Source organism: Nonomuraea glycinis, from assembly GCF_014646515.1.
Taxonomy (GTDB): domain Bacteria; phylum Actinomycetota; class Actinomycetes; order Streptosporangiales; family Streptosporangiaceae; genus Nonomuraea; species Nonomuraea glycinis.
In genome coordinates this window covers 375,559-579,328 of record NZ_BMNK01000002.1, presented here as the reverse complement: position 1 = coordinate 579,328, position 203,770 = coordinate 375,559, and the positions used below count along the sequence as shown (strand labels likewise).

The following is a 203,770-nucleotide window of genomic DNA, read 5'->3' as shown; positions in this document are numbered from 1 at the left end:
CGCCCACAGCGTCCGGGTACCCGCTGGTGGGCGAGCCGACGGTGACGCGGGCCCCCACACGCCGGCCCTCCAGCCCGGTCACCCAGCCGGGCGGCACGGCCCCCGGCACGAGCCTGAAGGCGCTCGGGCCACCCCGGCGGTAGGAGGAGTCCACCGCCGCGCGTGAGGGCCACGCGGCCGCCACGTACTGCACGATGACCTTGGCCCCGGCCCGCACCTCGGCGCCCGAACCGTCGATCAGGGTGCGGGGCGGGGTCATGGGCGTCAGGTCGGCGGGCACGACGGGCAGCGGCCGGCCGACCAGGCGGGCGTCCGGCGGGTAGCCGCCGAGGATGTCGAGGACGACCACCAGCGGCTCCGCCGCCCCCACCTCGGCGAGCTCCATGCCGGGCCCGAGCACCTGCGCGGCGGGGCCGACCAGCAGCACCCGGCTGCCCGCCGGCTGCCCGATGAGAGCCTGGTGCCAGGTTTCCTGGACGTGCCGTCCGTCGAAGACGACCGTGATGGGCTGGTTGGCGTCGTAGGTGCTCAGCTGGGGGCTGTTGTCCGTCCACTTGAGGATCTCGACGTCGGCCAGCACCACGTCGCCGGGCATGGTGCGGCGTCCGCTCCCGACGCTGAGCACCGCCATCCTGGGCATGCGCCCGGGTGCGCCACGGGGGACGGAGACGACCGGCCTGGTGCCGAACGTGCCGGTCACCAGGGGCATCGTCCCGCCCTCCGTCACTCCGCAGGACGTGACGAGCACGAGTACGGCAGGCCAGAGCAGGCGCACGAATCCCCCCGGAAGCAGAACCACGACGCACGCTTCCTTGCCGCGATCGGCACAAGGGATGCCCACCGGCCGACAAAGGGGCGGCACACTGAGGGGCGTGAGCAAGCCGAACCTCGCCCGCAGGGTCGCCGAGGCAGCCGAGATCGCGCTGACCGACCACAAGTACGTGACGTTCATCGATGTGGTGACGGGCCTGCGCTGGCTGCGTTCGCGCCATGTCGACCTCTGGCGCCAGGGCCGCGCCGCCACGCTCGCCGAGCTCGCGGCGGTCGACGAGGACCGCCTGGTGACGACGGCCGCGCTGCTGCGGGACTGGGCGCGGGCCAAGGGCCTGCGTCCGGTGCCGACGCCGTACGTGTCCGGCAGCCGGGATCGCAGCCCGCTGCGCTTCACGACGCGGCCCGAGCAGGAGGCGTTTCAGGTGCACTGGCTGTCTCCCGAGCTGAGCGAGGCGCGGGCCAAGCGGCTGGTGGAGCGGCAGAGCAAGGCGCCGGACCTGGTGGTCGTGGCCCCGCTGGAGACCTGGGCGTGTGCCTCCTGCGCCGACACCGGCCCCTTCCTGATCATGGAGGATGCCGACGCGTACTGCCTGACCTGCGCGGATCTGGACCATCTGGTGTTCCTGCCGGCGGGCAACGCGGCGCTGAGCCGCCGGGCCAAGCAGGAGAGCGGCCTGGCGGCGGTGGTGGTGCGCTACAACCGGCGGCGCAAGGTCTATCAGCGGCACGGCCTGCTGGTGGAGGAGGCGGCCCTGATCCGGGCCGAGGAGCGCTGCCTGGCCGACGAGGACGCGCGGCTGCGCCGCCGTGAGCGCGACACGGTGCGCCGGGCCGAGCAGGACGTCGAATACCAGGCGACGATGGCGGCGCGGATCGCCCGGCTGTTCCCCGGCTGCCCGCCGGAGCGGGCCCAGGAGATCGCCGAGCACGCCGGGCTGCGCGGCAGCGGCCGGGTGGGCCGCACGGCCGCCGCCAGGGCGCTCGACGAGAACGCGATCACGCTGGCGGTGGTCGCCTCCGTCAGGCACCTCGACACCGACTACGACCGGCTGCTCATGGCGGGCGTGCCCCGGACGGAAGCGCGCGAGCGGATCAGGGACGCGATCGACCGCAAGCTGGCCGAGTGGCGGTAGCGTCCTGGCATGAGTGACTGGCACGACGTACGCGAAGAGCTCCGCGCGTTCGCGCTCGGGCTGCCCGAGACCCACGAGGACCACCCGTGGGGTGAGACGGTCATCAAGGTCAACAAGAAGGTCTTCCTGTTTCTCGGCATCGACGAGCAGACCGACAAGTGGGACCCGACCTTCGGGGTGAAGCTCCTGTCGCAGACGCACGGCCACGCGCTGACGGTCGAGGGGGCGGCGCCGAGCGGCTACGGGCTCGGCAAGGCCGGCTGGGTGACCGTGCCGTTCCTGGCCGAGCTGCCGGAGACCGAAGTGCTGCTCGACTGGGTGGAGGAGAGCTACCGGGCTATCGCCCCGAAACGGGCGATCAAGCTATTGGACGGCCAGCCGTAGCGCGAAGCCGACCAGCAGCACGCCGGTGACGCGCTCGATCCTGGCGCGGATACGCGGGGTGCGCAGCAGCGTGCCCGCCCGGTCCACGATCAGGTTGTAGAGGCTGAACCAGAGCGCGTACAGCAGGGCGACGATGGCCGACAGCAGCAGCGCGCTGCCCAGGGCGTCGCCGTGCGCCGGCAGAAACTGCGGCAGCCACGTCACGAACAGCAGCAGGACCTTGGGGTTGAGCAGGTTGGACAGCAGTCCCCTGCGCACGTGCCCGAGCGCGGAGCCGCCCGGCGCCGCCACGGGCGGCCGGTCGGCCTTGGCGGGCCCGGCCAGCAGGGCGTGTACGCCCAGCCAGAGCAGATAGCAGACGCCGAGCGCGCGGACGACGGTGAACGCGGCGGGCGAGGCCACCAGCAGGGCCGACAGGCCGATCGCGGCGGCCGCGGCGTGCACGGACAGGCCGAGCAGGCCGCCGAGCATGGTCAGCAGTCCGGCCATCCGGCCGTGGGCGAGGGAACTACGCATGATCAGGGCCGCGTCGGGGCCGGGAATCATGATCATCACGAGGGTGGTGACCACGAAGGTCAGCAGCATGGCGGGGGTCTCCCAGAGCCGAGCGCGCGCTCCCGCCGAACCCGCTCGTGCGCAGGCCGCACGGTGACGCGGGCGAACAGTGAAGGTGCCTTGTGGGCACTGTCAAAGGGTACCTGGCGCCGGTGACCGCCGGCCGCCGGGTGTGCCTCATGCGCTCAGGTGACCGCGAGCCACCTCACGTGCTCAGGTGACCGCGAGCCACCTCATGTGCTCAGGTGACCGCCAGTCGCTGGGTGTACTTCTCGTCCCGCCAGTGCTCCTTGTCCAGCACCTCCAGCAGCGTGCCGGCGGCGTCGTACACGTCCACGTAGCGGGTGTAGAGCGGGGCGAGCCCGAAGCGCAGGATGTCGGGGGCGCGGAAGTCGCCGTGCACGCCCCGGTCGATCAGCGCCCGCATCACCGGATAGCCGTCGGGGTGCCGGAAGCTGACGTGGCTGCCGCGCCGCTCCGCGTCGGCGGGCGAGGCGAGCTCCAGCGCGTCGCCGACCAGGTCGACGAGGAGCGAGCCCAGCGCCACGCTCTTGGCGCGCAGCAGGTCGAGCGGCACCCGCTCCCACACGTCGAGCGCCGCCTGCAGCGCCGCGAACGACAGCACGTGCGGCGTGCTCACCGCGAACCGCCTGATCCCCTCGGCGGGCCGGTAGTCGGCCTCGAACGCGAACGGCTCGGCGTGCGAGTGCCAGCCGGACAGGTCGTTCCGCGCGTCGGCGTGATGGCGCGGGTTGACGTAGAGGAAGGCCGGCGCCCCCGGTCCCGCGTTCAGATACTTGTACGTACATCCCACCGCGAAGTCAGCGGCCGAGACGTCCACCTGGAGCGCGCCGACGCTGTGGCACACGTCCCAGATCATCAGCGCCCCCGCCGCCTGCACCCGGGCGGTCACCTCGGCCACGTCGTGCCGCTCGCTGGTGCGGTAGTCGACCTCCGACAGCAGCACCACGGCCGCGTCGTCGAACCTGCCCTCGGCGAAGTCGCGGATCTCGTAGCCGCCGAGCGCACCGGCGAGCCCCTGGACCATGTAGTGGTCGGTCGGGAAGTTCCGCACGTCGGAGACGATCACCCGCCGGCCGGGGCGCAGCTTGAGCGCCGCCGCCACCGCCTGGTGGATCGCGATGGAGGTGGAGTTGCCCGCGACGACCTGGCCGGGGCCCACGCCGATGAGGGGCGCGATCCGGTCCCCCACGGTCAGCGGCAGGTCGTACCAGCCGGCGGTGTTCCAGCCGCCGACGAGCCGGCCGCCCCACTCCTCCTCCACCGCCTGCCGCACCCGCTCGGGAGTCCGCCTCGGCAGCGCGCCGAGCGAGTTGCCGACCAGGTAGATGACGCCTTCGGTCATGGTGAACTCGTGCCTGAAGTCCCGCAACGGGTCTTCGGCGTCCAGGGCGATGCAGCGGTCGCGATCCAGCACCTGAGTCACTCCTTCAGTGGCGTCTTCGCACCATTTTGGTAGTTCCAGGGATGAATTGCACCCTTCGCTCCCTCGGCGACGGGCGACCGGCGACCGGCGACCTGCGCGCCGCGCCAGGCCGCTGCCGCGCGACCCGGCCCCCGTTCGCCATGCTTGACAGCATGCGCACTCGTATCGACGAAGTCACGGCACATGACGGCTCCTTCGACGTCCACCTCTGGCTGCCGGAGGCCGGCCGTGGCCCCGGGATCCTGCTCATCCAAGAGCTCTTCGGCGTGGGCCCGCAGCTCAGGAGGGTCGCCGAGCGGCTCGCGGGGGACGGCTACGTCGTGGCCGCGCCGGACCTGTTCTGGCGGCTGCGGCCGGGCTGGCAGGCCGAGCCCGACGAGGCGGGGCTGGCCGCCTCGCTGGAGCTGGCCACCGGCTTCGACCTCCCGCAGGGAGTGGCCGACTGCGCGCTCGCCATGGCCCACCTGCGTGGGCTCACCGAGGTCACGGGCGGGACGGGCTCACTCGGGTTCTGCCTGGGCGGCTCGATCGCCTTCATGCTGGCCACGCAGATCGAGCAGGCCGCCGTGCTGTCGTTCTACGGCTCGGCCGTGCCCGAGGCGGCCGGGCTGACGGAACGGATCGACTCGCCGCTCCTGCTGGTCTTCGGCGGCAGCGACCCGTACATCTCGCGGGCGCGGGTCGCCCTGGTGGAGCGGGCCGCCGAGGGCAGGCCGAACGTGCGTACGCACATCGAGGAGGAGGCCGGGCACGCCTTCCTCAACGAGGCGCCGATGTTCCGCGATCCGGCGGCCGCCGAGCGGGCCTGGGGAGTGGCGATGGCGTTCCTGACCGAGCACCTGCCCACCTAGCCGCGTGGACAGCTTCCCGTAGCGGTGCGGGACCCGCAATCATGGGCCCGTGACGCGTACGTGGGATTTATGGGGAAACGTCATTATTGCTGCCGTCATTGCAGCACTTGTGGGCATCCTGGCAATCTTGCTGCTCGCCCGCCACCGGGCCCGCCGCGGCCACCCCGCCGCGGTGCGAACGGCCCTGGCCGACGTCGGGATCGTGGTCGGCACCGCCCCCTGGATCTGGATGATCCTCACCCCGGGGAGCGGCCAGGAGGGCATCAGTCTGTGGCCCGCTCAGGACCTCGGCTGGGTCGCCACCGAGTCCTCGCAGACCGTCCTCGTGCAGGTCGGAGGCAATCTCCTGGTGTTCGCCGCCCTCGGCGCGCTGCTGCCTGTCCGCAGCCCGCGCTGGGCGAGCGCGGCCCGCGTCGCCGCCGTCGCGGCCACCGCCTCGATCGTCCTGGAGACCCTCCAGTACGTCCTGCGCCTCGGCAGGTTCTCCTCCGCGGACGACGTGCTGATCAACACCATGGGGGCCGTGCTGGCGGCGTTGGTTACTCGCCGCTGGTGGGCGAGACGGATACCGGTCAGCAGGCAGGCGAGGTAGCGGTCGACAGAAAATCCTGGCTTCTCGACACACGGGCACACACCTCTCAAAAGAAGCGTGGGACCAACCTCTGCATCTGTGCAATCGTGGACATGACGGGGCAAGTTCTCTGGAGACGCCAAACGCGCTTGGTGACAGAGGGTGATCATCTGTGTCTGAATCCCCGGTACCCCACGAGCCCCCCATCTATCGACGCATCGCCGACAGCCTCCGCTCTCGGATCCTGTCCGGCGAACTGCGCGACGGGGACCGGCTACCGGGCGAGAACACGCTCATGGCCGACTACGCGGTCGCACGGGCCACCGCCAGGCAGGCGCTCAGCGTCCTGATCAACGAGGGGCTGGCGGTGCCGAAGCGGGGCTCGGGGGTCTATGTGCGACTGTTCAAGCCGATCCGCAGGCACGGCTCCCGCCGCCTGGCACGGACCCAATGGGGTCAGGGACGTTCGATCTGGGACGCCGACACCCGCGGCCGCCCGTTCACCGTGGACGAGGTGGAGGTGGTGCGCGAGCAGGCCACCGACGCCATCGCCGGCGTGCTGGACAGCCGTGAGGTCTGGGTACGCAGGCGGCGCTACTCCGTCGACGCCCGCCCCGTCCAGCTCTCCACCTCCTACTTCCCCGCCGACCAGGTCGAAGGCAGCGCGGTCACGGCCGTCGAGACCGGACCTGGCGGCGTCTACGCCCGCCTGAGCGACCTCGGCCTGCCACCCGCCCACTTCACCGAGGAAGTACGCGCCCGCATGCCCGGTCCCCGCGAGTGCACGCTGCTCGGCCTGCCGGGCGGCACCCCCGTCATCGTCATCGACCGCACCGCCTACACCGCGGGCGGCCGGCCCATCGAGCTCAACGAGATGGTCCTGGACGCCTCCGCGTATGTCCTCCAGTACGACTTCGACGCCTGAGCCTTTGCACGGCGATAGGCGGACCTGTCCCCTTCGATAATTGACGTCTCTAGAGAAGTGGCGCACCTTCGTAAGAGATGGAACCTCGCACAGGGTCCCCTCGGAAGGTTGACCAGATGACCTTTGACCGGCATCTAGCCGAAATCGCCCGAGAGCACTCCAAATGGACCATCTGGCGGAGCGACGCCGGGCGGTGGTGGGCCACTCGTCACCATCCGCTCGACGACGAGCAGTGCGCCGCCGGATGTGCGATGACCATCGACGCGGACGACCCGGACGACCTGCGCAAGCAGCTCCGGGACCAGGAGAGGCGGACGGGCGGGCCCGAGTGGAGGGCCGGCTCGGCCCCTCCGTAGCACGCGGTGGACCGTTCCCCGGTCCACCGTCCATGAGCAGCCCGGTGCCGGGTTCAGCAATCGGCGGCTCCGGCACCGGGCCACCAACGATCTCCCAGGGGATGCGTACGTGGAAGCCTCCGACCCGATCGGGGGCGGAGGCTTCCACCCGGCCCCTGGACGGCGAAAGGCCCCGCCGAACGGCGGGGCCTTCGTCGTCCTGCGGCTACTGGCGCAGCTGCAGGCGGCCGATGTTCACGTCCGTGTCCTCGGAGACACGGCTCTCCGAGGCGCGGCCCTCACGACCCTCTGGGACACGGCCCTCAGAGGCACGGCCCTCGGCCGGTGCCTCCTGGGGCCGGTCGTCACCCTGCTCCTGCTGCTCGTCCTTGACGATGACCCGCACGTCGTCCTGCGGCGCGGGCGTCTGGGGCTGGTCCGGCACCAGCGCGCCCGCCGCGGCCTCGTCGCGCATGAGGTCGCTGAGCACGGCGCTGACCTCGTTCAGCCGCCGCACGACCTCGCTGTGCGTGTTGGTCAGATATTCCACCCGGCGGCCGGCGTGCTCGTCCAGCGAGGTCACCCGCTGCTGCGCCGCCGTCAGCGCGGACTCGGCCTCCTCACGGGCGGACCCGACCGTCCGCTCGGCCTCACCCCGCGCGCTCGCGATCGTCTGCTCCGCCTCGGCGCGGGCCTGCGCCACCATCTGCTCGGCCTCGGACGTAGCGGTCGACACCAGCCGCTCCGCCTCGCTGGTGGCCTCCGATACCAGGCGCTCGGCCTCCGCGTGCGCCTCGCGCACCCGGGTCTCCGACTCCATGCGGGCGGCGCTGCGCGCCTCCTCGGCGTCGGAACCGGCCTGCGCCAGCATGCTCTCAGCCGCCTGCGTGGCCTCGCTCACCCGCCGCTCGGCCTCCGCCTGAGCCGAGGTGAGGATCTTGTCCGCGGTCTCGCGCGCCGAGGCCATGAGCCGCTCCGACTCGTTCTTCGCGGACTCGCGCAGGGCGCCGGTCTCGGCCTCCGCCTCCTCGCGCATCGCCAGGGCCTCTTCCTGGCCGAGCTTGAGTATCTGCTCCAGGCGGGTGCTCGGATTGAAGTTCTGCGGCACCTCGGCTATCTGCCGCCTGGCCTCCGCCAGCTCGATCCGGCCCTGCTCGGCCTGGTCGATCGCCCGCGCCAGCCGCTCCTCCAGGTCCCTGACCTGGTTACGGGTACGGATCATGTAGTCGTGGACCTGGCGGCGGTTGTAGCCGCGCATCACGACTTCGAAGGTGTCGTCCTGCATCAGATCGGGAATGCTGTCGTGCCGGTTTGTCATGGGGGTTACCTAAGGGTTTGCGTGAGGCGGGGGAAGAAAACTGCGGGTTGTGAGGGTCTGACGACGAGACGTCAAGAATCGACTTTCCTGCCATCTGCCCACGTCCGCAACCGGAACGCCAGACCCAGGGCGGGAATTACTATGGGGCAGATGTACATCGCTGCATTGAACAACGGGGCAGTCCCGGACATTCATCCCGAGGCTTACGTGGCTCCCGGAGCCGTCGTGGTGGGCAGGGTCTCCGTGGGCCGGGCATCCAGCATCTGGTACGGCTCCGTTCTCAGGGGTGACGACGAGCGGATCGAGGTGGGGGAGGAATGCAACGTACAGGATCTGAGCTGCCTGCACTCTGACCCGGGTGAGCCCACGATCCTGGAGTCGCGGGTCAGCCTGGGCCACAAGGCCATGGTGCACGGGGCCCACGTGGAGACGGGCGCGCTGATCGGCATCGGCGCGATCGTGCTCGGCGGCGCGCGCATCGGCGCGGGCACCCTGGTCGCCGCCGGAGCCCTGGTCGGCCCCGGCAAGCGCATCCCGGCCGGCGTGCTGGTCGCCGGGGTGCCCGGCAAGATCGTGCGTGAGCTCACCGACGACGACCGGGCCGCCTTCGCCCACACAGCGGACCGCTACCAGGCCAAGGCGATCAGACACCGGCAGGCGTCACCAATTTGATCAGCACCTCGTCCGGCACCGAGGCGGTGTTGAGCGGGTCGGCGTAATCGGGCAGGCTCGGCCGCAGGAACCGGACGAAGTCCACGGTCATCTTCAGGTCCGGCAGCCCCTTGACCTGCTTGGCGTTGCCCTTGGTCGCGTCCTTCTTGAGGGTGCTGTAGCTGTCCCAGTCCGTGTAGGCGCTGACCCCCCACTGCAGCACCTCGGGAAAGTCCGACTCCCAGCGGTTGCCGATCTTCCAGGTGCCGCCGTCCTCCTTGTACAGGGCTACGGCGACCCTGCCGAGCCTGGCCAGGACGAGGTCCACCCACTCGGACTCGACCGCTGACTCCTTGGGTTTGCTGCTGCCCTTCGTGGTGAGTTTCACCTCCAACTGGCCGGCCTTGTCGGTCGTGCCGGTCGCGATGGCCATCCAGTGCGGGGCGGCGTAGGTGTTGGGCTCCCTGGCCATCAGGCCGCCGATGGAGAACTTGCGCTTGGGCCGGCCACCCTTCTTGCCCTCGACCTTGACCCTGGCGTGCATGACGATGTCCCCGGCGAGATCCTGGTAGACGAACGGGCCGCGGAAGCCGTCGAACCACGCCGAAGTCTTGGGCTCCAGGTACATCGCGCCCTTGGCGGTCTTGTCGACGTCGAGTTTCGCGATCCGGTCCACGTCCTTCTCCGTGGCGCTGAGCTTCTTCCACATGGACAGGTCGGTGGCGGCGTCGAACTCCGTGGAGGCGCCGCCCACCTCGCCTCCAGGGTCGGGCGGCGTGGCCGCGGCCAGGGTCAGCACGCCTGCCACGTCGGGCGGCGGCTGCAGCGGCGTCGCCGTCCCGCACCCGGCGAGTAAGCCCACGGCCGCCACCATCCACGCCTTATTCACCCTCATGGCGGACATTCTGCCGTGTTATCCCCATGAGCGATCCGAGTACGCCCAGTACGATGGCCGCCGTGCGCCCCTGGAACGCGTTCGATGCCGCCGAGGCGGAGGTCCGCTCGATGGTCTCCGACGCGCGCTGGCGGACGCTGCCCGAGCCCGATCGCGCCCACCTCATCGCCGCCAGGACCCTGGTGACGCGCGACGGCGACAGGTGGCTGTTCGGCGCGCACGCGCGCTGGCACCTGCACGATCCGGCCGACGGCCGCTGGCACCTCGCCCCGCCGCCCAGACGCCTGCGGGCGCGGCAGGAGGGGCACCACACGTCCGCGCTGCCCGCGGGCGTCATCCCCAGCGGGCCGGACTTCGCCGCCGAGCCCGGCTCCACCCAGGCGTTCGTCGGCCCCGACGTGTCCGTCAAGCTGTGCGAGCAGATGCGGGAGCTGCTGCGCGCCAACTGCCGCAAGCCCGAGCTGGACTACCCGCTCACCTCCTTCGGCGACATCTTCGCCCGGGACGTGCCGAGCACGGTCGCCGCGGTGTGGGGCACCATCATGTGGTGCGCCTACGCGCCGGCCTTCGACGGCAACGAGCGGCTGCTCACCATGTTCGGCGAGTTCCTGCGCAAGCCGCTGCCGGGCGACGAGTGGGTGCGCTGGCTGCCGGCCCCGCCGCTGGTCGACCTGGTCACCCTCGTCGCCGAGCGCCGGCGTGCCGGTCATCCGCGCACCGCGCTGCGCCTGGCCGCGCTGATCGGTGACGCCGCGCACATCCTGCTGTGGGACAGCCGCTTCAGGCCGCGTGCTCTCGCGCTGCTGACGATGGTCGAGCCCGTGCTCAAGCGTCCAGAGCTGGACGACGAGGCGGCCCTGCGGGACGACGACGCCCTGCGCCGGGCGTGGCTGCGACGCTGCCCGCCGCGGCTCGCCAGAGCGGTGCTGGCGGAGACCGACCCGGAGGCTCATCTGTCGCACACCGTCTACGACCTGGTCGAGGCGCTGGCCTTCGCCCCCGATCCGGCACGCGCCGCCGCCACCTACCTGGCCGACCTGTCGGACTCCCGGGGCACGCTGCCCGCCCGGCTCGACCACCGGCTCAGACACGCCTACGACGACTTGCGCCGCGCGGGGCTCACCAGCACCTCGGCGAGCGAACGGACCGAGCCTGACGGGTTTCCGGTGATGCCTGGCCCGCGCTTTCCGTCGACGGGTCCGCACACAGGGCCGGGCGACTCGCGTACAGGGCCTCGGGAGCATTTCACGGGGTTGCCGGGCGACTCGCGTACAGGATCGGGGTTTGAGGGGCCGGGGCTCACGCGCGCCGGAGAGGGAGCGGCGGGCGGGGTGTTGCCGGCGGATCGGGCCGGGGCTGCGGCGGTGCTGGGGGCCGCGTACGCCGTCGGGCTGGCATGGAGCGGGGTTTCCGGGGCACGGGTGCCGGAGCGCGGGTTCGCGGGGTCTGCGGCGCTGGTGCAGCGGCTAATCCACGAACGCGACGACAGCCCCATCTAAACCACTAATACCGTTATTTCACCCTAACTCCGGCTATATCGTTCTAACGCTTCAGCAACGGGCCATTAGCTGAATTGTGATCTCGGATTCGGGAAATGATCCTCATGGGGACCAGGTGACGGCGGAAGGAATGACTCCGATGGGCCATGTCGCCGGAAGGTCCCGCGCCGTAACCTCGAAGTGGGTGTGGGCTGCGGAAGGAAGGACGACGCGGTGGGGCACAATGACCTGGACTCTCGGGTCCACGACCGTGTCGCGTTGGACGAGATTGCGCTTTACGCCGAGGTGCTCACCGCCGTAGCAGTAAGCGAGCGGCGGTTGACCTTGGACGAGCTCGACGACGCGCTCGGATTGCGGACTTCGGCGAGCCGCTGAAGACGATCACTAGACCGGTCCCGGACTCCTCAAGGGGTCCGGGACAATGGTCGCCAGGAGTGGTTCAGCATAACTAGTCAATCGCGTGATCAAGCTCCCGCGAATCCACTCCACCACTCCGCTACGCGTCCTTTACGAGACCTTTGCCGACGGCTACGAGCGGACGAGCCGCGCGATGGCGGCCGAGGCCTCCTTGACCTTCGCGTCGGCCTCCGGTCCACCGGTGGCGATGGCGTCGGCCACGCAGTGCGAGATGTGCTCCTCCAGCAGCCCGAGCGCCACCGCCTGCAGCGCCCTGGTGGCCGCGGAGACCTGGGTGAGCACGTCGATGCAGTAGGCGTCGTCGTCGACCATCCGCTGCAGGCCCCTGATCTGGCCCTCGATCCGCCTGAGCCGCGTCAGATAGGCCTGCTTGTCTCCGCTGTACCCATGCATGGTCCTAAGGTACCCGCTACCGGTATCGCTCACCGGAGGTCGGCGATCAGCTTCTCCCACTGCTCGCCCACCTCGTCGGCCGCGTGCCGGATCGCGGTGTCCAGCGCGCCGGCGGCCAGGGAGCGACGCCTGCGCTCGTCGTCGATCAGCGCCAGCAGCGCCGCCGCGAACAGTTCGAGCTCCACGCCGCCCTCCGGCACGAGCACGCCGTTGTAGCCGGTCGCGACGTACTCCGCGGGCCCCCTCGCCCCCTCGTACGCCACCACCGGCACCCCGCAGCCCATGGCCTCCAGGACGGTCATGCCGAGATCGGCGCTGTGCGAGGTGTTGGCCACGATCGACGACTTGGCGAACTCGCCGGCCAGGTCGGGGGTGGTGCCCATGAAGTAGACGTGGTTGTGCAGGTCCAGCTCGGCGACCAGGGAGCGCAGCCGCCGCTCCTCCGAGCCGCCGCCGTACAGCCTCAGCCGCCAGTCGGGGCGCTTGTCCGCGACGATCGCGAAGGCCCTGACCAGACGGTCGTAGGCCTTCGCCGGCACCCATCTGCCGCCCGCCGCCACGATCCGGTTGTCCATCCGCGAGCGCGGCCAGGGGGCGCTCGGGAGGGCGTCGGGCACGGCGTGCACGGCCGGGCCGCCGTCCAGCAGCCTGGTCCACTCCTCCTGCGCCGACTCGGTGGCGGTGACGACCGCGTCGAGCCGGGGGTAGAGCCGCTTGACCGGCCCCGGAACGGCCGGGCGGCCCCACTCTCGGGCGATCCGCAGCACTTCCCGGGGAGCGTGCCTGGCCGACTGGACACTTAATCCTGGCCGGGTGGTGATGAGCACGTCGCACTTGAGATTGCGCAGCACCCGCCACAGCGCCACCTCGGTGCGCACCTGCCCCTTGGGGAACAGGTGGCGGACGCCCGGCCTGGTGTCGATGACCGTGCGCATGGTGACGTTCGGCCCGACGGGGAAGAAGGGCTTCTCCTTCGGCCGTCTGAGGCTGATCACCTCGACCTCGTGCCGCTGCGAGAGCGCCGTGGCGAGATTCAGGGAGGAACGCACGTCGCCGCGCATGCCGTACGCGGAGGAGAGCAGCAGGCTGATCTTCACCCGCCCACCTCGATGCGCAGCTCGTCGTCGGCGGTGTAGGAGGGTCTGATGGGCACGCCGTCGACCCTGGCCGAGGGGTAGTGCAGCCGGCGGCGCTTGCCGTCCACGTCGTCCAGCCAGCCGCCGAGCCGCAGCGGCGCGGGGACCCCGGCCACCTCCAGCGACGGCTCCCAGGTGCCGGCCGCCTCCGGGTCGGCCGCGAGCACGTCCACCAGCGAGACCGCGGCGTGGAAGCGCACGCCCTGCACGGTCGCGTTGGACGTGACGTGCGCGCCCGTCTGTCTGCGATGCAGCGACAGCACGGCCTCGTGGCGTGAGTCGTCGTCGTCGAGCCCGGTGTAGGCGAGCAGGCCCGTCACCTCGAAGCGGCCCTCCCTGAACCAGATCGCGCGGACCTCCGCCACCGGATCGGCCTCGTCGATCTTGAGTGCCAGGTAGCCGTTGCGGGTGCGGTAGGAGCGGTAGGACAGCGTGCGTTCGCACAGGGCGTAGGCGTCGAGGTGGTCGAGCGAGAAGCCCGGATCGATGGTGCGCAGCCGCATCCGCTTGCCGCCCCGGCGCAGATAGGCGTCCCAGCGCCCGGCGCTGAGCAGCAGCGGCGCGAGCGACACCGCCAGGGTGGCCTCGCGGGCCACCGCCCCCGGCGTGCCGAGCAGCACCCCGCGCTCGACCCCCGAGGTGCGATGCCTGAGCACCAGCTCGGTCCCGCTGCGCAGCGGCTCCTGCATGGCCAGCCTCAAGGAGAGTACGTCTGCCAGGGTGACTTCCGCGTCTGTGACAACGACGCTCATCACGAGCCCCCCTCCCCGTCGAATAGAGCCATGCGACGTTGAGGTTACCGTGATTTTCCCGTTATGTGGATGGCAAATTTCCTGCCGTGGAGCCACTTGACGTGCGGAACTCCTCCACAAGACCTGTGGAGGAGTCCGACTTTTCTCCGTCAGGAAGAGCTCTTGACCGATTTGATCAAAAGCTGGGCGACGTCCACGACCTCCAGCGACTCCTTGGCCTCGCCGGTGCCCTTCTTCTCGTTGATCGCGTCGCCGAGCATCACCATGCAGAAGGGGCAGGCGGTGGAGACCGTGTCCGGGTTCGTGGTCAGCGCCTCGTCCACCCGCTCGGTGTTGATCCGCTTGCCGATGCGCTCCTCCATCCACATCCGCGCGCCGCCGGCGCCGCAGCAGAAGCCGCGGTCCTTGTGCCGGTGCATCTCCTGGGTCTGCACCCCGGGCACCTTGGACATGATGTCGCGGGGCTGGGAGTAGACCTTGTTGTGGCGGCCGAGGAAGCACGGGTCGTGGTAGGTGATCTTCTCCTCGATCGGCGTGATCGGGGTGAGCAGCCCCTCGTCGACCAGCTTCGACAGCAGCTGGGTGTGGTGCACGACCTCGTAGGTGCCGCCCAGCTGGGGATATTCGTTGGCCAGGGTGTTGAAGCAGTGCGGGCAGGTGGCGACGATCTTCTTGACGCCCGCGTCGTTCAGCGTCTCGATGTTCTGCTGGGCGAGCATGTTGAACAGGTATTCCATGCCCAGCCGGCGGGCCGGGTCGCCGGTGCACGCCTCCATCGGGCCCAGCACCGCGAACTTCACGCCGGCGATGTGCAGGAGCTCGGCGACGGCCTTGGTGGTCTTCTTCGCCCGGTCCTCCAGCGCGCCCGCGCAGCCGACCCAGAAGAGGTATTCGGCGTCCTCGGGCATCTTCTCGTCGACGAGCTCGACCTCGAAGTCCAGCTCCTCGATCCAGTCGGCGCGCTTCATCTCGGACATGCCCCACGGGTTGCCCTTGTTCTCCAGGTTCTTCACCATCACTCCCGCCTCCGACGGGAACGACGACTCGACCATCACCTGGTAGCGGCGCATGTCGAGGATGTGGTCGATGTGCTCGATGTCCACCGGGCACTGCTCGACGCAGGCGCCACAGTTGGTGCACGCCCAGAGCACGTCGGGGTGGATCACGCCCTCCTCGCCGACCAGCGGCTTCTCCAGCAGCGCCAGCACGTCGGTGCCGGCGTGCGGGTTGTCCTCGGGCTTGACCCCGGCGGCGGCCGCCATGAGGTAGGGGGCGACCTTGAAGGCGTGGTCACGCTGGTCGAGGATGAGCATCTTGGGCGACAGCGGCTTGTCGGTGTTCCAGGCCGGGCACTGCGACTGGCAGCGGCCGCACTCGGTGCAGGAGTAGAAGTCGAGGAAGCCCTTCCAGGTGGTGTCCCCGATCTTGCCGCGGCCCAGCCGCTCCGGGTCCAGGTCCTCGTCCTCGAAGTCGACCGGCTTGCCGTCGACGCGCATCTCGACGGCCCCGCCCAGCGCGTCGGGCCGGCGGGAGAAGGCGATGTTGAGCGGCGCGGTGAAGATGTGCAGGTGCTTGGAGTAGACCACGATGACCAGGAACACCAGCATGAAGCCGATGTGCAGGAGCAGCGCGATCTCCTCCAGCAGCGCGCTCTGCGGCAGCGCGTTGCCCAGCGGGATCGAGACGAAGGCGCCCGAGGTGTAGGGAAGGTTGCCGTTGGCCGACGCGGCGCCTCTGGCCAGGAAGAGCGTCCAGATGATGTTGAAGATCATGAACAGGACGAGCCAGGCCCCGCTCAGGTGCGAGCCGGAGAAGCGGGAGTCGCGGCCCAGCGTCTTGGGCGAGTTCTTCACCCGGATGATCGCGAAGGCGACCAGGCCGAGCAGGCAGGCGACCGCGATGAAGTCCTGCAGGAAGCCGAGCACCGCCCAGGTGCCGATGAGCGGGATGTGGAAGTCCGGCGTGCCGGTGATCGCCCCCTGGACGATCGCGCCGTACGCCTCGATGTAGACCGTCAGCAGGATGAAGAACGCCCACATGACGAAAAAGTGCGCGATGCCGGACGGGGTCCACTTGAGCAGCTTCTTCTGCCCGAACACCTCGACCAGCTGCGCCTTGAGCTCGGCGCCCAGATGGGTCCTGGCATAGTCGACCCGTTCGGGCGCCGGTGGACCCACTGTCGCGAGCTTGAATAGGAACAACATCCTGCGGCCCGCGACGGCCACCGCCAGAACGGTCATCACGAGTCCGATGATGGCAACCCAGAGCACGGGGGTCCTCCCACAGACGATGTCGCTGCCAGCGTACTGACCTGGCCTCACCCCGGATCCTACTCATGGGTAACAACACCGGGGTAACGCCTCTCACCTTATGGTTACCCTCACCACCGGAACAATGCTCTACTCGACGAAATAGCGCTGGATCGTCGGGGCCAGCAGATCGATCAGTTCCTCCGGATCCGCGCTGGCCATCGGCTCGAGCCTGAGCACGTAACGGGCCATCAGCACGCCGAACATCTGCGCGAAGGCCGCCTCGATCCGCAGGTGCGGCACGCCGAGCTCCTCCGCCACCCGGCTCAGCAGAGCCCTGGTGACGAACTCCTTGAACATCTGCGCGGCCTGCTCGTTGGTCATCGCCGACCGGATCAGCGCGATCATCGGCTCGCGTGTCTCCGCCTCGGCGGTCACCGTCAATATCATCGTGACCAGCCTGCGGCCGAGCTCCTCGCGCGGGCCGTCGAGCAGCGTCGGGATCACCAGCTCCGGCGTGACCGGCAGCCGCATCGCCTCGGTGAACATCCGGTCCTTGGTGTCAAAGTAGTGGTGCACCAGGGCCGGATCGACCTGCGCCTCACGGGCGATGCCGCGCACCGTCGCCTTGTCGAACCCCTTCTCCGCGAACACCTTCCTGGCCGCGCTGAGAATCTCCCCACGCGTGTCCGCCGAACCGGGCCTGCGCCCGGGCCGCCGCTTGACCGTCACCGGCCCACCGCCAGATAGACCCGCATCGGCACCGACAGCACGCCCCCCGGGAACTCACGCGCCAGCTCCGCCCGCTCCCGCCCGATCAGCTCGTCGGCCACCTCAGGCGACAGCACCGCCATGAAGGAGTGCGAGCGCAGGTCCACCAGGAAGTCCTCGATCGTGACCAGCCTGGTCCACGGGATCCAGCGCTCCTCGACCAGCTCCATCGCCGCCGCGATCGGCGGCACCGACCACTCCTCCAGCGCCTGCCCCCAGTAGCCGGGACAGCTGCCCGCCAGGCGCCGCTCGTAGGCGGCCAGCCACTCGGCCTGGGCGGCGTGGGTGAGGTTCCAGCAGCCGGCGATGGCCCCGCCCGGCCGCAGCACCCGCCGGGCCTCGGCGATGGAGGCCACCGGGTCGAGCCAGTGCCAGGACTGGGCGTACGTCACCAGATCGGCGACCCCGCCGGCGAGAGGGAGCGCGTTGCCGTCGGCCAGCACCGCCGCGACGGCGGCGGGCGCCTGTCCGGCGGCGCGCGAGCGCAGCTTGGCCAGCATCTCCGCGCCCGGGTCCACCGCGATGACCTGTGACCCGCGGGCCCGCAGGGCGTGCGTCAGGATGCCCGTGCCGGCGCCGACGTCCACCGCCGTCGCGCCGTCGAGCCCGACGCCCGACACCTCCGACAGCGCCCGGTAGAGCTCGTCGGGATAGGTGGGCCGGCCCGCGTCGTAGGCGTCGGCGACGCTGTCGAACACCCGGCCCAGCCCTCTCATCGGCCCCACACTCATGGGGAGGTCGCCAGGTAGAGCCGGGCGAAGGCCAGCGCCTCCGCCAGGTCGTCGATCCGCTCGGTGCGACCGGCCGCCTTGCGGGTGTTGATCTCCAGGACGACCAGGCCGCTGTAACCGTTGCCCGCCAGGCGCTGCAGGATGGCGGCGCACGGCTGGTTGCCCCTGCCGGGCACCAGGTGCTCGTCCTTGTTGGTCACGCCGAGGCCGTCGGCCAGGTGCAGGTGCGCCAGCCGGTCGCCCAGCTTGGTGGCCATCTCCATGGCGTCCGAGCCGGACACGGCGGTGTGCGACAGGTCGAGCGTGACCTGCGGGAAGTCGAAGTCGACCGGGTCCCACCCAGGGGAGTAGGGGACGACGTCGTTGCCTCTGGCCCGCAGCGGGAACATGTTCTCGACCGCGAAGGTCACCGCGGTCTCGTCGCGCATGCGGGCCAGGCCCGTCTCGAAGTCACGGGCGTAGTCGCGCTGCCAGCGGAACGGCGGGTGCACCACGACGGTGGACGCGCCGAGCCGCTCGGCGGCTTTCTGGGCCTTGACCAGCTTGGCCCACGGATCGCGCCCCCAGACCCGCTGGGTGACGAGCAGACAGGGCGCGTGGATGGCCAGGACGGGAATCTCGTAGTGATCGGAAAGCCGTTCGATCACGTCGATGTCCTGGCTCACCGGGTCGGCGCCGACCATGATCTCGACACCGTCGTAACCCAGCCGGGCGGCCAGCTCGAACGCATCGGGAGTGCGTTCCGGATATACCGAAGCAGTGGACAATGCGATCTTCGCATTGGGCACGCGGATGACATCAGCCACGCGACCCAGCCTAAGCCGGATGACCGGATATGGCGCGCCTGGCCTACGGTTGTCGCATGCCCAGGATCGCCAGAGGCGCAATTCCCAGCCCGAACATCTGGCACACCCCCCAGGTGTACGAGCTGGAGAACCGGGCCGTCGACCCCGAGGACGCGGCCGGCGCGGCCATGCGCGCGCTGCGCTCCTGGGACGGCGCGAACGTGCTCGACATCGGCTGCGGCACCGGCTTCCACCTGCCCGGCTACGCGGCGCGGGCGGCCACGGTGATCGGCGTGGAGCCGCACGGCGACCTGGTGACCCTGGCCCGGCGCCGCTGCGCGGGCCTGCCGAACGTCGAGGTGCACGCCGCCACCGCCCAGGACCTGCCGGTCCCGGACGCCTCGGTGGACGTCGCCGTCGCGCGCTGGGCGTACTTCTTCGGTCCCGGCTGCGAGCCGGGACTGCGCGAGCTGTCCCGCGTCGTACGGCGCGGCGGCGCGGCCTTCGTCGTCGACCTGGACGCCACCCGCGGCGCGTTCGGCCGGTGGTTCAGCCACACCCTGCCCACCTACTCCGCCACCGCCGTGGAGGACTTCTGGGTCCGTCAGGGCTGGCAGCGGCAGCCGCTCGACCTGCGGATGGCCTTCCAGAGCAGGGCCGACCTGGAGGCGGTGCTGCGGATCGAGTTCTCGCCCGAGGTCGCCGAGCGGGCCATCGCCGAGACGCCGGGCCTGGAGCTGCCCTACCCGAACGTGCTGCGCTGGCGGCACTTCTGAGGGCTTGACCTTGACGTCGGTGTCAACGTTTAACGTGAACCCATGCGCATCGGAGAGCTGGCCGAACGGACCGGGGTGAGCACCCGCTCACTCCGCTACTACGAGCAGCACGGGCTGCTCAGCGCACGGCGGGGGGCCAACGGCTACCGCCACTACTCCGAGCAGGACGTCCGGCTGGTGTCGGAGATCCGCGCCCTGCTGTCGGTGGGATTCACGCTGGAGGACACGCGCCCGTTCGTGCACTGCCTGCGTTCGGGGCACAGCAGCGGTGGGTCGTGCCCCGAGTCCATCGCGGTCTACCAGCGCAAGCTGACCCAGATCGACCAGGAGATCCGCGTGCTGCTGGCCCGGCGCGCCGAGGTCACCGCCCAGCTCGCCGAGTCGTGCCCCGGCTGCTTCGTACGAGGAGAGACATGATCACGCTGACTACCGACAACTTCCACGAGCAGGTCCTCAAGGCGGACAAGCCGGTGCTCGTCGACTTCTGGGCGGAGTGGTGCCCGCCCTGCCGCATGATCGCCCCCGTCCTGGAGGAGATCGAGGCCGAGTACGGCCTGACGGTCGGCAAGCTCAACACCGACGAGCACCCGGAGCTGATGGCCCGCTACGGCATCCTGGGCCTGCCGACGCTGCTGCTGTTCGACGGCGGCGAGCCGGTCAAGCAGGTCATGGGCGCCAAGCCCAAGCGCATGCTCGTCAACGATCTGGGCCTGTCCTAAGCCCTTGGGTTTACCCTCGAAGTCCTCCCCTGGGTTGATCCGCCCGGCCAGGCCGCGCCCTAGCGTTGGGCCATGACCCGCACCGCCCTGGCCGGCTTGGTGGCGTTGACGGCGCTGCTCGTCGTCACCTTGCTCGACCTGGCACCCCCCGCGCCCAGCCCCGCCGGCGCCCCCGCCGCGGCCTTCAGCGCCGCCAGGGCGCACGAGCACGTCCGAGCCATCGCCCGCGCCCCGCATCCGGTCGGCACCGCCGAGCACACCCGCGTCCGCGAGCACCTCGTCGCTCAACTCCGCGCCCTCGGCCTGGACGTCCGCGTCCAGGAGGGCGTCGGCGTCCTGCCCCTTCCGTCCCCCAACGGCGCGATCCCGATGGGCACGATGCGCAACATCGTGGCCGTGCGTCCGGGCACCGCGCCGACCGGGCGCGTGGTCGTGGCCGCCCACTACGACTCCGTGGAGGCCGGTCCCGGCGCCGCCGACGACGGCGCCGGGGTGGCCACCATCCTCGAGGTCGCGCGGGCACTGCCCACCGGCCTGCGCAACGACGTCGTCTTCCTCATCACCGACGGCGAGGAGGACGGCCTGCTCGGCGCCGAGGCGTTCATCAGGGAGGATCCCCTGGCCAAGGGCACCGTCGTGGTGCTCAACCAGGAGGCCAGAGGCGTCCGCGGCACCGTCCAGATGTTCCGCGCCTCCCCCGGCTCCGCGCCGCTGATCAGCCTGTACGGCGCGCACGCGCCCCACCCGTCGGCCGACTCGGCCTTCGCGGCGATCCTGAGCGTGCTGCCCAACAACACCGACTTCCACGTCTTCGACGAGGCGGGCTGGCTCGGCCTCGACTCCGCCTTCATCGGCGGCGGCGCCTACTACCACACGGCCCTCGACGACCCCGCCCACCTGGACCTGGGCAGCCTGCAGATGATGGGCGACAACGCGCTCGCCCTCACCCGCACCCTGTCCGGCACCGACCTGGCCACGCTCAAGTCGGGGGACGAGTCGGTCTACTTCACCCTCCCCGGGGTGCTCGTCCGCTATCCGCTCTGGCTGGAGTTGCCCATCGCCGTGGGTGCCCTGGCACTGGCGGCGGCCCTGGTGTGGACCCTGAGACGCCGAGGGCGGGCGTCCCTGCCCCGCACCCTGGCCGGCGCCGGACTCGCGCTGCTGCCCGTCGTGGGCGCCGGGGCCGCCGGTTTCGCGGTGATGCCGTTACTCACCCTGTTCCGGCCCGAATACAGCGGGATGCTGACCGGCGACCCCTATCGCCCCTGGCTCTATCAGGCGGCTCTGCTGGTCTTCACGGCCGCCGTCGTGCTGGCCTGGCGGCTCGTGCTGCGCCGCGTCGGACCGGCCGCGCTCGCGGCCGGGGCTCTGCTGCTGGTGGCCGTGCTGGGGCTGGTGTTCGCCGCGCTGCTGCCCGGCGGCTCGCACACGCTGAGCTGGCCGGCGCTGTTCGCCGCACTCGGCTGGCTCGTCTCGACGCGACTGCGCGGCACAGGATGGCGTACGGTCGCGCTCACGCTCGGGCTGGCCCCCGCCGCGGTCCTGCTCGGCGCCACCGCCGTGGTCACGATGGACGTGGGCCTGGCGATCGGCGGCATCATCGCGGCACCGCACTTCGCGCTGCTGCTGATGCTGCTGCTCCCGCTGGTGGAGCGAGACCGGCCGGGCGATGGGCGTGGCGTCGCGCCGGACGCCCAGGCGGCCAAGCCCCGCCGGGCCGCCCTGCCACTGCTGACCGCCGTGATCGTCACCGCGGGACTGGTGGCGGCGGGACTGTTCGTGGACCGCTTCGACGCCGCGCATCCCCGACAGACACGTCTCGCCTATGCCTTGGACACCGCCACCGGAGAGGCCGTCTGGGGATCGCGGACAGGGACCCCCAGCCCCGACAGCAAGCGATTCTTCGCCGCCGAGGGCTGGGCGACCCGACCCGCTCAGGCCGCCGACCTGCGCGCCCCCGAGCTGTCCGTGGTCAAGGACGAGACCACCGGCGGACACCGCGCCCTGACCCTCCGCCTGAAGCCGACCGGCGACGCCCCCGTCACCGGGCTCACCATCATGTCCTCAGAAGGCGCGAAGCCCGTCTCCGACTCCACGATCGGCCCCATCACGGTCAACGGCAGGCGCCTCAGCAGGGCGACCGGCTTCGCCTATCACGCCCCTCCCGAAGAGCTGGAGGTCACCCTCGTGCTGCCTCCCGGGCCGGCGCGGCTCCAGGCATACGAACAGGGCCACAACCTGTCCGCCATACCGGGCTACCAGCCGGCACCCGACACGATCATCATGTATCCCCAGTCCACCGTCTTCCGAGTGCACCAACTGTGACACCCCGCAACTCGTCAGGCGACCCTCTGCCGAGTGCATCCACTGCGGCACCCGCCACTCCTCCAGCGACCGTCTACCGGATGCATCCCCTTGTGGCACCCGCCACTCATCAAACGACCGCCTGCCGGGTGCACCCGCTGTGACCAACCCCTACTCGTCCAGCGGTCGCACCGACAGCAGCAGCCGCCCTCGCTTGCCCCGCTCCAGCCAGTACAGGCGATAGGGCCCGGGCGGCGGCAAGGCGGGAGCGCCGAGGGGCACCGGAATGATGTCCACCTCCCCGAGCGCCTGCGAACGCCGCTCCCCAACATCCCCCTGCCCCACCGGCAAGGGCGACCCCTCCCGCCCCGCTGAGCCGCCCATGCCGGGCACAACCTGCCCCACCCACCCGGCCGAACCACCTGGACCAGCCCCAGACTCTTCCGGCGCCGCTGAGTCGGCTATGGAACCCCCAGAATCCCCCCAGACCTCCGAACCACCTGGGCTATCGAGACCGTCTGGGCCAGCAGGGCCGCCGGGGGCAGCCTCAGCCCGCGCCACCCGCGCCTGTGGTCCCGTCGGGCCGACCTCGATCTGCCCCACCGCACTGCCGACCCGGCAGGCGGCCAGGTCGACGATCGCCTTGCGGTAGACGTACCGCTCACCCCAGGCAGGCAAGCCCCAGAACCAGATCCCTGCCACGAGTTGCCAGCCCACCACCACCATGATGAAGGCCATCATCGACACAGCACCGCGCCATCCGCCGTCCGGGAGAAACCCGCCCTTGGTGGTGGCCCCCATCCACCCGGCCCATCCCTCCATGATCACCAAAGCGACCACCAGCACCCACCCCAGAACCGGCGGCCCCACCCACGGCCCCGTGATCAGCGCCCGCTGCGCAGGCGTCACCCCGCCGGCGGCATTCGTCTCCCACGCCTGCGGATCAACCCACGCCCACTCCGCGACCGGGCCGCCCTCGTCATCCTCAACGCCACGCCGCATACCGAGCCCCTCACCACACGGCCACTCCTGACCCCCATTGAGAGCCCAGATCGCCGCGCTGTCCATCAATGCGAGCGATCAACCCACCACGCCGCACGCGAACGCCAAACCCCCGCGCCCCCTCTCGACCGCAACCCACAACGCCTCGGCTCACCCGGTCGTCAACCCCATCCCGCTGACCTCCAAGGGCCCCACAGACCGGCATCCGCAAAGCGGGCGGCCAAACCCGGGCGGGTGTCCACGGTCGATGGATGGTGCCGTGCTGGTCGACCTGGTCGGCGACCGACCAGAACAGCGGACCAAGCGCCCACCGATCCACCGATCCCCCAGTCCGGTGCTGCGGGGCCCGGTCCTGCGGGGCCCGGTCCGGCGGGGCCCGGTCCGGCGGGGCCCGATCCGGCGAGGCCCGATCCGGCGGTACGGGAGTGCGATGGTCCCTGTGCCAACGGTGAGGGCTTCGGCAGTGACTGGGGCAAGGCGTCGGTGAGCTGGTTCGTCCGGATGGCGGGGAGTGGGCCGGGACGGGGACACCGGGGATCCGGGGGGCGGGTTGTGGGAGGAATGTCGGCGGGGAGCGCTAGCCTGCTCGGCATGGCCAAGTCAGCGCAGAAGCCCGGATACCGCTGCGCCGAGTGCGGGTGGCGCACCATGAAGTGGGTGGGCCGGTGCGGCGAGTGCCAGGCGTGGGGCACCGTCGACGAGGAAGGCGCGCGGGGCGGGGCGCACGTCGTCCAGGCCGGTGCCACCACCGCTCCGGCGATGCCGATCGGCCAGGTCAAGGCCGAGATGGCGGCCGCGCGGACAACGGGCGTGAGCGAGCTCGACCGGGTGCTGGGCGGCGGGCTGGTGCCCGGTGCGGTGGTGCTGCTGGCGGGCGAGCCGGGCATCGGCAAGTCGACGCTCCTGCTGGAGGCGGCGGCCCGCATCGCCGAGCGCGACACCGTCCTCTACGTGACGGGTGAGGAGTCCGCCGCGCAGGTCCGGCTGCGCGCTGACCGCATCGGCGCCATCCGCGACGAGCTCTACCTCGCGGCCGAGACCGACCTGGCGGCCCTGGTCACGCACGTGGAGAAGGTCCAGCCGAAGCTGCTGGTGGTCGACTCCGTGCAGACCGTCGGCTCCGCCCAGGCCACCGGCGTGCCCGGCGGGGTGACGCAGGTGCGCGAGGTGGCCGCCAATCTGGTCCGGCTGGCCAAGGAGCGCCACATGGCCACCGTGCTCGTCGGCCACGTCACCAAGGAAGGCTCGATCGCCGGCCCGCGCACCCTGGAGCACCTGGTCGACGTCGTGCTCAGCTTCGAGGGCGACCGCCACTCCCGGCTGCGCATGGTCCGCGCGATCAAGAACCGGTTCGGTCCCACCGACGAGATCGGCTGCTTCGACCTGCACGAGCGCGGCATCGAAGGCATCACCGACCCGAGCGGCCTGTTCGTCTCCCGGCGCAGCGCCCCGGTGCCCGGCACCTGCGTGACCGTCACGGTGGAGGGCACCCGGCCGCTGCCCGCCGAGGTGCAGGCCCTGGTCGCCCGCACCGACGCGCAGCAGCCCAGGCGCACCTCCTCGGGCCTCGACACCTACCGCGTGCAGATGATCCTCGCCGTGCTGGAGCGCAGGCTCAACGCCAGGCTGGGCGGCTGTGACGTGTTCACGGCCACGGTCGGCGGCCTCAAGCTGGCCGACCCGGCCGTCGACCTGTCGGTGATGCTCGCGGTGGCCAGCGCCGCCGGCGACAAGCCGCTCCCCGCCGGGCTGGTGGCGCTCGGCGAGGTCGGGCTGGCAGGAGAGCTACGCCCGGTCAAGGATGTACGCAGACGCCTGACGGAGGCGGCCCGACTCGGCTTCAAACGCGCCCTGGTCCCGGCGGGCTCCCTCGACCAGGGCACCCAGAAGCGCAACGGCCAGCGCTCCCTCGTACCAGTGGGGCCGGTCGCCTTCGCCCCGGGCTTCGAGGTGATGGAGGCGGAAAACGTATGGGACGCCCTCACCCACGTCACCTGACATCCAGGAACAGCCGCCGGTGATTCGACCCTTGACTTTTCTGGGCAGGTGGTGAGCCGGGGCAACACACCCAGGGATGGCTGATCCGTACAAGACCTGGGGGTGGGGGCGGGGGACGATGGGCGCATGAACGTGGACCTTTCCGCGGCCGAGTCGTTCATGGCCACGCACGCGCGTGTCCTGGACCGTCGCCGCTTCGAGCTGCTCATGCACCGGACCGGCCCCGCCGCCGCCCTGGCCGCCCTGGACGGCTACCGCAATGCCGACGGCGGTTACGGGTGGGGGTTGGAGCCTGATCTCCGCTCCCCGGAGAGCCAGCCGGGGGCCGCGCTGCACGCCTTCGAGGTGTTCGAGAACGTCGCCCCCGCCACGTCGCCGCAGGCCGTGGCACTGTGCGACTGGCTGGAGTCGGTGTCTCTGCCCGATGGAGGGCTGCCGTTCGCGCTGCCTCTCGCCGTCTCCGCCGGCACCGCCCCCTGGTGGCAAGGCGCCGACCCCACCGTGTCGGCGCTCCAGATCACCTCCGTGACGGCCGCGGCCGCCTGGCGCGTCGCCGCGCACGACCCGGCGGTGGCCGCGCACCCCTGGCTGGAGCGGGCCACTCGCTACTGCCTGACCGCGATCGAGGCGCTCGACCAGGCGCCGCACGCGTACGTGCTGGCTTTCGCGGTGCGTTTCCTGGACATCGTGTACGACAGCCGGCCCGAGGCGGCGGATCTCCTGCGCCGCCTCAGCGCGTACGTGCCCGCGGACGGCCGGGTGCGGGTCGAGGGCGGCACCGAGAACGAGGCCCTTCATCCGCTCGACCTCGCGCCCTACCCTGACCGGCCGGCGCGGGAGCTGTTCACGCCCACGGTGATCGGCGCCGACCTCGACCGCCTCGCCGCCCTGCAGCAGGACGACGGCGGCTGGATCGTCGACTACGCCACGATCTCCCCGGCGGGCTCCCTGGACTGGCGCGGCCACACCACGGTCAGCGCCGTCGAGGTCCTCCGCCGTAACAGCAGAATCTGATCGTACGGTCACAGCCCCATTACGCGTCACCCGGGAAACAACCCCCAATGGGCGATATATCACGATGTCGCGACCTTTGCGGGCCCTCCTCCCACCGAAGGAGTCACCTCTGGAATCCTCGACCTGAGGCGGAGGTGGACCTCGGCCTGCGCGGCTAAGCTGAGTTTGGACGATCGGACACGGGGGTCAGGTGCCTAACGACAGGAGTCTTGACGACCGCCGTCGCGAAGCCCTGGCGGCAGTCGCCCCGGGCACACCGCTACGCGACGGCTTGGAGCGCATCCTGCGGGGTCAGACCGGTGGTCTGATCGTGCTCGGCCACAACGAGGCCGTCGAGCAGGTCTGCAGCGGCGGCTTCGAGCTGGACGTGGAGTTCTCGTCCACCCGGCTGCGCGAGCTGGCCAAGATGGACGGCGCGATCGTGATGAACGACGATCACCGGATCATCCGCGCTGCCGTCCATCTCGTTCCCGACCCGACGATCCCGACCGACGAGTCCGGCACCCGGCACCGCACCGCCCAGCGCGTGGCCAAGGAGACCGGCCTGCCGATCATCGCGATCAGCAAGTCCATGCGGACCATCGCCGTCTACCTCGACGGCATTCGTTATGTGCTGGAGGAGTCGGCGGTCATCATGTCCAAGGCCAACCAGGCCCTGGCCACGCTTGAGCGCTACAAGCACCGCCTGGACGAGGTGTCCGGCACCCTGTCCGCCCTGGAGATCGAGGACCTGGTGACGGTCCGCGACGTGTCGGCGGTGGCGCAGCGCCTGGAGATGGTCCGGCGCATCTCCGACGAGATCAAGGGCTATGTGGTCGAGCTGGGCACCGACGGCAGGCTGCTGTCGCTGCAGCTCGATGAGCTGGTCGCGGGCGTCGACTCCGAGCGTGAGCTGGTGGTCCGCGACTATCTCCCGGCGGCGGCCGGCCGTCGGCAGCGCCGCCTCGCGGAGTCCCTGCACGAGCTGGACGCCCTGTCGGGCAGCGAGCTGCTGGACCTGTCGATGGTGGCCAACGTGCTGGGCCACCACGGCGGCGACACGCTCGAAAGCGCGGTCAGCCCGCGCGGTTTCCGCCTGCTGGCCAAGGTCCCCCGCCTGCCCGCCACCGTCATCGACCGCCTGGTCAACCACTTCGGCAGCCTGCAGAAGCTCCTGGCGGCCAGCATCGACGACCTGCAGGCCGTAGGCGGCGTCGGCGAGTCCCGCGCCCGCAGCGTCCGCGAGGGCCTCTCCCGCCTCGCGGAGTCCTCCATCCTCGAACGTTACGTGTGATCGTCCGTACGCACGGGGACCGTCGGATCATCGCCGACGCAAGCGGATCCTGGTGACCGGCCTCGGTCACCCGAAGAACCACCTGTGCTCCAGCGATGGCGAGCTCGCAGTCGAAGGTCACGCGGGCGCCAGCCCGGGAGTCCGGCCTCCGTCATCATGACCGGCGGAGGCCGGCGAGGTATTCGCTGGGGCTCTGGCGATAACGTTTCCGGAACGCGCGGGCGAGGTGCCCGCCGTCGGCGAACTGCAGGCGCGCGGCCAGCTCGGAAACGGTCGTGGACTTCCCGGCCGTCGTCAGCGCACGGTGGGCCTCCTCCAGGCGCCGATCCCGGATGTAGGCGCTGACCGAGCGGCCCTCGGCGGCGAAAGCGCGTTGCAGCGTGCGGACGGAGACGTTCAGATGTCGCGCCAGCGCCGACGGACTCAGCTCGGGGTCGGTGAGCCGCCGGTCGGCGATTTCTTTCGCGGCTCGGGCGAGCGCGGGAGCCAGCAGCGGTTCGCTTTCGTCGAAGCTTCCCGCGACCGCCGCCGCGGTCAGTTCGACGAGCGTGTTGCGTGCGGCGTCGACTCCGGCCGGCCGAAGCGCGGCGAGACTCTCGCGGACCATGTCGAGGTGCGCGGTCAGCAGGCGCATCTCCGCGGCACCGGCCGAGCCGGAGACCGTACGGTCGCGCAGGCGCGGAACGGCGCCGGCCGGTAGCGCGAGCACCTGGATGGTGGAGTGCGCCGCCGCGGCGAAATGGGTTAACCGCCCGCCGTGTGCCGTGAATCGACCCGCCGCCACGGCGTGCTCACGGCCCTGGCGGTTCCCGAATCGCGACACCCCCCGGCGCATGACCCACACCCGTACGTGGTCCTCCACGCCGAAGGTCCCGCCGATGGTCCGGATCGCCGACGTGCTGTCGATGCTGTTGAACATCACGTCCCGGACGCGCATCCCGGCGGAACGGAAGCGGAAGCCGGTGGCCGACTCCGGGCTGAAGGAGGCCAGCGGGAATCGATTCCCGATCCGGGCGTCCCACTCGCGCATGAAATCACCGACAGCTCCCGGGCCGCACGCGTCGAACGAGAGGATGCCGGTCGTCATGTCGCAAACCTTCCGTCCTGGTTGTCGCGCCGATCCAAGCGGCGGCCTTGATGATTCACGTACGTTTCGGTCAACGATCCTTCGTCGATCCGGTGCCGGGTCGTCGGCCGATGCCGACCCCGGCGCACCCTCGCCACGTCGAGAAATGCAATCCGAACGATACAGTCGAGGTCCCCTTCATGAACACGATCGCCGTCATCGGCGCGGGCCCGCAGCTCGGGCGCGCCATCGGGCAACGCTTCGCGGCCGAGGGCTTCAACGTGGCACTCGTCGCGCGTGACCGTACGAGGCTGGAAGCGGTCGCCGACCGCATCGCCGCTGAGGGTACGCGGGTGGAGGTCTTCCCCGCGGACGTCACCGACCGGCCGGGCCTGCAAGCGGCACTGGCCGCCGCCGCCGAGCAGCTTGGGCCGATCGACGTACTGGAATACTCGCCCGCTCCGACACCGTCCGACCTGACCGCCGCGCCGATCGTCGATGCGGCCCACGTCACCGTCGACGCGCTGCTCCCCCACCTGGACACGTACCTGCTCGGCGGGGTGGCGGCGGTGAACCAGGTGCTGCCCGGCATGCTGGAACGCGGCTCCGGGACCATCCTGGTGACCAGCGGGGCCGGCTCGGGACCGATCATCGTGCCGCAGGTGGCGAACGTACAGATCGCCACCGCGGGCATGCGGAACTGGATCCTGAACCTGAACGCGGCGCTGTCCGGCACCGGCGTCTACGCCGCCCATGTCGCTATCGCGGCCTACATCGGCCAGGGCGGTCCCGCCTCCGAGCCCGAGGCCATCGCCGAGGCCTACTGGCGGCTCCATGGCGAGCGGGCCGAGGCCGAGCTGTTCTACGACGACCTGCCGGCCGGTTTCCAGGGCTTGGCCGACAAGTTCCAGGATTCCTGACTCCCCGGCGTTCACTGCCCTCCGTGCCACGTTGTCGTCACTGGCGGGGCGCTTCCGATGGCGGGTCCTCGGGCGTGCAGTCCTGCTTGTCGTCCCGGTCTGGCTCGTCTACGCCTTCGCCATCTGTTCAGGGCGGTCGGGGCCCGGTTCGCCCACCCGTTCGTGGCGTTCGGTGGCGCGGTGGCCGCGCCGGCAGGAGATGCCGAGCGTCTCGGGGCCGCTTCCGACCGGCCTCGGGAGCTGATCGGTCAACGCAGGTGGAAGACCCCCTTCGGGCTTCGGAGCTTGCCCATGTGCGCCACCGCGACGTACGTGCCAGGCAGGGCGTTCGGCGGGTCGGTGCGGCAGTCACCGCTGGAGCGGCGGCGGTCCCAGTCGAGCGAGCGAACGTAGGGGACGCCGCGTTGCAGCTCCTTCACCTCGACTCCGGCGCCGCTGACACAGTCGGAGGTGGACCAGATCCGGTCCTCGCCCGAGGTGATGCGGATCTCCATGGCTCGCGGCCCGACGTCGGTCTTGCACATGACCGGGCCGGTGTTCACGACCGTGATGAGGAAGTTGGGGCGGGTGCCTCCGGCGTAGATCTCCTGCTTGCCTTGCAGGCCGATCACCAGGTTCGCCTCCGCGCAGGGCTCTCCCGGGCGGTGCGCCTGTGCCTGTGCCTGCGGGGTGGCCTTGGTGACGCTCGGCTTGGGCGTGGGGCTGGCCGTACCCATGGCGAGAGTGCGCAGTCCGGCCAGCAGCGGATCGGTGGCCGGCGTGGCGCTCTCCGAGGACTGGGCGCTGGACTTGCGCTCGGGCCCGCTCCCGCCGCTGGAGCATGCCCAGGCCACCACGGCCACCACCACAAGCACTCCGACCAGAACGCTCATGCGCCGCCGCCAGTAGACGTCGCCTCCCAATCCAGGGTCGCCACGCATCGTATCGGGGTCCATGAGCACAGCATGTTTAATCGCCCGGCCACTCAGCGTGACGACACGCCGCGCCTTGCCATCTCCACATACGCTAGGGCGCGTGCTTGAGCCGAAACTCCTACACCTTCCCATTCTGGAGTGGTACGAAAACAACGCCCGGGAACTCCCTTGGCGCACCGACGATTCGACCCCCTGGGGCGTGCTCGTCAGCGAGATCATGTTGCAGCAGACTCCGGTCGCCCGGGTGCTGCCGGTGTGGCTCGAATGGATGGCGCGCTGGCCCGCTCCGAAGGCGCTGGCGGCCGAGCCTCCCGGAGAGGCCGTCCGCCATTGGGGCCGGCTCGGCTACCCGCGCCGGGCGCTGCGGTTGCACGCCTGCGCCAAGGCCATCGTCGCGGAGCACGACGGGCACGTGCCGTCGGACCACGCGACACTGCTCGCTCTGCCGGGCATCGGCGAATACACCGCCGCCGCCGTCGCCAGTTTCGCCTACGGCGGCCGGCACGCGGTGCTGGACACCAACGTCCGCCGGGTGTTCGCCCGAGCGGTGCGGGCCGAGGAGTATCCCCCCACCGCCACGTCGGCCGCCGAACGCCGGCTGGCCGAGGCACTTCTGCCCGAGCTCGGCGCCGCCCGCTGGGGGGTCGCCGTGATGGAGCTGGGCGCCCTGGTCTGTACGGCCCGCAGCCCCCGATGCGCCGACTGCCCGATCGCGGGGGCGTGTGCCTGGCGCCTGGCCGGCAAGCCTCCGCACGCGGGCCCTGCGCGCAAGGGTCAGTCGTACGCGGGCACGGACCGGCAGTGCCGGGGCCGTCTGCTGGCGGTGCTGCGCTCCGCGCACGGCCCGGTGCCGAAGGCGGCATTGGACGCGGTGTGGGACGAGCCCATACAGCGAGAACGCGCCCTCGACGGCCTCATCACCGACGGCCTGGCCGAGCACCTGGACGACGGCACCTACCGCCTCCCCCACACCTGAGAGCGGCGGCAGATCCCGCCTCCTCCCGCACGCCTGAGACCGGCAGCAGATCCCGCCGTGGTCAGCACGCCTGAGAGCGACGGCAGATCCCGCCGTGGTCAGCACGCCCAGGGCAGCGGCATTCGCTCGGTTCCTTCGGGGACGAGGTCGCAGGCGCCGTCGGCCACGAGGCCGCCCGGGTTGTAGACCTGCACCCCGGCGGGAGCGGCCACGATCGCGGTGAAGCCACGCTCGGCGTCCCCGAACATCTGCCGCAGCACGTCCGCCGCGAGCACCAGGGTGTCCCCCGCGGCCACCTCGTACCGTTCGCGGCCCACCTGCACGACACACCCACCGTCCAGCCAGGTCCACACCGACTCGCGGTCGAAGGCATGCAGCGGGCCCACCATCCCCGGCAGGGCGTCCACCCGCCACACGGACTGGCCGGCCTCACCCTGAGTGGGCGAGGCAAGGGTGGTCATGACGCCGTTCGGCGTCTCGATCCGGCGGGCCTGCGCGTCACGAATGACAGTCACAGCCGTCCTCCACTAAGATAGACAATGTTGTTGTCTAGATAGTGAACCAGGTTGTCTATCATGTCAAGCGAGTCCCCAGGCTTCGAGCTGCCCCTGCGTCTGCTCCTGGCCTTCCGTGTGCTGATCGACGAGCTCCACACCGAGCTCGGCCGCCAGGGGCACCCCGACATTCGCCCCATGCACGGCTTCGTCATGCAGGCCATCGGCCCGCACGGGACGACGGCCGTCGAGCTCGGCCGCACCCTCGGCGTCACCAAGCAGGCGGCGGGCAAGACCATCGAGACCCTGGAACGCATCGGCTACGTCCAGCGCGCCCCCGACCCCCACGACACCAGGCGCAAAGTCGTCCGCCTGACCCCCTACGGCCTGGACGCTCTCACCCGCTCCGCCCGCATCTTCGACGACCTGCGCGCCAACTGGGCCGCCGAGCTGGGCGCGGACCGGCTCCAGGCCCTCGAGTCCGACCTCCGCAAGATGACCCCGGCCACCCTCTGGCGGCTCGACACCCCCGGGTGGTTCGGCACCCTCTGACAGAGATGACGCAGGTGAGCACGTCCCGCACCACCGGACGTGGCGTTGTGGCCTCAGGCGGCCAGTTGCAGGCCCAGGCTGCTGAGGTTGGTGCGGGCCCAGTCGAGCTCCTCGGCCAGGAGCGACACCAGGGCACCGGGGCCCTTGGCGCGGCCCGGGACCATCAGGTTGTGCGTCTCGACCTCGATGTGCGCGCTGCCGTTGACCGCGCCCGACAGCATCGCCGTGAGCGTGTCGTGGAGCACGGCTCCGGTGTTGAGCGTGCCGCCGGCGTGGCTGTGCACATGGCCCAGCTTGACCACCGGCGCACCGGCCTCGGCCAGGCCGCGCAGGGCCGCACCGGGCTCCTCGGAGCCGCAGGCGAGGTGACAGGCGTCCAGGCAGATGCCCAGGTGCTCGGAGCCGATCCCGCCCACGCGCTCCAGCGCCTGCTCGGTCGTCTCCAGCACACACCCGGGCCACGGCTCGAAGCCGACCCTGATGGTCTTGCCGGTGACGCTGTAGATGCCGCGCAGCTCGCGGGCCAGCCGCTCCAGCCGCCGGGTGGCGATGGAGTGGAGGTCGGCGGGCCAGTCGCGGCGCCAGCCGATCGGTATCGTGGAGATGCTGCCGAACCTCACGTCCTCGGGCAGCAGAAACGCCAGGATCTTGGCCAGCGCCATCGTGTAGCGGTAGCGCTCGGGCTTGGCCCAGTCGGGGCCAGGCACCTCCTGGTTGCGGCCGCCGGTGCCGTTGAGGCTGACGACCTCCAGGCCGCGCTCCTCCAGCGAGCGGCGCAGCCGCACCAGCTCGATGCGATCGGCGGTGAGGTGGTCGGCCACCGTGGGCGACAGCCACAGGCCGACGCCCATCCGCTCCACGCCGAGCCGCTTGCGCACCGGGACGGCGTAGCGGGTCAGGTGGGCGATCAGGTTCTCCAGGTCCTCAGCGGGGTGAACGCCTGCGTTATAGGCGAGGTGAACGAGCGTTCCGTCAACGTGACGCAGGCGCATCGGCTTCCTCCACAACTTGCATCGGTTGTCCCCTCGCCCGCTTGAGGCTCGCGCGGACCCTGGCGAGCATGACTGCTCACGGGTGGCGCACGCGTCCGCCCTGAGTTGATTTCGTACTACTCCCCAGGGAGCAGTCCCTCCGACCGTAAAAGCGCGCTCTTGCGGCTGGCTTGGGAAGGACTTGGCGAAGCTCTACGCAGTGTAGTACTACTTCTGGTGGCGCGCATAGCCGAACTGCCAACTTTTCGGCAACGGTCGCCGTGAAACGCCTGGCACCGACCCCGGACAGCAAGAAACCCCCCGCGTCCTGGACACGAGGGGTTTCTTGGCGCGCTCGGCGCTGAACCGTCAGCTCTGGATCGAACCGGCGATCGCCGCGGCCGAGTCGGGAATCTGCGGGACGTCCTCGCCCACGAAGAGGAACTTGGCGTTGTCGCCCTCGCCCTCGATCGTGACCTTGACGACCTGCCCCGGACGGAGCTCGCCGTAGAGGATCTTCTCCGACAGGGAGTCCTCAAGCTCGCGCTGGATCGTACGGCGCAGCGGCCGCGCACCCATGACCGGGTCGTAACCGCGCTCGGCCAGCAGGTTCTTGGCCTCGGTCGAGACATCGAGCCCCATGTCGCGGTCCTTCAGGCGAGCGTCCACCTGGGCGAGCATCAGATCCACGATCTTGATGATCTCGTTCGGCGTCAGCTGGTGGAAGACCACGATGTCGTCGACACGGTTGAGGAACTCGGGCCGGAAGTGCTGCTTGAGCTCTTCCTGGACCTTCGACTTCATCCGGTCGTAGTTGGAGTCGGCGTCGTTGGACTTCGCGAACCCGACCCCGATGCCCTTGGAGATGTCCCGGGTGCCGAGGTTGGTGGTCATGATGATGACCGTGTTCTTGAAGTCGACCACCCGGCCCTGGGCGTCGGTCAGGCGACCGTCTTCCAGGATCTGCAGCAGCGAGTTGAAGATGTCGGGGTGGGCCTTCTCGATCTCGTCGAACAGGACCACGGAGAACGGCTTGCGCCGCACCTTCTCGGTGAGCTGACCGCCCTCTTCGTAGCCGACGTAGCCGGGAGGCGAGCCGAACAGCCTGGAGACGGTGTGCTTCTCCATGAACTCCGACATGTCGAGGCTGATCAGAGCGTCTTCGTCGCCGAAGAGGAACTCCGCCAGAGCCTTGGACAGCTCGGTCTTACCGACACCGGACGGACCGGCGAAGATGAACGAGCCGCCGGGACGCCGCGGGTCCTTCAGACCGGCGCGGGTGCGCCGGATGGACCGCGACAGGCCCTTGATGGCGTCGTCCTGGCCGATGATCCGCTTGTGGAGCTCGTCCTCCATGCGGAGCAGGCGCTGCGACTCCTCCTCGGTCAGCTTGAAGACCGGGATGCCGGTGGCCGTCGCCAGGACCTCTGCGATGAGCTCCTCGGTGACCTCGGCCACGACGTCCATGTCGCCGGCCTTCCACTCCTTCTCCCGCCGCTCGCGCTTGAGCTGGAGCTGCTTCTCCTGGTCCCGGAGGGCAGCCGCCTTCTCGAAGTCCTGCGCGTCGATCGCGGACTCCTTGTCCCGGCGGACGTTGGCGATCTTCTCGTCGTACTCGCGCAGGTCCGGCGGAGCGGTCATCCGGCGGATGCGCATCCGGGATCCGGCCTCGTCGATGAGGTCGATCGCCTTGTCGGGAAGGTAGCGGTCGCTGATGTAGCGGTCGGCCAGCTGCGCGGCGGCGACCAGCGCGCCATCGGTGATGGAGACCCGGTGGTGCGCCTCGTAACGGTCACGCAGACCCTTGAGGATCTCGATCGTGTGGCTGAGCGAGGGCTCGGCCACCTGGATCGGCTGGAACCGGCGCTCGAGAGCGGCGTCCTTCTCCAGGTATTTGCGGTATTCGTCGAGCGTGGTGGCGCCGATGGTCTGCAGCTCACCACGGGCCAGCATCGGCTTGAGGATGCTGGCGGCGTCGATCGCGCCCTCGGCGGCACCCGCACCCACGAGCGTGTGCAGCTCGTCGATGAACAGGATGATGTCGCCGCGGGTGCGGATCTCCTTGAGCACCTTCTTCAGGCGCTCTTCGAAGTCGCCGCGGTAACGCGAGCCGGCCACCAGAGCACCGAGGTCAAGCGTGTAGAGCTGCTTGTCCTTCAGCGTCTCGGGCACCTCGCCTCTGACGATCTTCTGCGACAGGCCCTCGACGACGGCGGTCTTGCCGACGCCAGGCTCGCCGATCAGCACCGGGTTGTTCTTGGTCCTCCGGGAGAGGACCTGCATGACCCGCTCGATCTCCTTCTCACGGCCGATGACCGGATCCAGCTTGCCCTCACGGGCGGCCTGGGTCAGGTTGCGGCCGAACTGGTCGAGCACCAGGGAGGTCGACGGGGCCGACTCCTGCGGGCCACCCGCGGCGGCCGGCTCCTTGCCCTGGTAACCGTGGAGCAACTGGATGACCTGCTGCCGCACACGGTTGAGATCGGCTCCAAGCTTGACCAGCACCTGGGCGGCCACACCCTCACCCTCACGGATGAGCCCGAGCAGGATGTGCTCGGTGCCGATGTAGTTGTGACCCAGTTGCAAAGCCTCACGGAGCGACAGCTCGAGGACCTTCTTGGCCCGCGGGGTGAACGGAATGTGCCCCGACGGAGCCGACTGGCCCTGGCCGATGATCTCCTCGACCTGCTGACGCACACCCTCAAGGCTGATGCCGAGGCTCTCCAGAGCCTTGGCGGCTACGCCCTCACCTTCGTGGATCAAACCAAGAAGAATGTGCTCAGTGCCGATGTAGTTGTGGTTGAGCATCCTGGCCTCTTCTTGGGCCAAGACGACAACACGCCTCGCTCGGTCGGTGAACCTCTCGAACATCTCGTCGCTCCTCACAGAGCGGTCAGTCAGGCCGGTTAATCCGGTCCCGTCATCCCGCATGCTAGCCCTGGCTCGGCAAACCTTGCCCTCTGCCGCTGACACGCTCTATAGCAGACACGTTCCCCGAGAGCAGGGCCTTCACCCTCTATCCAACTACCGTTCGGGGGTCACATGTTCCCGATACGCCGCAAGCGAACGATGTTTAGGGCGCTCGCCGGAAGTGGGTGAAATTCCCCGGTGACGGCGCGGGCGGATCGGCACGGATCCACTGGCGGACGCCGTGTCGGACAGGCCTGGGGTCGCTCTCGCCCACTCATCTTGGTGCCGCGTCCGTAACTCTTACCCCTGCCATCGTATGCGCTGATGCAAACGCAGGCCAAGCGGCTGTGGAACGTATCACCCAGGGCGTAATCACAGCCGTCTGGTCAGGATCGTTACCGATGGCGCCGCAGGCCCCGCCGCGCACCCGGCCAGGATGGCGTGGATTACGGACCTCCGGCGTACAAGCCGGGGAACGCGCGCGCCGAAACGAGGGGCGGAATGAGTGCGGCGAGTGCTCTCGCGAGCCCCTTGGGGCGAGAGTTCACTTGAACGGCTTCACGTGAAACGCCCGCCCTGTGAAGAACGTCCCGTGGAGAACGTCCTGTGGGATCCCGCGGAGAACCTCTGGGGCCGTGGAGAACGACGTCCTGTGGAGCCCTGGAGAACGTCCGGACTGAACCGCCGGCGTGGGAACGCTCTCATGGCCGGATTCTCGCGACCGCCGGCCATAACGCGATCACAGTGACGATCGGGCTTGCCGCCATAACGGCGAATCCCGCCTCCCCGGCACGGCCGGCAGGGGAAGCGGGAGCGTCGGGATGTCTGGCGGGAAAGGGGGTGGGGCCGGGCGGCAGATCAACAAATGCCGCGCATTCCTCCGGGATCCCCGCTGTCCACGGGGAAAGTCGGGCCCAAATGCCCACTTCGACGAAGAATCAGAAGATCAACGGGAAAACCGTCCACCATTTGAGATTCGGCCTAGAAATGATCATGCGCTTATGGCGGCCGCCGGGGTCCTAGGCGATCGGCATAAGCGCATGTCGGTGAGCCGGCTCCTTAGTGGGCCGCCTCGTACTTCTCTACGACGGTGGAGGCGATACGGCCTCGCTCGCTGACCGGCAGCCCATGAGCCTTGGCCCACTGCCGGATCTCAGCGCTCTTCTCGCGGCTCATCGCCCGCTGCCCGCCACGTCCGCGACGGCGCGTCGATACGGCACCTGCCCGGCGAGCGTGCTGCACGAAAGGCGTGAGGGAGTCCCGCAGCTTCTTGGCGTTAAGGTCGCTGAGGTCAATCTCATAGGTGGAGCCGTCAATAGCGAAGCTGACCGTCTCATTGGCCTCGCCCCCATCGAGGTCATCGATGAGAATCTCCTGGATCTGCTTGGCCATCTACGCAATCCTTTCCCGGAGCATTGTTTCATTCGCCTGAGCCAAACATATACCCGGAAAGGCGTTAAGACAATTCAGAGCTGCAGTGATTCGCTGAGCCGCTGATCAGTTGCGGTTCTCGGCCTGATCCTGGCGGTTTGGACGCCGTCCAGCGCCCTCGGAGCGCACCAACTTCACCACGCCAAAGATGAAGGCGCCGCCCACGACGACAGGTGGGATGAGCGCCGACAATACGTCTGTTACGGCTTGCATTCGTCCTCGTCTCCACAGCGGACCGGGGTTTCAGGAGCGTTTATACACACGTCGCGGGGGAGCTGGGGCCACCCGGCCCTCATGTCGCCCGAGGTGAGAGCACCGCCCGCACCCGACCATAGCGGCACACAGATGCCCACAGCCTGGCAGGGGGCACCAACATCCGGCAACCCGGACGCCCATAGCCTAATGCCAGTCTCTCCAGGCTCCTTACCGGATCAAGCGGAAAATTTGGTGAAAAGCCATCGGGCCAGGTACGTGCGCCTCAACGAAGATCTTTGACCACCAGCGTTCCCGCGAGTCTGTCATGCGGTCCGCGCTGGAGTGGCTTGTCGATCAAGATGAGCAGACCGACGCCGAACACGAACATTCCGGCCAGCAGATTGACCACCGGAATGCCCATCACCATAGCGGGCGCCGGATAGAGCAGGGCTCGTTTGAGCCGGTCGCGCGGCGGAAGGTCGCCCGGCGCAACCCGAATCTTCATGATCGCCTTCCCGAAGGTCCGCCCGCCCCGGGAAAGTTGCCACCAGTCGTAGGCCGTATATGCCAGCCCCGCGAGCACCCATGCGAACACGGCGGGCAAACGTCCCTCGAACGCGTCCAGAACCCCGACAGTTCGGAAGATGCCCCATAGCGCGATGAACAGAATGTAATAGAAGACGCCGAAGACGAGCGCTTCAATGAGTCTGGCGACGAGTCGTTCCCACCATTCAGCGGGCATCAGGTCCACCTGCGGCGGTGTCCCGGTCATAACCTCACCTCAACGATCGCAGACCCGTCAGAGCCCTGCCTGTCCCCATTCTGGTACCGGATCGAGGCACAAAAACAGGGACCGACGGGATGCCGGCCCCTGTTTCGCTTGATCTCGATTACTTGATCTTGACCACCACGGTGCCGGCGAACTTGTCGGCGAACGTCTGCTGCAGCGGCTTGTCCCAGAGCTGGGAAGCGGCATTCAGGCCCACGACGATCACCCCGAGCAACGGGCCGACGAACGGGACGATGCCGAGCACATAACCACCCCAGGTGCCTCCGGCGCGCTTGAGCGCCAGGTCGGTCGGCAGCCCGCCGGGCGGCAGCGCCTGACCCACCGGGACGACCTTGATCCCCATCACCATCTTGCCGAGCGTCTGCCCGTTCATCTTGGTCATGAAGAAGTCGTAGGCCACGTACAGCGCGGTCAGGATGGCGTACTGGATGAGCCCCGCGAGGAAGGAGGAGGCGCCCACGAAGCCACTCGTGGCGCCGGTGACCGAGCTGTAGCTCGCGACGAACAGGGCGGTCGTGATGAGGGTGACCAGGAAGGAGATGACGCCGAAGATAACGCCGTCGATCAGACGGGCCACCAGCCGCTGCCACCACTCCGCGAGCGGCGCCGGGGCCCCGGGCGGCTGCACCCCGACCGGCTTGCCGTACGACTGCCCGTAGGGCTGCTGGCCGTAGCCCGGCTGGCTGTACTGAGGCTGCTGGCCGTAACCAGGCTGGCCGTAAGCCTGCTGCTGCCCATAGTCGGGCTGCTGCTGGCCGTAACCCTGCTGGCCGTAGCCCTGCTGCTGGCCGTAGTCCGGCTGCTGCTGGCCGTAGTCCGGCTGCTGCTGCCCATAACCGGGCTGGCCGTACTGCGGCTGCTGACCGTAACCCTGCTGGCCGGAAGACGGCTGCTGACCATAACCCTGCTGGCCGGAAGACGGCTGCTGGCCGTAGCCCTGCTGGCCCGAGGGGGGCTGCTGGCCGTAGCCCTGCTGGCCGGACGGAGGCTGCTGACCGTAGCCCTGCTGGCCGTACTCGGGCTGCTGCTGGCCATAGCCAGGCTGCCCGTACCCCTGCTGCTGCCCGTAGTCCGGCTGGGACGCCGGCTGCTGGCCGTAGTTGGCCTGCTGGCCGTAGTCGGGCTGGGACTGCTGGCCGTACCCCTGCTGCCCGTAGCCCTGCTGCTGGCCGTAGTCAGGCTGGGACGGCTGCCCGTAACCAGGCTGTCCGTACCCCTGTTGCTGCTGCCCGTAGCCCTGCTGCTGGCCGTACTCGGGCTGCTGCTGGCCGTAGCCCGGCTGCCCGTACTGCGGCTGCTGCCCATACTGAGGCTGCTGGCCATAAGCGTCGTCAGCCCGGTAACCGACGATGGTCACGTCGGGGTCGGGCTCGCCCTGCTGGCGTCCCGTGCTCTGCCCGTATTCAGGATTCCCGTACGGCGGGTTTTCGCCGGAGTTGTCCTGAGGATACGGAGGCTGTCCTGTGCTCACCGTGTCACCTCGCTTCGAGTGCGCATGTGGCACGTGTCAGGGCACATGCCTGTCCTGGCCCAAGGTATCGACATAGGTATCAACAATCACCTTTCCCGTTGGTCAAGGACCTCGTCACCCGCCGCCAGGTGGAGCAGCATACGCGTGTTGCCCAGGGTGTTCGGCTTGACGTGCTCCAGGTCCAGGAACTCGGCCACACCCTCGTCGTAGGAGGCCAGCAACTCGGCATAGACCTCAGGTGAGACCGGGGTGCCCTGGATGGTGCGGAACCCGTGCCGGGCGAAGAAATCGACCTCGAAGGTCAGGCAGAAGACGCGCTGCAGCTCCAGCTCTCTGGCGGTGTCGAGGAGGGCCGAGACGATCCGGTGGCCGATGCCCAGACCCCGGGTTTCCGGGTGGACGGCGACCGTGCGGATCTCCGCCAGGTCCTCCCAGAGCACGTGCAGGGCCCCGCACCCGACGACTTCCCCGGCGAGCTCGGCGACCCAGAACTCCTGCACGTCTTCGTACAGGGTGACGGTCGCCTTCTCCAGCAGCCGGTGTCCGGCGCCGGCGTAGGTGTCGACCAGGAGTTTGATGGTCCGGACGTCCGGGGTTCTGGCACGCCGGACGACGACCTCTGTCTCTCGGACGGTGAGTTCGGCGACCTGCTCCATGGACGTCCAGCGTACAGATGTCATTACGGCTCAGCCCTAACTCTCACCTCTGCCCCAGCCTGTTACCTCTTGTGTTCGCGCGAGCACGCTTACGTTTGCGCGGTTCCTACAGACCTAACATAGGGCAAAGAGGACATAAATCCCTTTCTGTACGGGGTGTCACGAGATCACCTTGTGACCCTTCGGTTGTGAAACCTCTACAGACTCTGCAGTTCCGGTTGAGCAGGAACCTGGAGTGCATTAGTGTCCAGCGACGATGTCCCCCGCGATTCTCGTACGGGACGCGCCCAATCCCCGCAGGGGAGCCGGGGAACCACCAGGGGTGCCGCACGGCACCACCAGGGGTGAATCCGAGCTTTTGGCTCGGTAGGGCTGCTTCCGGCCCGAACCCGTCAGCTAACCCGGTAGGCGTCGATGGAAGGAGCTCGGTCGGTGAAGCGCAGCGGGACCAAGGCAAGAGGGGTCCTCAGGTTCAGCATCGCGGGCGTGACGGCCGCCGCGCTGCTCATGGCCGGCCCACTCGGTTCCGCCTCCGCCGACCCCAAGCCCTCGCTCAAGGAGCTCTCCAAGCAGGTCGAGGAGATGCACGTCGAGATCGAGACGCTGACCGAGAACTACAACGGGCAGCGCGAGAAGCTCAAGGCGGCCCAGAAGTCCGTACAGAGTGCCAAGAGGACGCTGGCGGCCAGTGAGTCCGTGCTGCGGACCAAGCGCTCCAAGGCGATGATGCTCGCGCAGAACGAGTACATGACCGGCGGGCTCGGCAACGCCCTGAACTTCGCCGGCTCGCAGGACCCCGAGAACTATCTCACCAGGGCCGCCACCACCTACGCGCTCCAGCAGCAGCAGGGTGCGGAGGTGCTCCAGCTCACCAAGGCCATGAAGGCGGCCGAGCGGGCCAGGGCGGGCGCCAAGGCGCGCATCGACGAGGTGACGGGGATCGTCCAAGATCTCGGCACCAAACGGGACAAGATCGTGAAGCTCGTCGCCAAGGTGGAGAGCAACCTCTTCAAGCGCGCGCTCGGCGAGGCCGGCCGGCCGGGCACCGCCGCGACCCGCGTGAGCCTGCCCATCCCCGGCTCCGGCAAGGCCGCGCAGGCCGCCCAGTGGGCGCTCACCCAGCAGCTCAAGCCCTACATCTGGGGCGCCGAAGGCCCACGTGGCTATGACTGCTCAGGCCTGGTGATGGCGGCCTATCAGCGCGTGGGGATCTCGCTGCCGCACTACACCGGCGACCAGTGGACGGCGGGCAGGCACATCCCGAAGGAGGAGCTGCGCGCCGGCGACCTGGTCTTCTTCTACAACGACCTGCACCACGTCGGCATCTATCTGGGCGGCGGCATGATGGTGCACGCGCCGCAGACGGGTGACGTCGTGCGCATCGCGTCCATCGCCAGGCGCCCCTACGCCGGCGCCGTCCGCATCGCCGACTAGATCAGCTGACGGCGTGCCGCCCAGGCCACCGCCTCGATCGCGGTGGCCACGCCGATGCGATCACAGATCCCGCGCAGTCTTCGGCGCACCGTCCGCCCGCTGATGTCCAAGCGCCGTCCCACCCGATCCACCGTTACCCCCTTCGCGAGCTCGGCCAGCAATGCGAGATCGGCATGGCTCAGCTCAACGCCTTCAGTGAGCACATTCAACGGGAGCCCTCCCTCCCAACAGCACGACTCGGAGACGTCGTTGATCCGAGTGACGCTGCTCGTCCCGCCAGACGGTAAACGCATGCGGGAAAGGTCGTCAAGCACGAGATCGGCCTCACTTGGCGCACCCCGCCGTAGGTGAACTACTCGCATATATCGGCAAATATCCGGGCGCAATGACCATCGTGGTGACGCTCCGCCGTCCCGCGCACCGCCCTCGGACGGCACCTGGGCGGCACCCGGGCGGCGAAGCCACCCGCACCTGGGACGGCGGAGCCACTCGCTCAGCCGGTCGGCCTCACCAGCGGGAACAGGATCGTCTCGCGGATGTTACGGCCGGTGAAGGCCATGACCATGCGGTCGATGCCGGCGCCCATGCCACCCGTCGGCGGCATCGCGTATTCGAGGGCCTGCAGGAAGTCCTCGTCGAGCTGCATGGCCTCCGGGTCGCCGCCCGCCGCCAGCAGGGACTGCTCCACCAGGCGGCGGCGCTGCTCGATCGGGTCGATGAGCTCGGAGTAGGCGGTGCCCAGCTCGGTGCCGAACCCGATCAGGTCCCACTTCTCCGTCAGCAGCGGGTCGTCCCGGTGCTGGCGGGTCAGCGGGGAGGTCTCCAGCGGGTAGTCCATGACGAACGTCGGCTGGATCAGGGTGTGCTCCACGAGCTCCTCGAACAGCTTCTGGACCAGCTTGCCCTGCCCCCACTTGGCGTCCCAGTGGACGTCGTGCTTGTCGGCGAGCGCGCGGACCCGCTCCAGCGGGGTCTCGGTGCTGAGCTCCTCGCCCACCGCCTCCGACACCGCGTCGTACAGCTTGATCCTGGGCCACTCGGGGATGCCCAGATCGACCTCGACGCCGTCGTGCACCACCACGGAGGTGCCCAGCGCGGCGACCACGGCCTTTTGGTACATGCGCTGGGTCAGGTCCGCCATGTCGTTGTAGTCGAGGTAGGTGCCGTAAGCCTCGATCATGGTGAACTCGGGGTTGTGCGTGGAGTCCGCGCCTTCGTTGCGGAAGTTGCGGTTGATCTCGAAGACCTTCTCGATGCCGCCCACGACCAGCCGCTTGAGGTAGAGCTCGATGGCGATGCGGAGGTAGAGCTCCATGTCGTAGGCGTTGATGTGGGTCTTGAAGGGCCGGGCCGCGGCGCCCCCGTGGATGGGCTGCAGCATCGGCGTCTCGACCTCGAGGTAGCCCTCCTCGTGCCAGAAGTCGCGCACCGCGCGCACGGTGGCGCTGCGGATCCGGGCCATCTCGCGGGCCTCGTCGTTGACGATGAGGTCGACGTAACGCTGGCGCACCCGGGCCTCGGGGTCGGTGAGGCCGACGTGCTTCTCCGGCAGCGGGCGCAGGCACTTGGCGGTGATCTGCCAGCTGTCGGCCAGGATGGACAGCTCGCCGCGGCGGGAGGTGATGACCTCACCCTCGACGCCCACGTGGTCGCCCAGGTCGACGTCGTGCTTCCAGGCCGCCAGGGACTCCTCGCCGACCTTGTCGAGCGAGATCATGACCTGCAGGTCGCCGCTGCCGTCGCGAAGCGTGGCGAAGCAGAGCTTGCCGCCCACCCGGTTGAGCATGACGCGTCCCGCGACCCCGACCCGGTCGCCGGTCGCGGCGTCGGGCTCAAGGCTCTGGTATTTCTCCCTCACCTCGGCATTGGTGGCCGTACGAGGAAAGTTGACCGGATAGGGGTCGACGCCCTGACTGCGAAGGCGGTCGAGCTTCTCCCTCCGGATGCGCATCTGCTCAGGAAGTTCTTCGCTCACACCACCAAAGGGTAGGGGATACGGCCACCTGCAAGCCGTCGTCGGTCCCCTGCAGGGGCGCCGCAAGCGCTCCCGGTTACCAAGGACGCACGAGCGGTCCCCTTCCCGAGCAGGGGGCCGCTCGGCTAAGCGGTATTGCGGGCGTAGACCAGCCGCAGGCCGATCAGGGTCAGCCACGGCTCGTGCACGTCGATGCAGCGGGACTCGCCCACCACCAGCGCCGCGTGCCCGCCGGTGGCCACCACCGTCACTTCCTCGGGGTCCTCGGCCAGCTCGGCGGCCATCCGCTCGACGATGCCGTCCACCTGACCGGCGAAGCCGTAGATGATGCCCGCCTGAAGCGCTTCGACGGTGTTCTTGGCGATCACCGAGCGCGGCCTGATCAGCTCCACCTTGTGCAGTTGCGCACCGGCCGCGGCCAGGGCGTCGACGGAGATCTCGATGCCGGGGGCGGTGACCGCCCCGACGTACTCCCCCTTGGCGGACACCGCGTCGAAGGAGGTGGCGGTGCCGAAGTCGACGATGATGCACGGGCCGCCGTACTGGTCGATGGCGGCCAGCGCGTTCACGATGCGGTCGCTGCCCACCTCTTTGGGATTGTCCATCCGTACGGGCACACCGGTGCGCACACCGGGCTCGACGATCACCGCCGTGACGTCGCCGTAGTAGCGGCGGCACATCTCGCGCATCTCGTTGAGCACGCTGGGCACGGTGGAGCAGATGGCGATGCCGCCCACGTCGGCCCCCTTGAGCAGCGGCGACTGGCCGAGCAGCCCCTGGAGGACGACCGCGATCTCGTCGGCGGTGCGGCGGGCGTCGGTGGCCAGCCGCCAGTGCTCGATGACGTCCTCGCCGTCGAAAAGACCGAGCACCGTGTGCGTGTTGCCGACGTCGATCGTGAGCAGCATCGATTACCCCCGTAGATCCAGTGCGACGTCAAGGGCCGGCGCCGAATGGGTGAGCGCTCCGACCGCCAGGTAGTCAACGCCAGTCTCAGCCACATCACGTGCCAATTCCAAGGTCAATCCCCCGCTGGCTTCAAGAGCAACCGCGCTTTTCGTACTATTTTTCGCGATTTGCACGGCATGTGCTGTCTCTTCCACCGTGAAGTTGTCCAGCAGGACGAGCTCGGCCCCCTCCGCGAGCACCGCCTCCAACTGGTCGACGCTGTCCACCTCCACCTCGATCGGCAGGTCCGGGTAGCGCTCGCGCACCGCGCGGAACGCCTCGGCGACGCCCCCGGCGGCCACCACGTGGTTGTCCTTGATGAGGGCCGCGTCCGACAGCGACATGCGGTGGTTGACGCCACCGCCGCAGCGCACCGCGTACTTCTCCAGGGCCCGCAGCCCCGGCAGCGTCTTGCGGCTGTCCCGCACCCGCGCCGCCGTGCCGCTGATCGCCGCCACCCACCGGCCGGTCAGCGTGGCGATGCCGGACAGGTGGGTGATCAGGTTCAGTGCGGTGCGCTCCGCGGTCAGCAGGGCCCTGGCGGGCCCCTCGACGGTCATCAGCACCTCTCCCCCGCGCACCCGCTCGCCGTCCTTAACCCTGCGTTCGGTACGGGTGGCGCCCAGCCGTACGAACACCGCCTCCGCGACCGCCAGACCGGCCACCACCCCGTCGGCACGGGCCACCACGTCCCCTGCCGATTGCTGCTGGGCCGGGATCGTCGCCAGGCTCGTGACGTCACCGGCCTCCTGAAGGTCCTCCGCCAGCGCCCGGTCGATCACCGCGTCGACGTCGGCCGGGTCCAGCCCGGCGGCGGTGAGCTCCTGAGCCAGGCGGTTCGGCATCGCGTCACCGTGCGGCGTGTAGGTCATTTGCAGGCCCTCCTCGGTCAGGGTCACGTCCAGGTGGCCCTGCCATTCGTCGTCGTCGCGGTCGGGGAAGTCCTCGCGCCAGTGCGAGCCACGGGTCTCCTGCCTGGCCGCCGCCGCGCCGGTGAGCACGGTGGCGACGGTGAGCAGGTTCGTCGCCTCCCACGACTCGGTGCGCGCGGCCACCTGAACGGGCGTCCAGCGGGCGTCGCGCAGCGCCTGGGCCGTGGCCGCGAGCGAGGCGTGACTGCGCAGCACGCCCGCCCCGGTGCTCATGTGGGACTGGATCCGCCCCCGCACCCGCGGGTCCACCAGCCCCGTCGGCGCCTGAGCCGGCACCGGCTCGCCGGGCGCGCTACTCAGGTGGTGGATGTCGTCGGCGATCCGCTCGGCGAAGACCAGCCCTTCGAGCAGGGAGTTGGACGCCAGCCGATTCGCCCCGTGCACCCCCGTGCAGGCGACCTCGCCGCACGCGTACAGCCCGTCGATGGAGGTACGACCCCGCAGGTCCGTACGGACTCCGCCGCTGGCGTAGTGGGCCGCCGGCGCCACCGGGATCGGCTGGGTCACCGGGTCGATGCCATGCTCACGGCAGACGGCGTAGATCGTGGGGAACCTGGTCCGCCACTTCTCCTCGCCGAAGTGACGACCGTCGAGCAGGACGTGGTCGCCGCCGTTCGCGCGCATCGTCCGCGTGATCGCCTTGGCCACCACGTCCCTGGGCGCCAGGTCCGCCAGTTCGTGCACGCCGGTCATGAACCGGTCGCCGTCCTGGTCGACGAGGAAGGCGCCCTCGCCCCTGACCGCCTCCGAGATCAGCGGCTGCTGGCCGGTCGCCCCCTTGCCGAGCCAGAGCACGGTGGGGTGGAACTGGACGAACTCCAGATCCCGCACCACGGCCCCGGCCCGCAGCGCGAGCGCCACGCCGTCGCCGGTGGAGACGAGCGGGTTGGTCGTGGAGGAGTAGACCTGGCCCATGCCGCCGGTGGCCAGCACGACGGCCGGTGCGCGTACGGCGCCCACGCCGTCACGCGCGCCCTCGCCCATGACGTGCAGCGTCACGCCGGCCGTCCGGCCACGTGCGTCCTTGAGCAGGTCGAGCACCAGCGCGTGCTCGATCACCTCGATCCCGCCGGCGCGGACCGCCTCGATCAGCGCCCGCTGCACCTCGGCGCCCGTGGCGTCGCCTCCGGCGTGCACGATCCGATGCCGCCGGTGGCCGCCTTCCCTGGTGAGCTGGAGGTGCCCGTCCGGCGTGCGGTCGAAGTCCGCGCCCCGGTCCATCAGCCGCCGCAGCGCGCCCGGCCCCTCGGTGACCAGCGTTCGCACCGCTCGCGTGTCGCACAGGCCCACGCCGGCCAGCAGCGTGTCGTTGAGGTGCTCGTCGGGGGTGTCGGCCGGATCGAGGACGGCCGCGATGCCGCCCTGCGCCCACCGGGTGGACCCGGCGGCGAGCACGTCCTTGGTGACGACCAGCACCCTGGCCCGCGGGACCAGCTCGGCGTAGTGCAGCGCGACGGTCAGCCCGGCGATGCCCGAGCCCACCACGACCAGGTCGGCCTCGACGGTCCAGCCGGGATCGGGCGCCACCAGCCGCAGAGGGATCGCCGGTGCACTCATGGGACCTCCTTGAGGCGATTTCGTCACACTGACGATAACGCGTGAGCTCAGCTGCTCCGCACCCGGGGCACCTCCGGATGTTGAGCTCAGCCGCTCCACACCCGGAGCGCCTCCCGGATCAGCCCAGAGTGATGACCATGTTGTCGATGAGCCGGGTGGCGCCGATGCGGGCGGCGACGGCGAGCACCGCCTCACCCGTGTAGGACTCGGGCACGTCGCCGAACGTGGCCGGGTCCACCAGCGCCAGATAGTCGAGCTCCAGCTCGGGCGTGGCCGCGTCGAGCACCTCTCGCGCGGCGGCACGGATCCGCGCCGGCGCCCGCTCGGCCGCACCGGCCCGCAGGGCGCGGGACAACGCCAGCGCGACCTGGCGATCCTCGGCGGACAGGTAGCGGTTGCGGCTCGACAGCGCCAGACCGTCCGGCTCGCGAACGGTGGGCGCACCCACGATCTCGACGGGCACGTCCAGGTCGGCGACCATGCGCCTGATCATCGCGAGCTGCTGGGCGTCCTTCTGGCCGAACACCGCGACGTCCGGCCGTACCAGATTGAACAGCTTGAGCACGACCGTGAGCATCCCGTCGAAGTGGCCCGGCCTGGAGGCGCCCTCGACGATCCGGCCCATCTCGCCGGCGCGGACGCTCACCTGGCGGCCCGGAGGATACATGTCCTCCACGGCGGGGGCGAACACCACCGCGGCGCCCTCCTCCTGACACACCTCAAGGTCGGCGTCGAACGTACGGGGATAGCGGGAGAGATCCTCGTTCGGCCCGAACTGCAGGGGGTTGACGAAGATGCTGACCACGACCTGATCGGCATGCGTACGGGCCGCCCGGACGAGCGAGCGGTGCCCCTCGTGCAGGGCTCCCATGGTGGGCACCAGGGCGATGGTCCCGGCTCCGCGAGCCTTGATCAGGTCGGTGCGGTTCCTGGCGACGATCAGGTCCATCCGGGGCCTCCGAGAGCGGCGGTCAGCGAGGTGGCGGGTCCACGCCGTGACCGGCTGTGGTCAGGTCCATATGTTGCCACCCAGGGCATCGAGCAGCCGCTCGGCCTCCTCCGGTTTGAGCAGCCCGGCCGCCAGCGCGCGGTCGGCGGTGAGCCTGGCCAGCGCGACATAGGCGTCGGCCGCCTCGGGGGCGCTCAGGATCAGGGCGTCGACGTGCTTGCGCACGGTGCCCGCGTCGCCGCGCACCACCGGCCCGGTCAGGCCCGCGAGGCCCAGCCTGAGCACGTTGTCCAGGGCGGCGCCGAGCAGCGGGCCGAGCATCCGCCCGGGGTGCTCGACGCCGATGCGCCGCAGCAGCTCACCGGACTCGGCGATGAGCGTGACCATGTGGTTGGCCGCGCTGGCCAGGGCCGCGTGATAGAGGGCGCGGTCGGCCTCGGCGATCCAGACGGGCTCGCCGCCCATCTCGATGACCAGTGCCTCGGCGATGGGGCGGAGCGGCTCGGGCGCGGTGACGCCGAACGAGCAGCCGGTGATCCGGTTGAGGTCGTCGTCCCGGCCGGTGAACGTCATCACCGGGTGCAGCGCGAGCGGCAGCGCGCCCGCCTTGGCCGCCGGCTCCAGCACGGACAGCCCGTAGGCGCCGCTGGTGTGCACGAGCAGCTTGCCCTGCAGGGCGGCCCCCGTCGCCGCCAGGCCGCCGACGAGATCGGGCAGCGCGTCGTCGGGGACGGTGAGCAGAATCAGCTCCGCCGCGCTGACGACCTCGTCCGGCCGGGTGGGCTCGAGACCCAGCCGGTCGGTCAGCCACCTTCTGGAGGCGTCGGACACTCCACTCGCCGCCACGACCCGGTGGCCCGCCTGCGCCAGCGCGGCACCGAGTGCGGAGCCCACCTTGCCCGCTCCCAGCACGCCGACGGTCAGCCGTGCCGGGCGATCACCTGCGTCCATGCCGTCTCACCCCTGTCGACCCGATGGCGCTGCGGACCAGCGTAACGGCCGAACGGGGGCACGCAGGTGACCGGGGTTTTGCCGCATGTCGCGTTATCGACAAATCGGACAAGGGCATACAAATCGTGTACCCCCTGTCGGGAGAGATGAGGAGAGGGGTTCATCGCAGCGGGCGCCGAGTCCTTGGACCCGACGCCCGCACAGTGCAGGAACCTCTTGGGGGGCACCAGCGACCGCCAACGCCGATCGGCGGTCACTCGTCGAGCTCGGACCGGTCCGCCCGGTCCGAGCTCTGCGCATGTCAGCCGACGCTCGCGCCACCCCGGCAGCCGGCGACGGCCTGGCCGAGGGCGGCGACCGAGTTGCCGCAGACGTGACGTGTCAACGCCAAAACAAGATCTGCACATTGTGCAGTCACAAGCCAACCCATTGTGCAGCGTGAGATATTTCTAACATGTGGCTCACCTGGCGCGCCGCCATCGACCGCGCGCTCTACGGCGAGAGCGGCTTCTACCTGCGAGAGCGGCCCTCAGGCCACTTCCGTACCTCGGTCAGCGCCTCGGCGGTGTTCGCCGAGGCCGTGCTGTCCCTGCTCGGACAGGTGGACGCGGAGCTCGGCATGCCGGGAAAGCTCGACCTGGTCGACATCGGCGCCGGGGAGGGCGCGCTCGTCGGCCGGGTGCTCGCCGCGGCCGATCCCGAGCTGCGCAGCCGGCTCCGGGTCACGGCCGTCGACCTGTCACCCCGGCCGGCGGGCCTGCCTCCGGAGATCGACTGGCGCGCCACCGTCCCGTCCGGGATCAACGGCCTGGCCATCGCCAACGAGTGGCTGGACAACATCCCGCTGGACGTCGCCGAGCGGACACCCGACGGGCCCAGGCTCGTCCTGGTCGACACCGAGACCGGCGACGAGCGGCTCGGCGACCCGCCGTCCGGGGCCGATCGGGAGTGGCTCGAACGGTGGTGGCCGCTGTCGCGCACCGGCGCGCGGGCCGAGATCGGATGGCCGCGCGACGCGGCCTGGGCGACGGTTCTGGAACGGCTCGAACGAGGTCGCGCGATAGCCGTGGATTATGCACACCCTGTGGATAACCGTCCGCCCCGTGGCACGCTCACGGGATACCGCGACGGCGCGATGGTGTCGCCCATCCCCGACGGGACCTGCGACATCACCGCTCACGTGGCGCTCGACGCGTGCGCCGAGGCGGGCAGACGGGCCGGTGCGATATCCACAACGTTGTCCACACAGCGCGTCGCGCTGCGTGCTCTGGGGATCACCGGCACACGCCCGCCGCTCGACCTGGCCCGGGTCGACGCACGCGGCTATCTCAGGTCCCTCGCTCGGGCTTCGGAGGAGGCCGAGCTGATCGATTCGTCAGGCTTGGGCGGCTTCGGCTGGCTCAGCCAGAGCCGGTGACTCAGGCTGCCCTGGCGTCTGGCCCGGCGCGGGCCGGTGACTCAGGCTGCCCTGGCGCTGGCCCGGCCCGGCCGGTGGCTCGGGCTGCCCTGGCGTCCCCTCAGGCGACCCTGACGTCGAGCGACTCCAGGCCGCGGATCACGTAGCCGGGCTTCCACACCGGCTCCCGGACGAGCTCCAGCTTCGGCGCCCGGTCCATCAGCGCGCCGAACGACTCGATCAGCTCGATCCTGGCCAGCGGCGCCCCCAGGCAGAAGTGGATGCCCGCGCCGAAAGAGATGTGCGGATTGTCCGCCCGGCCCACGTCGAGCCGGTCCGGGTCGACGAACACCTCCTGGTCCCGGTTGGCCGAGCCGAACAGCAGCGCGACCTCCACGCCACGCGGGATGACGACCCCGCCGACCTCGATGTCCTCCAGCACCCAGCGCTCGAACATCTGCAGCGGCGTGTCCCACCGCATCAGCTCCTCGATCGCCGAGGGCAGCAGCCCGCGATCCTCGCGCAGGCGGGCGAGCTCGGCCGGGTTCCTGAACAGGGACCACCAGCCGTTGCCCGTCACGTTCACCGTGGCCTCGTGGCCCGCGTTGAGCAGCAGCACGCAGGTGCCGACCAGCTCGTCCAGGGTGAGCTCGTCGATCTGGGCGAGCGCGCTGATCAGGTCGTCGCCGGGCCGGGCCGCGCGCTCACGGGCCAGCTCCTTGAGGTAGCCGGCGAACTCCGACGCCGCCCGGACGGCCGTGTGCTGCGCCTCGGGGGCCGGGTTGAGCTCGTACATCCCGCAGATGTCGGCCGACCAGGGGCGCAGCAGGGGGCGGTCGGCGTCGGGGATGCCGAGCATCTCCGCGATCACCGTCACCGGGAGGGGCTCGGCCACCTCGGCGATGAGGTCGCCGCCGCCCTGCTCGACGAACGCGTCCACCAGGCCGCCCGCGATGGCGCGCACGCGGGGGCGCAGCGACTCCACCATGCGCGGGGTGAACGCCCTGGAGACCAGACGACGCAGCCGGGTGTGCACCGGCGGCTCGACGTCGAGCATGCCCGCCCTGACCACCCGCCAGAACGGCTCCTGGAACTCCGGCTCCGCCTCCTTGCCGAACTCCTCGTGCGTGGCCACGTGCAGGTAGGACCTGCCCAGGCGGCGGTCCCTGAGCAGGGCGTTCACGTCGGCGTGGCGGGCGATCAGCCACTGACCCGTCGGCTCGAAGAAGGTGACCGGAGCCTGCTGCCTCAGCTCGGCGTAAACCCCGTAAGGGTTGGCCACGAAATCGGGATTCCAGGGATCAAAGCGCACAAGTGCATCTTAGATGGTTGCTATCCACGGGCAGGCGTCGGTTATAGTGCCTGACGTAGGTCATGAGTGCCAGCGTCAAGCCCCGGCTCGCTGGCCGGCAACCCTCGCGTCCGCGGCGGGGTGCCCCGGGTGAGGACCTGGTCCGTCACGAGGTGTGGCGGGCAAGCGCGGGCTCCGTGGTCTCCAGGGGTCCGATGACCCGAGGAGTTTCGCCGTGTCCACGTTGACGATCTTCACCAGCGTTCCCGAGCAGCAGGACCAGGTCGCCGTCGCCCCCGTCCCCCAGGGCCGGCCCATCCCCGCCGTACTCGGCGCCGACCTTGAGGTGCCCGTCAAGGGCGGCAAGCTGGTCGGCTACGCCAACCTCGACTACGCCGCCAGCGCCCCCTGTCTGGAGCCGGTCAGCGCGGCCGTCGCCGCCGCGCTCCCGGCCTACTCCAGCGTGCACCGCGGCGCGGGGTACGCCTCCCAGCTCACCACCGCCCGCTACGAGCAGGCCCGCCACACCGTACGAGCCTTCGCCGGCGCCCGGCCCGACGACGCCGTCATCTTCACCCGCAACACCACCGACGCCACCAACCTGCTGGCCCGCTGCCTGCCCGACGGCACCACCGTGGTCGTCTTCGACACCGAGCACCACGCCTCGCTGCTGCCCTGGAAGCAGGCCGTACGGCTGGCTCCCCCGGCCTTCCCCGGCGAGGCGGTGCGCGCGGCCGACGAGGCGCTGGCCGGGATCGACGGGCCCAAGCTGCTCGTCGTCACCGCCGCCTCCAACGTCACCGGCGAGCTGTGGCCGATCGCGGCCCTGGCCCACATCGCGCACCGGCACGGCGCCCGCATCCTGGTCGACGCCGCCCAGCTCGTGCCGCACCGGCCGATCAACCTGACCGCGCTCGACCTGGACTACGTGGCCTTCTCCGGGCACAAGCTGTACGCCCCCTTCGGCGCCGGAGTGCTGCTGGGCCGCCGTGACTGGCTGGCGGGCGGCGAGCCGTACCTCAAGGGCGGCGGCGCCGTGCGCGCAGTCGGGCACGCGGACGAGGGCACGGACTGGCACGAGGACCCCGAGCCCCGGCACGAGGCCGGCACCCCGAACGTGCTGGGCGCCATCGCGCTCGCCGCCGCCTGCGACGCCCTCACCGCCACCGGCTGGACGGCGCTGGTCAAGGAGGAGGAGCGGCTGATCGCCCGGCTGCGCGCGGGCCTGGCCTCGATCGCGGGCGTACGGGAGCTGTCCCTGTGGGGACCCGCCCACCCGCGGGTGGGCATCGTCTCCTTCACCGTCGACGGGCACTCCGCCCGCGAGGTCGCCGAGCTGCTGTCCGGTGAGTACGGGATCGGGGTGCGGGACGGCAAGTTCTGCGCGCACCCGTTCGTCCGGCACCTGCTCGGCACCGCCGACGGCGGCTGCGAGGACGACACCGCCTCGGCCGTGCGAGCCTCGATCGGCATCGGCTCCACCCAGGAGCACGTCGACCGTCTCATCGAGGCCCTGCGGGAGCTCGCCGCCCGCTGACGGGTCAACAGCGGGAGCTTGCCGCCCACTGACGGGTCAGAGGCCCTGCGGGAGCTTGCCGCCCGCTGACGGGTCAGCGGTTGGGCGGCTTGGGTCTGCGGTGCTCGTCACCGATCAACGCGTCGAGATCCCGCATGTCCTCCGGGCTCAGGGCGTCGGACCGGTGTCCGGACGGCTGCCTGGGCACGGTGTGCCGGGTCTCGCCCTGAGGGCCCTGCCCCGTGTCCTCCCGGTAACCGGGCTGGGTGTCCTCCCGATGACCGGACTGCGGTCGTTCCTCCTGGTAGCCGGACCGGGTGTCTCCGTACCCACCAGGGTTGGGCGGCTCCTCCCGGTAACCGGGCTGGGTACCCTCCCGGTAGCCGGGCTGCTCGTCCCGGTGGATCGGCAGGGTGTCCTCGCGGTGGCCCGGCGCGGGCCGGCCGGCCGAGGCCTTCTCGGCGGCGCGCTGCCGTGCGCGTCTCCTATAGCTGCCGTGGATGATCCCGTCAAGGCCGAGCCTGCCGCCCCCCAGCGCCAGGAACAGCAGCGCGACCGAGCCCAGCGCGGCGGGCAGCTCCCAGCCGCCCTCCTGGACGAAGATCCCCTTGCCCCAGTGGCCGAACACGATCGCCCCGACCATGCCGATCAGCAGCACCAGCGCCGCGGGCCGCACCAGCAGCCCGATGATCAGCAGCGCACCGCCGACGGTCTCACCGATCGTGCTGAACGCGGCGGCGAGCTGCGGCTGCGGCACGCCCATCTGGGCGAACCCCGCGGAGGTGGTGCCCAGACCGCTCTGCCACTTCTGCCATCCATGGGCAACGAAGATCACTCCGACAACCACCCTGACGATCAGGGCGGCGATATCGTACACAGCCCTTTTCATGATGATTTCTCCCCCCGTTTCCGGTATTACTCCCCCTGTCCGGCTCGGGGATGCACCCGCATACCGTTCCTTGACCTGCCCCAGCGCTGGATCACCACCGCACCCGGTGGCAGCATTGCCTATATGACGGAACGCGTAGTGGGAATCGGAGTGGGCGCGAAAGAGCTGGCCACCGAGGACATGATCCTCAACATCGGCCCGCAGCACCCCTCGACGCACGGCGTGCTCCGGCTCCGCCTCACCCTCGACGGTGAGCGCATCTCCACCGCCGAGCCGATCATCGGCTATATGCACCGGGGCGCGGAGAAACTGTTCGAGGTCCGCGACTACCGGCAGATTCTGGTCCTGGCCAACCGGCACGACTGGCTGTCGGCCTTCGCCAACGAGCTGGGCGTGGTCATCGCCGTCGAGCGCATGCTCGGCATGGAGCCCCCGGTCCGGGCCGTGTGGGCGCGCACCCTGCTGGCCGAGCTCAACCGGGTGCTCAACCACCTGATGTTCCTCGGCTCCTACCCCCTGGAGCTGGGCGCCATCACCCCCGTCTTCTACGCCTTCAGCGAGCGCGAGCGCATCCAGGCGGTGATGGAGGAGATCTCCGGCGGGCGCATGCACTACATGTTCAACAGAGTCGGCGGTCTCAAGGAGGACCTGCCGCTCGGCTGGCTGGACCGGGTCGCCGAGGCCACCGCCGAGACCAGGCGCCGCGTCCCCGACATCGAGAACCTCATCCTCAACAACGAGATCTTCAACGCCCGCACCAGAGGCGTCGGCGTGCTCTCCCACGAGCAGATCATGCAGTACGGCGTCAGCGGCCCCGTCGCCCGCGCCTCCGGCGTCGACTTCGACCTGCGGCGCGACGATCCCTACCTGGCCTACCCCGAGCTGCCCGTCAAGGTCGTCACCCGGAGCGCCGGCGACTGCCACGCCCGCTTCGAGGTGCTGCTCGAACAGCTCAAGGTCTCGCTCGACCTGGCCGACGCCTGCGTGGACCGGCTGCGCTCGCTGCCCCCCGGACCCATCAACCAGCGCCTGCCCAAGGTGCTCAAGGTGCCTGAAGGCCACACCTACGCCTGGACGGAGAACCCTCTCGGCATCAACGGCTACTACCTGGTGTCCAAGGGCGACAAGACCCCCTGGCGGCTGAAGCTCCGCTCGGCCTCCTACAGCAACATCCAGGTGCTGCGCGAGATGCTGCCCGGACACCTGGTGGCCGACATGGTGGCGATCCTCGGCTCGATGTTCTTCGTAGTGGGTGACATCGACAAGTGAGCTCCCCCACCACCGTCCAGCGCGACAAGTACGTCGACTGGCTGCGCGCGCTCAGCCTCATCGTGGTCGTCGTCTGGCACTGGGCCTTCACCATCCTGCAGTGGAAGGACGGCGTGCCCGAGCCGACCAGCCCGCTGGGCTTCACCTCGGGCTTATGGATCCTCACCTGGCTGCTGCAGGTGCTGCCGCTGTTCTTCTACGTCGGCGGGCACGTACACCTGCTGTCCTGGGACCGCGCCAAGCGGCGCGGCACCGGCATCGGCGCGTTCGTCTGGCGGCGCATCCGCGCGCTGGCCATCCCGGCGCTGGGCCTGTCCGGCGTGTGGATCGCCATCGGCGCGCTCGTCACCTGGGCGTTCGACGTGGAGTGGATGGGGCGGGTGGTGCTGCTCGTGCTCAGCCCGCTCTGGTTCCTCGCCGTCTACCTCGTGCTGATCGCGCTCCTGCCCGTCGCGCTCTACCTGCACCGCGAGTACGACGTGCTGACGCTCGTCTGGCTCGGCGGAGCCGCCCTGGTCGTCGACGTGATCCGCTTCCGTTACGACGTGGAGTGGATCGGCTGGCTCAACATGCTCATCGTCTGGGGGCTGGCGCACCAGGCCGGGTTCTTCTACGACCGGTTGGTCGCGCTGCCCAGGCGCTATGACGTGGGCGTGCTGTGGACGGGCCTGTTCGCGCTGGTCGGCCTGGTCTACTCGGGCATCTACCCCGGCTCCATGGTGGGCGTCCCGGGCGACAAATGGTCCAACATGGCCCCGCCGACCTTCGTCATCGTGGCCCTGCTCATCTTCCAGATCGGCCTGGTCGAGGTGCTGCGGCCGTCGATGGAGCGGGTGCTCGTCAAGCCCGGCTGGAGCCGCGTCAACGACGTCATCAACCGGTTCGCCCTGCCGCTGTTCCTCTTCCACACCACCGGCATGGCCATCGCCATCGGCCTGTCCTGGTGGCTGTTCGGCTCCCTGACCCCCCAGGTGCCGCCGGACCTGTGGTGGTGGCTGGAACGCCCCATCGCCATCATCGGCCCCCTGATCTGCACCCTCCCGGTCATCTACCTCTTCGGCCGCCGCCGCACCCCCGCCGAACAATTGCAGGACAAAAGTTGAACGCGAGTCAATCCTGGGATTATGGCGAACATCGGTTTTCGTGCCACGCCAGAAGACGAGCGCATCATCAAGGCGGCCATGCGGGAGGGAGAGCGGACCAGTGACGTCATCAGACGCGCACTCCGGTTGCTCGAACGGGAGGTATGGCTCAAGCAGGCCCGAGCCGATGCCGAGCGACTGGTAGATGAAGATCTCTCCGCGGAAGGGGATGCCTGGTGATCCGCGGAGCTGTGTACCGGGTGGACCTCGGCGAGGCGAAACGCGGCTCCGAGCAGCGGGGCAAGCGCTTCGGGCTCGTGTTGAGCCCGACCTCCATGCCATGGAGCGTCGCCACGATCATCCCCATATCCACCCAGGCGCAACCTGCGGCCTTTCGCCCTGAGATCGAACTCGGCGGGAGGACGACACGTTTCCTGGTCGACCAGATCCGCACCATCGACACCACCTTCATCCACGGGGAACCCGTCTACTACCTGGGCAGGGACGAGATGGCCAAGGTGCAGCACGCGGTGAGCCACTACTTGGGGCTCTGATCCTCGGAGTCCTTGGGGATGCGGCAGGCGTACTCGAGGAAGAGGGCGGCGGCGATCAGCGCCACGCACGACAGGAACGAGCCGGTCGCGATGAAGAACTCCACGCGCGGCGTCTCCTTGGCGAACAGGTGCAGCGTGTGCAGGGCGAAGCCGGCGAACAGGCCCGCGAACATCGCACCGCCGTAGGCGGAGGCCTTGGCCAGGGCCGCCATCCGGGCCACGGCCAGCGGCTCCACCGGCTTGGTGCCGGGCTTGCGGTCGATCCTGGCCTTGATCATCCAGCCGCTGTAGGCCTCGCCGATGGCCAGCAGCAGCACGGTGGGGACCGCGGTCCACGGCAGGATCACCAGGTCGGTGTAGATCAACCGGACGAGCAGCCAGGCGGCCAGCGCGACGACGACGACGATGCCGGCGAGGACACCCGGGCGGGTGGGCCTCAATCGGGCTCCTGCAGTTTCAGCTCGGCCCGTAGCCGGACGCCCTGCGGGTCCAGGCCCGCGAGCAACTCCGCGATCCTGCCCCGGCCGGGCACCTCGCCCTCGGGGTCGACCTCGAACCACGGCACGAGCACGAACGCCCGCTCGTGCGCCAGCGGGTGCGGGAGCGTCAGGTCGGGCTCGTCGCAGACGGTGTCGCCCACCACGATCAGGTCGATGTCGAGCGTGCGCGGCCCCCAGCGCTCGGCGCGGACCCGCCCGAAGGCGTTCTCGACGCCCTGCGCCCGCTCCAGCAGCGTCTGCGGCGGCAACGTGGTCTCCGCGACGACGATAGCGTTGAGGAACGGCCGCTGTTCCTCAGGACCGCCGACCGGGTCGGTCTCGTAGACGGGGGAAGCCCTGACGAAGGCCAGCCCGGGCGCGTCGAACAAGGTGTCGATGGCGCCCTGCAGGGTGTCGAAACGTCGGCCCAGGTTGCTTCCCAGGGACAGGATTGCCTTCATGGACGGCTCCGCTCGATGGTCACCACCACGTCGTCGAACGGCAACGGGATCGGTGCGGCCGGCTTGTGCACGCTCACCTCGACCGACTCGACGATCTCACTGCCCAGGCAGACCTCGGCCAAGCGCTCCGCGAGCGTCTCGATCAGCTCGACCGGCTCACCCTCCACCACCTTGACCAGCGCCTGGGCGAGCTCGCCGTAGTCGACGGTCCTGGTCAGGTCGTCGCCCGCGGCGGCGGGCCCGGTGTCGAGGAACAAGGTCGCGTCGACGATGAACTCCTGGCCGAGCTCCCGCTCGGCGGCGAGCACACCGTGTCTCCCCCGGGCCCGCAGGCCCCTCAGCACGATCCGGTCAGCGCTCAAGCTCGTCTTCCTCCTCCTCGTCGTCGTCACTCTGCAACACCGGCGAGCCATGGTGCATCCACAGCCGCCAGCCCTGCGCGGTGCGGACATAGACGTTGCTGGCCACCACCTTGCCTGCGGCGAAGCTGGACTCACCCTCCTCGCCCGCGGTCAGTATGTTCTCGACGCAGGTCAGGACGGCCACGTCGCCCAGCACCGTGGTGCTGACGTCGGTGAGCACGAACTGGATGTAGGTGGTGTTGGCCATGATCAGCGCCCACGACCGCAGCACCTCCGACCTGCCCGCCAGCAGGGTCCAGCCCGGATGGACGCAGCTCACCTGCTCGTCGGCGGTGTCCTCCGCCCAGACCTCGGTCATCTTGTCGAGGTCGGCGTCCTCGATGGCGGTGTAGAAATCCTGGTTGACCGTCTCGATCGCGGCAGTGTCGACGCTCATGTGTTGGCTCCGGCTCTCTTCCATGCTGCGGCCACGCGGACGGCATCGGCATTGGGACCTACGTGGTGCACCCGCACACACCAGGCGCCCTCACGGGCGGCCAGCGCGGTCACCGCCAGCGTGGCGTCGTCACTGTGGCTGAACGGGCGCGGCGTGCCCTCGGCGTCGGCGAGCAGCCGTCCGAGAAATCTTTTGCGCGAAGCTCCGATGAGCAACGGATAGCCCAGCTCGGCCAGGCGCGGGAGGGAGGCGAGCAGCGCCCAGTTGTGGGCGGCGTTCTTGGCGAAGCCCAGCCCGGGGTCGAGCACGATCTGCTCCTCGGAGACCCCCTCGGCCAGCACGAGGTCGACCCGCTTGGCCAACTCCTCGCGCACCTCGGTCACCACGTCGTGGTAGACGGCGCGGCGCTCCATGTCCTCGCTGTGGCCCCGCCAGTGCATCACCACATAGGACACGCCGGTGGCGGCCACTACGCGGGGCATCTCGGGGTCGGCCAACCCGCCGCTCACGTCATTGACCAGCCTCGCCCCCGCCTCGACCGACGCCAGGGCCACCTCGGCCCGCATCGTGTCGACGCTGACGGCCACGCCCGCCGCGCTGAGCGCCCTGATCACGGGCACCACCCGGGCGAGCTCCTCCTCCAGGGACACCCTGGCGGCTCCCGGCCTGGTCGACTCACCGCCCACATCGACGATGTCGGCTCCCTCGGCGATCAGTCCGAACCCGTGCCGGATGGCCGCTTCCTCGTCGAACCAGAGACCGCCGTCGGAGAACGAGTCGGGCGTCACGTTGACCACGCCCATGACGAGGCACCGGTCCTCGTCGCCCAGCCCCGGCACCCTAGTCATGTGCCCAAGCCTAGGCGCTCGACCATACCCGGTGATATCGCGGGTCCCCAGTTGTAAATAACGATCCCTGCGCGCTTGCGACGCATCCGGATCACGTACGTGATCACCCTCGTGACGCGGCCGGGCCGGGCCCGCGAGGCCCGGAACAGCCGGCAGGAGAGCGGTCTGCGCCTCGGCCGGCCGAGGCGGCGGGGGGCCAGCCGTCAGCGTCCCAGGATCAGCGCCATCGCCTCGGCGCGGGTCTTGTCACTGGTACGGAAGTCGCCACGGACCGCGGAAGTGACGGTCTTGGCGCCCGGCTTGCGGACACCGCGCATGGTCATGCACAAGTGCTCGGCCTCGATCACCACGATCACGCCGCGCGGCTCCAGCACCCGCATCATCCCGTCGGCGATCTGCGAGGTCATCCGCTCCTGGACCTGGGGCCGCCGGGCGAACACGTCGACCAGGCGGGCCAGCTTGGACAGCCCCGTCACCTGGCCCTGCTCGTTGGGGATGTAGCCGACGTGGGCGACGCCGTAGAAGGGCACCAGGTGATGCTCACAGGTCGAGTAGACCTCGATGTCCTTCACCAGGATCATCTCGTCGTGGTCGACGTCGAAGACCTTGGTGAGCACGTCCTCGGGGATCAGGCCGAGGCCGGAGAACTGCTCGGCGTAAGCGCGAGCCACCCGGGAAGGAGTCTCGAGAAGGCCGTCACGGTCGGGATCCTCGCCGATGGCGTAGAGGATCTCGCGGACGGCCTTCTCGATCCGTCCCGAATCTACGTTGTGCGCTTTCACGCACTGTCTCCAGAGGGCAGCGCGTCCTGGTGACCCGTGGTGAGCGAGCCGTTGCCGGACTGCTCCTTCGGGGTCAGGATCGGCGGCCGGTCAGAAGGGAGCCGCTTGCCGTATCCCGCGTAGGACGGCCGGTGCTCCCGGACCACCACGGAGGCGAAGATGTCGACCACCTGCTGGCGGGAGAGCGTCTCCTTCTCCATGAGCTCGAGCACGAGGTTGTCGAGCACGTCGCGGTATTCGACCAGGATGTCCCACGCCTGGTCGTGCGCCGTCTCGATCATCCGGCGGACCTCCTCGTCGATCGTGGAAGCGATCTTCTCGGAGTAGTCGCGCTCGTGGCCCATCTCGCGGCCCAGGAAGACCTCGGCGTTGCCGGTGCCGAACTTACGGGCGCCGAGCTGCTCGCTCATGCCGTACTCGGTCACCATGCGGCGGGCGACGGCCGTGGCCTTCTCGATGTCGTTGGAGGCGCCGGTGGTGGGCTCGTGGAAGACGAGCTCCTCCGCCGCGCGGCCGCCGAGCAGCATCGCGAGCTGGTCCATCATCTCCGACCTGGTGGCCAGGAACTTGTCCTCCATCGGCAGCGTCATCGTGTAACCGAGGGCGCGGCCGCGGGACAGGATCGTGATCTTGTGCACCGGGTCGGAATTGGGCAGCGCGTGCGCCACCAGTGCGTGACCGCCTTCGTGATAGGCGATCATCTTCTTCTCCTTGTCCGACATGACCCGCGTCTTGCGCTCGGGCCCTGCCATGACACGGTCGATCGACTCCTCGAGCAGCTCCATCGTGATCAGCTTCTGGTCGGCGCGCGCGGTGAGCAGCGCCGCCTCGTTGATCACGTTGGCCAGGTCGGCGCCCGTGAACCCGGGGGTCCGGCGGGCGATGACGTCGAGGTCGACGTCCGGCGCGAACGGCTTGCCGCGACCGTGCACCTTGAGGATGCCCTTACGGCCCTCAAGGTCGGGACGGTCGACGGTGACCTGCCGGTCGAACCGGCCGGGACGCAGCAGCGCCGGGTCCAGGATGTCGGGCCGGTTGGTGGCGGCGATGAGGATCACGCCGCCCTTGACGTCGAAGCCGTCCATCTCGACGAGCAGCTGGTTGAGGGTCTGCTCGCGCTCGTCGTGACCGCCGCCCAGGCCGGCGCCGCGGTGGCGGCCGACGGCGTCGATCTCGTCGATGAAGATGATCGCCGGCGCGTTGGCCTTCGCCTGCTCGAACAGGTCGCGCACCCGGGAGGCGCCGACGCCGACGAACATCTCGACGAAGTCCGAGCCGGAGATCGAGTAGAACGGCACCCCGGCCTCGCCCGCGACCGCGCGGGCCAGCAGGGTCTTGCCGGTGCCGGGCGGGCCGTAGAGCAGCACGCCCTTGGGGATCTTCGCGCCGATCGCCTGGAACTTGGCCGGGGCCTGGAGGAACTCCTTGATCTCCTGGAGCTCCTCGATGGCCTCGTCCGCGCCCGCGACGTCGGAGAAGGTGGTCTTCGGGGTGTCCTTGCTGATCAGCTTGGCCTTGGACTTGCCGAACTGCATGACCCGCGAGCCGCCACCCTGCATCTGGTTCATGATGAACAGGAAGATCAGCACGATGATGACGATGGGGAGGAAGCTCACCAGCAGGCTGACCAGGAAGCTCTCCTGGGGCACGTCGGTGGCGAAACTGTCGGTCTTCTTGGCGTCGACCTGCGCCTGCAGCTCGTCGGTCAGCTTGCTGCCGTAGCCGGTGACCCAGTCAGACTGGATCGTCTTGGTCGGGGTGTCGCTCCCGCCGATCGTGATCGGCTTGTGCAGCGTCGCCTCGATGCGCTGCTCTTTGTCGATGATCTTGGCATTGCTGACGTTTCCGGTGCGGATCTGCTGAAGCACCGTTGACGTGTCGGCCTGCTTGAAGTTGCCGCCGCCGCTCCAGAGCTGGGTGACGAGCAGGAGCAGCACGACGATGCCCAGGATCCACAGCAGTGGCCCACGTGTAAATCGCTTGAGATCCATCCGATGCGGAACCCCTTGCGGGCCCGTCCCTTCCTGACCATGGCCTGGAACCCCGGGTGGTCCCCGGGGCCGCGGCATCCGACGCCGCGACTTCATGACTACCCGAAGGGGACACTGGGTCACCCTCCCGGAGTCAGAAGGTACACCGGGGAAGCGCGCGGAGACACCGCCCGCTACACCGGCCTTGCCCTACCAACGTACGTCAAGGTGTGCGGTGTTCCCCGCGCCGCGAAGATCTCTATCTGTAAACGTGTGGCGCGAGGGTCCCGATGAACGGAAGGTTCCGGTAACGCTCGGCATAGTCGAGCCCGTAGCCGATCACGAACTCGTTGGGGATGTCGAAACCGACGTACTTGACCTCCATCGGCACCTTGATGGCGTCGGGCTTGCGCAGCGCCGCGCAGATCTCCAGGGAGGCCGGGTTGCGCGACTTGAGGTTCTCCAGCAGCCAGTGCAGGGTCAGCCCGGAGTCGATGACGTCCTCGACGATCAGGACGTGCCGGTCCAGGATGTCGGTGTCCAGGTCCTTCAGCACCCGCACGACGCCGGACGACTTGGTGCCCGCGCCGTAGGACGACACCGCCATCCAGTCCATCTGCACCGGCACGTGCAGGGCCCTGGCCAGGTCGGCCATCACCATGACGGCACCCTTGAGCACGCCTACGAGCAGGAGCTCCTTGCCGTTGTAGTCCTCGTCGATCCGGCCTGCCAGCTCTTTGATCCGGGCCTGGAGCTCGTCCTCGGGGATGAGGACTTTCTCGAGGTCGTTGCCCATGTCGGCAGAGTCCACCTGTTGGTTCCTTACGCGATGGGACTGATGGCGAGTATCAGAGTGCCATACCGCCGCACGGCCGCCAGACCACCGGGTAGGTCCAGGGCCTTCTGCCCGTGCCAGTGGGTGATCAGGCGCTCCACGGCCAGCACGTGCGCCGCTGACAGCGCGCCGGACGGCGCGCCCGCCGCGATCGCCGCCCGCCGCAGCACCCGCCGCCGCACCGCCCCCGGAGCCCTCTCCAGCCCCTGTACGGCCAGCGTCACCTGCCCCCCGGTATCGCTTAGAGCGCAATCGCGGAAGACCGTTCCGGCCCACTCGTCGAGTGCGTCGGCGTCGTCCCTGGCGAGCTTCGAGGTCCTGGCGAGCGCCTCGGCAACCCCTGGCCCGAGCTCCTGCTCCAGCACGGGCAGCACCCGGGAGCGCACGCGGACACGGGTGTAGCGGGGGTCGGCGTTGTGCGGGTCGTCCCAGAAGGCGAGCTCCAGCGCCCGGCAGGCGGCGACCGTGACGTTCCTGGGCAGGTCCAGGAGCGGCCTTCGGTAGCGGCCGGCGGCCGGGGCCATCCCCGACAGGGATCTCAGGCCGCTGCCTCTGGCCAGCCCCAGCAGCACGGTCTCGGCCTGGTCGTCGCGCGTGTGACCGAGCAGGACCGCGTCGGCGCCCAGCCTGTCGGCCGCCGCGGCCAGCGCCTGATATCTGGCGTCCCGGGCCGCGGCTTCCGGGCCGCCGGCCGTACCGACGGTGACGGTGAGCACCTCGCCGAACCCCAGCCCGAGCGCCGGCGCGAGCGCGGCGACCTCGGTTGCGCGCGCGGCCGAGCCCGGCTGCAGCCCGTGATCCACGCTGAGCAGCCCGGCCCGCAGCCCTCTGCGGGGGGCGACGAACCCGAGCGCGGCGGCCAGGGCGAGCGAGTCGGCCCCGCCGCTGCAGGCGGCGAGCACCAACCGGCCCTCGCCGATGTCCGCGAGGGCCTCGCGCACCGCCCTGCGGACGTCGGCCACGGCCGGATGTGGTCCCACACCCGCCATTCTCCCCGGCCCGGCACCCGGGAAGGACGAATCCCCTCCCCCCGGAGGTCGGGGATCGGTTCCGGCCCGGGGACCCGGAAGCAGATCTCTCCCCTCCCTGCGGTCAAGGAGGGGAGGCCGGCCCGTGGGTCAGTTGGGGAGGGCGGGGGTGCCGATGACGCGGCGGACCCAGGCGTCCGGGTCCGAGATCTCGGCGGGGGTGGGCAGGGTGTTAGGAGAGGTCCAGACGCGGTTGAAGCCGTCCATGCCCGCCTGGCCCACGACCTTGCGGACGAAGGCCGCACCCTCGGCGTACTGCTTCATCTTGAGGTCGATGCCCAGCAGGCGGCGGATGGTGCGGTCGAGCTTGGAGCCGCCCTCGCGGCGCTGGGCGAACTTGGCCCGGATCTGCGCCACCGACGGGACCACGGACGGGCCGACCGCGTCCATCACGAAGTCGCCGTGGCCCTCCACGAGCGTCATGACGGCCGTCAGGCGGTCCAAAATCTCCTTCTGGTGCGGCGACTGGATGACGTCGATGAGGTTGCCCTCGCCGCCCCTGACCACGTCGGCCACCGTGTCGGCGGCACCGCGCAGGCGGTCCACCAGGGTCGGCAGGTCCAGGTCGGAGGCCAGCAGGAACTCGGTCATCTGCGAGCGGACGTACTCGCGCAGCCACGAGACGCCGGTGAACTGCACCCGGTGCGTCTCCTCGTGCAGGCAGACCCACAGGCGGAAGTCGTGCGGGTTGACGTTGAGCTCACGCTCGGCGTTGACGATGTTGGGCGCGACGAGCGTGAGCCGGCCGGCCGGTTCGCGACCCGTCGGGTCCGGCGGCAGGAACAGCTCGTACTGGCCGAGCACCCGGGTGGCGAGGAAGGCCAGCACCGCGCCCACCTCGACGCCGGTGATCCGGGAGCCGACGGCGCTGACGATGGCCGGCGGCGGGTTGGCGGAGCTGCTCACCCGCTGGGTGAGCGGCTCCAGCACGACCCGGAAGCCTTCGACGTTGGCCTTGATCCAGCCGGGCCGGTCGACGATGGTCGCCACCTGTGGCGCGGTCTCGGTGTGAATTCTGGTGAATTCGCGCACATGCCCTTCGGCCTCGCGCGACAGCGTGCGGAGCTCGGCGACGGCCTGCCTGGCCTCCTCGCGACTCACTTGAGGACCGGGGCGCACAAGGCGCGTGCCGGTCGTGACGGCCAGATCCCAGTCGATCACCTGCATACCGTCCACCGTACGTGCTCGTCGCTCAGCCCGCGAAAGGGCGCCGGTGTGCGGAGGCCAAGCGATCTCGGGCGGCCGCGATCGGCATCGGGACACGGGGCGGCCGCGCCTTCATGAGCGGGCGACGATGGCGGCCAGTCTGTCGAGGATGGGCTCGGCGTAGGCCGGGACCCGGTCGGCCATGAAGGCGAAGGTGACGAGTCTGCCGTCCTTGGTGGTGGCGAGGCCGGCCAGGGTGTTGACGTTGTTGAGGGTGCCCGTCTTGGCCCTGACCAGCCCGACCTGGCCCTTGCTGTCGCCGCCGGTGAAGCGCCTGCCGTTGCCGAGGGTGCCGGAGAAGCCCGCGATGGGCATGCCGGAGGCGACCGCGTGCAGGCCGGGCTGGGTGGGCGAGCCGGCGGTGCTGATCAGTGTGGCCATCGCGGCGGCGCTGATCCGGTTGCGGATGGACAGGCCGCTGCCGTCGTGGACCTCGACGCCCTTGGCCACGCCGAGTCGCTGGAGCACCTGGGTCATGGCCGTGGTGGCGCCCTGGAAGGTGGCCGGCCGGCCTTCCTTGATGGCCACGTGCCGGGCCAGGGCCTCGGCCAGGTCGTTGTCGCTGAGGGTCAGCGTGCGCTCGACGAGGGCGTAGACGGGGGCCGATTCGACCTTGCCGAGCTCGGGCGCCGCCGGGGCCGCCTTGGCCGGGCGGATCGTCCTGGCCGTGGCGACGCCGTACCTGCGCAGCAGTTTGGCGAAGGCGGCGGCGGCGTACTTGGGCGGGTCGGACACCCGCGGCTGGCGGTGGGCCGGGTGTTGCCTGCCCTCGTCCATGGCCAGCGCGTGGACGGGCGCCACCTCCCCGTCGGGGATGTAGCCGGCCTTCCAGCCGGGGGCGATCGGCGAGCCGGTGAACAGGGAGTCGTCGTAGGAGAGCGTGACCTTGGTGACGCCGCGCGCCTTGAGCGCCGTGGCGGCGCGGGAGGCGAGCGTGGCCAGCGACGCCTGCGCGGGGTAGGGCTTCGCCTTGGCCGACGGGCCGGCCAGGGTCGGGTCGCCGCCGCCGACCAGGACGATCGAGCCGGCGGTGGCGCCCTGCACCACGCGGGTGGACAGGCGGACGTCGGGGCCGAGCGAGGCGAGCGCCGCCACGCACGTGGCGATCTTGGTGGTGGAGGCGGGGACGATGCCCGCGTCCGCGTTGGCAGCGAAGATCCGCTCACCGGTGACCGCGTCGAGAACGACGGCTCCCACCCGGCTGCCCAGCGCTTTGTCACCCAGGGCATCGGTGAGCTGTCGCGTCAAAGTACCCTTGGTCGGGAGAGGTCCGTCTCCTGATCTCACCGGCAGCTGGGCCAGCACAGGCCCCGCGGTGACCACGGGGGCGGGGGGATCCCCTTCAGGAGACGCGGTCGGTTCGGTCGGTGATGACAGCGCGCTCAGGTCGAGGTCGTTGTTCATCGCGTAGACGCCGGTGACGACGGTCACGACCTGCAGCATGGCGAGAGTGGCCAGCATCACCAGTCGCTCGTGCCGTACCACGTCGCCTGACCTCTTTCCTGGTGTTCGCCTACGAGACATTAACGCCCGACCGGGAGTGCCCGGGGGTGCGAGTGGAGGAACCGCGGTGGAGTTCGACGTTGTCGTTGAGATTCCCAAGGGGCAACGGAACAAATACGAAGTGGACCACGAGACCGGCAAAATCAGGCTGGACCGGCTGTTGTTCACCTCCACGCAGTACCCCGCCGACTACGGCTTCATCGAGCACACGCTGGGTGAGGACGGCGACCCGCTCGACGCGCTGGTGCTGCTCCAGGAGCCGACGTTCCCCGGCTGCTACATCACCTGCCGGGCGGTCGGCATGTTCCGGATGACCGACGAGAAAGGCGGCGACGACAAGGTTCTCTGCGTGCCCGCCACCGACCCCCGCATGGCCCACATTCAGGACATTCACCACGTGCCGGAGTTCGACCGGCTGGAGATCCAGCACTTCTTCGAGGTCTACAAGGACCTCGAGCCGGGCAAGTCGGTCGAGGGCGCCAACTGGGTCGGCCGGCTGGAGGCCCAGGCGGAGATCGAGCGGTCCTTCCAGCGGGCCAAGGACGAGGGCTTCAACCACTGAGTCAGCGGGGCCTGGTGGCGCCCACCAGGTCCCCCCGCCACATCGAGGCGACCCGTACCACGTCGCCGGTCTGCGGGGCGTGCACCATGAGGTCGCGCCCGACGTACATGCCGACGTGGTGGATGGTCGCGGGGTCGTTCTTGTCGTAGCCGAAGAACAACAGGTCGCCGCGGCGGAGCTGGTCGAGCGGGACGTGCGGGCCGGAGGTCCACTGGGTGCCCGTCCAGTGGTCCATCCGCACGCCGGCCTGCTCCCAGGCCCGCATGGTCAGGCCCGAGCAGTCATAGCTCGACGGCCCGGCCGCCGCCCACAGGTAGGGCTTGCCGAGCTGGGTCAGCGCCCAGTTGGCGGCCACGTCGCCGTTGGCCGAGCCGCTCGCCGAAACGCCCAGCCCGATGTGGTCCAGCGCCGCCGCCCGCCGCCTTGCCAGCAGATCCACCCGGGTGCGCGCCGCGGCCACCCGCCGCCGCATCTGGTTCCTGTCGACCCGTAGCGCCCGGGTGTCGCGCCGCTGCCTGGCCACCGCGGCCTCGGCGGTGCTCCTGGCCCGATCGGCGCGCGCCGCGGCCGCCTCCTGCGCGGCCTCGGCCCCGGCCGCGTGCACGCGCAGGATCGTGGCGACCTCCTCCGCGTCGCGCAGCCGATCGAGGAGGGCGGCGCGCTCGCGGCCGAACTGCTGGATCACGCTCATCCGGTGCAGCTGGCCGTCGGTGTCGCCGCTGTCGCTGAGCAGCATGACGAGCTCATTGTCCAGGCTCATCCCGCCGTACGCCTGCGCGGCCAGCAACGCCACCGGCTGCCGGGCGATCTCGACCTCGGCCACCGCGGCGGCGGCGCGCGCGTCGGCCAGCAACCGCTCCGCCTCGGCCCGCCTCAGCTGGACGAGCTCGCCGTTGTAGGCCTCCACCAGCCGCTCCGCCTCGGCCGACAACCGGTCCAGCCGCCCCTGCGCCTCGGCCAGCCGAGCGGCCGCGATGCCCAGCTGTCTCGACCGATGGTGTACGGCCTGCCGCGCCTTGGCGATGTCACGCGACGACGGCCCGGGCTCGGCGTAGACCGGCGGGCACAGCACGACGATGAGACAAGCGACCAGAAAACCGGCCCTGACGTGCATAGAGTCCCCCTAGTCACTCTATGCATACAGTTCCCTACTGTTACCTTCCGTAACGTTACTTCGGCTCCGAATCAGGGGGGACCGTCGAGGTGGGCGGCGTGTGGCTGGGCACCACCGTCGGGACGACGGTCTCGGGCGGCGAGAACGTGGGCGGCGGAGGTGGCGGCCGGGTGGGCGGCCTGGTGGGCGGGGGCGCCGGGCTGACGATCGGAGTGGGCGGCAGGGTGGGCGTCGGGCAGGGGGTCGGGACCGGCCTGCGCGTCGGCTCGGTCGGCCGCAGGGTCGGGTCGGCCGCCTGGGTGCTGCGGGTCGGGGACGGCCGCCCGTCGTCGACCGGGACGAGCAGCGAGGGCAGCGCGCTCGTGGTCACGACCCTCACCGGCGTCGTCGCGAGCGGGCGGGTGGACGTACTTACGAGGAGCGGTTCGACGCTGTCGCGCTCCGGTTGCACCCGCGCCTGCCAAGGAAGCGTGATGCCCGGCGGCTCGCCCTCCGGCGGGAAGGCCACCGTGGCGACGCCCGGCACGCCGCCGTCGACCTCCTTGCCGAAGAAGCCGAAGATCAGCCCTATCGCCACCATGGTCGCGACCGCCGCCACCGCGCCCGCCAGCGCGCGAGGCCACATGCGAGGCCGCCGTCCGCCGGCAAGGGGAAATCCGGCGGCGTCGAGGGCCTCCGACCTCCTGGCCACATAGCGCCGATAGAGGAACAGCTCGGGGTCGACGATGCAGCTCAGCACCCGGACCCTGGTCGCCTCCGGCAGCGTGACCTGGGGCAGCAGCTCGAACACCTTGGCCGCCGACACCTGGCGGCTCAGGTGCGGGGCGCAGGTCTCGCAGATAGGGAGGTGCTCGACGAGCCGCCGGCGCAGGTCGTCGGTCAGCTCGCCCGCGAAGCCGGTCAGGATGCGGGCCCGCTGCGGGCAGTCGTACGGGCCCTTCCTGGCCAGGATCTCCGCGGTGATCCCGTCGCGCAGCCGGTCGCGGGCTTCGTCGTAGAGCTCCACCACCTCGTGCAGGGCAAGGCCGAGCACGGGCGCGAGCTGCTTGGTGGTCAGCCCGTGCCGGGCCACCAGGTCGAGCACCTCGCCGTCGGCCGGGGCCAGGCCGCGCACCGCGTTGCGGGCCATCAGCCGCAGGTCGGCGGCGCCCGGCTCCGAACCGTCGAGTGTCTCCTCCGCGTCCCGGGGCAGGGCGATCCGCCGGCGCATGCACTCGCCGCGGGCCAGCGCGTAGAGCCAGGGCCGCAGCATGCCGGGATCGGCCAGCGAGGCGGCGTGCGCCTCCGCCGCGATCAGCACGTCCCGCAGCGCCACCTGAGCGCTGTCGGTGTTGTGCAGAAGGAACCAGCAGTATCGGTAGATGCCCTCGGCGTGCGTGTCGTACAGCGCGGTGAGGGCACCCGGGTCGCCCGCGCGCAGCGCTTCGACCAGGACGCGGTCATTCATGTCACTGAAGGTAATGGATTAGTAACTTGTAGTTCTACCGTTTCCGCGCGATAGCCGTACCTTGTCACTCCGAGGCCATAAAACGCTTCTCGCTTTGTGCGCGGATAGCTGGAAAACAGCATGCCGATACCTGATTTATTGGCTTATTTCGGAGATTTACTGCTCCCGGCCGGAGAAGGCCTGACTTCCCCGGTCTGTCTGGAACGGTGGAGTGGTCGGTTTGATCGTGTGCATGGGCACCGCGCCGCCGAGCGCCAGGTCCTCGAAGGGCCGGCCGGTCGAGCCCCAGGTCCGGGCGTTCACCTCGGTCCTGGCCACCGAGCTCCCCTTGGGCAGCTCCGGGACGGTCAGGATGAACCGGGGCGGGCTGCCCGCCTTCACGTCGTCCACGAACGTGCTCCCGCCGCCGAGCAGCTTGCCCGTCTTGTCCCGCAGCAGCGCGTTCACCACCAGGCTGCTCGCGGGCAGCCGGTACGGGTTGCCGACATAGCCCGTGACCAGGTACGAGCCATCCTTCTGCGGCAGCGTCTGCACCCGCGACACCGGGAACGACCGGAAGGCCGAGGCGATGCGGGCGGCCGGCCGCCACTGCGCGGGCCGGTAGTCGATCGTCACCTTGACCGGCTTCTGGCCGGCCCTGGCCTCGCCCGTGAAGGCGAGCGACCCGCCGGGCGGCACCGCGTCCAGCGGCTGGTCCATCCGCACCACCTCCTTCCCGGCGGCGTCACGGCCGACGATGGTGGCCACCACGTGCTCGCCGAAGTGCCACGGATTGACGTTGGCGAGCACTCCGGCCCAGTTCACGGCGTATCCGTCGGCCGACTTGACGACGTTCGACGCCTGCTCCTTGAGCGTGAGCGGCTTGAGCTGCTGCTGTTGCTGGGACGGTCCATCCTGCGAGCACCCGGTGAGGCAGATCGCCCCGAGTGCGAGGAGGCTGACGGTTAGGCTGCGCGGGATCACTTTGCCGTGATAACCGGTTCATGGGCACGAACGGCACATGACACGCGCCAGCCGTACCAAGTCTTTAACCGGACTCTTCGCCGGACAGTTATCCGCGAGGCCGTACCACGCGCCTTTCATCCCAGACCGGCTGCGGCGATTCGTATACCGTTCCGTCGGAGCCGAACACCAAATAGCGGTCGAAATCAGCGGCGAACCAGCGGTCGTGCGTGACCGCCATGACCGTGCCGTCGAAGGCGTTCAGCCCCACCTGGAGCGCCTCGGCGCTGGCCAGGTCGAGGTTGTCGGTCGGCTCGTCGAGCAGCAGCAGCGTCGCGCCCGACAGCTCCAGCAGCAGGATCTGCAGCCGGGCCTGCTGACCGCCCGACAGTGTGTCGAACCGCTGCTCGGCGACCAGTCCGGCCAGCTCGTAGCGGGCCAGGATCTTCATGGCCTCGTTCTTCAGCCGGGCGTGCTCGGACATCACGATCTCGACGGGCGTGCGGCCGAGCAGGTCCGGCCGGGCGTGCGTCTGCGCGAAGTGGCCGGGCACCACCCGGGCGCCGAGCCTGGCGACCCCCGTGTGGGCGACCTGAGTGCCCGCGATCAGCCGCAGGAAGTGCGACTTGCCCGAGCCGTTGGAGCCGAGCACGGCCACCCGCTCGCCGTACCAGATCTCCAGGTCGAACGGCCGCATGAGGCCGGTGAGCTCGAGCTCCTCGCAGATGACCGCGCGCTTGCCGGTGCGTCCGCCGCGCAGGCGCATGGTGATGTTCTGGTCGCTGGGCGTCTCCTCGGGCGGTCCCGCCTCCTCGAACCTGCGCAGCCGCGTCTGGGCCGCGTGGTAGGGCGCCGCCATGCCGTCGTTGTAGCGGGCCTTGTTCTTCAGCATGTTGACCAGGGCCTTGAGCTTGGCGTGCTCCTCGTCCCAGCGCCGGCGCAGCTCGTCGAGCCGGTCGTTGCGCGCCTTCCTGGCCTCGGCGTAGGTGCCGAAGCCGCCGCCGTGGATCCAGATGCCGCCGGACTCCACGGTGACGATCCGGTCGGCGGCGTTGGCCAGCAGCTGGCGGTCGTGGCTGACCAGCAGCACGGTCTTCGGCGTCTCGCGGAGCTGCTGCTCCAGCCACTCCTTGCCGGGCACGTCGAGGTAGTTGTCGGGCTCGTCGAGCAGCAGTGTCTGATCCGGCCCCCGCAGCAGCGCCTCCAGCACCAGCCGCTTCTGCTCACCCCCGGACAACGTCGACACATCCCGATATTTCACGCTGTCGTACGGCATGCCGAGTGCGGCCACCGTACAGGTGTCCCACAGCACCTCGATGTCGTAGCCGCCGGCGTCGGTGTAGTCGGTGATGGCCTGCGCGTAACGCATCTGCGTCTTCTCGTCGTCGCGCTCCATCATCACCAGCTCGGCCCGCGCCAGCCGCTCGGCCGCCTGCCGCACGGCCGGCGGCGCGACGCTGAGCAGCAGGTCGTGCACCGTGCTGCCGTCCCGCACACTGCCGACGAACTGCCGCATCACGCCCAGCCCGCCGGAGCTCGCCACGCTGCCCTCGATCGGCTGCAGATCGCCCGCGACCAGCCGCATCAGCGTGGTCTTCCCCGCGCCGTTGGGCCCGACGAGCGCGGCCTTGACCCCATCCCCGATCCGAAAGGACACGTCGTTGAGCAGCGGCCGCCCATCGGGCAGCACGTATGTCAAATGTCCCACTTCGACGTGACCCATGCGCTGCAGGTTATCCGCCCGGCGCCCAGGATCGCACTTTCATTATCCTTCACTCACAGCTAAAGATGACTACTCTCAGCAGTAACATGCTATAGATGCATAGTACTATTCATCTATGAGGCCCACCCCGCCGACGCTGCTGCCTCTCCTCCGGTCCAACACCGTCGGTGAACTGCTCGCCTGGCTGTACCTGCACCCCGACAGTGAATATTCGACGACCGAACTCGCCGCACAGACGGGAGCGTCTCAGCCCACCGTGAGCCGCGAAGCGGACCGATTCGCCAGAGCCGGACTGATCCTGGAACGGCGACACGGCAACCTTCGCATGCTTCGCGCCGACACCACCACGATCATCGCCAGATCGCTCACCGACCTGCTGGCCCTGACCTACGGTCCCGCCGCCGTCCTGCCTCCGCTCCTCCAACCCATCCCTGGCATCGATGAGGCGTACATCTACGGATCGTGGGCCGCCAGACACGCACACCAGCCAGGGCCGCCGCCACAAGACGTGGACGTCCTCGTGGTGGGATCCGCCGACGACGACGCACTGTACGACGCGGCACGGACAGCGGAGCGAACCCTCGGCCGGGAAGTGAACGTCACCCGGATCGCACCGGACTCCTGGACGGATGACACTCCCGACCCGTTCGTGACGTCTGTGCGAACCAAGCCCCTGTACCCCCTGATTCCGAAAGAACGCGACTCATGAGATGGATGCAAGGACGCGACCGAATAGACGCGATGCTGTCGTCGGGGCAGTTGGAACGCGTACCGGCGAACCGGCAGCATGCCGACACCCTGCTGTCCCAGGCCCGCCAGCACATCGAACTCGCCCACAGCGGCTGCGAGACAGATCCCACAGGCGCTTACCAGCTTCTCTACGACGCCTCCAGAAAGTCGCTCGCCTCAATCCTGGAGAACCAAGGGTTGCGAGCCACCAGCAGGGGCGGTCACCTCGCAGTGCTGGATGCGGTCACGGCCCAACTCGACCCTCCCCTTGGGCAGTCGCTTCGTCCGTTCGACCGGATGCGTCGCCGGCGCAACAGCGCCGAATACCCGCTGCCGAACGCTCCTGGGATCACTCCTGATGACGTTCGGCGGGATCTGGTCAAGGCACAGGAGTTCGTATCACTGGCTCACAAGGTGCTGGACCAGATGAGGCCGTACTGAGGGTTTCATGGGCGGGCGGGCGGGTGAGTGCGGAAGGGCGGGATCACGGTTTCGTACGGGGGCAGAGGACGCCCGCGACGATCTCCAGCAGGGCGGCGGCCGCCAGGGCCACCGCGGGATGCCAGGACAGCAGGAACGCGCCCGTCAGCGCGCCGGCGAACATCGCGACGACAGAGGCGACGCGACGCCCGATCCTCCCCTGCGACGGCAGCATGAAGGTGCCCGCCAGCGCCCGCGTCAACACCGTGGTGGGCAGGTCAGGCGCGGCCACCCGCAGAATGGTGACGTTGCGTGATCCCATCGCCGCCGCGAGCACGACGATGACGGCCAGGCGGTGCGGCGTCAGCTCGGCGGGGTGGCTGGGGAGGCCGAGGGCGAGCAGCGCCGCCACCAGGAGCAGGGCGCCCTCGCCGCACACCGCGTACGTCAGCCAGCGCTCCGGCCGCCTGCGGCTCAGCGCGCCGTTGACCCGGTGCCCGGCCAGCGCGCCGAGCACGAAGGCCACCAGCGCCACGGCCGAGCCGGCGACCGGGATCGAGCGGTCGACCAGCCCGAAGCCGACGAACAGCACGTTGCCCGTCATGACCGCCGCGAAGACACGGTCGAGGCCGAGGTAGCTGACCGCCTCGACCACGCCGGTGACGCCCGTGAGCAGGACCAGCGCCGTCGTCAGTCGTGACGTCGCGAAGGGCATCCTCCTTCATACGCGATCACGCCGCACCGACGTCGTGGCCTTTACCGACCCGGGGGAAGATGCTGGCCGTACCTCACCCGAGCAGGCTCACCGCCCGTGCGCGCAGGTCCGCCGAGGCCGTCAGCGGCGAGCCGGCGTCGAACGGCGGCTGCGGGTCGTACTCGATGAGCAGTTGTACGGCCTCGGCGGTGTCCTGGCCGCTGGCCTTGGCCAGCAGTGTCAGCGCCATGTCGATGCCGGCCGAGACTCCGGCGGCGGTCACGATCTTGCCGTCCACGACCACCCGCTCGTGCACCGGCTCCGCGCCCATCCCCGACAGCTCGTCGACCGCCGCCCAGTGGCTGGTCGCCCGGCGCCCCTTCAGCAGCCCGGCCGCGCCCAGCAGGAACGCGCCGGAGCAGACGGAGGTCGTCCAGCGGGTGTGCTCGTGTGCCTCGCCGATCCAGCGGACGAGGGCCTGGTCGGAGAGCGCCTCCATGGTGCCCATCCCGCCGGGCACGACGATCACGTCGGGACTCGGCACGTCGGCGTAGCTCGCGGTGGCCTCGATGGTGAGGCTGCCCTGGTCGTCGGTCACCGGCCCCGGCTCGGCGGCCACGAAGGTGACCTGCCAGCCGGGGGCGAAGGCCAGCACGGTGTACGGGCCGATGGCGTCCAGCCCGGTGAAACCGTTGTAGAGGGGGATCACGGCGTGCATGGGTCAGGTCTCCTTCGAGTGGAACCGGCGGCGGTAGTCGCCGGGGGATACGCGCAGATGGCGGCGGAGACCCGGTAGAGGGTCTCCGGCCTGCCCAGTCCCGACTCCCTGGCCACCCTGTCGAGTGCGTGGTCGGTGACTTCGAGCAGCCGCCTGGCGGTGTCGGCACGGCTGCGCTCGACGTACCGGCCCGGTGACAGGCCGGTCTGTTCGGTGAAGACGCGAGAGAAATGGCGCTCGCTCAGGCCGGCGCGGCGGGCCAGGGCTGGCACGCTCAGGTCCTCGGCCGGGTTGGCGTCGATGAACGCCTGGAGGTCGCGCAGCGGCTCGCTGCGCGGCCTGATGACGCTCATCGGCATGCTGAACTGGCTCTGCCCACCCGGCCGGTGCAGGTAGACGACCAGCCCGCAGGCGACCTGCCTGGCCACCTCGTGCCCGTGGTCGTCGGCCACCAACGCCAGGGCCAGATCCATGCCGGCGCTGACCCCGGCGGAGGTCCACACCTCGCCGTCCCTGGTGTAGATGGCGTCAGGCTCCACCATGACGTCCGGGTAGCAGGCGCCCAGCCAGCCGGTGAGCAGCCAGTGGGTGGTGGCCCGCCTGCCGTCGAGCAGCCCGGCCGCGGCCAGGACGAACGCGCCGCTGCAGACCGACGTGGTCCGGCGGGCCACCCGCGACAGGCGGACGACCTGCGCTGTCAGCTCCGGGTCGCGCGCCTGCGTCATCGTGGTCGGGCCGCCGACCACCAGCAGGGTGTCGATCGGCCCGTGGATCTCGTTCAACGCCGCCTGGGCCACGACCTCGATCCCGTGGTGGGCGGCGGGGACCGCGCCGGCCTTGGCCGCGCCCACCTCGACCTGGTAGCCGTCCTGCCCGGTCAGCACCGTCGCCGCGGCGAACACGTCGGCCGGCCCTGTCATGTCGAGGAGCTGGAAGCCCTCGTAGAGCACGATCACGATCCGCCGTTTCATACCCTTCATGCTGGTCAGGACGTGTCGTGGCGTCAATGACACGACCATTGCGCTTTACGCCATCGGGCCTCGGCGGCCCTTTACCCAAGACAGCGCGTCATGACTCTCAGCATGCGAAAAACCACGCTAGGTTACGGGGCGTTCTCACAACTCATCACTCAAGGAGATCCCCTGTGAGGCTGTCCACCCGAGTCGCCGGCGCCATCGCGGCGGCGGCCTTGTTCACCCTGGTCGCCCCGGTCCCCACCGCGACCGCCAGCCCCCGCTCCACCTGCTACGGCGGCCGCGTCTGCCTGTACGCCGGCTTCGACTACAACCGCGGCCAGACCGACCACTGGCGCGACTTCGTCCAGGACGACACCGACCTGTCCGACGACAACTGGCTCGCCTGGGACTACAGCAACTCCTGGCACAGCATGAACAACGAGACCAGCTCGGTCAGGAACCGCATCGGCTGCCCGATCACGCTGTGGCAGCACGCGTACTTCACCGGCGCGCACAGCACCTTCCTCCACGACTCCAACGACGGCTTCCTGGCCAACAACGCCGTCGGCAACAACCGCACCAGCTCCATCGACATCTGGTGCCGCTGACCCGGAGCAGCGCCGGTTTCCGGGCTTCACCGGAAACCGGCCGCCACGCCAGACCGCCGCTCGTGCTCGGCGCCCTCCTCGTGGCGGTTACGGCCTGCGCGCAGCCACCACGGGCGCCCGCAACCACCCCCGGAGTCAGCGGGGTGGCGGATCTGAAGCTGCCGTTCGACGCCTACAAGCCCACGCCCGCCCAGCGGGCGCTCCTGGGCAACGCCCACAACCTGCTGATCGTACGGTGCATGCGCCGGTACGGCATCACCGTGCACCCACCGGGCACGGACCAGGAGGCCATCGCCGCCGCCGACCCCGGCAACACCCGCCGCTACGGCGTGGTGGACCCGGCGCAGGCGGCCCGCTTCGGCTACCACCTGGCCTCGCGGACCTCGCCGTCCGGGTCGTCCGGGTCGTCGCGGTGGGCGGACAAGCTGGGCCTGACCGCGAGCCGGCACCTGTACGGCAAGCAGGGCCGGCCCGGTTGCCTGGACCGGGCGCCGGAGGTCCTGGCCCGCAGCGCGCCGGCGGCCGACTGGCAGTGGCTGGCGCTGCAGGACGCGCGCACCCTGGAGCGAGCCGCCAAGCGGGTGGCGGTGCGGCGGGCCGTGGTCAAGTGGACGACGTGCATGAAGGCCGCCGGCCACTCCTATCCCTCGCCGGAGGCGGCCATCGCCGACCCCCGCTGGAACCTGGAGGGCACCGAGATCACCGCCGAGGAGAAGCGGGTCGCGGTCGCGGACACCTCGTGCAAGTGGTCGTCCGGCCTGGTGGCCGCCTGGTTCACCGCGGACGCCGAGCAGCAGCGGAAGATCGTGCTCAAGCACTCCGAACGCTTCGCCGACCTGCGCGACAACCTGGGCGAACGGCTCGACAGAGCCACCACCCTGCTGGGGCGCAAAGGGCTCACCGGCCGAGCAGGTCCCGCAGCCGCTCGATCTGCGCCCGGCGCGACTCCTGCACCTGCGCGGCCCACTGGGTGACGGCCGGCGCCACCCCGTCGCGAACCTCGTCCGCGGCCATCTGGACGGCGCCGTCCTGGTGCGTGATCAGCAGGGTCAGCAGGTCGGATTCCAGGCTCGGGGACCGCTTGAGCTCGGCGATCCGCTTCTGGTCGATGTCCGGCAGCCCGCCATGATGATCGTGCGCGCCGTCCGGCGGGGTGAGCGGCTGCTCCCAGGAGTGCAGCCAGCGCAGCATCATCTCGACCTCGGTCTGCTGGGTGCTGGCGATGGCCGCCGACAACGTCTTGAGCTCGGGGGTGACCGCCCTGGCCGCGCCCACCTTGGCGATCTCGATGCCCTGCCGGTGGTGCTGCACCATCATCTGCACGAACCTGACATCGGCGGCGTTGACCGGTGCGCTACCCGTCCCGCCCGTCCCGCAGGCGGCCACGAGCAGGAGTCCGAGAGCCGCTAAGACGTACCTCATGGCTTGTCAGCGTGGCACGCGGGCAGGCGATCCGTCGAGGGCCTCAGGCGACCTTGGATGAGGGCGCCTTCCAGGTGTTGCACACGCTCGGGCCACCCGCCTGATAGCCCTTCTTGGACCAGCCGAGGCGGTTGGCGGGCTTGCCCTCCCCCTTCAGCTTGTGGAACTCCGGCGGGTCCTGACCCTCGAAGACGGACTTCCAGTTCTTGACCGTACGGCCGAAGCTCTTGTAGGAGGCGGCGGTGAAGCAGTCGGCCTGGAGCTGGAGCCGGCGGAGCTGCTCGTCGATCTCGGGCTGCTCGCCTCCGTTCGGCAGTGCCTGCCAGGCCAGGCCGATACCGGTCTGGACCTGCACGATTCCGCTCCACGCGTCCGTGACCGCGGCGAACACCTTCGAGTCGTCCTTGTCCTTGATCCAATCGGCGGCCACCCGTACCCGGATGAAACTCAGGCACTGCTCGGCGAATGATCCCTTGACCTCCCGGCGCCAGTTGCAGGTTCGCTTCTCCTTCGTCTCCACGAACCCCACCTGCACTGGCTGGAGGTCGGGGACCGGCGACTTCCATGTCTTGCTCAGGCAGGTGACGAGATCGTTGATGTACTTCGTCGTTGACGCCCTGGTCGTGCCCTTGACCAGCTTGCACGTGGTCTTGGGGAGCTTGCCCTTCTTGTAGATCTCGTTGTGGGTCAGCTCGGCGGCGCCCTTGACGGGGTAGGCGTGCGCCGTACCGGACAGGAGCACTAAACCGGCGGCGGCGACCGCGCATGCGCGAATGATCATGCGGTTGAACATAGGGGTGCGCTCGCCAAAATGTCACTCTTTATCCGGAATTTCGTGATCTATCGCCGCCGAGCGCTTCCCGCTTTCTCCGGCTGCGCACGCTGCATGCGCCGCCGCCGCTGCAGCCAGGCCAGCCCCAGAACCGCCAGCCCGATTGGCGTACGCGCCAGCCGGCGGGCCACCAGGAACTTGAAGAACTTTTTCATGACGAGCCCTCTGCCCCTCAGCACGGCGAGCATGCTCACCCGGACGCCGGGGTCACCAGGTGAGGAAGAGCGCCTCGGGGGCGCGGTGGATGAGGGTGGGCGCCATGGTGACGTCGGTCCGGGCCAGGCGCAGGCCAGGAAGCACGCGGATCAGGATTTCCAGGGTTATCCGCACCTGCTCCTTGGCCAGCTGGGAGCCCGGACAGCCGTGCGGGCCGTGGCCGAAGGAGACATGACGGGCCGGCCGGGTGATGTCGAACTCGTCCGGACGTACGCCGGCGTCCGCATCGCGCCCGGCCGAGGCGAAGGAGACGAAGACCACCTCGCCCTCGTGCAGCTCGGTGCCGCTCAACGTCACCGTGGTGGTGACCGTACGCCGGAAGCCCTGGATGGGCGCGTCGAACCTGACCGCCTCCTCGATCGCCGCCGGGACGAGCTCCGGCCGCTCGACCAGCAGCTCCCACTGGCGGCGATCCCGGAGCAGGTTCAGCAGCACCGTGCCGAGCAGCGCGGTCGCGGTCAGGTGGCCCGCCAGCAGCAGGTTCTGGACGTTGGAGACGATCTCCTTGCGCTGGGCCGGCGCCAGGTCACCGGAGCCGGGCGCCAGCTCCCGCACCATCTCGGTGATCAGATCGTCCCGCGGTTCTCGCCTGCGGGCGCGGGCGTACTCGTCGAGCAGGCGTTGCATGGCCACGATCTGCCGCGCGGCCTCGACCTGCTCCGCCTCGGTCAACTCGGTGAACACCAGCGCCTCGGCCCGCTGCGCGCCGTGGATCGCGGCGGGGGTGTCGGCCGGATCCAGCCCGAGCAGGTGGCCGATCACGTCCGCGGGCAGCGGCCCGGCGTAGGCGGCCATCCACTCGGCCTGACCGTCGCCCGCGAACGAGCCGATGAGCGCCTCGGCCCGTGCGGTGACGTACGGGATGGTGGCGGCGATCCGCGCCGGGGACAGCCCTCTGGTGAGAGGGCGGCGCAGACGCCGGTGCGCGTCGCCGTCGGCGCTGAGCACCGTCCGCGTCCCGCCGAACCCCTTGCTCAGCTCCGCCAGCGCGGCCCTGCCCGGCAGGTGATCGGGCCGCAGCGCGCTCACCGACGAGAACCGCTCCGGATCACCCAGCACCTCGCGTACGTCCTGTCGCCGGCTGACCAGCCAGGCGTCCAGCTCGGGCAGGAAGGTGAGCCCGCGGGTCCGGCGTGCCTCGGCGTAGACCGGATAGGGGTCACGATAGAAGGCGTGTGGATGCACGTACCCATGGTCGCTCGTCGAGCCCCCTCGCGGCCGCTGTCGCGAGGGGGCTTTTCCGCTTCGCTACGGACGGCTGATCGACTCGCAGCCGACCGGCGCGTCCGCCGCGTCGGCGATCACCGTGTCGTTCTCACCACCACAGTCGATCTTCGCGTCCTTGGTGCCCTGGAGGTCGTCGGCGTCGAGGATGTCCTCGCCGCCCCGGCCTTCGAGGGTGTCGGCGCCCTCGCCACCGATCAGCCTGTCGAAGACACTGCTTCCGATCAGGGTGTCGGCCCCGACGGTGCCCACGATGGTCTCCACGTCCTTGGTGACGTCGTCGCGGTCGATCGACCGGCCGTCCCGCTGCGCGCGGTCGTCCTTGGTCACCGTCACCGGCTGGCCGCTGGACCCGTAGTCGACCGTGTCGCTCCCGGCTCCGCCCACGTAGGTGAAGCTCGTCCCCTCGAAGCCGCGCCCGGCCAGGAAGGTGTCCCCGCCACCGCCCCCGTTGATCGTTCCGCCGATCCCCACCAGCGACGAGAACCGGTCGCTGCCGCCGCCCAAGGTGGCGTTGACCGTGGTGACACCGGTGCCGCAGTTCACCTCGTTGGCGGAGACCTGCTCGCAGCCCGCCCCTGTCTGTGCCACGACCTGCCCGAACACGTGCAGCCGGCCGCTCACGGCCTGGAGCGTGATGTTGTCGCTCCTGGAGATGGAACCCGCCGTGATGGTCACGATCTCACCGCTCCTGGTCACGGTCGGCTCCCCCGCGGCGGCATTGCCCGTTCCGGGCGTCATGGCCAGCAGACCGGCGGCCAACCCGCCGAGCAGGGACAGTCGGACGGCGTTACGCTTGATGTTGTTCATGGTCATTACCCCGTATGGATCTTGGCGGGCTCTCTGCATGAGCACCGCTCGCGTTCGATCCAACGATGAACCAGAACATTGTTCTCTTCTGCGCACAAGTCCATGTATCAAACCCACACCGACCTGCAAAAGTACACACTCAGCCGAAGCATCCACGCCGGACCCGTGGCCCCTTCGGACTCCGGCTCAAGCCGCCCGCACTGCTGAGAAGCCTGACATCTCACGCCATGGCCGCCCGGCGCCAACCGTTACAGGTCCGGGAAGGCATGAATCACGGTTCGCCCGGCTTGCTGTACGGCGCTGCTCCACGAGATGGAAAAGGCCCTCCCGGATCATCCGGAAGGGCCTTTGACCTGGAGCCGCCTTCGGGATTCGAACCCGAGACCCCTTCATTACGAGTGAAGTGCTCTGGCCGACTGAGCTAAGGCGGCATGCCGTACGGCTTGGAAGAGTCTACAGGAGCCCGAGGGGTCCTTGCTCCCCTGAACAGCCGATGTTTTCCTCCGTCCGGTAGGCCCAGCTCAGGGCGTCAACGGCCCCGCCGGCACCGACCCGCTCCCGGCCTCGCCCGCACTCCAAATGACCGCTGGGTGACTGTCCGGAAGGCGGTTCCAGCAGGTCGGCGTCCAAGCGGGCGCGGAAGGAGCTCCCGGCTCAGTCCTTGGAGAAGGTCAGTGGCGCGCATGGTGTGACCGTGGGCGTTGCGTGTCCGGGCCAGGACTCGAGAGCCTGGCCCGGACGCTTTCCATCTACGGCTGCTCCGCGGGCTCGTTGCCGTAGGCGGCGTCGTGGGCCTTGCGGGGGCCGCAGACGCTGGCCTTGGAGCAGGAGCAGCGGCGGCCGCCGTCGTTAAGGCGGACGACGACCGAGTCGGAGGGGACGTTGTGCCCCACCACCGTGCCCTGCCCCTGCGGGGTGTCCACGCTGACGCCCACGCGGGGAGCCGTGGCGCGGAACTCCTGATAGAGGGGATGCTCGTACTTCAGGCAGCACATCAGCCGGCCGCACGCGCCCGCGATGCGCAGCGGGTTGACCGGCAGGTCCTGGTCCTTAGCCATCCGGACCGAGACGGGCTCGAAGTCCTTGAGGAACGTGGCGCAGCACAGGTCACGGCCGCACGGGCCGATGCCGCCTTGCAGGCGGGCCTCGTCGCGCGGGCCGATCTGTCTCAGCTCCACCCTGGCCCGCAGGTTACGGGCCAGGTCACGGACCAGGGCACGGAAGTCGACCCGGTTCGGGGCCGAGAAGTAGACCGTGTAGACGTTGTCCTGGTCGAGATAGTCGACGCCCACCACCTTCATCGGCAGCGTGTGCCGTTTGATCAGTCGTTTGGACACGCTGCGCGCCTCGGCTCTGCGGCGCTTGTTGGTCTCGTCGCGGGACAGGTGCTCCTCGCCCGCGACGCCCGCGCACACCGGCAGCCCGTCGATGTCCTCGCTCGTATATTGCGGCGCCCACACGCACTCTGCCACCTCGGGTCCTGAGTCGGTCGGGACCAGCACCTTGTCGCCCACGCTGGGGCTGTGCCCGCCCGGATCGAGGTAGTAGAGGCGTCCGTAGCGTGTGAAGCTCACGGCCATGATCATGCCCATGGACTCGCGCTCGCCTCCTGACGGCCTCGGGGGTTCTTACGGCCTTCGTTGCCACATTACGTGTGCCAGGACGCTGAGGGTGAGGGTGTGAGCGCCGGATATCGGCAGGATCATTCGCCGTCCGGGCACACCTTGCTCCCAGGAAGAAAGAGCCCGAAATTAGCCATCAGCAGCCCCTTGTCGGCCGTGCACGCCCCGTTGACGACCGCCGCGATGCCCGGCTGTCGCTTCAACCTGCTGATCGTCTTGCTCCGGTCGACCTCTGGCTTCATCGTCAATATGAACGATTCGGGCATGTCCGTCACCTTGGCCGAATCGAGGAGCGCCTTGTTGTCGGGGAACGACTTCTGGAAGTTTTCGTACGCCGCCCCCTGGTCCACGAACGTGGACGACTCGACGTCGGGTAGCGAATCGATCAGGTCTTGTACGGCGGCCTTCTCCGCGTTCGTCGCCGCTTTTCCGGCTTTCTTGACCCCCTTGAAATTGCCTTTCCCATCCACAACCTGCTCGGCGCCACACGGGGTCTGGTGCGCCTCCTTGCCACACAGGAAGGCTTTGACCACGGGTCTGGCGTCCGCATTGTCGGCGACCATGTCAGAAGACAGGTCCATGACATTCTGGATCCCCGCCACCCCCCGCAGCGCCCGCGGCACCCGATCTCGATCGGCCCCGTCCCTGATCGTCAACCTGAACGATGCCGGCAGGTCGACGGCTCTGAAACCGTCCAGCAGCGCCTTGTTGCGGACGAATTCCCGCCGAAACTTCTCGTAAGCGCCGGCCTGGTCGATAAAGGCCACCGATTCGACCTCCGGCAACTGCCGCACCAAGGCGCCGACCGCTTTCGTCTCTTCGGCGGTGACGTCACGACCTTGGCATGCCTCCTCCTTCGGCAACGTCTTGGAACACAGGAAGACGATCATCTCCCCCTTGCCCTGCCGATGGTCCGGACTCACCGCCACGGCACGGTCCACATCACCCCGACCGCCCATTCCCACCGCGCCCGCCACCCCGACGAGCACGACGACAGCCGCCACGGCCACCAGCCGGAGATCCACCCGGAACCGTGACCGCTGCTGGGCCCCGTGCAGCGGCCGGAGAGTGCTGGTGTCGATCGTCGCGCCGGCCTCAGTCAGTGCCTCGCGCAGCCGATCTTCCATCGGACTGTTCATGAATCCTCCCCAAGTGCCCGGCGGAGGGCGGTCAGCCCTCGCGCGATCGTGGACCTGACCGTGCTCGCACTGATCCGCATGGTCTCGGCGATCTCCTGGTCTGCGAGACCGAGGTAGTAGCGCAGCGTCAGCGCCTCACGCTGCCTGCGCGGCAACTCCCGCAGCGCCAGAAGCAGCTCGCGGCGCTCCTCCGTCACCATCGCGGCGCTCTCCGCCGACCAGACGGGCGGTTCGTACGGCACCGCCCGCCGGAACACCGTGGCCCGCCGACGCAGCACCGACCGGCACCCGTTGAGCACGGCGGAGCGCACGTAGACCAGTGCTCTGCCAGGATCCCGCAGCCGGCCCCGCCCCGCGTGCGTGCGGGCGAACGCCTCCTGCACGACGTCCTCGGCCGTCGCCTGATCCCCGACCATGATCAGTGCCAGCCGCACGAGCCCGACATGATGCTCGGCGAAGATCACCGAAACGTCCACCTGCTCGCGCATCAGAGCCTTCCCTCGGGAAAGCAGTTCGACTTCCACATCACAGAGACGCCTCACGGCCCCATCTGCTGCTTCAGTCACCGCACTATCTTCGCGGCGGCCGTACCGGAAGATCGTCTACTTCGGGCAGGTCGTCTACTTGGGGCAGTAGGTGAGCCCGAGAATGCCGGAGGAGAGCCGCATGACGTCGACGAGCTTCAGGTGCGTCGTGTCGATCCCGCCGTAGCGCCGGAGTCAACGCGTCGATCAGGGAGGAGCCGAATCAACAGGTTCCTACACGTGCTTCACCCGCAGCGACAGCATCATGGATTCGACGGCGATCTGCGGGTTCACGTTGAGGTCGAGGCGCTCGCGGCACCGCATGATCGCGTCGATGCGCCGCAGCGTCTCCTCCGGGGTGGACACCTTGGCCAGCTGGTCGAGCTCGTAGCGGATGTCGTCGTTGGCCAGCTCTACCCCCGCGCCGAACTGCATCGCCAGCACGTCACGGTAGAACGAGATCAGCTCCAGCAGCGCCGCGTCCAGCGAGTCGCGCTTGATCCTGGTGGCCCGGGACTTCTGCCGGTCCTCCAGCTCCTTCAGCGCCCCGGCGCCGCCGCGTACCAGCCCGCGATTGAGCCCCTTGCCCGTGGAGCCCTCGCCGTACAGCCTGCGCAGGTCGGTCGTCTCCGTCGCGTTGAGCGCGCCCGTGGAGGCAGCGGCCTCCTCCTCGGCCGTTTTGACCAGCCGCTCGGCGGCGCTGACGCATTCGCCGACGCCGGTCAGCGAGCGTGGGATGGACAGCACGGCCTCGCGTCGATGCCGTGTCGCCTCGTCCAACGCCAGGGCTCTGGCCCGGCTGATGTGCCCCTGGGCCGCGCGGGCGGCGAAGCGGGCTGTCTCCCACGGCACGCTCTCGCGGGTGGCGAGGAGGTGCGCGACCGCCTCGGTGCCGGGCGTGACCAGGGTGACCTGCCGGCAGCGCGACCTGATGGTGATCATCAGGTCGTCGGGGGCGGGGGCGCAGAGCAGCCACACCGTGCGCGGCGGGGGCTCTTCGATGGCCTTGAGCAGGGCGTTCGCGGCGGACTCGGTGGCCCGGTCGGCGGCTTCGAACAGGATGACGCGCCAGCGCCCCTGGGTGGGCGCGCCCGCCGCTCTGAGGATGAGCTCGCGGGTCTGCTTGACGCTGTAGGACAGACCCGCTGGGCGTACGGTCTCCAGGTCGGGGTGGGAGCCGATCAGCACCTGGTGGCACTGGTCGCAGTGGCCGCAACCGGCGTCAGGGCAGAGCAGGGCCGCCGCGAAGGCCCGCGCGGCCTCCTCGCGGCCGGAGCCGGGCGGCCCGGTGAACAGCCAGGCGTGCGTCATCCCGGCCCCGCGCCCGCCCCGCACCGTCTCACCCGCGGCGGCCGCCGCCCGCGACAGTACGGTCGTCGCCTGGTCCTGGCCTACTAGGTCATCGAAGACACCCACGGCATCAGGCTAGTCGCGGATGGCGGGCATCGTGCCCGTAGCGTCCTCGGACTCCTCCGGCACCGGGTCCGGCAGGATCTCGCGGATCCGATCCTGGATCTCGCGGGTGATCTCCCCGGTCGGCAGCGTGCCGTCCACCACCAGGTAACGCTCGGGGGCGGCGGCGGCCAGCGCGCGGAACTCCTTGCGCACCCGCTCGTGGAACTCCAGCGGCTCCGCCTCGATCCGGTCCACCGCTCCGCCCAGCCTGCTCAGCCCCAGCTCGGGCGGCGTGTCGATCAGCACGGTCAGGTGCGGCACCAGCCCGCCCGTCGCCCAGGCGTTGACCTTGGACACGTCCTCGGGGTCGAGGGACCGCCCTGCCCCCTGGTAGGCCAGCGACGAGTCGATATAGCGGTCGCAGACGACCAGGGCGCCTCGGTAGAGGGCGGGGCGGATGACCTTCTCCACATGCTCCGCACGGTCGGCGGCGTAGAGCAACGCCTCGGCCCTGGCCGACAACCCGCGCTCGGCCGCGTCGAGCAGGATGGCGCGCAGCCGCATGCCGATCTTGGTGGCGCCGGGCTCGCGGGTCTGCACGACGTCGAAGCCCTGGTCTCGCAGCCAGATGGCGATCAGCCTGGACTGGGTCGTCTTCCCGGATCCCTCACCGCCTTCGAACGCCACGAACAGGCCGGGCAGTTGCTCGGCCGCGCCGGTCTCGAAGCGCTTGCCGCGCAGGGCCGCGATGATGTCCTCGGAGAGCGAGACGCCCTTCCGGTCGTCCATATGGCGCAGGCCGAGGATGCCGACGACGGTGGCGAGCACGCCGCCGGCCAGCAACACCAGGTTGGTGCCGTTGAACTGGTAGGTCAGGTCGCCGAGTTGGAGCAGGTGCTCGCCGAACAGGGCGGCGAGCGGGTTGGCCGCGGCCACGACCAGCAGCAGCGTCACCCGGGCGGTGGACTGCAGGAAGGAGAACGTGCGCCCGCGCATCGAGTCCTCGACCTCGAGCCCGATGAGGGTGTAGCCGATGATCCAGGCGATGCCGGCGCACGCCCCGAGCACCACGGTCAGCATGACCACGATCACGAGGTTGTGGACCAGCGCGATGGCCGCCAGCACGAGCCCCGCCAGGATGATCGCCAGGCCGAACAGCCGCCGCCGCGACAGCTCGCGCAGCAGCCGGAGCCCGAAGAACATGCCCAGCGCCATGCCGACGAAGACCGCGCCGAACACGATGCCGTAGGCGGCGTCACCACCGCCGAGCGCCACCACGTAGATCTTGGCGACGCCGACCACCGCTCCGCCCGCGGCGAACGCGCCGAGCATCCCGATGATGAGGCCGCGCACCAGCCGGTTGCTGCCGACGAACCGCCAGCCCTCGACGATCTGCTTGAACACGGACGGCGTGGAGATCGCCCCGTCCCGCTTGGGGATGTCGCGCAGCGTGAAGATGAGGAAGGCCGAGACGAGATAGGCGCAGGCGTTGACGATGAGCGCCAGCGCGGTCGGATCCATCCAGGCCAGGAAGGGCACCACGTTGCGGGTGACGTCGCCGACCAGCGACAGGGCCGCGAACAGCACCGCGGCGATCGGTGCGGTGCCGTACGTGACCATCAAGTTGAGCTGGTTGGCCGACTCGAGCTGCTCCTTGGGCACCAGGTTGGGGACGGTGGCGTCCTTGGCCGGCACCCAGAAGAGGTTGACGCATTCGACGAGCAGCGTCGCGATGATGACCCATTGGTAGCTGTTGACCAGCGGGATCGACAGCACCACGGCGAAACGGGCCAGGTCGGCACTGAACATCGTCAGCCGCCGGTCGAACCGGTCGGCGAACGCGCCCGCGAGCGGCCCCAGCAGGACGGCGGGCAGCATCTTGGCGATGAACACACCGCCGATGGCCAGTGACTGGATGCGGTAGTCACCCTCGGTGAGGTTTCCGGCCAGTGCGGTCAGGGCCAGGATGTTGAGCCAGTCACCCAGGCTGCACACGGACATGGCCGTCCAGAGCCGGCGGAACGGTGCGATAGCCAGCACGTGGGTTTGTCGGCCAAGGGCGGTCATGATGTCAGCGTATCCAGGTGTTCGCTGGGAGTGGGATGGCGAGCGACGAGTCGGATATACCCGGCGGCTCGTCGCTGAGGGTAGTACGTACATGGCCCCGCGCGCAGGTAGCACAGCGTGAATGGGCCCCCGGAATGACCATCGTCCGTCAGCCCCCTCTACGCGCTTGCTCGATCATGGGCGCCCAGGCCGTCCGGACGGCGGCGGGCAGATCGAGCTCCTCCCAGAGCTCCACGAGCAGCACCCCGTCCACATGGTCGAGCAACTCCCTCGGCCCGCCCTCACGCAGCAGGGCGGAGTAGGCCTCGCGGCGCTGCCCGCGATCGGCCAGATCGTAGATCCGCCCGCCCAGCCGCAGCTTGCCCAGCGCCTCGGCCACCGTCAGGCGCGGCAGGTGGCCGGGCACGGAGAACGGCCGGCCGTCGTCGGCGACCCGGGAGGAGAACCCCGCCCTGGGCTCCAGCACCAGCCGGAAGCCGGCCGCGTCCAGAATGCGCCCGGCGGTCTCCAGCGTGGGCGACTTACGGCCGTGCTCATAGGCCGACAGTGTGGTGCGCGAGGTGCCGCTCACCCCCGCGAGCTCCTTCTGCCGCATCCGTGCCGCATGCCGGGCCTGCTTGAGCAGCATCCCGCCCTGCTCCGCCCAGAACCTGACGTCGGGCACCCCACTGGCCGGGGAAGAGACCATCATCACCTCCGTGTATCCCTTGAGATACTACGGCATTGGAGACGCTCCGTGCACGGCAGAGTGCGGAAAGTCAGCGGAGTTCGAGCATAGTGATCTCCGGCGGCGCTCCCACCCGGATCGGCGGCCCCCAGAACCCGGCCCCCCGCGTGACGTACACCTGCACCCCGTCGACCGTGCCCAGCCCGGACACCACCGGCTGCTGCACCGGGATCACCAGATTGAACGGCACCATCTGACCACCGTGCGTGTGCCCGGAGAGCTGCAGGTCCACGCCGTGACGAGCGGCCTGCACCGCCTGCACGGGCTGGTGCGCGAGCAGGACCGTCGTCCGGCGCTCGGCCCGCCCGCCCAGCGCGGCGGCGAAGTCGGGCCCGTCGCCCGTGGCGGCGCCGTTGAGATCGTTGACCCCGGCCAGGTCGAGCACGGCCCCCTGGTGCCGGATCTCCACCCGCTCGTTGCGCAGTGACCGCACCCCGAGCTCGCCCAGCTCCTCGATCCACTCCCCGGGACCGTTGACCGTGTAGTACTCGTGGTTGCCCGTCACGAAGTAGGAGCCGTAGCGCGACTCCAGCCCCCGCAACGGCCTGGCCAGCGCGCCGAGCCTCTCGACCGAGCCGTCGACCAGGTCCCCCACGATCGCCACCACGTCCGCCTCGAGCCCGTTGATCATCCGGACGATCCGCTCGGTGTGCGCCCTGCCCGTGAGCGGCCCCAGGTGGATGTCGCTGACGACGGCGAACCGCAGCCCGCCGAGCCGGGAGTCCATCCCTGGCAGCGTGACCTTGACCGGCTCGATCACCGGGTCACCCAGCGCCACCGTGACGCCGTAACCGACCGTGCCAAGCGCGCTCGCCCCCGCGACGGCGGCCGTGACACGACCGAGAAACAGCCGCCTGCTCATGTCACCGCCCTGCGAAGGCGCGCCGACAGGCGAAGGCGCGCCGACCGACGGAGACACACCGCCCGACGGAGAGGCGTCGACCGGCACGTCTGGCGTCCGTGCCGGCACGGACGCGGCCGACCCGTCAACCTCCGGCACGGACGCGACCACAACCGAAACCGGCTCGCTCACCTCCGGCGCGCTCGCGACCACAACCGAGGCCGGCTCCTTCACCTCGGCCCGCCGCCGCATGATCAGCCCGGCCACCGCCCGCGGCACCTCCAGCACCAGGAGGAACACGAGCAGGTAGAACATGATCCCCACCCACGCGTAGCCAGGCCATGACAGCCAGGACAGCGACTCCAGGCGCATGCCGCCGAAGGTGCCCAGCACCAGCAGGAACAGCCCGGCCACCGTCAACGTCAGCCCGGTGCGCACCCTCCCCGGCCGCGTGGTGGCGCGGACCAGCCGGTGCCACAGATAGAGGTGGATCGCAACGACCACACTCACGACCACGAGGAGGAAGGCCACGCCATCATGCTACGAGCAAGCCCCGAAGGGCCGCGCCCGCCGTCCTGAGAGCCCTCTCAGGACTTGGCGGCGGGCTTCTTCCTGGCAGCGGGCGCCTTCTTCGCCGGAGCCTTCCTGGTGGTGGCCTTCTTGGGCGCCGGTGCCCGCTCACGCCGCTCGGCCAGCAACTCCGCCGCCCGCTCGATGGTGATCTCCTCCACCGTGTCGCCCTTGCGCAGCGAGGCGTTGGTCTCACCATCGGTGACGTACGGCCCGAACCGCCCCTCCTTGACCACGACGGGCTTCTTGGAGTTGGGGTCGTCGCCCAGTTCACGCAGCGGCGGCGCGGCCGCGGCCCGGCCCCTGCCCCGCTGCTTCGGCTGCGCGAACAGCTCCTTGGCCTGCTCGATCGTGACCGTGAACAGGTCTTCCTCGGAAGCCAGCGAGCGCGAGTCGGTGCCCTTCTTCAGGTACGGGCCGAACTTGCCGTTGTGCGCCACCACCGGCTCGCCCTCCAGCTCCCCGACAGGGCGCGGGATGGACAGCAGCCGCAGCGCGTCCTCAAGCGTGATGGTCTCCAGCGACATCGTCTTGAACAGCGAACTCGTCCGCGGCTTGACGGCTTCGGCCTTCTTCGTCCGCTTCTTCGGCGCCCCCTCGGCGGGCGGCGCCTCCTCCGGCAGGATCTCCGTCACGTACGGCCCGAACCGCCCGTCCTTGGCGACGATCATGTGCCCGGTCTCCGGGTCGTGCCCCAGCTCACGATCGCCCGTCTGCCGCGAGAACAGCTCCTCGGCCTTCTCCGCGGTCAGCTCGTCGGGCGTGGTGTCCTCGGCCACGTTCACCCGGGTGCCGTCCCGGTCCAGGTAGGGGCCGTAGCGGCCGACCCGGATGACGATGTCGCTGCCTCTGATCGCGAAGGAGCTGATCTCCTTGGCGTCGATGTCACCGAGGTCGCTGACCATCTCCTTGAGGCCCTCGTCGCCGTCGGCGCCGTAATAGAAGCGCTGCAACTCCGGCACCCGCTCGGCCCGGTCGTTGGCGATGTCGTCGAGCACCTTCTCCATCTCGGCGGTGAAGTCGTAGTCGACCAGGTTGCCGAAATGCTGCTCCAGCAGATTGACCACGGCGAAGGCGAGGAACGACGGCACCAGCGCCGTCCCCTTCTTGAACACGTAGCCGCGGTCCAGGATCGTGCCGATGATCGACGCGTACGTCGACGGGCGGCCGATCTCGCGATCCTCCAGCTCCTTGACCAGCGACGCCTCGGTGTAGCGGGCCGGCGGCTTGGTCGAGTGGCCGGCCGCGTCCAGCCGCGACACGGTCAGCGGGTCGCCCTCGGCCAGGTTGGGCAGCCGCTTCTCGGAGTCGTCGCGGTCGGTCGACGGATCGTCGGCCCCCTCGACGTACGCCTTCAGGAAGCCGTGGAAGGTGATCGTCCGGCCCGAGGCGCTGAACTCCACGTCCTCGCCGGCCGACGACCTGCCGCCCGCCTTGACCGTGACGGACTCGCCCACGGCATCCTTCATCTGGGACGACACGGTGCGCTGCCAGATCAGCTCGTACAGCCGGAACCGGTCACCGCTCAGCCGCGTCTCGCCCGGCGTGCGGAACTCCTCCCCGGACGGCCTGATCGCCTCGTGCGCCTCCTGCGCACTCTTCACCTTGCTGGTGTAAACGCGCGGCTTATCCGGTACGTACGCCGCGCCGTACAGCTTGAGCGCCTGAGAGCGCGCGGCCGCGATGGCGGTCTCCGACAGCGTGATGCTGTCGGTGCGCATGTAGGTGATGAAGCCTTCCTCATAGAGGCGCTGCGCCACCTGCATCGTGTATTTGGCGGAGAACCCCAGCTTGCGGCTGGCCTCCTGCTGCAACGTCGTCGTCCGGAACGGCGCGTACGGCTTGCGGGTGTACGGCTTGCGTTCGACGGATTTGACGGCGAACGACGAGTCCTGGAGCCGGCCGGCCAGCTCGCCCGCGGCGGCCTCCGACAGGTGGAGCACGTCGGCGTTCTTCAGCTGCCCGGTGCTGGCGAAGTCGCGGCCCTGCGCGACGCGGCGGCCGTCGACCCCGGTGAGGTTCGCGGTGAAGTCCCGCGGGCGCTCCTCGGTCCTGCCGGTGTCGAACAGCGCCTGCAGGTCCCAGTAGTGGGCGGAGGTGAACGCCATCCGCTCCCGCTCGCGCTCCACCACCAGCCTGGTCGCGACCGACTGGACGCGACCGGCCGACAGGCGCGGCTTGACCTTCTTCCACAGGACCGGGCTGACTTCGTAGCCGTAGAGCCGGTCCAGGATGCGCCGGGTCTCCTGGGCGTCGACCAGGCGCAGGTTGAGCGTGCGGGGGTTGGCGACCGCGTCACGGATGGCCTGCTGGGTGATCTCGTGGAAGACCATGCGGTGCACCGGCACCTTGGGCTTGAGCACCTCACGCAGATGCCAGGCGATGGCCTCGCCCTCGCGGTCCTCGTCAGTGGCGAGATAGACCTCGTCGGCGTCCTTGAGCAGCTGCTTCAGCTTGGCGACCTGCGACCGCTTGTCGGGGTTGACCACGTACAGCGGCTCGAATTCATGCTCGACGTTCACGCCCAGTCGCGCCCACGGCTCCCCCTTGTATCGCTCGGGGATGTCGTCGGCTTTCTCCGGAAGGTCACGGATATGGCCGATGCTGGACTCGACGATGTAGCCGGCGCCGAGGTACCCCTCGATCGTCTTCGCCTTGGCCGGCGACTCGACGATCACCAGGCGTGTTCCGCCGGCGCTGCCGTTCATGGCTGGCACGCTGCTTCCTACCTCGCTGTTCGCTAGCAAAATCCCCCTGCCGGGAGCCGGCACAGACCTGAAAGGTAACCCGACTCGCGAAAAATTCCTTCCCCCGGGGCTACCCACTGACTTCCAGGTCCACCCACCAGCACGCAGAATAAGCCCATCGAGCTGCATGGCGCCCTGACTCAACTCTGGAGACTAATCGTTGTGCCCGACTACTCCTACATGGATATCTTCATCCCGCGCGACCTATCACGCGAAGCAGCACGTCAGCTGCTGACCGAACACGCGGAGTACGGCCAGTGGGAGCTCTCGCGGGTCCGCCTGTATCCCGACGGGAGCCGTCGCGTACGACTCCGCCGACGGATCATGCGGGTCCGCAGCACCCTTTGACATCCGGACACGGCTTACCCGCACCGGTTGACATCCGGACATGGCTTCGCCCGCACCGGCTGGCATCCGGACATGGCTTCGCCCGCACCGGCTGGCATCCGGACATGGCTTTGCCCGCTCCGGGCCGCGCCCCCGGAACGGGCAAAGCGTCTATCGCTCACTGCCCGCTGGCGGCGGGCAGTGGCCGTGTGCGGCTACTTCCGGCCGAGGCGGAAGCGGCGGGTGGTGGCGAACAGCGTCGCGGAGGCGGCCAGCATGCCGCCCAGGACGAGCGCGAACAGCGCGCCGACGTTCATCCCGGTGACACCCATGGGCTGAGCGGCGCTCATCAGGCCCAGGCCGCTGGTGGGCAGGCCGCCCGTCGCGGAGCTCACCGCACCGCCGACCGGGGTGGAGCCGACCAGCGAAGTGGCCGGAGCGAGCGCGGATGCCGGGCCGGAGGCACCGCCGGCCGGCTTGGCGGAGGACGGGCTGAAGGCGGCGGCGCCGGACGGCTTCTTGGCCCTCGGCGGGGTCTTCGCCTCGCCGGGCAGGCCGGGCAGCCCGGGCAGCTTCGGCAGACCGGCCTGGCCGGCCACGTCGCCGACGACCGGCAGCGACGGCAGACCGGAGCCGCTCATCTGCTGAGCCATGCTGCCGGCCTCCTGCACGCCGCTCATCGCCGGAAGCGCGGGCAGTGCGGGCAGCGTGCCGCTCGTCCCGGCGTGTGAGGTCTTGCTCACGCGCCACACGTAGGGGTACTGGCCGCCGTCGTGCGGGGGCCGGCCGACGTGCGCTCCACCGAGGCAGCCGGCGGCGGCGTCACCCAGGACGGCCACCGCGTTGCCGCAGACGTTGATCGGAGCGGTGATCGGCGCGATCACCTGGTTGCCGCCGAGCACCGAGTTCCTGCCGGAGGTCCGGTTGCCGCCCCCGCCCACGCCGTGCTGGGGAGAGACGGCGGCGCCGCCCTTGCAGTGGGCCTGGGCGAGGCCGAGCGCCGCGACGGCGTTGCCGCAGGCGTTGATCGGCGCGGTGATCGGAGCCACCACCTGGTTGCCGGCCAGCACACCCGAACGACCCGAGGTGGTGTTGCCACCGGCCCCCTTGCCGCCGTTCTTCACCGAGGCGCCGCCCTTGCACCCGGCGAACGCCTCGCCGAAGACCGCGACGGCGTTGCCACAGACGTTGACCGGAGCGGTGATCGGAGCCACCACCTGGTTGCCGGCCAGCACACCCGAACGGCCCGAGGTCCTGTTGCCGCCCGCGCCGGAGCCGTGCTTGGAGTTGTGCACCGAGGCGCCGCCCGCGCACCCGGCCTGCGCGTTGCCCACCGCGTTGCCGCAGGCGGTGATGGGCAGGCTGATCGGGGCGATGACCTGGTTGCCACTGCCCGCGCCGAAACGGCCGTCAGTGTCGTTACCGGTCGAGCCCTGGTGGTGCCGCGCGCTCTTGTAGCCGTGGTGGCCGTGCCCGCCGGTGGTGACGCTCGAACCGCCCTTGCACCCGGAGAACGCCTGCCCGAAGGCCGCCACCGAGTTGCCGCAGATGTTGATCGGCGCGCTGATCGGCGCGATCACCTGGTTGCCGCCGAGCACCGAGCTCCTGCCGGAGGTACGGTTGCCGCCCGCGCCAGGCCCGGTGTCACGGACCGAGGCGCCCCCCTTGCAGCCCGCCGTCGCATCGCCGAAGATCGCCACCGCGTTGCCGCAGGCGTTGATCGGCGCGTTGATCGGCGCGGTGATCTGGTTGCCACCGAGCACGCTGTGATCACCAGAGGTACGGTTGCCGCCCGAGCCGCCCTTGCCGGACTTGCGCACGGTGGCGCCGCCCGTGCACCCGGCGTCGGAGCTGCCGACCAGCGAGACCGCATTGCCGCAGGCGTTGATCGGGGCGCTGATCGGCGCGTTGATCTGGTTGCCGCCGAGCACGCTGTGGTTGCCGGAGGTCTCGTTGGGGATGCCGCGGCCCTGGCTGGTGTCGACCACCGACGCACCACCACGGGAGGAGGCGCTGGACTCGCCGACGGCGGCGACGGAGTTGCCGCTGATGTCGATCGGCAGGGAGATGGGGAGGTTGACTTGGTTGCCGCCGCCGATGGAACCGTCACCGGAGGTGTCGGCGAGCGCGGTGCCGCCGCCGAAAGACATGACTGCAACCGCGAGCAGAGCCGCAGGGGCCGAAGCCTTCGCCCACGTACGCATGATGGATGCTCCTACTGATTGGGGGAATACCTGACAGTTCGCGGGCAGCCGAGGTCGTACGAGGTCGTTGACGCACCGCGCACAGCGGAGACCTCGGGATTGGCGAACCAGTGATTGACGTGTCACCCACTGGCGGAGGGGCAGTCGAGCCACGCTCCGCCGCCGGCAGTCGAAAGCCGGGACCTGTGGTGGGGATCAGTCAGGGGAGAAAGAGGGGTCGTCCGCCGCTGTGCGGACGACAGGGGGTAGCTCGAACGCCCTGGGGGCGTGCCGAACCTCGAGCCGCGGGTCGAAATCAGACCGCGCGACATCGCCCATGTGCGGCCCGAAGGGCCCATTGCCACCGCCAGTGGGCACCAGACCATCGGTGTCCAGAATGTTGTCGGCGGTGGAAGGCGGTGGAAGGCCGGGGTCGGACTGGCTCGTGAGCCCGTCGACCGTCAGCCCCGCCATCGCCCCGGCATCATCGGACGCCGAGGCCATTCCGCTCACCGGCGAAATGCCGGCGGCGAGTTGGGGGGTGCCTGCTCCTGTCGCCGCGGTGGTGTCCGCAGCCGCCGGAGCGGCGAAGAGCATCCCGAGCGCAACGGCGAGCAACCAACCAGCGGCCAGCAGAATGCCGGCCGCTGCCGCTCGCACGATGACCCGACGGGCGCCGGCCGCGAACCGCGCCATCCGGTCAGCCCGGCAGGTGATCGAACCGTCCGCCGAGATCGTCGCGGGCACGCGCCGAGCAGCGAGGGACATGTCCCTCACCTGCTGCACCGACGTGCGTGCCACGTGACCTCCTGAGCTCCTGGACCGACCTCACATCGTGAGGCCGGTCCGTGGACTCACCCCTCAACGGAAAGTAACCGTAGCAGCACTCATGGTTGCCGCAAAGCGATTTCGCCGGAGATCCAGCGACGGGTCAAGTCCCCCCATCACAAACCGTCTCTTATCGCCCCGACCTGCCCGTCCACCCCATGACACGCCCGCGACGGGGACAGTTTTCACGGTCGAATCGCCTCCCGGCCGGCTCCGGAGCGCCCCGCCAGATTCTCGGTATGACGCACCCCCCAGAGTTTGCTAACCTTACGGAGCCGACGCGAGATGACGGTCTCACGTGCAGGCACCACGTCCGGGTGGCGGAATAGGCAGACGCGCTAGCTTGAGGTGCTAGTGCCCTTTACGGGGCATGGGGGTTCAAGTCCCCCCTCGGACACCGGTCAATAAAAGCACCAGGTCTCTGACCTGGTGCTTTTGCTTTGTCTTGGCGCTGAGGGTTCAAGTCGGGGAACCTATAGCCCCAAGCCAGGCGTATGGGGGTTCATCTCCCCCTCCGACATACACGGTAAGCCCATGGCCCTCAGTACGCCGTCGGTGAAGAGCCGGCGGCGGGCTGAGCACCTCGGGTCCTGATGCGCCGAGGTGCTGGGCCTGGGGGTCGGTACGGCGAGTGCGGGAGGGGCGGTCGGCCCGGCGACGGACATGGCGTTCAGGATGCCCGCGCCTCACACGAGTGGCCGGCCTGGCGTTGGAAGGACCGCAACCCGGCTTCCGGACCCCGCCTCACCTTGCAGAGCGCGGTGTGCGCCCTGGTCACGTGGCCGGGTAACCGGTGTCACCGAGTGGTCGCCGCCGCAGCGCCCACTCGTGAGCGGGCGGAGGCGCCCTGAGGGCGGGCGGAGGGGCCAGTGACTGGTTCTGCTCTACGCGAAGCCGACAGGACTCGAACGTGAGGCCTCCCTATGGTGTAGGCATGGCCTCCTCCATCCCGCCGCTGCGTCCGGCGATCGATCGGACCGCCCCCGAGTTCTCTCCGGTTCGCGAGCGGCTGTGGAGGCAGGTGCTCGGTGAGTGTCTGCGAGGCATTCGTCACGAGCGAGGCGAGAAGTTGAGCGAGACGGCGAGTCGCGCCGGAGTCTCACCGCAATATCTCTCCGAGATAGAACGAGGGCTCAAAGAGCCGTCGAGCGAGATGATCGCTGCGGTCGCCGGAGCGCTGGATGTGACCCTGGTCGATCTGACCCTTGCCGTGGCCGAGAGCCTGCGCCCCGCTCAGCACAGCGTGTCGAGAGGCGCTACCTGCTCGGCGGCCACGGCGTACGCACTGGCCGCATAGCGCGGCTTGCCGGGGTGTCCACGCGTTAGGAGTGCTCCTCGATGATCTGGTCGAGGAGCCCGTACTTCAAGGCCGCGGTCGCGGTGAACACGCGATCGTGATCGGTGTCGGCGCGTAGGGTCTCGATCGTCTGGCCGGTGTGGCGTGACAGGATGCGCTCAATGTCCGCCCGGACACGTACGACCTCGTCAGCCTGCAAGATGAGATCGGGGATCGTTCCGCGCCCTTGAGCGGCCGGTTGGTGCAAGATCACCCGTGCGTGTGGGAGAGCGGCACGTTTTCCCTCGGCGCCTGCGGCGAGAAGGACAGCGCCCACGGCGACGGCCTGTCCGACGCAGGTGGTCGAGACCCGCGGGCGGATATGACGCATCGTGTCGTAGATCGCGAGCATCGCGCTCGGGTCGCCGCCTTCGCAGTTGATATAGAACTGGATCTCGGCATCGGGGTTGTCCGACTCCAGAAAGATCAGCTGCGCGATGAGCGCGTTCGCGACGCCCGCGTCAATGGCGGTGCCCAGATAAACGATTCGCTCGGTGAGCAGGTGCGAGTAGACATCCATGATCCGCTCGCCGCGAGGATTCTGGGCGATTACGTTCGGGATCGTATATGAGGTCACGTGCCGACTCCTTCGGTGATGCCGAATCCGGGCCGCGGGCGATGGTGGGGCGCGATTTCGCCGAAGTTCTGCACGATCGCATCGATGAAGCCGTAGTCGAGTGCTTCTTGCGCCGTGTACCAACGATCGTGCAGGGAATCCTCGAATATGCGCCCGACGGGTTGTCCCGTGTCCTCGGCGATGAGGCCGAGCACCGTGTCGCGCGTATGCCGAAGGTCGTTGGCCTGCAGTTCGATGTCAACCGCGGTGCCGCCGATTCCCGCCGAGCCCTGGTGCATCAGGACGCGTGAGTGCGGCAGGGCGCGGCGCTTCCCGCGGGCTCCCGAGGACAGCAGGAATTGCCCGGCGCTGTAGGCGATGCCCAACACGAGGGTCGATACGTCGCAGGGAATGAGTCGAATGACGTCGCGAATCGCCAGCATCGAGGGAACCGAGCCGCCCGGGGAGTGGATCCACAATGCGATGTCGGTCGACGCGTCCTGCGTGGCGAGTGTCATCAATTGCGTGGCCAGCAGCGTCCCGTTGTCATCGTCGAGAGGGCCGTCGAGAACGAGAACACGCTGCTCATAAAGCTCGCGTCTTACCTGCGCGTTCAACAGCGGAAGTTTTGATTCTTCGCTCATGCGTCCATCATGTGCAGCGATTCAGACCAGGGGTGACGCGATCTGCCTGGGGCAGATCTGCTGTGAGCTGATCGATCTCCTGAGCTGGGACGACTCGGCGGCCAACGGATCGTGTCAGGGCTTGCGGCCCCATGCCTGTACCAGCAGGCTCTCGCGCACGACGGTGGCCGGGCGGACGAGATGGTCGCCGAGTTCGCGCTTCAGGGTGGCCAGGGTGTGCGGGTCGATGCCGCAGGCGCGGAGCCGCTCGTCGAACAGGTCGACGAAGTGCAGCAGTAGCCTTTGGCAGGGGTTGGCGGCACGCCAGTAGTGGGCGTGCGCCGCGGTGCGGACGTCCTGGCAGCCTGCGGCATCGCGCAGCAGGCTCGCCAGCCGGGCGCCGATGTGCACGTCCCCGCCGAAGACCGGGGCGAGCAGGGTTTTGAGCGTGTCCCAGGCAGGGTGGGGTGGGTCGCAGTGCCAGGTGGCCCAGTCGTATTCCTGTACGGCGATCCAGCCGCCGGGGCGGGTGGCTGCGGCCATCGAGGCCACGATCGCCGCCGGGTCGGTGCTGTTGATCAGCAGGAGCCGGCAGTGGGTCAGATCGAAGGCCGGTTGGCTGTCGCCGTGAAGCGTGCCCAGCGTGGTGGTGACGTTGGCCAGGCCTAGTTGGGCGATGGACTGCCGTGCCCAGATGATCATCTGCTCGTTGTTGTCGAGGCCGACGACAGTGCCGTGCGGGCCGACCGTGTCGCTGAGCAGGTCCAAGATACCCAAGGGGCCGCAGCCCACATCGATGGCGCGGGCCGGTGCGGGCAGCGGAAGGCGGCCGAGGAGGTGTTGTGCGGCCTCGCGCAGGAGGGTGCCCTGGGCCAGCAGTCGCCGGTGTTCGGCGCTGGAGGCGCCGAGGAGATAGGGGGAATCGTGTGGCGCTGGAGCCGGTCGGGTCACCTGGATGCTCCTCCCTTGCGGTCTGGGTCTGTGTCCCAGATAGAAGGCATTACCTCATCATTGCCAAGAGTAGTTTTAACATTACACTCAGTGAGTGATGGAGGTTGAGGCAATGTCGCCAACCCTCCGTCGCTCTTTCCGCCCAACGAGGAGACACGACATGCCGACGGACCCCACCGATCGCTTGATCCGCCTTCGCACCCGCTTCGCCCTGCTGGACACCAACGGCAACGGCCACCTGCAGAGCGACGACTTCGCCCTGCTCGCCGACCGCGTTCTCGATTCCCTCAGCGCCGACCGAGACTCAGCCAAAGCCCACGCCCTGACGCAAGGATGCAGAACCTTCTGGCAGGGCCTGGCCGCGGCCTGCGACCGTGACGGCGACGCAACCGTCACCTTCCAGGAGTACGCGGCGGCCATCCACGACGCCGCCCACTTCGACCAGTACGGCTCGCCGTACGCCCGCGCCGTGGTCGCCCTGGCCGACACCGACGACGACGGACAGGTCGAACAGGGCGAGTTCATCGCCTGCATGACGGCCATCGGCTTCGCCCCGCCGCAGGTGCGACAGCTCTTCGCCGCGCTGGCAGGACAGCGCGGCCGTATCACCACCGACGCCTGGTCAGCGGCCATCAAGGACTACTACGTCAGCGACTCGGCGAACACCCCAGGACAACTGCTGGCCAACCAGCCGGCATGACGCACAGCCCACCAGCCTCGCCGCCGCCCGCCCACGCTCTTCGCGACGCGGGCGGCCCGCAGGACGCGCCCGCCGACCACGCGACCCCGCCCCACAGGCTGCACACCAGTTCTCCGGCCTACCGGCCCGCAGGCCTGCTGCCGGTCCCGGCCAGCTCTTTCACCAGCGCGATCACCCGCATGCTGCTGGCCAGCGACGGCTCGACCACCCTGCTGCTCGAAGCGCTCACCGGCGGGCCGGTCAGCGTCCACCTGCAGAGCCTGACCGACCAACCCGCCGCTGGCATGCCCGCCGACGTGCGAGCCCTGCTGCAGCTCACCAGCGACGCCACCGTCACCATTCGCCGCTCACTGCTACACGATCACCACGACACACCACTCTCCCGCAACGAGGTGATCACCCCACCGAGCACTCCCCTCATACAACGCATCGCCACCGACCCCGGCCACCCACTCGGACTCAACCTGATCGCCCACGACATCGATCACAGCCGCCACCTACGCTGCACCGGCCTGGCCCGCTGGAGCGCAAACCAGCGCGAAACCGCGTCCAAGGCCTACCTCATCCGCGCCGCCGCCATCCCCCTCATGCTCGTCTGGGAAACCTTCAACCCAGCCGTCGTCCCGCGCGGGCATCACGGCCCCGCTTCGCACCCTGCAACGCGCTTCGCCTCTTGACCACGCGCCCACGAGCACGGCTCTGAGCTGCGAGCCGAAGTACGACAGGTACCGGGACCTTGCCTACATCAACAGCGACGGGCGGCGTGCTACACAGCGCGATCAACGATCACCGGGAAACGTTCGCCGGCCACCCGTTCGTCGAGCGCGGAGCGATATTGGCTGAGCTTGCGGTCACACTTCGACAGTCGTTTGCGCAGGTCGATCAGGGCCGCCTCTTTCGGGTCGATCGCCTGCTCGGCCATCGCCGCGATCGTGTGCTCCAACCTCTCCGGGCCGAACGCGGTACCCAGCCGGCCATCGACCTCATCCAGAATCTCCGACTCCCGCAAGTAGACGACCTTGGGATGGTCGAGATCATTGACGATGGCGTACTGAGCAGGGAAACGGCACCGGTAGTAGGCCTGCCGGTTGTTCCAGTTGCCCTGCGTCCGACGCTCGCAGTACCCGCAGAACAGCACGCCCCGGAAGGCGTACGGACGCCGTGTGGGGTGGGGGCGCTGGCTGAATGTGCCCCTGGCACGCGGTTCCGCTCTCCCTTCGACAGCCCGCCGAAGACGCCCATGATCATGTCGTGGGCCTCGTTCACCGGATCGATCGGCCCGCCGACCTCAGGCACCCACAGCGGCACGCCGAAGTGCTCGAACCACGGGAACGTCAGGCTGTAACGGCCGGCTTGCCCGCTGTGGAGTCATGGCTGCTGGTGTAGGTGCTGAACCTGTACGAGTTCTTGCTGGTCTTCTGAGCCGCGTCAGGCCACCAGCAGGGTGGTGAGCAGGTCGTCGAGGGTGACGATGCCGGCTGTGGTGCCGTCGCCGGCGCGGACGAGGGCGAGTTGGCTGTGGTGGGTGCGGAGCGTTGCCACCGCTTCGGAGACGGAGACGCCGGGTGGCAGAGCGGGGATGCGGTAGGCGAGCTGCGCCGCTGTGGTCGAGGTGCCCCGGCGGCGGGCGAGGTAGGCGTCGCGTACGTGAACGACGCCTACCGGGGCGGCGGCGGGACCGACGATCAGGCGTGAGCGCTGGGCGGTCAGGCAGGCGTCGATCACTTCCTGGGCCGAGGCGGTGGTGGGCACGGTGGCGACCTGGTCGGCCGGGGTGATCAGCGGGGTGATGTCGGCATTCGGCGCGCGTAGGGTCTGGCTGAGGATGGCGTGGTCGTCGGCGTCGATCAGCCCGAGCCTGCGGGATTCGGCCACCAGGTGCTCCAGCTGCTCGGGCGTACGCGGGTTGGCGCCGTCCTCGCGGGGGTGGACCTTGAACAGGCGCAGCAGGCCGTTGCTGATGCCGTTCAGGGCGCTGATCAGGGGGCGGACGGCCAGGGTGAAGGCGCGGAACGGCAGGGCCAGGGTGGTGGCGGAGCGTTCGGGGTGGGCGATGGCCCAGGATTTGGGGGCCATCTCGCCGAGGACCATGTGCAGGAAGGTCACGATGGCCAGTGCGATGACGAAGGCGACCGCGTGTGCGGCCGCCTCGGGCAGGCCGAGGGTGTGAAAGAGCGGGGTGAGCGTGCCGGCGATGACCGGCTCGGAGACCATGCCCAGGCCGAGCGAGCACAGCGTGATGCCGAGCTGGGCCCCGGCCAGCATGAGCGACAGCTCCTTGATGCCCGCCAGCGCGGCGGCGGCGGCTCTGCTGCCTCCGGCCGCGGCCTTCTCCAGGCGGTGGCGTTTGGCGGCGACCAGGGCGAACTCGGCGGCGACGAAGAACCCGTTGCCGATCAGCAGGACCAGGGTCAGCGCCAGGCCGATGGACAGGTTCACGGCTGCTCCTCGCCTTCCCGGTCGTCTTGACCGTCGGCGCCGTCAGGGCGGTAAGGGGTGAGGCGGACACGCTCGGGGACGTGCCGGTTCAGCGTCCGGACCTCGATCCGGGCGTGGGTGGGCGCGGCGGGATCGAGGGTGGCGGGCAGTTCGGCGGTGATGACGTCGCCTGGGACGGCGAAGCGGCCGAGCCGGTGCAGGATGAGCCCCGCCAAGGTGTCGTACTCGTCCTCGTCCGGCAGGTTCAGCTCGGTCTCCAAGGCGATCTCGTCGATGCGCAGGGCGGCGTCCAGCTCCCAGTCGTCGCCGCGCCGCAGCACGCGCGGCGCCTCGGCGTCGTTCTCGTCGGCGATCTCGCCGACGAGCTCTTCGGCGACGTCCTCCCAGGTGACCAGGCCGGCCAGGCCGCCGTGCTCGTCGACGACGCAGGCCACCTCCTCACCGCGCGCGTGCAGTTGCGCCACCAGGTCGGGCAGCGACAGCGAGAAGGGCACGAGGAGCACGTCGCGGGCGAGGTCGCCGACGCGGGTCGTGGCGGCCTTCTCGACCGGTACGGCGGCGACGTCGCGCAGGCTGACCAGCCCCATCACGTCGTCCAGGGTGCCGCCGAGCACCGGATAGTGCGTGTGGCCGTGGGCGGCGATGAGCTCGTCCAGCTCCGCCACGGTCGCGGCGGCGGCGATGACGACGACGTCGACGCGTGGCACCATCACCTCTTCGGCGGTGTGCTCGGAGAAGGCCAGGGCGCGTTCCAGCACGTCGGCCTGGCTGCCGGGCATGTGACCGTGGGCTTCGGACTCGCCGATGATGTGGCCGAGCTCCTCCAGGGTCGCGCCGTGATGCAGCTCCTCGACGGGCTCGATGCCGACCGCGCGCAGCAGCCTGTTGGCCGCGGTGTCGAACAGCTTGATGACCGGTCCTGCGACCTTGAGATAGATCAGGGTGGAGGAGGCCAGCGCGCGGGCCAGCGGCTCGGGCCTGGCCAGGGCGAGGTTCTTGGGGGCGAGCTCGCCGAGCACCATCTGGATGATCGTGGCCAGCGCGAAGCCGATCGCCACCGCCACCGCGCCGACCATGCCGGCGGGCAGGCCCACGGCGGTCAGCGCGGGCGCGATCAGCTCCACCAGGGCCGGGCGGGCGATGAAGCCGACCACGAGCGCGGTGACGGTGATGCCGAGCTGCGCACCGGACAGCATGAACGACAGCCGCCCCATGACCTGGACGGCTTTGGCGGCCTTCTTGTCGCCGGCGGCGGCCTGCTGGGACAGGGCGAGCCGATCGGCAGAGACGTAGGCGAACTCCTGGGCCACGAAGTAGCCGGTGGCCAGCGTGAGCACGAAGATGGCCACCAAGCCGAGCACCACGCTCATCAGGCCCGCCCCCATGCCCGCAGCAAGTGGGCGATCATGAAGTCGGGATTGCTCGGGTCCGCTGACACGGACACCACCACCGTTCCTTTCTGTCCTTGCCGCCGGGTGTGCCAGCGTGAGAGGCGTATGAGGGCAGGCCCGCCCACATGCGCTGATTCGACGCTAGCCGATCGCTGCACGAGAGCCGTTGCGGGAGCGCATCTTCCCAGGTAACGGGCAGGAAAGCGGCGAAGGTGCCGGATGTGATCGGTATCTCAGTCATGCCCTGTTAGGGGCCTGTGCCGCCCGAATCTACGATGATCACAGACTGTCCACCCTTGAGGGAGCGGCTGCACAGGTGTCCGGGCAAGAACGCGTGCGCATCGTCCTGGAAAACCGTCTCACCCAGCGGGCGATCATAGTGGTGATCTTGATCAACGCGGTGACCATCGGCATGGAGACCAGCGCCCACCTGATGGATCGGGCCGGCGGCCTGCTACACGCCGTCGACCGGATCGCACTGGCCATCTTCACCGTCGAGATCGCCGCCCGTCTGTACGCCTACCGTCGCGCGTTCTGGTCCGATCCGTGGAACTGGTTCGACACCGTCATCGTGGCCATCGCCTTGGTACCCGCCTCCGGCCCGCTGTCGGTGCTGCGCGCGCTGCGAATCCTGCGCGCGCTCAGGTTGATCTCGGCGGTGCCCAGCATGCGGCGTGTGGTCGGCGCGCTGCTGACCGCGGTGCCCGGTATGGCCTCCATCATCGGCCTGCTGGTACTGATGATCTACATCGCCGCGGTCGTTGCGACCAAGCTGTTCGGCGACATCGTGCCCGAGCGGTTCGACGAGCTGCCCCGCTCGCTGTTCACCCTGTTCCAGATCATGACCGGCGACGACTGGGGTAACGTCGCCCAGGAGGTGATGGCGCACAAGCCGTGGGCGTGGATCTTCTTCATCGCCTACATCCTGATGTCCACGTTCGTCGCGCTGAACCTGTTCATCGCCGTCGTGGTCAACGCCATGAACGACGCCGAACCCTCCCCGGCCGAAACCCAGGCGCAGGCGGAGCTGGAGACCGTCAAGCAGGAACTGGCCGCCGTCAACGCCAAACTGGACCAGTTGCTGATGCGCCAGACGAGCTCCGCCGCTGTCTCGCCCGCCTCACCATCGACCACCTCGCAGTCGGCCGCCAATGGAAGAAAGGACCTGACCACATAATGAATCCTCTCTCCGAAGCGATGCTGGAGAAGGGGGACGCGAGTTTGCGGAGCCACACAAGGCCGGCCGACGTTGAAGCATCGCCCTCACCGTAGAGGGTTCCTCCGGAAGCCTAAAGGGCCGCTTGCGCGGCCACGTCCCGCTCGCCGTCGGCGATCAGGCTAAGCGCAGAGGTGAGCGCCAGATTCCAGCCGACCTGGATGGCACAGGCCGCCAGCCGGACTGAGGCCGGCAGCGGGAGGAAGGGGCAAAGCGTCGCGGTGCGTGTCCATCGCGGTCAGCGCGGCCAGCAGCGCCCACCCGGTCCACTGCCGGTCGAGGCCAGGGCCGACGTGGTCGCGCGTCAAAGCACGCACGGACGAGCTCATGCCCGGGGCCTGGGCCGGCATCGTGGTGTCGGTCCAGGCGCGAGTGAGCTGCCCGGCGGCCTCGTAGCGGGCTGCGTCACCTCAACCACGGGCTCGGCATCATCCTGGGCTTCATCGGGCTCAAACTTGCATCGGTGACGCTACCGTTCCGACGGTTCCAGACCTGGCGGCCGGTATAGCGCGGATTGCTGAGGATCGCGGCAAAGGTCCGTAGCGTCCATGCATGCCCATATTGGTGCGGGTTACGCTCACGATCCACGTCCGAGGGGCACGGGACACCGCGTTCGTTCAGCATCCGGGCGATTTCCGCCACGCTGACACCCGCCAGTCGCTGCGCGAACATCCACCGTACGTGCGGTGCCGTGGCGGGTCGGCATCAAGCCGGTGCAGACGGCGCCCCCAGCGGGCGTGCGCCCGGTTCGGATGCGGACCCGCGTCGACCAAGCGGTAGCCGTACGGCGGCCGCCCGCCGAGAAAGCGTCCCTGATCGGCAGTCTGGTTCCGCATCGCGGCCAGCACGCGATAGCGGGCCCGCAGCACCTCCCGCTGTGATTGCCCGCCAGCAACAGCATCAACGCCTGATGCATCGGGCTTGCTGGATCTACCGGCCCGCCTGCCTCTGGCATCCACAGCTGGACGCCGTAGGGCTGAAGGAGCGGCAGGAGCTGTGTGAGCTGATCCCCGCAGAACGCTCTTTCGTACTCGCCTGATGACCTTGTGCTGAACCCAGCTGTCGAACAAAAGGACATACCTAGTTGACGCAGGAATGCGCCACCTATGACGCCACACCATGAGGCATCATGAAGAGGCTCAGCGACGTGATCAGGAAGGCGGGCATGGTCATCGATCGGTTCACCACGCCGCTGTACGGCATCGCCGAAGCTGCCGGCTACCTCGCGATCCCCGCCTCCACCTTCACCAATTGGGCCTTCGGTTACCAACGCCGTCAGCGCGACGGTCGTGCGATCCGCACTAAGCCGGTCATTACCGCCACCCGGGCAGAGCGGCCGAACGAGGCGTCCGTGCCGTTCATCGGCTTGGCCGAGGGCTATGCCCTGGCCGCATTCCGGCAGGCTGGCGTACCACTGCAGCGCATCCGGCCGGCAATCGACGCATTGCAGCGTGAACTCGGCCTGGAACACGCCCTGGCCAGCCGCCGGCTTTTCACCAACGGCGCCGAAGTCCTCTACGACTACGCCGAGCACGTCGGCGACGACTCGGCCCGCGAACTGGTCGTCGTCCGCAACAACCAACGAGTCTTCACCGAGATCGTGCAGAACTACCTGCGCCGCGTGGACTTCGCACACGACGGATACGCCGAAGTGATCACGCTTCCGCAATACCGCGTCGCCGAGGTCACGATAGATGCCCGTCACGCCTTCGGCCGGCCCCGATTCGCCCGCGGGGGCGCCAAGATCGAGGACGCGATCGACCTGTTCCGGGCCGGAGAGCCCGTCGATGTCGTAGCAGAGGAGTACGGGCTCACCCGCGACGAGATCGAGGATGTCCTGCGTGTCGCCACCCGAACAGCCGCGTAGGTTCTTCGTCGATCGCAGTCTCGGCCGAGTCGCCGTACCCAAGCTGCTGCGTGAAGCCGGGTGGGACCTGATCACCCTGGCCGAACACTACGGCGTCCCTCAAGACGAGACCATCGAAGACACCCGCTGGATCGAAGACAGCGCCAAGCTCGGCTGGGCAGTCCTCATGAAGGACAAACGCATCCGCTACCGGCAAGCGGAGATCGACGCCGTCATCGAACACCAAGCCCGCTGTTTCGTCATCACCCGCGGCGATCTCACTTCCACCGCCTACGCCGCACGCTTCATCAGCAACCAACAGGCAATCTTCGCCGCAGCGGACACCCCAGGCCCCTTCATCCGTGCCGTCCACACCGACCGTCTGGAGCGTGTGTATCCCCCACACCCCAGATAGCTGATAGGCAACGCCTCGGAAAGCACGATGTGCCCGTAAGCCGTCCAGCCGGACCGCTGGATCTCGAAAGCTCAGATCTGATCAGCCGCAGCTACGGCTTGTACGCCTTCGTACCCTTTCAAAGGGCCAGTTTCATCCCCACCAGGGGATCAGCTGAACGACCCTCTCACTCCATCGAAGCTGCAGGCGGTACCACCGCCCCATCCTCCTGCGGATGACTCGCCACCCGGCAAGGGCTCAAACCAAATTCCGGATCATGCTGCCAATGACGATCATCCACCACTCACACCTCCCGCTGCCCCTCACGACCATCGTGCACCGTCCATGCTCGAGACGACGAGCCCGCGGCCAGCAGGGCGTCCAGTGCTCCGATGACGGTTGCGGAGGCATCCGGCCTTGCCAGGGCGGCCGGGGCGAGGGACGGCCTTCTCTGGTAGTTGTCGGCAGAAAGCTGCGCCGGCATGTTCTCCCAACCAGCGAGTACGGAGAGGGCACGGGCGAGTCGCTCCAGGGCATCCACCGGCACCTCTCTATTGCGCATCCACTCGAAGTTGATCGACAGCACCGACCTGCTCACGCCGGTATAGATACTCCACACCGCCGCCGCCTCGTCTCGGCCGATGCTGAACCAGGCAGTGACAGAGGGATGGGCGGCTTCCCCGAAGTAATAGCTGCGGAAGGCCGGATGGCTCTCCGCATGCCGGTAGACGGCGAGGAGCGTGTCGGCCACGTCAGGAGGACAGTATTCGTCAAGGGCGTGGAGAAGGCTCTCCTCAGTCCACTTGGGCAGCGTCCGAATCACGCCCCTGCGCTTCGCGTCGGCCTGGGCTGGTACGGCCCCAAGGGAGCCGGCCTCGGCCGGCGGAACACTGTAGTCCGTAGCCGGCGGTGGGTCACCGAGTGCCTGGAGTATCGCGATCACAACCGACTCGAGTACGTCGATGGTCTGCTCGGCTTCCCGCACGGTGATCCGCTTCTTACGACGGAAGCTGTCCGGGTCGTGGTCGGCGGTGTGCGCGATGTTGTTCCTGCGCTTTGCGATCTCGGCGAGCTGCGTGCGTATCCCGTCAGCCGCAATCGGCTTGCTCGGGTCTTGAGCAGTCAGCTTGTCGGCGACGGTCTTCCATAGCCTGACCATGCTGACATGGGAGAAGCCCTCCGCGATCTTGTCCGGATGCTGGAAGGTCTTGAACTCGAAGAACCGTTCCAGCGCGGCACGGAACGCGTCTTCCAACGGTTCGGCGTCACGGTGTACTTTCTCCACCAACTCGACCGGAATGGACAGTTTGCTGAAATTATTCGGACGTGGGACTCCCGGCCGCTGCGCCAGAGCCACCGCCCGATCGATGATCTCTTGAGTCACCCAATGGTCGAGGGCCGCGACCGCCTGAGTCCAGGCCGCCCGGTAGAGGTCGGTGACATCGAAGGCGCCGACGCCCAACCTTTCCAAATTTCGACCGCCGTGCACGAGTTGCCGGGCATAGCCGAGATTGCGCTGGAATTGTTCGAACGCGCCTGGGAAATCACCGGCTCTGAGGAGCCGTCGGTCACGGTACTGGCGTTGCAACTCCCGATAGATGGCAGCACCCGGAAAATCATCCAATGCCTTGGCTCCGACGCTGGTGATCGCCCAGCCGTTCCTTTTGGTCATCCAGCCCAGGGATGCCGCCTCGCCGGTGCGGAAACTCATCTGAGTCCACCAGCGAATCTCGCCATGCGGATCAGAACGTTGCAGGTCACGAGGTATGTCAACGCGCCCGGAAACCGCCTCGTGCACAGCGCCGGGTGACATCGGGCCCCCGGCCTCACGCAGCACCTCCAGGGTGGCACGGAAAATCGGCACAATCTGCTCGGCGAAGGACATGTGGCACACCTCTCTATGTTCAGTTGTCAGCTTCGACCCAACAACACTCCCCAGAACACAGATATTCTGACAGGGTACGGCCATCGCACAACACGAAAATCTAATAAGTGTAATGAGCCTGTGTTCCATCGCGAGTGGACGACTCGGTGGCGTCGACAACTGCGATCCAGGCAGCACACGGCTCCGCTGCGATTCATCCAGTACATGAATGTGCATGGCTGTCCGCGATAAGCCGGGCGTAGGTCGAATCGCTCAGGCCACGCGGATGCGATGTATGGGACTGGGGATAGTGATGGGCCACGTGCGGCCGGTGGTGTTCGCCCCTCGGACACACACCGAACGCACATGTGGGGGTTCCGGAGTAATCCGGGCCTCCACATACTGCTTTTGTGGGCAGTACGTGAGCTTCAACCCGAGCTGGGTGTAGAGATCGGCCTTGTCGTCGGGTCCGCTCACCTACCAGCCGCACCAGATCGCCGACCCCCTCGATCATCGATCCGATCTCCGCGACGCTGATGCGCTGCGTGGCCGGGGCTGCCTTGAGTTCGCCTTCCAGGCGGGCACGTTCGCTCTTCGTCTCGTTGATCCATCCGGCAATCTCGATGGGATCCCTCCGGCGCCGAAGGCAAAGCAGTACTGACTGAGCTTGCGATCAGACTTCGACAGGCGTTTACGCAGGTCGATCAGGCCCGTCTCATTGCGGTCGCTCACCTGCTCGGCCATGGCCGCGATCGTGTGCTCCGACCTGTCCGGCCCGAACGCTGCCCTCGAACGGTTCTTTCGGCGGGCGCGAGGGGTGACATCTCGGGTCGCCACCACTGACGCCCTCGGCACGGTCAGCCCCGCATCCCTTCGACCATGAGCACCCGGGCCGCCTCCATCTCGGTCGCCGCACGGACTTCGACGAGCTCGTTCTCGTGCCGCAGGATGGTGACGATCCCGGTCAGCAACGTGAGTCGGCGGATGCGGTCGCGGGCGATGACCTGCCGGTCAACCGAGAACACCTCGGCATGGTCGTTCTCGTCCTCGCCATATGTCCAAGCGCGGCCGCTGACCCCGGGAGCGGGCCTGAGCAGGACAGTGCGGACGCTGGCGGGATCCAGCCGGCAGGTGGGTGCGTCGTGCGGGTTCAGCTCCTTGCCAATGCGCATGCTCACCCGCAACTGCACGGCGTACCGATCGAGCTCCGACTGCGGCCAGGCTTTGATCTTGCTGGGCAGGTTGCCGAGCATGTCCATACGCAGGTCGCCCAGTGTCTCCTCGATGCGTCGCCAAGCGTCAGCCGTCTCCTGAGGAATGACCGGGTAGCTGGTGAACTCGTCATGCGAAACGCGCTCCGGTGGAGCGGAAGGGGCAAGCCGGAGTGGAGGCTCGGACCCGGCTGAGGGAAGCAGTGCGGGCCACAGGTCCGGCCTGACCATCATGGTGTCAGGGGTCGGCGGGAGAACGTCACGCATCCTCTCGGGATCCCATCCGGTCCTCTCCGTTTCCGCGCGCAGAACCGGGCCGGCGGTATCGGCAAGCGGCCAGAACCTCAGCAGCCACGCCTCTTCGACGGCCTCGCTCACGTTCTCGTCGTAGTCGGCCGGCTGGGTGCGTATGGGGCCGGTGTAGGCACGCACGCCGTAGGCGAAGAACGGCGGCCCCAGCAGCAGGGCCTGCCCCGAAGGGCTGTACGAGAGGCCGCACAGCAGCACCGTGCCGCCCGGGCTGAGGTAGATGACCTGCCCGGCCTCTGCCCAGGGCTCGCCGGGCGCGGGAGGCTCGGCGTCCCATGCCTCCATCCGGACACGCGCCGTACGCGCCCGCGCTTGGCTCTTGATCCTTAGCTGCCCGAGGGCGATCGCGCCCGGCCCGGCCAGCAACGAGCCGGCCTCTTCCTCCTCGGCCTCCGTGCCGAGCCCGGATCCGTCGCGCAGGTCGAAGAGGCCGTACGAGATCGGCACCTCGTCCTCGACACCTCGAAGCAGTCCGGCCATTGCCCCTCCAACGTGATCATGTGCTGGTGGATCGAGACCCTAGCGGGCCCGGGCGACAATCCAGACGGAGATCATCGTCCGATGGCAACGCCGATCGCGCTGCTCCCGGTGCCGGACTCCGGCCGTCTGCTGAGATCGTCACAGCCTCTGCCTGTACGCGCTCCTTCAGCCGCATCAGATCCCCGGCTCTGACCCCCAGACCGTGCCAGGTGGTCTAACACAGCGTTGTGCGGTAGCGGTGGTATTCGGTCTGTGCGGAAGGGTGGGTGGGGTTGCGGTCAGGGGGATAGGTGGGTGGCGATGCCGTCGAGGATGTAGTCGAGGCCCGCGTCGAAGGTGGTGTCGGCGTCGGGGTGGGTGGCGTCCTGGAAGACTTTGACCAGTGTCGGATAGCGGCCGGTGGCCAGCATGCGGCTCATGTACGGGCCGTACGCCGTCTGCCACTGTTGTTTGTCCGAGCCGGTGGCGCGTTCGGCGCGCTGTTCGCTGGTTTGGCTTCGAACGGCGCCGATGACGTAGGCGTTCACCGCGCTGACGGCCTGCATCACGGCGTCGATGCCGGCGAAGCCGGGGGCCCTGTCGAGGGCGGCGAACGAAGCCTCCATGTATGCCAGCGCGTTGGGGCCGATGTGCGGCCGGCCGCCGAGTAGGTCGGCGAACCACTCGTGGCGGCGGGCGGCCTGTGCGGTGCGGTGCGCGAGGGAGCGCAGGGTCGCTCGCCAGTCATCGCCTACCGGTGCTGATGAGGTGATTTCGCCGTACACCATGTCGACCATCAGGTCCAGTAGCTCGTCCTTGGTGGACAGGTAGCCGTACAGCCGCATGGGGCCGGCGTCGAGCGCGGTGGCGACTTTGCGCAAGGACACCGCGCCGAGGCCGTCGGCGTCGGCGAGTTCGATGGCGGCGCGGACGATCCGGTCTCTGTCCAGCGGGCTCGGCGCCGGTCGGTGTGGGGGCTCCGGCCGCTCCCAGACAAGCGTCGGCTCGTCGTCGGTGGTATCCCGTCCTGCCGTCATCGCCCTCGTCTTCCGTCCATCTGTGCGCCAGGCCAACGATACACCACTACTATGCGATACAGCGTATTGTGCAATACAGTGTATCGATCGAGGAGGTGGTCATGTTGACATCGGTGTCGGTGATCGGCGGTGGGCTGTCCGCTGGCGTGTTCCTCGGCCGGCATGGCCGGAGACGGCGGGGGCGCTTGCTGAAGGCGGTGCTGGTGTTCCTGGGCGCTCTCGCATTTCCCTGGACCACGGCGGTTCCCGCGTTCGCCGACGGCGCGTTCGACGGCGGTGACATCCATGTCGCGCAGACCCTCGGTGACCGCGAGCTGACGGTGGTGATCCGCCGGGTGGAGCCGGTGCCCGGGCCGGTGTACGTCGACGTGGTCTCCCACGCGGGCGACCCGCCCGGTGAACTGGCGCTGCGGCTGAGCCAGGACGGCGAACAGACCGGCGCGACGACCGTGCGACTCGGCGCGCAGCCGGGCTTCCACCGCGCCGGCGCACTCGCGGTGTCGGGAGCCGGCCTGTGGGAGCTGGCGATCGACGACGGCATGCGGGTCGCGACGATCCCCTTCGTCGTGCCCGCCCGGGTGATGTCGCCGTGGCAGAACGCGGCGTACGGGGGCTTCGTCGGCGCGGGTCTGCTGATGATGGTGACGCTGGTGGTCGCGGTCCGCCTGCGTGCCGCCGCCGCGCTGGCACCCGCGGCGGGCACGGTGGCGGCGCTGGCCGTGGCGGTGACGGCGGTGGTGCTCTCGTGGAGCGTGCCGCCGCTGCCGCCGCCGGGCTCGGAGCTGGACCCCACCGCCGACAACATCGCCGCCCCCTACGCCACCGCGCCGTCGCCCACCGCGGACAACTCACGGCCGCCGGTGAATGTGGTGTCGGACCTGCGCGACGGGGACCTGCGACTGGCGCTGACCGACTCGTCGACAGGACACCCGGTCGACGATCTGCTGGTGCACGACGCCGCGTTCGTGCACCTGGCGGTCGTGTCGCCGGCGGGGAGGCTGTGGCACCTGCACCCGGTCCGGGCGGGGCCCGGTGGCTACCGGGTCACGTTCACCGCCCCGGAGACGGGTCGCTACGCGGTGGCGGCGGAGATCGCCCGGCGGGGTGGCGGCAGGCAACTGCTCCGGACTTCGATCGTTCTCGACGCCGCAGGGGGCGTGGCGCCGGCCACGCAGAACGACACCGTGGATCGCCGCATCGCGCCCGCCGGGTCGCCCAGCACCCTCACCGCGAGATTCGGCACGCAGGACCTGCAGCCCTGGCTGGGGATGGCCGGTCACATGATCGTGGTGGGGCCCGTCACCGGCGCGGTCGCGGATGCGCCGATCTGGGCTCACGTCCACTCGATGCTCCCGAGTACGCGGGACCAGCCGGACGAGAGCGTCGCCGCGTTCGGCCCCGACGTGCCGTTCACCTACACCTTCCCGCTGCCCGGCCGATACCTCGTGTGGATCCAGGCCGAGCGCGGCTACTCGGTGCGCACCGTGCCCGCGAGCGTGAACGTACCCGAGCCCGGAAAGGCGTCACCATGAACACGCGAACCGGCTTCGCGGCAGCGGTGGTGTTGTTGCTGGCGGGGGTTCTGCTGGTGATGCAACCCTGGCGGAAGGACACGGACAGCGCCACCACGCTGAAGACCTCAACCGCCTCGTACACCGTGCATCTGGTCACGAACCGGCCGCGCGCCGGCGCCAACACGTTCGACCTTGAGATCAAGGACCGAGACGGCGCACCGTCCGCCATGGACGAGGTCACCCTTCAACCCGTGATGCCCCATATGGGCCACGCCTACCCGCCTGTCACAGCCGCCCAGCTCGCGCCGGGCCGTTACCGCGCGGAGAACGCGGTGTTGCCGATGTCCGGCATGTGGCGGATCACCGTCACGCTGCACGGCGCTCACGGCGTCGAACAGGGCGTTTTCCCCCTGATGGTCAAGTGAAAGGAAGAGACATGGACATCACCGCGCCGTCCGCTCGAACGGACGGGACGGCCAGGACCACATCGAAAGGACTGCCCTCAGCCGGTGCCTTGCTCAGCGGAACGCTGCTGTCGCTGACCGGGCTCGTCTGGGACATCCAGTGGCACTACGACGTCGGGCCCGACACCTTCTTCACGTTGCCGCACCTCCTGCTGTACGCGGGCAGCGCCGTGGCCGGAGTGACGAGCCTGGTCGTGGTGCTGGCGGCCACCGCCGCGGAACGGGGCGGACACCCGGTGGACCCGGTCATCGGCGGCCACGCCGTCGGCGTGTTCGGTCGTACGTTCACCGCTCCGGTCGGCTATCTGGTCTCGGGGGTCGGCGCCGCGTTGTTCCTGATCTACGGTTTATGGGATCAGTGGTGGCACGGGCTGTACGGATTCGACGCGGTGCTGGAATCACCGCCGCACATGGGGTTCCTGCTCTCCATCACGCTGACGATGGCCGGCGCCGTGATGGTGTCCTCGGCCGCCCGAGACCAGAGGTGGGGTGCGGTCACCGCGGTCGTCGGGCTCGCCGTACTCCTCGGATTCAGCACGGCGACCACCAGTGGGCTGAGCGCCCTCGGCGGCGGCGTGGTCGACCTTCCGACGATCGGGCTGACTTTCATGTCGGTGCTGACCGTGGTGATGGGTGCCCGGCTGTTCGACCGGCGGGGCGGCGCGTTCAGCGTCGCCGGGGTATTGGCCGCGCTCCAGGCGTTCTACTGGTGGTTCTCTCCGTGGGCCACCCGGGTCTACGCGGACTCGATCGACCTGCCGATGCGCGACTACGTCACCGGCGTGCCGGTGATGATGCCGATGTGCCTGCTGCTGGCCGCCGGCGTCGTGGAGCTGCTGCTGGCCCGCGCCCGGCGCCAGGACCGGTCCGCCGTCCGCTATGGCCTTATAGCGGGTGGAATAGGAGGCTTTATCGTCACAGCGACGGCGCCTCTGCAGGCAGCCCTGTTCCTGGGCGCCCCTCCGGGCACCGACTCCACCGCCGTGGACATGACCGCCGGAGCGATTCTCGGCCTGGTCGTCACGGTGGTCGGCGCTCTGGCGGCAGGTGTGGCCGCCGGTTTCCTCGGCGTTCGTTTCGGCGACATGCTGCGGCGGCTCGCCCCGGCGCGGGAAGGGAGGTAGCGCCATGCGCAGGACCGCGTTGACACTGCTCAACCTGATCGGAGCGATCGGCCTGATCAGCGTGATGGCCGGTGCACCGGCCATGGCGCAGCCGTACGAGCCGGTGAAGGTCGTCCACAGCGAGCAGGTGCAGGCTGGACCGTACCGGCTCACCGCCGGCTTCAGCACCTGGCCCCTGAAAGCGATGCAGTCGCTCGACTTCACGTTCGCCCCCGACGGCGGCATCGGCGGCAAGAGCGGCACTCTCACCTTGATCGCGCCCGACGGTGGCGTGCAGCAGAACAACCTCGTCCGCCACCCGCGCAATCGCAAGGTGTGGGGCCTGGACATCCACGCGTTGCCGCAGCAAGGACGGTGGACGATGCGATTCGCCCTCAACGGTCCCAGCGGATCGGGAACGGGGGATGTGGCGATCACCGTACTCGAGCAACCGGGTCCGCCCCTGGGGATCAGCTGGGCGATCAGCTCGTTGCCCTTGCTCGGGCTGGTCACGCTGATCGTCACCGGATGGCGGCGAACCTGGCCGCCATCAGCTCAGCCGCAGGAAGAACGCCCCTGACGACACACAGGATCGCCACGGTGCGAAACCGCTGACCCTTCACTCCCACTCTTGCCGAGCCTATCGACATTCGATAGATTTTCATCGTAATTCGATGGAAGGAGTGGCATGGGAAAGCTGGCAGTGCGTGCGCTTCGCGTTGTGCTGGTGGCGGTGTTCGCCGGCACCGTGTTCGTACAGGTATTGATGGTGTGGGTGTTGGTCAGTGGGAGCGACCCGGAGGACGGGTCGCTCCCACTGACCCCGCTGCGCGTGATCGCGGTCCTGGGCATGGTGTCGGTCCAGGTCGCCCTGTTCGGCGTGTGGCGGCTGGTGACGATGGTGCGACGGGGCACCGTGTTCTCCCCCGCCGCCTTCCGGTACGTGGACGCCGTGATCGGCGCGATCGTGGCGGCTGCCCTCCTGTGGTTCACGGTCACGGCCATCAATGCGCCGGGCCAGCGGGACGACCCGGGCGTCACCGTCATCATGGGCGGGATCGGGCTGGCCATTCTGGGGGTCGCGCTCATCGTGCTCGTGCTGCGGATGCTGCTCGCCCAGGCCGTCGCGCGCGACGTCGAAGCGGTGCGGCTGCGGGCCGAGTTGGACGAGGTCATCTGATGCCGATCGTCGTCGACATCGACGTGATGCTGGCCAAGCGGAAGATGTCGGTGGGCGAACTCGCGGGCCGCGTAGGGATCACGCCCGCCAACCTGGCGGTGCTCAAGAACGGCCGCGCCAAGGCGGTGCGCTTCACGACGCTCGCCATGCTCTGCGAGGCACTCGAGTGCCAGCCGGGCGACCTGCTGCGCTGGGAGGCGGAGGACGCCGCGGGCGGATGAGGTGCCTCGGAGCCGGCGCCCTTGATGTCGCGGTGTGCTGGGGCTGACTACGCAGTCGCGCGGTACTCATGAGGGCGCTCTCCGATCTTGTGGATGCCATGCCTGAGCCATGGATCTTGCCGCTGGTGCGGTCAAAGGCGGGGCTTCAGGGTGGAATGTGCGAGAGGTAAGGTGAGGTGTTGTGATGACGTTTCGGATCAGTGAGGCCGCAGCGCTGCTCGGGGTCAGCTCGGACACCGTCCGCCGGTGGGTGGACGCGGGCCGGCTGGGGGCCGAGCGGGACGAGCACGGCCACCGGCGGGTGAACGGCGCGGATCTGGCCGCGTTCGCCCGCTCGCAGATCGAGGAGACCGACAGCGGTGGTCGCACCTCGGCGCGTAACCGCTTTCGCGGGATCGTCACCGAGGTGATCCGTGATGCGGTGATGGCACAGGTGGAGATCGCCGCGGGGCCGTTTCGGGTGGTGTCGCTGATGAGCCGCCAGGCCGCCGATGAGCTGGGCCTGGAGGCGGGGGTGGTGGCGGTCGCCGTGATCAAGTCCACCAACGTCGTCGTGGAGATTCCCGGTCACGAACGCGTGGCCAGTCACTTGTGAGGAGCCCCGTTGGTGTTCAGGCGTCTTTCCCGCTGGGCGATCGCCCTGCCCGTCGTGCTCGCGCTCGCGGGCCTGACCGGTTGCGGTTCCGGCGAACCGGCTACTTCCGCGTCGGCTTCCGCCGGTGGCGAGGCCAAGGAGGTGACCGTGTTCGCGGCGGCGTCGCTGACCGGGACGTTCACCGAACTCGGCAAGGTCTTCGAGGCCGCGCATCCTGGTACGACGGTGCGGTTCAACTTCGGCTCCAGCGCGACCCTGGCCCAGCAGATCGTCCAGGGCGCTCCGGCGGACGTGTTCGCCGCTGCCAGCCCGGCCACCATGAAGACGGTCAGCGACGCGTCGCCGGCAAGCTCGCCGAGCACGTTCGTACGCAACAAGCTGCAGATCGCCGTGCCGGCCGACAACCCGGCCAAGGTGGACGATCTGAAGGACCTGACCGACACCAAGGTGAAGGTGGCGCTCTGCGCCGAGCAGGTGCCGTGCGGCGCGGCGGCGGTCAAGGCGCTGGACGCGGCCGGGCTGAAGGTCACGCCGGTCACCCTGGAGCAGGACGTCAAGGCCACGCTGACCAAGGTGGAGCTGGGCGAGGTGGACGCGGCACTGGTCTACAAGACCGACGTGATCGCCTCGGCGGGCAAGGTGCGGGGCATCGAGTTCCCGGAGGCGGACCAGGCGATCAACGACTACCCCATCGCCACCCTGGCGAAGGCCCCGGCCGGTGCGGCGGCCCAGCAGTTCGTGGACCTGGTGCTGTCGCAGCAGGGCAAGGACGTGCTGACCAAGGCCGGCTTCGAGGCCCCCTGATCCGCCGATGAGCTCTTCTGCGCCGGAGCGGCTTGACCCGGTGGGCCCGCGTCGCGGGCTCACCGGCCGTCGGCCCGCGGGCCGTGCGGCCTCCGGGCGGCTGCCCTGGGTGCTGGTGTTGCCCGCGGTGCTGGGGCTGGTGTTCCTGGTGCTGCCGCTGGCCGGGCTGCTGATCCGCGCCCCCTGGCCCACGCTCCTGGCGCGGCTGGCCGAGCCGCACGTGCTGGAGGCGCTGCGGCTGTCGCTGGTGTGCGCCACTGTGGCCACGGCGGTGTGCCTGCTGCTCGGCGTACCGCTGGCCTGGCTGCTGGCCCGGGTGGACTTCCCCGGACGGCGGCTGGTCCGGGCGCTGGTGACCGTGCCGCTGGTGCTGCCGCCGGTGGTCGGCGGCGTCGCGCTGCTGCTCGTCCTCGGGCGGCGCGGGCTGGTCGGGCAGTGGCTGGAGGCCACCTTCGGGATCACGCTGCCGTTCACCACCGCAGGGGTGATCATCGCCGAGGCGTTCGTCGCGATGCCGTTCCTGGTCATCAGTGTCGAGGGCGCGCTGCGCGGCGCCGACCAGCGCTTCGAGGAGGCCGCCGCCACCCTCGGCGCCTCCCGCTGGACGATCTTCCGGCGGGTGACGCTGCCGCTCATCATGCCCGGGGTCGTGGCCGGCGCGGTGCTGTGCTGGGCGCGGGCGCTGGGAGAGTTCGGCGCCACGATCACGTTCGCGGGCAACTTCCCCGGCACCACCCGCACCATGCCGCTGGCCGTCTATTTGGCCCTGGAGACCGAGCCGGAGGCGGCGATCGTGCTCAGCCTGGTCCTGCTGGCCGTCTCCGTCATCGTCCTGGCCAGCCTGCGGGATCGGTGGGTGAGCGCGCCATGAGTCTGCGGGGCCGCCTGATCGTCACCCGGCCCGCTTTCCGGCTGGACCTCACCTTGGAAGTCGCGCCGGGCGAGGTGGTCGCGCTGCTCGGCCCGAACGGCGCGGGCAAGACCACCGCTCTGCGCGCCCTGGCCGGGCTGACCGCCATGTCCGAGGGGCAGATCAGCCTGGACGGTCAGCCACTGCACGTGCTGGCCGCCGAGCAACGGCCGATCGGCATGGTCTTCCAGGACTATCTGCTCTTCCCGCACCTGTCGGCGCTGGACAACGTCGCCTTCGGCCCGCGCTGCCAGGGAGTGGCCAAGGCCGAGGCCCGCCGTACCGCCGCCGCCCTCCTCGAGCGTGTCGGCCTGGCCGGGCACGCTGCCGCCAAGCCCCGCCAACTGTCCGGCGGGCAGGCGCAGCGGGTGGCGCTGGCCCGCGCGCTGGCCGTACGACCGCGACTGCTGTTGCTGGATGAGCCGCTCGCCGCGCTGGACGCGCACACCCGACTGGAGATCCGTTCCGAGTTGCGCCGCCATCTGGCCGACTTCGACGGCGTCACCGTCCTGGTCACCCACGACCCCCTCGACGCCATGGTGCTGGCCGACCGGCTGATCGTCATCGAACACGGCGCCATCGTCCAGCAAGGCGCCCCCGGCGAGGTGGCCCGCCGCCCGCGCACCGACTACGTGGCCCGCCTGGTCGGGCTCAACCTGTATCGCGGCGTGGCCGACGGAACCGGGGTCAAGGTCGGCGAGTTGCTCCTGCACAGCTCCGAGCATCTCGACGGAGCCGCGTTCGTCGCCTTCCCGCCCGCCGCCGTGGCGCTGTACCGCACCCGGCCGGACGGCAGCCCGCGCAACCTCTGGCGGGCGCGCATCGACGGCATCGAGCGCCACGGCGACAACGTCCGCGTCCACCTCGACGGGCCGATCGCGGCCTTCGCCGACATCACCCCCGCCGCCGTCGCCGACCTCGACCTGACCCCCGGCCAGCAGATCTGGGCCTCGGTCAAGGCCACCGAAACCCACGCCTACCCGGCATGAGCACCGAGCGGGGGACCGCGTCAGGCTCCGCCGGTCGGACCCGTATCGGCATAGGCGGCTCCTATCATCCGATAGACACAAACGCTTTGACCTGGGGATACGCGTCGGCGGACAGTGAGATCACCCCACCGACGAGGAGCGAAGCTCATGGCCAAGGTGCTGTGCGTGCTGTACGACGACCCGATCGACGGATACCCCGCCTCCTACGCCCGCGACGGCCTGCCCGAGTTGTCCGGATACCCGGGCGGCCAGACCCTGCCCAGCCCCAAGGGCATCGACTTCACCCCGGGGCACCTGCTCGGCAGCGTCTCGGGCGAGCTGGGCCTGCGCCGCTTCCTGGAGGAGCGCGGCCACACGCTGGTCGTCACCTCCGACAAGGACGGCGACGACTCCGCCTTCGACCGGGAGCTGGCCGACGCCGATGTGGTGATCTCCCAGCCGTTCTGGCCCGCGTACCTGACCGCGGAGCGCATCGCCCGCGCACCCGAGCTCAAGCTGGCCGTCACCGCCGGCATCGGTTCTGACCACGTCGACCTCGACGCCGCCATCGCCCATGGCGTCACCGTCGCCGAGGTCACCTACTGCAACAGCATCAGCGTCGCCGAGCACGTCGTGATGATGATCCTGTCCCTGGTCCGCGACTACCTGCCCGCGCACCGGACCGTGCTGGACGGCGGCTGGAACATCGCCGACCGCGTCGCCCGCTCCTACGACCTGGAGGGGATGCACGTCGGCACCGTCGCCGCCGGCCGCATCGGCACGGCCGTGCTACGCCGCCTCAAGCCGTTCGACGTGCACCTGCACTACACCGACCGGCACCGCCTGCCGGCCGAGGTCGAGGAGGAGCTCGGGCTCACCTTCCACCCCGACGCCGCCGCCATGGTCCCGCACTGCGACGTGGTGACCGTCAACGCCCCGCTGCACCCGGAGACCGAGGGCCTGTTCGACGACGCGCTGCTCGCCACCATGAAGCGCGGCGCGTACCTGATCAACACCGCCCGCGCCAAGATCGCCGACCGCGACGCGATCGTGCGCGCCCTGCAGAGCGGGCAACTCGCCGGGTACGCCGGCGACGTCTGGTATCCCCAGCCCGCCCCGGCCGACCACCCCTGGCGGACGATGCCGCACCACGGCATGACCCCGCACATCTCCGGCTCGTCCTTGTCCGCCCAGACCCGCTACGCCGCCGGCACCCGCGAGATCCTCGAAGCCTGGCTGGCGGGGACCCCCATCCGCGAGGAGTACCTCATCGTCGAGGGCGGCGCCCTGGCCGGAGCCGGCGCGCACTCCTACAGCACCCGCCAGAAGTAGCGGGGCGGCGCGGGTCACACATGAACGCGTGCGGCGCAGCGGCGCACGGCCGCGGTGCGTTCATGTCAGGTGCTCGCGGGTGAGCCGGTCGAACACCTCGCGCAGGTCGAGGTCGCGGGCGATGTCCAGCACGGCCCTGGCCATCACCGACTCCGGGCCCGTACCGGCCACCACGAGTCCGACGCGGGGTTCGCGCGCGGGCCGCTCCAGCCGGATCACCCGCATGCCCTCCGGGACGCCGAACATGTGCAGCCACGCGTGCGCGATCACACTGGACCAGCGGTGGGTCGCCACGTGCGCGAACAGGGCGGAGACGGTGTCGGTCTCGATGGCGGGCACCGCCACCGCGCCCGCCCGCCTGAAGTTGGCGTCCAGGATGCGGCGGTTGCGCATCTCGGGGGCGAGCAGGCACAGCGGCAGAGCGGCGACCTCCGCCCAGCGCGCCACCTGCCTGCCGGCCAGCGCGCCGTCAGATGGGGTGAGCAGCAGGTAGCGCTCCTCGTACAGCGGGCTGACCCGCGCCTCGCCGAGGTCGTCCTCGTCGTCCAGGTACGTCATCGCCATGTCGATCTCGAACTCGGTCAGTCGCCGCGCGATCTCCCGCGACGACAGCGACGTCAGTGACACCCGGACGTGCGGGTGCCGCTCGCAGAACGGTGTCGTCAAGAGCGAGGCCGCGGTCAGCGCGGTCGGGATCGCCCCCATCCGCAGCGTGCCCGACAAGCCTTCGCGCATCCTGGACAGGTCCTGGCGTAACGCGTCGGCGTCGGCGATGATGCGCTGCGCCCACAGCAGCACCCGCTCGCCTTCCGGGGTCAGCCCGGCGAAGCGCTGGCCGCGCCGGACGAGGGGCACGTCAAGGTCGCGTTCCAGCTTGCGGATGGCTGCCGACAGCGACGGCTGGGAGACGTGGCAGGCCGCTGCGGCGCGGGCGAAATGCCGCTCACGGGCCAAGGCGACGAGGTATTCCAACTCACGCAACAGCACGCCACAGAATCCCCCGTGCGCACCCGTCCCGTCCATCCCCGAGATCACGATCGCCGTCCAGGGCGACGGCGGCGCGGGCTGGAGCACGTCGTGGCCTCCTGGAGATCGCCGGGCGGCCGGCGTCAGGGGAGCCGGGTGACCACGAAGTCGTCGAAATAGGTCCGGGTCTCGGAGACGCTCTCGACGTAGAGCCCGAAGCGGGGCGGGCCGACGGCCTTGCTCGCCTCGGTGTCGGCCAGCCGGATGACGAGCTGCTCGTCAGCCCACAACGCCAGGTCGACCTTGCCGTCACCACGCACGCACTCGGCGCGCATCAGGGCGTTCCCCCTGGCGGTGCCCTCCGGCAACGGTATGTCGCTGGTCATGTTCCGCGAGGTGCCGCCGACGACCTTGGCGATCTTCGCGTACCCGTCGCCACGGATCTGCAGGATGTAGAGGATGTCGTTGGCATCCTGGTCGTCCTTGGAGTACTCGCAGTAGACCCCGTTCCAGGTGCCGGGGCCGGCGCCGGAGAAGTTCATCTTCACCGACGCCAGCGCGCGGTCCGGGAGTCCCGTCTTCACCGGCGCCGTGCCCCACCGGTGCCCGGCGCCGCGCTTCACCCTGATCGTGTACCGGCCGTCGCCCGTGTAACCCTGGCCGGTGTCCACCCGGGTGCCCTCGTTGTTCCAGCCCGATTCGTCGGCGGCGAACGTCTCGTGGTAGACGACCTGGCCGCGGGGAGGCGTCTCCGGTGCTGAGTTCACCATCCACACCATCACTCCCGCGGCGATCAGCGCGCTCACCACCAGGGCCGCCCCCGCCCCGGTCAGCACGTCCCGCAGCCTGCGCCGCCGGCTCCCCTCCGCCAAGCGGTGCCTCGCCGGCCGGGAGTGGACCCGGCTCTGGCTCGCCCGGCGGAGCGCGCTCAGGTCGAGCCGTACGCTGCTGGCGACCTGGGCGGAATCGACGTCCGGACGCTGTACCAGCGCGGCCAGCAGTTCCTGCGCGGTGGGACGCTGCGCCGGGTCCTTGTTCAGTGCCGCCGCGACGATCGGCCGCAGGCCGGGGTCGAGGCGCCTCAGATCGGGTTCGTCATGGACGACTCGGTACATCGCGTGCGGCATGCTCGTGGAGGCGAACGGTGAGGTGCCCACGGTGGCCGCGACGACCACGCACCCCCAGGCGAAGATGTCCCCGGGCGGGCCCACCTGCTCACCTTGGACCTGCTCGGGGGCCATGTAATCGGGGGTGCCGAAGACCTGGTCGGTGGCGGTCTGCCGGTCCCCGGCGTCCAGGGCGCGGGCGATGCCGAAGTCGATCACGCGCGGGCCGAGCGGTGACAGCAGGACGTTCGCGGGCTTGAGGTCGCGGTGCACCAATCCGGCGCCGTGGATGGCGGTGAGCGCGGTCGCCACGCCCACGGCGAGTGCCTCCACGTTGGAGCCGGCCAGCGGCCCGTTCTCGCGCAGCATGCGGCCCAGGTCGGGCCCGGCGACGTACTCGGTGACGACCCACAGCGGCTCGTCGTCCAACTGCGCGTCGAGCACGGGTGCGGTGCAGAACCGCCGCACCCGGCGCGCCGCCGACACCTCGCGCCGGAACCGCGCGCGGAACTCGGGGTCGACGGCGAGAACGCGGTTGATCACCTTGATCGCGACCGGCCCCGACGGCCCCTCGGCGAGGTAGACCGTGCCCATGCCGCCCTGCCCCAGCCTGCTGGCAATCCGGTACGGGCCGAGTTGCACAGGATCGGACATTTCCAGTGCGAGGGCGGAATGCAGTCCATAGGACGTCACAATCGCCGATCCTAAGATGACTTATGCCGCTAAGTACTCACAACATGAAAGTGCCGGATATTGTCGCGCATTCCGAATGGCCCATGACCCTCCGGGGTCGTCGCCCTCCCGGTCAGGCGGTGGGGGGTGTGCCGAAGACGTGGGTGCCGGGCGCCGTGGGGTCGTCACCGGCCCAGAACTCCCGCCAATGACGGATGAACTCCGTGCGGGAGACGGTGCCGTCGCCGTCGGCGTCGAGGCGGGCGAATATGACGGCGGTGTCCGTGGGGCTGCCGTTCCACGCCTCGATCATGCGTTGGTACTCGGCCGGTGAGATCCGGTCGTCGCCGTCCTCGTCGATGGCGTCGAACATGGCCTCGGCCGTGGCGTCCACGGCGTCCGGCATCTGGCCGAGCAGATCCACGACGGTGAGGACGTCATCGAGCGTGACCGACTCGGGGTCGCGGGAGCGCTCGGCGAGCGTTATCCACCAGCCGTGCATGATCGCGGTGAGGCGCTCCGCATCGCCTGCCGCGCGAATGGACGCCCAGCGCCCCGCGAGTGCGTCGAAATCGGTCTCGCGCAGTGCGCCGTCGCCGTCGGCGTCCATCGCGCCGAAAACGAGTTGCACCTTGCCCCGCTGAAATGTGCTCGCCATGCCCCGATCGTCCCCGGCACCGCGCTCGGCGACTCCTGCCGCAACGGTTCCCTCCCCTTCGCCGCACGGTGACGGAATCATCACCATGAGTCACTCGCGCCGGAGGCCGTGACCATTCGTCGCGCGATCGGGGCGGCGGGGTGCGTGGTCGAGGAGTATCTCGGCGGCCTCGCGGGCATGGCGGCCATAGTCGGGGTCGTTGAGCACCATCGCGCGGCTCGCCGCGCCGTCGGCGAGGATGACGAGTTGCTCGGCGAGCGGTCCCGGCGCGTCGATGCCGAGCTCGTCCACGAGGTCGGTCACCAGGGCGAGCATGACGAGTTTCTGCTTGCGGGCGAAGGCGTGCACGCGGCCGGCGGGGTCGGGGTGCTCGACCGCCGCGTCGATGAACGGGCATCCCCGGACGACTCCGTCCGGCCACGGCTGGATGTCGAACATCGCGAGGATGCGGTCGCGGGGCGGGACGTCGGTTCGCGTCAGGGTTTCCAGCAGCGTGTACCCGGAGCTCAGGAGGTAGTCCAGCTGGGCCAGGACGAGATCCTCCTTGGTGGGGAAGTGCGCGTACAGGGTCCGCTTGGAGACCGGGGCGCGGGCGGCGACATCCTCCATCGTGGTCGCGGTGATGCCGCGCGTCGCGAACAGGATGCTCGCGGCGGCGAGCACGCGCTCCCGGCCGCCTCGCCCGGCTCGGCGTACCGGTCCGTCACTCATGACTCTAAGTATACGACAGCGTTTACAAGGCTTCGGCTCTCCGCTACAGTCCCCTCAAGTAAACGCAAACGTGTAGTTAAGGAGCGACCATGACCACCGAACTTGCCGGCGCGGCGGCGCGGCTCATCCGCGACCGGCGCGCGACCAGGGCGTTCCTGCCCGATCCCGTGCCTGACGAGACGATCGAGGCCGTGTTCGGCCTGGCCGGCGCCGCGCCGTCGAACACCAACGCGCAGCCCTGGCAGGTCGAGGTGGTCAGCGGGGTCGCCCGGGACAACCTCGCCAAGGCGCTCATGGACGCGGACCGGGCCGGCCTGCGGACCGTTGACTTCCCGTACAGCGACGACATCTACGCGCCGGCGCACCACCGCCGGCGCGCGGCGTTCGGCGCGGCCATCTACGGGGCGCTCGGCATCGACCGCGACGCCCAGGATCTGCGCGCCGCCTACGACGCCAAGAGTCTCAACTTCTACGACGCGCCCCACGTCGCTCTGCTGTACGCGCCGGACTCGGGTGACCCGCGGCTGACCGCCGATGTCGGGATGTACGCGCAGACGCTGCTGCTGGCGATGGCCGCGCACGGGGTGGCCAGTTGCCCACAGGCGCTGCTGAGCTTCTACGCCGACACGGTGCGCCAGACGCTCGGCGTGACCGGCGGGAAGCTGTTGTTCGGCATCTCGTTCGGCTACGCCGACCCCACGGCTTCGATCAACGCGGTCGCGGTCGGCCGCGAGCCGCTGAGTGAGACAACGCGCTTCCATCGCTGACCGGGCCCCCGGTGCCCGATCAGCGATCAGGCCGTCACTTCGTCGTGTCGGCCACGAGCTCACGATCGCCGTGACTGCCATCGTCCGGCTGTTTCCTGCCAACCTCGTCCGCCGTACGATGTCCGCCGAAGACGCGCCGGTAGTCGCGCGGCGAGACGCCATGCCGTTTGACGAAGTGGTCACGCAGGACACCGGCGGACCGGAAGCCCACCAGCTGGGCGATCTTCTGGATCGACAGATCGGTGGTCTCCAGGAGCTCTTCGGCCCGGGCGAGCCGCTGGTGGAGTATCCAGGCGTGGGGCGTGGTGCCGGTGGCCTCCCGGAAGCGGCGGGCGAAGGTGCGCGTGCTCATCAACGCGTGTCTGGCCAGATCGTCGACCGACAGGGCCTGCTGGAGCCGGGATCGGGTCCACCGCATGACATCGGCCAAGCGCGTGTCGTCGACCCCGGCGCCGATGTCCGGTGGGGTGGAAACGTGATGGAGCTGCCCGGCCTCGCAACGCGGCGCGATCATCGCTTCTTCGGCCACGGCGTCGGACACGGCCGGGCCGTGCTCGCGGCGCAGGAGATGCAGGAACATGTCGATGCCCGCGACCGCGCCGGCGCCGGTCACGATGCGCCCCGCGTCGACGTACAGGGCCTCCGGCTCCACGGTGATCGTGGGATATCGGTCGGCCAGCTCGTCGGCGAGGCACCAGTCGGTGGTGGCCCGGTGGCCGTCGAGCAGGGCGGTCTCGGCCAGCAGGAACGATCCGGTGCCGTACGCGGCGATGATCGCTCCTCGCCGGTAGGCGTCCTCGATCGCGGCGATGACCGGCGGGCGTACGGTCAGGGGCCTGCCGTCGGTGGGCAGCAGGATGATCAGATCGGCGGTGCTCATGGCCTCGGGGCCGTGCTCCACCTCCATGAGCAGGCCGAGATCGGTGCGTAGGACGCCGCCCTCGTCGGCGCACACGGTGTAGGTGAAGGACGGCAGCCCCACATCGGAGCGGTCGGTGAAGATGTTGCTCGCCACGCTCAACCCGAACGAGCTCACCCCCTGCGTCGCGTACGCGACCACGGATCGGAAGAAGCAGGCCGGCGCGGCGGAAGGGCGGCTCGGCACGCAGTGGCTCTTCTCCATGTGGCATCGTCCGAAAGTGGACCGCCGTCTTCGCACGGTTCCGGTCACCGGTGGTTCCTTTCAGCTGGAGCTGATCGCGAACGGTGGATGCGCCTCGTCGCCTCCCCGACGACCGCTCCGCTGAGGGTAGGCAATCCGGATGGCAGAACACTGGACATCGCCTGGACGCCGTACTTCCACAAGGCTCTTCGCGCCGTCCCGCTGACCTGCGCTGATGCCGATCGGCCCAGGACTTACCGGCAGAACTCACCGCTATCTGTAGAAAGAGGAGCCCTTGACGCCGGAACGCAGTAGCTTGTCAGCCCGATCGGGAACGAGTGCCAGGGGAAGCTCCATGACGTTGGGTGACCTCCTGCTCGCGTACCGGAAGCGAGCGGGCATCACTCAGCAGGAGCTGGCCGGCCGCGCCCCCACAGCGCGGTCGTCGTCACCAGCCGCAACGACCTCTCCGGCCTCAAGGTGTACGACGACGCGCTGATCGTGGAACTGGACACGCTCAGCGACGAAGAAGCCGCTGCCCTGCTGACCTCCTCCGCCTGTTCGCCGCGCAACGCTGCGCCGCGGTGGATGACGAGCACGAGCTCCGGTCGGACAGGCGAAAGTGCTCTGCAATCTCTGCCTGGTCCTGGGCGGCACCGGCCGGTTCGAGGAGGCGACGCGGCACCTCGGCCTGTTCGGCCAGGCCGTCCAGGATTACGAGCGGGCGCTGGAGATCCGCGACGACATCGGCGACGCCGCGACGACGCGCGGTCCCGCTGATGCCCGGCCCGTCAGGCAGGTCCGGTTTCACTGCCGGGTGAGCGGGGTCTCGGATGCGACGTGGGTCAGCTTCTGCGGGTTGCGGACGTAGTAGATGCCGGTGATCAGGGCGTCCTCGACCCGGATCGCCATGATGCCGTCGATCTCGCCGTCCAGCCGGACGAGGAGTGCCGGGTTGCCGTTGATCACGGTGGGCTCGCCGGTGAGCGTCCCTTCGACCTTGCCGAGACCGCCGACGAACATGCGGGCCACCTTCTCGGCGCCGGTGACCGGCCGCTGCACGGCCTGCTTGACCCCGCCGCCGTCGCCGATGAGGACGACTTCCGGAGCGAGTACGTCAAGCAGGCCCTGCAGGTCCCTGGTCTCGATCGCGCGGTGGAACGATTCCAGGGCCGCCCGGGTCTGGCTCGGGGAGGCCACCTGGCGGGGGCGGCGGGCATCGACGTGCCGGCGGGCGCGGTGCGCGATCTGGCGGACGGCCGCGGGGCTCTTGCCGACGGCGGCGGCGATCTCTTCGTAGCCGACGTCGAAGGCCTCGCGCAGCACGAAGACGGCGCGCTCGGTCGGCGACAGCGTCTCCAGGACCAGCATCAGCGCCATCGACACACTCTCGGCGAGCTCGGCGTCCTCGGCCACGTCCGGCGCGGTGAGCAGCGGCTCGGGCAGCCAAGGACCGACATAAGCCTCCTTGCGCCGCTTCATGGTGCGCAGCCGGTTGAGCGCCTGCCTGGTCGTGACCCGGACGAGGTAGGCGCGCTGGTCGCGCACCTGCCCGAGGTCGACCTTGACCCACCGCAGCCAGGTCTCCTGCAGGACGTCCTCGGCGTCGGCCGCCGAGCCGAGCATCTCGTACGCGACGGTGAACAGCAGGTTGCGGTAGGCGACGAAAACCTCGGTGGCGTGGTCGCTCATTTCCCGCCCCTTCTCCCGGCCGCCATGACGCCGCCGGGCACCACCACATCGGTGTTCCTCACCATGATGTCTCCTTCGTCTTCGCTCTGCCTCGGGTGACAGCGGGGTCGGGCGGAGCGTGGGCGCGGGCATGCGGGACGGCCGGTCAGGCGGTGAAGGCCCAGGGGCCGAAGCGGCCCCAGGCGATGAACGCCGCGAGCGCGAGATAGATCAGGTTCAGCCCGGCCAGCGCGAACTCCCCGCGGCGCCCGTGGGTGATCATCGCGCCGATCATCAGCACGACCCAGCAGACGGCGGTCACCGGCACGAGAACCGGTGCGACGGCGAGGGCGGCGGGCAGGATCAGGCCCAACGCGGCCAGGAGCTCAAGGACGCCGAGCGTCTTGACGAAACCGACGCCCACGTCCCCGGTCCACCCTCCGCCATGAAACGCGGCCAGGGTGTCCTTGGAGACGAACGTCTTGGTGATGCCACCGGTCAGGGCGACCACGGCCAGCAGAGCGGCAGCCGTCCACAGCGCGAGGTTCATGAGGCTCTCCTTCGTTTCCAGGGTTCGGCCTCAAGACACCGCACGGTCGAGCGTTGTGACAGCATGTGACGCACGCCACGAAGGCGACGCATTCCCCGTGCCGCCCGCGGTGGCGGTCTCAGGACGGCTCGGCGGGCGCCCCTGGATGTTCGGCGACGAATTTCCGCAGGAACCCGACCGCCGACACGTTGTAGACGTCCTCGATCGCATCGGCCGCCAGGTGGCACAGGAGAGAACGCTCGCGCGGCGCGACCCCCATACGGGTCAGGAACGAGTACGTGTAGTTCAGCACCACCCGGTAGCGCAGGAACACGGGATTGCCGAGCCCTCTTTTCAGGTATGCGTCATTGCTCAGCGCCAGGCGCAGGTATTCGCTGTTTCCTCTTTCCCGGAAGAAGTCCGCGCCGGGAGCCGGGGACGTGGTCAGCAGGCCGCTTTCGGCTATCGGCCCGGCACGTTCGGCGTGGCGGGCGACCAGTGCGGCCCATTCACGTACGAACGGGAAAGGCGCGGCATGAGGACCGTCCAGCGCGCGGATGACCTCGCGCAGGCGGCCGACGACCACGTCACGGTGTTTCCCGTACTTCGCCGCGAACTCCGAGCGCCACAGCTCGGTGTCGGCGCACGCGGCGAGGAAGCCTTCGGCGTGCGCGCGGAAGGACCCGACGTTGCGCCGGAGCCCGCCCACGGCGTGCGCGGTGGTGAACATCATGGTCAGCATGAGCAGGTCCAGACGATCTCTCCCTTCGCGGAGGTGCCGGGACATGTCCAGGTACAGCTCGTTGCTCTCGACGGAAAAGTCCATGATCAGATCCGCCGCCTTCTGGTCCCCCACGACGTGCCGACGGAAGTCGAACGGCGGATAACGGATCGTGTTGTCCGGGTACCAGGGAGCGAGCGGCCCGATCTCCCGCTCCTGCCGGGCGAGCACCCGGTGCTGAAGGAGCCTGGATCGTTCGTCGAGCCGGGCCGTGGACGGGTGCTCCCGCAGGTAAGCGCCGATCGTCTCCTCGATCGCCGGACGGATGACCTCGGACCAGTCGTAGGCGTGCGCCTGGACGTTGATCCGGAGGTGCGGTCCCTGGCGCCAGTGCGGGGCGACGAAGGCCGCCTCGGTCAGCGCGGCCACCCGATCGAGCAGGGGGCCCACGGCGTCGACCAGCAGCCCGGACTTGTCCTTCTCGTAGTAGTAGACGTACGCGCTGTGCCACGACGCCGCGCTATCCATAAGGGCTGACCATTCATTCCGGCTTCTCGGCATGCATTCAGCGTTATGGCAACGGATGTTATCCACCGCCCGAACGAGAAGGCAAGAAATTGCCCCATGAAACAAATCTTCACGTGATTGAATTTTCGAATTCCCAGGCCACCACGGCAGCGGCCATTGAGTTCCATCTTTTTTCGGAGAATTCACAGACGATCGTGTACGTGCAGAAACGCCGACCGGGATTCCGGCACGAGCTGCACGGACAGCGGACGGAGGCTCCGGTGATCTCTCTCAACCGGTGTGCAGGATCCGCAGGCTGTCGGGTCGCGCCGGATCTCGATCGACGACCTGGACCGGGGGCCAGGCCCATTGCCACACGTGGATGCCGGGCGTGCGGGAGAACCGGATCTGCCCGCGGGTGCCTTCGACCGATACGCGCGGCCAGGATTCGGTGATGCTCGCCCGGTCCGTGCCGTACGAACGCAGCACCTCGGCGAGGACGGTGATCGTGTCGTAGCCCTCGAAGGCGACGAAGGAGGGCGCTTCGGCCAGCCGCTCGCGCAGGGCCGTCTCGACCCAGGCGCCGAGTGGGCCGAGGCGCTCGGGCAGGTAGCGCAGGAACGGGATCGCGGCGCCGTCGTCGCCCAGCGACGTCGCCCACGTGGCGAACTCCGGCTGCCCGGCCGGGGCACCGATCATGATGTCGGCCAGGCGCCGGTCGCGGCGGACGGACTTGACGATCGACACGGCCGGCTCCGGGTGGCCGGCCAGGAGAAGGAGGGCTGTCGCGCGTGCGCCGACGAGTTCGTCGCACACGGCTGCGCCAAGGTCGAGTTCGGTGACGGTGCCGCCGCGCGGAGCGAGGTGGTCCCGCAGGATGCGCACTCCGGACGCCCAGTAGAGGCTCGGCTGGGCGGCCACGGCGATGCGGCGGTGGCCCGCGCCGAGGAGGAAGTCGGCGTAGATCCGCCAGCCGTGGGACTGCGCCGGGGCAAGGCGCGCGACGCATGCGGCCGGCTGCTCGGTGAGCGCGTCGAGAACCGCTGACGAGCAGAGGAACGGCAGGCCGAGGGCGTCGGCCCTGACGGCGGCGACACGAGCGACGACACTGTGATACTCCCCCGCCAAGGCGGCCACGCCCAGGCGAGCCAGTTCGTCCACGGCCGCCACGGCCCGCTGCGGGTCGGCCGCGGTGTCTCGCACCACCAGATCGAGCGGCTTTCCGGCGATCCCGCCGGCCTCATTGACCTCGCGAACGGCCAGCTCCAGCCCAGCGAGCAGATGCCGGCCGGCCTCGACCCAGCCGGGCCGGGTCAGCGGTACGAGAGCGCCGATCCGGACGGACGATCCGTCGGTCCGCTCCACTCCAGCCGGCGACGGTGGCTTATTCATACGTTGACGTCTCCCTTGTGGCTGTCCGTGGCATTGTGCCGGATCGCCGAGCTGCCGCATCGAGCGGCTCCTGGGCGCGGAGGCCCACGTCCTTCCGCTCGGCGCCGCACGGGCGCCCGGGTCACCGGCCGATCGGGTGCCAGACCGTCTTGATCTCCAGGAAGGGCTTGATGCGGGACAGACCCGGGTCGGTATCGTCCCAGTCGTCTCCGCCGGGTCGCCGGACCCTCTTGAGGGTGGTCGCCGCCAGGGCCTCCAGCTCGGCCGCGAGACCTCCCGCGCCGGCCAGGTCCAGGGCGTTCACGTCGGCGTGGCCGGCCAGTGGTGCGGCGAGCTCGGACAGGCGGCCGGTCAAGATGTTGGCGGCACCCGCCGGAAGGTCCGAGGTGGCCAGCGCCTCGGCCAGCGTGATCGCGGGCAGCGGGGCATCCTCGCTCGCCACCAGCACCGCCGTGTTGCCGGAGGTGAGCACGGGGGCGAGCACCGAGACCAGCCCGAGCAGCGAGGAGCCGGTGGGGGCGAGAATGCCCACGACGCCCGTCGGCTCAGGCTCGGAGAGGTTGAAGTACGGGCCCGACACGGGGTTCGCGCCACCCAGCAGCTGGCCGAACTTGTCGGCCCACCCGGCGTAGTAGACCCAGCGATCGACGGCCGCCGACACGAGCGCCTGTGCCCTGGCCTTACCCACCCCCTCCGCCGCGCCAACCTCCTCGGCGAACTGGGACCGCCGGCCCTCCATCATCTCCGCGACCCGGTAGAGGATCTGGCCGCGATTGTAGGCCGTACGTCCCGACCAGCCCAGGAACGCCTTGCGGGCCGCCACCACGGCGTCGCGCACGTCCTTGCGCGAGGCCAGGGCGGCGTTGGCGAGATGGTCTCCGGCCGAGGACGTCACGGGATAGGACCTGCCTGACTCCGAGCGCGGGAACGCGCCGCCGACATAGAGCTTGTACGTCCTGCGCACGGCGATGCGCGGAAAGGTGTCAGTCAAGGTAAGCCTCCAGCCCGTGCCGGCCGCCCTCACGGCCGTACCCGGACTCCTTGTAGCCACCGAAGGGGCTGGCGGGATCGAACACGTTGAAGGTGTTGGACCACACCACACCGGCGCGCAACCGGCTGGCGGTCCAGAGCATCAGGGAGCCCTTCTCCGTCCACACGCCGGCGGACAGCCCGTACGGCGTGTTGTTGGCCTTGGCCACGGCCTCCTCCGGGGTGCGGAAGGTCAGCACCGACAGCACGGGGCCGAAGATCTCCTCGCGGGCGATCCGGTGCGCCTGCGTGACGCCGGTGAACACGGTGGGCGGGAACCAGTACCCGCGCTCGGGGAGTGGGCACGCCGGTGACCAGCCCGTGGCGCCTTCCGCCTGGCCGGCCGCGGCGAGCTCGCGGATCCGGGCGAGCTGCGCGGCGGAGTTGACCGCCCCGATGTCGGTGTTCTTGTCCAGCGGGTCGCCGAGGCGCAGCCGCTCGATGCGGGCCCGCAGCCGGGCCAGCAGCTCGTCCGCGATGGACTCCTGGACCAGCAGCCGGGAGCCCGCGCAGCACACGTGGCCCTGGTTGAAGAAGATCCCGGTGACGATCCCCTCGACGGCCTGGTCGATCGCCGCGTCGTCGTAGACGATGTTGGCGCCCTTGCCGCCGAGTTCGAGGGTGACCCGCTTGTCCGTGCCGGCGACCGCGCGGGCGATCTCCCTGCCGACCTCGGTGGAGCCGGTGAAGGCCACCTTGTCGGCGCCCGGGTGCGCGACCACGGCGCGGCCGGTGGCGCCGGCGCCGGTCACGATGTTCACCACGCCGGGCGGCAGCCCGGCTTCCTGGCAGATCTCCGCGAACGCCAGGGCGGTCAGCGGGGTGGTCTCGGCGGGTTTGAGCACGACCGTGTTCCCGGTGGCCAGCGCGGGCGCGACCTTCCAGGCGAGCATCAACAGCGGGAAGTTCCACGGGATGACCTGCGCGGCCACGCCCAGCGGCCGGGTGCCCAGCCCGGCGTGCGCCAGCTTGTCGGCCCAGCCGGCGTAGTAGAAGAAGTGGGCGGCGGCCAGCGGCAGGTCGACGTCCCTGGTCTCCTTGATCGGTTTGCCGTTGTCCAGCGACTCCAGGACGGCCAGCTCACGGGCACGTTCCTGGATCACGCGCGCGATCCGGAACAGGTATTTGCCGCGCTCGGCCCCCGGCAGGCGAGACCACACCTGCTCGAAGGCCCGCCGCGCCGCCGCGAAGGCGCGATCCACGTCGGCGTCATCGGCGACGGCCACCTCGGCCAGCGGCTCCTCGTCGGCCGGGTTGACCGTGACGAGGCGCTCATCGCTCTTGGATTCGACGAACTCGCCGTCGATGAACAGGTCGTACGACGGCCGGATGGACACGATGGCCCGTGACTCCGGCGCGGGCGCGTACTCGAAGATCTCCACGCCTCTCCCTAGTCGATCGTGTAGTAGTCGGGCCCGCCGTAATGGCCGGTGGCGAGCTTGGTCCGCTGCATGAGCAGGTCGTTCAGCAGCGTCGAGGCGCCGAGGCGGAACCACGCGGGGTCGAGCCAGTCGTCCCCGGCGATCTCCTTGACCAGCACCAGGTAGCGGATGGCGTCCTTGGTGGTGCGGATGCCGCCGGCGGGCTTCACCCCCACCTGCCGTCCGGTGGCCGCCCGGTAGTCCCTGACGGCCTCCAGCATGATCAGCGTCACCGGCAGGGTGGCGGCGGGCGCGACCTTGCCGGTGGAGGTCTTGATGAAGTCGGCGCCGGCGTGCAGCGCCAGCCAGGACGCCCGTCGTACGTTGTCGTGGGTGACCAGCTCGCCGGTCTCCAGGATGACCTTCAGATGGGCCGGGCCGCACTGCTCCTTGACGGCCGTGATCTCGTCGAAGACCTTGCGGTAATCGCCCGCCAGGAACGCGCCCCGGTCGATCACCATGTCGATCTCGGTGGCTCCGGCGGCCACCGCCGCGCTCGTGTCGGCCAGCTTCACCTCCAGCGACGTGCGCCCGGCGGGGAAGCCCGTGGCGACCGAGGCGAGCCCGACGCCGCTGCCCTTCAGCGCCTCGGCGGCCACGGCGACCATGTCGGGGTAGACGCAGAGCGCGGCGACCGAGGGCGCGGTGGGGTCGGCCGGGTCGGGCCGTACGGCCTTGGCCGCCAGAGCGCGCACCTTGCCCGGGGTGTCCGCCCCTTCGAGGGTGGTCAGGTCGACCATGCTGATGGCCAGGTCGATCGCGGACCGCTTCGCCGTGGTCTTGATCGACCGGGTGGCCAGGTCGGCGGCCCGCCGGCCGACGCCGACCTCGTCGACGCCGGGCAGTCCGTGCAGGTAGGCCCGGAGCGAGCCGGGAACGGTGTCAGGCACGAGCGCCACGCCTCTCGATGAGCATGTTGAGTACGAGGGCGACCAGCAGGATGAGGCCGGTCACCACCATCTGGAAGAAGGAGCCCAGGCCGAGCAGGTTGCACAGGTTGCGCAGCACCGACAGCAGCAGTACCGCCACGAAGGTGCCGAACACCCCGCCCCGGCCGCCGAACAGATTGGTGCCGCCCAGCACCACGGCCGCGATCGCGTCCAGCTCCAGCCCGCTGAAGGCGGTGGGCTGGCCCACGGTCAGCCGGGAGGTGAGCAGCACCCCGGCCAGCGCCGCCAGCCCGCCCGACACCGCGAACACCGTGGTGATCACGCCGCGCACGGGCAGGCCGGACAGCCGGGCGGCCTCCTTGTTGCTGCCGACCGCGTACACGTACTCGCCGAACGTGGTGCCGCGCAGCACCCCGGCGGCGAGGAGGGTGACCACCACGAAGATGATCCCGACGATCGGCACGTAGCCGACGAACCCGCCGCCGAGGAGCTGGAACACCTCGGACTCGCCGGCCTGCGCCGGCTTGCCGTCGGTCAGCAGGTACGTGAGCCCGCGGATGGCCGTGAGCCCGGCCAGGGTGGTCATGAACGACGGCAGCGACAGGTACGCCGACAGCCCGCCCATAACGGCGCCGAACGCCGCGCCGATCGCCAGGCTGAGCAGGATCGCCGGCAGGACCGGCATACCCGGGGCCATGAGCAGGGCGACGGTCATCCCGCCGAAGGCCGCGACGCTGCCGACCGACAGGTCGATGCCCGCCGTCAGCACCACCATGGTCATGCCGATGGCCACGATGCCGGTCAGCGACGACTGCTGCAGCAGGTTGGCGATGTTGCGGCCGGTCAGGAACTGCGGCGCCAGCAGCGACGCCACCACGCACAGGGCGAGGAAGACCAGCAGCAGGTTGGACTTGACGATCAGGTCGGCGCCGCGGCGCGATCGGCCGCCGCGCTCCTTTCCGGTGGTCGAGGCCACCGTGGATCCGAGGGATGTGGTCATGCCGTGGCTCCTGTGATGACGGTGTGCGCGATGACGCTTTCGGGGCTGGTGCGGGGGTCGAAGCGGGCGACGTTGCGGCCTTCGTACAGGACCTGGATGTGGTCGGCGTTGGCGGTCAGCTCGTTGAGCTCGCTGCTGGCCAGCAGCACGGCCACGCCCTGGTCGGCGAGGTGGCGTACCTGCCGGTAGAGGTCGGCCTTGGCGCCGACGTCCAGGCCGCGCGTGGGCTCGTCCAGCAGCAGGACCTTGATCCCGCCCCGGGTGATCCACTTGGCCAGCACGATCTTCTGCTGGTTGCCGCCGGAGAGCTGGCCCACGAGCTGGTCGAGTCCCGCCGTCTTGACGCCCAGGTCGGCGAGCGCGGGCCGGGCCAGGCGCCGGCCGAGCCGGCCGGGCAGCAGCCACGGGGGCCGGCCGAGCGCGCCGATCGCGGCGTTGCGGCTGACGGACAGCCCCAGCATCAGGCCCTGCTCCTTCCTGCTCTCCGGCACCAGGGCCAGCCCCGCGCGGACGGCGGCGGCCGGGCCGGCGACCTTGAGCGGGCGGCCGTCCAGCCGGGCCGTGACCTGGGCCTTGAGGTCGCCGAACAGGGCGCGCAGCAACGTGGTCCGGCCCGCGCCGCCGAGACCGGCGAGCCCGACGACCTCGCCCGGCCGTACTTCAAGATCGCGGACGTCGAGAAGCCCCGGCACATGGACCCGCTCGACGCGCAGCAGCGGCTCCCCGCCGGGCGCGGGCCGGTCCGTGGCGCCCACGAGCTCGCTCGCCTCGCCGATCATCGCGGCCACGATCTCGTCGGGACCGGTCGACGCCAGGTCGTAGACGCCCGCCGTTCGGCCGTCACGCAGCACCGTGGCGCGGTCGCCGATCTCCATGACCTCGTCCATGCGGTGCGAGATGAAGATCACCGACCGTCCTTCGGCAGTGAGGGAGCGAATGACCTCGAACACCGCCAGCAGTTCGCTCTCGCCGAGGGTGGCCGACGGCTCGTCCATGACGATGACGCGCGCGTCGGCGGTCAGCGCCTTGGCGATGGCGGTGAGCTGCTGGGCCGCGATCGGCAGCTCACCGACCCGGGTGGTGACGGGGAAGGAGGCGCCGACCCGGTCCAGTGCCTCGCGGGCCAGCCGCGCCCGCTGCCCGCGCCGGACGAACGGGCCCAGCCGCGGCGCCCGGCCCAGCAGCAGGTTCTGCGCGACGGTGAGGTCCGGCAGCAGGTCCAGCTCCTGGTAGATCACCGCGATGCCGGCCGCCTGCCCCGCATGCGGGGTGGCGGGCCTGAAGGGCTGCCCGTCCAGCAGGATCGTGCCCTCTTCCGGCTGATAGGAGCCGGCCAGGATCTTCATCAGGGTGCTCTTGCCGGCGCCGTTCTCGCCCAGCAGGCAGTGCACCTCGCCGGGGCGGACGCTCAGCTCGACCCCGTCCAGGGCGACGGTGCCGGGGAAGCGTTTGACGATCCCGGTCATGCGCAGCCGTTCCTCGGTGCCGGTCATGAGCCCTCCTTCGTCGGTCTCATGACCAAGGTGCTGTGTTTATCGATGACCTCGACAAGCTCGGTCATGAGCCCTCCTTCGTCGATCTCATGACCAAGGTGCTGTGTTTATCGATGACCTCGACAAGCTCGGTCATGAGCCCTCCTTCGTCGATCTCATGACCAAGGTGCTGTGTTCATCGATGACCTCGACAAGCTCGGTCATGAGCCCTCCTTCGTCGATCTCATGACCAAGGTGCTGTGTTTATCGATGACCTCGACAAGCTCGGTCATGCCTCCTCCAGCAGGTGAGTGGCGTTCTGGTCGTCGGTGATCAGCACGTCGCACAGGCCGCTGGTCACGACGGCCCGGCACACCGCCCGCTTCGCGCCGCCGCTGACCAGCGCGACCGAGGTGGCGGCCGAGCGCAGGAGGTCCAGCGACAGGCCGAGCGTGCGGCCGTCCAGGTCGGGGTCGACGATCTGGCCGCGCGCGTCGACGAAGCGGCCCAGCACGTCCCCCACCGCGCCGGCGGCCGCGAGCCTGTCGAGGTCGCCCGCGTCGATCTGACCGGAGTCCACCAGCACCGAGTCGCTGCCCATGCCGCCGGGGCTGAACAGGAACAGGTCCGCCCTGGCGGCCAGCGTGAGCACGTCGGAGACGGCGCGGTCGTTCTCCAGCGCCGCCCGGGTGCTCTGCTGCTCCAGGATCGCCGGGGCGGCCAGCAGCGTCGCGGTGCCGCCGCCGTGGTGGGCGATCGAACTCGCCATGCTGCCCGCGCCGGTCGGCTGCCGCGAGCGGCTGAGCGCGCCGTTGATCTGCACGACGTTGACGCCCATCGCCCAGCCGGGGGTGAGCCCGCCGGCCAGCCGGTCGAGCGTCCGGCCCCAGGAGACGCCGATCAGCCGGGGCACGGGCCGCATCGCCGCCAAGTGGTCGGCGCCGGCCGCGGCCACCTGCTTGCGCGCCTGCTCGTCGCCGCCGCTGCCCGCCACCACGATGGTCTCCCGCAGCCCGAACCGCTTGCTGAGCGCCCGCTCCAGCACGCCCACCCGGGAACGCGGATGCAGCACCTCGATCCTGACGATGCCGACCTCACGTGCCTCGGCCAGCATCCGCCCCACTTTCCATCGGGTCAGGTGCATGGCGTGGGCGATCTGTTCCTGCGTCTCGCCGCTCTCGTAGTAGCGGACGGCCACCTGGTAGAGCTGGTCGTCGTCGGTCATGAGCCGGACCTCCGCCGCGGATCGCTCAGCCGGTGGGAGATCTCCGTGGTGGCGGCGGTGGCCGCGCGGTAGTCGGCGTAGCCGTGGCGGTAGGCCGCCACGTGCTCGGCGAGCGGCTCCACGGTGCGGACCCGGGGCGCGTACCGCACCGCCGCCTCCGCCAGTGAGGCGTGCCACCCGGTGCCGGCCGCGGCCAGCACCGCGCAGGCGCGCAGCGTCAGGTTGTCCCCGGTGACCAGGTGGACCGGCCGGCCGAGCACGTCGGCGGTGGTCTGGAGCCACAGCTCGTTGTGCCGGATGCCGCCCGACAGGTAGACCTCCTCCACGGCTATCCCGCCGTCGATGAAGGAGTCGAGGACCTGGCGGGTGCCGTACGCGACGCCCTCCACGGCCGCCCGGTAGACCTGCTCGGCGGAGCTGGCCAGGGTCAGCCCGAGCACCGCGCCCCGCAGGCGCGGGTCCCGCAGCGGCGTGCGGTTGCCCATGAAGTAGTCCAGGACGATCAACCCGTGGTCGACCGGCGGCAGCTCCGCCGCGGCCTTGATGAGCCCGCCGAGCTCCGCCCGGGGCCGTCCGATGAGTTTCTCGCCCGCCCAGGCCAGCACGGAGCCCGCGCTCACCTGGCCGCCCTCCACGAGCCAGCGGCCCGTCTGCAGCGCGTCCGGGTACGGCCCCCACACGGTGGACGGGAAGACCGCCTCGTCGATCTCGGTGACGAACGCGTTGGACGTGCCGCAGACGATCGACACCCGCCCTTCCGGGGCGCCGCCGATGGCCAGCAGCGACAGGTGCGCGTCGATCCCGCCCGACACGACGACGGCGGGGCCGGTGACGCCGAACTCCTCACGGGCCCGTACGCCGAGCGGCCCCACCGCCTCGCCGACGGGCACGATGTCGTCCGGCAGCTTGTCGCCCAGGTCGCCGATGCCGAGCGAGGCGTACAGATCGTGTGGGAAACCCGTACCGCGCGGATCGTAGTTGCTCTTGCACACCGCGTTCATCCGCGATCCCGCCCACCTCCCGGTGAGCCGCCACACCATGTAGTCCACCGCCTCGACGATGCGTGCGGCGGCCCGGTAGGTCTCGGGCTCGTGGCGGGCCAGCCACATGGCCTTGGGCACCAGCCACTCGACCGCGTCGCGGCCGCCGGCGTAGCGCAGGACCGGGTGGCCGGTCGCCGCGGTCGACGCCGACTCCTCGCCGGCCCGGCCGTCCATCCACAGCAGGGCCGGCCGCAGCGGGCGGCCCTGCCGATCGAGGACGGCCACCGTCGAGGCCGTGGTCGCCACCGCGACCCCGGCGATGGGCGGATCACCCGCCTCGGCGAGCGCCTGACGGGCCGCGTGCACGCTCGCCCGCCACCAGTCGTCCGGGTCCTGCTCGGCCCATCCCGGCCGGGGGAAACGCGTCGGGTACACGGCGTCGCCCGTCCCCATCGGCGCGCCTTCGACGTTGTAGACCGCGGCCCGCGCGCCTTCCGTGCCCAGGTCGAGCGCGAGAAAGGCGGTCATCGTCCGGTTCCCAGGTCGAGCGGGAGGAAAGCCGTCATCGTCACTCCTCGTTCGGCAGGAAGAGAACCTTGGAGCTGAAGATCGACCGCTCACCGAGGCCGGCCATGGTCTCGGGCAGCGCGTCCAGCCCCAGCTCGTGCGTGATCATGAACTTCCAGGCGAGGTCGCCCGAGCTCAGCCCCTTGGCGGCGACCCGCCACTCCTCACCGGGGAACGGCGCGGAGAAGGAGTTCCACGCCCCGTGCAGGGTGACCTCACGGCGCAGGAACGAGCTGAACGTGGCCTTCGGCAGCACCACGGGGTCGTGCGGGATGCCGATGAACACCGCCTCGCCGTGCCTGGCGGCCAGGCCCACGGCCTGCTCCACCGTGGCGGGCACGCCCGCCGACTCGATGACCACGTCGTAGCCCTCGCCGACCGCGTCAGCGGCCGCCGCCGCGCTGGTCGCGGTATGGGTGGCGCCGGCCTCGGTGGCCATGGCGGCCTTCTGCTCGTTGACCTCGACGACGAGCACCTCGGCGGCACCGGCGAGCTTGGCCCACTGCACCGCGAACAGCCCGATCGGGCCGGCGCCGACCACCGCCACCCGCTTGCCGCCGCGCATCCGGGTGCGCCACAGGGCGTGCAGCGCGATCGCGGCCGGGTCGAGCATGGCCGCGGCACGCGGGTCGAGATCGGCCGGGAGCACCATCAGGTTCTCGTCCGGCACGGTGACGTACTGGGCGTAGGCCCCGTTCCTGCGGCTGCCGAAGTAGCTGTAGTCCTTGCACAGGCTGAAGTGGCCCTGGCTGCAGGGAGCGCAGGCGTGGCAGGGGATGAGCGGGGGCACGGTGACCAGGTCGCCCTCGCGGACGCGGCCGGTGGCGGCCAGGCGGTCGCCGAGGCGGACCACGTGGCCCGAGAACTCGTGACCGCAGATGATCGGGAAGTGGTAGGCCCCCGCGCGCAGCATGCGCGGGATGTCAGAGCCGCACACCCCGCAGGCCGCGACGCGGACGAGCGCCTCTCCTGGGCCGGGCACGGGCACGGGCACCTGCTCGACCCTGATGTCACCGGGGGCGTGGAGCACCGCGGCCTGCATGGTTTCCGACATCCTGTCGCCTTTCTCCTGTGGGGTGCTATTTGGCGGCTTCGGCGAACTCGCCGGTTCCGGTGGCGTACTGGGCGGCGTTGTCCGTGTCGATCAGCTCGGTGCCCGCGTCGATGGCGGGCTCGACCTTCTCGCCCTTCTGGACCTGGAGCATCGTCTCCACGGCCTTGGCGCCGAGGGAGATGGGGTCGTTGAGCGCGGTGGCCACGTACTGGCCGGACGGGATCTGCTTGACCGCCTCCATGAGCCCGTCGACGCCGGCGACCAGGACCTTGTCCTTGCCGTTCTCCTTGAGCACCTGCAGGGCGCCGAGCGCCATGTCGTCGTTGTGCGCGTAGACGGCGGCCACGTCGGGGTGGACCTGGAGCAGGTCCTGCATGGCGGTGACCGCCTTGGCGCGCACGTAGTCCGCGTACGGGCCCTCAACGATCTTGATCTTGGGGTTGGCCGCCACGGCCTCGTGGAAACCCGCGCCGCGGTCGCGTGCCACGGCGCCACCGGCGTCGCCGCGGATCTCGATGACCGTGCCGCCCTTGTCGCCGAGCTGCTCGCTGAGCCGCTTGCCGACGAGCGCGCCCATCGCCTTGTTGTCGCGGCCGACGTGGGCGATCGCACCCTCGGGCACCGGCCGGTCCACGGTCACGACCGAGACGCCGGCCGCCTTGGCCGCGGCGATGCTCGGCTGTACGCCCTGCGGGTCGACCGGGTTGATGAGCAGGACGTCGACCTGACGGGTGATGAGGTCCTGGATGTCGTTGTTCTGCTTGGTGACGTCGCCGCCCGCGTCGGCGAAGTAGAGCGTGGCGCCGGCCTTCTTGGCGGCGGCCTCGGCTCCCTCGCGGAGCTGGACGTAGAAGGGGGACTGCTGGGTCGCCTGGCTGAACCCGATGGCGACGGGACCGTCCGACTGCTGGGCGGCGGTCTCGGCGGAGCCGCCCGGGCTGGTGGACACCGAACAGGCGGCCAGGGCTGCGACCAGGGCAAAGGGGGTTATGAGCGACCGGAATGCGCGCATCTGAGCCTCCGTATGTGAGGTAGGTAACGCACTGTAAGTCGGGAATTAACCGCGTTGCAACACTTGAGCCAGATTCTGCTCATATGAGCAAAATGTGAGTTTCGATCATTTCATGTGCGGGACGGCACCCTGTTCGGCCTGGTCAGGGCTGTGCCGCACGGGACGGACATAAACCATTTGAACGAGTGAGTGCTCGCTCATTAGGGTGTTCCGCGTGACAAGAAGGCGACGGGTGCCGGCCATGGCCCCGCAAGACCGCCGGGCCGCACTCATCGCCGCCACGCTCCCCCTGCTGCGCGAGTACGGCACCGCGGTGAGCACCCGCCAGATCGCCGAGGCCGCGGGCGTGGCCGAGGGGACGATCTTCGGTGTCTTCCCCGACAAGGCCTCGCTGCTGCGGGCGGCGCTGATGAGCGCGTTCGACCCGCGACCGGCGGTGGACGCGCTGGCGGCCATCGACACGCGGATCGAGCTGCGCGCGCGGCTGCGCGAGGCGGTCACGATGCTGCGGGCGGGAATGAGCGCCAACGCCAACCTCATCGCCGCTCCCAAGGAGCTGATGGCCGATGACGCCGAGTTCCGCGAGCGGATGATGGACGGCCGGCGTCATATCTCAGCCGCGATCGCCCTCCTGGTCGAGCCCGATCGCGACCGGCTGCGCCGCTCTCCCGAGGCCACGGCGCAGCTGCTGCTCATGCTGATCGCGGTGAGCGTGCACCGTGGCTTCGGCCAAGGCGGCGAGTTCGGCGACATGGGCGACGAGGAGATCGTCTCCGTGCTGCTCGACGGACTGCTCGTGCGTCCCTCCCCCACCCCTCCGACAGAAAGCCCCCGCTGATGCTGCTCCGCCTCCTGCGGGTCCAGCTCAGGCCGTACGGGAAAGAGATCACGCTCGTCGTCCTCTTCCAGTTCGTCCAGACGCTGGCCACGCTCTATCTCCCCACACTGAACGCCGACATCATCGACGACGGCGTCGTCAAGGGCGACACCGGTTACATCGCGCGCCTCGGGCTGGTGATGCTCGGTGTGACGCTCGTCCAGATCGCCTGCTCGTTCGTGGCCGTGTACTACGCCGCCCTGATCTCGATGGCGCTGGGCAGGGACCTGCGGGCCGCGGTCTTCCGCCGGGTGCAGGACTTCTCCGCCCAGGAGGTCAACCGGTTCGGCGCGCCGTCCCTGATCACCCGTACCACCAATGACGTGCAGCAGGTCCAGCTGCTCGTGCTGATGACGTTCACGATGATGGTGGCCGCGCCGATCATGTGCGTCGGCGGCATCGTGCTGGCGCTGCGCCAGGACGCGGCGCTGTCGTCGCTGCTGCTCGTCGTGCTGCCCGTGATGGTCGTCATCGTGGGGCTGATCGTGATGCGGATGCGCCCGCACTTCCGCATGATGCAGGAGCGTATCGACCGGATCAACCAGGTGCTCCGCGAGCAGATCACCGGCATCCGGGTGATCAGAGCCTTCGTTCGCGACAAGCACGAGCGGGAGCGCTTCGGCGAGGCCAACGAGCAGCTGACCGACGTGTCGCTGCGGGTCGGGCGGCTGATGGCGCTGATGTTCCCCTCGGTCATGCTGGTGGTGAACGTGTCCAGCGTCGCCGTGGTGTGGTTCGGCGGCCATCGCATCGCAGACGGGTCCATGCAGGTGGGCGCGCTGACCGCGGTCATCTCCTACCTGATGCAGATTCTCATGTCGGTGATGATGGCGATGTTCATGTTCATGATGATCCCGCGGGCCGAGGTCTGCGCCGAGCGCATCGAGGAGGTCCTCGACGCCGAGCCGACCGTCCACCCGCCGGCGGACCCGGTCACCCCGGATCGACATCTCGGCGAGCTGGAGTTGCGGTCGGTGGACTTCCGTTACCCGGGCGCCGAGGAGCCGGTGTTGTGCGACGTGAGCCTGGTGGCGCGGCCCGGCCGTACCACCGCGATCATCGGCAGCACGGGCAGCGGCAAGACGACGCTGCTCAACCTCATCCCCCGTCTGTTCGACGCGACCGAGGGCGAGGTGCTGGTCGACGGCGTCAACGTGCGCGACCTCGATCCGGCCGCGCTGTCCCGGGCGGTCGGCCTGGTCCCGCAGTCGCCCTACCTCTTCTCCGGCACCGTCGCCTCCAACCTGAGGTACGGCAGGCCGGACGCGACCGACGAGGAGCTGTGGCAGGCGCTGGAGGTGGCCCAGGCCCGTGAGTTCGTCGAGGCGATGCCCGGCGGGCTGGAGGAGCCGATCTCCCAGGGCGGCACGAACGTCTCCGGTGGTCAGCGCCAGCGCCTGGCCATCGCCAGGACCCTGGTGCACCGCCCCGAGATCTACCTGTTCGACGACTCCTTCTCCGCCCTCGACTACGCCACCGACGCCCGGCTGCGCGCCGCACTGGCCGCGGAGATCACCGACGCCACGCTCGTCATCGTGGCCCAGCGGGTCAACACCATCCGCGACGCCGACCGCATCCTCGTCCTCGACGCCGGCCGCGTGGTCGGCACCGGCACCCACACCGAGCTCATGACCACCTGCCCGACCTATCGCGAGATCGTGCTGTCCCAGCTCACCGAACAGGAGGCCGCGGCATGAGCGCGCCTGTCGAGGTCATCACCCAGGTCACGAGACCGGCGACGGAGGGCTCATGAGCACCCAGGCACCGCCGCGCCGCCCGCAGGGCGGCTTCGGCCCGGGCGCGATGATGTCCGGACCCGCCGAGAAGGCGCTCGACTTCGGCGGCTCACTCCGCCGCCTGCTGCGCCTGCTGCGCCCCGAGCGCGCGCTCCTGATCGTCGTCCTCGCCTTCGGTACGGTCAGCGTCGCGCTGAGCGTGACGGGCCCCAAGATCCTCGGCTACGGCACGGACCTGATCTTCTCCGGCATCATCGGGGCCCAGTTACCCGCGGGGAGCACCAAGGAGCAGGCCGTGGCGGGGCTGCGCGCCGACGGCCAGAGCACGTTCGCGGACATGGTGTCGTCGATGAGCGTGGTGCCCGGCCGCGGCATCGACTTCACCGCGCTGGCCCAGGTGCTGGGCTGGGTGCTGGCCATCTACCTGCTCGCGGCCCTGCTCGGGATCGTGCAGTTCCGGCTGACCACGACCATCGTGCAGCGGGCGGCGTTCCGGCTGCGCGAGCGGATCGAGGCCAAGCTGGCGCGGCTGCCGCTGAGCTACTTCGACGGCCAGTCGCGCGGTGAGATCCTCAGCCGCGCCACCAACGACACCGACAACATCGCGCAGACGCTGCAGCAGACGATGAGCCAGCTCATCACGTCGGTGCTGACAGTCGTGGGCGTGCTGGCGATGATGTTCTGGATCTCGCCGCTCCTGGCGCTCATCGCGCTGATCACGGTGCCGCTGTCGGTCTACGTCACCGCGATCATCGGCAAGCGGTCGCAGCCGCAGTTCATCGAGCAGTGGTCGTCGACGGGCAAGCTCAACGGCCACATCGAGGAGATGTACGGCGGGCACACGCTGGTCAAGGTGTTCGGCAGGCAGGAGGAGGCCGCCGTGACCTTCGCCGAGCACAACGAGGCCCTGTTCGCCTCCAGCTTCCGCGCCCAGTTCATCTCCGGTCTCATCCAGCCGGCCATGATGTTCATCGGCAACCTCAACTATGTGCTGGTCGCCGTGGTGGGCGGGTTCAAGGTGGCCTCGGGCTCGATCTCGCTGGGCGACGTGCAGGCCTTCATCCAATACTCACGCCAGTTCAGCCAGCCGCTGACCCAGGTGGCCGGGATGGCGAACCTGGTGCAGTCGGGCGTCGCCTCGGCCGAGCGGGTCTTCGAGCTGCTGGAGGCTCCGGAGCAGTCGGGCGAGCCCGCCGAGCCCGCGCGGCCGGCCCAGGTCAGGGGCCGGGTGGCGTTCGAGAACGTGTCCTTCCGCTACGCGCCGGACCGGCCGCTGATCGAGAACCTGTCGCTGATCGTGGAGCCCGGCCAGACCGTGGCCATCGTCGGCCCCACGGGAGCGGGCAAGACGACGCTGGTCAACCTCATCATGCGCTTCTACGAGGTGACCGGCGGCCGCATCACGCTCGACGGCGTCGACATCGCCGAGATGTCCAGGGAGGAGCTGCGCGCCAACCTCGGCATGGTGCTGCAGGACACCTGGCTGTTCGGCGGCACGATCGCGGAGAACATCGGCTACGGCGCGGAAGGCGCCACGCTCGACCGGATCGAGGCCGCCGCCGAGGCCGCCCACGTGGACCGCATCGCGCACACGCTGCCCGACGGCTACGACACGGTGATCGACGAGGAGGGCGCGACGGTCAGCGCGGGCGAGAAGCAGCTGATCACGATCGCCCGCGCGTTCCTGTCCGAGCCGGCGATCCTGATCCTGGACGAGGCGACCAGCTCGGTCGACACCCGGACCGAGGTGCTCATCCAGCAGGCGATGAGCTCGCTGCGCGAAGGGCGTACCAGCTTCGTCATCGCGCACCGGCTGTCCACGATCCGAGACGCCGGCCTGATCCTGGTCATGGAGGACGGGCGGATCGTCGAGCAGGGCACGCACGAGTCGCTGCTGGCCGCGGGCGGCGCCTACGCCGCGTTGTACTCCGCCCAGTTCACCGAGGCCGCGGTGGAGGTGGATTAGCCGGCGACCCTCCCGGACGGGTGGCGCCTGGGCTCTTGGCGTGCGCGGCGGAGCGTCGCACCATCGAAGCATGTCATCGGCGCTCCTGGCGGGGGATCCGCGTCAGCTCGGCGAGTTCTGGCTCGCCGGGCGGCTCGGGGAGGGCGGCCAGGGCGTCGTCTACGAGGGGTACGGCCCGAGCGGGCAGCGGGTGGCGATCAAGGTGCTGCACCCGGGGGCGGGCGCTGAGCTGCGGCGCAGGTTCGCCAAGGAGGTCGCCGCGACGCGCAGCGTCTCCCCGTTCTGTACCGCGCGGGTGCTGGCGGTCGAGCTCGACGCGGCCCGGCCGTTCATCGTCAGCGAGTACGTCGGCGGCCCCAGCCTGCGCCGCGCCGTCAAGACCGGCGGCCCGTACGGGGCGGACGAGCTCTACCGGCTGGCCACCGGGATCGCCACCGCGCTGACCGCGATCCATGAGGCCGGCGTGATCCACCGGGACCTCAAACCGGACAACGTCCTCATCGGCCCCGACGGCCCGCGCGTGATCGACTTCGGCATCGCCAGGACCTCCGAGATGTCGCTCACGCCGACGGGTCAGGGGGCGGGCACGCCCGCGTTCATGGCGCCGGAGAGCGTCGTCGGCATGCGCGCGGGCCCGCCGGTGGACGTGTGGGCGTGGGGAGCGGTCATGCTGTTCGCGGCGACCGGACGCGATCCGTTCACCGGCGAGAACCTGGCGGCGCTGTTCCATCAGATCCTCGCCGCCGACCCCGACGTGTCGATGCTGGAGGAGCCGCTCCGCTCGCTCGTGGCCACGACCATGGCGAAGGATCCCGAGGCCCGGCCGACCGCCCGCGCGCTCCTGCTCGGCCTGGTCGGCGACCTCGGCGAGCTCGGCGAGCTCGCCGAGGTACAGGCGCTGCTGGCCGAGGGCAGCCGGGCGGCCGGGTCGGTACGCCCGCCCGCCGAGCTGACGCCGCCCCCGCTGGAGTCGGTCGCCGAGGGGATCTACCAGCGGCTGCGTTCGGAGGATCAGGCGCTGGTGCCGCAGATCATGCTCCGGATGGTCATGCCCGGCGAGGGTGCGGAGGACATGCTCAGGAAGGTGCGCACGCAGGAGCTGGAGGACGGCGTCATCTCCCCGGCGGACGCGGACCGGGTGCTGGCCGGCTTCGCCCGCGCCGAGCTGGTCGCGCGTGACGGCGACACGCTGTCGCTCGCCAACGCCGCGCTCCTACGGGCCTGGCCGCGGATGCGGGAGTGGATCGACGCCGACCGCGACGGGCTGCTGATCCATCGCCGGTTGGGCGAGGCCGCGCAGCGCTGGGACGAGCACGGCCGCCGCCCGGTCGACCTCTACCAGGGCACCGCCTTGGAGGCGGCGCTCAGCTGGGCCGCGACCGGCCGCCACCACGCCACGCTGAACCTGGTCGAGAACGCCTTCCTCGCCGCCGGACTGGCCCTGAGCCGGGTCCGCGCCCGCCGCCGCCGTCAGGTCAGCACGGTGCTGGCCGTCCTGCTCGCCGTGGCGGTCGCCGCCGCGGGCGTCGCCGTCGATCAGCGGGTCGCGGCCGTGCGGGAACGTGACACGGCCATCGCCCGCAGGACGGCCGTGCTGGCGGAGGAGCTGCGCACGTCCCAGCCGGAGCTCGCGAGGTCGCTGAGCGTCGCCGCCTGGCGCGTCTCGCCGGTGGACGAGGGGAGAGCGGCTCTGTACAGCTCGCTCGCGCAGAAGGAGGTGAGCGTGGTGTCACCGCCTCTGACCAGCGCCGACGCGGTGTTCGACCTGAGCGCCGACGGCGAGGCCGAGGCCGTGGCCGACAAGGGCCGGCTCGTGCTGCGGGACCTGGCCACCGGCGCCGTGCTGCGCGACCTCGGCGGCCTCGGTCAGGGGGTACGGACGATCGCGCTGAGCCATGACCGGAGCCGGGTGGCGGTGAGCGGGGCCGACGGCGTCCGGGTGCTCGACCTGGCCACCGGGCGCACCACCGAACTCCTCCGGCAGCAGGCGATCGACCTGGTGTTCAGCGCCGACGACCGGCTGCTGGGCGTGAACACCGGAGATCTCGTCGGGGTCTGGCCCGCCGCCGGCGGCAAGCCGCTGGTCCGGGTGCGCGACGACCTGGCGGACAACGTGGTGATCTCCCCGGACGGCCGGCTGGCGGCGCTGGTGTCCAGCGACCGCCGTTACCAGCTCTGGGACTTACGGGCCCGGCGGCGCCTGCGTGAGCCGAACGGCGGGCGGGCCGACGGGGTGGCCTTCGGCTCGGCGGGCACCGTCTCGCTGAGCGTGGACGGCGCGGTGCGCGTCTGGGACCTGGCCGCGGGCCGGTTCCGGCCGGGGCTCCAGGCCGAGGGGATGACGGCGCGCTGGATGTCCTACAGCCGGGACGGCACGATGCTGGTGGCCTCGGACCGGGCGAGCCTGGGCGTATGGGAAGTGCCCGGCACCGCTCCCCTGCTGTCGTACAAGCTGGCCGACACGATGAGCAAGCCCTTGGCGCGGCTCAGCCGCGACCGCACCAGGATCGTCTACTTGACCGGGCGCGGGTCCGTGGTCACCCTGGACCTGGGGCACGACCTGCGGCCGCTGAAGGTGGCCCGGGCCGTGGCGGGGGCGGCGTTCGGGCCGGGCGCGCGGATCGCCGCCGTCGAGGGCGAGGGCGGGCTGGTGCTGTGGGACGTGGCCCGCCGGCGGGCGCTCGGCCCGCTGCGCGGCGGGCCTTCCTCGGCCGTGCTGGCCTTCAGCCCGGACGGCCGGTGGCTGGCGGCCGGTGCCGCCCACTCGCGGCAGGTGACGTTGTGGGACGTCGGCCGCCGCGCCGCCGCCGCGACCGTGCGCCTGGCCCACGGCGACTCGGTGGACGGCCTGGTGTTCAGTCCCGACGGGCGCACGCTCGCCGCCTCGCCCGACGAGGGGCCGGCCGAGTTGTGGGACGTCGCGAGCCGGACCCGGCTCCGCACCCTGCCCGGCGACGGCGACCGGGCCATGGCCTTCCGCCCTGACGGCGGCGCGCTGGCCATCGGGGGCCTGGACAGTGCCCTGGTGGACCTGCGCGGCGACGCCGTCGTGGACAAGCCCTTCGGCGGCAGCCGCGACGGGGTCCGGTCCATCGCGTACGCGGGGTCCCGGGTCGCCACCGGGTTCCACCAGTTCGGCGTCGATCTGTGGAACGCCTCCGGCGGCACGTCCCAGGGCCGGCTGTGGCCGGATCCCGCCGAGTTCGACAGCGTCGTCGCGCTGGCCTTCGACCCCGGAGGGAACCTGCTGGCGACGGGCGGCGCCGGTGGCGCGGTGCGCCTGTGGGACACCGGCCGCCTGGTCCCCGTCGGCGACTCCTACCGGGCGCACGTCGACGAGGTTCTCGCCCTGGCCTACACCGATGACGGCCACTGGCTGCGCAGCGTGGGCGCGGACGGCACCGTCCAGTCCTACCCCATCGACCCCGGGCCGGCCGTGCACGCGGTCTGCGCGCGTACCCATGCGTCGCTCGACCGGGCGGCGTGGCAGAGGTACATCCCCGAGATCCCGTTCAGAGAGGTCTGCTGAGCCATGAGGTTCCTTGACCGGCTGCTCCGGAGAGACGGCTACTACGCCCAGATCGAGTCCATCGAGGTGGACCCGCCCACGGCGCTCCTCGGCGAGCCCTGCACGATCACCGTCGTGACCAGCCAGACCGGCCCCAGGAGCACCGTCACCGGCGTCCTCTATGGCCCTGGTGGTGAGGCCCTCAGGCTGAGGTTCGCCCGGGTGGGCGAGAGCGTCTTCCAGCAGGAGTGGCGGGCCGAGACCACGATCGACGCCGGCGCCGGGAGGTGGCGGGCCGGCGTCCGGGTCGAGGACGACACCGCCGAGACGGCCTTCGACGTCACCGACCGCGCCGAGACCGTCGAGACCCGCATCCGGGACTTCACCGTCCAACCCGAGCCCGCCGAGCCCGGCGAGCCGCTGTCGTTCGGCGGCCGGCTGGAACGATCGGCCGGACGGGACGAGTGGACAGGACTGCCCGACGGACAGCTCATCCTGCTGTCCTTCCGGGCCGAGGACGAATTCGCCTGGCGGGTCATCACAGAGACCAAGACCGGCGAAGGCGGCTTTTTCGCCGCCACCGCCACCGCGGTGGAATCGGGACTCTGGCGAGCGGAATTTCCGGGGACCGCTGCCTTTCTCGCCTTCCGGGGCCCTGAGGTCGCCTCGACGGCCCCGCACAGCGAGGGCGACGTCAAGCTGACCCACGGCCGGAACCCGGCGAAGGTGCGCAGAGGAAAGACGGTCAGGCACGGCGGCACCGTCCATTACTGGTCCGGAACCGGCTGGCGCAAACTCGGCAGCGGTCGCGCGGTGACGCTGCAGGTGAACGGCGCGAATCAGGCCGGCGACACGACCGACCGCAACGGGGGATACACGATCAAGGAACGCGCCCAGGCGTCGGGAGGGCGACGGGTGATCTTCCGTAAGCAGGACAGTTTCAACGCCGGGCGGTCCGACCCCGAGCGCAAGGTGACCGTGACGAACTGAGAACCGGTCCCTTTTCCCCCTGCCGGACGCGTGCCCGGTACGGGTGGCGTACTGCGGCGGTACGGGCGGAGTACGGACAGCGCCGTGCCAGCGGCTCTTCTTAGCGTTCTCACCAAGCCGCACCTGACCCGTACCGGGGATCCACGGTGCAGGGCATCTCCGCCATGAAAGGAAGCACGTGAAGCCCAGAATCATGACGTCGCTCGTGACCTTCGCCGTCGCGGTCTCCAGTGCCGTCTTCGCGTCCGCGCCGCCGGCGTCCGCCGACGGTCTGAGCAACCCGAGCGGCACGCTCACCGTCGAATGCCCGGGTGCCAGGGCCTTCATCCAGGTCGACTGGAAAGCCGGGGACAAGGTGACCGTCCGCTGGCGGGTCGACGACACCGGCACGGCGAGCGACTACTCTCCGGTGCTGCGGATCCAGGCCCACGACGCCGGCCACGACGCGGCGCCCTTCCAGTTCCCCGGCGGCGACACCTTCTTCATCCTCAACAGCGGCAACGGCACCCATGACGTGGGCCTCAAGTCCGACTGGAACCCCACCTCCATCCCCAACATCAACCACCTCAGGGTGCAGGTGCAGAACGGGACGACCGCCCAGGGGACCAACTGCACCGAGGTGCGGGAGATCTACAACTGGAGCATGATCGGCCACAAGAACGCCATGGCCAAGCGGGGCGTGGACTACGTCCTCGGCGGCGAGGGCACCCCGGAGCGCCCCGGCTACGACTGCTCGGGGCTGGTCTACACCTCCTACAACCCCATCGGCAACTTCCCCGGCTGGCCGGTCCGCCGTGCCGTCGACATGTGGAGATGGGCCAACGACCACCAGTCCCCGGCGAAGTTCTACGCCAAGTCGGTCGACTACGCGGACCTGAAGGTCGGTGACCTGATCTTCTACAAGACGACCGACGAAGCCGTCGGCCATGTCTCCTTCTGGGAGGGAGACGGCAATGTCCTAGACGCCCTCGAACCGGGCACCAAGGTCTCGGTCCATCCCGAAGGCAGCCTCCGCAACGTCCGCGTCGCGGCCTTCCGCATCCTCGGTGTCGCGACCGTCCCCAGCGGATGACCTCGCCGCTGGACGCCCGGGCAACCGAGTAGGCCGGCGCCACATCCACAGAACCCGGGCTCAGAGTGCTCCTGCCGGCACTCTGGGCCTTGGCGTCTTCCTGACCTAAGATCGGGCAGTGCCCCGAAGGTCGTGGATCACCAGTCTGATCACTCGGTGTAGGCACGAGTGACGGAGACAAGCTTCGGCGGGCTGCTTCGAGCCCATCGCCGCCGCGCCGGAGTGACGCAACGGCAACTCGCCGATCGGGCGGGCATGAGCGCGGGCGCGATCCGCGATCTGGAGCAGGGCCGGACGAGGAGCCCGAGGCGGGAGTCGGTCCAGGCCATCGCCACCGCACTCGGGCTGAGCGGGCCGGACGTCGAGCACCTGCACGCCGCCGCCGAGGCCCACCGCGCACAGCTCGCCGAGGCCGGTCCGATCCGCGGCGGCCCGCTGCGCATCCGGGTGCTCGGTCCGATCGAGGTCTGGCACGGCGACGTCCAGGCGCCCCTCGGCTCCGACCTGCAACGCACGCTGCTCGCGCGGCTCGCGCTCGGCGCCGGTACGGCGGTCGGCCAGGACGAGCTCATCGACCTCCTGTGGCCACACGGCGAAACCCAGAACCCGGTGGCCCTGCTGCACACGCACGTCGCCCGATTACGGCGGCTGCTGGACTCCGACAGCGTGCTGCTCGGCGGCCAGTCCGGCTACCGGCTCGCGGTCACCGCCGATCAGCTGGACCTGCTGACGTTCCGCGATCTCACCGCGCGGGCGGCGTACGGCACTCCTGAGGAGGCGTTGAGCCGGCTCGCCGAGGCCGTCGCGCTGTGGCGCGGCGAGATCGACGCGGAGGGGCCGGCGTCGAGCCCGCTCTACACCGCGATAGCCGGCGAGTACGCCACCACCGTCCAGACGTTCGCCGCTCTGGCGCGCGACCTCGGCCGGCCGGAACGGGCGCTGATACCGGTGCGGGAGCTGGCGCACCGGCGCGAGCTGGACGAGCCGCTGCACGCCGAGCTGATCCTGACCCTGGCCGCGAGCGGCCGGCAGGCGGAGGCGCTCGCGGCCTACGACCGGATCCGGTCCGCACTCGCCGACCAGCTCGGCATCGATCCCGGTGAGCGGCTGCGCTCCGCCCAGCTCGCGGTGCTCCGGCAGCAGGAGGGGCACGCCCGGCGGAAGCGGGGACGGACCTCGATCCAGCAGGCGCCCGCCGCGCCGCCGGACTTCGTCGGCAGAGCGGATCACATGGCCAGGATCGAGGCCGTGCTCGCCAGGACGGACCAGGAGCCCGGACCGAGCTCGCCCCGCATCGTCATGATCGACGGCATCGCCGGAGTCGGTAAGACCGCTCTCGCGCTCGCCGCCGCGCACCGGTTGCGCGCGGAGTATCCCGACGGTCAGCTCTACGCCGACCTGCGCGGCGCCACCGCGACCCCGCCGGAGCCGATGCAGGTGCTCGGCCGGTTCCTGCGGGCGCTGGGCGTGCCGAGCAGGCAGATCGGGACCGACGAGGCCGAGGCGGCCGCGCTGTTCCGCAGTGAGCTCGCCGATCGGCGGATGCTGGTGCTGCTGGACAACGCGCATGACGCCGACCAGGTCCGGCCGCTGCTGCCGGGAGCGGGCCGCAGCGACTTGATCGTGACCAGCCGGCGCCGGGTGCTCGGCCTCGCCGGTGCGAGCGTCGTGCACCTCGAACCGCTCGACCCGGAGGAGTCGATCGCGCTGATCGCCGCGACCACGGGATCGCACCGGATCGACGCCGATCCCGACGCGGCCGGCGCGCTCGCCGAGGCGTGCGCGCGGCTGCCGCTCGCGCTGCGCATCGCGAGCGCGCGGCTGGCCACCCGGCAGGCGTGGGCCATCGGCGACCTGACCCGCCGGCTGCACGACGACAACCGCCGGCTCAGCGAGCTGTCCACCGGTGAGTCCAGCGTGCTCACCAGTTTCCAGCTCAGCTACACCGACCTGAGCGCCGCGGCGCAGCGCGCGTTCCGGCTGTGCAGCCTGCACCCCGGTGACGACTTCGCCGCCGACACCACCGGCGTCCTGCTGGCGATGCCGGCGACCGACGCCGACCGCGTGCTGGAGGACCTGCTCGAGGCGAACATGCTGATGCAGTACGCGACGGACCGCTACCGGTTCCATGACCTGCTGGGCCTGTACGCCCGGCGGCTGCTCGCCGACGACGCCGAGGGCGAGAGCGCGCGCTCCCGGCTGTACACGTGGTACACCGACGCGGTGACGGCCGCGATGGAGTGGGTGTACCCGCAGCTCGTACGGCTGGACACGCATGCGGAGCGGGACGCGATCTTCGCCACCGAGGCCGACGCGCTCGCCTGGCTGGACGCCGAGCTGCCCGCGTTGGTCGCCGTCGTCAGGCACACGGCCGGGTCTGCCGACCGCGCGCTGTCCTGGCGGATCACCGACCAGCTCCGCGGCTACTTCCTGATCCGCCGGCACATCGACGGCTGGCTGCCCGCGGCGGAGGCGGGTCTGGACGCGGCCGTCAGAGCCGGCGACGACGTCGCGCGGACCGCGATGCTGATCAGCCGCGGCCAGGCGCTGTGGTCGGTCGGCCGGGACGAGGAGGCGCTGTCCGACTGCCTGGCCGGCGAACGGCTCGCGTCCACCACCGGCTGGACGACGGCCGCGGCGTACCTGTCCCATCACATCGGGTGGCACCATCTGGAGCACGGCAAGATCACCGACGCGGAGGAGTGGCTGCACCGCGCGCTGGAGCTGACCGAGGACGACCGGCTCGGCCACGTACGGGCGGTCGCGCTCAACGGGCTCGGGATGCTGCGACTGTGCCAGGGCGAGCTGCGGGACGCCGCCGAGCTGTTCACCGCGGCGCTGGAGATCAACGTGGCGACCGGCAGGGAGACGTCGGCGCTGGCCAACCGGGGCAACCTGGCGAGCGCCTTACGTCAACTCGGCGCGGAGGCGCGCGCCGCCGAGCTGCTCACCGACGTGCTCGCGGCGTACCGCAAGGGGGCGAACCTGCGCGGCGAGCTGTCCACCTTGGACGAGCTGAGCCAGTTGCACCGGCAGCGCGGCGACGCCGCCACCGCACTGGAGCTGGCCAGGCGCGCGCACGACATGGCGATCGTGGTCCACGACAGGAAGGCCACGGCGCAGACCGCGGCCACCGCGGCGCAGGCGTACCTCGCGCTCGGCGACACGACGGCCGCCGCCCACTGGTTCGAGCAGTGCGTGACGATCGCGCACGACACCTACCCGTTCGTGGAGGCACGGGCCCTGGCCGGCCTCGCCACCGTCCGGCTCTCCGCCGGCGACCCGGCCTCGGCGAGCCACACCGCCGAGTAGGCCGTGGCGATCGCCGGATCCTGCGGCTTCCGCCTGCTCGAAGGCCAGGCGTTGACCGCGCTGCACGCGCCGAGACCAGAGTAAGCGGTTGACTGCTCCCATAAGGACCGGCTGCTAGGCCCGCAGCGTGCGCGCCCAGGGCGCGTCGACGGCGGCGGCGTCGATCGCCACCACGACATTGCTGAGCAGGGCGTCCGCGAAGTAGCGGCGGATCTGCTCGTCGGAGGCGCCGGAGACGGCGCGGATGTACTCGACCTGCCTGGCGTAGCAGCTGCGCACCGCCTCGCCGATGACCGGCTCACCCGCGCAGCCCTGGGCGTGCATGAGGATCATCAGCACGTCCCGGTCGGCGATGACCTCGTCGTACGAGGCGGTCAGCGCCCGTAGGACCGCCTCCGGATCGGTGCTCCGCGCCGTGGCCGCCGCGGCGGCCACGGACTCCCGAAGGCGGTCCGAGCAGTAGTCCACCAGGGCCGCGAACAGCGTCTCCTTGTCCTTGAACAGCCGGTACAGGTAGCCCTGCGAGATGCCCGCGGCCTTGGCCACGTCCATCGTCGAGGTCCCGTAATAGCCGCGCTCGGCGAACGCCTTGATCGCCGTGCGCATGACCGTGGCCCGGCGCTCCTCGGCGGTGGAACGCTGTCGTGTCCTGGTGTCCATAGAAGTAATCAACCAATCTCCGACAAGGGCGTCAAACCGCTGGTCCGTTTCGGAGCGGCCCGTCCGCTGCCCTTGCCGGGTGACGGACGTCTTCAGTCGTTGCTGAACGCCGAGACCAGGTCGTCGCTTCCGCCGCCGAGGGCTTCGGCGGCCACCTGGGGGTTCCAGAAGTCGACGTACCGGCTGATCTTGCCGTCCTTCGTCTCGACCACGGAGATGTAGGTCTGGTTGTAGGGCCGGCCGGTCTCCAGCGCGACGCCCTCGCTCTTGAGCTCCGCGATGACCAGCGAAGGGTCGGTGGTCTCGTGGAAGCGCAGGTCGGTGAACTTCACGCGGAAGTTCTCGGAGAAGCTCTTCAGGTGGACGAGCAGGTCCTGCTTGCCCGCGACCTGGGCCGGGTAGCCCTTCGGGGCGTAGGGGAACTCCAGCACGCCCTCCTCGGTGAACAGGTCCACCCACTCGGCGAACCGCCCGGAGGACAGGTGGTCCAGGTGGTTCCTGAACGTCTGCTGCGCGGCAGCCCGGACGCTGTCGGTGCCCTGCTGAGTGTTGCTCATCACTGAACCCTTCTCTGAAGTCGGCCAGGTATAGAAGCGGTTGACCGCTTTATTATGAGGCTACGAACTGGCGAAACGTAGCAGCCAGCTCTCTGTCGCTAGATGTAAGTAATAGACCACTTTCATCTTAAGTGTCAACCGTCCCGATCCGATGATCATCAGCTGGAGGCCCGTTCGCGATCTCAAGGTGATCTGCAGCCGCCACCCTCGTATGCCATGGTTCGCACCTCGCTGATGGCCTTATGCCTCCTCATCCCGCTCGCCGGCTGCGCGACTGAATCGGCGCGGTCAGCGTCGTCCACGGCTGCCGAGGCGGCACCCGCCCCCGCCCCGGAGACGCCACCGCAGCAGAGCGCCGTCCCCGGTGCGCAGGAGTTCCATGCCACCGAGTTACGTCCCGGCGACTGCGTCGAGCCCTTGCCCCAGACGTCCATGGTGACCGTCGTCCCCTGCGACGTGCCGCACTCGGCCGAGTTCGCCACCACGTACATACTCCCCGAGGGGCCGTACCCGGCGGCGGACATGACCCGGCTCATGGAGAACGGATGCCTGCCCAGATTGCGGATCAAAGAGTCGAAAGCCGGAAAAGTCAGCCTTTGGGCATTTGGGCCCACCGCGGATGACTGGCCCCGCCACAGGACCGTCTACTGCATGGCCATGCCCTCGGACGGTCGGCCGACGACCGGCCGCGTGGTCAAGTAGCCGCCTGCCGGCGGCGCCGTCGTCAGCCCTGGAGCAGGCGCTCGCTCAGGTCCCAGAGTCGCCGGGCCGACTCCGGGTCGAGGGCATAGGGGACGACGTCGGTCGGGATGTCGTCATGGGTGCCGAAGTCGATGGGCTGCGGGGTGCCCAGCGGTGAGATGTCGTTGTCCTGCAGGTAGACCCCGCCGATGTCGGCGAGCAGCGGGCTGGTCGCGGCGAACACACCGGTGCCGGCGCCCTGCTGCGGCGTCTTCTTCCCCCGCTCGGGGTCGATGATCGTCCGGCCGGACTCGTCGATCAGTCCCATGGCCCGCAGCGCGTCGTCACTCAGCCACTGTGTCCGCTTTTCGCCCTCGGCCAGCAAGGGCCCGAGGTTCGTGCTGATGACTATGCCCGGGTGCACGGCGTAGCCGCGGATTCCCGCTTCGGCCCAGCGCCGATCCAACTCGACGGCGAAGAGGATGTTGGCGGTCTTGGACTGACCGTAGGCGAGCATGCCGTCATAGCCGGTGGTGAAGTGCGGGTCGTCCCAGCGGATGTCGGAGACGCGATGGCCGCCGGAGGTCAGGTTGACGACCCGGGCGCCGTGCGCGGCGCGCAGGGCGGGCAGCAGGCCGAGGGTCAACTGGAAGTGGCCGAGATGATTGGTCGCGAACTGCGACTCGTAGCCACGCGCGTCCCGGACCAGTGGGCCGCCCATGATGCCGGCGCTGTTGATCAGGATGTGGAGTGGCCGGCCGGAATCTAGGTAGCGGACGGCGAAGGCGTCGATCGACGCCGGGTCGAGGAGGTTCAGCCGGCCGGCCTGGACGCGCTCGATGCCGGCCAGCGCGGGCGCGGCGCGGTCCGGGTCGCGCGAGCCGACGGTGACGGACGCGCCGGCCTTGCTGAGCGCCCGGGTCATCTCCAGGCCGAGCCCGACGTGACCGCCGGTGACGACGACGTTCGTACCGGACAGGTCGATGCCCTTGAGCACGTCGTCGGCCGTCGAGGCCGCGGTGAAGCCGGATCCGACAGGGCGTTGTTTCTGTGTCATGGTTACCACCCTGCACCCGGCTGTCCGTACGCTGAATGGTTGTAAGTCCGTATTTTTTGCGCGATAGTACGGACATGGTCGGCGATCAACTGTCCGAAGTCTTCGATCTCGTCGAGGTTCGCGGACTGCTGTCCGGCGGATTCGCGATCCGGGGCCCCTGGGTGTCGCGCGCCGCCGTCGGCATCTCGTTGAAGTTCATCGCGGTGGTGTACGGCCGGGCCCAGCTGGTCACCGACGGCATCGACGGTCCGATCGAGCTCGCGGCGGGCGACGTCGCGATCCTGAACGACCGGTCGTGGCTGGAGCTCCAGGGCGGCACCGGCGACGGCCCGCCCCGCGAGGTCACGCCCGAGGAGAACGACCCCGCCACTCGCCTCATCGGCATCGACTGGGACACCGACGACGTCATCCTCGGCGGTCATGTCGACCTCAACCCGGCCGGTCGGGCCCTGCTGCTCCAGGCGCTTCCGCCGGTGGCCCACATCAAGACGGCGGCCAACCTGCGCGGCACCCTCCACCGGCTGTTCGAGGAGGTGAGCACGGACCGGATCGGCTCGGCGTTCGCGATCCGGCAGTACGGCCAGCTCCTGCTGCTCGAAGTGCTGCGGGCCTATGTCGAGCAGACGCCGCTGCCCTCGGGGTGGCTACGGGCGCTGACCGACGAACGACTGCGCCCGGCGCTCACCCTGATGCACACCGAGCCGGGCAGGCCCTGGCGGCTGGACGAGCTGGCGCAGGCCGCGACGATGTCACGGACGTCGTTCGCCGAGCGCTTCCGTACCGTGGCGGGCATGCCGCCGCTGACCTACCTCAACCACTGGCGGATGCTGCTGGCCCAGCGCGCACTCCGCGATGACGACGTCCGCGTCGGCTCGCTCGCCGCCGACCTGGGCTACGCGTCAGAAAGCGCGTTCAGTACGGCGTTCAAACGGGAGGTGGGCGAGTCACCGCTGCGCTACCGGCACCGGTTGCGCGCCGAGTCCTCCCCGAGGTGAAGCCGCCGCCCTCCTGGAGCGCGAACGCGACAAGATGACCGAGCGCATCGACTGCCTGATGCGCAACCGGGACGCCATCGCCGGCTGTCTCGACGCGGTGCGCGGCAGCGGGTCTCAGGTCACCAGGCCGTTGCGGTAGGCGTAGACGACCGCCTGCACGCGGTCGCGCAGGTCGAGCTTGGTGAGGATGCGGGACACGTACGTCTTGACGGTTTCCTGGCTGATCACCAACGTCGCGGCGATCTCGCTGTTGGACAGGCCGTTGGCGATGAGGCGCAGCACCTCCAGCTCGCGCGGGGCCAGCGCGACGTCCTCCGGCGCGCCCTGCATGGGGCGGATCCGCGCCGCGTACCTGCCGACGAGCTTCCGCGTCACCTCGGGTGCCAGCAGCGCGGCGCCGGTCGCGACGGTACGGATGCCGTGCAGCAGCTGCGCCGGTGGCGCGTCCTTGAGCAGGAACCCGCTCGCCCCCGCGCGCAGCGCCTCGTACACGTACTCGTCCAGGTTGAACGTCGTCACCACGAGCACCTTGATGGGATGCGCCACCCCGGCGCCGGCCAGCAGGCGGGTCGCCTCGATGCCGTCGAGCACCGGCATCCGGATGTCCATCACCACCATGTCCGGCTTCAGCTCGTGGGCGAGGTCGACCGCGGCGCGCCCGTCCCCGCACTCGCCGACCACCTCCAGGTCGGGCTGCGCGCCGATGATCGTGGAGAATCCGGTCCGGATCAACGCCTGGTCGTCGCAGATCAGGACCCGGACCGGCGCGGTCACGACGGGCTCCCGGCGGGGATGCTCGCCCGTACCGCGAAACCTCCGTCCGCCTGCCGGTCGGCCCTGAACTCACCGCCCAGGGCGTCCACCCGCTCGCGGAGCCCGGCGAGGCCGCGCCCGCTCCCGCCAGGAGAACCGGCCCGCGAGCCGGAACCGTCGGTGGTGACCTGCACGCTGATCTCCTTCTGCCCATAGCGCACGTGGACGACGGTCTGGCTGCCGTGGGCGTATTTGAGGGCGTTCGTCAGGGACTCCTGCACGACCCTATAGGTCACGAACTCGGCGCTGCCCGCCGATTCCGCCGGTTCGCCCTCCTGGATGAACTCCACCGGCTGCCCGGCCAGGCGGGTCTGCTCCACGAGCGTGTGCAGATCGCCGACCGACGGCGCCCTGATGTCGGCGTGGTGGTCGGGGTTGAGCAGGTCGAGCAGGTGCCGCAGGTCGGTGATGGCCCGCCGGCCGGTGTCGGTGACGGCGCTCAGGGTCGCGTCGAGGCGATCGGGCGCGCCGGTCAGGTAGCGCGCCGCCTCCGCCTGTACGACCATCGCCGTCACGTGGTGGGTCACGACGTCGTGGAGTTCGCGGGCGATCCGGGTGCGTTCGGCGGTGCGGGTGGCCTCGGCGACATGGATGCGGCGTTCGGTCTCGGCGGCCCGGGTGGAGCGCAGCCAGGACCCGATGCCCCACGAGAGCGCCAGCGCCACGTAGAACGCCACGATGTCGGGCAGGCTCTCGTTCGCGCCGAGCAGATTGAGCGCGACCATGAGCGGCACGTAGGCGGCGGACAGGATGATCGCGGTGATGCGCCGGTGGCGTTCCAGATGGGCGCCCGCGCTGATGAGCGCGATGGGCAGCGAGATGCCTCCCACCGCGTAGAAGCCGTAGAGCTGGTCGAGGGCGAAGCCGAGCGACACCAGGACGAGAGCGGCGGCCGGCCACCGTCGGCGCACGGTGAGCGGGAGGCACTCCAGGGAGATCACCAGGACGGCCAGCAGGCCGTAGGGGCGGCTCGGCAGTTCGCTGATCTGCGTCCCGTCGCCTTGGAACTCCGGCAGGAGTGACAGAACGGTTAACAGCAGCGCGAGCGGGAAATCCCGGACTGTGACGTCACACCGACGCCACAGGTCCGGGACCCGGCGGAGATCGATCACTGGGAGAGCGTAGCGGTCGTGTGGACCCGGTGGCCGCCCAGGATCAGGGTGCGCAGCGCGTTCCCCTGTGCCGCGCTCACACCCGTAGCGCCTCCGAAAGCGACCGCCGCTATGGCCACGAGTTGCTGCAACAGTCGCATGACGGCTCCCTTGCGATGTCCCGCGGTCCGAGCGCCGCGGTTACGTGGGGAACGCTACGGATCGGCCGGCCGGAGGTCGTCACCGTCCGGTGGACATTCGCAGGTAGCTCGCGCGGGGGACAAGCGCTCAGGAGCACCGCTACTGAACTTCGCGGTCGCCCGGCGTGACGACGCCGGATTCGTAGGCCAGCACGACCGCCTGGACCCGATCGCGGAGCCCGAGCTTGGCCAGGATCCGCCCGACATGCGTCTTGACCGTGGTCTCCGACAGGAAGAGGCCGGCCCCGATCTCGGCGTTGGAGGCGCCGCGGGCCATGCCGAGGAAGACCTCTCGCTCGCGCTCGGTGAGCGCGTTGAGAACGGCGTCCGGGTCGGTGTCGGCTCTGGCGACGAGCTGCCCGATCAGCCGCCGGGTCGTGGCGGGCGCGATGATCGAGTCGCCTCGGTGCACATGCCGGATGGCGGCGATGATCTCCTCACCGGGGGCGTCCTTCAGCAGGAATCCGCTCGCACCGGCGCGAAGCGCGGCCAACGCGTGCTCGTCGAGGTCGAACGTGGTCAGCGCCAGCACCTTCGGCGGGTTGTCCATCCGCTGGATCTCGCGGGTGGCGGTGACACCGTCCATCCGGGGCATGCGGATGTCCATCACCACCACGTCGACTGACCGTGACCGCAGCACCTCCAGGGCTTCCAGGCCATCACCGGCTTCGGCTACCACCTCCACGTCGGGCTGCGACCTGACGACCATGGTCAGGCCGTTACGGAGCAGTTCCTGATCGTCGACGATCATGATCCTGATGATGAGAGACTCCTCGCGTCATAGGGCACGGCGGCCGACAGCTCGAACCCCGCCCCGGGCCGGCCGCTGACGTGCAGGCTGCCGCCCACCATGCTCAGGCGTTCACGCATCCCGGTCAGCCCGGCGCCCGCCTCGCCGGGAGGCGGGCCGGCACCGTCGTCCTCGATGGTGATGTCCAGTCTGTCGGGGCGCCACGCGATCGTCATGTCGGCGGTGGCCGTCACGCCCGCGTGCTTGATGACGTTGGTCAGCCCTTCCTGGATGACGCGGTAGGCGGTCAGGTCGACGGCGGGGCGCAGGGGCCGGGCGTCCCCGGTCTCCCGCACCACGACCCGAACTCCCGTACGGCGTACGTGTTCGAGCAGGTCAGGGAGGTCGGCGAGGCGCGGTTGGGGGGCCGGGCCCTCCACCTCGCCGTCCGCGCGCAGCACGCCCAGCAGCCCGCGCATGTCGCGCAGCGCGTCCCGCCCGACGCCGGCGATCGTGCCGAACACGGCGGCTCCCGGCGCGTCGGGATCGGACAACCGGCCGCCCTCCGCCTGGCTGACCATGACGGCCAGCGAGTGCGAGACCACGTCGTGCATCTCCCGGCTGATCCGGTCGCGCTCCGCGCGGGCCGCCTCCGCCCGTTCGCGTGCGCGATCGGCCTCGGCGCGTTCCGCCTTGGCCGCGAGCTCCGCCAGGAACAACGCACGCATCCCGCTGAGGCGGCCCAGCGACCACAAGCACACCGCCGCCGCGGCGAGGCCGGCCGCCAGCCCGATCCGCCACACGGGCAGCTCATAGCTGCCCGACGAACCTCCCCACGAAACCGGGTCCCACAGGCGCGCGACCACCAGGCCCACGCCCATCAAGGCGACAGCCAGGCAGGCCAGGCTGGACAGGAGGTCGAGCCGGCCCGCCACCGTGTAGAGCAGCAGCCCGAAGACCAGGGTGCTCGGCAGCAGGACCGGCGGGTAGTTGGCCCCGCTGGACGGGTCATGCAGCGGCGGCAGCAGCACGAGAAGCACCATCGCAGCGGCGGCGATGCCGTAGGCCGCCCGAGGGCACAGACGACGCGGCACCACAGAACCGTGCAGGATCAGCAGGCCGAAACCCGTGACCAGACGGATGGACAGCGGGCTGTCCGACGCCCTGAGCAGGCTGAGCGAGATCAGACCGAGCGGCAGAGCGAGCAGGACCGCCAGCGCGGCGTCACCGCTCACCCGGTGCCGGCCGAGAAACGAGTCCACGCAGGGCCGCGTCGCCTTCGTCATCGTCGTGCACGTCCGTGGTCGAGGTAGCGGCCCGTACGGCGACGGGCGAGGTAAGCGAGGCCGGCCACGGCCAGGGCCGCGCCCCACAGCGGCCACAGCATCTCCGGCAGCCAGGCGCCGAGCTCGGCGTTGGCTCCGGGCGGGCCCATCTGCTCACCGCTGAGCTTCTTGCGAACGTACATCAGCCCGGCGGACGTGATGGGGAGCGAGACGACCAGCGCCGCGTACGCCGGGAAACGCTCGGGAATCGGCCGACCACGCAGCAACGGCACCCAGCGCGGCCAGATCTCGCCCCACGGCCGGACCATGCCGACGGCCAGGATCGCGCCGAGGAGACCGAGAGCGCTGAGCCCGGCACCGATGGGGGTGATCTCGGCGATGTAGGCCAGGAACTCGTCGCTGATGCCGACGGGAACGCCCAGGAGCCAGCCGAAACGAGTGACGGCGTAGACCACGGGGACGGCGACCGCGAGGGCGACCGCGTAGCGACCGGCCCGGAGTGCGCCGGCGAAGCCGATCGGCCTCCCCGTGGCTCCCAACACCTCACGCGTGCCCAGCACCAGCAGGCTGAGCCCGGCCGCCATCAGGATCAGCAGATTGACGCTCGGCCAGGTCAGCATGGTCGCGATCATCGCGAACTCCACCTGACCGGCGAGCGCGCCGACGAACATGACCGGCAGGTATCCGGCGGTCATCAGGATCCGCACGTCCGGCAGGACCACCGCCAGGCCGAAGCCGACCACGATCGCCACGACGGCGGCCGGCAGGTTGAGCGACCCCCTGGCGGCGAGCACCGCGACGGCACCGCTCACCAGCGCCAGCACCGCCAGTACGGCGCCGCCGGCCGCCGCGGGCAGCGGGTCGAGGATGGTGTCGCCCATGCCCGCGCGGCCGGCGTCGAACGGGTATCCGGGGCCGCCGAAGGCCCAGAGCAGGCCGAGGATCAGATAGGTCACCGACCAGGCGGCGGCGACCAGGACCGGCACCACCGTACGGCGGCGGGCCGGCGACGGCGTGGTTCTGTCGGGAATCGAGTTCGTGGTTCGCGGGATGCTCACCTGCCTCAATCTGCCGCCCCGGCGAGGGGCCGCACGTCGTCGCCAGGTCGCGACGGGGTCCTCCCTCAGGATGACTCTCGCCCTCTGGCATCCAGGACTCTTCCTACGAGGGTAGGAGGTACGCGGGCCACCGTGTCATGCGTGCAGGGACTCGCCGTGGCTCCGGGTGGCTAGGCTGGTCGCGTGACGCTCGAACTTCCTTACGATGAATCGGCCCAGGAGCCTGAGGATCGCAGTCCGTGGTTACGGAAGATCGCGTGGTGGGTGGCCACGGTGTTCGTCGGCGGATTCGCCATCGCCCAGGGCCTCACGTACGGTGTGACGGCCTGTCTCGCCACCCTGCTGTTCTTCGCGTTGCCCGACATCGCCCGGGTGATCAGGCTGCGCAAGACCACCTGGGTCTACGCCGCGGTGCACGCGCCGTGGGTGCCGCTCGTGTTCGTGATCCTCACCTCGCTCAACCCATTGTTCTGGGCGCCGCTGTTCACCGCCGCGCTCGGCTGGCTCACCCGGACCCTCCTGCTGAAGGCCCTGCGCTACGGCCTGCCCCGGCTGATCTGACGCCAGTCGGAAGCACGGTCGCCGGCCGGTCACAGTTCGCCCGCCTCGGCACGGTCACGGCGTCCTGACCACTGCCGGCTCAGCCGGCGAGGACCATGGCGTAGAACGCGGTGGGATCACCGGCGAGCGAGGCCTTGACGAACGCGCTCGGCTCGTCGGCGAGGACCTCGAGAGCCCCGGCGACGAGGCCGTCGAGAGACGCGCGGGCCACGTCACGGGGATCGATCTTGGGTACGTCGTATCCGGCCGTCATGTCGGTGTCCGCCGCGGCGAGGTGCACGGCCTGGACCAGGGTGCCCGGCGAGCTCCAGCCGTACACCGTTGGTCATGTTCCAGGCGGCCGCTTTCGCCGCCGCGTAGGCGCCGTTGCCGGGAGATACGAACCACGACAGGGCGGAGAGCACGTTCACGATGCCGCCGCCTCCGTTGGCGGCGAGCACCGGTGCGAACGCGCGGATCATGTCGAGCGTGCCCCAGAAGTGCGTGTCCATCTCGCGGCGGATCTCCGCGCGGTCGCCCGTGAGCAGCGGTGTGCTCGTGGAGATGCCCGCGTTGTTGACGAGCAGCGTGACGTCCGACGCCGCGGCGGCCGCCGCGCGGATCGAGTCGTGGTCGGTGATGTCCAAGGTCAGCACCTCGACCCCGGAGGCCCCGGAGGCCCCGGCGAGCCCGGAGAGCCCGGATGCTTCGAGCAGGTCGGGGCGGCGGGCGGTCGCGTAGACCTTCCGGGCGCCGCGCTCGAGGAGTTCGGCGACGAACTGGCGGCCGATGCCGCGGTTGGCGCCGGTGACGAGGGCGATCTGGTCGGTGATGTCCATGTGGGGCGTTTCCTTCTCATGCGTAGCTGGTGGGCTCGACGCGGCTACGCTAATAGTTGACGTTGACGTCAAGGGCAAGTCGAGGGGAGCATCGTGCGCATCGGGGATGTGGCGAGCCGCGCCGGAGTGAGCACGCGAGCGTTGCGCTACTACGAGGAGCAAGGGCTGCTCAGCCCCGAGCGCACGGCGAACGGGCAGCGCAGCTACCCCGAGTCCGCGGTCCAGCGGGTCCGCCTCATCCAGCAGTTCTACGCCGCGGGGTTGCCCAGCCGGACCATCCTGCGGATGCTGCCCTTCGTCGACGCGGGCACCACGATGCCCGAGGCCCTCGACATCCTGTCCGTCGAGCGCGACCGCATCGCGGCGAAGATGGCCGAGCTGGGGCAGGCTCTCGCCCAACTGGACCAGGTGATCGACTTCGCCCGGCACCCCGATCAGTGCTCCGCCGCGCGTCCGAGGGCGGGCCGGTAGCCGCGTACGGCGATCGCGGCTCTCAGCCCCGACCTGCAGCCGCTACTTCGGTGCGGTCTGACACCATTTCTTGACCGATTTATACCTGTTTGATAAGTTTTGTGCTTCGAGTAGCGGTTTCGCCTATAGAGCCGTTGCTGTTCATTGCCCGGACCGCGCCTTCGCGCGGCCGCCTAATCCGCCGTCAGGCGGAGCCGGGGACCCACTCTTTCCGGGGTGAATCGGCGCCGTACCCGCGCCGTAGGGCACTTCCACGCCCGAACCCGTCAGCTAACCCGGTAGGCGGTATGGAAGCTAGGAGCAACCATGCGTCTCACCGACCGGCTCAGTCATGCCCTGCTCGGCCTCGCCGTCGCCACCGGCGCCCTGACCGCGGGCGCCGGTGCCGCGCAGGCCGCCGCGCCGGCCACCACCGCCACCCAGCCCCATGCCCCCGTCACCGACGCGCCCGCCGTGCTCGGCAGCGCCGCCTACCTGATGGACGCGGAGAGCGGCGAGGTGCGCTTCAGCAAGCAGGCCGATCTGCGCCGGCCGGTCGCCAGCATCACCAAGGCGATGACCGCCTACACCGTGCTCAAGCAGGCCAAGCCGACGGACAAGGTCAAGGTCACCGCTGCGGACGTCCGGTACGCCGCCCAGGGTGGGGCGTCGGTGGCCTACCTGCGCGCCGGCGACGTCCTCACCGTCGAGGACCTGCTGTACGCGCTGATGCTCCCCTCCGGCGCCGACGCCGCGCACGCGCTCGCCCGCGTGTACGGGCCGGGCGTGCCGGCGTTCGTCGGCGAGATGAACGACACCGCCCGCCGGCTCGGCATGAACGACACCAAGTACGTCAACGCCGACGGCATGCCCTACCGGGGCGGCGGCTACTCCACCGCCCGGGACCAGGCGATGCTCGCCAAGGCGCTGCTGGACGACGACACCCTCAGGAAGGTCGCCTCGACCCGGTACCACTCGGTCGGCGCCACGTCCGAGCACGGCTCGTACAGCTGGAAGAACACCAACCGGCTGCTCGGCCACCCGGGCGTGCTCGGGGTGAAGACCGGGTACACCCGGGCCGCGGGCTACACCCTCGCCTTCGCGGCCGAGCACGACGGCCACCGGCTGATCGGCGTGCTGCTCGGCGAGACCGACTCCAGCCGCCGCTTCGACACCGCCCAGGCCCTGCTGGACTGGGCCGCCACCAACGACCGATGAGCCCGGCCTGGCGCGTCAGTCGTCGAGCTCGCGGCCGAGGCGATGCAGCCGCAGCGCCAGCTGCACCTCCAGCATGTGATCCGGGCTGTTCCAGTCCACCCCGAGCAGCCGTCTGACCCGGTCGAGGCGCTGGGTGACGGTGTTCGGGTGGATGTGCAGCCGCTTGGCGCTGGCCACGAGGCTCTGCCCGGTGGCGAAGTACGCCTCCAGCGTCTCCATCAGCGCGGTCGAGCGCCGTTCGTCGTGCCGGATGACCGGACCCAGCGTCCGCGCCACGAACCGGACCGCGGATGCGCCGTCACCCAGCAGCAGCCCGGCGTACCCGAGGTCGGCGGCCGTGGCGGCCACTCCCACCCGTTCCAGCCGGAGCAGGGCCTGGGCACACGCCAGCGCCTCGACGTAGGCGGCGGGCAGGTCGGCCGGATCGTCGACCGGTCCCGCCGCGCCGACCGTGACCGGCGACCCCAGCCGCATGGTCATCGAGCGCGCTATCCGCCGGCCCGTCAGCGACGGGTCGTCGGAGGGGATGACCAGGATCGCCTGGCCGTCCCGTACCGTGCTCAGGCCGTCGCGAGCGGCCGCGAGGTCGGACGCGACCGAGGCGAGGCTCTGCCGGTTCTCCGCCCGGATGTGCGCGACGACGACGGCGTGCCGCTTCTGGGGCTGGTAGCCGATCCGATGGGCGCGCTCGGCCAGTGAGGTGTACGTACGAGGGGTGGGCGTGAGGAGGTCGTCGAGCAGCTCGCCGCGCACCCTGGCCTCCGCGGCGGCGAGGTTGCGGCTGAACAGCTGGAGCAGCGAGGCGACGACGGCCGCCCGGGTGAGCAGCCGCCGCTCCAGGTCGCCGACCTGGGCCGGCGCGGCCGGTGGGGCCCAGACCAGGGTGCCGAGATTCTCGGTGCCGGCCACGAGATCGGTGACCCGGTAGGTCCCGTCGCGCGCGCCGGACATCGCTTTCAGGATCTTCTCGGAGGCCCCGGGGGTCCAGGCGACGGGCGTCTCGAACTCGTCGAAGATGGCCAGCACCCCGCCGAGTTGATCACCCACCGCGGTCACGACCTCCTGTACGCCGCCGCCCCGGAGCACGATGGCCATGCTCTGGTCGTGCGCCGCGACCGCTTTTTCCTGGTCGAGCGCACGTTGCCGGAGCGTCTCGTTCGCCTGCCGCAGGGCCGTCACGGTCTGGGCCTGCTCGTGCCTCGACCGCGCCTGCTCGATGACCGTAGCGGCGAGTGCGGCGAAGGACCCCAGCAGGGCGATGGCGTCGTGGGAGAACCAGCCCGGCGTGCGGTTGGCGGCGAACAGCACCCCGATGACGGCGCTGTTGCGCAACGGTACGGCCACGATCGACACCTGCCGCTCCGCCCTGACCGAGGCGTCGACGACCGGATCGTGCGTCAGCCGTTCGTCGCTGAAGTAGTCATGCGTCGAGAACGGCGTGCCCGTGGCGGCGACCCGGCCGCCGACCCCGACGCCGAACGGGATCCGGACGTCCTTCCACGCCGAGGAGGTCGCGCCGACCATCACCTGCATGCAGGTCGCCCGGCCCGCGTTGTCGTTCAGGCTCAGGTAGGACATGTCGCAGCCGAGCAGCCGCTGCGCCTGGCTCACGATCAGGCTCAAAATCGCGTCCGGGTCGCTGCGGTCCTCCGCCAGCTCCTTGGCGCACTCGACCAGCGCACGCTGCTGCTCCTGGCGGCTGCGCCGTTTCTCCAGTGTGTCGCGCAGTTGGAGGGCCAGCGTGTGTTCGGCGTGCAGGTCCGCCACCTCGGCGGGTGAGGCGGCGGTGGCCACCGCGGCGTGCAGGACCTCGTCGTAGTGGGGCAGCGGTGCCTCGTCCACGAGAAGCTGCAGGAAACTGCGCCTGTTCACAACCCTTGCTCCCGTCAACGCGGCCTCGTCCGATGATGCCGACGCCGTCGACGGCCGCGTGTTTGTCCATCGTTGTAACATTCGCGCTCCCACAGTGAGCAAGAGTCAAGACCTGTGGTCGCGAATTATCAGGCGGGAGTGTCGACGGACTTCCTGGGCTCGGCGGCCACCTCGCCCGGCGCGGCGGCTTTGCGCCGGGAGGCCAGCAGGTGGCGGGCGGTCCCCCAGATGCCCCGGCGGAACAGCAGCACGACCACGATGAAGATCGAGCCGGTGATGATCCCGGTCTCCGCGAACCCGGCGGTGGCCAGGAAGTCCTGCAGCTGAACGACCAGGGCCGCGCCGATGGCGCCGCCCCACAACGTGCCGATCCCGCCGAGGATGACCATCATCACGGCCTGCCCGGAGGTGGTCCAGTACACGCCCTCCAGCGAGGCGAAGCCGTGGCCCATGGCGAAGACTCCCCCGGCCATCCCGGAGAGCGCGGCGGACAGGACGAAGGCCAGCAGCCGGTAGCGGTCGACGGGGTAGCCGAGGGCGCGCGCCCGGTCCGGGTTGGCGCGGATCGACACCAGCACCCGGCCGAACGGCGAGCGGACGATACGCCAGGCGACGAACAGGCCGACCAGCACGAACGGCAGCCCCGCGTAGTAGAAGGAGAACGAATCGGACAGGTCGAGCCCGAACAGCTCCCGGGGGATGCCCTGCAGGCCGTTCTCCCCGCCGGTGACGTCCCGCCACTGGTTGGCGACGAAGTACGTCATCTGGGCGAAGGCCAGGGTGACCATGGCGAAGTAGATGCCGCTGAGCCGTACCGACAGAAAGCCGATCGGCAGCGCCAGCAGGGCCGCGAACGCCGCGCCACCCACGATCGCGACCGGGAACGGCAGCCCGGTGTGCAGCGCGATCAGCCCGGTGCAGTAGGCCGACCCGCCCCAGAACGCGGCGTGCCCGAACGACAGCAGCCCGGTGAAGCCCAGCAGCAGGTCCACCGCCGCGGCGAACAGCGCCCAGCAGGCGATGTCCAGCGCCACCGGCGGATAGATCATCCAGGGCAGGACGAGGGCGGCGAACAGCCCGAGGGCCAGCAGCAACGGCCCGCCTCGGCCCGCGCGGGCCAGCCTGGACATGATCACCGGAACGCCTCCTGCTGTCCGAACAGCCCGGCCGGGCGCCACAGCAGCACGGCGGCCATGAGGATGAACACCATCGTCTGGGAGAGCGCGGGCACGTACAGGTTCCCCAGGGCCGACACCAGCCCGACGGCGAAACCCGCCGCGACCGAGCCGAACACCGAGCCCAGCCCGCCGATCACCACCACCGCGAAGACGGTGATGATGAGATCGGCGCCCATCAGCGGGTTGACGGCCCGCATCGGCGCGGCCAGCACCCCGGCGAACGCGGCCAGCGCCACCCCGAAGCCGAACACGGGGGTCACCCACCGGCCGACGTCGATGCCCAGCGCCCGGGTCAGCTCGGGCCGCTCGGTCGCGGCCCGCACGATCATCCCGACCCGGGTACGGGTGAGCACCACCCACACCACGACGCACACCAGCACCGACACCGCCAGCACGAACACCTGGTAGGCGGGGTAGGTGAACAGCCCCAGGTCAACCGTGCCGCTCAGCTCCGCCGGCCTCGGGTAGGGCTGGGAGCTCACCCCGTACTCCCGCTTGACCAGGTCCTGCAGGATGAGCGCCAGCCCGAAGGTGAACAGAAAGCCGTAGAGCGGATCCAGCGGCGTCAGCCGCCGGATGAACAGCCGTTCCAGAACCACCCCGGCCAGCCCCAGCAGCGGCGGGACCAGCACCAGGGCCACCCAGAAGCTCAGCCCGAAGGAGTCCAGCGCGACGAACGCGCCGAAGGCGCCGAGCATGTAGAACGCGCCATGGGCCAGGTTGACCACGCCGAGCATGCCGAAGATGACGGCGAGGCCGAGGGCGAGCAGGGCGTAGAACGCCCCGCCCACCAACCCGTTGAACGCCTGCTGGAGCACGCCGGCCGCCTACAGCTTGCAGGCCGGGTCGGGCTGCGGCTGGAACGCCTCCGCCGCCGGGATGGTCTTGAGGATCTTGACGTAGTCGTACGGCTCCTTGACCTCGCCGGCCGGCTTCACCTCCGCCAGGTAGGCGTCGTGCAGCAGCAGATGGTCCTGGGCGCGGACGGTGCCGTTGCGGGCGAACATGTCCTCGAACTTGTAGCCCTCAAGCTGCTTGACCACCTCGTCGGAGGCGTCGGTGCCGCCGCGCTGCACCGCCTCCAGGTACTGCAGGGCGGCCGAGTAGTTGCCGGCCTGGTTGGCGGTGGGACGCTTGCCGGTCTTGGCCTGGAACTTGTCGGCCCAGGCGCGGCTCTTGTCGTCGGTGTTCCAGTACCACGAGTCGGTGTAGCGGGTGCCGGCCAGGGCGTCCGGGCCGAGGGAGTGGATGTCGCTGAGGGCCAGCAGCCCGATCGCCAGCCCCACGCCCTTGTCGCGCAGCTTGTACTCGTTGTACTGCTTCACCAGGTTGACCAGGTCACCGCCGGCCTGCATGGTGCCGAGCACCTGCGGCTTGGGGTCCAGGTTCGACGCCTTGAGCAGGAACGTGGCGAAGTTGTCGTTCGGGAACGGCGTCGGGTCGGACTGGATCACGGTGCCGCCGGCCGCTTTGATCGCCGCGCTGAAGGTCTTCTCCATGTCCTGCCCGAACGCGTAGTCGGGGTAGACGATGTACCAGTTCTTGGCGCCGTCCTTGGTGACCTCGGTGCCGGTGCCGTGGGCCAGCATGTAGCTGTTGTAGCTGTAGTGGAAGGTGTACTTGTTGCACGACTTGCCTTCCAGCTCGGTGCTGGCGGCGCCGACGTCGATGAAGACCTTCTTCTTGTTCTTGGCGACGGTGGCGACGGCGAGCGCGGCCGAGGAGGTCGGCACGTCTAAGATCACGTCGGCCTGCTGCCGGTCGTAGAGCTCTTGCGCCTTGGAGTTGGCGATCTCCGGCTTGTTCTGGTGGTCGGCGGCCATCACCACGATCTCCTTGGCCGCCACCTTGTCGCCATATTTCGCTTGATAGTCGGCCACCGCCATCCGGACGGCCTCGATCGTCTCCTTGCCGGAGGTCGCGGAGTAGATGCCCGACTGGTCGTTCAGCACGGCCAGCACCACCTTGTCGTCACTGATCTTCCCGCCGCCACCGCCCGGCCCGCCCGCACACCCGGCCAGCAGCAGTCCCGTGGCGGCCAGACAGCCGCTCCAGCCCGTGACTCTCATTCAGGCATCTCCTCTATGTCCACGATCTTTGCCGTCGTCAGATTCCGAGGTATTCGAGCAGCTCGTGCTCGCGTTCGCGGACCTGGTCGTTGTCCAGCGATTCGACGATCCGGCCCTCGGCCAGCAGATAGTGGCGGTCGGCGACGGTGGCGGCGAAGTGCACGTTCTGCTCGATGAGCAGGACCGTCACCCCGGCCGCCTTGACCTCGCGCAGGATCTCGCCGATCTGCTGGACGATCAGCGGCGACAGGCCCTCGGTGGGCTCGTCGCACAGCAGCAGCCGGGCGCCCGTCCGCAGCACGCGGGCGAGCGCGAGCATCTGCTGCTCGCCGCCCGACAACTTCGTCCCGGGGAAGCGCCGCCGCTCGCGCAGCGCCGGGAACGTCTCGTACACCCGCTTCAGCGACCACGGCTCCGGGCCGGCCTTGTTGACGGGCGGGAGCAGCAGGTTCTCCTCCACCGACAAGCTGGCGTAGATGCCGCGGTCGTCCTGGACGAAGCCCAGGCCGCGCCGGGCCCTGCGGTGCGGGGCCAGGCCGGTGATGTCCTCGTCGAACAGCGAGATCGTGCCCGCCGTCCTGCCGTGCGCGCCGTGCAGGCCCATCAGGCAGCGCAGCAGCGTGGTCTTGCCCGCGCCGTTGCGGCCGACCAGCGTGACGATCTCGCCCTCGTCGACCCGCATCCACACCTCGCGCAGGGCCTGCGCCTCGCCGTACCAGGCGGACAACCCGTCAACGATCAACATGAGAGTCTCCGAGGTAGGCGGTGATGACCCTGGGGTCGTGGCGGATCTCGGCGTACGGACCCTCGATCAGCACCTTGCCGTGCTGCAGGACGGTCACCCGGTCGGCGAGGTTGGCGACCACGTTCATGTTGTGCTCGACCAGGATCACGGTCCGACCCGCGCGGATCTTGCGGATGAGCGCGCTGGTGCGGTCCACGTCCTCCACGCCCATCCCGGCGGTCGGCTCGTCGAGCAGGAGCACCTTGGGGTCCAGCGCCAGAGCGAGCGCCAGCTCCAGCGCGCGCTTGCTCCCGTACGGCAGCGAGTCCGCCGGGACGCCGCCCTGGTCGGCGAGCCCGACCTGGTCGAGCAGTTCCTCCGCGCGCCCGGCGAAGCGGGCCAGCGCCCGGTCAGAACGCCAGAACCGCCAGCCCAGGCCGGTGCCGCTGGCCAGGGCCAGCTCCAGGTGCTGGCGCGGGGTCAGCTCGGCGAACAGGCTGGTGATCTGGAACGAGCGCGCCACGCCCATCCGGGTGATCGCCTCGGGGCTGCGCCCGGCCAGCTCCCGGCGATCGGACAGCAGCACGCTGCCCGCGGTCGGCTTCAGGAAGCCGGTGAGCAGGTTGAACAGGGTGGTCTTGCCGGCGCCGTTCGGTCCCACCAGCGCGTGCACGCTGCCTTCGGCCACGTCAAGGTCCACACCGTCCACGGCCAGGAAGCCGCGGAACTCCCTGCTCAGCCCGCGCACCTTCAGAATGGGAACGGTTCCGTTCGCACTCCCCGTAGGATCTGCTCCCATCCGCCCTCCTCACGCGTCAGGCGGACCTGACCGCGCTCAGGCCGCCGTAACCGTGAACGCTAGGTGGCAGCCGGGGCAGTGGACCAGGTGACTCGCTCACATATTCCGGCAGCCCACTATGAGGCCGAGCACATGTGCCGATCTCGGCGGCGGGCGGCCCCCGGAGGGCGGCCTCTCCTACCACGGGACCGGGGTGCCGTCCCAGGAGAAGAACTCCCCGGAGGGGCCGTCGTCGGGCAGCAGCGCGAGCCGGACCGCGCCCGCCGCCGCCTCGGCCGGGTCGCCGTCGCTGGCGGCGGCCCGCGCGTTGAGCTCGGTCCGGCGCAGGCCGGGGGCGAGCACGTTGGCCTTGACGCCGTCCCCCGCCAGGGTGTGGGCGTAGTAGACGGTCAGCGCGTTCAGCGCGGCCTTGGACGACCGGTAGGCGGCGAAGGCGCCCTGGTGCGGGAACTGCGGCCCGGTGCCCCAGGTCAGGGAGCCGGTGCCGCTGGAGACGTTCACGATCCGGGGGTGCGCGGAGCGGCGCAGCGCGGGCAGGAAGGCGTTGGTCACCGTGACGACCCCGAAGACGTTCGTCTCATACACGCGGCGGAGCGTGTCGAGGTCCTCCTGGTCCGGGGTTCTGTCCTCGCCGGAGATTCCGGCGTTGTTGACCAGGATGTCCAGCGTGCCGACCTGGCGCGCGGCCTCGGCGACGCTCGCCGGGTCCGTGACGTCGATGACGAGCGGCCGGGCGTCGCCGCCGATCTCCTCGACGGCGCGCTCGCCGCGTACGGCATCGCGCGAGCCGACGTAGACGGTGAGGCCCGCGCCGGCGAGTTGGCGCGCGATCTCCTTGCCGATGCCCTTGTTGGCGCCGGTGACCAATGCGATCGAGTTGTCCATGCCGTCGAGGGTGCCGCCGGCGAAGCGCCCGATCCAGGGACAATGGATACCAGACTGAGGAGGCACCGGATGGCGAGAGGCGAGCTGGCCCGTTTCCTGCGTGACCGGCGGGAGAGGGTGCGGCCGGGCGACGTCGGCCTGCCCGCGGGGTCCCGGCGGCGGACGCCGGGCCTGCGCCGCGAGGAGGTCGCCGAGCTGGCGAGCATGTCGGTCGACTACTACGTCCGGCTGGAGCAGGCGCGGGGCCCCCGGCCGTCCCCGCGCATCCTCGCGTCTCTGGCGGGCGCGCTCCGGCTCGCGCCCGCCGAGCGGACGCACCTGTTCCGGCTGGCCGGCGTGCCCCCGGAGCCGCCCGCCGGACCGCCGCGCGAGGTCCGCCCGTACGTGGCGAGCCTGCTGCGCCGGATCCCGGGGACCGCGGCCGTCGTCACCGCGGCCAGCTACGACGTGATCGCCTGGAACCCGCTCGCCGAAGCCCTGCTCGGCGACCTGCCCACCCGGCCCAACCTGGCCCGCCGGTGCTTCCTGCACCGCGATCAGGTGATGACCGCGGACCACGAGGAGTTCGGCGAGATCGTGGTGGCCCGGCTGCGGGCCGCCGCCGACCGCTATCCCCGCGACGCGGCGCTCGCCGCGCTGCTGGCCGACCTGCGGGCGGGCGGCGCGGAGTTCACCAAGATCTGGGCCACCAACCCGGTGCGCGTCCCCGGCCACCGGACGAAGACCGTGACCCACCCCGAACTCGGCCGGCTCCGCATCAACTGCGACATCCTCACGGTCCCGGACGACGATCAGCAGGTGGTCTTCATGACCGCCGACCCGGACACCCCGGCCGCCCGCGCCCTACGCCACCTGGCCGCCCACGTCTGACGGCTCAGGAAGCCTCCTGGCCAGCAGGTCGACGGCCGGGAACCCGCGTCTGACGTCCAGCTCCGGGGCGTACACCAGCCTGGCCACCTCCTGCAGCCCGTGCTCGCGCAGCAGGTCCGCGACCCGGTCGGGTGACCACCGGTAGGCGAGCGCCACCAGATGGTCGTACGCCTCCGCGAGCTCCGCGGGCTCGTCATGCCCGGCGAAACTGAGCAGCAGATGACCACCCGGGGCGAGCACCCGCGCGAACTCGGCGACGATCTCCGGCAGCCGCTCCGGCGGGGTGTGGATGATCGAGTATCGCGAGAGGACACCGCCGAGGCCGCCGTCCCGCACCTCCAGCGCGGCCATCGTCCCCACCTCGAACCGCAGCTCCGGGTGGGCCTGACGGGCCAGCGCGATCATCTCCGGCGACAGGTCGACACCGAACGCGTCCACCCCGAGCCCGTGCAGATGGCCCGTCACATGGCCGGGACCGCACCCGACGTCGGCCACCGGCCCACCGCCCCGGACGAGCGCGGCGAACGCGTCGAGCATCGCCCGCTGCAGCGGCTCGGTCTCGAGCGTCGCGCTGAAGCACTCGGCGTAGCGGCCGGCGACCGCGTCATAGGAGTCACGCGTGGTACGGACGAAGTCAGGTTCCCTCATGGCCGGGCATCGTAGCCGTCGCCGGGGCCGGTCAGCCGAGGGCGTGGTCGAGGTTGAAGGCGGCGCTGATGAGGGCCAGGTGGGTGATGGCCTGGGGGAAGTTGCCCAGTTGCTCGCCGGTGTGGCCGATCTCCTCGGCGTACAGGCCCAGGTGGTTGGCGTAGGTGAGCATCTTCTCGAAGGCCAGGCGGGCATCGTCGAGGCGGCCGGCGCGAGCGAGGGCCTCGACGTACCAGAACGAGCAGATCGAGAACGTGCCCTCCGGGCCCTGCAGCCCGTCGGGACTGCGTTCGGGGTCGTAGCGGTACACCAGCGAGTCCGAGACCAGGCCGTCGCCGAGCGCTTCGAGGGTGGACAGCCACTTGGGGTCGGTCGGTGAGACGAACTTGGCCAGCGGCATCATCAGCACCGAGGCGTCCAGCACGTCGTCGTCGAAGTGCTGGACGAACGCCTGGAGGTCGTCCGACCAGCCGTGCCGCATGATCTGGCGGTAGATCGCGTCGCGGCACTGGCGCCAGCGGCGCATGTCGGCGGGCAGGCCGCGCTGGGTGGCGACCCGCATGGCGCGTTCGATGGCCACCCAGCACATCAGCCGCGAGTACACGAAGTTCTTGCGTCCGCCGCGGGTCTCCCAGATGCCCTCGTCCGGCTGGTCCCAGTTCTCGCAGACCCAGTCCACCAGCGTGGACAGCTGGTCCCAGCGGTCGCTGGCGATGGGCTCGCCCCATTTGTTGTAGAGGTAGATGGAGTCGATGAGCGCGCCGTAGATGTCGAGCTGGAGTTGCCCGGCGGCGCCGTTGCCGATCCGGACCGGTGCGGAGCCGCGGTATCCCGCCAGGTGGTCCAGCTCGTGTTCGGGCAGGTCCCGGCGGCCGTCGATGCCGTACATGATCTGCAGGGGGCCGGCGGGGCCGCCGTCGTCGAGCGGGACGCGGTCGGCCAGGAAGCCCATGAACGCCTCCGCCTCCTCGGTGAAACCGAGCCGGAGCAGGGCGTACACGCAGAAGGCGGCGTCGCGGATCCAGACGTAGCGGTAGTCCCAGTTGCGCTCGCCGTACAGCTGCTCCGGCAGGCTGGTCGTGGGCGCGGCGACGATCCCGCCGGTCGGCGCGTACGTGAGGAGTTTCAGCGTGAGCGCGGAGCGGTGCACCACCTCCCGCCAGCGCCCGCGGTAGCGGGAGGCGGACAGCCAGTGCCGCCAGTAGCGGACCGTGGCGGCGAACTCGTCCTCCGCCTCGGCGATCGGGCAGCCGCGCGACTCGAGACCGGCGTGGACGCGGTCGAGGGCGAAGACCGCGTACTCCCCCTCGTGCAGTTTGAACGCCGCGCGCACGTCCTGGCCGTCGGTCTCCAGCGGGACGCTCGCGGTCAGCGCCAGGGTGAGCGACGGCGACTCGAACGTCGCCCGCCCCCCGTCCAGGTGCACGGTGTGCGACTGCCTGGCGTAGTCGAAGCGGGGCGCGATCCGGGCGCGGAAGGGCAGCGTGCCGCGTACGCACGACACCCGGCGGATCACCCGGTGCCGGTCGGCCTCCCGCGGGTCCTCCGGGATGGGCATGAAGTCCTGGATCTCCCCCACGCCATCCTCGGCGAAGAACCGGGTGATGAGCACGTTGGTGTCGGGGAAGTAGAACTGCTTGGTCCTGGCCTGCGTGTCCGCGGTCAGCTCGAACGAGCCGCCCTTGCCGGCGTCCAGGAGCGAGGCGAACACGCTCGGCGAGTCGAAGCGGGGGCAGCAGTACCAGTCGATCGTGCCGTTGGTGCCGACGAGCGCGACGGTCCTCAGATCGCCGATCAGCCCATGATCCCCGATCGGCAGATATCCGGACTCGTCCTGCCAGTCGTCAGCCATCATCGCCGTCCCCTCCATGCCTCAAGGTACGCAGACGCGGCATTCACCAGGTTCTAGGTGCGGCCAAGGGAGCACAGATCTTCCATGTACGGACCAACTACCTCGTCCTCACCCGAGATAACGCAGCCACAGGTAAGGCGCGGTCAGCGAGACGGTGACGGCGGTGACCACGAGCCCGTACTTGGTGAACTCCCAGAAGCTGATCGGGGTGCCGTTGCGGGCGGCGATGCCGATGACGACCACGTTGGCCGCCGCGCCGACGGCGGTGGCGTTGCCGCCCAGGTCGGCGCCGAAGGCCAGCGCCCACCACAGCACCTGCGCGTCGGCGTTGCCCCCGTTGGCCTGGACGAGGTCGGCCACGATGGGGCTCATCGTGGCGACATAGGGGATGTTGTCCACGATGGCCGACAACCCGGCCGAGCCGCCGAGCAGGACCATCGTGGCCACCCCGAGCCGTCCTTCGGTGGCGTCCACGGCCAGCCGCGACACCTGCCCGATGACGCCGGTCTCCACCAGGGCGCCGATCATCACGAACAGCCCGGCGAAGAACACCAGCGTGGGCCATTCGACCTCGGCGATGGCCTCCTCGGCGGTGACCTTGGTGGCGGCCACCAGGATGCCGGCGCCGAGGACCGCCACGACGGACGGCTCGTAGTGCAGCACCGGGTGCAGCACGAAGGCGATCATCACCAGGGCGAGCACGGCCAGACTCTGCCACAGCAGCCGCCGGTCGCCGATCGCCTCGCGCTCGTCGAGCCGCATGACGTCGGCGGCGCGTTCGGGGTCGTATAGGAAGATCCGCCCGAACATGATCCGGCACAACCCGATGAAGACGATCACCAGGATCACCACCATCGGCGCCATGTGCACCAGGAAGTCGTTGAACGACAGCCCGCCCTTACTGGCGATGATGATGTTGGGCGGGTCACCGATCAGGGTGGCGGTGCCGCCGATGTTGGAGGCCATCGCCTCGGCGATGAGGAAGGGCACCACGGGCAGCGCCAGCCGCTCGCAGACCAGGAACGTCACCGGGACGATCAGCAGCACGGTCGTGACGTTGTCGAGCAGCGCGGAGGCGGCCGCCGTGATGACGACCAGCAGCACCATCAGCCGGTACGGCCTGCCCCGGGCCCGTTTCGCGGCCCAGATGGCCAGATATTCGAAGACGCCGGTCTGCTTGAGCACTCCGACGATCACCATCATGCCGAGCAGCAGGAAGATGACGTTCCAGTCGATGCCGGTCGCCTCGGAGAAGAACGCGGAGCCGGCGTCGGTGGCATGGATCGACAGCATGATCCCGGCGCCACCGAGCGCGGCGGCGACCCGGTGGATCCTCTCGGTGGCGATCAGCGCGTACGCGCCGAGGAACACCGCCACCGACAGCCAGGCGACAGCCGTCATGCAGCCAGTGCACGCTCCATGAGCGCTTGCAGGGTGACCGCCCCCTCAAGCCCTCGCTCACCCACCACGGCGACCAGCGGGCTGTGGGTGCGGGCCATCAGCGCCGCGACCTCCAGCACGGTGGCGTCCGGGTCGGTGACCGGCAGCTCGCGCTTCTCCCGTGGCAGGGCCTCGCGCACGGTGCGCCCGGCCAGCGTCCGCAGGAACGCGTCGGCATGGATCTCGTCGACGACCCGGGCCAGCGCCGGGTCGTCCTGGCAGTAGCCGGGGACGGCCAGCCGCAGCACCTGGGTGCCCGGCAGGATGGACAGGGGCTTGCCGTCGCCGTCCACGACGATCAGGCCGCGCAGGTTCTGGGTGGCCAGCAGTCTGGCCGCCTCCGCCACCGGAGTGTCGAGAGTGACGGTGGGATAGGGGGTAAGGAGATCTCGAGCACGCATGGCGGCCCTTCAGTATCGATAAACAGAGCGGCCGGCAAAACTTCCCGGCCCACCTGCGGCCAGGCTATCAACTCAGGGCTTCTTGGCCACCCCGCAGACCGCGCTGACCACGGTGGGCGGCTCGTCCCAGCGGTCCAGGGGCGGGTGCCACTCGGGCGTCGGCACCACGCCGGGCGCCACCAGGTCGAGACCGGCGAGGAAGGCGCCGACCTGCTCGGGGCTGCGCAGCTGGTAGGTGTTGGCGGCGCTCTGGTTGTAGGTGGTGACAGCCTGCACCAGCGCCGGGTTGGTGTTGACGCCGTCGCTCAGGGCCAGGTAGCTGCCGGGGGCCAGCGGGCCCATCAGCCGGTCAATGAGACCCTTGGGGTCGTCGTCGTCGGTGACCTGGCCCGCGATGCTCAGCATCATGACCGCGACGGGCTGGGAGAGGTCGAGCGTCTTGGCGGCCCCGTCGAGGATCGCCTCCGGGTCGCGGACGTCCGCGTCGAGGTAGTCGGTGGCGCCCTCGGGGGTGCTGGTGAGCAGCGCGCGGGCGTGCACCAGCACGATGGGGTCGTTGTCGACGTAGACGACCCGCGATTCCGGCGCGAGGCGCTGCGCCAGCTCGTGGGTGTTGTCGGCGGTGGGCAGGCCGGTGCCGATGTCGAGGAACTGCCGGATGCCCGCCTCGGTCACCAGGTAGTGCACCGCGCGGGCGAGGAACTCGCGCTGCAGGCGGGCGACCATCACAAAGTCGGGGAACACCCGGAGCAAGGTCTCGCCGACCTCACGATCGATGGCGAAGTGATCCTTTCCGCCCAGCAGGAAGTCCCATACCCGGGCCGAGTGCGGCACGGTCGTGTCCACGCGAGCCCAGGCCGGCTCGGCGGCGTTGCTGTCGCTCATGTTCAGGATCGGTCCAGTTCCTAGGATACGGACGCTATTTGGCGCAATATCAACATAAGTACCGTCCTCATCGTACGTACCGGACATTCACTTTGGGGGGAACGACGCGGGCGGATCAGCGCCCAGGCGGCTGCCGGACGAGACGATCTTCCTGCTGCTGGAAGCCCACAGCGGGGATGAGCCCCACGTCATGTTGATCTCACCCTGGAAGTGCGTGTACCCGGCGCGGTGGAAGGCGCGGGCCATCGGCACGTTGCCGACGTCCGTGGCCGCCCGGATGCGCGGCACGTCCTGGGCGGCGAGGATCCGCGTGCCCTCGGCGAGCAGGTCGTCGATGTGCCCCCGGCCCCGGTACGCCGGCAGGACGCCGATGTAGGCGATGATCGGGTTGTAGCTGTTGCGGGCCGGGATGACGAATCCCACGGGGTCGCCGCCGGGCGTGGTCGCGATCCGCCACCAGTCGCGCGGGCTGCGGTAGTGCGCCAGCTCGTCGTCATACTGCTCGGCCGCCGCCTGGGCGGCGGTCATCCGGGTCAGGTCGGCCCGGCTGTGGGCATCGAGGGTGCCCTCCAGGACGAGGGTCATCAGCTCGACGAGGTCGGCGCGGTCGCCGACCGGCCTGAAGCTCAGGCGGCCGCTCGGCCCGGGAACCGGCGCCCCGGGCCGCCACTCGAAGCGCAGCCGCTCGACGAGAGGCTTGGCGCCGCCGCGGGCGAGGACGGTCATGCGGTCCTCGACGACCTGCCTGGCCGCCTCGTCCTCGCGCCACCCCGGCGGGATGTAGCGGTTGTACTCGGGCGGCCGGGCGCCCGAGGGCAACACCGCCGCCATGGCGGTGCTGAGCAGCAGTGCGGCGTCGTCGAGCCGCTCCGGCGACGGGGCCGCGTCGTCCAGGTCAAACGTGTCCAGCATGGCCGGCGGGGCGTCCGGGCGCGGCGCCCACCAGGCCAGCCTGGCGACGAGGCGCTCACCGCGTAGCGCCACCCACATCCACTCGGGCCGCCGGCGGCCGGCGTCGAGGTCGTCCGCGAGCTCGTCGTTGAGCACGTAGGGCAGGCGGCAGAACAGCTCAAGCTCTTCGCGTCCGGTGATAGGCCGAACGATCAGGTCATTGTGGGTCAAAACACTCCATTCACGCGAACAGGACTCGCGGAGTGTAACCGGGCCCGCCTCGGCCGGTCGCCCTGTTTTTCAGACCGCGCCGTCCGCGTCCTCATCCGCGCGCCGCCCGCGTTTTCAGCCGCGCGCCGTGAGACGTGCGCACCCTGACCGTTCTGGAGCCGCCGCCGCGATCCGCCAGCCGGCCGAACGCCAGCGTGAGCGCCGGGCCGGTGGCGACGCCGGTCAGCAGCGGGTCCGCGCGGAGCACCTCGGTGACCGGCCGCCGCCAGGTGACGGTCAGCTCGGTCAGCTCGCGCCGGGGGTCCGACACGGTGACCGTGGCCGTGCCGTCGCGCCGCTCGCGCACGAGGACGGCGCACGGCGCGGACGCGGTGACGCCGCCGGTCGAGCCGGCCTGCCAGAAGTTGATCGCCGTGATGCCGAGGGACGGGATGTGCACGCCCTGCTGACGGCCGGTGTTGACGAGCACCCGCGCCCAGCCGGGTTCGGCGGCGCGGGCGCGGGTGCGCGCCAGGTCGGCGTTCGGCAGCAGCAGGTACGCGTACCCGGCCGCGACCGGATCGGTGCCGTGGTCGAGCCAGAGCGTCACCTGGTCGCGGCCGCGCAGCGTGCGGAGCCGCTGGTCACCAGGGATGACGTAGCCACCGTGGCCTTCCAGGTGCGCCCAGCCCGCCCCGGTGGTGAGGGGCGCGTCCGTCCGCCGGACGTCGACGACGGTCTCGACCGGGACGCCGTCCGTGCTGGTGATGCCCGCGCCCAAGCAGACGACGGCGTCGTCGAGGAAGACCCACGACTTGACGGCCTCCATCGTGCTCTCCAGGCCGTACAGATGCTGGCCGACCGTCGCGTACGTGCCGTCGGTCGCGCCGCCGACCCAGCGGGCGGGCGGGCAGGCGCCGCCCCAGGCCGGGCCGGCGCCGTCGGGCAGCCGCCGGGTGGAGACGGTCGTGCCCGGCAGCCGGTAGGGGTCGGCGGCGCGCCAGAACCCGTCGGAGTAATGATCGCCGTGGCCCTCGCCCCACCAGTAGAGCATCCCCGCACCGGTGTGCCAGCCGCGCGGGTTCTCGCCGTTGCCGTGCTCGTAGTGGGCGATCCGGTACGACGCCATGCTGAGCGCCGCGCACCAGCCCGGCCTGCGGTGCACGGCGCGGGCGCTCATCGGCAGCAGCCGGTGCCCCACGGCCTCGCGCCCCACGGGGATCTCACCGTCGCCGAGGACCGCCGCGACCCGGCCGGTCGGCTCGTACGCCCCCCGCACGGCCCAGCCCTTGACCATGGGCAGCCAGCGGGCCCGCTCGGCCGCCGAGGCGGTCTCCGCGAGCAGCAGGATCGCGGCGGCGAGCCGTCGCCCCCTGACCCGGTCGCCGTCCGGCTGCCTGCGCACGCCCCGGCCGCTGACCAGGTCCATGCAGCGGCCGTCGTGCACGAACGGCGCGAACGACCGCTCGACGCTGTCGTAGACGTGCCGCCGGTCCGGGTCGGTGATCCGCCAGGGCGAGTCGCGCAGCACCGCGAACAGGGTGGCCAGGCCGTGCAGCAGCACCGCCCCATAACCGCCCTGGTAGGGGACGGTGGTGTGCTGGATGAACGAGCCGTCCCGGTAGAGGCCGTCGCCTTCGGAGACGTACCGGAAGACGGGGGTCAGCGCGGCGGCGGCCAGCGCGGCCTTGCCCGGATCGGACCCGATCAGGGCGCGCAGCAGCATCACCGTGCACAGGTCCACCCGGTTGGCGCCGGTGCTGGTGCCGCTGTAGTCGGCCAGGCGGCGCTCCGGCACGAAGTGGTCCACCGCGTCCGCGAGCGCCGCGCGCCGCCGGTCCGTCAGATGGGGGCCGATCAGCACGGCCGCGTCGAGCAGCCTGGTGGGTACGCCGATCTCCCAGTGCCACCAGTTGCCGTCGGCGGCCGCGCCCGCGGTGTAGACCTGCCGCCGGTAGTGGTCGACGCCGGTGGCGACGGCCGCGGCCAGCCGGGCGTCCCCGGTCATGGCGTACGCCCGAGCCATGGTCAGCAGCCTGGCCGGGGTCTCGATGAAGGACGGGAACGGCAGGTCGGGCCAGAGGGACCCGGCGGCGGGCGCCATGGTGTCACGATGGCGGGCCGCGGCCCGGACCCCGGCCGGGCTCTCCTCGACCGTCACCTCGCGCCACCGCGCACGCAGCGGACCCAGTAAGCCCGTGAGATCCGGGGACGGCGGATCCTCCCGCACGGGGAACATCACCCCGGCCGTGGCCATGCCACCGAGCAGCAGCAAGGATCGCCTGGAGTATCGCGGCACATCCGCATTATCACGCGGGTGGCGGGCTGTGACAGCAGGTCCGGGCGTGACGGAAGTAGGCTGGCGGACATGTTCGCCGGGCCTCTGCGCGGCGCCCGAGTCTGTGGACGGGAACAGGGACGTGATGACCACGGAAGAACGCATCGAACGAGCCAGGGTGCTCTACGACCAAGCCGTCTTCGGCGGTGACGTCGACGCGCTCACGGCGGCCGAGCGGGACCTCGACGCGGTCGAGGCCGATCTCGCGCTGGCAAAGGGCCGGCTGGCGCACGCGCGGTTCCTCGCCGGGACGCAGGCGGATCCGCAGGAGCTGGCGCTGTTCGAGCGGGCGGCCGGGCTCTACCGGGCGCTCAACGACATGCGGGGCGAGGGCGAGGCCCTGTTCTGGGCGGGCCTGGTGCACCAGGTGGTGCGGGGCGAGCAGGACGCCGCCGTGCCGGTGCTCGAACGGTCCTACGAGCTGGCGGCGGTGGCCGGCGACAAGCTGACGATGTCCTACGCGCTGCGGCATCTGGGCATCGCCGAGCACCGGGCCGGCCGGTTGGGCGCGGCGCGGGAGCGGCTGGAGGAGTCGGTGCGGCTCCGTCGGGAGGTCGGCTTCCTGCCCGGCGTCGCCGCGAACCTGATCGGGCTGGCGCACATCGCCGCAGCCGAGGGGCACCACCAGGAGGCGCTGGAGCTGCTCGCCGAGGCCGGGTCGATCGCCGAGGCGGCCGGCGCCAAGGGGGTCATGCGCTGGGTGGGGGAGGCGCGCGAGCAGCTGGAGAGCGGTCAGGCCTCCAAATAGTGCAGGACGGCGGTGACCCTGCGGTCCACGCGGTCGGTGGGCGACAGGTCGAGCTTGGCGAAGATGCTGCGGATGTGCTTGTGCACCGCGCCCTCCGTCACGACCAGCCGCTCGGCGATGGCGGTGTTGCCGAGCCCTTCGGCCATGAGGGCGAGCACCTCGCGTTCGCGGGCGGTCAGCCGGTCGATGGGCCCGTCGCGGCGGCGGGTGAAGAGCTGCGCGACCACCTCGGGGTCGATGGCGGTGCCGCCCGCCGCCACCCGCTCCAGCGCCTCGACGAACTCCTCGACCCGGCCGACCCGCTCCTTCAGCAGGTAGCCGAGCCCGCCGGCGCCGCCGGCGAGCAGCTCGGTGGCGAACGCCTCCTCCACGTACGCCGACAGCACGAGCACGGCCAGGCTCGGGTGCAGGCGCCTGGCCTCGACCGCGGCCCTGATGCCCTCGTCGGTGTGCGTGGGCGGCATGCGTACGTCCACCACCGCCACGTCGGGGCGGTGGGCGGACACGGCGGACATGAAGGTCGTCGCGTCCGGCACCGCCGCGGCGACCTCGTATCCCTCACCGGTCAGCAGCAACGCGAGTCCCTCGCGCAGCAGTGCGTCGTCCTCGGCGATCACGACACGCAAGGCAGCTCCACTTCGATCTTCGTCGGCCCGTTCGGCGGGCTGGTAAGGGTGAATGATCCGTCATGTGCTTCCACCCGGCGGCGGATCCCGGCCAGGCCGGAGCCGTCGCTTTCGTGCGCGCCGCCCCGGCCGTCGTCCTCCACCGCGATGCGGAGCGTATCGCCATGCAAGGCGACATTTACCCGTACGTGCTGGGCGTCGCTGTGCTTGGAGACGTTCGTCAGGGCCTCGGCGACGGTGAAGTAGGCGGTCGCCTCCACCGACAGCGGCAGGTGGACGGTGCCCAGCTCGCCGACTGTCAGCGCGCAGGGCACGGCGCAGCCCGAGGCGAGGGCGCTGAGCGCACCGGACAGGCCCCGGTCCTCCAGGATGGGCGGCAGGATGCCGCGTACGACGCCGCGCAGCTCTTGCAGGCCCTGCTCGGCGGCGTTCTGGGCGCGTTCCAGCGCGGGGCCGGCCTGCGCCGGGTCGCGGGCGAGGGCGCGCCGGGCCGCGGCGACCAGGACGACCACCGCGACGAGCCTGTTCTGCGCGCCGTCGTGCAGGGAGCGCTCGATCCGGCGCAGTTCGGCCGCGTGCGCGCGCAGGGCGCCCGCCCGGGTGGCCGTGATCCGCGCGAGGCGCTCCGACAGGTCGACCGAGGGGTGCGGGGTGAGCAGGCGCCGCCCGGGGAAGGCCTGCAGACGGGCCATCCGGGGGCCGAGCGTGACGACGATCCCCAGCCAGACCAGGCTGACCAGGGAGGTGGCGATCGCGCCGGACCAGGTGCTCACCGGGATGCCGAAGCCCGTGGTCATGTCGTTCGACGGGAGCAGCCGCCAGTACAGCGGGAAGGTGGCGTCGCGCACCGCCATGATCGGCAGTGACAGACCGATCAGGCCGAGCACCAGGCCGGACACCGCGTGGATGAACAGCCAGGACAGGTCCCGCCGGGTCGCGGGGTCGCGGCGGGCCGCGCGGAGGGTGTCCCGCCAGCCCGCGTCCGGGAGGGCGGCCGGGTAGGGGCTCACCACGGGCTCGCCCCAGCGGCTCAGCCTGGCCCGCTCCCTCTCGGCGACCAGCCTGGTCAGCCCCAGCATCAAGGGCAGCAACGGCAGCCCGACGCCGACGAGGCACAGGGCGCCGACCATACCCCAGCAGGCCACGGTGAACAGCGCGAGCACGGCGGTGCCGAGGCCGCCTACGAGACGGTCGAGGGCCTCGAAGGCGTCACGAATCATCAACGACACTGTACGGAGGCCGTACCTGAACGTCATTCCAGCCAGCTCTACTACTAGTGGGTAGATGGCAGGATTTTTCCGTCTGCTGCTGGTCTATAGCGTTTTTTACATGAACGACCTTATGAGCAGTGAAGCGGATCTGAACGACGCCTCCCAGCCCCCGGCCTCCGGCAGACCGGCCGTGCGCATCCTCCTCTGGACTCTCCTGGTCGTGTTCTCGGCGATCAATCTGACCGCCAACACGATCGAGGGCTGGAGCCTGGTGGCGGGCCTGCCGTCGGCCATCGTCGTCATCGGCTGCGCCGCGGCCCTCATCAGCCACCACCTCAAGCAGCGCCGCCGCTGAAACCCCGCCCCTGGAATGGTCGCCGCCCGTTCGGGTAGCCGCCGTTGATGGGGCTACAGAGCTGGAAGGCGATCCGCTCCTACGGCGACGGCGGACTGGGGGCGCGGCTGACGGTCGCCTCCGTCACGGTCACGCTCGTCATGATCCCGTTCATGCTGCTGCTCGTCCTGGCCAAGCTGCCGCTCAACCCGCTGGACGCGCGGGTGGCCAGGGACCTGCACCAGTACGCGCTGGCCCATCCCGGCGTGACCCGGCTGCTCATCGTGTGGACCGACGTGTTCGGGCCGTTCACCTGGCGTCTCGTGGTCATCGCGGCGGCCGTCTGGCTGTGGGTCCGGGGCGCCCGCCGGGTCGCCGTCTGGGCGGCCACCACGATCATCGTGGGCGGGCTGCTCGGCTTCGTCCTGAAGATCATCGTCTCGCGGGCCAGGCCGAGCCTGCCCGACCCCGTGGCGCTGGCGCCGGGCGAGGCCTTCCCCTCCGGGCACGCGCTGCACGTGACTCTCGGCGCGGGCGTGCTCGTCCTGCTCATCCTGCCCAGGCTGCCGGCCTGGGGACGGCTGCTCACCTGGGCCCTCGCCTGGCTCCTGGTGGCGTCGGTGGCCTACACCAGGGTCGCGCTCGCCGTGCACTGGGTCAGCGACGTCGTCGCCGGCGTCATGCTCGGCGTGGCCGTGCTCGCCGGCACCGTGGCCGCGTTCGAGACCTGGCGCCGCGAACAGGGCCGCAAACCCCTGAAACCGGCCATCGAGGGAATCGAACCCGAGGCAGTACGGACCACCCGCGACCGCGACTGACCGGCCGAGATCGAAAGGCTCGCCATGCAAACTTTCCTGCCATTTCCGGACTTCGCCAGTTCGGCGGCGGTGCTCGACCCGCTGCGCCTGGGCAAGCAGCGGGTCGAGGCCCTGCAGATCCTGCGCGCGCTGACCGTTCCCGGCTACGGCTGGCGGCATCACCCCGCGGTGAAGATGTGGGCCGGATACGAGGAAGCGCTGGTGCGCTACGGCCTGGAGATCTGCCGTCACTGGTGCTCGACCGGCCGCGCCGACACCTGCGCCGACACGATGACGCGCGAGTTGGCCGAGCACTGCGGCCGGCCGGACGTACGCTCCCAGCCGGAGCTGGCGCTGGCCGGCGAGCTGCCCGGCTGGCTGGGCGAGCCCGCCCTCCACCGCAGTCACCGCTCGGCCCTGCTCCGCAAGGCCCCGGACCACTACCGCCCGCTGTTCGGCCAGGAGGAACCGGACGACCTCGACTATGTCTGGCCCACCTCCGACCGCCGCCCGGCCTGCCTGCCCGGCAGCTGATCGGCCGCGTTGAGGCAGCGGCTCCCCGAGGTCAAATGATCGGAAATGACCAGCTTTAGGTAATGCGCGACGTACCGGACAGATGCGATGGTGAGCCCATGGGCATCATCTCGCGCGGCTTCCGGGGCCGCCGGACAGAGGGTGGCGACCGGCTGCCACCCGGCCAATACCTGGAGCACGGCTTCCCCGTGCTGTCCGCCGGGCCGACCCCGCGCGTTCCGCTGGACCGGTGGGAGTTCGCCATCGACACCGAGACCGGGCAGACCCACCGGTGGACCTGGCCGGAGCTGACGGCGCTGCCGGCCGAGACGCCGACGGTGGACATCCACTGCGTCACCAAGTGGAGCAAGTTCGACACCAACTGGGAGGGCGTCTCACTGGACACGCTCTTCGAGGACGTGGAGACGAGCGTCGAGTACGCGCAGGTCTACTCCTACGGCGGCTACACCACCAACCTGCCGCTGGAGGACCTGCTCGACGGCAAGGCGTGGCTCGCCTACCGCTATGACGGCGAGGAGCTGGAGCCCAGGCACGGCGGGCCGGTCCGGCTGCTGGTGCCGCACCTCTACTTCTGGAAGTCGGCCAAGTGGGTGCGCGGCATCCGGCTGACGAACGAGGACTGGCCGGGCTTCTGGGAGACCGCCGGCTACCACAACTACGGCGACCCATGGCGCGAGCAGCGCTACGAGGGCGACTGAATGCGCCGCCTGATCTGGCGGGCGGCGACGCTCGTCGAGGTCCGCGCGGAGACGGCGACGGCCCGCACGCTGGTCCTCGACGTCCCGGGCTGGCCGGGGCACCTGGCGGGACAGCACCTGGACGTGCGGCTGACCGCCGACGACGGCTACAGCGCCCAGCGCAGCTACTCCCTGGCCGCGCCCGCCGACGGCGAGCGGATCGAGCTGACCGTGGAGCTGGTGGACGACGGCGAGGTGTCGCCGTACCTCACCGAGGTCATCGAGGTGGGCGACCAGGTGGAGGTCCGCGGGCCGGTCGGCGGGTGGTTCGTGTGGCGGCCGGAGAGCCGCGCGCCCGTGCTGCTGGTGGCCGGCGGGTCGGGGATCGTCCCGCTGATGGCCATGATCCGGGCGCGCAGGCTGGCGGGCAGCCGGACGCCTTTCCGGCTGCTCTACTCGCTGCGCGACCCCGGCCGCCGCTATTACGCGGCCGAGCTGCGCCGCCCCGAGCCGGGGCTGGACATCACCTATCTCTACACCAGGACCACGCCCGAGGACTGGCCGCGCAAGGCCGGCCGGGTCATGCTCGGCGACCTGGCCGAGAGCGGCTGGCCCGCCGACTTCGAGCCCGACTGTTACGTCTGCGGCCCGACCGGCTTCGTCGAGGTCGCGGCCGACCTGCTGCTCGACCTCGGGCACGCGCCCGAGCATGTCCGTACCGAACGCTTCGGCCCCAGCGGAGGCTGACCATGACCATCGAACACCTCGACGGCAACGCCCTGGCGGGCCCGCTCGGCGAGCTCTTCACCTTCGACGCCACCACGGCCGTCGGCCGGTGCGCGCACTGCGGGCTGACCGGGCCCCTCGCCGCCCTGCGCGTGTACGGTCCCGGCCCCGGGCTGGTGGCTCGCTGTCCCGGCTGCGAGGAGGTGGTGCTGCGCCTGGTACGCGGCCCCGGCGCGGCCTGGCTCGACCTGCGCGGCACCGTCTCGCTCCGGATCCCGCTGCCGGACTGAGCCCCGAGACGATGCCGGTGAGATCGGGGCAAGCACGCCGATCTAGCGGACCTCACATGCCCGGTGGCCTGCCTTAAGTACACTCGACCGGCCGGATTCCGCAGATGCCGAGGGCGGCTGCCCGTTGGCTTCGTCACCCTTTGGGAGTTACGTGAGCAGCGGGCTCGTCGATGCGCCCCAATCTCCGTCGAGCACGTCGCCGAAGCGCGCGCGCCGCTGGCTCCGCTGGCTGATCGTAGGCGTGGTGACGGTCGTGCTGCTGATCGTCGGCGCCGGGGTCGGCCTGTTCCTGAAGCTGACCGGCAACCTCAAGCACGAGGACGTCGCCGGGGATCTCGGCACCGCCCGCCCGGCCAAGGTGGCGAGCACCGCCATGAACGTGCTGATCGTCGGCTCCGACCAGCGCGACGGCAAGAACGCCCGATACGGCCACCGCATCGACGGCGAGCGCACCGACACGATCATGCTCGCGCACCTGTCCTCCAAGCGCGACAACGCGATGGTGATCAGCTTCCCGCGCGACTCGATGGTCCAGCTGCCGGCCTGCCGCGCGCGGAACGGCCTGCCCGGCCAGCAGCCCCACCTCGGCATGATCAACGAATCGTTCAACTCCGGGGGCATCGCCTGCACCTGGAAGACCGTCGAGACGCTCACCGGGATCCACATCGACCACTTCGTCAAGGTGGACTTCACCGGCTTCAAGGGCATCGTGGACGCCGTGGGCGGCGTCGAGGTCTGCCTGCCGGAGCGGGTCGACGACGACAAGGCGATGCTGCACCTGCACGCCGGACGGCAGTCGCTCAACGGCGAGCAGTCGCTCGGCTACGTGCGGGCCCGCTACAGCTTCGGCGACGGCTCCGACATCGGCCGGATCCAGCGCCAGCAGATGTTCGTCGCCTCGATGGTGAAGAAGGTGATGAGCGGCCAGACGCTCACGGACCCGGCCCGCCTGCTGAGCGTCCTGGACGCGGGCACCAAGGCCGTCACCACCGACCCGGAGCTGACCCCGGGGGTCATGAAGGACCTGGCCCTGAGCCTCCAGGGGCTGAACGCCGGGCGGATCCACTTCATCACCACGCCGTGGCACTACTCGGTCAGCCAGCCGGGCCGGGTGGAGTGGGTGCAGCCTCAGGCGGGCAGGCTGTTCGACATCGTCGCCACGGACGCCGAGCCGGCCGAGGTCAAAGGCGGGCAGTCCAAGGTGCCGAGGTCGAAGGTGCAGGTGGAGCTGCGCAACGGCACCTACCGCAGTGGCCTGGGCGGGCAGGTCGCGGCCGCGCTGGAGCAGCGCGGCTACCACATCACCAAGATCGGCGACACGCCGCGGAAGCCGTACCGGAAGTCAATGATCCTGTACGGTCCGAACGGCGAGACGCGGGTGCCCACGCTCGCCAAGGATCTGCTGGCGGCCTCGCCCAAGCTGGTCGGCCAGGCGCGGACCACGCGGCTGGTGCTGGTGATCGGCGACGACTGGCGGGGCCTGAAGGCGCTGAACCCGGGCGACAGCGATGCGCTGAAGGGGTTCGACGCCACCCACGACACCTGCGCCGGTTGACCCTCTACCAAGCGCTTGTTACAACGGCGGCATGGTGCTGTCACCGCTCGACGACTATCCCATCCATCAGGCGGCTCAGGTCATGCGGCACGTGACCACCTCCGACCGCAACTTCTACGACCGCTACTACTTCAACTGCCACGCCGGCACCGACGAGCTAATGCTGATCGTCGGGCTCGGCCAGTACCCGAACCTGGGCGTCACCGACGCCTTCGCCTGCGTCCGCCATCAGGACCTGCACCGGGTCGTCCGGGCCTCCCGGGAGCTCGGCGTGGACCGGCTGGACACCGAGATCGGCCCTTTCCGGGTGGAGATCATCGAAGGGCTCAAAAGGCTCCGGGTCGTCCTGGAGCCGAACGAGCATGGCCTGTCCTTCGACCTCACCTGGGAGGGCACGATCCCGGCGACGCTCGAACCCCGGCACTTCGTCCGGTGGCAGGAGCGCGTCGTGTTCGACTCGGTACGGCTGGCGCAGACGGGACGCTGGTCGGGCACGATCACGGTCGGGGAGCAGGAGCTCGCGATCACCCCGGATCGCTGGCAGGGCACCCGTGACCGCTCCTGGGGCGTCAGGCCCGTCGGCGAGCCCGAGCCGCCCGGCATCCAGGCGAAGAACGCGGGGACGTTCTACTGGCTGTACGCGCCGATGAGCTTCGGCGACCACGCCATCCTCTGCGTCATCCAGGAGGACGAGCGGGGCCGCCGCGTGCTCGAAGCGGCCACCAGGGTGTGGTCCGACGGGCGCGAGGAGGAGTATCTGGGCCGGCCGGAATACCGGCCCGGGTACGCCCCCGGCACCCGTGACGTCGTCGAGGCCACGATCACCTTCTCGCCGCCGGGCGGCAAGCCGTTCGACGTGCACTGCACCCCTGTCCTGCCCGTCCACCTGATGGCCGGCACGGGTTACGGCCTGGAGCCGGGCTGGAAGCACGGCATGTACCAGGGCGAGGGGCCCGTCGTGCAGGGCGTCACCTACACCCTGCCCAAGGACGCCGGCCGGATGTGGGGCATGGTGGACGCCGTCGGCCGCTTCGAGTACGGCGGACTGACCGGCCACGGCCTGTTCGAATACTGGGCCCTGGGCCCCCACCCGTCCTTCCCCACCTGACCCGCGACCCACCCGAATCACCTGATCCACCTGGCCCACCTGGCACCTGGACACCTGGCCCACCTGGCCCACCTGGCTCGCCGATGGACATCCCGTACGACCCGCTGAGGGAAGCCCCGCGCGGCCGCCGCCCGCCCCCGGGTCGCGCGGCGGCCGCGTCAGGTCACTCCTTCACGGCCTTGCAGAGGATGCCCTCACCCTTCGGCTTCGTCACGTCGACGGCCTTGCCGTTGCTGTCCTTGCCCCGCACGACGAACGGCTTGCCGTCCGCGTCCGTGGTCCGCAGCGGCGCCGTGGCTTGGAACTTCGCCGTGTCCCCAGACGACGCCGTGCCCTCAAGCGGCGCCGTGCCCTCAAGCGGCGCCGTGACGCGAGCCGCCGCACCGTCCGCCGTTAGCTCGGAGGCCGGCACCGCTTCCACGGCCACCCCGCCGTCGGGGAGCTTCATCAAGCGCACCCCGCTCTTCTCGAGCTTGCGGAGCTCGTCGTCGGACGGGACTCCGGCGGAGGTGCGCCCCGCAACGCCCGCCCGCCGGGCCTCGCCGTCGGGGATCGCCGGGAGGGCGCGCCCGTCATCGCCCGCCCGCCGAGCCTCGGCGAGCCGGACGTCCACGGGCTTGCCGTCGAGCGTGGTGCACGTCACCTTGGCCCCCGGCACGGGCGGCTCACCGGAGGCCATGGCGGACCCGGCCAGCCCTGTGACCACCAGCACCGCCACCGCGCCGAGCACAGCGATACGCCGCTTGAACATGAAGTCTCCTTCGTAGATCGGCTCTGACACTCAGAGACTGTCCGGCCGTACCTGAAGTGACGCTGAAGACGGCGTAAATGATCTTCAGGTTGGCTTTAGGTGGCGTGCGGCACTCTTGGCGCTGTGCGCGTACTACTGGTGGAGGACGAGCGGCGGCTGGCCGAGCTGGTCAAAGGCGGGCTGACCGGCGAGGGGTTCGCGGTCGACGTGGCTCACGACGGGCGCGACGGCCTCTGGCTGGCCACGGAGAACGACTACGACGTGATCGTCCTGGACGTGATGCTGCCCAGGATGAACGGCTACACGCTCTGCTCCCGGCTGCGCGAGGCCGGCGACTGGACGCCGATCATGATGCTCACCGCCAAGGACGGCATCTACGACGAGGCCGAGGCCCTGGACAACGGCGCCGACGACTACCTGTCCAAGCCGTTCTCGTACGTGGTGCTGCTGGCCCGGCTGCGCGCCCTGATGCGGCGCGGCGGCACCGAGCGGCCCGTGTCGATCACCGTGGGCGACCTGGTCATCGACCCGGCCGGGCTGCGCTGCCGCCGGGGCGCGGTGGAGATCGCGCTGACGCCGAAGGAGTTCGCGGTGCTGCACGGGCTCGCCAGGCGGGCCGGCGAGGTGGTCTCCAAGAGCGACCTGCTGGCCCAGGCGTGGGACTTCTCCTACAACGGCGACCCGAACATCGTGGAGGTCTACATCAGCGCGCTGCGCCGCAAGATCGACCACCCGTTCGGCCGCGCCACCCTCGTCACGGTACGCGGCGCCGGCTACCGCCTGGAGGCCGCGTGAAGCTCGACCCCTCGCCCGCACGCCCCACCGGAGCGGTGATCGCATGAAGATCGACCCCTCGTCCGTACGGCTGCGCGCCACGATCGCGGCGACCCTGGTCGTGGCCGTCGCGCTGGGAGCCATCACGGTCGTGCTGGTGGTGGTGTTGCGCGGCAGCCTGACGGGCGCCGCGGACGCCGAAGCCTTCAGAAGGGCCGGCATCGCCGTCGAGGCCGTGCGGGTGGGCGTCCACGCCGAAGCGACGCCCACCGCCACCACGAACGACCCGGGCGCCCGCGGCGAAGCGGCGCCCACCGTCACCGCGCAGGACCTGGGCGTCCGCGGCGAGACGGTGTTCGTCGGCGACCCCGACCTCTACCTCGCGAAGACGACCGAGGAGCCCCTGGCCGAGTGGGCGCCCGCGAGCAGCTACGCGGTGGCCGGGCAGCGGGTGACGACCCCCCAAGGCGCCGCCATGCTGTACGCCAGGGTGCCGCTCACCGGCACCGAACAGGCGTTGCAGACGCTCAACGGCGTGCTGCTGCCGGGGGTGCCGGCGCTGCTGATCCTGGTGGCGGCCATGACCTGGTTCTCCGTCAACCGGGCGCTCGCCCCGGTGGCGGCCATCAGGACCAAGCTGGCCCACATCACCGCCCGCGGCCTGCACGAGCGGGTGCCCGTACCCCGCTCACGGGACGAGATCGCCGCCCTGGCCACCACCGTGAACAGCACCCTCGACCGGCTGGAGGCCTCCGTCGAGACGCACAAGACGTTCGTCGCCGACGCGGCGCACGAGCTCCGCAGCCCGATCGCCACCCTGCGCGCCCGGCTGGAGCTGGCCGAGCCCAGCGAGCTGACCACCGAGGCGCTCACCGACGTGGCGCGCCTGCAGTCCCTCGCCGCCGACCTGCTCCTGCTCGCCCGGCTCGACGCGGGCGAGCCACCGCGCGCCACCGACGTCGACCTCGGCCAGGTGGCCGTGGAGGAGTCCCTGCGGATCAGCCGGCGGCCGGAGCTCGACCTGGACCTCGACATCGAGCCCGACGTGGTGGTACGCGGCTCGCGCGGCCACCTCGACCGCCTGGTGACCAACCTCGTCGACAACGCCCTGCGGCACGCCACGACCCACGTGCTCGTACGCGTCCGCACCGACGGCGATCAGGCGATCCTTCAGGTGCACGACGACGGGCCTGGGATCCCGCCCGAGCAGCGCGAGGCCGTGTTCGACCGGTTCACCAGGCTGGACGAGGCCCGAGCCAGGGACGCCGGCGGCGCCGGGCTCGGGCTGCCCATCGCCAGGGACATCGCGCTGCTGCACGACGGCACCCTCACCGCCGAGGACGGCGGCTTCATCGCCGCCTTCCCGGCGACCCGCTAACAAGGCGGGACCGATCGCCCGGCTCAGGTGCGGCCGGGCGATCGGAGGCGGTCACGTGAGGCGGGTGCCGCAGCTCAGGTCGGCGCCCAGGCGGGCGAGACTTTCGTTGAAGCTCCGGCGAGTGGTGTCCGCGAAGCCGACGAAGAATCGATTGGCGAGCCCCACCCCCCACCGCGCCCGCTCGGCGACGTTGTAGACGCGGTGGACCACCAGCGTGCCCTCGGGGTGCGGAGCCAGCGTCCACTCACCCCGATACCACCAGCCGCCCTGGAACGCGATGAGGTCCTCGGTGACCTCGACGGTCGAGGTGTGCCCCGGCGCGTCCGCCACGGTGAACCGCCCCACGACGTCCCGGCCACCGGGCAGCAGCACCCGCCCCAGCGCGACCCGTACCGTGGCAGCAGGCGCCTCCACCACCCCGGACACTTCCGTCACCAGCCTTTTCACGGTCGTCCCACCCGAGTGTTCTGGAAGGAGGCGAAGCGCCAGCCGTCGGGGGTGTGGACGGCGGTGTAGGTGAGGACCGAGTCGCGGCCCGGCTCGCGCTGCCCGTTCACCACCGAACCGCCGGTGGCGATCACCAGCGCGACGGTGTCGCTCAGCATCCGGACGGACGGCTCGTCCGCGGCTTCGAGCTTGATCGGCATCTTGAAGAGGTCGCGGTGCCCCTCGTCGATGGCCTGCCTGCCCTTGAGGCGCAGGCCGAAGTAGGTGATGTAGTCGGCGTCCTCGGTGAACAGCGCGGCGTAGGCGGCGGCGTCACCGGCGTTCCACGTCTCGTAGACGCCGTCGATCAGGTTGTGGATCTCTTGGGACATGGCACTGCTCCTAGGGTCAGCGGCGCCTATCCTGAGACTGCGAGTCCTGGACAGGGCAGGCGCCTTGTTCGGATTTCCGGCCGTCAGGGTGTTGGCGCACCCTGACGGCCTGCTCATTTCTGCGGTGTCTCTCCTGCGGGGTCATTCCTCCAGTGCGCGCTCCATCAGCGACTGCTTGACCGTGGCCGGCCAGTCGAGCTCGCCGCTCTCCATCCGGCCGAGCACTTCGCGCACCCAGTCCTGCTCAGCGGCGAAGAGTGCCCGCTCGCATTCGAGCTCGAGCATGAGCAGCCGGGGCAGGCCGTTCTCCGCCATCGTGGCCATCTGCGCGTCGAGCCCGCCGATCGCGCCCGTGAGCGCGGCCACACGGAGGCGCAGCGACTTGATCGCGGCCTCCGTCGGCAGCACCCCGATGAGCGAGATCGCGGCCACCAGCGTGCGGCGGTCCGGCTCCGGCTCCTCCAGCAGCCTGCGGAGCCGGGTGCTCAGCTCGCGCCTGCCCTCGTCGGTGATCTCGTAGACCGTCCGCTCCGGCCTGCGGCCCTCGCGGTCGGTCTTGGTGGGAGTGATCAGCTCGTCCCTGGCCAGCCTCTCCACCGCGTGGTAGAGGCTTCTGGGCAGGCCAGTCACATAGTCCTTGTGCGTGTCGATGATGAAACGGTGCAGCTCGTAGGGGTGGCTGGCGCGCACCGAGAGTATGGCGAGCACAGTGAGCCCCACCAGATCGTGGCGTCGTGCCATGATGCCTCCCTTTATATTGCAATATGCACTATAAGCAGGGCAGGCTCCGCTGTCCAGGGCCGCACTGCCGCCGTCAGGCTTGCAGGGCGTCGAGCTGCAGGAAGGCCCGTTCGATGGCCTGGCGGGTCACTTCCTCGCTGTAGGGGAAGGCGTGGATAAGGTCACGCAGCCCCTCCACGTGCGCCCGCCTGGCCAGCTCGGCCACCGTCACCAGGTCGCCGTGCTGGCCGATCACGAAGTCCCGGTCCACCACCGCGCCGTGGCCGGGGACGTACACCGGCTCGCGCATCTCGTTCAGCATCCGGGCGGTGGTGTCCGGCCAGTCGAGCGGGTAGGAGTCGCCGAACGCCGGCGGCGCCCCCTGCTCGACCAGGTCACCGGCGAAGACCACGCCCGCGTCGGGGATGTGCGCGACGATGTCGTTGGAGCTGTGGCCCAGGCCGAAGTGGCGCAGGTGGACGATCCGCCCGCCGATGTCCAGGGTGGCGGCCGTGGTGAAGGTGTGGTCCGGCGGGTCGATCTCCACCTCCGCCACCTCCTCGCGCCGCTCCGCCGGGACGAATCCGGCCACCTTGCTCCGCTGCTCCGCGCCGTACAGCTCGATCTCCTCGGCGCACCGCGCGTGGCCCCAGATCTCCGCCGGGCGGAAGAGCGCGTTGCCGAAGTAGTGGTCGAAGTGCGCGTGACTGTTGACGACCGTCCACGGGCTGGCGGTGATCCCCCTGATCGCGTGGATCAGGTCGGCCGCCTCACGGTGCGACATGCGGGTGTCGAACACCAGGCAGTGTCCGTCGCCGACGACGAGGCCCACATTCAGGTCGTACGACTCGTGGCGCCGGACGTAGACCCGATCGCCGACCTCCTGCCACGATTTCAGCTCTCGTACCAACGTCATGGGCAAAGACCCTATCTAGCATGAGCTCATGGCATATGACATCCAGGTAGTCATCGATACCCAAGATCCGCACAACCTGGCCGACTGGTGGGCGGAGGCTCTGGGCTGGCAGGTGGAGCGGCAGGATGAGGCGTTCATCCGCAGCCTGATCGAGAAGGGGCACGCGACCGAGGACGACACCACCTTCCACCACGGCAACCTGGTGTGGAAGGAGGGCGCGGCGATCCGCCACCCGAGCGGCCTCGAACGCGCCCCCCGGGTGCTGTTCCAGGTGGTGCCGGAGACCAAGACGGTCAAGAACCGCGTCCATCTGGACATCCGGGTGGGCGCCGACAGGATCGACGCCGAGGTGGCCCGGCTGGTCGGCAAGGGTGCCACGGTGCTGCACAAGGGCCGTCAGGGGCCCACCTGGTGGGTCACGATCGCCGACCCCGAGGGCAACGAGATCTGCCTCGCTTGAGCCCTGTTCGCAGGGGTAACTGCTTGACTCAGCGCTTAGACTGCGCTCCTGATAGCGAGACTTGGAGTCACACGTGCACGTGTCGGTCCTGGTGTGGTGGTTGACGGTCATCGGTATCGGCGGCCTGTTGCTCTTCGACTACTTCTTCCACGTACGCAAGGCGCACATCCCGACACTGCGGGAGTCGGCGGTGTGGTCGGCCGCCTACGTGGGCGCCGCCATCCTGTTCGGCATCGGCGTGTGGCTCTTCGGCGGCTCCGACATGGGCGCCGAATACTTCGCCGGTTACGTGACCGAGAAGGCGCTGTCGGTCGACAATCTGTTCGTCTTCCTCATCATCATGGCGAGTTTCCGGGTGCCGAGGGCGGACCAGCAGAAGGTGCTGCTGTTCGGGGTCACGTTCGCGCTGGTCGCCAGGACGGGGTTCATCTTCCTGGGCGCGGCGCTGATCAACAGCTTCGCCTGGGTGTTCTACCTCTTCGGCCTGATCCTGCTCCTCACCGCCGGCAACCTGCTCAAGCCGGAGACCGAGAAGGGCCACTCCGGCGAGAACATCATGGTCCGGCTGGCCCGCAGGTTCCTGCGCACGTCCGAGCACTACGACGGCGACAAGCTGATGACCATGGTCGACGGCAAGCGCGTCCTGACCCCGATGCTGCTGGTCATGGTGGCCATCGCCGGGACGGACCTGCTGTTCGCGCTGGACTCCATCCCGGCCATCTTCGGGCTGACGCAGAACGTCTACATCGTCTTCACCGCCACCGCCTTCTCCCTGCTGGGACTGCGCCAGCTCTACTTCCTCATCGACGGGCTGCTGGACCGGCTCATCTACCTCGCCTACGGGCTGGCCGCGATCCTGGCCTTCATCGGCGTGAAGCTCGTCCTGCACGCGCTGCACGAGAACAACGTCCCGTTCATCAACGAAGGCGAGCCCGTACCGGTCGTGGAGATCTCCACCGGCCTGTCGCTGACGGTGATCATCGGCGTCCTCGTCATCACCGTGATCGCCTCCCTGGTCAGCCGCAAGGGCCGCGCCCAGAACCTGTCGTCGGCCGCCCGCCGCTACGCCACCCGGCTGCTGGACCCGGAGTGCGACCCGGAGGAGTGCGCGGACACCTACCGCAGGCTCCTTGCGGAGGAGAAGCACCTGCGGACCCTGCCGGAGAAATACCAGAAGAAGTTCCGCGAGGACGAGAAGCTGATGGACCTGCTGCACAGGGCCCACGAGGCCTGGGACGCCGACTACACCCGCACCTAGACGAGCAAGTCCTGAGCCGGGTCAGCGACCGAGGGTGTCGGCACGCTCGCGATCTGCGGCAGCCACCTGGTCCCGTGCCGCCCGGGCAGCCGCCGGTTGACCCGGCATGCCAGAGAAAGTACGTTATTCCGGAATTACGGAATAACGTAGGAGGCGGAATGACGCCGTGGACGGCGCCGTGGGCGCGCGGGGAGGCGGCGCGGGCCGCGTGGTCGGCCTGGACCCGCGGTGACATCGAGGCGTCCGCGCGCCTCGCGTCGGCGTCCGGTCACGAGCACCTGCTCCTGCTCACCGACCTCGTGTCCGGCCGCTACGCATCGGCGCTGTCCCGCTACGCCACGCTTCGCGAAGCCCGCTACCGATGGCTGGCCGCGCTCGACGAACCGTTCGCGTACGCCCTGCTGCACCTGGACCGGGTGGAGGAGGCGTTCGACCACGTGAGCCGGCGGCGCGGCGAGCGGCATGTGCCCCCCGACCTGGCGCTCCGCCGGGACCGGCCGCTGACGGTCGAAGCCCGGAGCACCGTCACGCTTCCCTTCCGCGACCATCCGCTGGCCCCCTATCTGCCTGCGGTGGAAGGCGTGATCGACGGCCGCCGAACCCTGATCCACCTGGACACCGGTGGCACATACCTGGTCATGGGCACCGAGCGGGCGGCCTCGCTGGGCATCGCCTCGGTGCCGAACGGCCGGCACAACCACGGCGTCGTCCGTACGCCGAGCCGCTTCGGCATCGCCCGCGAGCTGGAGCTGGACGGCGCGGTGCTGACGAACGTACCGGTGGACATCCTGCCGACCTTCACCGGCAGCTCGGACCTCGTGATCATGGGCACGAACGTGCTGCAACGCTTCCGCGCCACCGTCGACCATCCCGGCGCCCGCCTGACGCTCGCCCCGCGAGGCACCGATGCAGCCCGCCCGGACGGCGTCCGGATCCCCTTCTACCTGTGGCAGGACCACTTCATGTTCGCGAGGGGCGGCTACGGCGCCCGCCGCGACCTCACCTTCTTCATCGACTCCGGCCTGGTCCACGTCTTCCAGACCGACGACGGCGGCCCGCCACGGCAGGCGGCCACGTTCGCCGACAAGACCCAGTACCGTTCCTGGGGCATCCCCCGCCGCGACATCACGGCCCCCTTCCTCCACGCGGCCCACCCCGTCTCCCTCGGCCCCCTCGAACAGCCCGGCCACCTCCTGGCCACCACCCCGACCCGCCGAGCCCCCTGGTCATCCTTCGGCGGCATCCGCATCCACGGCCTGCTCTCCCACGCCTTTCTCAGCGAGTACGCCTGGACCCTCGACTTCGACAGCCACGAATACACCTTCCACGGACTCGTCTAGCCGGTGGACATCCGCGCGACCAGCAACCACCAGATGAGCAGCTGGAGCAGGGCGAGGACCATCACGAAGGGCATCAGGGTCCACACCCCGGCGCCCTGCGCGACGGCGCCCGCCAGCCAGGGCAGCCCG

Annotated in this window: 200 protein-coding genes, 2 tRNA genes, 1 pseudogene and 3 riboswitches (1 of these 206 cut by a window edge); of the genes and pseudogenes, 78 read left to right on the top strand and 125 right to left on the bottom strand. The window is 70.0% G+C overall.

The features are described 5' to 3' along the window. Positions 1 to 799, bottom strand: a 799-nt coding sequence (locus tag IEY87_RS08005) for an FKBP-type peptidyl-prolyl cis-trans isomerase (RefSeq protein WP_189137832.1), incomplete at its 3' end; no start/stop codon positions are given. A 73-nt stretch (positions 800 to 872) separates the two neighbouring features. Here IEY87_RS08005 and IEY87_RS08000 point away from each other — a divergent pair. Continuing rightward, a complete protein-coding gene (locus IEY87_RS08000; protein WP_225277096.1) occupies positions 873 to 1,907 on the top strand; it encodes a DUF2293 domain-containing protein in 1,035 nt (344 codons plus the stop codon). 9 nt (positions 1,908 to 1,916) lie between these two features. Further along, positions 1,917 to 2,291 (top strand): MmcQ/YjbR family DNA-binding protein, encoded by a 375-nt coding sequence (locus IEY87_RS07995; protein WP_189137830.1) that lies wholly within the window; start codon positions 1,917 to 1,919, stop codon positions 2,289 to 2,291. On the opposite strand, the gene IEY87_RS07990 is transcribed toward IEY87_RS07995, so the two are convergent. After that, positions 2,271 to 2,876, bottom strand: coding sequence for a LysE family translocator (locus tag IEY87_RS07990; RefSeq protein ID WP_189137829.1), 606 nt, complete (start codon positions 2,874 to 2,876; stop codon positions 2,271 to 2,273). The genes IEY87_RS07995 and IEY87_RS07990 overlap by 21 nt on opposite strands. A 211-nt stretch (positions 2,877 to 3,087) precedes the next feature. Continuing rightward, positions 3,088 to 4,293 carry a kynureninase gene (gene kynU, locus IEY87_RS07985; protein WP_189137828.1) on the bottom strand — a complete coding sequence of 402 codons (1,206 nt, stop codon included), beginning with the start codon at positions 4,291 to 4,293 and terminating at the stop codon, positions 3,088 to 3,090. 152 nt (positions 4,294 to 4,445) lie between these two features. Between kynU and IEY87_RS07980 the strand changes: the two genes are divergently transcribed. From IEY87_RS07980 to IEY87_RS07965, 4 genes are all read left to right on the top strand, one after another. Then, positions 4,446 to 5,144: a dienelactone hydrolase family protein gene (locus IEY87_RS07980; protein ID WP_189137827.1), complete on the top strand. Its 699-nt coding sequence runs from the start codon at positions 4,446 to 4,448 to the stop codon at positions 5,142 to 5,144. Between the two features lie 127 nt (positions 5,145 to 5,271). Next, positions 5,272 to 5,736 carry a VanZ family protein gene (locus IEY87_RS07975; RefSeq protein WP_225277097.1) on the top strand — a complete coding sequence of 155 codons (465 nt, stop codon included), beginning with the start codon at positions 5,272 to 5,274 and terminating at the stop codon, positions 5,734 to 5,736. Positions 5,737 to 5,887: 151 nt separating this feature from the next. Further along, on the top strand, positions 5,888 to 6,640 hold the full coding sequence (locus tag IEY87_RS07970) for a GntR family transcriptional regulator (RefSeq protein WP_189137825.1): 753 nt from the start codon (positions 5,888 to 5,890) through the stop codon (positions 6,638 to 6,640). A 116-nt stretch (positions 6,641 to 6,756) separates the two neighbouring features. Beyond that, positions 6,757 to 6,996, top strand: coding sequence for a hypothetical protein (locus IEY87_RS07965; RefSeq protein ID WP_189137824.1), 240 nt, complete (start codon positions 6,757 to 6,759; stop codon positions 6,994 to 6,996). 205 nt (positions 6,997 to 7,201) lie between these two features. Here the strand turns inward: IEY87_RS07965 and IEY87_RS07960 are convergent, their stop codons facing one another. Next, positions 7,202 to 8,293: a coiled-coil domain-containing protein gene (locus IEY87_RS07960; RefSeq protein ID WP_189137823.1), complete on the bottom strand. Its 1,092-nt coding sequence runs from the start codon at positions 8,291 to 8,293 to the stop codon at positions 7,202 to 7,204. A 150-nt stretch (positions 8,294 to 8,443) separates the two neighbouring features. Between IEY87_RS07960 and IEY87_RS07955 the strand changes: the two genes are divergently transcribed. Continuing rightward, positions 8,444 to 8,965, top strand: a complete 522-nt coding sequence (locus IEY87_RS07955; RefSeq protein WP_189137822.1) for a gamma carbonic anhydrase family protein — start codon at positions 8,444 to 8,446, stop codon at positions 8,963 to 8,965. On the opposite strand, the gene IEY87_RS07950 is transcribed toward IEY87_RS07955, so the two are convergent. Continuing rightward, on the bottom strand, positions 8,937 to 9,839 hold the full coding sequence (locus IEY87_RS07950; RefSeq protein ID WP_189137821.1) for a DUF1349 domain-containing protein: 903 nt from the start codon (positions 9,837 to 9,839) through the stop codon (positions 8,937 to 8,939). The genes IEY87_RS07955 and IEY87_RS07950 overlap by 29 nt on opposite strands. 53 nt (positions 9,840 to 9,892) lie before the next feature. Between IEY87_RS07950 and IEY87_RS07945 the strand changes: the two genes are divergently transcribed. Then, complete coding sequence (locus IEY87_RS07945; protein ID WP_225277188.1) at positions 9,893 to 11,338, top strand: hypothetical protein; 1,446 nt, start codon at positions 9,893 to 9,895, stop codon at positions 11,336 to 11,338. Positions 11,339 to 11,866: 528 nt separating this feature from the next. Here IEY87_RS07945 and IEY87_RS07940 read toward each other — a convergent pair. The 7 genes from IEY87_RS07940 to IEY87_RS07910 form a co-directional block, all read right to left on the bottom strand. Then, a complete protein-coding gene (locus tag IEY87_RS07940) occupies positions 11,867 to 12,148 on the bottom strand; it encodes a metal-sensitive transcriptional regulator (protein ID WP_049560737.1) in 282 nt (93 codons plus the stop codon). A 29-nt stretch (positions 12,149 to 12,177) separates the two neighbouring features. After that, the gene (locus IEY87_RS07935) at positions 12,178 to 13,245 is read right to left on the bottom strand and encodes a glycosyltransferase (protein ID WP_189137819.1); all 1,068 of its coding nucleotides are present in this window, start codon (positions 13,243 to 13,245) and stop codon (positions 12,178 to 12,180) included. Beyond that, the gene (locus IEY87_RS07930; protein WP_189137818.1) at positions 13,242 to 14,036 is read right to left on the bottom strand and encodes a hypothetical protein; all 795 of its coding nucleotides are present in this window, start codon (positions 14,034 to 14,036) and stop codon (positions 13,242 to 13,244) included. Before IEY87_RS07930 ends, IEY87_RS07935 begins: the two co-directional genes overlap by 4 nt. A 149-nt stretch (positions 14,037 to 14,185) precedes the next feature. Beyond that, positions 14,186 to 16,276: a (Fe-S)-binding protein gene (locus tag IEY87_RS07925; protein WP_263651788.1), complete on the bottom strand. Its 2,091-nt coding sequence runs from the start codon at positions 16,274 to 16,276 to the stop codon at positions 14,186 to 14,188. 159 nt (positions 16,277 to 16,435) lie between these two features. After that, positions 16,436 to 17,017, bottom strand: a complete 582-nt coding sequence (locus IEY87_RS07920; RefSeq protein ID WP_189137816.1) for a TetR/AcrR family transcriptional regulator — start codon at positions 17,015 to 17,017, stop codon at positions 16,436 to 16,438. Next, positions 17,014 to 17,772 (bottom strand): class I SAM-dependent methyltransferase, encoded by a 759-nt coding sequence (locus IEY87_RS07915; RefSeq protein ID WP_189137815.1) that lies wholly within the window; start codon positions 17,770 to 17,772, stop codon positions 17,014 to 17,016. The genes IEY87_RS07920 and IEY87_RS07915 overlap by 4 nt, the downstream gene beginning before the upstream one ends. 11 nt (positions 17,773 to 17,783) lie before the next feature. Further along, positions 17,784 to 18,593, bottom strand: coding sequence for a sugar phosphate isomerase/epimerase family protein (locus IEY87_RS07910; protein ID WP_189137814.1), 810 nt, complete (start codon positions 18,591 to 18,593; stop codon positions 17,784 to 17,786). Between the two features lie 56 nt (positions 18,594 to 18,649). Here IEY87_RS07910 and IEY87_RS07905 point away from each other — a divergent pair, with 56 nt between their 5' ends. From IEY87_RS07905 to IEY87_RS07890, 4 genes are all read left to right on the top strand, one after another. Next, positions 18,650 to 19,348, top strand: coding sequence for a class I SAM-dependent methyltransferase (locus IEY87_RS07905; RefSeq protein ID WP_189137813.1), 699 nt, complete (start codon positions 18,650 to 18,652; stop codon positions 19,346 to 19,348). 42 nt (positions 19,349 to 19,390) lie between these two features. Further along, complete coding sequence (locus IEY87_RS07900) at positions 19,391 to 19,765, top strand: MerR family transcriptional regulator (RefSeq protein ID WP_189137812.1); 375 nt, start codon at positions 19,391 to 19,393, stop codon at positions 19,763 to 19,765. Then, a complete protein-coding gene (gene trxA / locus IEY87_RS07895; RefSeq protein WP_189137811.1) occupies positions 19,762 to 20,067 on the top strand; it encodes a thioredoxin in 306 nt (101 codons plus the stop codon). Before IEY87_RS07900 ends, trxA begins: the two co-directional genes overlap by 4 nt. A gap of 72 nt (positions 20,068 to 20,139) precedes the next feature. Then, the gene (locus IEY87_RS07890; protein WP_189137810.1) at positions 20,140 to 22,392 is read left to right on the top strand and encodes a M20/M25/M40 family metallo-hydrolase; all 2,253 of its coding nucleotides are present in this window, start codon (positions 20,140 to 20,142) and stop codon (positions 22,390 to 22,392) included. A gap of 150 nt (positions 22,393 to 22,542) precedes the next feature. On the opposite strand, the gene IEY87_RS07885 is transcribed toward IEY87_RS07890, so the two are convergent. Continuing rightward, positions 22,543 to 23,373 carry a collagen-like domain-containing protein gene (locus IEY87_RS07885; protein WP_189137809.1) on the bottom strand — a complete coding sequence of 277 codons (831 nt, stop codon included), beginning with the start codon at positions 23,371 to 23,373 and terminating at the stop codon, positions 22,543 to 22,545. Between the two features lie 591 nt (positions 23,374 to 23,964). On the opposite strand from IEY87_RS07885, the gene radA reads away from it, so the two are divergent. The 3 genes from radA (at position 23,965) to disA (ending at position 27,658) form a co-directional block, all read left to right on the top strand. Continuing rightward, positions 23,965 to 25,371, top strand: coding sequence for a DNA repair protein RadA (radA, locus tag IEY87_RS07880; protein ID WP_189137808.1), 1,407 nt, complete (start codon positions 23,965 to 23,967; stop codon positions 25,369 to 25,371). A 126-nt stretch (positions 25,372 to 25,497) separates the two neighbouring features. Next, entirely contained in the window at positions 25,498 to 26,385 is an 888-nt protein-coding gene (locus IEY87_RS07875; protein ID WP_189137807.1) for a hypothetical protein, read from the top strand. Between the two features lie 190 nt (positions 26,386 to 26,575). Further along, a complete protein-coding gene (gene disA, locus IEY87_RS07870) occupies positions 26,576 to 27,658 on the top strand; it encodes a DNA integrity scanning diadenylate cyclase DisA (protein ID WP_189137806.1) in 1,083 nt (360 codons plus the stop codon). A gap of 154 nt (positions 27,659 to 27,812) precedes the next feature. Here the strand turns inward: disA and IEY87_RS07865 are convergent, their stop codons facing one another. Next, positions 27,813 to 28,745, bottom strand: coding sequence for a helix-turn-helix transcriptional regulator (locus IEY87_RS07865; protein WP_225277098.1), 933 nt, complete (start codon positions 28,743 to 28,745; stop codon positions 27,813 to 27,815). A 179-nt stretch (positions 28,746 to 28,924) separates the two neighbouring features. Here IEY87_RS07865 and IEY87_RS07860 point away from each other — a divergent pair, with 179 nt between their 5' ends. After that, positions 28,925 to 29,644: an SDR family NAD(P)-dependent oxidoreductase gene (locus IEY87_RS07860; RefSeq protein ID WP_189137805.1), complete on the top strand. Its 720-nt coding sequence runs from the start codon at positions 28,925 to 28,927 to the stop codon at positions 29,642 to 29,644. 248 nt (positions 29,645 to 29,892) lie between these two features. Here IEY87_RS07860 and IEY87_RS07855 read toward each other — a convergent pair whose 3' ends face one another. Next, positions 29,893 to 30,579, bottom strand: coding sequence for a hypothetical protein (locus IEY87_RS07855; RefSeq protein WP_189137804.1), 687 nt, complete (start codon positions 30,577 to 30,579; stop codon positions 29,893 to 29,895). A gap of 196 nt (positions 30,580 to 30,775) precedes the next feature. On the opposite strand from IEY87_RS07855, the gene IEY87_RS07850 reads away from it, so the two are divergent. Beyond that, positions 30,776 to 31,534 (top strand): iron-sulfur binding domain-containing protein, encoded by a 759-nt coding sequence (locus tag IEY87_RS07850; protein ID WP_263651794.1) that lies wholly within the window; start codon positions 30,776 to 30,778, stop codon positions 31,532 to 31,534. 98 nt (positions 31,535 to 31,632) lie between these two features. On the opposite strand, the gene IEY87_RS07845 is transcribed toward IEY87_RS07850, so the two are convergent. Beyond that, positions 31,633 to 32,049 (bottom strand): cupin domain-containing protein, encoded by a 417-nt coding sequence (locus IEY87_RS07845; protein ID WP_189137802.1) that lies wholly within the window; start codon positions 32,047 to 32,049, stop codon positions 31,633 to 31,635. A gap of 60 nt (positions 32,050 to 32,109) precedes the next feature. On the opposite strand from IEY87_RS07845, the gene IEY87_RS07840 reads away from it, so the two are divergent. Further along, positions 32,110 to 32,580, top strand: coding sequence for a MarR family winged helix-turn-helix transcriptional regulator (locus IEY87_RS07840; RefSeq protein WP_189137801.1), 471 nt, complete (start codon positions 32,110 to 32,112; stop codon positions 32,578 to 32,580). Between the two features lie 53 nt (positions 32,581 to 32,633). Here the strand turns inward: IEY87_RS07840 and IEY87_RS07835 are convergent, their stop codons facing one another. The 6 genes from IEY87_RS07835 to IEY87_RS07810 form a co-directional block, all read right to left on the bottom strand. Further along, positions 32,634 to 33,572: a sugar phosphate isomerase/epimerase family protein gene (locus IEY87_RS07835; protein WP_189137800.1), complete on the bottom strand. Its 939-nt coding sequence runs from the start codon at positions 33,570 to 33,572 to the stop codon at positions 32,634 to 32,636. 348 nt (positions 33,573 to 33,920) lie between these two features. Then, on the bottom strand, positions 33,921 to 36,422 hold the full coding sequence (locus IEY87_RS07830) for an ATP-dependent Clp protease ATP-binding subunit (protein ID WP_189137799.1): 2,502 nt from the start codon (positions 36,420 to 36,422) through the stop codon (positions 33,921 to 33,923). Positions 36,423 to 37,520: 1,098 nt separating this feature from the next. Beyond that, positions 37,521 to 37,853, bottom strand: coding sequence for a histone-like nucleoid-structuring protein Lsr2 (locus IEY87_RS07825; protein WP_189137798.1), 333 nt, complete (start codon positions 37,851 to 37,853; stop codon positions 37,521 to 37,523). Between the two features lie 517 nt (positions 37,854 to 38,370). Beyond that, on the bottom strand, positions 38,371 to 38,859 hold the full coding sequence (locus IEY87_RS07820) for an RDD family protein (protein ID WP_189137797.1): 489 nt from the start codon (positions 38,857 to 38,859) through the stop codon (positions 38,371 to 38,373). A 118-nt stretch (positions 38,860 to 38,977) separates the two neighbouring features. Next, positions 38,978 to 40,348 (bottom strand): RDD family protein, encoded by a 1,371-nt coding sequence (locus IEY87_RS07815; RefSeq protein ID WP_189137796.1) that lies wholly within the window; start codon positions 40,346 to 40,348, stop codon positions 38,978 to 38,980. Positions 40,349 to 40,434: 86 nt separating this feature from the next. Next, the gene (locus IEY87_RS07810) at positions 40,435 to 41,004 is read right to left on the bottom strand and encodes an amino-acid N-acetyltransferase (protein WP_189137795.1); all 570 of its coding nucleotides are present in this window, start codon (positions 41,002 to 41,004) and stop codon (positions 40,435 to 40,437) included. 274 nt (positions 41,005 to 41,278) lie between these two features. Continuing rightward, a riboswitch (cyclic di-AMP (ydaO/yuaA leader) is annotated at positions 41,279 to 41,430 on the top strand. A gap of 6 nt (positions 41,431 to 41,436) precedes the next feature. On the opposite strand from IEY87_RS07810, the gene IEY87_RS07805 reads away from it, so the two are divergent. After that, positions 41,437 to 42,438, top strand: coding sequence for a C40 family peptidase (locus IEY87_RS07805; RefSeq protein ID WP_225277099.1), 1,002 nt, complete (start codon positions 41,437 to 41,439; stop codon positions 42,436 to 42,438). Here the strand turns inward: IEY87_RS07805 and IEY87_RS07800 are convergent. The 6 genes from IEY87_RS07800 to IEY87_RS07775 all read right to left on the bottom strand — a co-directional run bounded on the left by IEY87_RS07800 (position 42,435) and on the right by IEY87_RS07775 (position 49,750). Continuing rightward, positions 42,435 to 42,641, bottom strand: coding sequence for a LuxR C-terminal-related transcriptional regulator (locus IEY87_RS07800; protein ID WP_372462248.1), 207 nt, complete (start codon positions 42,639 to 42,641; stop codon positions 42,435 to 42,437). The genes IEY87_RS07805 and IEY87_RS07800 overlap by 4 nt on opposite strands. Before the next feature lie 290 nt (positions 42,642 to 42,931). Beyond that, positions 42,932 to 44,413, bottom strand: a complete 1,482-nt coding sequence (lysX, locus tag IEY87_RS07795; protein WP_189137792.1) for a bifunctional lysylphosphatidylglycerol synthetase/lysine--tRNA ligase LysX — start codon at positions 44,411 to 44,413, stop codon at positions 42,932 to 42,934. Positions 44,414 to 44,538: 125 nt separating this feature from the next. Then, positions 44,539 to 45,321, bottom strand: a complete 783-nt coding sequence (locus IEY87_RS07790) for a type III pantothenate kinase (RefSeq protein ID WP_189137791.1) — start codon at positions 45,319 to 45,321, stop codon at positions 44,539 to 44,541. 3 nt (positions 45,322 to 45,324) lie between these two features. Continuing rightward, positions 45,325 to 47,850 carry an L-aspartate oxidase gene (locus IEY87_RS07785; protein ID WP_189137790.1) on the bottom strand — a complete coding sequence of 842 codons (2,526 nt, stop codon included), beginning with the start codon at positions 47,848 to 47,850 and terminating at the stop codon, positions 45,325 to 45,327. Positions 47,851 to 47,968: 118 nt separating this feature from the next. Then, on the bottom strand, positions 47,969 to 48,799 hold the full coding sequence (gene panC / locus IEY87_RS07780) for a pantoate--beta-alanine ligase (protein WP_189137789.1): 831 nt from the start codon (positions 48,797 to 48,799) through the stop codon (positions 47,969 to 47,971). A 60-nt stretch (positions 48,800 to 48,859) separates the two neighbouring features. Beyond that, positions 48,860 to 49,750 carry a Rossmann-like and DUF2520 domain-containing protein gene (locus tag IEY87_RS07775; RefSeq protein ID WP_189137788.1) on the bottom strand — a complete coding sequence of 297 codons (891 nt, stop codon included), beginning with the start codon at positions 49,748 to 49,750 and terminating at the stop codon, positions 48,860 to 48,862. A 454-nt stretch (positions 49,751 to 50,204) separates the two neighbouring features. Here IEY87_RS07775 and IEY87_RS07770 point away from each other — a divergent pair, with 454 nt between their 5' ends. Then, positions 50,205 to 51,167 carry an SAM-dependent methyltransferase gene (locus IEY87_RS07770; protein WP_189137787.1) on the top strand — a complete coding sequence of 321 codons (963 nt, stop codon included), beginning with the start codon at positions 50,205 to 50,207 and terminating at the stop codon, positions 51,165 to 51,167. A gap of 100 nt (positions 51,168 to 51,267) precedes the next feature. Here IEY87_RS07770 and IEY87_RS07765 read toward each other — a convergent pair whose 3' ends face one another. Next, on the bottom strand, positions 51,268 to 52,458 hold the full coding sequence (locus IEY87_RS07765; protein WP_189137786.1) for a cytochrome P450: 1,191 nt from the start codon (positions 52,456 to 52,458) through the stop codon (positions 51,268 to 51,270). Positions 52,459 to 52,516: 58 nt separating this feature from the next. Continuing rightward, positions 52,517 to 52,632: riboswitch (SAM riboswitch) on the top strand. A gap of 40 nt (positions 52,633 to 52,672) precedes the next feature. Here IEY87_RS07765 and IEY87_RS07760 point away from each other — a divergent pair. Beyond that, positions 52,673 to 53,974 (top strand): aminotransferase class V-fold PLP-dependent enzyme, encoded by a 1,302-nt coding sequence (locus IEY87_RS07760; RefSeq protein WP_372462245.1) that lies wholly within the window; start codon positions 52,673 to 52,675, stop codon positions 53,972 to 53,974. Between the two features lie 73 nt (positions 53,975 to 54,047). Here the strand turns inward: IEY87_RS07760 and IEY87_RS45560 are convergent, their stop codons facing one another. Beyond that, positions 54,048 to 54,842 carry a DoxX family protein gene (locus IEY87_RS45560; protein WP_225277100.1) on the bottom strand — a complete coding sequence of 265 codons (795 nt, stop codon included), beginning with the start codon at positions 54,840 to 54,842 and terminating at the stop codon, positions 54,048 to 54,050. A gap of 123 nt (positions 54,843 to 54,965) precedes the next feature. On the opposite strand from IEY87_RS45560, the gene IEY87_RS07750 reads away from it, so the two are divergent. Genes IEY87_RS07750 through IEY87_RS07735 form a run of 4 tightly spaced genes read left to right on the top strand, consistent with a single transcriptional unit; the run spans position 54,966 to position 57,747 of the window. Beyond that, positions 54,966 to 56,111, top strand: coding sequence for an NADH-quinone oxidoreductase subunit D (locus tag IEY87_RS07750; protein WP_189137785.1), 1,146 nt, complete (start codon positions 54,966 to 54,968; stop codon positions 56,109 to 56,111). Continuing rightward, positions 56,108 to 57,214: an acyltransferase family protein gene (locus IEY87_RS07745; RefSeq protein ID WP_189137784.1), complete on the top strand. Its 1,107-nt coding sequence runs from the start codon at positions 56,108 to 56,110 to the stop codon at positions 57,212 to 57,214. The genes IEY87_RS07750 and IEY87_RS07745 overlap by 4 nt, the downstream gene beginning before the upstream one ends. Before the next feature lie 21 nt (positions 57,215 to 57,235). Continuing rightward, entirely contained in the window at positions 57,236 to 57,433 is a 198-nt protein-coding gene (locus tag IEY87_RS07740; protein ID WP_225277101.1) for a hypothetical protein, read from the top strand. After that, on the top strand, positions 57,430 to 57,747 hold the full coding sequence (locus IEY87_RS07735; protein ID WP_189137783.1) for a type II toxin-antitoxin system PemK/MazF family toxin: 318 nt from the start codon (positions 57,430 to 57,432) through the stop codon (positions 57,745 to 57,747). Before IEY87_RS07740 ends, IEY87_RS07735 begins: the two co-directional genes overlap by 4 nt. Here the strand turns inward: IEY87_RS07735 and IEY87_RS07730 are convergent. From IEY87_RS07730 to dacB, 11 genes are all read right to left on the bottom strand, one after another. Then, positions 57,732 to 58,187 (bottom strand): DUF3180 domain-containing protein, encoded by a 456-nt coding sequence (locus tag IEY87_RS07730; RefSeq protein WP_189137782.1) that lies wholly within the window; start codon positions 58,185 to 58,187, stop codon positions 57,732 to 57,734. The genes IEY87_RS07735 and IEY87_RS07730 overlap by 16 nt on opposite strands. Then, positions 58,184 to 58,687 carry a 2-amino-4-hydroxy-6-hydroxymethyldihydropteridine diphosphokinase gene (gene folK, locus IEY87_RS07725; protein ID WP_189137781.1) on the bottom strand — a complete coding sequence of 168 codons (504 nt, stop codon included), beginning with the start codon at positions 58,685 to 58,687 and terminating at the stop codon, positions 58,184 to 58,186. The genes IEY87_RS07730 and folK overlap by 4 nt, the downstream gene beginning before the upstream one ends. After that, positions 58,684 to 59,100, bottom strand: coding sequence for a dihydroneopterin aldolase (gene folB / locus IEY87_RS07720; RefSeq protein ID WP_229699306.1), 417 nt, complete (start codon positions 59,098 to 59,100; stop codon positions 58,684 to 58,686). The genes folK and folB overlap by 4 nt, the downstream gene beginning before the upstream one ends. Continuing rightward, positions 59,039 to 59,485, bottom strand: coding sequence for a nuclear transport factor 2 family protein (locus IEY87_RS07715; RefSeq protein WP_189137779.1), 447 nt, complete (start codon positions 59,483 to 59,485; stop codon positions 59,039 to 59,041). Before IEY87_RS07715 ends, folB begins: the two co-directional genes overlap by 62 nt. Beyond that, positions 59,482 to 60,333 (bottom strand): dihydropteroate synthase, encoded by an 852-nt coding sequence (gene folP / locus IEY87_RS07710; RefSeq protein WP_225277103.1) that lies wholly within the window; start codon positions 60,331 to 60,333, stop codon positions 59,482 to 59,484. Before folP ends, IEY87_RS07715 begins: the two co-directional genes overlap by 4 nt. Positions 60,334 to 60,536: 203 nt before the next feature. Next, positions 60,537 to 61,115, bottom strand: a complete 579-nt coding sequence (gene folE, locus IEY87_RS07705; protein ID WP_189137778.1) for a GTP cyclohydrolase I FolE — start codon at positions 61,113 to 61,115, stop codon at positions 60,537 to 60,539. Then, positions 61,112 to 63,106 carry an ATP-dependent zinc metalloprotease FtsH gene (gene ftsH / locus IEY87_RS07700; RefSeq protein WP_189137777.1) on the bottom strand — a complete coding sequence of 665 codons (1,995 nt, stop codon included), beginning with the start codon at positions 63,104 to 63,106 and terminating at the stop codon, positions 61,112 to 61,114. The genes folE and ftsH overlap by 4 nt, the downstream gene beginning before the upstream one ends. Positions 63,107 to 63,344: 238 nt before the next feature. Continuing rightward, on the bottom strand, positions 63,345 to 63,896 hold the full coding sequence (hpt, locus tag IEY87_RS07695; protein WP_189137776.1) for a hypoxanthine phosphoribosyltransferase: 552 nt from the start codon (positions 63,894 to 63,896) through the stop codon (positions 63,345 to 63,347). An 11-nt stretch (positions 63,897 to 63,907) separates the two neighbouring features. Beyond that, positions 63,908 to 64,909: a tRNA lysidine(34) synthetase TilS gene (gene tilS, locus IEY87_RS07690; protein WP_189137775.1), complete on the bottom strand. Its 1,002-nt coding sequence runs from the start codon at positions 64,907 to 64,909 to the stop codon at positions 63,908 to 63,910. Between the two features lie 129 nt (positions 64,910 to 65,038). Further along, positions 65,039 to 66,115 carry an Rv3626c family coenzyme F420 biosynthesis-associated protein gene (locus IEY87_RS07685; protein WP_189137774.1) on the bottom strand — a complete coding sequence of 359 codons (1,077 nt, stop codon included), beginning with the start codon at positions 66,113 to 66,115 and terminating at the stop codon, positions 65,039 to 65,041. A gap of 111 nt (positions 66,116 to 66,226) precedes the next feature. Beyond that, on the bottom strand, positions 66,227 to 67,639 hold the full coding sequence (dacB, locus tag IEY87_RS07680) for a D-alanyl-D-alanine carboxypeptidase/D-alanyl-D-alanine endopeptidase (protein ID WP_189137773.1): 1,413 nt from the start codon (positions 67,637 to 67,639) through the stop codon (positions 66,227 to 66,229). Between the two features lie 85 nt (positions 67,640 to 67,724). Between dacB and IEY87_RS07675 the strand changes: the two genes are divergently transcribed. Next, positions 67,725 to 68,219 (top strand): inorganic diphosphatase, encoded by a 495-nt coding sequence (locus tag IEY87_RS07675; protein ID WP_189137772.1) that lies wholly within the window; start codon positions 67,725 to 67,727, stop codon positions 68,217 to 68,219. A gap of 1 nt (position 68,220) precedes the next feature. Here IEY87_RS07675 and IEY87_RS07670 read toward each other — a convergent pair whose 3' ends face one another. The 4 genes from IEY87_RS07670 to IEY87_RS07655 form a co-directional block, all read right to left on the bottom strand. Beyond that, the gene (locus IEY87_RS07670; protein ID WP_189137771.1) at positions 68,221 to 69,333 is read right to left on the bottom strand and encodes a C40 family peptidase; all 1,113 of its coding nucleotides are present in this window, start codon (positions 69,331 to 69,333) and stop codon (positions 68,221 to 68,223) included. Between the two features lie 55 nt (positions 69,334 to 69,388). After that, the gene (locus tag IEY87_RS07665; RefSeq protein WP_189137770.1) at positions 69,389 to 70,780 is read right to left on the bottom strand and encodes a hypothetical protein; all 1,392 of its coding nucleotides are present in this window, start codon (positions 70,778 to 70,780) and stop codon (positions 69,389 to 69,391) included. 156 nt (positions 70,781 to 70,936) lie between these two features. After that, the gene (locus tag IEY87_RS07660; protein ID WP_189137769.1) at positions 70,937 to 71,743 is read right to left on the bottom strand and encodes a hypothetical protein; all 807 of its coding nucleotides are present in this window, start codon (positions 71,741 to 71,743) and stop codon (positions 70,937 to 70,939) included. 88 nt (positions 71,744 to 71,831) lie between these two features. Further along, a complete protein-coding gene (locus IEY87_RS07655) occupies positions 71,832 to 73,445 on the bottom strand; it encodes an ABC-F family ATP-binding cassette domain-containing protein (protein ID WP_189137768.1) in 1,614 nt (537 codons plus the stop codon). Between the two features lie 115 nt (positions 73,446 to 73,560). Here IEY87_RS07655 and IEY87_RS07650 point away from each other — a divergent pair, with 115 nt between their 5' ends. Together IEY87_RS07650 and IEY87_RS07645 are read left to right on the top strand one after the other, a co-directional pair. Further along, on the top strand, positions 73,561 to 74,154 hold the full coding sequence (locus tag IEY87_RS07650) for an ArsR family transcriptional regulator (RefSeq protein ID WP_189137767.1): 594 nt from the start codon (positions 73,561 to 73,563) through the stop codon (positions 74,152 to 74,154). A 5-nt stretch (positions 74,155 to 74,159) separates the two neighbouring features. After that, positions 74,160 to 74,615, top strand: coding sequence for a hypothetical protein (locus IEY87_RS07645; protein WP_225277104.1), 456 nt, complete (start codon positions 74,160 to 74,162; stop codon positions 74,613 to 74,615). A 43-nt stretch (positions 74,616 to 74,658) separates the two neighbouring features. Here the strand turns inward: IEY87_RS07645 and IEY87_RS07640 are convergent, their stop codons facing one another. The 3 genes from IEY87_RS07640 to IEY87_RS07630 form a co-directional block, all read right to left on the bottom strand. Beyond that, positions 74,659 to 75,309: a YoaK family protein gene (locus IEY87_RS07640; protein WP_189137765.1), complete on the bottom strand. Its 651-nt coding sequence runs from the start codon at positions 75,307 to 75,309 to the stop codon at positions 74,659 to 74,661. A gap of 73 nt (positions 75,310 to 75,382) precedes the next feature. Further along, the gene (locus IEY87_RS07635; RefSeq protein ID WP_189137764.1) at positions 75,383 to 76,006 is read right to left on the bottom strand and encodes a DJ-1/PfpI family protein; all 624 of its coding nucleotides are present in this window, start codon (positions 76,004 to 76,006) and stop codon (positions 75,383 to 75,385) included. Continuing rightward, positions 75,994 to 76,977, bottom strand: coding sequence for a GlxA family transcriptional regulator (locus IEY87_RS07630; protein WP_225277105.1), 984 nt, complete (start codon positions 76,975 to 76,977; stop codon positions 75,994 to 75,996). Before IEY87_RS07630 ends, IEY87_RS07635 begins: the two co-directional genes overlap by 13 nt. A gap of 173 nt (positions 76,978 to 77,150) precedes the next feature. Between IEY87_RS07630 and IEY87_RS07625 the strand changes: the two genes are divergently transcribed. Further along, positions 77,151 to 77,570: a peptidase inhibitor family I36 protein gene (locus IEY87_RS07625; RefSeq protein WP_189137763.1), complete on the top strand. Its 420-nt coding sequence runs from the start codon at positions 77,151 to 77,153 to the stop codon at positions 77,568 to 77,570. Between the two features lie 143 nt (positions 77,571 to 77,713). Continuing rightward, entirely contained in the window at positions 77,714 to 78,544 is an 831-nt protein-coding gene (locus IEY87_RS07620) for a hypothetical protein (protein ID WP_189137762.1), read from the top strand. Here the strand turns inward: IEY87_RS07620 and IEY87_RS07615 are convergent. The 14 genes from IEY87_RS07615 to topA all read right to left on the bottom strand — a co-directional run bounded on the left by IEY87_RS07615 (position 78,468) and on the right by topA (position 93,667). Further along, on the bottom strand, positions 78,468 to 78,992 hold the full coding sequence (locus IEY87_RS07615; RefSeq protein ID WP_189137761.1) for a DUF305 domain-containing protein: 525 nt from the start codon (positions 78,990 to 78,992) through the stop codon (positions 78,468 to 78,470). The two genes, IEY87_RS07620 and IEY87_RS07615, sit on opposite strands and share 77 nt — an antisense overlap. A 43-nt stretch (positions 78,993 to 79,035) precedes the next feature. Then, a complete protein-coding gene (locus tag IEY87_RS07610; protein ID WP_189137760.1) occupies positions 79,036 to 79,773 on the bottom strand; it encodes a neutral zinc metallopeptidase in 738 nt (245 codons plus the stop codon). 59 nt (positions 79,774 to 79,832) lie between these two features. Beyond that, positions 79,833 to 79,979: a DUF6203 family protein gene (locus IEY87_RS07605; RefSeq protein WP_229699305.1), complete on the bottom strand. Its 147-nt coding sequence runs from the start codon at positions 79,977 to 79,979 to the stop codon at positions 79,833 to 79,835. A gap of 52 nt (positions 79,980 to 80,031) precedes the next feature. Further along, positions 80,032 to 81,225 (bottom strand): cytochrome P450, encoded by a 1,194-nt coding sequence (locus IEY87_RS07600; protein WP_189137758.1) that lies wholly within the window; start codon positions 81,223 to 81,225, stop codon positions 80,032 to 80,034. Positions 81,226 to 81,288: 63 nt separating this feature from the next. Further along, the gene (locus IEY87_RS07595; RefSeq protein ID WP_189137757.1) at positions 81,289 to 82,074 is read right to left on the bottom strand and encodes a hypothetical protein; all 786 of its coding nucleotides are present in this window, start codon (positions 82,072 to 82,074) and stop codon (positions 81,289 to 81,291) included. 354 nt (positions 82,075 to 82,428) lie between these two features. After that, positions 82,429 to 82,505, bottom strand: a tRNA-Thr gene (locus IEY87_RS07590). Positions 82,506 to 82,823: 318 nt separating this feature from the next. Further along, complete coding sequence (locus IEY87_RS07585) at positions 82,824 to 83,660, bottom strand: PSP1 domain-containing protein (protein ID WP_189138168.1); 837 nt, start codon at positions 83,658 to 83,660, stop codon at positions 82,824 to 82,826. A 116-nt stretch (positions 83,661 to 83,776) separates the two neighbouring features. Beyond that, the gene (locus IEY87_RS07580; RefSeq protein ID WP_189137756.1) at positions 83,777 to 84,835 is read right to left on the bottom strand and encodes a permease-like cell division protein FtsX; all 1,059 of its coding nucleotides are present in this window, start codon (positions 84,833 to 84,835) and stop codon (positions 83,777 to 83,779) included. Then, a complete protein-coding gene (locus IEY87_RS07575) occupies positions 84,832 to 85,323 on the bottom strand; it encodes a sigma-70 family RNA polymerase sigma factor (protein WP_189137755.1) in 492 nt (163 codons plus the stop codon). The genes IEY87_RS07580 and IEY87_RS07575 overlap by 4 nt, the downstream gene beginning before the upstream one ends. A gap of 270 nt (positions 85,324 to 85,593) precedes the next feature. Continuing rightward, entirely contained in the window at positions 85,594 to 86,775 is a 1,182-nt protein-coding gene (locus tag IEY87_RS07570) for a DNA polymerase III subunit delta' (RefSeq protein ID WP_189137754.1), read from the bottom strand. A 9-nt stretch (positions 86,776 to 86,784) separates the two neighbouring features. After that, positions 86,785 to 88,821, bottom strand: coding sequence for a dTMP kinase (gene tmk / locus IEY87_RS07565; protein ID WP_189137753.1), 2,037 nt, complete (start codon positions 88,819 to 88,821; stop codon positions 86,785 to 86,787). Between the two features lie 148 nt (positions 88,822 to 88,969). Further along, entirely contained in the window at positions 88,970 to 89,512 is a 543-nt protein-coding gene (locus IEY87_RS07560; RefSeq protein ID WP_225277106.1) for a helix-turn-helix domain-containing protein, read from the bottom strand. 67 nt (positions 89,513 to 89,579) lie between these two features. Then, positions 89,580 to 90,920: a metallophosphoesterase gene (locus IEY87_RS07555; protein WP_189137752.1), complete on the bottom strand. Its 1,341-nt coding sequence runs from the start codon at positions 90,918 to 90,920 to the stop codon at positions 89,580 to 89,582. A gap of 56 nt (positions 90,921 to 90,976) precedes the next feature. After that, entirely contained in the window at positions 90,977 to 93,667 is a 2,691-nt protein-coding gene (gene topA / locus IEY87_RS07550; RefSeq protein ID WP_189137751.1) for a type I DNA topoisomerase, read from the bottom strand. 219 nt (positions 93,668 to 93,886) lie between these two features. On the opposite strand from topA, the gene IEY87_RS45555 reads away from it, so the two are divergent. Further along, entirely contained in the window at positions 93,887 to 94,054 is a 168-nt protein-coding gene (locus IEY87_RS45555; protein WP_263651807.1) for a DUF5703 family protein, read from the top strand. 194 nt (positions 94,055 to 94,248) lie between these two features. On the opposite strand, the gene IEY87_RS07545 is transcribed toward IEY87_RS45555, so the two are convergent. Further along, on the bottom strand, positions 94,249 to 96,183 hold the full coding sequence (locus IEY87_RS07545) for a chaplin family protein (RefSeq protein ID WP_189137750.1): 1,935 nt from the start codon (positions 96,181 to 96,183) through the stop codon (positions 94,249 to 94,251). 249 nt (positions 96,184 to 96,432) lie between these two features. Beyond that, complete coding sequence (locus IEY87_RS07540; RefSeq protein ID WP_225277108.1) at positions 96,433 to 97,017, bottom strand: hypothetical protein; 585 nt, start codon at positions 97,015 to 97,017, stop codon at positions 96,433 to 96,435. A 338-nt stretch (positions 97,018 to 97,355) separates the two neighbouring features. Between IEY87_RS07540 and IEY87_RS07535 the strand changes: the two genes are divergently transcribed. Both IEY87_RS07535 and IEY87_RS07530 read left to right on the top strand, forming a co-directional pair. After that, positions 97,356 to 97,441 (top strand) — tRNA-Leu (locus IEY87_RS07535). A 537-nt stretch (positions 97,442 to 97,978) separates the two neighbouring features. After that, entirely contained in the window at positions 97,979 to 98,341 is a 363-nt protein-coding gene (locus IEY87_RS07530) for a helix-turn-helix domain-containing protein (RefSeq protein ID WP_091081204.1), read from the top strand. A 25-nt stretch (positions 98,342 to 98,366) separates the two neighbouring features. Here the strand turns inward: IEY87_RS07530 and IEY87_RS07525 are convergent, their stop codons facing one another. The 3 genes from IEY87_RS07525 to IEY87_RS07515 form a co-directional block, all read right to left on the bottom strand. After that, the gene (locus IEY87_RS07525; protein WP_189137749.1) at positions 98,367 to 98,957 is read right to left on the bottom strand and encodes a ClpP family protease; all 591 of its coding nucleotides are present in this window, start codon (positions 98,955 to 98,957) and stop codon (positions 98,367 to 98,369) included. Then, complete coding sequence (locus IEY87_RS07520) at positions 98,954 to 99,580, bottom strand: ClpP family protease (protein WP_189137748.1); 627 nt, start codon at positions 99,578 to 99,580, stop codon at positions 98,954 to 98,956. Before IEY87_RS07520 ends, IEY87_RS07525 begins: the two co-directional genes overlap by 4 nt. Positions 99,581 to 99,694: 114 nt before the next feature. Beyond that, positions 99,695 to 100,510, bottom strand: coding sequence for a methyltransferase domain-containing protein (locus IEY87_RS07515; RefSeq protein ID WP_189137747.1), 816 nt, complete (start codon positions 100,508 to 100,510; stop codon positions 99,695 to 99,697). Positions 100,511 to 100,670: 160 nt separating this feature from the next. On the opposite strand from IEY87_RS07515, the gene IEY87_RS07510 reads away from it, so the two are divergent. Both IEY87_RS07510 and IEY87_RS07505 read left to right on the top strand, forming a co-directional pair. Further along, positions 100,671 to 101,210, top strand: a complete 540-nt coding sequence (locus tag IEY87_RS07510) for an EF-hand domain-containing protein (RefSeq protein WP_189137746.1) — start codon at positions 100,671 to 100,673, stop codon at positions 101,208 to 101,210. After that, positions 101,207 to 101,887 carry a chorismate--pyruvate lyase family protein gene (locus IEY87_RS07505; protein ID WP_189137745.1) on the top strand — a complete coding sequence of 227 codons (681 nt, stop codon included), beginning with the start codon at positions 101,207 to 101,209 and terminating at the stop codon, positions 101,885 to 101,887. The genes IEY87_RS07510 and IEY87_RS07505 overlap by 4 nt, the downstream gene beginning before the upstream one ends. A gap of 89 nt (positions 101,888 to 101,976) precedes the next feature. Here the strand turns inward: IEY87_RS07505 and IEY87_RS07500 are convergent, their stop codons facing one another. From IEY87_RS07500 to IEY87_RS07490, 3 genes are all read right to left on the bottom strand, one after another. After that, on the bottom strand, positions 101,977 to 102,348 hold the full coding sequence (locus IEY87_RS07500; protein ID WP_189137744.1) for a recombinase zinc ribbon domain-containing protein: 372 nt from the start codon (positions 102,346 to 102,348) through the stop codon (positions 101,977 to 101,979). A 290-nt stretch (positions 102,349 to 102,638) separates the two neighbouring features. Beyond that, positions 102,639 to 103,649 (bottom strand): hemolysin family protein, encoded by a 1,011-nt coding sequence (locus IEY87_RS07495; RefSeq protein WP_189137743.1) that lies wholly within the window; start codon positions 103,647 to 103,649, stop codon positions 102,639 to 102,641. Continuing rightward, positions 103,646 to 105,034: a hemolysin family protein gene (locus tag IEY87_RS07490; protein WP_225277109.1), complete on the bottom strand. Its 1,389-nt coding sequence runs from the start codon at positions 105,032 to 105,034 to the stop codon at positions 103,646 to 103,648. Before IEY87_RS07490 ends, IEY87_RS07495 begins: the two co-directional genes overlap by 4 nt. A gap of 172 nt (positions 105,035 to 105,206) precedes the next feature. On the opposite strand from IEY87_RS07490, the gene IEY87_RS07485 reads away from it, so the two are divergent. Beyond that, the gene (locus IEY87_RS07485) at positions 105,207 to 106,217 is read left to right on the top strand and encodes an ion transporter (RefSeq protein ID WP_225277110.1); all 1,011 of its coding nucleotides are present in this window, start codon (positions 105,207 to 105,209) and stop codon (positions 106,215 to 106,217) included. 444 nt (positions 106,218 to 106,661) lie between these two features. On the opposite strand, the pseudogene IEY87_RS47120 reads toward IEY87_RS07485, so the two are convergent. Continuing rightward, positions 106,662 to 106,943, bottom strand: a pseudogene (locus IEY87_RS47120) (recombinase family protein); the annotation flags it as partial. A gap of 442 nt (positions 106,944 to 107,385) precedes the next feature. Between IEY87_RS47120 and IEY87_RS07475 the strand changes: the two are divergent. Both IEY87_RS07475 and IEY87_RS07470 read left to right on the top strand, forming a co-directional pair. Next, positions 107,386 to 108,123, top strand: coding sequence for a DUF433 domain-containing protein (locus tag IEY87_RS07475; RefSeq protein WP_189137742.1), 738 nt, complete (start codon positions 107,386 to 107,388; stop codon positions 108,121 to 108,123). Next, a complete protein-coding gene (locus IEY87_RS07470; protein ID WP_189137741.1) occupies positions 108,098 to 108,517 on the top strand; it encodes a PIN-like domain-containing protein in 420 nt (139 codons plus the stop codon). The genes IEY87_RS07475 and IEY87_RS07470 overlap by 26 nt, the downstream gene beginning before the upstream one ends. A 283-nt stretch (positions 108,518 to 108,800) precedes the next feature. Here the strand turns inward: IEY87_RS07470 and IEY87_RS07465 are convergent, their stop codons facing one another. The 3 genes from IEY87_RS07465 to IEY87_RS07455 all read right to left on the bottom strand — a co-directional run bounded on the left by IEY87_RS07465 (position 108,801) and on the right by IEY87_RS07455 (position 113,376). Beyond that, positions 108,801 to 110,381 carry a hypothetical protein gene (locus tag IEY87_RS07465; protein WP_189137740.1) on the bottom strand — a complete coding sequence of 527 codons (1,581 nt, stop codon included), beginning with the start codon at positions 110,379 to 110,381 and terminating at the stop codon, positions 108,801 to 108,803. 836 nt (positions 110,382 to 111,217) lie between these two features. Next, positions 111,218 to 112,360, bottom strand: a complete 1,143-nt coding sequence (locus tag IEY87_RS07460) for a hypothetical protein (protein ID WP_189137739.1) — start codon at positions 112,358 to 112,360, stop codon at positions 111,218 to 111,220. A 278-nt stretch (positions 112,361 to 112,638) separates the two neighbouring features. Continuing rightward, positions 112,639 to 113,376, bottom strand: coding sequence for a TetR/AcrR family transcriptional regulator (locus IEY87_RS07455; protein ID WP_189137738.1), 738 nt, complete (start codon positions 113,374 to 113,376; stop codon positions 112,639 to 112,641). A 101-nt stretch (positions 113,377 to 113,477) separates the two neighbouring features. Between IEY87_RS07455 and IEY87_RS07450 the strand changes: the two genes are divergently transcribed. The 11 genes from IEY87_RS07450 (at position 113,478) to IEY87_RS07400 (ending at position 122,467) form a co-directional block, all read left to right on the top strand. Beyond that, positions 113,478 to 114,908, top strand: a complete 1,431-nt coding sequence (locus IEY87_RS07450) for a DUF8832 domain-containing protein (RefSeq protein ID WP_225277112.1) — start codon at positions 113,478 to 113,480, stop codon at positions 114,906 to 114,908. Next, on the top strand, positions 114,905 to 115,315 hold the full coding sequence (locus tag IEY87_RS07445; protein WP_189137737.1) for a FixH family protein: 411 nt from the start codon (positions 114,905 to 114,907) through the stop codon (positions 115,313 to 115,315). The genes IEY87_RS07450 and IEY87_RS07445 overlap by 4 nt, the downstream gene beginning before the upstream one ends. 11 nt (positions 115,316 to 115,326) lie before the next feature. After that, entirely contained in the window at positions 115,327 to 116,478 is a 1,152-nt protein-coding gene (locus IEY87_RS07440) for a hypothetical protein (protein WP_189137736.1), read from the top strand. Positions 116,479 to 116,482: 4 nt separating this feature from the next. Then, positions 116,483 to 117,037 carry a hypothetical protein gene (locus IEY87_RS07435; protein WP_189137735.1) on the top strand — a complete coding sequence of 185 codons (555 nt, stop codon included), beginning with the start codon at positions 116,483 to 116,485 and terminating at the stop codon, positions 117,035 to 117,037. Between the two features lie 108 nt (positions 117,038 to 117,145). Then, positions 117,146 to 117,637, top strand: coding sequence for a DUF2975 domain-containing protein (locus IEY87_RS07430; RefSeq protein WP_189137734.1), 492 nt, complete (start codon positions 117,146 to 117,148; stop codon positions 117,635 to 117,637). Continuing rightward, positions 117,637 to 117,858, top strand: coding sequence for a helix-turn-helix domain-containing protein (locus IEY87_RS07425; protein ID WP_189137733.1), 222 nt, complete (start codon positions 117,637 to 117,639; stop codon positions 117,856 to 117,858). Before IEY87_RS07430 ends, IEY87_RS07425 begins: the two co-directional genes overlap by 1 nt. A gap of 181 nt (positions 117,859 to 118,039) precedes the next feature. Further along, complete coding sequence (locus IEY87_RS07420; protein ID WP_189137732.1) at positions 118,040 to 118,453, top strand: TOBE domain-containing protein; 414 nt, start codon at positions 118,040 to 118,042, stop codon at positions 118,451 to 118,453. A gap of 9 nt (positions 118,454 to 118,462) precedes the next feature. Continuing rightward, the gene (gene modA, locus IEY87_RS07415) at positions 118,463 to 119,257 is read left to right on the top strand and encodes a molybdate ABC transporter substrate-binding protein (RefSeq protein WP_189137731.1); all 795 of its coding nucleotides are present in this window, start codon (positions 118,463 to 118,465) and stop codon (positions 119,255 to 119,257) included. A 7-nt stretch (positions 119,258 to 119,264) separates the two neighbouring features. Next, entirely contained in the window at positions 119,265 to 120,128 is an 864-nt protein-coding gene (gene modB, locus IEY87_RS07410) for a molybdate ABC transporter permease subunit (RefSeq protein WP_189137730.1), read from the top strand. Continuing rightward, on the top strand, positions 120,125 to 121,156 hold the full coding sequence (locus IEY87_RS07405) for an ABC transporter ATP-binding protein (protein WP_189137729.1): 1,032 nt from the start codon (positions 120,125 to 120,127) through the stop codon (positions 121,154 to 121,156). The genes modB and IEY87_RS07405 overlap by 4 nt, the downstream gene beginning before the upstream one ends. Before the next feature lie 147 nt (positions 121,157 to 121,303). Then, positions 121,304 to 122,467, top strand: coding sequence for an NAD-dependent formate dehydrogenase (locus IEY87_RS07400; protein WP_189137728.1), 1,164 nt, complete (start codon positions 121,304 to 121,306; stop codon positions 122,465 to 122,467). Between the two features lie 60 nt (positions 122,468 to 122,527). On the opposite strand, the gene IEY87_RS07395 is transcribed toward IEY87_RS07400, so the two are convergent. The 4 genes from IEY87_RS07395 to IEY87_RS07380 form a co-directional block, all read right to left on the bottom strand. Continuing rightward, positions 122,528 to 123,541: a LysR family transcriptional regulator gene (locus tag IEY87_RS07395; protein WP_225277114.1), complete on the bottom strand. Its 1,014-nt coding sequence runs from the start codon at positions 123,539 to 123,541 to the stop codon at positions 122,528 to 122,530. Positions 123,542 to 123,576: 35 nt separating this feature from the next. Further along, positions 123,577 to 125,193 (bottom strand): serine/threonine-protein kinase, encoded by a 1,617-nt coding sequence (locus IEY87_RS07390; protein ID WP_189137727.1) that lies wholly within the window; start codon positions 125,191 to 125,193, stop codon positions 123,577 to 123,579. Positions 125,194 to 125,344: 151 nt separating this feature from the next. Continuing rightward, positions 125,345 to 125,869: an EF-hand domain-containing protein gene (locus IEY87_RS07385; protein WP_189137726.1), complete on the bottom strand. Its 525-nt coding sequence runs from the start codon at positions 125,867 to 125,869 to the stop codon at positions 125,345 to 125,347. Between the two features lie 90 nt (positions 125,870 to 125,959). Next, complete coding sequence (locus IEY87_RS07380) at positions 125,960 to 126,580, bottom strand: TetR/AcrR family transcriptional regulator (protein ID WP_189137725.1); 621 nt, start codon at positions 126,578 to 126,580, stop codon at positions 125,960 to 125,962. Between the two features lie 89 nt (positions 126,581 to 126,669). On the opposite strand from IEY87_RS07380, the gene IEY87_RS07375 reads away from it, so the two are divergent. After that, the gene (locus IEY87_RS07375; protein WP_189137724.1) at positions 126,670 to 127,347 is read left to right on the top strand and encodes a nitroreductase; all 678 of its coding nucleotides are present in this window, start codon (positions 126,670 to 126,672) and stop codon (positions 127,345 to 127,347) included. Between the two features lie 34 nt (positions 127,348 to 127,381). Here the strand turns inward: IEY87_RS07375 and IEY87_RS07370 are convergent, their stop codons facing one another. Next, entirely contained in the window at positions 127,382 to 128,470 is a 1,089-nt protein-coding gene (locus IEY87_RS07370; RefSeq protein WP_189137723.1) for a GlxA family transcriptional regulator, read from the bottom strand. Positions 128,471 to 129,071: 601 nt separating this feature from the next. Here IEY87_RS07370 and IEY87_RS07365 point away from each other — a divergent pair. Beyond that, the gene (locus tag IEY87_RS07365; protein ID WP_189137722.1) at positions 129,072 to 129,320 is read left to right on the top strand and encodes a hypothetical protein; all 249 of its coding nucleotides are present in this window, start codon (positions 129,072 to 129,074) and stop codon (positions 129,318 to 129,320) included. Here IEY87_RS07365 and IEY87_RS07360 read toward each other — a convergent pair. From IEY87_RS07360 to IEY87_RS07300, 13 genes are all read right to left on the bottom strand, one after another. Continuing rightward, complete coding sequence (locus IEY87_RS07360; protein WP_189137721.1) at positions 129,257 to 130,141, bottom strand: RNA polymerase sigma-70 factor; 885 nt, start codon at positions 130,139 to 130,141, stop codon at positions 129,257 to 129,259. The two genes, IEY87_RS07365 and IEY87_RS07360, sit on opposite strands and share 64 nt — an antisense overlap. A gap of 145 nt (positions 130,142 to 130,286) precedes the next feature. Next, positions 130,287 to 130,670, bottom strand: a complete 384-nt coding sequence (locus IEY87_RS07355) for a DoxX family protein (RefSeq protein WP_189137720.1) — start codon at positions 130,668 to 130,670, stop codon at positions 130,287 to 130,289. 118 nt (positions 130,671 to 130,788) lie between these two features. Next, complete coding sequence (locus IEY87_RS07350; protein ID WP_189137719.1) at positions 130,789 to 131,898, bottom strand: thiopeptide maturation pyridine synthase; 1,110 nt, start codon at positions 131,896 to 131,898, stop codon at positions 130,789 to 130,791. Between the two features lie 270 nt (positions 131,899 to 132,168). Next, positions 132,169 to 133,269 carry an ABC transporter substrate-binding protein gene (locus IEY87_RS07345; RefSeq protein ID WP_189137718.1) on the bottom strand — a complete coding sequence of 367 codons (1,101 nt, stop codon included), beginning with the start codon at positions 133,267 to 133,269 and terminating at the stop codon, positions 132,169 to 132,171. Between the two features lie 121 nt (positions 133,270 to 133,390). Then, positions 133,391 to 134,260, bottom strand: a complete 870-nt coding sequence (locus IEY87_RS07340) for an aldehyde dehydrogenase family protein (protein WP_225277115.1) — start codon at positions 134,258 to 134,260, stop codon at positions 133,391 to 133,393. After that, a complete protein-coding gene (locus tag IEY87_RS07335) occupies positions 134,253 to 135,674 on the bottom strand; it encodes an aldehyde dehydrogenase family protein (protein ID WP_225277192.1) in 1,422 nt (473 codons plus the stop codon). The genes IEY87_RS07340 and IEY87_RS07335 overlap by 8 nt, the downstream gene beginning before the upstream one ends. Positions 135,675 to 135,688: 14 nt before the next feature. Continuing rightward, a complete protein-coding gene (gene deoC, locus IEY87_RS07330; RefSeq protein WP_225277116.1) occupies positions 135,689 to 136,609 on the bottom strand; it encodes a deoxyribose-phosphate aldolase in 921 nt (306 codons plus the stop codon). Beyond that, the gene (locus tag IEY87_RS07325; protein WP_189137714.1) at positions 136,602 to 137,609 is read right to left on the bottom strand and encodes an ABC transporter permease; all 1,008 of its coding nucleotides are present in this window, start codon (positions 137,607 to 137,609) and stop codon (positions 136,602 to 136,604) included. Before IEY87_RS07325 ends, deoC begins: the two co-directional genes overlap by 8 nt. Next, positions 137,606 to 139,102, bottom strand: coding sequence for a sugar ABC transporter ATP-binding protein (locus IEY87_RS07320; RefSeq protein WP_189137713.1), 1,497 nt, complete (start codon positions 139,100 to 139,102; stop codon positions 137,606 to 137,608). The genes IEY87_RS07325 and IEY87_RS07320 overlap by 4 nt, the downstream gene beginning before the upstream one ends. Before the next feature lie 268 nt (positions 139,103 to 139,370). Next, the gene (locus tag IEY87_RS07315) at positions 139,371 to 140,306 is read right to left on the bottom strand and encodes a sugar-binding transcriptional regulator (protein WP_189137712.1); all 936 of its coding nucleotides are present in this window, start codon (positions 140,304 to 140,306) and stop codon (positions 139,371 to 139,373) included. Next, positions 140,303 to 141,817, bottom strand: a complete 1,515-nt coding sequence (locus IEY87_RS07310) for an FGGY-family carbohydrate kinase (protein WP_189137711.1) — start codon at positions 141,815 to 141,817, stop codon at positions 140,303 to 140,305. Before IEY87_RS07310 ends, IEY87_RS07315 begins: the two co-directional genes overlap by 4 nt. 40 nt (positions 141,818 to 141,857) lie before the next feature. Continuing rightward, positions 141,858 to 142,910, bottom strand: a complete 1,053-nt coding sequence (locus tag IEY87_RS07305) for a galactitol-1-phosphate 5-dehydrogenase (protein WP_225277117.1) — start codon at positions 142,908 to 142,910, stop codon at positions 141,858 to 141,860. Between the two features lie 25 nt (positions 142,911 to 142,935). After that, positions 142,936 to 143,922, bottom strand: a complete 987-nt coding sequence (locus tag IEY87_RS07300) for a substrate-binding domain-containing protein (protein ID WP_189137710.1) — start codon at positions 143,920 to 143,922, stop codon at positions 142,936 to 142,938. Between the two features lie 214 nt (positions 143,923 to 144,136). On the opposite strand from IEY87_RS07300, the gene IEY87_RS07295 reads away from it, so the two are divergent. From IEY87_RS07295 to IEY87_RS07265, 7 genes are all read left to right on the top strand, one after another. Beyond that, complete coding sequence (locus IEY87_RS07295; RefSeq protein WP_225277118.1) at positions 144,137 to 144,760, top strand: TetR/AcrR family transcriptional regulator; 624 nt, start codon at positions 144,137 to 144,139, stop codon at positions 144,758 to 144,760. Then, positions 144,760 to 146,496 (top strand): ABC transporter ATP-binding protein, encoded by a 1,737-nt coding sequence (locus tag IEY87_RS07290; protein WP_189137709.1) that lies wholly within the window; start codon positions 144,760 to 144,762, stop codon positions 146,494 to 146,496. The genes IEY87_RS07295 and IEY87_RS07290 overlap by 1 nt, the downstream gene beginning before the upstream one ends. 52 nt (positions 146,497 to 146,548) lie before the next feature. Then, positions 146,549 to 148,501, top strand: a complete 1,953-nt coding sequence (locus IEY87_RS07285) for an ABC transporter ATP-binding protein (protein WP_308112936.1) — start codon at positions 146,549 to 146,551, stop codon at positions 148,499 to 148,501. A gap of 70 nt (positions 148,502 to 148,571) precedes the next feature. Further along, positions 148,572 to 152,030, top strand: coding sequence for a serine/threonine-protein kinase (locus IEY87_RS07280; protein WP_189137708.1), 3,459 nt, complete (start codon positions 148,572 to 148,574; stop codon positions 152,028 to 152,030). 3 nt (positions 152,031 to 152,033) lie between these two features. Then, entirely contained in the window at positions 152,034 to 152,999 is a 966-nt protein-coding gene (locus IEY87_RS07275) for a hypothetical protein (RefSeq protein ID WP_189137707.1), read from the top strand. 178 nt (positions 153,000 to 153,177) lie between these two features. Beyond that, positions 153,178 to 154,071: a C40 family peptidase gene (locus IEY87_RS07270; protein ID WP_189137706.1), complete on the top strand. Its 894-nt coding sequence runs from the start codon at positions 153,178 to 153,180 to the stop codon at positions 154,069 to 154,071. A gap of 168 nt (positions 154,072 to 154,239) precedes the next feature. Further along, positions 154,240 to 157,383, top strand: coding sequence for a BTAD domain-containing putative transcriptional regulator (locus IEY87_RS07265; protein WP_189137705.1), 3,144 nt, complete (start codon positions 154,240 to 154,242; stop codon positions 157,381 to 157,383). 114 nt (positions 157,384 to 157,497) lie between these two features. On the opposite strand, the gene IEY87_RS07260 is transcribed toward IEY87_RS07265, so the two are convergent. Together IEY87_RS07260 and IEY87_RS07255 are read right to left on the bottom strand one after the other, a co-directional pair. Then, entirely contained in the window at positions 157,498 to 158,043 is a 546-nt protein-coding gene (locus tag IEY87_RS07260) for a TetR/AcrR family transcriptional regulator (RefSeq protein WP_189137704.1), read from the bottom strand. Positions 158,044 to 158,135: 92 nt separating this feature from the next. Beyond that, positions 158,136 to 158,600 carry a nuclear transport factor 2 family protein gene (locus tag IEY87_RS07255; protein ID WP_189137703.1) on the bottom strand — a complete coding sequence of 155 codons (465 nt, stop codon included), beginning with the start codon at positions 158,598 to 158,600 and terminating at the stop codon, positions 158,136 to 158,138. Positions 158,601 to 158,816: 216 nt separating this feature from the next. Here IEY87_RS07255 and IEY87_RS07250 point away from each other — a divergent pair, with 216 nt between their 5' ends. Further along, positions 158,817 to 159,302 (top strand): hypothetical protein, encoded by a 486-nt coding sequence (locus IEY87_RS07250; protein WP_189137702.1) that lies wholly within the window; start codon positions 158,817 to 158,819, stop codon positions 159,300 to 159,302. A 22-nt stretch (positions 159,303 to 159,324) separates the two neighbouring features. Here the strand turns inward: IEY87_RS07250 and IEY87_RS07245 are convergent, their stop codons facing one another. Then, positions 159,325 to 160,338, bottom strand: coding sequence for an SDR family NAD(P)-dependent oxidoreductase (locus tag IEY87_RS07245; protein ID WP_189137701.1), 1,014 nt, complete (start codon positions 160,336 to 160,338; stop codon positions 159,325 to 159,327). 74 nt (positions 160,339 to 160,412) lie between these two features. On the opposite strand from IEY87_RS07245, the gene IEY87_RS07240 reads away from it, so the two are divergent. Beyond that, a complete protein-coding gene (locus IEY87_RS07240) occupies positions 160,413 to 161,333 on the top strand; it encodes an AraC family transcriptional regulator (protein ID WP_189137700.1) in 921 nt (306 codons plus the stop codon). A gap of 114 nt (positions 161,334 to 161,447) precedes the next feature. On the opposite strand, the gene IEY87_RS07230 is transcribed toward IEY87_RS07240, so the two are convergent. From IEY87_RS07230 to IEY87_RS07205, 6 genes are all read right to left on the bottom strand, one after another. After that, on the bottom strand, positions 161,448 to 162,107 hold the full coding sequence (locus IEY87_RS07230; protein ID WP_189137699.1) for a response regulator: 660 nt from the start codon (positions 162,105 to 162,107) through the stop codon (positions 161,448 to 161,450). Further along, a complete protein-coding gene (locus IEY87_RS07225; protein WP_189137698.1) occupies positions 162,104 to 163,258 on the bottom strand; it encodes a sensor histidine kinase in 1,155 nt (384 codons plus the stop codon). Before IEY87_RS07225 ends, IEY87_RS07230 begins: the two co-directional genes overlap by 4 nt. Continuing rightward, the gene (locus IEY87_RS07220; protein ID WP_189137697.1) at positions 163,255 to 163,398 is read right to left on the bottom strand and encodes a hypothetical protein; all 144 of its coding nucleotides are present in this window, start codon (positions 163,396 to 163,398) and stop codon (positions 163,255 to 163,257) included. Before IEY87_RS07220 ends, IEY87_RS07225 begins: the two co-directional genes overlap by 4 nt. A 139-nt stretch (positions 163,399 to 163,537) precedes the next feature. Further along, a complete protein-coding gene (locus tag IEY87_RS07215; protein WP_189137696.1) occupies positions 163,538 to 164,188 on the bottom strand; it encodes a response regulator transcription factor in 651 nt (216 codons plus the stop codon). After that, entirely contained in the window at positions 164,185 to 165,453 is a 1,269-nt protein-coding gene (locus tag IEY87_RS07210; RefSeq protein ID WP_189137695.1) for a sensor histidine kinase, read from the bottom strand. Before IEY87_RS07210 ends, IEY87_RS07215 begins: the two co-directional genes overlap by 4 nt. Then, entirely contained in the window at positions 165,450 to 166,511 is a 1,062-nt protein-coding gene (locus IEY87_RS07205; RefSeq protein WP_189137694.1) for a hypothetical protein, read from the bottom strand. Before IEY87_RS07205 ends, IEY87_RS07210 begins: the two co-directional genes overlap by 4 nt. A gap of 183 nt (positions 166,512 to 166,694) precedes the next feature. Here IEY87_RS07205 and IEY87_RS07200 point away from each other — a divergent pair, with 183 nt between their 5' ends. Beyond that, positions 166,695 to 167,072, top strand: coding sequence for a hypothetical protein (locus IEY87_RS07200; RefSeq protein ID WP_189137693.1), 378 nt, complete (start codon positions 166,695 to 166,697; stop codon positions 167,070 to 167,072). Between the two features lie 79 nt (positions 167,073 to 167,151). On the opposite strand, the gene IEY87_RS46615 is transcribed toward IEY87_RS07200, so the two are convergent. Continuing rightward, positions 167,152 to 167,283 (bottom strand): hypothetical protein, encoded by a 132-nt coding sequence (locus IEY87_RS46615; RefSeq protein WP_263651730.1) that lies wholly within the window; start codon positions 167,281 to 167,283, stop codon positions 167,152 to 167,154. Position 167,284: 1 nt separating this feature from the next. Then, positions 167,285 to 167,890 (bottom strand): SDR family NAD(P)-dependent oxidoreductase, encoded by a 606-nt coding sequence (locus IEY87_RS07195; protein WP_225277119.1) that lies wholly within the window; start codon positions 167,888 to 167,890, stop codon positions 167,285 to 167,287. A gap of 93 nt (positions 167,891 to 167,983) precedes the next feature. Between IEY87_RS07195 and IEY87_RS07190 the strand changes: the two genes are divergently transcribed. Together IEY87_RS07190 and IEY87_RS07185 are read left to right on the top strand one after the other, a co-directional pair. Continuing rightward, positions 167,984 to 168,361 carry a MerR family transcriptional regulator gene (locus IEY87_RS07190; protein WP_189137692.1) on the top strand — a complete coding sequence of 126 codons (378 nt, stop codon included), beginning with the start codon at positions 167,984 to 167,986 and terminating at the stop codon, positions 168,359 to 168,361. A gap of 160 nt (positions 168,362 to 168,521) precedes the next feature. Further along, positions 168,522 to 168,661: riboswitch (cyclic di-AMP (ydaO/yuaA leader) on the top strand. A gap of 6 nt (positions 168,662 to 168,667) precedes the next feature. Then, complete coding sequence (locus tag IEY87_RS07185; RefSeq protein ID WP_189137691.1) at positions 168,668 to 169,558, top strand: D-alanyl-D-alanine carboxypeptidase family protein; 891 nt, start codon at positions 168,668 to 168,670, stop codon at positions 169,556 to 169,558. A gap of 15 nt (positions 169,559 to 169,573) precedes the next feature. Here the strand turns inward: IEY87_RS07185 and IEY87_RS07180 are convergent, their stop codons facing one another. The 7 genes from IEY87_RS07180 to IEY87_RS07150 form a co-directional block, all read right to left on the bottom strand. Next, on the bottom strand, positions 169,574 to 171,430 hold the full coding sequence (locus tag IEY87_RS07180) for a helix-turn-helix domain-containing protein (RefSeq protein ID WP_189137690.1): 1,857 nt from the start codon (positions 171,428 to 171,430) through the stop codon (positions 169,574 to 169,576). 128 nt (positions 171,431 to 171,558) lie between these two features. Next, a complete protein-coding gene (locus tag IEY87_RS07175; protein ID WP_189138158.1) occupies positions 171,559 to 172,560 on the bottom strand; it encodes a branched-chain amino acid ABC transporter permease in 1,002 nt (333 codons plus the stop codon). Between the two features lie 2 nt (positions 172,561 to 172,562). Continuing rightward, the gene (locus IEY87_RS07170) at positions 172,563 to 173,426 is read right to left on the bottom strand and encodes a branched-chain amino acid ABC transporter permease (RefSeq protein WP_189137689.1); all 864 of its coding nucleotides are present in this window, start codon (positions 173,424 to 173,426) and stop codon (positions 172,563 to 172,565) included. A 9-nt stretch (positions 173,427 to 173,435) separates the two neighbouring features. Further along, positions 173,436 to 174,677: an ABC transporter substrate-binding protein gene (locus IEY87_RS07165; RefSeq protein WP_189137688.1), complete on the bottom strand. Its 1,242-nt coding sequence runs from the start codon at positions 174,675 to 174,677 to the stop codon at positions 173,436 to 173,438. A gap of 37 nt (positions 174,678 to 174,714) precedes the next feature. After that, positions 174,715 to 175,422, bottom strand: coding sequence for an ABC transporter ATP-binding protein (locus IEY87_RS07160; RefSeq protein WP_189137687.1), 708 nt, complete (start codon positions 175,420 to 175,422; stop codon positions 174,715 to 174,717). Further along, a complete protein-coding gene (locus IEY87_RS07155; protein WP_189137686.1) occupies positions 175,409 to 176,200 on the bottom strand; it encodes an ABC transporter ATP-binding protein in 792 nt (263 codons plus the stop codon). Before IEY87_RS07155 ends, IEY87_RS07160 begins: the two co-directional genes overlap by 14 nt. 177 nt (positions 176,201 to 176,377) lie before the next feature. Then, positions 176,378 to 177,085 (bottom strand): SDR family oxidoreductase, encoded by a 708-nt coding sequence (locus IEY87_RS07150; RefSeq protein WP_189137685.1) that lies wholly within the window; start codon positions 177,083 to 177,085, stop codon positions 176,378 to 176,380. A 69-nt stretch (positions 177,086 to 177,154) separates the two neighbouring features. Here IEY87_RS07150 and IEY87_RS07145 point away from each other — a divergent pair, with 69 nt between their 5' ends. Next, a complete protein-coding gene (locus IEY87_RS07145; RefSeq protein WP_189137684.1) occupies positions 177,155 to 177,955 on the top strand; it encodes a helix-turn-helix transcriptional regulator in 801 nt (266 codons plus the stop codon). Here the strand turns inward: IEY87_RS07145 and IEY87_RS07140 are convergent. From IEY87_RS07140 to IEY87_RS07110, 7 genes are all read right to left on the bottom strand, one after another. Further along, positions 177,929 to 178,603, bottom strand: coding sequence for a class I SAM-dependent DNA methyltransferase (locus IEY87_RS07140; RefSeq protein ID WP_189137683.1), 675 nt, complete (start codon positions 178,601 to 178,603; stop codon positions 177,929 to 177,931). The two genes, IEY87_RS07145 and IEY87_RS07140, sit on opposite strands and share 27 nt — an antisense overlap. 31 nt (positions 178,604 to 178,634) lie before the next feature. Continuing rightward, the gene (locus IEY87_RS07135) at positions 178,635 to 180,458 is read right to left on the bottom strand and encodes a glycoside hydrolase family 15 protein (RefSeq protein WP_225277120.1); all 1,824 of its coding nucleotides are present in this window, start codon (positions 180,456 to 180,458) and stop codon (positions 178,635 to 178,637) included. A 105-nt stretch (positions 180,459 to 180,563) separates the two neighbouring features. Next, positions 180,564 to 181,856 (bottom strand): ArsB/NhaD family transporter, encoded by a 1,293-nt coding sequence (locus IEY87_RS07130; RefSeq protein WP_189137681.1) that lies wholly within the window; start codon positions 181,854 to 181,856, stop codon positions 180,564 to 180,566. After that, a complete protein-coding gene (locus tag IEY87_RS07125; RefSeq protein ID WP_189137680.1) occupies positions 181,853 to 182,296 on the bottom strand; it encodes a CBS domain-containing protein in 444 nt (147 codons plus the stop codon). Before IEY87_RS07125 ends, IEY87_RS07130 begins: the two co-directional genes overlap by 4 nt. Positions 182,297 to 182,368: 72 nt before the next feature. Then, on the bottom strand, positions 182,369 to 183,181 hold the full coding sequence (locus IEY87_RS07120; protein WP_189137679.1) for an SAM-dependent methyltransferase: 813 nt from the start codon (positions 183,179 to 183,181) through the stop codon (positions 182,369 to 182,371). Positions 183,182 to 183,268: 87 nt separating this feature from the next. Beyond that, positions 183,269 to 184,303, bottom strand: coding sequence for a GNAT family N-acetyltransferase (locus tag IEY87_RS07115; RefSeq protein WP_225277121.1), 1,035 nt, complete (start codon positions 184,301 to 184,303; stop codon positions 183,269 to 183,271). 91 nt (positions 184,304 to 184,394) lie between these two features. Next, the gene (locus tag IEY87_RS07110; RefSeq protein ID WP_225277122.1) at positions 184,395 to 186,581 is read right to left on the bottom strand and encodes a polysaccharide lyase 8 family protein; all 2,187 of its coding nucleotides are present in this window, start codon (positions 186,579 to 186,581) and stop codon (positions 184,395 to 184,397) included. A gap of 124 nt (positions 186,582 to 186,705) precedes the next feature. Between IEY87_RS07110 and IEY87_RS07105 the strand changes: the two genes are divergently transcribed. After that, positions 186,706 to 187,368 carry a tetratricopeptide repeat protein gene (locus tag IEY87_RS07105; RefSeq protein ID WP_189137678.1) on the top strand — a complete coding sequence of 221 codons (663 nt, stop codon included), beginning with the start codon at positions 186,706 to 186,708 and terminating at the stop codon, positions 187,366 to 187,368. Here IEY87_RS07105 and IEY87_RS07100 read toward each other — a convergent pair. Together IEY87_RS07100 and IEY87_RS07095 are read right to left on the bottom strand one after the other, a co-directional pair. Beyond that, positions 187,353 to 187,994: a response regulator gene (locus tag IEY87_RS07100; RefSeq protein ID WP_189137677.1), complete on the bottom strand. Its 642-nt coding sequence runs from the start codon at positions 187,992 to 187,994 to the stop codon at positions 187,353 to 187,355. The genes IEY87_RS07105 and IEY87_RS07100 overlap by 16 nt on opposite strands. Then, positions 187,982 to 189,214: a sensor histidine kinase gene (locus IEY87_RS07095; RefSeq protein WP_225277123.1), complete on the bottom strand. Its 1,233-nt coding sequence runs from the start codon at positions 189,212 to 189,214 to the stop codon at positions 187,982 to 187,984. The genes IEY87_RS07100 and IEY87_RS07095 overlap by 13 nt, the downstream gene beginning before the upstream one ends. A gap of 109 nt (positions 189,215 to 189,323) precedes the next feature. Between IEY87_RS07095 and IEY87_RS07090 the strand changes: the two genes are divergently transcribed. The 8 genes from IEY87_RS07090 (at position 189,324) to IEY87_RS07055 (ending at position 195,226) form a co-directional block, all read left to right on the top strand. Then, positions 189,324 to 189,560 (top strand): hypothetical protein, encoded by a 237-nt coding sequence (locus IEY87_RS07090; protein WP_189137675.1) that lies wholly within the window; start codon positions 189,324 to 189,326, stop codon positions 189,558 to 189,560. Between the two features lie 47 nt (positions 189,561 to 189,607). Beyond that, the gene (locus tag IEY87_RS07085) at positions 189,608 to 190,357 is read left to right on the top strand and encodes a phosphatase PAP2 family protein (RefSeq protein WP_189137674.1); all 750 of its coding nucleotides are present in this window, start codon (positions 189,608 to 189,610) and stop codon (positions 190,355 to 190,357) included. Positions 190,358 to 190,381: 24 nt separating this feature from the next. Beyond that, entirely contained in the window at positions 190,382 to 190,870 is a 489-nt protein-coding gene (locus IEY87_RS07080; protein WP_189137673.1) for an MSMEG_6728 family protein, read from the top strand. A gap of 98 nt (positions 190,871 to 190,968) precedes the next feature. Then, positions 190,969 to 191,568, top strand: coding sequence for a molybdopterin-dependent oxidoreductase (locus IEY87_RS07075; RefSeq protein ID WP_189137672.1), 600 nt, complete (start codon positions 190,969 to 190,971; stop codon positions 191,566 to 191,568). Further along, entirely contained in the window at positions 191,569 to 192,294 is a 726-nt protein-coding gene (locus tag IEY87_RS07070) for a ferredoxin reductase (protein WP_189137671.1), read from the top strand. A gap of 2 nt (positions 192,295 to 192,296) precedes the next feature. Next, positions 192,297 to 192,563, top strand: coding sequence for a DUF6510 family protein (locus tag IEY87_RS07065; protein WP_189137670.1), 267 nt, complete (start codon positions 192,297 to 192,299; stop codon positions 192,561 to 192,563). Positions 192,564 to 192,807: 244 nt separating this feature from the next. After that, positions 192,808 to 194,118: an LCP family protein gene (locus tag IEY87_RS07060; RefSeq protein ID WP_225277124.1), complete on the top strand. Its 1,311-nt coding sequence runs from the start codon at positions 192,808 to 192,810 to the stop codon at positions 194,116 to 194,118. A gap of 31 nt (positions 194,119 to 194,149) precedes the next feature. Further along, complete coding sequence (locus tag IEY87_RS07055; protein ID WP_189137668.1) at positions 194,150 to 195,226, top strand: Rv3169 family protein; 1,077 nt, start codon at positions 194,150 to 194,152, stop codon at positions 195,224 to 195,226. Positions 195,227 to 195,389: 163 nt separating this feature from the next. On the opposite strand, the gene IEY87_RS07050 is transcribed toward IEY87_RS07055, so the two are convergent. Next, a complete protein-coding gene (locus IEY87_RS07050; protein WP_189137667.1) occupies positions 195,390 to 195,977 on the bottom strand; it encodes a hypothetical protein in 588 nt (195 codons plus the stop codon). A 123-nt stretch (positions 195,978 to 196,100) separates the two neighbouring features. On the opposite strand from IEY87_RS07050, the gene IEY87_RS07045 reads away from it, so the two are divergent. Continuing rightward, positions 196,101 to 196,772, top strand: coding sequence for a response regulator transcription factor (locus tag IEY87_RS07045; RefSeq protein WP_189137666.1), 672 nt, complete (start codon positions 196,101 to 196,103; stop codon positions 196,770 to 196,772). 43 nt (positions 196,773 to 196,815) lie between these two features. Continuing rightward, a complete protein-coding gene (locus IEY87_RS07040) occupies positions 196,816 to 198,129 on the top strand; it encodes a sensor histidine kinase (RefSeq protein ID WP_225277125.1) in 1,314 nt (437 codons plus the stop codon). A 51-nt stretch (positions 198,130 to 198,180) separates the two neighbouring features. On the opposite strand, the gene IEY87_RS07035 is transcribed toward IEY87_RS07040, so the two are convergent. From IEY87_RS07035 to IEY87_RS07020, 4 genes are all read right to left on the bottom strand, one after another. Next, complete coding sequence (locus IEY87_RS07035) at positions 198,181 to 198,576, bottom strand: hypothetical protein (protein WP_189137665.1); 396 nt, start codon at positions 198,574 to 198,576, stop codon at positions 198,181 to 198,183. Further along, positions 198,573 to 198,947, bottom strand: coding sequence for an SgcJ/EcaC family oxidoreductase (locus IEY87_RS07030; RefSeq protein ID WP_189137664.1), 375 nt, complete (start codon positions 198,945 to 198,947; stop codon positions 198,573 to 198,575). Before IEY87_RS07030 ends, IEY87_RS07035 begins: the two co-directional genes overlap by 4 nt. A 141-nt stretch (positions 198,948 to 199,088) precedes the next feature. Further along, positions 199,089 to 199,688, bottom strand: a complete 600-nt coding sequence (locus tag IEY87_RS07025) for a PadR family transcriptional regulator (protein WP_189137663.1) — start codon at positions 199,686 to 199,688, stop codon at positions 199,089 to 199,091. Between the two features lie 73 nt (positions 199,689 to 199,761). Then, positions 199,762 to 200,583, bottom strand: a complete 822-nt coding sequence (locus tag IEY87_RS07020) for an MBL fold metallo-hydrolase (protein WP_189137662.1) — start codon at positions 200,581 to 200,583, stop codon at positions 199,762 to 199,764. 28 nt (positions 200,584 to 200,611) lie between these two features. On the opposite strand from IEY87_RS07020, the gene IEY87_RS07015 reads away from it, so the two are divergent. From IEY87_RS07015 to IEY87_RS07005, 3 genes are all read left to right on the top strand, one after another. Then, positions 200,612 to 201,043 (top strand): VOC family protein, encoded by a 432-nt coding sequence (locus tag IEY87_RS07015; protein WP_189137661.1) that lies wholly within the window; start codon positions 200,612 to 200,614, stop codon positions 201,041 to 201,043. Positions 201,044 to 201,116: 73 nt separating this feature from the next. Next, positions 201,117 to 202,301: a TerC family protein gene (locus IEY87_RS07010; RefSeq protein ID WP_189137660.1), complete on the top strand. Its 1,185-nt coding sequence runs from the start codon at positions 201,117 to 201,119 to the stop codon at positions 202,299 to 202,301. A gap of 158 nt (positions 202,302 to 202,459) precedes the next feature. Beyond that, the gene (locus IEY87_RS07005) at positions 202,460 to 203,641 is read left to right on the top strand and encodes a retropepsin-like aspartic protease (protein ID WP_189137659.1); all 1,182 of its coding nucleotides are present in this window, start codon (positions 202,460 to 202,462) and stop codon (positions 203,639 to 203,641) included. Here the strand turns inward: IEY87_RS07005 and IEY87_RS07000 are convergent. Beyond that, positions 203,638 to 203,770 carry the 3' end of an MFS transporter gene (locus tag IEY87_RS07000; protein WP_225277126.1) on the bottom strand. The gene runs 1,055 nt beyond the window's last position, so the window shows 133 of its 1,188 coding nt (coding positions 1,056-1,188); the start codon falls outside the window, past its right edge; it ends in the stop codon at positions 203,638 to 203,640. The genes IEY87_RS07005 and IEY87_RS07000 overlap by 4 nt on opposite strands.

Coding starts and splice junctions, on each gene's coding strand:
- IEY87_RS07375 (WP_189137724.1), top strand. CDS start 126,670: ATGACCACCGAACTTGCCGGCGCGGCGGCGCGGCTCATCCGCGACCGG.
- IEY87_RS07465 (WP_189137740.1), bottom strand. CDS start 110,381: ATGTCCTTCGCCGAGCAGATTGTGCCGATTTTCCGTGCCACCCTGGAG.
- IEY87_RS07455 (WP_189137738.1), bottom strand. CDS start 113,376: ATGACGGCAGGACGGGATACCACCGACGACGAGCCGACGCTTGTCTGG.
- IEY87_RS07135 (WP_225277120.1), bottom strand. CDS start 180,458: ATGATGGCTGACGACTGGCAGGACGAGTCCGGATATCTGCCGATCGGG.
- IEY87_RS07160 (WP_189137687.1), bottom strand. CDS start 175,422: ATGTTGATCGTTGACGGGTTGTCCGCCTGGTACGGCGAGGCGCAGGCC.
- tilS (WP_189137775.1), bottom strand. CDS start 64,909: ATGGCGGGTGTGGGACCACATCCGGCCGTGGCCGACGTCCGCAGGGCG.
- IEY87_RS07360 (WP_189137721.1), bottom strand. CDS start 130,141: ATGAGCGACCACGCCACCGAGGTTTTCGTCGCCTACCGCAACCTGCTG.
- IEY87_RS07900 (WP_189137812.1), top strand. CDS start 19,391: ATGCGCATCGGAGAGCTGGCCGAACGGACCGGGGTGAGCACCCGCTCA.
- IEY87_RS07080 (WP_189137673.1), top strand. CDS start 190,382: ATGCAAACTTTCCTGCCATTTCCGGACTTCGCCAGTTCGGCGGCGGTG.
- IEY87_RS07885 (WP_189137809.1), bottom strand. CDS start 23,373: ATGCGGCGTGGCGTTGAGGATGACGAGGGCGGCCCGGTCGCGGAGTGG.
- IEY87_RS07030 (WP_189137664.1), bottom strand. CDS start 198,947: ATGTCCCAAGAGATCCACAACCTGATCGACGGCGTCTACGAGACGTGG.
- IEY87_RS07930 (WP_189137818.1), bottom strand. CDS start 14,036: ATGAGCGTCGTTGTCACAGACGCGGAAGTCACCCTGGCAGACGTACTC.
- folB (WP_229699306.1), bottom strand. CDS start 59,100: ATGGCTCGCCGGTGTTGCAGAGTGACGACGACGAGGAGGAGGAAGACG.
- IEY87_RS07065 (WP_189137670.1), top strand. CDS start 192,297: ATGACCATCGAACACCTCGACGGCAACGCCCTGGCGGGCCCGCTCGGC.
- IEY87_RS07960 (WP_189137823.1), bottom strand. CDS start 8,293: ATGACAAACCGGCACGACAGCATTCCCGATCTGATGCAGGACGACACC.
- IEY87_RS07275 (WP_189137707.1), top strand. CDS start 152,034: ATGAGGTTCCTTGACCGGCTGCTCCGGAGAGACGGCTACTACGCCCAG.
- IEY87_RS07055 (WP_189137668.1), top strand. CDS start 194,150: ATGGTGCTGTCACCGCTCGACGACTATCCCATCCATCAGGCGGCTCAG.
- IEY87_RS07530 (WP_091081204.1), top strand. CDS start 97,979: ATGGCCTCCTCCATCCCGCCGCTGCGTCCGGCGATCGATCGGACCGCC.
- IEY87_RS07510 (WP_189137746.1), top strand. CDS start 100,671: ATGCCGACGGACCCCACCGATCGCTTGATCCGCCTTCGCACCCGCTTC.
- IEY87_RS07650 (WP_189137767.1), top strand. CDS start 73,561: ATGAGGCCCACCCCGCCGACGCTGCTGCCTCTCCTCCGGTCCAACACC.
- IEY87_RS07015 (WP_189137661.1), top strand. CDS start 200,612: ATGGCATATGACATCCAGGTAGTCATCGATACCCAAGATCCGCACAAC.
- IEY87_RS07345 (WP_189137718.1), bottom strand. CDS start 133,269: ATGAATAAGCCACCGTCGCCGGCTGGAGTGGAGCGGACCGACGGATCG.
- IEY87_RS07520 (WP_189137748.1), bottom strand. CDS start 99,580: ATGAGCGAAGAATCAAAACTTCCGCTGTTGAACGCGCAGGTAAGACGC.
- IEY87_RS07665 (WP_189137770.1), bottom strand. CDS start 70,780: ATGAATGACCGCGTCCTGGTCGAAGCGCTGCGCGCGGGCGACCCGGGT.
- IEY87_RS07770 (WP_189137787.1), top strand. CDS start 50,205: ATGTGGCTCACCTGGCGCGCCGCCATCGACCGCGCGCTCTACGGCGAG.
- IEY87_RS07440 (WP_189137736.1), top strand. CDS start 115,327: ATGGACATCACCGCGCCGTCCGCTCGAACGGACGGGACGGCCAGGACC.
- IEY87_RS07085 (WP_189137674.1), top strand. CDS start 189,608: ATGGGGCTACAGAGCTGGAAGGCGATCCGCTCCTACGGCGACGGCGGA.
- IEY87_RS07460 (WP_189137739.1), bottom strand. CDS start 112,360: ATGGCCGGACTGCTTCGAGGTGTCGAGGACGAGGTGCCGATCTCGTAC.
- IEY87_RS07020 (WP_189137662.1), bottom strand. CDS start 200,583: ATGACGTTGGTACGAGAGCTGAAATCGTGGCAGGAGGTCGGCGATCGG.
- IEY87_RS07040 (WP_225277125.1), top strand. CDS start 196,816: ATGAAGATCGACCCCTCGTCCGTACGGCTGCGCGCCACGATCGCGGCG.
- IEY87_RS07820 (WP_189137797.1), bottom strand. CDS start 38,859: ATGACCGGGACACCGCCGCAGGTGGACCTGATGCCCGCTGAATGGTGG.
- ftsH (WP_189137777.1), bottom strand. CDS start 63,106: ATGGATCTCAAGCGATTTACACGTGGGCCACTGCTGTGGATCCTGGGC.
- IEY87_RS07255 (WP_189137703.1), bottom strand. CDS start 158,600: ATGAGCAACACTCAGCAGGGCACCGACAGCGTCCGGGCTGCCGCGCAG.
- IEY87_RS07810 (WP_189137795.1), bottom strand. CDS start 41,004: ATGGAGCAGGTCGCCGAACTCACCGTCCGAGAGACAGAGGTCGTCGTC.
- IEY87_RS07145 (WP_189137684.1), top strand. CDS start 177,155: ATGGCGAGAGGCGAGCTGGCCCGTTTCCTGCGTGACCGGCGGGAGAGG.
- IEY87_RS07315 (WP_189137712.1), bottom strand. CDS start 140,306: ATGACCGACGACGACCAGCTCTACCAGGTGGCCGTCCGCTACTACGAG.
- IEY87_RS07610 (WP_189137760.1), bottom strand. CDS start 79,773: ATGATCATTCGCGCATGCGCGGTCGCCGCCGCCGGTTTAGTGCTCCTG.
- IEY87_RS07685 (WP_189137774.1), bottom strand. CDS start 66,115: ATGCAGGTGATCGACTGGGATCTGGCCGTCACGACCGGCACGCGCCTT.
- topA (WP_189137751.1), bottom strand. CDS start 93,667: ATGAACGGCAGCGCCGGCGGAACACGCCTGGTGATCGTCGAGTCGCCG.
- IEY87_RS07630 (WP_225277105.1), bottom strand. CDS start 76,977: ATGAAACGGCGGATCGTGATCGTGCTCTACGAGGGCTTCCAGCTCCTC.
- IEY87_RS07785 (WP_189137790.1), bottom strand. CDS start 47,850: ATGAGTGCACCGGCGATCCCTCTGCGGCTGGTGGCGCCCGATCCCGGC.
- IEY87_RS07280 (WP_189137708.1), top strand. CDS start 148,572: ATGTCATCGGCGCTCCTGGCGGGGGATCCGCGTCAGCTCGGCGAGTTC.
- IEY87_RS07320 (WP_189137713.1), bottom strand. CDS start 139,102: ATGACCGGCACCGAGGAACGGCTGCGCATGACCGGGATCGTCAAACGC.
- IEY87_RS07400 (WP_189137728.1), top strand. CDS start 121,304: ATGGCCAAGGTGCTGTGCGTGCTGTACGACGACCCGATCGACGGATAC.
- IEY87_RS07580 (WP_189137756.1), bottom strand. CDS start 84,835: ATGAACAGTCCGATGGAAGATCGGCTGCGCGAGGCACTGACTGAGGCC.
- IEY87_RS07025 (WP_189137663.1), bottom strand. CDS start 199,688: ATGGCACGACGCCACGATCTGGTGGGGCTCACTGTGCTCGCCATACTC.
- IEY87_RS07790 (WP_189137791.1), bottom strand. CDS start 45,321: ATGCTGCTCACGATCGACGTCGGCAACACGCACACGGTGCTCGGTCTT.
- IEY87_RS07380 (WP_189137725.1), bottom strand. CDS start 126,580: ATGAGTGACGGACCGGTACGCCGAGCCGGGCGAGGCGGCCGGGAGCGC.
- IEY87_RS07155 (WP_189137686.1), bottom strand. CDS start 176,200: ATGGGAGCAGATCCTACGGGGAGTGCGAACGGAACCGTTCCCATTCTG.
- IEY87_RS07325 (WP_189137714.1), bottom strand. CDS start 137,609: ATGACCACATCCCTCGGATCCACGGTGGCCTCGACCACCGGAAAGGAG.
- IEY87_RS07260 (WP_189137704.1), bottom strand. CDS start 158,043: ATGGACACCAGGACACGACAGCGTTCCACCGCCGAGGAGCGCCGGGCC.
- IEY87_RS07285 (WP_308112936.1), top strand. CDS start 146,549: ATGAGCACCCAGGCACCGCCGCGCCGCCCGCAGGGCGGCTTCGGCCCG.
- IEY87_RS07965 (WP_189137824.1), top strand. CDS start 6,757: ATGACCTTTGACCGGCATCTAGCCGAAATCGCCCGAGAGCACTCCAAA.
- IEY87_RS07095 (WP_225277123.1), bottom strand. CDS start 189,214: ATGATTCGTGACGCCTTCGAGGCCCTCGACCGTCTCGTAGGCGGCCTC.
- IEY87_RS07635 (WP_189137764.1), bottom strand. CDS start 76,006: ATGCACGCCGTGATCCCCCTCTACAACGGTTTCACCGGGCTGGACGCC.
- IEY87_RS07980 (WP_189137827.1), top strand. CDS start 4,446: ATGCGCACTCGTATCGACGAAGTCACGGCACATGACGGCTCCTTCGAC.
- IEY87_RS07605 (WP_229699305.1), bottom strand. CDS start 79,979: ATGAAAAAGTTCTTCAAGTTCCTGGTGGCCCGCCGGCTGGCGCGTACG.
- IEY87_RS07505 (WP_189137745.1), top strand. CDS start 101,207: ATGACGCACAGCCCACCAGCCTCGCCGCCGCCCGCCCACGCTCTTCGC.
- IEY87_RS07840 (WP_189137801.1), top strand. CDS start 32,110: ATGTCAAGCGAGTCCCCAGGCTTCGAGCTGCCCCTGCGTCTGCTCCTG.
- folP (WP_225277103.1), bottom strand. CDS start 60,333: ATGACTAGGGTGCCGGGGCTGGGCGACGAGGACCGGTGCCTCGTCATG.
- IEY87_RS07435 (WP_189137735.1), top strand. CDS start 116,483: ATGCGCAGGACCGCGTTGACACTGCTCAACCTGATCGGAGCGATCGGC.
- IEY87_RS07575 (WP_189137755.1), bottom strand. CDS start 85,323: ATGCGCGAGCAGGTGGACGTTTCGGTGATCTTCGCCGAGCATCATGTC.
- IEY87_RS07825 (WP_189137798.1), bottom strand. CDS start 37,853: ATGGCCAAGCAGATCCAGGAGATTCTCATCGATGACCTCGATGGGGGC.
- IEY87_RS07175 (WP_189138158.1), bottom strand. CDS start 172,560: ATGTCCAGGCTGGCCCGCGCGGGCCGAGGCGGGCCGTTGCTGCTGGCC.
- IEY87_RS07150 (WP_189137685.1), bottom strand. CDS start 177,085: ATGGACAACTCGATCGCATTGGTCACCGGCGCCAACAAGGGCATCGGC.
- IEY87_RS07855 (WP_189137804.1), bottom strand. CDS start 30,579: ATGGACCCCGATACGATGCGTGGCGACCCTGGATTGGGAGGCGACGTC.
- IEY87_RS07740 (WP_225277101.1), top strand. CDS start 57,236: ATGGCGAACATCGGTTTTCGTGCCACGCCAGAAGACGAGCGCATCATC.
- IEY87_RS45555 (WP_263651807.1), top strand. CDS start 93,887: ATGGATATCTTCATCCCGCGCGACCTATCACGCGAAGCAGCACGTCAG.
- IEY87_RS07670 (WP_189137771.1), bottom strand. CDS start 69,333: ATGCACGTCAGGGCCGGTTTTCTGGTCGCTTGTCTCATCGTCGTGCTG.
- IEY87_RS07050 (WP_189137667.1), bottom strand. CDS start 195,977: ATGTTCAAGCGGCGTATCGCTGTGCTCGGCGCGGTGGCGGTGCTGGTG.
- IEY87_RS07105 (WP_189137678.1), top strand. CDS start 186,706: ATGACCACGGAAGAACGCATCGAACGAGCCAGGGTGCTCTACGACCAA.
- IEY87_RS45560 (WP_225277100.1), bottom strand. CDS start 54,842: ATGAAAAGGGCTGTGTACGATATCGCCGCCCTGATCGTCAGGGTGGTT.
- IEY87_RS07070 (WP_189137671.1), top strand. CDS start 191,569: ATGCGCCGCCTGATCTGGCGGGCGGCGACGCTCGTCGAGGTCCGCGCG.
- IEY87_RS07955 (WP_189137822.1), top strand. CDS start 8,444: ATGTACATCGCTGCATTGAACAACGGGGCAGTCCCGGACATTCATCCC.
- IEY87_RS07490 (WP_225277109.1), bottom strand. CDS start 105,034: ATGGGGGCGGGCCTGATGAGCGTGGTGCTCGGCTTGGTGGCCATCTTC.
- IEY87_RS07560 (WP_225277106.1), bottom strand. CDS start 89,512: ATGATGGTCTCTTCCCCGGCCAGTGGGGTGCCCGACGTCAGGTTCTGG.
- IEY87_RS07645 (WP_225277104.1), top strand. CDS start 74,160: ATGCAAGGACGCGACCGAATAGACGCGATGCTGTCGTCGGGGCAGTTG.
- IEY87_RS07210 (WP_189137695.1), bottom strand. CDS start 165,453: ATGACGAAGGCGACGCGGCCCTGCGTGGACTCGTTTCTCGGCCGGCAC.
- IEY87_RS07090 (WP_189137675.1), top strand. CDS start 189,324: ATGAACGACCTTATGAGCAGTGAAGCGGATCTGAACGACGCCTCCCAG.
- IEY87_RS07120 (WP_189137679.1), bottom strand. CDS start 183,181: ATGAGCGACAGCAACGCCGCCGAGCCGGCCTGGGCTCGCGTGGACACG.
- IEY87_RS07240 (WP_189137700.1), top strand. CDS start 160,413: ATGGTCGGCGATCAACTGTCCGAAGTCTTCGATCTCGTCGAGGTTCGC.
- IEY87_RS07005 (WP_189137659.1), top strand. CDS start 202,460: ATGACGCCGTGGACGGCGCCGTGGGCGCGCGGGGAGGCGGCGCGGGCC.
- IEY87_RS07220 (WP_189137697.1), bottom strand. CDS start 163,398: ATGCGACTGTTGCAGCAACTCGTGGCCATAGCGGCGGTCGCTTTCGGA.
- IEY87_RS07950 (WP_189137821.1), bottom strand. CDS start 9,839: ATGAGGGTGAATAAGGCGTGGATGGTGGCGGCCGTGGGCTTACTCGCC.
- IEY87_RS07945 (WP_225277188.1), top strand. CDS start 9,893: ATGGCCGCCGTGCGCCCCTGGAACGCGTTCGATGCCGCCGAGGCGGAG.
- panC (WP_189137789.1), bottom strand. CDS start 48,799: ATGGACCTGATCGTCGCCAGGAACCGCACCGACCTGATCAAGGCTCGC.
- IEY87_RS07140 (WP_189137683.1), bottom strand. CDS start 178,603: ATGAGGGAACCTGACTTCGTCCGTACCACGCGTGACTCCTATGACGCG.
- IEY87_RS07835 (WP_189137800.1), bottom strand. CDS start 33,572: ATGCGCCTGCGTCACGTTGACGGAACGCTCGTTCACCTCGCCTATAAC.
- IEY87_RS07890 (WP_189137810.1), top strand. CDS start 20,140: ATGACCCGCACCGCCCTGGCCGGCTTGGTGGCGTTGACGGCGCTGCTC.
- IEY87_RS07995 (WP_189137830.1), top strand. CDS start 1,917: ATGAGTGACTGGCACGACGTACGCGAAGAGCTCCGCGCGTTCGCGCTC.
- IEY87_RS07545 (WP_189137750.1), bottom strand. CDS start 96,183: ATGTCTTTCGGCGGCGGCACCGCGCTCGCCGACACCTCCGGTGACGGT.
- IEY87_RS07125 (WP_189137680.1), bottom strand. CDS start 182,296: ATGCGTGCTCGAGATCTCCTTACCCCCTATCCCACCGTCACTCTCGAC.
- IEY87_RS07615 (WP_189137761.1), bottom strand. CDS start 78,992: ATGAGGTACGTCTTAGCGGCTCTCGGACTCCTGCTCGTGGCCGCCTGC.
- IEY87_RS07290 (WP_189137709.1), top strand. CDS start 144,760: ATGCTGCTCCGCCTCCTGCGGGTCCAGCTCAGGCCGTACGGGAAAGAG.
- IEY87_RS07875 (WP_189137807.1), top strand. CDS start 25,498: ATGAACGTGGACCTTTCCGCGGCCGAGTCGTTCATGGCCACGCACGCG.
- modB (WP_189137730.1), top strand. CDS start 119,265: ATGAGCTCTTCTGCGCCGGAGCGGCTTGACCCGGTGGGCCCGCGTCGC.
- IEY87_RS07830 (WP_189137799.1), bottom strand. CDS start 36,422: ATGTTCGAGAGGTTCACCGACCGAGCGAGGCGTGTTGTCGTCTTGGCC.
- IEY87_RS07860 (WP_189137805.1), top strand. CDS start 28,925: ATGAACACGATCGCCGTCATCGGCGCGGGCCCGCAGCTCGGGCGCGCC.
- IEY87_RS07865 (WP_225277098.1), bottom strand. CDS start 28,745: ATGACGACCGGCATCCTCTCGTTCGACGCGTGCGGCCCGGGAGCTGTC.
- IEY87_RS07750 (WP_189137785.1), top strand. CDS start 54,966: ATGACGGAACGCGTAGTGGGAATCGGAGTGGGCGCGAAAGAGCTGGCC.
- IEY87_RS07370 (WP_189137723.1), bottom strand. CDS start 128,470: ATGGAGAAGAGCCACTGCGTGCCGAGCCGCCCTTCCGCCGCGCCGGCC.
- IEY87_RS07925 (WP_263651788.1), bottom strand. CDS start 16,276: ATGACCGTTCTGGCGGTGGCCGTCGCGGGCCGCAGGATGTTGTTCCTA.
- folK (WP_189137781.1), bottom strand. CDS start 58,687: ATGAAGGCAATCCTGTCCCTGGGAAGCAACCTGGGCCGACGTTTCGAC.
- IEY87_RS07715 (WP_189137779.1), bottom strand. CDS start 59,485: ATGAGCGTCGACACTGCCGCGATCGAGACGGTCAACCAGGATTTCTAC.
- IEY87_RS07350 (WP_189137719.1), bottom strand. CDS start 131,898: ATGGATAGCGCGGCGTCGTGGCACAGCGCGTACGTCTACTACTACGAG.
- IEY87_RS07425 (WP_189137733.1), top strand. CDS start 117,637: ATGCCGATCGTCGTCGACATCGACGTGATGCTGGCCAAGCGGAAGATG.
- IEY87_RS07905 (WP_189137813.1), top strand. CDS start 18,650: ATGCCCAGGATCGCCAGAGGCGCAATTCCCAGCCCGAACATCTGGCAC.
- IEY87_RS07185 (WP_189137691.1), top strand. CDS start 168,668: ATGCGTCTCACCGACCGGCTCAGTCATGCCCTGCTCGGCCTCGCCGTC.
- IEY87_RS07430 (WP_189137734.1), top strand. CDS start 117,146: ATGGGAAAGCTGGCAGTGCGTGCGCTTCGCGTTGTGCTGGTGGCGGTG.
- IEY87_RS07640 (WP_189137765.1), bottom strand. CDS start 75,309: ATGCCCTTCGCGACGTCACGACTGACGACGGCGCTGGTCCTGCTCACG.
- IEY87_RS07250 (WP_189137702.1), top strand. CDS start 158,817: ATGGTTCGCACCTCGCTGATGGCCTTATGCCTCCTCATCCCGCTCGCC.
- IEY87_RS07300 (WP_189137710.1), bottom strand. CDS start 143,922: ATGCGCGCATTCCGGTCGCTCATAACCCCCTTTGCCCTGGTCGCAGCC.
- IEY87_RS07405 (WP_189137729.1), top strand. CDS start 120,125: ATGAGTCTGCGGGGCCGCCTGATCGTCACCCGGCCCGCTTTCCGGCTG.
- IEY87_RS07305 (WP_225277117.1), bottom strand. CDS start 142,910: ATGTCGGAAACCATGCAGGCCGCGGTGCTCCACGCCCCCGGTGACATC.
- tmk (WP_189137753.1), bottom strand. CDS start 88,821: ATGACCGCCCTTGGCCGACAAACCCACGTGCTGGCTATCGCACCGTTC.
- IEY87_RS07585 (WP_189138168.1), bottom strand. CDS start 83,660: ATGATCATGGCCGTGAGCTTCACACGCTACGGACGCCTCTACTACCTC.
- IEY87_RS07990 (WP_189137829.1), bottom strand. CDS start 2,876: ATGCTGCTGACCTTCGTGGTCACCACCCTCGTGATGATCATGATTCCC.
- IEY87_RS07355 (WP_189137720.1), bottom strand. CDS start 130,670: ATGAACCTCGCGCTGTGGACGGCTGCCGCTCTGCTGGCCGTGGTCGCC.
- IEY87_RS07655 (WP_189137768.1), bottom strand. CDS start 73,445: ATGGGTCACGTCGAAGTGGGACATTTGACATACGTGCTGCCCGATGGG.
- IEY87_RS07130 (WP_189137681.1), bottom strand. CDS start 181,856: ATGACGGCTGTCGCCTGGCTGTCGGTGGCGGTGTTCCTCGGCGCGTAC.
- IEY87_RS07915 (WP_189137815.1), bottom strand. CDS start 17,772: ATGAGAGGGCTGGGCCGGGTGTTCGACAGCGTCGCCGACGCCTACGAC.
- IEY87_RS07310 (WP_189137711.1), bottom strand. CDS start 141,817: ATGACCGCCTTTCTCGCGCTCGACCTGGGCACGGAAGGCGCGCGGGCC.
- IEY87_RS07075 (WP_189137672.1), top strand. CDS start 190,969: ATGGGCATCATCTCGCGCGGCTTCCGGGGCCGCCGGACAGAGGGTGGC.
- IEY87_RS07595 (WP_189137757.1), bottom strand. CDS start 82,074: ATGAACAACATCAAGCGTAACGCCGTCCGACTGTCCCTGCTCGGCGGG.
- radA (WP_189137808.1), top strand. CDS start 23,965: ATGGCCAAGTCAGCGCAGAAGCCCGGATACCGCTGCGCCGAGTGCGGG.
- IEY87_RS07195 (WP_225277119.1), bottom strand. CDS start 167,890: ATGGACATCACCGACCAGATCGCCCTCGTCACCGGCGCCAACCGCGGC.
- IEY87_RS07390 (WP_189137727.1), bottom strand. CDS start 125,193: ATGTCCGATCCTGTGCAACTCGGCCCGTACCGGATTGCCAGCAGGCTG.
- IEY87_RS07450 (WP_225277112.1), top strand. CDS start 113,478: ATGTTGACATCGGTGTCGGTGATCGGCGGTGGGCTGTCCGCTGGCGTG.
- IEY87_RS07850 (WP_263651794.1), top strand. CDS start 30,776: ATGTTGCAGCAGACTCCGGTCGCCCGGGTGCTGCCGGTGTGGCTCGAA.
- trxA (WP_189137811.1), top strand. CDS start 19,762: ATGATCACGCTGACTACCGACAACTTCCACGAGCAGGTCCTCAAGGCG.
- IEY87_RS07385 (WP_189137726.1), bottom strand. CDS start 125,869: ATGGCGAGCACATTTCAGCGGGGCAAGGTGCAACTCGTTTTCGGCGCG.
- IEY87_RS07475 (WP_189137742.1), top strand. CDS start 107,386: ATGAAGAGGCTCAGCGACGTGATCAGGAAGGCGGGCATGGTCATCGAT.
- IEY87_RS07165 (WP_189137688.1), bottom strand. CDS start 174,677: ATGAGAGTCACGGGCTGGAGCGGCTGTCTGGCCGCCACGGGACTGCTG.
- IEY87_RS07775 (WP_189137788.1), bottom strand. CDS start 49,750: ATGGACGCAGGTGATCGCCCGGCACGGCTGACCGTCGGCGTGCTGGGA.
- IEY87_RS07245 (WP_189137701.1), bottom strand. CDS start 160,338: ATGACACAGAAACAACGCCCTGTCGGATCCGGCTTCACCGCGGCCTCG.
- IEY87_RS07940 (WP_049560737.1), bottom strand. CDS start 12,148: ATGCATGGGTACAGCGGAGACAAGCAGGCCTATCTGACGCGGCTCAGG.
- IEY87_RS07445 (WP_189137737.1), top strand. CDS start 114,905: ATGAACACGCGAACCGGCTTCGCGGCAGCGGTGGTGTTGTTGCTGGCG.
- IEY87_RS07215 (WP_189137696.1), bottom strand. CDS start 164,188: ATGATCGTCGACGATCAGGAACTGCTCCGTAACGGCCTGACCATGGTC.